Below are 230,686 nucleotides of genomic sequence, written 5' to 3' on the forward strand. Positions count from 1 at the left end.
ATAACCTCCAGGTGAAGCATTTACATATTGACCGGAGAACGAACCGTATATTAAATACGGAAACGATGGATGAAATCGTTCTTACGGGGAAGCAATTTCACATTTTCATGTATTTAATCGATCATTTGAATCAAATATTGACCCAAAAGCAAATCTACGAGGCCGTATGGAGAGAACCGTATATTCATGGCGATAAATCGCTTATGGTGCATATTCGCCATTTACGGGAGAAGATCGAGATCGATTCAAGCTCTCCTCAAATTATAGAAACGATCCGGGGGGTCGGATACCGGGTGTGCTCATGAATGTGGGGCGCTCGCTTATGAACAGACAAAGGAAATGAACTTGCAATGGGAAGTGAAGTCCACTCCCAGCGGCGCCTTTGGCTATGGTTTGGGCGGAAACTTAAACGAAACTTAAACTTCGAGTCAACTTAATGCTCTCTTTAGATAGGTATGATGAGCTTGAGGTGATGAAATGAATGAATCAAGAATGAAAAAAGCGGGGGTTGTTGCCTGCATTGCTGCTGTGCTGTATGCCCTCCCCCATTATTGGTGGGGGCTTGGCTTTGGGTTTGCATTCCCCGGGGATTTCCAGGAGACGCCGGATGATTTTTGGTCACATGCGATCGGCTACTGGGGAATGGGAACCATCGCTATGTTGGCTGCCGTATTCGCGCTAGCTTTCACCAGGCCTTGGGGGAGACGACTGCCGAAATGGATGTTAGTTGTTCCGGCAACAGCCGGTTCGGTGTTGTTGTCATTATGGGGATTTATCTATTTCGCCCTGCAGTATCTGTTAGCGGTTGGACGCGTTCAGTCGGCCCCGATGCACGCTGCTCAAGATGCAAGCCCCATGGCGGCGTGGGGATACTTCTGGTATGCGCTCTTTCTGGTCTGGGGAATTTCGCTAGGCATTGCTGCATACCATGCCGGAAAAACCCGTTGGCGGAAAATGGAAGATCAATTTCACTAAATAATCGGAAGTAATATTTTGGATTGCACATTTTTGGTATCTTTATACAATATAATAGGATACACACCGAAAGAGGAGCCTGCAGGAGGTTCCTCTTTAATTTGGGTGCAAATGGACATAGAGGAAGTATAATATAGAGATAAGGCGAAAGCTGCCCCGGCTCTAATCATAGGAGCCCAAGAATAACATCTACATACAAAGGATGAGCCACCATGAAGTTGATGAAGCGGATCTGGTTCCGTATCGGGAACCATTACAGGAAGAAGCGGGATTTTGAGCAAGCCCTTAAATATATGAGAAAAGGCGAAAGCGCCATTACAAGTTTTAATGACAAGTTGCACTATGCGGAACTGCTGCACAACAGCGGCTATTCGGATGAGGCCGTGGCTTATCTGGGACGCGTGATCGAAACGAGCGGCAGCCATCGCGCGTACGAGCGGCGCGCCCATATTTTGCGGGAGCTGAACCGGGAGCGCGAGGCCATCGAGGATTTGGATGAAGCGATTCGATTGAATGCGGACAATTATATGAATTGGTATACCCGGGGCATTGCGCACAAGGATTTGAACCAGTACGACGAGGCGATCCGGGATCTAAAGGAAAGCATCAAGCGAGAGGACGACAGCACGGTAATTTCGACCTACTATGAACTGGGCATGGCCTATTACGAGAGCCGGAACCCGGCGGAAGCGGCGCGCTATTTTCGTTTAAGCATCCAGAAGCCGGAGCGCGCCATTCCGATGTATTACTACATGCTGTCGGTGTCGCTGGATCTGATGGATCATGTGCAGGAAGCCGTGGGCGTCCTGCAGGAGGGAATCCAGCTGGCTGACCGGTATGAAGCGGAAGCGGATGGCGGATATGCGCTGTTCGCGGGAAGCACCAACTACAGCTATGGCGCATTCCAGACGTTTCAGCGGCAAGCGCGCGAGGCGTATTCCTTCCGGAAGCCCATGGCGGATCTGTACGTGCAGCTGGGGGATTTGGGGCAGGCCGAGCACTATCTGTCGGAGGCCATTGAACGGTATCCGGATTCGTACGAACTTTACTTAAAGAGGGCGGAGGTCTTGAACCGGTCCGGCAGCAAAGCTGCGGCCAAAGCCGATTTGGAGTGGGCGATCGAGGCGGAACCGGACGATTACCGCGCTTATTTCGATTTGGCCCGTATCTACCGCGAGGATGCCCGGGAAGAGGAAGCCTTCGAGCTGATTTCGAAGCTGTATGCGAGACAGCCGGATTCCCCGCTGGCTTGCTACTGGATGGCCGACTGCTACTACCGGCTGGGTCGCCAGGAGGAGGCGCTGGCGATCAATGACAAGCTGCTTAAGCTTGAGCATGATGACGCGCCCAATTATGTGCAGCGTGCCGATATTTATATGGAGATGAACGATCTGCCGTCTGCGGAGCAGGCTTTGAAGGAAGCGGCCGCGCTCCAGGACGGGACCGAGATCCGCAACAAGCTCAGCTACGTGCTCTATCTTCAAGGACGCAACGAGGAAGCGCTGCTGGAGCTGCAGGAAGCGGTTAAGCAGGAGGAAGCCTTCTCCGAGCACCCGACGTACCTGGCGGCCAGCGGTCATATTTACAAGGAGATGGGCATGTGGGACCTTGCCATCGACGCGTATTCCCAGGCGATTCAAGCGCATCCGTCCAATCCGCGATTCTATGAATTCCGCGCCGTTTGCTTCGTGGAGACCGGCCAGCTCGAGCGGGGATTGGCGGACTGCGCTCAGGGGCTCAGCTTGAACCCGGGGCAGGGAAGCCTGTATAGCCTGCGAAGCGGAATTTATTATTCGATGGGAGACTACGCGCGCGCGAAGGAGGATACGCTGCAAGTGCTGGAGCTTTCGCCGGGTCATCCCGGGGCATATTTCAGGCTGGGGCAGATTTATTACAAGGATCAGGACGAAGATGCGGCATTGGCTGCCTTTGACGAGGTGCTGAAGGTGGTGCCCGAGCATCCCGAGAGCTATCTGTACAAAGCGCATATCTATTACGGCCAGTTTGAGCATGAAGATGCGGTGCAGGCGATCGTGAACTGGAGTTTGCATCTTCAGAAGGAGATGCCGGCTGCGGAGAAAATTCAAGCCATCGAAGGCCTGGAGGGTTTTGAGGAAGGTTTGCTGGATAAGGCGGTTGAACGCTTAACGGGCATGTATGGACATCAGCTTTATTTATCTTGAGAGCATGCACTTTCTGGCAGTGGGCAAGGGGTGTCACATTTTGTCTAAAATTATGGTATGATTCAATTGTTGTTGCAGCATCATGTGCTCGCAGGCGGTATCGCCACGCGGGCTTTCTTCATGTGGCAAGGAGGGGGATTTTAGGATGATCTCGCTGCAAGAGGTCAGTAAAAGCTATGGCAACGGCGCGGACCGTTACCTGGCAATCGATGCCGTCTCTCTCGATATTGAAGAGGGCAGCATACACGGCATCATCGGCGCCAGCGGAGCCGGTAAATCGACGCTGCTGCGCATCATGAACGTACTGGAGAGACCGGACGCCGGCAAAGTCTCGGTGAATGGACGGGAGCTGACTGCCCTTGGCGGCAGGGAGCTTCGGGAGGCAAGAAGGTCCATCGGCATGATCTTTCAGCTGTTCCAACTGGTCAGCAACCGGACGGTATGGGGCAACGTGTCCCTGCCGCTTGAGCTGGCAAAGGTACCGAAGGCTGCCCGTGCGGAGCGCGTTCAGGAGGTCCTGCGCTTTGTCGGGCTGGAGGATAAAGCGAAGTCATATCCTGCTCAGCTTAGCGGCGGCCAGAAGCAGCGGGTAGCGATTGCCAGAGCTTTGGCCAATTCGCCGACCGTCTTGCTGTGCGATGAGCCGACGTCTTCCCTGGATCCGCGGACGACGGCGGATATTCTGGATGTGTTAAGACATATTAACCGGACGCTGGGGGTTACGATCGTCATCGTCTCGCACGAAATGGACGTGGTGAACGGCATTTGCGACCATGTGTCCGTGATGGAGGACGGCCGCTTGACCCGAACGTACCGTAATCGCCAACAGGATGGAGAGGTGCCTCGAGGTACCGGAACTCCAACTAACGGTGCTGAAGAAACGGGGGGACTGGGCTTCTATGAATGACATCATTCAATACGTGAACGATTATTTGGCCTATGTCCTCCAGTATCAGCATGAAATATGGCGGGCGATTGGCGAGACGTTCATTATGGTGGGCATTTCGATTGCTGCCGCTATAATACTGGGTCTTCCGGTCGGAACACTGCTATTTCTGTGCCGAAAAGGACAGCAGTATGAGAACCGGCTATTGTTCTCCATTCTGAATGCGCTGGTCAACGTTATACGGTCATTTCCGTTTCTGCTGCTTGTCGTTGCCATGATTCCGGTCACAAGGTGGATTGTCGGTACATCGCTCGGCACGGTGGCCGCTGCCGTGCCGCTATCCGTCGTAGCAGTTGCCTACTACTCCAGATTGGTTGAGCAATCCCTGCTGGAGGTGCCGAAGGAAGTGATGGAGGCCGCCTCTTCCATGGGGGCCTCCACGATCCAGATGATATTCAAGTTCCTGTATGTGGAGGCCAGGTCGGGTCTTGCGCTCGGACTGACAACCTCCACGATCAGTTTTATTTCGTACTCCACGGTCATGGGGATCGTGGGCGGGGGCGGCGTCGGGGATTTCGCGATCCGCTACGGGTACCAGCGATTCGAGGAAGAGATCATGACGTTTACGATCATCATCATGATCATTCTGGTACAATCGATCCAGTTCGGCGGGAACCTGGCTTCCAGGCTGCTGGACAAAAGAAAAGTATAATTGCGGTTTTGAACATGCTTGCACAGATTCTATTTTTTACCTGGAGGTAACCTAAAATGAATAAGAAATTATCGCTGCTTCTGCTGACCCTCATGCTTGCGCTTGCGGGCTGCGGACAGCAGCCAGCCAAGGACGAAGCCCCGGAGAGCGCGGCGCCCGAAGGGAAAGAAGAAGTGACGCTGAAGGTCGCAACGCTCATTCCGCCGATGACGGAAGTGCTAGAGCTCGTGAAGCCGATGCTGAAGGAAGAAGGCATCAATCTGGACATCCGAATTCTGTCCGATAATGTGCAGCCGAACAATGCACTTGCCCATAATGAGGTGGATGCGAATTTCTTCCAGCATGTACCGTACATGGAAGAGTACAATGCGAACAACGGGTCGGAACTGGTTCCGGTCACGCCGATCTATAATGCCGTTTTCGGCGCGTACTCCAAAAAATACAAAACCATCGAAGAGCTTCCGGACGGCGCAACGATAGCGATTCCTAACGATCCTTCCAACATTGGCCGATCCCTGGTGATGTTTGAGAAGAACGGTCTGATCGAGCTGAAGGAAGGCGTCGGCATCCAAGCGACGCAGGCCGACATCGTCGAGAACCCGCATCAATACAAGTTCACCGAGGTGGATCTGCTGATGCTGGCCCGCACCCTCGACGACGTCGATATGGTGGCCATGACGCCGGCCTATGCCAAACCTCTGGGACTGACGCCTAAGAAGGATGCACTGGTAACCGAGGGCAACGACTCCGATTTCACTATTACGCTGGTGGCCCGCAAGGATAACGTGGATTCCGAGCCGATTCAAAAGCTCGCCCAGGCGATGACCAGCCCCGAAGTGAAGAAATTCTTCGAGGAGAACTATTCCGAGATCGCGCTCCCGGCTTTTGAATAAATCAACGTTTCATTTTGGCCATAGCCTGACCGCTCCCCTGGTTTTCGGGGAGCGGTTATTTTTTTGAGCGCAGGCAAATATGGTATACTCTTGATGGATTTGAGAGGTGCACCTTACATACCATACGTATTGGAGTTGAGAATTTATGAAAAAAGAAGTAATCGACAGACTCATTACCTATGCGCAGATGGATACGCAATCCGACGAGAACAGCCACACTTGCCCTTCTACCCCGGGGCAGCTGACGCTGGGCCGGCTGCTGGTGGACGAGCTGAAGGGCATCGGCATGCAGGAAGTCACCATGGATGAGAACGGTTATGTGATGGCCACGCTTCCGGCTAACACGGATAAACCCGTCCCGACCATCGGCTTTTTGGCACATATCGATACGGCGACCGATTTTAAGGGTGCCGGCGTCAAACCGCGGATCGTCGAACAATATGACGGACAAGACATCGTTTTGAATCAAGCGCAGAACGTGATCCTCTCCCCGCAAGATTTTCCGGAGCTGAGCGGTTACAAAGGACATACGCTCGTGACAACGGACGGCACAACGCTGCTGGGCGCCGACGATAAAGCGGGCATTGCAGAGATCATGACGGCGATGAATTACCTGATCCAGCATCCGGAGCTGAAGCACGGCAAAATCCGCGTGGCCTTCACGCCCGACGAAGAGATCGGTCGAGGACCGCATAAATTCGACGTGGAGGCCTTTGGCGCCAAATACGCGTATACGATGGATGGGGGGCCGCTGGGAGAACTGCAATACGAAAGCTTTAATGCGGCGGCCGCGCTCGTGACTTGCAAAGGCAAGAATGTCCACCCCGGAACGGCCAAGGGCAAAATGGTCAACGCGGCGAAAATCGCCATGGAGCTGAACGGCATGCTCCCTTCGGAAGAAGCGCCTGAACATACCGAGGGGTATGAAGGCTTCTTTCATCTCACTTCCATCGAAGGCGATGTGGAGGTGACAGAGCTTCGTTATATTATCCGCGACCATGACCGGGAGCTGTTCGAAGGCAGGAAGGCCAAGCTGGCTTCCATCGTCGAAGAGCTTCAGGACAAGTATGGAGCCGAGCGGATCGTGCTTCAGATGAAAGACCAATATTACAATATGCGGGAGAAAATCGAGCCGGTCAAAGAAGTGGTCGACATCGCGCAGACCGCGATGGAGAAGCTGGGAATCAAGCCGATCATCGAACCGATCCGCGGGGGGACCGACGGTTCCCAACTGTCGTACATGGGCCTGCCGACACCGAACATTTTTACGGGCGGGGAGAACTATCACGGACGATATGAATACGTGTCCGCCGACAATATGGTACTGGCCGTCCAGACGATTATCGAGATTGTCCAGCTGTATGAGGCGCAGGCATAAGTTAAAAGGCAGTTGGTGTTATTTATAGAAGAGCTCCCGGCATTCATGCCGGGAGCTCTTTTCATATCAGGATCATGTTTTATTCGAGCTTTTTTCCAGGCTGTACTTATATTCGCTGGGGGTCATGCCTGTCCATTTGCGGAACTGCTTGGAGAAATAGAGAGCGTCGTTGAAACCGACGGAGGAGGCAATTTCATGGATGGAGAAGGACGATCTCATGAGTGCTTTGGCCTTCTCGATGCGTACCTTCATGAGGTACTGCATGGGCGAAAGGCCCGTATGCTGTTTGAACATCTTGGACAGATGGGCCCGGTGATAGCCGAGTGCCTTCGCCATCTGATCTATGGACAGCTGCTGGTGATATTGGGTCGAAATCCAGCGCTCCGTCTGTCTCACGCCCCGCTCAATATCCGGCACGTCATTGGAGCTCGACGGTAGATGCTCGCGGTTTAACATGGCCAGCTTATGGAGCAGCAATCGGAGCCACCCGGATGCCTGAAGATCCTCCAGCCAAGGGTGATCCGATTGGTTAAACCCGAGACGCAGATGACGGTACATCTCGGCCAGGTCGTTCAGTTCGGTTTCTTCCGTGCAGCGGATAATCGGCCTGACGGGTGTAACGCCCATATCAGCCAGCAGCAGGTTGGTGCCTTTCTCCTGCAGAGCCACCCAGTTGTAGTGCCAGGGATTCCGGTCGTCCGCTTCATAGCTGAACAGAACGCCGGGAAGGATCACGAAGGTATCGCCTGCCCGGCAGTGATGCACCGTGCCAGCGCATTCGAACACGCCTTGGCCTGTCAGGACAGTGTGAATAAGGCAGTAATCATGGATGATGGGCCCGATTTTGTGGCGGGGTACGGGCATGCCTTCGCCGCTGAACAGAATGTTCAGGTCATGACCGCCGGGCGAAGGGTTCATGCCAATCGTATAAAGGGTGTGGTCCGGCAAAATGGACATCTTTTTGGCTCCTCCTTAAACGTGTGCGAAATCGATCATTGAGCGGATATGAGATAGAGTTAGATTACATAATCGCACGACAAATGTCCATATGGCACTTGTTTTGCTCCATATTCAAAAAAGGCCGATTATCTTATAGTTAGTCATGTGAAAGCGTATTAATTTATGGAGTTTAAGGAGGGCATTTATTGATGTCTAAGATTACATTCATCGGAGCAGGAAGTACCGTATTTGCCAAAAACGTCCTGGGTGATTGCATGCAGACGCCGGCTTTGCAGGGATTTGAACTTGCTTTGTTTGATATTGACCCCGTTCGTTTGAAAGACTCGGAAAACATGCTGAATAACATAAAGAAAACCAGCGGCAGCACCTGTGTCGTAAAATCATACGGCGACCGCAAGGAAGCGCTTCGCGGAGCAAAATACGTCATTAACGCGATTCAGGTTGGAGGCTATGACCCGTGCACGATCACGGACTTCGAGGTTCCGAAGAAATACGGGCTAAGACAGACGATAGCGGACACCGTGGGAATCGGCGGAATATTCCGCAACCTCCGCACCATCCCGGTCATGCTGGATTTCGCGGCTGATATGCGGGAGGTTTGTCCGAACGCCTTGTTCCTCAACTATACGAATCCAATGGCAGTGCTGACCAATGCCATGAACACGCTGGGCGGCGTGCAAACCGTAGGTCTGTGCCACAGCGTTCAGGCATGCATCCCGCATCTGTTCGATAATTTGGGAATAGACAAGGAAGGCGTGCAGGCCAAAATCGCCGGCATCAACCATATGGCATGGCTGCTTGAGGTAACGAAGGACGGCGTGGACCTGTATCCGGAAATCAAGAAGCGTGCGGCGGAGAAGCAGAAGGAGAAGCACCATGATATGGTCCGTCTCGAGATGATGCTGAACTTCGGTTACTACATTACCGAATCGTCCGAGCATAACGCCGAATACCATCCGTATTTCATCAAGCGCAACTATCCGGAGCTGATCGAGCGCTTTAACATCCCGCTGGATGAATATCCACGTCGCTGCGTGAACCAAATCGAGGGATGGAAGGCAATGCGCGAGGATCTGGTCAACAACCAGGATCTGACGCACAACCGCTCCCATGAATACGCATCCTACATTTTAGAAGCGATCGAGACCAATGTTCCGTTCAAAATCGGCGGCAATGTGATGAATACGGGACTGATCACGAACCTTCCGAAGGAAGCCTGCGTCGAGGTTCCGTGTCTGGTCGATGCCAGCGGCGTGACGCCGACCTATGTTGGCGATCTGCCTCCGCAGTGTGCCGCGCTGAACCGCACCAATATCAACACCCAGCTGCTGACGCTGGAAGCCGCGGCAACCGGCAAGAAGGAGCATATCTATCATGCGGCGATGCTGGATCCGCATACGGCTGCCGAATTGTCCATGGATGACATCAAGAGCCTGTGCGACGACTTGATCGAAGCGCACGGAGACTGGCTTCCTAAATACCAGTAAGGAAGAATGGGTGAACGAAAGTAACGCAAGGAGCAGGGGATCCTCCCCGCTCCTTGCTTTTTTTTGAAGCGCAATGGATGGGCCGATGTTACACTAAACCTAATGATGACTCGTTTTGCCTGTCACTCTATGTTAATGAAAACTGCTTAAGCAGGTATATGGAGGTTTGCGGTATGAAGCTGAGGCTGTTTATGTGCCTGCTGTTCCTGTTTACGGCAGGATGTACCCGTGATGTAACGGTGTTCGAGTCCGCGGTTTATTCGCTGGAAAACGACAGGATTGCCGTGGATTGCTCCGACGAAGTGAATCGTAACCGGAAGAATCACACGGATGAGGGGTACCACTGTGAGGTGCTGGTCACCGAATCGACTTCCCTGAAGGCAAGTGGAGGAGGAGCTATCACGCTGGATGAGCTAAAGGAAGGCGATCTTATCCGCATCACGTTAAAAAAGCCGTTGAACATAAGCAAAAACAACAGAAGTTTTGAGGCCAAAGAAATTATGCTGCAAGCCCAATAAAAGAGAGACGCTCTTTCACTGCGAAAGACGTCTCTCTTTTTCGTAAAACGGACCTCGTGCGTCATCGCTTACGGGTTCAGTTTCGCGCGCGGGAGCGTGATGAGAAACACGGTTCCCGATCTTGGCGAGCTTCGTACCGAGACGCTTCCGTTCATGGCGCGGATGGCTTGATAGGAGAAGGTGAGCCCAAGCCCGGTGCCGCTCATTTTGGTGGAATAGTAGATCGAACCGAGACGGCTTAGCTGCTCGGGTGTCATGCCGATCCCGTTGTCCTTGATTTCCACGGCCACCTGGTCCGTTTCTTCATAGACGGTAATGTTGACCATGCCGTTGTCGACGTCTTTGCACGCCTCGATCGCATTCTTAATAAAGTTGACCAGCAGTTGCTTGAGCTCTGCAGGACTCCCCGAAATGTAGAGATTCGACTGGGGAGAGTCCGTGCTGAGGGTGACGTTGCTCATATTGGCATATGAAGTCATAAGCTCAACGACGGACTTGATTTGGGCGGTAAGCTCGATTCGCTGCTGAAACGGCAAGTGAGGCTTGCTGATCGAGAGGTATTCGGACAAGATCTGTTCGGTTCGGCGAATTTCCTCCATGCTGATTTCTAGGAATCGTTCGGTCTTTTCCGGAGGGAACGTGCCGCTTTTGATCAATTGCAGGAACCCTAGCACGGTGGTCAGCGGATTGCGGACCTCATGGGCAAGGGAGGCGGCGACATGATTCACGGCTTCGGCTTTTTCATTCTGGATATACCGCAGATAAAGCTCCTTGTCGGATACGGACTTGTTAAACAGGGTCACGAGAAGCCATATCCCGAGCGAGTTATGAACCGGCATGGCTAAAATATTAAAAACAAAGTAATTCATGATGTAGTCAGGCTTGGTTATATAGAGTACCAGGAGCGGAAGGACCGAGAAGCTGATGCCGGCTATAAAAATGATCCATAATTTGTGTTTGCTTCGGTGATACAGGAATGACAGCAGAACGGACAGCGGGAACGTAAAGATCAAGATTATAATGGCGTCGATCGTGCCGGATCCGCCAATGTACAATCTGTAGATTAGAAATTCCACGAGCAGAATTGCCCCTGTCAGGAACCCTCCGAACAGCATGCCGAAGAACATAATGACATACCGTACGTCAAAGATCAGACCGCTTTGGACAGACGAAGCAAAGGTCATGGACAGCAGCATGCACAGCGAACAAATGACAATGATGAAATTACGGGAATAGTTGACTGTCAGTTTTCTGTAATAGATGTTGTATGCAACAAAAGGCATCAATGCAAACAACAGCTGCAGCAAAACATCTTTGATCACAGGCAGTAGGCCCACCCCTTTGAAGAGTATCGGATCGTCCGCTAGATTACCATGTCCATTCAAGTTCGACGTCAAATGGAAAAATCCTTGAGGCTTGAATAAAAATGACAAAAAAAATAATTCGTACTCAGATCGAAACGAGGTACATATAAATTCATCAAGAAAGCGCTTGCAGACAACCGATGTTCGACTCGGATACTCAGCACTTAAGTGAGAACACATTTCCATGAATGGGAGGGTTCACAAGTGAAGCTGAAAACCGTTCTGAGACCCATGTTCATTCTATTGCTGGCCGCGTCTTTTTTTGTCGCGGGGTGCCAAAGCGTAACGCCGCCGCCGACAGCATCAGAAACACCGCCGCCTAATGAAGGAGTTAAGACGCCCGGAGGAAGCGAAGAACCGGCACCGCAGGGCGATGCGAAAGCAACGCCGAGAAACGAAACGCTTTACGTGAACGGCTTGCAATGGGGAGCGCCCACGAATTTCAACCTGCTTAGCGGAAACCCGGCGTTTCCGATCAACTACGGAAATTCGAGGGAACTGGTGTATGAAACGTTGTTTATGGTCAACCAGCTCACAGGCGAGTTAGAGCCGCTGCTTGGGACCAAGTACGAATGGACCGACGATCTCAACTTGCGGATCGAGCTGAACCAGGATGCCAAATGGAGCGACGGCAAGCCGTTCACCTCCGACGATGTCGTCTATACCTACCAACTTGGTAAAAAGTATGACATCAACTGGAGCAGCTTCTGGACGTACATCGAGGACGTAACGGCAGACGGACCGCAGACGGTGAACATCAAACTCAATAAAGACAATCCGAACAAGTTGACGGTGCTCGACAGCATTGAGATCATGCCGATGCTGCCTAAACATGTCTGGGAAGAGGTCGAGAAGAAAGCCAATAACGACCTTGCCGCCATTCGGAAGGAAGTCAACGAGGACCCGGTCGGAACAGGCCCTTATAAAATGTATTTTTACAATGACCAGAAAATCACGATTATACGGGACGATAACTATTGGGGCCAGAAGCTCTTTGGCAAGCTGCCGGCTCCAAAGTACATCACGCATGTCATCTATAAAGATAATGCCGCGGGCGATCTGGCGTTCAAGAGCGGCCAAGTCGACGTATCGCAGCAGTTTATTCCGCAGGTATGGAAAATGTGGGAGGGCGGGGCTCCGGTCAAAACCTATATCAAAGAGGCGCCTTATTATGTGCCGGGCTCCATGCCGTCGATTTTCTTCAACATGACAAAGGAAGGGCTCGACAATGCGGATGTTCGCAGAGCGATTGCCATGGCAATTGACTACGGCAAAATCTCGGAGCTGGCCATCAGCGGCTACTCCGCTCCGATGGAGCCGTCATTGACGCTCAATACGGAGGCCGAAGCGAAATATGTGGACCAGGCGGCCATCAAACCGCTCCAGTGGACAACGGACGTGGAGGCGGCCAATGCGCTGCTTGATTCCATCGGCGCCGCGAAAGGGAAAGACGGCATCCGCGTTCTGAACGGTACCCGACTCGGTCCGTTTGAGATTGAATGTCCGTACGGCTGGTCGGATTGGAACGCGGCGCTTGAGATCGTCGCCCAGAACGCGAAAGCGATCGGCATCGAGATTCGGACCAAATTCCCGGAAGCGCCGGTATGGACCAATGATCTTCAGACCGGCAAGTTCGATATTATCATGAACACGCCTGCGGGCGGAGTCAGCCCGAGCCAGCCGTGGAACCGCGCCATGACCATCATGTACTCCAAAGGCGTTGCGCCAATGGGCGAAATGGCATTCTACAACTGGGGCCGATACAAGAACGATCAGGCGGATGCCATCATCGAGAAGATTCCTACCATTTCGGACGAAGCCGAATTGAAAGCGCTCTACACCGAATTGACCCAAATCTGGTTGAAGGATATTCCGTCGATTCCGCTCATGTATCGTCCATGGGTATTCGATACGGTTAATGAATCGGTCTGGAAGGGCTTCCCGACCGAAGGGGACGGCAGCAACATCCCTCCTCAAATTTCAATGGACGGGGCCGGCATCAAGTCGCTGTATCAGATTCATAACTGAGGATATAACTCAATGAACGAAGACCTGTATTGGTGGATTAGCACCCCTGATATAGGTCTCTTTTCCACCAAATTCGAAGGTGCGATTCATGGGGGTGAGCTGCTTGAGTGTTTACGGAAAATATATCGTCAAGAAGTTCTTCTGGTATTTTCTGACGCTGGTAATCGCCGTTACGCTGAACTTTCTGTTGCCCCGGATGATTGAGGGGAATCCGGTCAGCATGATCGTGTCCGAGATGACGCAGGGGATGACCGACAGCGATACGATCAAGCGGGTCTATGAGACCTTTCTCGTGGAGTTCGGCATCGACAAGCCTTTATGGGAACAATTCTTCATCTATCTGAAAAATTTGGCGACCGGCAACCTGGGCACTTCGTTCGGGCTGTATCCGAAACCGGTCACGGAGATTTTGGCCTCGGCAGTGCCGTGGACGATCGGTCTCCAGCTTCCGGCCATCCTGGTTGGCTGGATCATCGGCAACGTGCTGGGCGCCGTTGCGGCATACCGCAAGGGCGTGTTCGATAAAGTGATTTTTCCGGTGGCTTTATTCGTGAATTCCATTCCGTTCTTCACGCTGGCCATCATTATGCTGTACGTGTTCGCGCTGTCCCTGAACTGGTTTCCGCTGCATGGAGGCTACGACTATCAGATGGTGCCGACGCTCAGCTTTGAATTCTTCGCTTCGGTGCTCCGGCATCACACGCTTCCGTTCCTGTCGATCGTGCTGGTAACCATCGGCGGTCAAGCCATCGGCATGCGGGAGATGTCCATCTATGAGCTGAATTCGGATTATGTGCTGTACAGCAAGCTGCTCGGGATACGGGATTCCAAGATCGCGAAATATGTATTCCGGAATGCCATGCTGCCCCAGATAACGGGACTGGCGTTATCCATCGGCACGATGGTGGGCGGCTCTCTGATCTGCGAGATCGTATTCAGTTATCCGGGAATCGGAACCTGGATGTTCACGGCGATCCGTCAGCTCGATTATCCGTTAATTTCGGGCTGCACCCTCTTGATCGCCCTGGCTGTGCTGCTGGCCAACTTTACGATTGACTTAATCTACGGCTGGATCGATCCGAGAATCAAGGCCGCTCAGATGGAGGATCAATAATATGAACAGTTCCTTTCGCATATTGATCAAATCGCCGAAGTTTATGTTCGGAGCCTGCATGCTGCTGGCCATGATCGGCATGGTGCTGATTTACCCGCTCTTTAACCGCAATGACCCGCTGGAGATGATCGCGCTGGCATATCAACCGCCGGACTCGAAGCTGCTGCTGGGGTCGGATAACTTCGGCAGGGATTTATTTCTTGAATTGATCTACGGCATACGGACCTCCCTGCAGGTGGGGCTGATTGCCGGCGTATTTGCTACCGTTATCGGCCTTGTGATCGGTTTAGCCTCGGGTTATATCGGAGGCATGATCGATAATCTGCTGACCGCGATCACCAACATCTTCATCGTGATTCCTTCCTTTGTCATCCTGATTTTGATCTCGGTCAGCATCGATTCGCGCAGCTCGTTTGTCACGGCGGTCATCATCGGCATTACCAGCTGGCCCTGGACGGCCAGGGCCGTAAGGGCGCAAACCTCCTCTTTGCGAAACCGGGATCACGTGAACATCGCGAAAATATCCGGGTACAGCACGCCGCGCATCATTGTCTCGGAGATTTTGCCGTACATCGCCTCCTATGTCGTGATGGCTTTCGTGCTGCAGACGGCATCGGGCATTCTCTCCGAGGCTTCCATCTCGATGCTGGGACTCGGCCCTTACAACACGATTTCCCTCGGCATCATCATGAATTGGGCGCTCGTCTTCGAAGCGCCGGTTGCCGGGGCCTGGTGGGCCTTTATCCCGGCGGCGATTTCCATCGCCATCATCACCTTCTCCTTGTACATGATGAACACCGGCATGGATGAAATATTCAATCCGAAGATTAGGAGCTGATGGGGCCTTGAGCACAAATATACTGGAAGTTAACGAATTGAAAACCTTTTACCGTACCCGGCTGAAGGAGCATGTATATGCCGTAGACGGCGTGAGCTTCTCGCTCGAGAAGGGGAAGACGCTTGGCATTGCCGGCGAATCCGGCTGCGGCAAATCGACCCTTGCCCTCAGCCTGATGGGATTCTATTTTCCGCCGCTGCATTTCGGCAGCGGCTCGATTGTCATCAACGGCACGGACATTATGAAGCTCGGCAAGGAACAGCTTCGTTCCCGGGTGTCGGGAAGAGAGATATCGTATATTCCGCAAGCGGCCATGAATGCCCTGAATCCAACGCTCAAAATCATTCGATTCATCGAGGATATCATGAAGGAGCACCGCCCCGAGCTGAACAAGAAGCAGGTGTGGGATATGGCGGCGGAGCGGTTCGAGACCTTGAATTTGTCGACCAAGGTGCTGAACTCCTATCCGAACGAGCTGTCGGGGGGCATGAAGCAGAGAACGGTCATCGCGATTTCCACCATTCTGAATCCGAAAGTGCTGATTGCGGACGAACCGACCTCGGCTCTGGACGTAACCTCGCAGAAAGCGGTAATCAAGCTGCTGAAGAGACTGCTGGACCGCGGCTTTATCCAATCCCTTGTCTTCATCACGCACGAGCTGCCGCTGCTCTATCATGTAACGGATGACATCATCGTCATGTACGCGGGGGAAATCGTGGAGCGGGGAACCGCAGAGCAAATGATATTTGACCCGATCCATCCTTATACGAAAAAGCTGATGGGCTCCATCATCGTGCCCGAGGAAGGCATGAAGGGCCATAAGCTTGCCGCCATTCCGGGGACCCCGCCCAATCTGAAGAACGTGCCGGAGGGCTGCCGGTTCGCCGACCGCTGCTCCTATGTGCAGGATGCCTGCCGGAAGGGCAAGATAACGAGCCGGACCGTGGGGTATCGAATCTATCGGTGCATCGTGGAGCCTGATGTGCTTAAGGAGTGGTATGCGAATGAAGGGGAATGACGTACTGATTCGGGGAGAGCACCTCACGAAGGTGTTCGGATACGGGAAGCAGAAGACAACCGCCGTGGAGGATGTCAGCTTTACCTTTCATGAAGGCGAAATCATATCGATTGTCGGCGAGAGCGGAAGCGGCAAGACAACGCTGGCAAAAATGATCATGGGCTTGCTGAAAGAGAGCAGCGGGACGATTGAATATATGGGCAAGCCGAGACGGCTGAAGCGGCATGGGGACCGCAAGCGCTATTGGAAGAACATTCAGGCGATTTTCCAGGACCCGTTCTCTTCGTTCAACCTGTTCTACAAAGTGGAGAAGCTGCTGCTCGACTGCATTAAGCTGCAGGGAGATAAACTGACGAAGGAGGAGCAATTCCGCAAGATGAAGGAAGCGTGTTCCTTCGTCAATCTAAAATTCGAAGAGCTGCACAATAAATATCCGTTCGAATTGTCCGGCGGGCAGATGCAGCGTTTGATGATCGCCCGGATTTTCATGCTTCATCCGAAGCTGCTTATTGCGGATGAACCGACCTCCATGGTCGATGCGTGCTCGCGGTCCACGATCCTTGATATGCTCTTGAAGCTGCGGGATGAGAATAACATGACGATTATTTTTATAACCCATGACGTAGGGCTTGCTTATTATGTAAGCGATACGCTGTATATTATGGAACAGGGGAAAGTCGTGGAGCGCGGACCGGCGGAAGAGGTTATCCTGAACCCGCAGCATCCGTATACGCAGCAGCTGATATCGGATGTGCCCAAGATCCATTCCGAGTGGGATTTGGCATAAGGTTAGCTATGGAAAGCTTATGGAAAGCTCGAAGCGAGAAACGGCTTCGAGCTTTTATTTCGGCAAGAGACAAGAAACGGGAGTATCTCCACAGGTTTACCCTCCTGGATACGCAATAAAACTCCCTTTGATACGTAGTCTGTCATCTTGGCATGTACGTCGATTGACCATTTTCACTTAGGGCATGCACATGCATAGGACCACTGGCGCTTCGTATATTTTCGCAGATATGACACTCAGAAACGTGACATAAAATTTCTTGGTCCCTGATCTTCGCATTTGTGAAGGATCTGCCGATAAATGATATGGCTGCCATTGGGTTCGTCCCGCAGCCTGCATTCGGCATAACGCAAAGCCCCTGTCGTGGCTTGCGTGTATGCTTCATAAGGAGACTATCAAACATCATGCACAGCTACTTCTTGGGGGCAACCGTTTTGGTGTTGGCCGCCATGACGATTCTTTTCTTGATTATCTTATACAGATGTGGTTATCAGCGGAAGTTAAGCCATCGGGCCTTGGACATGGCCGAGAGCAGGTTCCGCATGCTTGACGATATGCTGCTTGCGCTGGATGTCGGGATTTGGTCATACGATGTCGGCACCAGGACCATACGAAATACATCCTTGGCTTTTCATAAAATCACGGGTTATTCGCATCGCGATTTCTCGGACGGGCTCTCCTGGGAAACGATGATTCATCCCGAGGATATGGCGCTGTTCCGAACCTTGGTTGACAAGCTTCGGCAAGGCGAGGCGGTCCATACCGAATACCGCATCCTCCACGCGGAGGGCGACGTACGCTGGGTTCAGGTGAAAATGATTCCGACGATGAATGAGTCCGGGCAAATCGTCCGTACCGATGGCATTGCCATTGACATCACCACCCGATTCCGCATGGAAGAGGCGCTGTATGATATGGCGGAATGCAAGAAGATGGAGCAGGCGCTCAAGGAAAGCATGAACCGGTATCGCCGCCTTGTGGAATTATCGCCTATTGCCATCGCGGTGTGCAAAGAACGCAAGCTGATGTACGTGAATCCCGCCGGACTTCGGATCCTTGGAGCCGCTGGACCCGACAAGATCCTGGGCACCGATCCTTGGGACTGGGTGTTAGATCCCTATGAGGAGTGGGCACGCAAACGGCTTACGCAGCTGATTCGCAGCAGGCGGGTCGTGCCCGAGGAGTTATCCATAAAGAGGGTGGACGGAGAGCGGGTCGATGTCGTGGCGACGGCCCTGTATGACGAGGAATCGGACGCCATTGAAATTTTCTTTGAGGATATTACCGCCCGTAAATCAGCGGAAAGGGCTCTGATGGAGAGCGACCGTATCAACCGCCACATTCTGGATATCGCACCGGTCGCGATGTTCCTGCACTCCGATTTTTCTTGCATTTATGCCAATCCCGCTGGCTTATCCTTATTGGGAATTACGGACATCGCGCAATTGGACGGCACCTCCTTCCAGGACGTGATTCCTTCCGACCAGCTCGAGTTCGTGGCGTCTGAGGTTGAACATGTGTACAAAAGCGGGACTACCTCCGAGCTCGCGGGAAATAAGCTGGTCCGGCTGGATGGAATGATCATCGATATCGAGGCCATCACGACGCCGATCCCTTATATAGGCGATAATACGGCGCTTACCATTATTCGGGATGTAACGGAACAGAAGCAGGCCGAACGCGAGCGGATTGCGGCAGAGCGCCTTGTCCGGGAGAGCGAGGACCGGTATTTCAGGCTTCAGATGAGCCTGGACCAATTCTCCTCGGATCTGTTCGGGATGGTGAAGATCAGCGAATTGAACGCCCGGATCGTGCAGGAGATCAGGAAAGTGCTGGGAACGGACCGGGTGAGCCTGATCCGGATCAACCACCACAGCCTGCATATCAAGATTCAAGGCGGCAGCAAAGAGCTGCCGCAAAGGGTGCTTCACTCGATCCATAAATGCGGCCCCGAGCATATTCCGCTTTGCAAGCTGTTTGAGACGTGCGACGGATATTTCGTCAAGATCGGGGAGATGAACGGGGACAGCAGTATCGTCTGCATCGCAGGCGAGGCTCCGCTGCTCATGATTCAGGCCAAGAAAATATGGCTGGAGACGATTACCCGCTATGCAAGCGTCCTGTACGATAATTTTCGCGTGATTGAGGACTTGACGAGGGAGCTGGAGAAGCTGGGATCCTCACAGCAGATCATGCCCCTTTGGCTGCTGCGGCTGATGCTGCATCTCTCCGAGAATGAGCGGAAGCGACTGTCCCAGGATCTTCACGATGCCGCGCTCCAGGAACAGATTATCTGGTACAGGAAATTGAATCAGATTACATCGGATCTTGATCTGCCGGAACATCTGCGTCCACAGCTGGAGGAGATTGAGCAGGGGCTTCTGGATGTCATCTATCAGATCCGAATCACGTGCAATGAGCTTCGCCCTCCGCTGCTGAAGGAAGAGGGGCTGGAACGTTCGCTTGAGGCATTGTTTGAATTCACCCAGCTCCGCACCAATTACTCCATACAGTTCGACTGCTCGAACTTCGTTGATGATATCAGTGACGACCACTTGATCGGGTTGTACAGGATCGTTCAGGAGCTGCTGGCGAATGCCACGAAGCATTCCAATGCGACGGAGGTAAAGCTTCGTTTGTCCACCCAGTCGGATGAGGTCAATCTGAGTTATGAAGATAACGGAGTCGGAATCGATCCCAGCCAGAAGCCGGATCAATTCAACAGTATGGGAATCGGCGGCATGAAGGAAAGGGTGAGAAGCATGAACGGCAAAATCCAGTTCGACTCATCGGAGAGCGGGGGGCTGGCTGTCTATATATCGATAACGGCAAAGTAAGCATGAATACCGGCAAAGCAGCAAACAAGATACCAGACTAAAGGAGTCATGAGGGTTATGAAGATCGATATTTTATTGGTGGATGACCATCCCTCGGTGATGGAGGGAACCAAGGTGCTGCTCGAACAGGAAAAGGATATGTTCGTAAAGCTTGCGAATACGCCGGAGCGCGCGCTGGAACTGGTCCATACGGAGCGCTTTGACGTGATGCTGATCGATATGCATATGCCGGGGATGAACGGAATCGATTTGGCCAAGCAGATCCTCCGGATCGCTCCGAACGCGGTGATGCTGATCTATACGGGCTTTGAAGTCAGCAATCATTTTAACTTGATCATGGAGGCGGGACTGGCTGGTTTTGTCTCGAAAACATCAGGCAAAGAGCAGCTGGTGACGGCTGTTCGATGTGCGCTGCGAGGCGAAGTGGTTCTTCCGTTGACACTTGTGAAGCAGCTCCGCCGCGTGACCGCGAATGGCCCGGAACGGACGGCGGGTGCGCCGGCAGCCCAGTCTATAACCGATAAAGAATACAGCATTCTCAAGGAAATCGCTCGGGGAAAGAGCAATAAGGAAATTGCGGGCACCGTCATCATGAGCCAGCGTTCACTGGAGTACTGTTTAACCAACCTGTTCCAGAAGTTGAATGTGAAGTCACGCATAGAGGCTGCGCTGAAAGCGAAGCAGATGGGGATTCTGTCGGATTCCGATTTTGTTCAGATAAGCTGATAAACTCGGTCTTTTTTCTATAAGTTCAGACGATATCCAAAGCATGTTTCGACATGACTCCGATTCATTTCGTAAAGATTCGACAATAAACCGCAAGGCATCCCGCAAAATTCTTGCGTGAGCACGCAAGAGAATTTCGGTTACGAACGGTAAGCAAGTGTATATGCTTATGTTACTGGATGGATATAGTCTGTAAGTAGGAAGGGTGGTAACTTGCGGCATGACAAAGGACCTATTTGAATATGGCGTCGATGATCTCTTGTCACGGGAAGAGATTGAGGAAGTTTTGGCGCAGCTTGAAGAAGAGTGGAATGAATTTAACAGCCGGAAGAAGCGAGGGTGACTCATAATGAAACGATGGAAATCTCTGTTTGCGATGAAACTTCAAAGTCGCATGCTGCTTATTATTTTGGGAGCAATCACGATATTTTTAGGCAGCATGATGACCTATATCAGCATGACGACAACGGAAGAAGCTCTCGATTCGGCGAAGACGCTTGCAGTGACGACGAGTGAGAAGATCGGCGCGCTGGTCCAGGCCGAACTTGACGATGTCATGAACTCTGCACGTACTTTGGCCGTAAGCTTCGTTGGCATGAAAGAGACCGGCACAACGAATCGTCAAGCCATTAATGAAATATTGAGAAGAAACCTGGAGGATAATCCGTCCTGGAAAGGAATCTGGACGTTATGGGAGCCGGATGCTTTTGACGGCCGGGATAACGATTACCGAAACAAACTCGGCAGCGACCATTCGGGACGCATGATGTCCTACTGGGCAAGGACGGAAGCGGGTCTGGAACGTTCGATTATAGAGGATTACGAGCAGGAAGGGGAAGGCGACTTCTATCTTCTGGCGAAGAACAGCGGCAAAGAGATCATTATGGATCCGTACGAGTTCAAAGTAGGCAACGAGGATGTCATGATGACGTCGCTCGTCGTGCCGATTATCGATAACGGCAAGACCGTCGGCGTGGTGGGCGTCGATGTATCCCTCGCACATCTGCAAAGCGTCATGGAGCAATTCCGGTTATTTGATACGGGGTATGCGCATATTTATTCGAATACCGGCGTGATCGTAACGTCGCCGGAGGACGGATTGATGGGACAGAAGCTGGAAGAAGCATATCCTGGCAAGACGGTTCCCCTCATACTGGATGCCATTCGGGAAGGGGATGTCTATACCGAGGAAGACTCCGCGCTGTACAAGCTGTATACGCCGATTAAGACCGGATTGACCGAAACGCCATGGTCGGCCGCCATCATTATCCCGATGGATGAGATTACGGCGAATTCGGATGCCTTGATCATCTCCATCATAGCGGCAGGCGTGATCACTTTGGCGGCCTTGGCGGTCATCGTGATCCTGTTAACGAGATCCATCGTGAAACCGCTGGGCGTTTCCGTAGCGATCGGCGAGTCCATGTCCAAGGGAGACTTCACGCAGGAGGTTCCCGCGGATTATCTTCGCAGGGCGGATGAGATCGGAACGTTGTCCCGGGTGTTCGCCCAGCTGCTGGAGAGCATGAGGGAAATGATCGGCAAAGTGAATATGAATGCATCCTCGGTAGCCGCCGCTTCGCAGCAGCTGTCGGCCGGTGCCGAGGAGCTTGCGGTGGGCAGCAGCAGCCAAGCTGAATCCGTGCAAACGGTCAGCGAATTGTTCCAGGAATGGTCCAATGCCATCAATTCCGTTGCAAGCGATGCATCGGCAGCGTCCGAGCTTGTGAACCAGACTTCCGGGATTGCAGCGGAAGGCAGCGGAATCGTCCAGCAGTCGGTGGAAGGCATGAATCGGATACGCGAGCATGTTGCCAAGCTAGAGACAGACTCCCAGCGTATCGGCGAAATCATCGAGGTAATCGACGATATCGCCAAGCAGACGAATCTGCTTGCGCTCAACGCCACGATCGAGGCTGCACGCGCAGGGGATCAAGGGAGAGGGTTCGCCGTGGTGGCGGATGAGGTGCGCAAACTAGCCGAACGAAGCGGCGGAGCCACGAAGCAGATTGCCGATATTATCAAAGGCATGCAGAAGAATACGGCCGATAGCGTGGAGGCGGTGCATCAGGGCGTCATCCATACGGAAAAAGCGGGCGAAGCCTTTGCCCATATTACAAGCATGGTGAATGAGTCGGCAGGCAAAGTCATGGATATTGCCGCCGCCAGCGAGGAGCAGGCGGCCCAGGCTGTAGAGGTGGCGACGGCTATCGAGACGATCTCTTCTTCCACGGAGGAAACGGCGGCTACAAGCGAGGAATCCGCTGCAACGGCACAATCGCTTGCGGAGCTTGCCGAAGAGTTGAACCATACCGTCTCCGCTTTCAAAATCTCGTAGCACCACTGCGATAATGATGATAAGCTTGGCCTAAGGGCCAGGCTTTTTTATATGCGCGTACCGTGGTCACCGAGTTCTGTAAGTTTGTGGCGTCGAGGGGCGTTTTTTATAAACCGAATGCTGTTCTGCTTATGTCAAGGGGAGGAGGAGTGGTTGTGAACGGCAGCTTGTTTCAGCAAATGCTGGAAGAGGGGGATTATGTCCCGCGCTTCTATGCCTATTATTATAAACAGTGGATGAATTATGAAATGCCCTACCATCAGCATGATTCAACCGAAATCATGTATATGATTTCCGGAGTATGCCGGATTGACGTGAAGGCAGGCGATACGGAGAAGAGCGTCATTTTGAAGAAAGGAGAGTTCATGGTGCTGGATGCCGGTGTTCCGCATCGGTTAATCGTGGATCAGGCCGCCTCATGCCGAATGCTGAACGTGGAATTCGGTTTTATGGAAAGTGAAGGGAAGGCGCCATCTTTAAGGCATATCGTCGGAGAAGAAGAAGAGGTATCTTTTCTCTTAAAGCGGCCGTTCCGCTATTTGGTGCTGGCTGATCAGGAGGAGGTATATCCGGTGCTGAAAAGCCTTGTGCTTGAGCTCGATCAGAGAGGTACCGACGGCAGGATGATGACGCATGCGCTGTTTATACAGCTGCTGGTATGCATCGCCCGTTTGTATGAAGAAAGAGAACGCAGCGACATGCAGCAGAGCGACTTCTATATTAAACGAAGCGTCGATTATTTACATCAGAACTATGACCGCCAGATTCAGGTGAAGGACGTAGCCGCGGAAGTGAATCTGCATCCCGGTTATTTGCACCGGGTATTCCGCAGAGGGACAGGCAGGACGATAACCGAGTACCTGACAACGATCCGAATGGAAAAGGCCAAGATGCTGCTGGAGCAGACGGATATCCCCATCCATGAAATATCGGATTATGTGGGTGTGGGCAGCAGGCAGTATTTTCATATGTTATTCAAGAAGTATACGGGCAGCACGCCGGTGGAATATCGTCTTCGGAAAGACCGGAATGCCTGGAACTACGGTGAAGACGATGTCGACGATAAGAAGTGAGGATTTTTGACTCCGAAGGGTCCAAGAGGTCATGATTTTGATAACGCTTACCGTCCCTCCATTGCTACAATGGGTACAATCTAATTAGTAGCTTAGGAGAGGATGAAATGTCATTTAAGGTTGCTTTTATCGGAGCGGGAAGCATCGGCTTTACCCGGGGGATTCTGCGCGATTTGCTGACCGTACCGGAGTTCCGGGATATCGAGGTCGCTTTCACCGACATCAGCCGGCATAACCTGGAGATGGTCACGGAATTATGTCAGCGGGACATTAATGAGAACGGGCTGTCGATTGCGATCCAGTCCACCACGGATCGAAGGCAGGCACTGCAGGATGCCAAATACGTCATTTGCACCATCCGCGTGGGCGGTCTGGAGGCATTCCGCACGGATGTGGACATTCCGCTGAAATACGGCATCGATCAGTGCGTGGGCGACACGCTCTGCGCAGGAGGCATCATGTACGGCCAGCGGGGAATCCCCGAGATGCTGAACATCTGCCGGGATATTCGCGAGGTGTGCGCGCCCGATGTCCTGCTGCTGAATTACTCGAATCCGATGGCCATGCTGACATGGGCATGCAATCGGTATGGAGGCGTGCGGACGGTGGGTTTATGCCATGGCGTGCAGCATGGGCACCACCAGATTGCCGAGGTTTACGGTTTAAAGAAACAGGACGTCGATATTGTCTGTGCCGGAATCAATCATCAGACCTGGTATATTCAAGCTTCGCATCAAGGCAAGGACTTGACGGCCGGGCTGCTGGAGGCGTTCGAGCGCCATCCGGAGTACAGCAGAACGGAGAAGGTCCGCATCGATATGCTCCGGCGTTTCGGATATTACAGCACCGAATCCAACGGCCATCTAAGCGAATACGTGCCTTGGTACCGTAAACGGCCGGAGGAAATTACGGAGTGGATTGATCTCAGCAGCTGGATCAACGGAGAGACGGGCGGGTATTTGCGAGTTTGCACCGAGGGGCGCAACTGGTTCGAGACCGATTTCCCGAACTGGATGAAGGATCCGGCAATGGAATTCAAGCCGGAGCACCGGGGAGAGGAGCACGGCTCCTACATCATTGAAGGCTTGGAGACCGGCAGGGTATACCGTGGACACTTTAATGTGGTGAATGAAGGCATTATCGCCAACCTGCCGGAGGATGCCGTCATCGAGGCGCCGGGATACGTTGACCGCAACGGCATTTCCATGCCGCTTGTCGGGAATTTGCCTCTTGGCCCGGCTGCCGTATGCAGCGTAAGCATATCCGTTCAACGGCTGGCGGTTGAAGCGGCGGTTCATGGAGATGACAAGCTGCTTCGGCAGGCGTTTATGATGGATCCGCTGGTCGGTGCGGTATGCAATCCGAAGGAAATCTGGCAGCTGGTTGATGAAATGCTGGTAGCCGGTGAAGCATGGCTTCCTCAGTATTCGGCTTCGATCGCCGAGGCGAAGGATCGCCTGGCGGCCGGCAATCTGATCCCGACCCGCTCGTATGAAGGCGCAGCCAGACTCAAGGTGAAAACGGTGGAGGAGATGCAGCTCGATCGGGAGAAAGCGAATAAAAACGCAGGTGAATCCGATAAAGGGAAAGATCGCGAAAAAGTGTAAGCAGATTGCACATCAGCGAAGGCAATCAGAGATTACAAGGCAAGTCTTTCATGTATACGCAAGTATGGTATCACTTCTGGCAGAGGATGGTATAACGGACAAAAATCCGTTATAATCCGTCTGCCGGGAGTGATTTTTTGTATGCCGTTCCTCTTGTCCCGGCATATACTACGGATATATAGATGAAAATTCGGATGGACAATCCCTGACCTTAGACAGGTACACAGTTTGGGTAAAAATGGGTACAATGCAATTAGATAGGCAAAGCTGACCACGAAGGAGGCCATGGGAATGATTATTGGGGTTCCCAAAGAAATCAAAAATAACGAAAACCGCGTAGGCATGACGCCGGGTACCGTTATCAGTTTCAGGAATGCCGGGCATGAAGTGCTTGTCCAATCCGGAGCCGGTCTGGGGATCGGTTTTACCGATGAAGATTATGAGGCGGCCGGAGCCAAAGTGGTTGCAACGGCTGCGGAGGCTTGGAAAGCCGAGATGGTGGTGAAGGTAAAGGAACCCCTGCAGGAGGAATATGACTACTTCCAGGAGGAAATGATTCTATACACTTACCTGCACCTGGCCCCCGAACCGGAGCTGACCAAAGCGCTGGTGGACCGCAAGGTGAGCGCCGTTGCTTATGAAACGATACAGCTGGCGGATGGCAGCTTGCCGCTGCTGACCCCGATGAGCGAGGTGGCGGGAAGAATGTCCATTCAGATCGGGGCGCATTTCCTGGAGAAGGCGCATGGCGGCAAAGGCGTGCTGCTAAGCGGCGTCCCGGGGGTTGCTCCGGGCAAGGTCGCCGTCATCGGGGGCGGCATCGTCGGCACCAATGCGGCACGAATTGCGCTGGGACTCGGTGCGGACGTCAGCATTCTTGATATTAATCCCGTCCGGCTTCGTCAGCTGGATGATCTCTTTCAAGGGCGGGTCAAAACGATCATGTCCGATCCGTATCACATTGCGGAAACGGTTAAGGCCGCCGATCTCGTCGTGGGTGCGGTGTTGATTCCCGGCGCCCGGGCTCCTCGCCTCGTCACGGAAGAGATGGTGAAAGAGATGAGCCCGGGATCGGTCATCGTGGACGTGGCGATTGATCAAGGAGGCTCGATCGAGACGATCGACCGGATCACCACCCATGATCATCCGACCTATGAAAAACATGGCGTCATCCACTATGCCGTTGCCAATATGCCGGGCGCCGTAGCCCGTACCTCCACCATGGCATTGACCAATGTAACGGCACCCTACGGGTTGAAAATAGCAAGCAACGGAATCCGGTCTGCCGCCCGCCACGACAAGGCGCTGGCCAAGGGCATCAATGTCATCGGAGGCAAAGTGACCTATGAAGCCGTGGCGGCAGCTCATGGTTATGCGCATACCAGCATTGACGACTATCTGCTGGCATAGAAAAAACATAAAAAGAGCCATTTTTCAAAAATTTGACACGATACCGAGGTATATTGCGTAAACCTTGGGGATGAACGATTTAGCCAGCGTGAGCAAAGTTGAGAGATGGCTTTTTATGTTGGCCTGGATATCCGATATATATAGAAAGGTCTTTGGTTTGTAGCGAATGGGGGAGAGGGCTTGAAATGAAACGTATGCGATGGTTGATTGTCATGCTGGTTCTGATCATAGGGACCGGCACATCGGTATGGGCTGCGGGTATTCCGTCCAAACAAGGGCTGGTGCGAGATACGGCCGGCTTGTTTGATTCGTCGCAGCGGCAGTATTTGAGTAAAATCGCCAAAGGGGAGCAGATCCGTGTCTTTGTATTGACGGTTCCGGGTTTGGAAGGTCAAAGTCCGACGGATTATGCCAATGCAGCGTACGATGCCTGGAATTTGGGCACGGCGGATGTTTTGCTGCTGATCTCTTCGGGAGACCGGAGCGTGGAATTCAATTTTAACAATCCGCGGCTGCAGCAAGCCATCGACGAATGGAGCAGGAGTAAGGGGAAGGGTACCGGCAGTTCCGCCATAACCGCCATGCTGGACGCTTATTTCATACCGCATGCGAAGGAGGGAAGTTTCTCGAAGGCCAGCGCGAGCATGATCCACCAGGTCCATCGCCTGGCAGCTCTGCCCGCCGGTGAAGATCCCGTTCAGGGAGATGATCATAAGGCCGAGGCGGTATCACCGGCAACCGAGAACAAGGGGAGCGTCAAATCCACGGATGAAACAACCCGGTCAACGTCCACGGCAGATACCGCCGCCCCTCTGAAGATCGAGTTTCCGAAGCTCCCATGGATCGAAATGGTTGCTGGGGGATTGGGAATCACGCTGATCTTTATGTTGATCAGGGGTTACCTTAAAAAGCGCAAACTGTCCATGATTTCGGAGCAGTTCGCTGAATTACTGGTCAAATGCAACGCAAGTCTCGAGAAGGTAGGCGCCTATCAGGGGATTGCTCAAGGCAAGACAGGCAGAGCGGTGCAGGAAATCGCAGATCGTTTGTCCGAGTTTATGGTGGCTGCCGCAGAGAGTAAAACCGAGCTGCAGGAGACCCGGATTTTCATCCTGCGTTATTCTTCCATGGATGAAGCCATCCAGCGGTTTTCGAAAATCGCCGATCGGCTGGAGCATGGGATCAAGGCCGAAGATAACCGGATTACCGTCATCGAGCATGCCGATAAAACGGCGAAAGGGAGAACCACGGAGCTGCACGCGGATTACACGGTGCTTAAGCAAACCCTTGACCGGACAGCAGCCGATACGGGATATCCCTTTCCGATCTTGTACCAAGAGCTTGAAGGGATGGAACAAGATATTCAGCGCGCCGTCGAGCTTCAGCTGTTTGACCCGCTGGAGGCGCAGGAGGTTCTAAAGGCAGCCGAGCAGAAGCACTCCATGAGCAAGAGCAACATCGAAGACGTGGCTGTTTATGTTAAGGAAGCTCATGAATTTTCGGATCAGTCGGCGGCTATTCGCGCCGAGATTGTTAAGATCATAGAAACCCACCAGTTGTATCGGATCAAGGTCCGGCCTTTTGAGCGGCTGGATGATGCCCGGGAGCAGATGAACCAACTGGAAAATTATCTCCGCCAAGGGAATATGGGGGAAGTTCGCAAGTCTTCGGAACGTGCGCACGCTATGCTGAAAGAGGCGCTGGGCATGACTAGACGGCAGGCGGAGCTGAGAAGACAGAATCGAAACGATCTGGATCGGTTGTATGGGCAAATACAACAATTTCATAACGAAAGCTCCGTGCTGCAATCGATGCTGAATCATTGCAGAAGCCAGTATGTACCGAGACATTGGCAAAGCTGGGAGCAGGCTTTGGCGAAGGAATCGCAGGAGGTCCGAATGGCGGACGGTAAACTTCCGGAGGCCGAACGCTTGACGCACGACGAGGTGCAGGAGTTCGAAGAGGCGAGCGAGATCATTGAGAACGAATCGATGACGATGGCCCGCGTGCTGCAATGGGTACGGGAAATGAAGGAAACGCTTGAAGGCCTGGATGATCGGCTGCAAGCTGTACGCCGTGAATTGGCAGCAGCTCAAGAAGTGTTTGTCAGTCAGCAGAAGACCCTGCAGATTCATAACGTAGTCACGAGCAACCACTCGCTTCTGTTAGGGCTGCCTGATTCATTTTGGAGAAATGTACAGACCGTGGGCGATGCGCTCTCATCCCCGTTGTATGATCTGGATTATCTGGAGAGCGCAGCGAGGAGCTGTACCCAAGATGCCGAGCATTTTGCCTACGGGGTCCAAGACATTGTACGTCAGAAGGAGGAAGCCGAACGACTATCCGTTCAGATCGAGCAGCGTTTCAAACAAGTTTCGCGGAGGGCCAGCAGGGGATTCAAGAAAAATTACAAGTCTTATCGGCTTCGAGTCGAGCAGTTATTTGAGCAGGGGATGTATGCGGAAGCCTCGCATGAACTGTTGAATATCGCGGAATATATCGATCGGGTAGAAAGGGAGATTCGCCATCAGGAAATGCTGGAGCAGCAGCGCAGGGCGGCCCAGCAGCTCCAAAGAGCGGCCGATCAAGCGAGAAGAGCCGCGGCGGACGCCCGCAAAGCGGCAGCGCAGAACAGCAGCCGGTCATCGGGCTCCAGCTGGGGAAGCTCCTCCGGTTCCTCGCATTCCTCGGGCGGTTCCGGCTGGGGGGATTCGTCATCCGGAAATTCGTCCGGCGGATCAAGCTGGGACAATAACAATTCCTCCGGTGGATCGAAGTGGTAACCGGAGGGCAGCCGACCTAGTAATCATCCTGCGACATGCTCTCTTCGTCGGCAACCGCTTGTATTTCCTCGGAACCGATGCTGATGAAGCGGTAGCCGTCCGCGGCCTGCTTCTTTAGCGCGCGTTCTTTGATGAACCTGGGACTGGCTTCCCCGCCGTCTTCGTCATACACGAGCAGAATGCCATCGGTTTTGCGGAGGAGCAAATCGTCTCTGGCCGTGAACTGCCATGGCCCCTGGTAGGGACTCTTGCTGACCGGCGCGTAGAAGTCTACCCCCTTCATGACCTCCTGAAAATAAGCTTTCTTATCATCGTTCCATTGTTCTTCGGGATTCTGGTACGCCGTCAAAATGGAGCATTTCAGGTGAGGGTATTGGGACTTTAGTTCTATTGTCGCCTCAATGGCCCACAGGTCCACGCCGTATTGGCCGGGGGTGATTACCCACTGGAGGCCTTCTTCCAGAAGGGGAACCAGACGATTGGCGATCGCTTTGCGTATATAAGGAATGCCTTGATGTTTGTTATTGTAAATACCGAGCTCATGGGCTCGATATCCGGTAATCAGAATGTTTTCCAATCGAGCACGCCTCCTGAACAGAATTAGGTCTAGTGTACCTTTTTCTGAAATTTTGATCAACGGATGTTACAAATCGTATAGAATGGGTAAGTAATCCGGAATACATATTTTAGGAGGAAATTCGATTGAAGAAGTGGACAGCAGTATTACTAGGGGCAATTTTGGTAATGAGCATGACAGCATGCGGCAAAGACAACAAAGCAGCAGATGATGCCGCAGCAACACCGCCTGCAGCGGAACAAGGGACGACGACTCCGGCAGAGACGCCGCCGGCTAAAGAAGAGCCGAAGGAGGAGGCTTTGCCGACCGCTGACGAGCTTCTTCAAAAATCGGCCGAAGCTTCGAAAAACTTGAAGAGCTTTGCCATGAAAGCCGATGTCAAGCAGCACATCGTTGTTGAAGGCGCAGAGAAACAGGAGCAAAACGTTGATATGTCGCTCGATTCGGAGCTTACGCTCGAGCCGGTGGAGATGATGCAGAACGTCGTGATGGATTCGCCGGAAGGCAAGGTCGAGATGAAGCAGTATATAACGGAAGACGGCATCTACATGCTCATGGATGGTCAATGGATGCAGGTTCCGAAGGAATCGGAGCAAGAGATCCGCGACAGCCTGGATCCTAGCAGTGCGAGTCCTGAGCAGCAGGTAGAGCAATTCAAGACCCTCGCTAAGGACTTCAAAGTAACGGAGGACGGAGACGCATACGTCCTGACGGCGGATGTCTCCGGCGACAATCTGAAGGAGCTTGCCAAGTCTATGATGAGCCAAGCGGGCAACGATCCGCAGATGGAAGCCATGATGGACCAAATGGATATCAAGAGCATTCATATTACTTATGGCGTGCAGAAGGAATCTTACCTGCCTGTAACAACGGATTTGGACATGGTGATGGCAATGGAAGCCGAGGGTCAGAAGGTATCCTTGGATATGAAAATGAAGAGCGAATACTCCAAGCATAACGAAATCAGCAAAATCGAAGTGCCGAAGGAAGCATTGGAAGCGAAATAATGCATCTCGGCTGATGGAACAAGATGAATATGAACCGTCATATTCCTCTTGAAAAAGGCTGCACCGATTCTCTGTAGATGTTCTACGGACCGGGGCAGCCTTATTTAATGGAATTCGTTTCATCTCAACGGCAGGGTCAAGGCAGCGGTTTCCTCCATGATTGCACGAAGAGGCTTGCCATGAGGCGTGCTTGTGTTAACGGTCTGCGGCTCATGTATCTTGCGACATCGCCAAATTTAAGGTTTAGCAACTTCGACTATGACGCTGCCGAACAATTGACCGTCGATCGAGACCATAATGCGCCAAAGTCCCGGGGAAGGAAGTGACATGGAGGTGGGTATGGCTGCATCGGCACCGTTTAAGGGGGAAGGCCTTAAACCGGCAACCTTAAATACATCAATGATCTCGGACGAATTTTGTTTCACCGCGGTAATGACCAGATCCCCCGTTAATTCTTCGTCACGACCCCAGAAATGCCACATGTATTTGTTCGGCTTGCCAGCGATAAGGTCTGGATATATAAAGCCCAAGCGCCCTTCGACGCCGCTCATGGCATAACTGCCGGACACGAAGTTCGGGCTCGGCTCCCAGCTGCTATCCGGCACATCAATAACGATATCGCCGTATTTCTCATGATCCACCATTACGTCGAAACGCCATAAACCGGAAAGCGGCAGTGCGAAACGGGAAGAAACTCGCGTCAAGTCATTGTAAGCCATATCGGAGGTAATCTTTGTCTCGGCAAGCTCCTGGATGGTAGTTCCCGTATCCCGGTGAACGGCGGATATGCTGATCGTTTTCCCTTCAAGCTCTTGAATCGGGGTTAATAAATTCCACCAGGCTCCGGCCGGAGAGCCCGCGGTAGCTTCCCCGCCCGGAAAAACCTGAAGTTTATCCACGCCATCCACCGTGTATACGCTTCGGGGAGTCCACTTGGCAGCGTATCCCCAGCCCTGGATGGGGATCATCCGTTGAAGCGCAGGGGACTCGCGCCATCCCCATACCGCCGCTATGAGAAGCAGCGCCAATACGCCCGCGGTCATGCTGATAAGACGCGCTGGAGCTCTTCGTCGTTTACGGCTTATGGCGCCGGTTGCGGCGCTCTGCGATACATCGGATTTCATCTTCGCGGTGAACATCGGCTCGTTGAACGGAGGGGAAGCAAGCTCCTGCATCCAATCCGGCTGCGGCTCTTGTTCGGTTTTCATGGGATATCCGCTCCTTTCAACATCGTTTCCATCCGGGCGCGCGCCCGGTGCAGTCTGGACTTGATCGTTCCTTCGGATAGGCCGAGCAGCTGGGCCATTTCTTTTCGCGGCAGCTGATAGTGGAATTCCAGGATCAGCACTTCCCGGTATTTGGGCGGCAGCTCCATCACGCATTTCCAGATCTGCGAGACGGCCGCAGCATCCATGAACTCTTTTTCCGCGGAAGGCTCGGTCTGCTTGGAGGTGATCCAGCCGGTTAAAGACACCCTTGTCATGAAGGAGGATTTGAGATAGTTCAGGGAAAGGTTGCGGGTGATGGTTAACAGCCACGTTCTGACCGAGCTTCGGCCCTCAAAATCATTCCAGTGCTTATAAGCCCTAAGGAACACGTCCTGACTGATATCGTCCGCCGCATCTTTGCGTTTCGTTAAGAAGAACGCATAGTTCCACACGTCCTGGCCGAAGGACTCCATCCAGCCGCTCAGCAGCGTGCTTGGATCATTCACGGCTACCATAGATTTAAGGGTCTCCAATAGCATCACCTCGAATATTAGACAATCGAAACATGGATCGGTTCCCGAATTTCCCGCAAAAATTTGAAACAATTTAACCTGCAAATCGTTGTATGAATAACAGGGATGCAGGAAATCGAGGAAGGGGAGCAGGGGCATGCATTTGTATTTTAAGGATAACTTTTTTAGCTCGGGGATAACAGATATTATGGATAGGGAAGGCCGCGTAATAGGAAGCTTGGACTTGAAGAGCGCTTTCGGCTCCTCGCTGGACGTGTATAACGCCGGGGGAGAGGCCGTATGCAACGGCTCGTTCCGATTCTTCTCGAACAAATGGAATATCACGGGCGGCAATGGGGAAGAACTGGGTCTGCTGCGCATGCGGATGAGTTTCTTTACGAAAAAATTCGAATACGATGCGGGGGAGCGTGGCGTGTATGAGATCACTTCGCCTGCCTTTTCCAATGAATATGAAATAACGGATGAGACCGGAAGGGTCATCGCCCAATTTTCCCGCATTAGCGGCTGGCTCCAAGCCGGAGCCTATCAGCTGCAGAATGAGAGCGATGTTCTCGATGACTGGGAGCTCGTTGCCGTCGTGATGGGCATTCACCAAATACGCAAACGCAACAACAGCGCCGCCGCTTCGAGCTCTCATTAAACTTAAGGGAACCCAGATTAGATGATGAGGAGGAATCAAGCTTGGACGAAGTCAGCGATCATCTGGATTATGGATTAACCCTTGTATTTATCGGCTTTAACCCGAGTCTGCGATCGGGCGAAGTGGGGCACCATTACGCAAACCCGCGCAACAATTTTTGGAGGATCCTGCATAAGTCCGGTTTGACTCCACGCTTATATGAAGCCGCAGAGGACGGGGAATTGCTTAAACTGGGTTATGGATTCACCAATATTGTAGCCAGGCCCACCCGGGGCGCGGAAGACATTACCCGCGAAGAGTATAGGCTCGGAAGAGAGACGCTGCGGAAGAAGCTGGAGGAATACAGACCGGAGGTTGCCTGTTTTGTCGGCAAGGGCGTGTATACCGAATACAGCGGCAAGGCCAAGGCGGACTGGGGAATCCAGCCGGACTCCGTCGTAGACGGAGTCCGTGAGTTTGTAGCTCCATCGTCCAGCGGGCTGGTGAGGATGCCCATGGATGAAATAATCGGAATTTACAGGCAGCTGCATGATTGGATATCGAGGAACGAGTTCTGATTTGGAAAGTTCGGATGAAACGATTTGCAGGCAGGAAAAAGAGGAACGCCAAAAGAGAAGCCGGACACGGTTGGTCGGGCTCAGGGGCGTTCCTCTATTTTTAGAGAAATACAGTGTTGACTTCGGAGGGAACCCCCTCCTACTCTCCCAAGAAAAACTTCCGCTGCATGCAGTCGGTCTTTCGAGAGAATATGTCGTTAGATGGTTATCTTCCGGCTATTCCGGACGTTTCAGCAGCGCGGGATCGATCCGCGGCACGAGCCCTTCATCGGCTGCGCGGTTCAGCAGGGCGGAAATTGCTGCATAGCCGTCTTCGCCCAGCTCTGCGGTAAATGGATTGACATATAAGTCAATGTGGGCATCGGCGACGTCCGGGTCCATTTCCTGTGCGTGCCGGAGGACATAATCCCGGGATTCCCCGGGATGTTCCCAGGCGTATTCGACCGAGGAGCGGATCCAGCTCGAGATGCTGGCCAGATCCAGCGACCTGCGGGCCACGATCGCTCCCAGCGGGATCGGCAGATTCGTATCGGATTCCCACCAGCTGCCGAGATCGGTCATCAGCTTCAATCCGTAGGACGTGTACGTGAATCGCGCTTCGTGAATGACCAGCCCGGCATCGATGGCACCGTCGCGGACAGCCGGCATGATCTGGTCAAACGGCATCACCACGATTTCGCCGAGTCCCCCGGGTACGTTTTGGGCGGCCCACAGGCGAAACAACAGATAAGCCGTGGAGCGCTCGCTCGGAACGGCTACTCGCCGGCCGGACAGCGCTGCCGGACTGTCCGGGGTCTTTCCGTCGGTCAGCTTGTCCGCCGTCAGAACGAGAGGCCCGCAACCGCGGCCGAGCGCTCCCCCGCAGGGCAGCAGGGCGTATTCATCCAGCACCCAGGGCAGTGCGGCATAGGATATTTTCAAGATGTCATGTTCCCGATCCGCGGCCGCCCAATGATTGGTGATATCGATATCCGCATAGGATACATCAAGCTCGGGAGCACCGGGAATAAGACCGTGAACCCAGGCATGAAATACAAATGTGTCGTTGGGGCAAGGGGAAAAAGCGATTTTCATCGTAGCACCTCCGGTAGTAATGAACTTGCTGTCTCAAGCGCCTGCAGCGCCTCCTTGATCTTCCATGCGCCGCGGTCCCGCGGACCGACCTGATTGGATATAGTACGGATCTCAAGCATGGGTACCCCGGCTGCAGCGGCAGCGGTGGCTACGCCGAACCCTTCCATCGCTTCGGCGCAGGCGTTCGGCACCCGGCGGAGAAGGCTGGCGGCCGTCGTCGCCGTTCCCGTCGTGGTGGATACGGTCAGCACGGGACCAAGGGTCACGGCTGCGCCGGCATCCTCCAAGGCCTCGACAAGCTTGCCGGCAGCGGCAGCATCGACCGGAATCCGATCCGTTCCGAAGCCGAGCTCCTGAACGCTGCTGAAGCCGTCTTCGGTTTCGGATCCGAGATCCGCCGCAAGGATGAGGTCCGCAATGACGATGGAGCCAACCTCAGCTTGACCGGCAAAACCTCCGGCGATGCCTGCGCTGACAACGAAATCGTAGGAGGCTTGCATCAACTGTCGGGCAGTCGCGGCCGCCGTTGCCGCCGGACCGACTCCTCCCGCGATAACCTCGAATCCGGACGCATTCTTTAGGCCGCGCAACACGGCATCTTTTTCGGCATCAACCGCCGTGACGATAAGCACGCGCTTGGAGGGATGCGGGGCCGAGCTATATGACTCGATTGTATCTACCGAGTTGGATTGGGTATGTTCCTGCATGTGAGTATTCTCCTTTTTGGCTGAAACGTTAAGTATCACATCCCTTTTACGTTATAACGTTCCGGTGGCGATGTAAAGTCTTCGGTTCAGGCGGGACACTTTATGTGTAGCAGCAACTTTCCGATATAGAGTATAATGAAGGGTAACTAGCATACATACATCATGGGTAGATTCGGAGGTTGGATAGCTTTGCGGAAGAAGGGTGCGAACGGACAAGAAAGCCGGGCAAGACTACTGATTGTTGCCGCCAATGAATTTGCGAAGTCAGGATACCATCAGACCAAGATCAGCACCATCGTTTCCCGGGCAGGATTGACGCAACCGTCATTCTATTTGTATTTTGAGAGCAAAGAGGCGATTTTCAGGGAGCTGATGGAGAAATTTCGTTCGGAGCTTAAAGGCCTGATCGAGGGAAGCCGGTTGGAGAGCGGAATCGATGAGGCTCATGTGACCGGGCGTTTGCTTGGCGTGCTTACGGGGTTGTTCACGTTTCTTGGCAAGGACCCGGATTTGACGCAAATCGGTTTTTTTATCGGGGATGATTCCGTCATCGTAAAGGCTGAAATGGTAGCCATGATCGAGCAAAATCTGAAGGGAGAGCAGCAGGACGGGTACTTTGACCGTGATTCCGACATGCACATCGTTGCGGAGTGCCTGGTCGGCGTCATCGAAAGGCTGACCTCCCAGCAGCTGCTGACAGGCAAGCGGACTCCTGAGGATCTTGCGCGTCACGTGGTTAGTTTATTTATGCACGGCATTAGCATTTATCCGGCTAAGTGAGTTGCTTGGTGCAACCGAGATCTCGTTAGTTTATGCACGAACGGCGAGCAGATGCTTATAATAATAGAAACAGGCTGTGACATGGTTAATGTTAACCGGAGGCGGCCTGTTTTTTTGCTGCTGTCCGCTTCCAAATTCTAGCAAGGGTTTGATCTTTTTCAGAGAATTGCAGTATATTCATTATACGATATGTAACCGGTTGCAACTGGTGAATGGCACACGAAGGAACAAGAAGCGGGGGACTCATTCATGAAGAAGATGATGCTGGTGTACGGCGCCCTTATATTGGCTTTTCTCACCTATGTGTTCATGTACAGGCTGGAAGACAAGCGCTCCTCGGCCTGGGAGGAAGGCGGGCTGCACGGCAGCATGGGCGAGAATTACGTCATGGTCACATTTCAATCGGGGATGGAATATTGGAAAAATATATTGAAGGGCTTCGAGGATGGAGGGGACGCGCTCGGCGTAACCGTCGATTATCGCGGGTCCACGCAATATGACGTGGAGGAACAGATTACCGTCCTGGAGCAGGTCATCGCGAAGCGTCCGGCCGGCATCGCCTTATCGGCCATCGATTCGAAGGCGCTGACGTCCACGATCAATAAGGCCGTGGATGCCGGGATTCCGGTCGTCCTGTTCGATGCGGATGCACCTGACAGCAAAGCGTATTCTTTTCTTGCAACCAACAATTACAATGCAGGGGTTGCGGCCGCGGACAAGATGGCGCAGCTTCTCGGCAGGGAAGGGGAAATCGGAATTGTGACCCAGCCCGGGCAGCAGAACCATGACGACCGCTCGGAGGGCTTCCGGGACACGTTGGCGCAGAGATATCCTTCCATGTCCGTGGTGGAGATCAGGGAAGGAAAAGGGGATACCCTCGTTGCCAAAGAGGCTGCGGCGGACATGCTGGGCAAGCACCCGGATCTCAAAGGGATCTTCGTGACGGAGGCCAGCGGCGGAATGGGCGTGGCGGATGCCGTTATCGGCGCGGGTAAGGCGGGCCGGGTGACCATCATTGGATTCGATACGAACAAGGGGACGCTGGACCGGATTTCCGACGGAACCATCGCGGCTACGATCGCCCAGGGTACTTGGAATATGGGCTACTGGTCCTTGCAGTATTTATTTCACCTGCATCACGGACTTACCGTACCGGCCCCGACGCTCGGGAATGACGTGTCGCCGCTTCCCGTGAGGGTGGACACCGGAATCTCGATTGTGACCCGAGAGAATGTGAATGATTATTATGCGAAATAACAGAGTGGAATCCTGGCGCAAAGGCATTTCCCGTTGGCTACGGTTCGGGGATTTGCCGCTGAGATACAAGCTGGTCATTCTGTTCCTCATGGTTGGGATCCTGCCCTCAATCGCCCTTGGCGTTCTTGTCAATTGGACGGTAAACCGCATTGTGGACCAGCAGGTAACCTCGAATACCATTCAACTGATCGGAAAGGTCAACCAGACCTTGGACAATGATATGGAGAATCTGCAGAACATTACGTATTTGATCGGCTTCGACCCTCGCACGGAACGGTTTCTGCAAGGGGACATTCAAGGGGATAAGCCGGCGGCAGGAGCCGATGTTCCTTCGGGAACCTATCGCCCGCAAACGTCCCCGGTCAAGCAGGATAATGAGGAAAATTACGAGATTAAGCGATACCTTCAAGGCTTCACGACGCTGTATCCGGAAATCGCCTCCATTCTTCTGGTCAATCGCGAAGGAGCCTATATCAGTAACGAAATGTACGCGCGCAGTCCGGCGAATTTGACGGAGGAAGAATGGTACCGCGAGGCCGTTTTAAACGAAGGGATTTTTACCGTGCTCGGCCATCCGGCAGACCGTAACGTCACCACCCACGTTCATTACGCCAACGAGGAGCTGGTGTCGGTCGTACGCTCGTTTGTGGATCCGGATACGAGGGAAGTGACCGGTGCGGTATTGATCGACTTGAAGCTGCGGGCGGTCGCCAGGGCGGTCCGGGATGTCACGCTCGGGAAAAGCGGATATTTGATGGTGGCAGAGGCCGGAGGCTCGAGCATTTATACCCCGGAGGATTCCATCATCCCGTCCATTCCGCCATCGTGGTTTCCCGAAGAGGAGAGCGGCGCTTTGATCCGCGAGGTGAACGGGGAACGGCTGCAACTGATATACGGCACGTCCTCCTTTACCGGCTGGCGGACGATCGGCGTATTTCCAACCAGCGAATCGGTGTATGAAGTGCGGGAGATTCGTTTTTATATGATCTGTTTCTTGTTTATAGTGTGCTTGTTTGGGGTTACGGCATCCTACACGCTTTCGCAGTCCATATCCAGGCCGATCTGGCAGCTTATGTCCTTCATGCAAAAAGCCGAATCCGGGGATTTGACGATCCGCTACTGGGGAAACCGGCAGGATGAGGTGGGCATGCTCGGCCGCAGCTTTAACCGCATGCTCCTGCAGATCCGCAAGCTGATGAAGCTGAGCGAGCTGCGGGAGAGGCAGAAGCGCGAGGCTGAGCTGCGCAGCCTGCAGGCGCATATTAAGCCGCATTTTCTGTACAACACGCTGGATACGATCCATTGGATGGCCCGCAAGAAAGGGGCGGATGACGTATCGGATCTGGTAGAATCCTTGTCGCGGCTGTTTCGGATCGGGCTCAGCAAAGGCGATGATATCATTCCCATGTCCGACGAATGGACGCATATCAGCAGTTACTTGCAGATCCAGAAGACGCGTTACCGCGACAGGCTGCAGGTTGAGATGGAGCTATCCCCTGAAGCCGAGAGACTGCACGTCCTGAAACTTATCCTCCAGCCGATGGTGGAGAACGCGATATACCACGGCATTAAGGCCCGGAGAGGCCCGGGGCGAATCTGGATCCAAGCACAAGTTGAGGATAATGTGCTGGTGCTTGCCGTACGTGATGACGGGGCAGGTATGCCTGCGGAGCGGCTGGAGGCGCTTCGCAGGCAGCTTGCCGATCCGGTAACGGCCATGGAGGCGCCTCCCGAAGAAGGGCCGGGTGCAAGCCGAAGCTACGGTATGCTGAATGTACAGGCCCGTATCAAGTTAACGTTCGGGGAGACGTACGGAATTATGATTGACAGTATAGAGAACGAGGGAACCACGGTACGGATTACGCATCCGCTGCTGCATGCCGTTCCTTCGTCCTCCGATCATGATGGGAGAGACTCACGATGAAGAAAGCGTATCAAGTCTTGATTGCCGACGATGAGCCGATTATCCGCGAAGGGATTCGGGATGCGGTCGACTGGGGGGCACTCGGCATGGAAGTGGCTGCCGAAGCGGAGGATGGCGAGGAAGCGCTGGAGCTTGCGCTCAGCCAGCCGATTGACATTATGCTGGTCGATATGAATATGCCGTTCCTGGACGGCATCGGGCTCATGAAGCGAATGAAGGAAGAACGCCCCGCATGCCGGTTCGTCATTATTACCGGCCATGACGAATTTGCTTATGCGCAGGAAGCGATCCGGCTCGGGGTTAAGGATTATATATTGAAGCCGGTAAATGCGGAGCATCTGATTCAGGTGCTCAGCAGCGTTCGAGATGAGCTGAACGACCATCAAATCCAGGAAAGCTACCTGAAGAAGGCGTCGGAGCAAATCGAGAAGAACATTCCGCTGCTTCGGGAACGGTTCTGCCTCGAATGGATGCATGGCCTGCTGGATGAGGAGGAGGCGATCGAGCAGCTGGAGTTCCTGGGACTGCCGCCTTGCCGTCCCACCCGGATCGGCATCGCCAGATGGCCGGAGATGACGGCTCCGCAGCCGTTGATGAAGGAAAGCGACCGCCAGCTGTATCTGTTCGCGATGGAAAATATAATCGCCGAGCTGTTTCATCCCGCACCCTGCGTTTTGTTCCGGGACCATACCGGCTGGATCGGCATTTGCTGCTGGGGAGAAGTGGATATGGAGATTGCGGCCGATGCCGAGCAGTTGATCCAGAAGTACTTGAAGCTGGCCGTGAACGTACATCTGGAGCCGGTTTCGGAAGGGGCGGACGGAGCGGTTGCGGCCGCCTACGAGGCTTGCCGGGAAGGGGTATTCAAGGAGGCGCAGCTGTCTCCGCTGGTACGGCGTGCCCGGCAGCTCATCCAGGAACAGTATGCCGTTCGGGAGCTGACGCTGGAATCTTTCGCCCAGGCCCTGCAGGTATCGCCGGTCTATCTGAGCCGGATGCTCAAGAAAGAGCTCGGCACGTCCTTTATCACGCTCATGACCCAGACGAGGATTCAGAAAGCGATCCAGCTGCTCAACGCCACCGAGCTGAGCATCCTGGACATCGCGGAGCGGGTGGGGTATGACAGCCAGCATTATTTCAGCACGGCCTTTAAGAAGGTGATGGGGGTGTCGCCGAACCGGTACCGCAAAGGGGCAGCGGTTCTGGAAGAATAGACGAGACGAAGAGCGGAGCCCACGGTAGGTAGCGATAAGAAGCGGAGAAGCGGTGATTGCGTTCCATGGCAATCCCGCTTTTTTTCTTGCAATCCGAGGGGACTCATCCGAGATAAATTTTTTGTCGAATCGTTAACGTTTGTTAATTATTATTGACATCCTTTTTTGCTAGAATGGCGGTCAGGACCATGGAATCATGGACAACATGCACCAGAGTCTCTATTCCTTGCTATTTACTCACTATTTATTTTAAGAAGGGGGGATTCCATTGCGCAGATTGAAAAAAATCGCGATGCTTCTGCTCGCATTCCTGATGATCATGCCGAATCTGCCGCAGCCGGCGAATGCCTCATCCGCGGCGCCCGCCGGCATCAAAGGAATCGGAGCGGGATACCTTCATTCCTTGCTGATTGCCGGAGACGGCACGGTTTGGACGATGGGGGACAACAGTGCGGGAGCACTGGGCAACGGTACAACGGATAATGCATTCCGACCTGTGCCAGTGACCAAATTCGACGGTACGCCGCTGGGAAACGCGAAGTTCGTGACGGGCGGAGGCTATTTCTCGGTCGCGCTGCTGAATGACGGCACCGTATGGGCCTGGGGCAGGGGAGTCTATGGGACGCTCGGCAACGGTGCATCGGATAATCAGCATCGTGCCGTGCAGGTAACGGAGTCCGGCGGCGGGCCGCTAACGAATGTACGCAGCATCGCCGCGGCTTACAACCATGTTCTGGCCATCAAGGAAGACGGATCGGCTTGGGGGTGGGGATCCAATTCCAGCAGCACGCTTACCGATTATTATGACGTCATCAATCCCCGGGCCGTACGCATCAAGGCGTCAAGCGGATCTTATCTCAACGACGTGAAGGCCATAGGGGCGGGCGAATACCATTCCGTTGCGCTGCTGAACGACGGAACGGTATGGGCCTGGGGCTACGGAGGCTTCGGAGCGCTGGGCAACGGATCAACGGCCGACTCCGACTATCCGGTACAGGTGATCGATTCTGCCGGACAGCCTTTAACCGGCATTGCCGATATCCAAGGCAATCGATTGGGCGGCATGGCTCTGAAGGGAGACGGAACCGTCTGGGCTTGGGGATACAATGAGAATTTTAACCTGGGCAACCCGGGACTGACCTCTTCCAACACGGCGATTCAGGTTCAGCAGGCAGGTTCCTTGCCGCTTACGAATGTAGTCCGGATATCCGGCGGCGGCCGCTTGAGCATGGCTCTGAAAAGCGACGGAACCCTGTGGTGGTGGGGCATGCAGAACCGGAACCTCCAAGTGGCAACAAAGCTGCTCGGCGACGCAGATCTATTTGCTGCCGGCGACAACCATGCCCTTGCGATTAATGCGGACGGTACCGTATGGGGCGCAGGCTGGACCAGCAGGGGAGAACTGGGCATATCGGATGCCAGCCCTTTGGTATATTACACGTCTGCGCTGCAAGTATATCCGGCCCGGACGCAAATCAGCGCCAGTCCCGCTTCCATCGACGCGGACGGGACCAGCAAGACGACGGTCACCGTAACGCTCAAGGAAGGAAGCAACTATAACATCGGCAGGAGCGAAGGGACCGTTCAGCTTAGCACGACAGCGGGCACGCTCGGTCCGGTCACCGATCACGGGGACGGGACGTATACGGCTGAACTGACGTCGTCCAAGACGACCGGAACCGCAACGATTACGGGCATCATTAACGGTTATCCCATGAGCGCAAGCGGCACGGTGAAGTTCAATCCGCTTGGCGCTTCGGCCGTCACTTCAACGGTCACCGCGAGCCCGGCATCGATTCCGGCGGACGGCAGCAGTATCTCCACCGTGACGGTGCAGCTGAAGGATAGCAACGGAAATCCGTTGACGACGAGCGGCGGTACCGTGCAAATGAAGACGACCGCCGGTACGCTGTCCGGCGTGACGGACAGGAAGAACGGGACGTACACGGCACAGCTGAAAGCGCCCGTTTCCGTCGGTACGGCAACCGTAACGGCGGAGCTGGGCGGAACGCCGATCGCGCAGAAGGCAGCGGTCACGTTCGTCCCGGGAGCCGCATCGGCTTCGGCATCCACGATCAGCCTGGGGCAGAACACGCTCACGGCCGGAAGCGGAAGCACGGCGGTGACCGTCCGCTTAAAGGATGCGCACGGCAATCCGCTGGTGTCCGGAGGCGACACGGTAACGATCCAGTCCTCGCACGGCACGGCCGGGAGGGTAACCGACCATGGGGACGGGACCTATACGGCTGTGCTGACGGCAGGCACGGCCGCCGGCAGCGGGACCGTTAGTGCCGCGGTGAACGGGACGGCGACGCAGCAGAAGGCCGCGATTCAGATTCTTCCCGCGGGAGCGTCCACGCAAACCTCGGAACTGTCAGCGGCTCCCGTCTCGATCGTTGCGGACGGCAGCAGTAAAACGATGCTGACGGTACGGCTCCGGGATGCCTACGGCAACGCGTTGACGGCTTCAGCAGGTACCGTGTCCATGAGCACAAGCGGCGGCACCATCGGGGCCGTGTCCGACAAAGGCAACGGAACCTATACCGCGACGCTGAGCTCGGCTTCCACGACCGGCACCGCTGAAGTATCGGCCAGTTTGAACGGTTCTTTGATCAAACAAACGGCCGTTGTCTCGTTCGTCCCGGGGGCCGCCTCCGCGGACAAATCCAGCCTTGCCTCTGCTTCAGGCAGTCTCCAGGCCGGATCGGGGACCACGACGTTAACCGTAAAATTGAAGGATGCGCGAGGCAATGATCTCGTGACAGGCGGCGATGCCGTGACGATGCAGGCCAGCATCGGCTCGATCGGTTCCGTTGCGGATCAAGGCAACGGAACGTATACCGCGACGCTGACGGCGCCGACGGCAACGGGCATGTCGGTCGTATCGGCATCGGTTAATGGCGTGAGGCTCGCGCAAACGACGAACGTAAGCATCGTGCCCGGCCCCGTGTCTCTGTCGGCATCCACGATCAGCGCCGCATACGCAAGCGTACCGGCTAACGGAACCGGCACGACCAGGGTTACCGTGGAACTGAAGGATACGCATGGCAATCGTTTGACTGCTTCGGGCGGTACCGTAACCTTGTCGGCTACTGCAGGCAGCCTGAGTGCGGTAACGGATCACGGCGACGGGACGTACAGCGCGACCTGGACGGCGCCCACGACCGCCGGAACCGCAACGGTGTCGGGTTTTGTCAACGGCTCGGCACTTGCCGGCAAGGCAAGCTTGAACTTTGTTGCGGGAGCGGCATCGCCGTCAGCGACGAGCCTGTCGATCAACCCGGCCTCGATTACGGCAGACGGAGTCAGTACGGCCGTCATTACGGTCCAAGCGAAGGATGCCTACGGTAACCCGGTGACGCAAGGAGGCGACGCGGTATCCGTCGAAACAAGCGGAGGCACGCTCTCCGCCGTCACGGACCGCGGTAACGGCACTTATACGGCTACCGTTAAGGCGCCGACGACTGCCGGCAAGGCCGTCGTCCGGGCCGAGCTGAACGGCAAGACCGTCACGCAGACGGCGGACATCGCGTATGTTCCGGGCGCCGCTTCTCCGGCAACATCGCTCCTCACAGCGGGGGCGTCCGCGCTCCCGGCTGACGGGTCAAGCACAACGGCGCTGACCGTGCAGCTGAAGGACGTCTACGGCAACAACCTGACGTCCGGCGGCGACAGGGTGAGTCTGAGCGCGACCGCCGGCTCGATCGGAGCGGTAACGGATCATGGGGACGGCACATACTCGGCCGTGCTTACGGCACCGACGGTTGCCGGTCCGGCAACGATCACCGCGACGGTGAACGGTGCGAAGCTATTGCAGACCGCGTCCGCTGATTTTGAGCCCGGAGCGGCTTCGGCGAGCGAATCGCTGCTGACGGCAGCATCCCCGGCGATGCCGGCTGACGGCGCCAGCACAACAACCGTGACGCTGCAGTTGAAGGATGCCTTCGGCAACGAATTGAAGACGGGCGGTGATACGGTCGTGTTAACCACGACGGCCGGAACGTTGGGCAGCGTTCAAGACCATGGCGACGGCACGTATTCAGCCATGCTGACGGCCGGCACGGTTTCCGGTTCAGCCGTCGTATCGGGTGCCGTAAACGGCGTGCCGTTGGAGCACCCCGTATCGGTTGATCTTCTCGCCGGGGCGGCATCCGCGGCCGAATCGATCATCGAGACGGACAGCAAAGCAATCACCGTGGGCGGCAGCACGTCAACGGTTGTCACGATTCGGCTGAAGGATGCCTTCGGCAATGCGTTGACCGCAGGAGGCGACAAGGTCCTGGTGGAGACGACGGCCGGAACGCTGGGACGGATGACGGATCATCATGACGGTACGTACACGTCCATATTGACGGCCGGCACGGCGGCAGGCGAGGCCGTCATCACGGGAACGGTCAACGATGTGCCGCTGGCGCACACGGCGTCGGTGCAGTTCATGCCTGGCCCGGCTTCGGCGGACCAAACGATATTGTCAGCCGACCGGGCAGTCGTCACCGCTGACGGGCTAAGCCGTTCAATCGTGACGGTACTGCTGAAGGACGCTTACGGAAACGAGCTCCGCTCCGATGCCGGATCGCTCCAGCTTAAGCTGGCGTCGACGCTTGGCCTGCTGACGGAGCCGAAGTACGAAGCGGATGGCCGTTACACGGCCGGCGTTGCATCGAATAGGGCCGGAACAGCCGTCATTACCGGAACCTTGGACGGCATTCGGATCGCCTCGGCAGTGACGGTATCCTTCGAGCCGGGCGAGCCTTCGGCGCTTCGCTCGACGGTCGATGCGGACCGGACCGGGCTGACGGCCGACGGCAAGCAATCCGCGCGGATTACGGTGCAGCTGAAGGACGCCGCGGGCAATACGGTTCCGGATGACGGCGGGCCCGCGGACATTCGGATTCATTCCTCGATCGGCACCGTTTCCGCGGCTGTATATGAGGCCGAGGGGCGGTACACGGCATCGCTGATCTCAACCGAGGCCGGCATTGCCGTCATTACGGCATCCGTGGACGATAGCGAGCTTGCAGATACGGCGGAGGTCGAATTTCTGCCGGGTCCCGCTTCGGCCGCTGCATCGGAGCTGTCCGCCGACAGCGGGGCAATCCCGGCTAACGGCTCTGCTGCCTCGACGATTACCATCTCGGTGAGGGATGCCTTTGGCAACAACACGGGGAGTGGGGCCGATATTCGGCTTGAAACAACGCTTGGCACCGTGACGGAAGCCACGTACCGCGAAAACGGCGTGTATACGGCGGAAGTCCGTTCAACCGAGCCGGGAGTGGCCGACATTCGCGCCTGGATCGGCGGCGAGCCGATTCGGGATGGCGTGCAGGTGACCTTTGCCGACGGCATATGGTTTACGCCGCCCTCGTACCGACTTCAAATCGGCGAATCGGTGCGCACGGTCGTCGAGGTGACTTACGGGGATGCTACATCGGACGTAACCGCAGATGCCCGCTTTCAATATGATGATGGGCTGATCCGGGTGGCGCGGGCCGAGGACGGTTCCTGGTATGTCACAGGTCTTCGTACCGGGCGTACCGTCATGCAGGCCGTTTATGAGACTGATGCCGGAAGGCTGTCAGCCGCCGCCCCCGTCACGGTTTATGCCGTGCCGACCGGATTGACCCTGGATGCTTCCCGGTATGAAGTGAGGGAGGGCGAATATCGCCAGATCCGGGTAACTGCACATTACTCGGACGGCACCTCCTCCGATGTGACCTCGGAAGCTGCATACCGTCTTGCAGACAGAGGCTATGCATCCCTGAATGCAGCGGGCCGGCTGTACGGCATCCGGTCAGGGAAATCGTCCATGACCGTGACCTACGAAGGTTTAAGCACCACAGCCGAGGTTGCCGTTTTGCCGCCGGCTCACTCAGGCGGTGATCCTGGTTCCGGCGGAAGCCCGGGCAACGCCGTCGGCCTGCCGGGCGATGCCGGCGGGGTGAAACCGCCCGCAGGGGAAGATCGCGGTCTCACCGTCGATCTGGTGCTCGACGGTGAATCCGGCCAGACGATCACGCTCGAGCACGAACGGCTGAGTTCAGGCCGCATCGTGATTGAAACGAAGGGCGGAACGAAGGAATGGTCGCTGCTCATGAAGCCTGCCGTCGTGGAGCGGCTGCAGGAGCTTGTCAGCGGCACGGTGTTGGAGTGGCGCACGCCGCAGGGCGTATTAGTCTTCTCACTGGCTGAACTTGGCGAGCTGCCATCGGATTTATCTGCGGCTTTCATCGGGCTCACGATCAGAACGGCCGATGACGAGACGGAGACGAGACTCGTGGAGCTCTCGCGAAAAACGGGAGCGAGTATGCGGCTTAAGCCGTTCTCCGTGTCGCTGAACGCGTGGAAGCCGGACGGAACGGCGCAGCCGCTGGCAGATGGCCGATTATCCGCAACCTTCGCGCCTTCAGAGCGAATGCTGGCCGACGGCCGGTATTTGACGGCAGCTTACCTCGATGAAGCCGCCGGACGATGGAAACACGTTCCGGCCCGTTTCGCTTCGGCCGAGAATGCCCTTCTCACTTTGAAGACATCGGGAACCTATACCGTTCTGGAGAGCCGCCGCGCATTCACCGACATGAGCGGGCATTGGGCTGAAGCCGACGCCGAACTGCTCGCGAACAAGCTCATCGTGCAGGGGACGGAGGGCGGCCGTTTTGAGCCGGGCCGCTCCATCACGCGGGCGGAGCTTGCCGCCATGCTGGTCAGGATGCTGGGGATCCATCCGAGCGGAGCGGCCGCGGTTCCTGCTTCGTTCAACGACGTGGCGGGCCGATGGTTTGCAGCCGACGTTCAAGCCGCCTATAAGGCGGAATTGATCCAAGGGTATGCGGACGGCAGCTTCCGTCCGGATGCTGCCGTGACCCGTCAGGAAATGATCGTCATGATCGCAAGGGCGATGGAAGCGACGGGACTTGGCAAGGAGGCCGAGGGAGCGCCGCTGCAATATGCCGACGATGTCAAGCTTGCATCATGGGCTCGCGGGGCAGTCGATCAGCTTTCGCAGGCAGGACTGTTGACGGGCGACCAAGCGAACAGGCTGGCGCCGGAACGGGCGGCAACGCGCGCGGAAACGGCGGCCATCCTGGCAAGAATGCTGCAATCGGGCATGTGATCGCAGTATGGTCCGCGGGCGTTAGTGCCCGCCGGCCTTTTTAATTCCATGGATGCATGGAAAGAGAACATCTGGTTGCGGGCGGATATACGCTGCAGCATGGAGAGAGCCTCCGGTTCGTTGGCAAACAACAAACCGGGGGCTCTTTTTGATGACGATAAAGTCATTCGGACCGGTTCCCATGGAGCATATTGTGCACATCTCGCAAGAATGCCGAACAACAAAAGTATGAAAATTATAAAAAAGGTTGTTTTCGTGGAAAGACCCCTCCACCCGAACGGAGGTATCCTTTTTAGTACAGAGAGGCTTTTCGAACCTTCGGTTGTAAGCGCTCTCGATTTCATTTTTCGGAAAGGGGAACTACCGATGAAGAGAGGATTGCCAGGATTGCTGATCGCGGTGCTGCTCTTGGCCCTGACGGCCTGCAACCTCGCCGAAAGCCAAACCGGCGATGCTGAGAAGGGTTACGTCGGCCTTGCGATGCCCACCAAATCATCCGAACGCTGGGTGGCTGACGGGAAGAACATGGAGCGGCTGTTTCAGGAAAAAGGGTATAAAACCGACCTTCAATTCGCCGAGGACGTGATTGAAAACCAGATTTCCCAAATCGAGAACATGATTACGAAAGGAGTCGACGTGATCGTCATCGCTTCGATCGACGGCAATACGCTGACCGACGTGATCAAGAAGGCCCATGATCAGGGAATCAAGGTCATCGCCTACGACCGGTTGATCCGCAACACCGAGCATTTGAGTTATTATGCCACCTTCGACAATTTCCAGGTCGGCGTTCAACAAGCCTCCTATATTGAAGAGAAGCTTGGCCTGAAGGAAGGGAAGGGGCCGTTCAATATCGAGCTGTTCGGCGGATCGCCGGACGATAACAATGCTTACTTCTTCTATGACGGCGCGATGTCCGTGCTCAAGCCTTACATGGATTCGGGCAAGCTTGTCGTTCGGAGCAAACAGACCACGATGGCCCAGATTGCGACCCTGCGCTGGGACGGCGCCCTGGCCCAGTCGCGGATGGATAACCTGATCAGCGCCAACTATTCCAGCGAGAATCTGGACGCGGTGCTGTCGCCCTACGACGGGATCAGCATCGGCATCATCTCCTCGCTTAAGGGCGTAGGCTACGGGACGGCCGGCAAGCCGCTGCCGATCATCACGGGTCAGGATGCGGAGCTTGCTTCCATTAAGTCGATCGTGGCCGGTGAGCAAACCCAGACGGTGTTCAAGGACACGCGCCAGCTCGCCGAGCAGGCGGTGAAGATGGCGGAGAGCGTGCTGAAGGGAGAAGAGGCCGAGGTGAACGATACGGAATCGTACGACAACGGCATCAAGGTCGTGCCTGCCTATTTGCTTCCCCCTGTATCCGTGGATGCTTCCAACGTGGAGAAAGAGGTTGTGGAGACGGGCTATTATTCCAAGGAAGAAATCGGATTGAAATAGTCTTAAGCAGCGAACACGAAACGATAGGAAGGTGAAGCAAGATGTCAGAGTACATTCTTGAAATGCGGAACATTACGAAAGCGTTTCCCGGGGTGAAGGCGCTGGACCAGGTGAATCTGAAGGTTCGCGAAGGCGAGATCCACTCCCTGTGCGGGGAGAACGGAGCGGGCAAATCCACGCTGATGAAAGTACTGAGCGGCGTGTATCCTTACGGCAGCTATGAGGGAGATATTCTGTTCAAAGGCAGCGTCTGTGAATTTAAAAACATCAAGCAAAGCGAAGACCTGGGCATCGTTATCATCCATCAGGAGCTTGCGTTGATCCCTTATCTGTCGATTGCCGAGAACATTTATTTGGGGAACGAGCGTGCCGAGAAGGGAATCATGAACTGGAATGAGACCATGCTGGGAGCCAAAGAACTGCTGGATAAGGTGGGGCTCAGCGAGAACCCGAACACGCAGGTCGGCAGCATCGGCGTCGGCAAGCAGCAGTTGGTCGAAATTGCGAAGGCCTTATCCAAGAAGGTGAAGCTGCTTATTCTGGACGAACCGACGGCGGCGCTCAATGAGGACGACAGCGAGAATTTGCTGGAGCTGATGCTGGAGTTCAAGAAGCAGGGAATCTCCTGCATCCTGATCTCCCATAAATTGAACGAGGTGTCGAAGGTATCGGATTCCATCACGATTCTGCGTGACGGCCAAACCATTGAAACGCTGGATATGAGAGGCGGCGAAGTGAACGAGGATCGGATCATCCGCGGCATGGTCGGCCGGGATTTGACGAACCGCTATCCGGAGCGGACCCCGAAGATCGGGGAGGTCATCCTGGAGGTTAAGGATTGGACGGTGTATCACGAGCTGCAAGCAGGCCGAAAAGTGATTGACAACGTGAGCATGAATATCCGCCGGGGGGAGGTCGTGGGCATTGCCGGGCTGATGGGATCCGGCCGGACCGAGCTTGCGATGAGTATTTTCGGCAGGGCTTACGGCCGGAACATCACGGGTACGCTTCGGAAAGACGGCAAGGAAATCCGGAATCAATCCATCAACGAGGCGATTGAAAACGGATTTGCTTACGTGACCGAGGACCGGAAGGAATACGGGCTGATCCTCATGGACGATATCAAACGCAACATCTCGCTGACCGGACTGTCCAAGCTGGCAAAGAACATGGTCATTGATGATCGGGAAGAAATTCTCGTGGCGGAAGACATGCGGAAGAAGCTCAAGATCAAAACGCCGAACATTCTCCAGAAGACGGGGAACCTCAGCGGGGGGAATCAACAGAAGGTTGTGCTGAGTAAATGGATCTATGCCGAGCCCGATATCCTGATTCTGGATGAGCCGACGCGGGGGATTGACGTCGGGGCCAAATACGAAATCTACGCGATCATCAACCAGCTGGCGGATGAGGGGAAGGCGGTGCTTGTCATTTCCTCGGAGCTGCCTGAAATTTTAGGGATCTGCGACCGGATTTATGTCATGAGCGCGGGACGGATGACCGGAGAAGTTGGCAGAGAGCAGGCTTCGCAGGAAACCTTGATGAGATACATGACCAAGAATGGAGGGGCTTAAGCATGGAGACGCTCAAAAAAATGTTTAAAAACAACATCCGCCAATACGGGATGATCATCGCCCTTGTTGTCATTATGATTTTTTTCCAAATCATTACGGGAGGGCTGCTGCTGGAGCCGATCAACATCACGAACCTGATTCTCCAGAACAGCTATATTCTCGTACTGGCCATCGGCATGGTGCTTGTCATCATTACGGGTCATATTGATTTGTCGGTCGGTTCGGTAGCCGCCTTCGTCGGCGCCGTTGCTGCGATCATGATGGTCGATATGCAGCTGCATCCGGTCATTGCCGTCATCGTATCCTTGATCGTCGGCGGTCTGATCGGAGCATGGCAGGGATTCTGGGTGGCTTACGTGAGGATACCGGCCTTTATCGTAACCCTGGCCGGCATGCTCCTGTTCCGCGGCCTGACGATGATTGTGCTGGAGGGCCAATCCATTGCGCCGTTTCCGGGCGGCTTCCAGAAGCTAAGCTCCGGCTTCATTCCGGACTTCGGGAACACCGGCACCAACCTGATCGCGATTCTGGCCGGCATCATCTTTACGGTTATTTTCCTGATCAATGAGCTGCGGGAACGAAAGGCCCACAAAAAATACAACTTCGACGTTCTGCCAAGCGGCTTGTTCCTTCTGAAGCTGGTGCTCATCGCGGCCGTGATCAATGCCTTTACGTTCATGCTGGCTAGTTACGCCGGCCTGCCGAACATTCTGATTCTGCTGCTGGTGCTCATTATCATCTATTCCTTCGTGATGAACAAAACCGTGATGGGCCGTCATATTTATGCGCTTGGCGGCAACGAAAAAGCGGCGGCGCTGTCCGGCGTGAAAACCAAGAAGGTCACGTTCTGGGTATTCGTCAATATGGGCGTCATGGCCGCCATCTCCGGTTTGATTTTTGCCGCCCGCTTGAACGCGGCGACGCCGAGAGCCGGTACGAACTTCGAGCTGGATGCCATCGCGGCGAGCTTCATCGGCGGCGCTTCGGCCACCGGCGGGATCGGGACGGTCTTCGGCGCGATCATTGGGGGGCTCGTCATGGGCGTCCTCAATAACGGGATGTCGCTCGTAGGTCTCGGCATCGACTGGCAGCAAGGCATTAAGGGCCTGGTTCTCCTCGCGGCGGTAGCCTTCGACATTTATAATAAGAAGAAGAGCAGTGCCGCTTAATCTATACGGTGGCGTTATATCGTAAAATGGCTGATTCCGGGGTAGAAGGTGCTACCCTGGATCAGCCATTTATTTTGCGTATTGGTTACATTTTGATCGTAACTCTTCGGGTGATCAGCCGAATCAGAATCATTGCAATCAGGATGACGGCCAGGGAGCCTGCGAGCGAAACCGGCAGCGTGACGGAAAAGTCTGTCGTGACTGGCAACCACTGTTCCCATATGGAAGCCAGCTCGAACTGCCACAATGCATCCATGAAGCCGATCAACACGAGGGCTATGGCGATCCATCCCAAGCCGCGAATCCAGCCAAACCGGTAAAATCCGGATCCGATCATCCACCCCATCAGGTAATAGATGAAGATTTGGATACCGTAGGAAACGAGCGTCAGCAGCCAGCTGTTGTCGAAACCCTGCAGCAGTCGGGTGCTTCCCGCATCTTGTGATGCAAACAGCGAGACAATCCACTGGATCAGAGCCGCGGCAACCGGAAATGCCAGGGACAGATAGACGGCCGCTAAAGCGGAACCACCAAAGAAATCCCGGCGCGTAATGCCGTGTCTTACATAATAGCTCAGAAAACCGTAAGCTGAAATGATGCCGATGACAAGCATAAATCCTTTGGTGGAGCGGTAAGCGATGGAGAAGAAGTCCTCATCTGATATTCCTTCCCGAACATTGATGCCAATGCTGTTGCCGATGCCGGCTCCAATATAGATCAGCAGCACAATCGTTAGAAAACCCAAGGCCCAGCTGCCTTGTTGAATAAACATTTCCGTCGATACTTTACTTACGGGCGATGACGTCTTTTTCATGCGGAATATTCCTCCCCCGTCAGATGGATAAACAAGTCCTGGAGCGAGATCGGCCCGATCTCAAGTCCTGCCTTCAATGCGGCTGATTGAGATGCCTCGCCCAGATCCCCGTAGACCATGACGGCCTTGGTGGAACCGAGCTGCTGCACGTTGAGCACCTTCATGCCCTGGATGAATTCGTCCACCTTGGCCGCGGGGCCCGTAATGGATACACCCCTGGACGTAAGGCTTTCATAATCGTCTTGAAGAATGAACCGGCCTTTGTGGATGATAATGACTTCCTCAAACAAATAATCCATCTCCGATACCAAGTGGGTGGAAAGAATGAACGTACGGGGATGGCGCTCCTGGTCCTTCAGCAGTTCCCGGTAAAAAATTTCGCGCGACGGCGCATCCATGCCGAGATAAGCTTCATCCAGAATGGTAACCGGCGACCGGCTGGCGAGGCCGATGCATACGTTAAAAGCGGACTGCATGCCTTTGGAGAGCTGCTTGAGCTGTTTATCCAGGGGCAAATTGAATTTGCGGGCAAGCTCCAGGGCATAAGCTGTATCAAAATGGGGCCGGTACCTGGCGACGGATTCAATCACGGCCTTGACCTTGTCCGTCTCCTCTTTATAGTCGACATCGTAGATGAAGGAAACTTCCCTCATGATTTTGGCATTTTCGAAGGGCTGCTCGCCGCCAATCGTAACCGATCCCGACGATGGTTCGCGAAATGAAGCCAGGATCGACAGGAGCGAGGTTTTGCCTGCGCCGTTGCGACCGAGGAGACCGTAAATTTTGCCGGCCGGGAGGCGGAGGGAAATATCGCGGACGGCTTCGACGCCGCCATATGTCACCGATACCCGATCTAACTGTACATCAAGATTCATGGGGTTCACTTCCTTTTAACTGGGTTATGATTTGAACAAGCTCATCCGTGGACAAACCGAGTTTGTCCGCTTCCTGTACCATAGGCACCACATAATGTTCCGCAAATGCACTCTTTCGGGTCCGGAGCAGCATTTCCTTGGCCCCCTCAGCAACAAACATGCCGACACCTCGCTTTTTATAGATGAGTCCGGAATCAACCAGCAGGTTGATGCCCTTCAACACCGTAATGTGATTGATTTTGTAAAATTGGGACAGCTGCGTCGTGGAAGGAACCTGTTCACCTTCAAGCAATTGGTCATTGACGATCTGGTCCTCGATCTTTTCCTTGATCTGGATGAACAGGGGCCTATTATCTGGATGCACGGTACCGCTCAATAAGAATCACCACCTTGCCTTCATTGTCCTGTTAAGGTTATATACTTATATATATGACTATATAACCAAAACGTGAACGGCATGTCAAGCATTTGGTTGAATATCATACCTCCATCGAGACGCTTTAACAGCGAACAACGTCAAAAAAGGCCGACCAGAAGGATCTGGTCGGCCTTGATTTATTCACTGATGCGTCAGTCATATTGGAGTATAACTAAAGTATGCTATGCGAACCTCGATGCTCAATAAAAACAAATAGCAATATCATTTCATTTGGCTTCCGAATACTCGGAAGCGTCCATGGGAGGGAGCTTTCCCCGTTTCAAATCACGGATCGATAATCCAAAATCGATTTGCAGATGCGGATAATCCGGAAAGTTGGCCCAATCTCCGCCCCACTGGAAGCCTAAATCTTTTGCAATCTCCACGACTTCCATCCAGTCGGTCTTGCCGTTTCCGTTCCCGTCGTATTCCATATCCCAGATGACGCTGCCATCCTTCAGCCTCAGCGCAAAATCAATGGCGAGCCCGTAGTTGTGAAGAGATTCCCCGGCCTTGGCGTTCGTCACGATGTTGCCCTCGGTGCTGCGGCCCTGATTGTAGATGCGGGTCTGCTCTTCGTGGCTTCGGTAACCGTCCGTTATGACAATCGTGATCCCTTTTTTCTTGGTGAGACGGACAAGCTCATTCTTTTGCTGCAGTACATAAGGGTGGAGCTGGGTGATTTCAGGGGATTCTTTGCGATTAAAATCAAAATCGAGATCGTTGATAAATCCCGGTATGGCGGTTTGCAGCTGCATGTAGAATATGGCGAGCAATAAGGCAACAACAAGGAAAAGCGTCGTTTTTTTGCGTTTGATCATGCGGACTCTTTAATCTACCTACTTTCATATGATGGCTTACTCTATTATATCGGCATCCCGCCCCGCATTCCAGCAGACCGTCAATCACGCCCAGATACCGGAATGAATAGCAATCCATGGTTTATCGCATCCTAGTTCATAAAAAGGACTTGGTCCGGAAATGGGGAATAACGAATGAGCAATATTCAAAACATGTCGATGAGACTCAATCAGCTATCCAGCCAATTGGCTGCTGCAGGGCAGAACGGCCGCATGGACGAAGCCCTGATGATCGTGAACGAGCTCGGCGGGGTCCACGCCGAGCTTCAGAATGCGCAGGCTGCGGTCACGCCTGAAACTTCTTCCGCCGTGCGCCAGGAGCTGGTGAACTGCAGGATGGTGCTGCATGGGATGATGGGGGCGGCGCAGGATATCCGAACCGCTGCGGCGGAGCAGTACCGACAGGTGCTGGGCGAGAATAAAACGATGTTCGAGCAGCTGGACGAAGCCGCGCAGCAGAGCGAGTATGCGCAAGCCTATCAGTATCGTCAGCTGTTCAAACAGATGGATCAAGTCAGCCAGCAGCTGCATCAGCTGGATGGCTCGATGCTGGACGCAGGGTACCAAATGGAACGGGCGCAAACGGCCGGCGGCGGCCTGAACGGGGCAGTGGCTATCGAGGAACTGACTTCAAGCACGGACGACAGCGGAACGATGATGTAAGCATGTTTGAAGAGGATGCGTGGGACAGAATTTTTCTTAATGCAACGAAATCATGATGGAAGCTGCAGTATCCGATCCATAAGGATGCTGACAGCTTCTTTTTTGTTGTTGAAAGAAAACTCTTTTTTAATATATAATTAAGGAGAAAATATTCTTTTTTATCCAGATAGAGAGAAATGAGGGATGTGGAATGGCAAGAGTAGGCCCAAGACTGAATCAATCCAATACGCTGCTGATGATATCAAGCATTTATTCTTCCCTGACCAAGACGGAGAAAAAAGTGGCTGATTACGTAAAAGGTTTCCCCGAGGAAACGGTCCTTGCCACCGTTACGGATCTGTCCGAGAAAGCAGGGGTCGGAGAGACCTCCGTCATTCGATTCTGCCGCAAGCTGGGGTTCCGGGGATTTCATGAGTTCAAGCTATCCGTTGCACAGGACTTGGTGGATCGTCCCCCATCCGTAGTCGATACCTCTATCGATGAGCAGGACGACCTGATGACGGTGGCTCGCAAGCTGACGATGCAGCATGAAATTTTACTGAAGAATACGCTGGATCTGGTGAATGCCGACAATCTGAGGATGGCGGTTGATAAACTGCTGGCCGCAAACAAAGTGTATGTCTATGGCGTAGGCTCTTCAGGCATAACCGCCCTGGATTTGCATTATCAGCTGATGAGGCTGGGACTCAATGTGGAAGCGCACCGGGATTCGCATATTATTGCCATGTCCGCTTCATTGGTCAAGAAGGGCGATCTCGTATTCGCCATATCCACTTCCGGAAGCACGCGCGACCTGGTGGATCCGGTGAAGGAAGCGAAGAAGAATGGAGCGGACGTCATCTGCTTGACCGGGCACCTGCGCTCCCCGATTGCCACATACGCAGATACGGTGCTGCTCGTGTCTTCCCGGGAAATGCCGACCGAGGGCGGGGCACTGGCGACAAAATTCATGCAGACGTATATGCTGAACATTCTTACAACGCTCTTAACGATGAAAAAAGAGGATGCCTCGGAATCGTTGAAAAAAACCGCAAGTTCCGTTGCGGATAAGCTGTACTAGTGAATCGATTCCTTGAATCGATTCACATTATTCATTATCGGCGAAAGCGGGGTGATCTTTCGTTCGTTTTTTAAGGATCACAGAAGGGAGTGTTACCTTGTTATGGGTTACGCCATCGGCGTTGATATTGGGGGGACGAAAGTCCAATTTGCGGTCATCGATCGAGGGGGGGAGATCATAAACCGGCATCGGGTGCCAACCGAGGCCCATAAAGGTCCAGAGCAGCTTATGCACAAAGTGCTGCTTGGCATCGACATGATGATGAAATCGGCCGGCGCTGAGGGAGAGGTGCAAGGGATCGGAATCGGCAGCGCAGGCCAGATCGATTTTCGGGAAGGGACCGTTCTATACGCGGGAGATACGCTTCCCGACTGGACAGGGACGGCAATTAAACGGCTGGTAACACAGCGTTATAACACTCGTGTGTATGTGGACAATGATGTCAATGTCATTGCGATGGCGGAGAAGATGTACGGGGTTGGCAAACACTGCGATAATTTTGTGTGCTTGGCTCTTGGCACCGGCATCGGCGGTGCCGTCATGGAATCAGGACGCCTTCTGCGAGGCGTCTTTGGCGGGGCGGCGGAGCTCGGCCATGTTAGTGTTGACATTAACGGCCCTCGCTGCAGCTGCGGAAATAACGGATGCATCGAGCTGTATGCCTCCGGAAGCGGGATTGCCAGAATAGGTCTTGAAATGCAAAGGGATGAAAGCGCTTCATATGCATGGAGGCCTAATTCCCGGGATATTATTCGGGCTTGGCATCAGGATGATCCATCCGCCACGGCGGTCATGCGGGTGGTCATCCGGGCGCTGGGAGCTGCTGTTGCCGGGTATATTCATGCCTTTAATCCGGAGGTCGTTGTGATCGGAGGCGGAGTTGCGGAGTCCGGTCCCCGTTTTTTGCAGGAGCTCGATCAGGAAATCGATGCTCGAACGTCTTCGTATATGAGAAGCTGCTGCCGGATTATGGCTGCGAGTTTTGGCAATGACGCCGGCGTTATAGGAGCGGCGGCCCAAGTATGGTTTTACGGTGAGATGGAATGTATGCAATACGTCATATAGGTGGATCATTTCTCCAAAATAATTAAAATAACTAAAAAATATTTTTAATGTTGATCTAGGCGTGTTTATCATGAAATATCCTAGATGCAGCAAGGATTATGATTATAATCCTTGCTTTTTTTATGTCCGGACAAAAACAAAAATCAGAAAATTAAGGATTGACGAAAGAATAATTATCCATTAATTTCTGTTTAGAAGGAATTTTTCTTCAGATATGAAATTATAAAACCATGAAATGTTGGAGGGTGAGTCATTTGAAGAAGCACTATAGAAAGAAGTCGTTTCACGTTTTGCTTATGCTGCTCTTAGCCTTCTCCACCGTATTAAGCGCATGCTCCGGAGCGGGCGGCACTGGCGGCAAGGCCGGCCAGGACGGCAAGGTTGAAATTCAATTATGGAGTTCTGCCACAGCAGAAAACGCGAAGCCGATTGAGGATGCTGTAGCGAAATTCAATGAAAGCCAGGACGACATCGTAGTCAAGACACTCAGCAACCAGGATCATCAGAAACAACTAACCGCGATTTCGGGGGGCAGCGCTCCGGATCTCATCGTAACGCAGTGGAATAACATCGGACCTTGGTCTGCTGCCGGTGCGGTGCAGTCGCTGGAGGAATTCATCAAACGGGACGGATTCGACACCAGCCAGATCATTCCTGCGGCGCTGGATCGCATGAAGGTCAACAATGATGTCTTCGGGTTCCCGATTTCCATGAGCATGGCCAATAAATTGTTTTACAACAAAAAGGCGTTCGAGGAAGCAGGACTCACGGCTCCGCCGGAGACGCTCGAAGATCTGTTCGAATATTCGAAGAAGCTGACCAAGAAGGACGATAAAGGAAATATAACGCAGATGGGCTTTATACCGGATTACCCTTGGATCGATAACGTGTTTTGGCCGATCATCTTCAACGGCTCATGGGACGACGGCAACGGGAAGCTGACCGCGAACCAGGAAGCGAATGTAAAGGCCATTGATTATCAAGTGAATTATTATAAGGAATTCGGGCAGGAGAGCATCGATAAATTCAAATCGGGCATGGGCGGTCTCGAAACTCCGCAGGATCCGATCCTGACCGGCAAGCTGGCCATGATTATCGGCTGGGAGAACTGGTATGTCGAGCATCGCGGCGAAGGCAAGGAAGTCGGCGTAGCGCCATTCCCTTACCCAGCAGCCAACCCTGATCTTAAAGGCTCCGGCATGGTTAGTCCAATCGCCATGTTCATTCCATCCAAGGCGAAGCATCAGGAAGAGGCGTGGAAGGTGATGCAGTACCTGCTCGGTGAGGACGTTCAGATTGAATACAGCATCCAGAGCGGCTCCATCCCCGTTCTAATGAAAGCGCTTGATAATCCGAAGCTGACGGAGAACCAAGAGGTGAAGGAACTTTGGGACTATTATGAAAGTGCGAAAAATCCTAATTTGAAGGGCTTCCCAAACAGCATTTACATTAACGAATACTTGCAGACCTTGAATGAAGAAACGGAGAAGGCGCTCAAAGGACAGATAAGCGCTCAGGAAGCGATGGATAATGTCGTGAGCAAAATGCAGCCGATCGCGGACAAAAAATAATCTTGATGATGCAGGAGCGGCGAGTACGATAGGCAGGCTGGCCGCTCCCTGCAGGTTGTTGTTTTTTACTTGGAGGTGAAAAGGTCACATGGAACGTTTGGAACCCCGGAGCGGAATGAAGAGCAGGGAAAGAAAACGGCTGATCATCGGACTTTTGTTTTTGAGTCCATGGATATTCGGCTTCCTGGTCTTCCAGCTCTATCCGATTATCACGTCATTGTATTACAGCTTCACGGAGTATAACCTGTTTACCTCGCCCCAATGGGTCGGCCTGGACAATTATGTGGAGATGACCCAAGACGGCAAAATGTTCTCATCCCTGTACAACACCGCATTCATGGCTTTGTTCGGATTTTTCCCCCAACTTGCGTACGCGCTGGGCATTGCCCTGCTGCTAAACCAGAGCGTCAAGGGACTGTCCCTGTACCGGACGATTTATTTCCTGCCAACGCTGGTCCCGGCCGTAGCGGGATCCTTGCTGTGGATTTGGCTGTTGAACGCGCAATATGGTTTGGTGAACCAGATGCTGGGCGCGATCGGCCTGCCGGAACCGAATTGGCTGATGGACGAGAACTGGACCAAACCGTCGCTGATTATGATGGGTTTCTGGGGGACCGGGACGATCACCATCATGTATTTGGCGGCGCTGCAGGAAGTGCCCAAAATGTATTATGAGGCCGCTTCCATTGACGGTGCGAACAAGTGGCATAAGTTCTGGCATATCACGTTGCCGGCCATCTCGCCCATGACCTTCTTCCAGCTCATTATGGGGCTGATCGGCTCCTTTCAATATTTTTCCCAAGGCTACGTGTTTGCGGAATCAAGCAATCAGGCCATTGGCGGGCCGGGGAACTCGATTTTGTTCTATGCGATTTATTTGTTCCAGAACGCCTTCATGTTCCTGAAGATGGGATACGCCTCGGCGATGGCCTGGATCTTGTTTATCATCGTGCTGCTGCTGACCCTGTTAATCTTCAAAACATCCAGCAAGTGGGTCTTCTATGGAGGTGAAAAATAATGAACGAAGCATTCATCGGCCGAAAGATCATCCCGCATCTGCTGTTAATCCTCGTGGGTCTGCTGTTTCTGGCGCCCTTCGCCTGGCTGCTGCTGACCACCTTTAAGACCGAGGAGGAAATCTTCGTCATTCCCATCCAATGGATTCCGACGGAATGGATATGGGATAACTACGTGAACGCGGTCAACATGATTCCGTTCATCAAGTACACTTGGAACACCGTCGTGATTGCCTTGATGAGCGTTGCAGGCGTCGTGATTTTGTCGCCGCTGGTCGCGTACGGCTTTTCGAGAATTCAATTTAAAGGCCGAAACATGCTGTTTATCCTGATGCTCAGCACGCTGATGCTCCCTATGCAGGTAACGATGATTCCGCTGTATGTCGTATTCAACAAGGTCAACCTGCTGAATTCCAACTGGCCGCTGGTGCTGTCGGCGTGGTTTGGGACGGGAATGGCGTACAATGTGTTCCTGATCCGGCAGTTTTTTAACGGAATTCCGATGGAGCTCACCGAATCAGCCAAAATCGACGGCGCGTCGGAGTTTCGCATCTACGCCCAAATCGTGCTGCCGCTTGCCAAACCGGCCCTTCTGACAATCGGCCTGTTTACGTTTCTGGGCGCATGGGGCGATTTCCAGGGAGCGTTGATTTACTTGAACGATCAGGAAACATGGACCCTGTCCATCGGCCTGAAGCAATTTATTCGGGAGAATGGGGTGGCGTGGGGGCCTTTAATGGCAGCCGCTACGCTGTTTACGATTCCCATCATCGTTCTATACTTCTTCGTCCAGAAGAAGTTTATCGAAGGTATCACGATTACGGGGTTGAAGTAAACAAAGGATGACGCAAATTTATACTAAACCAGATGTAGGAGCTAAATATGAGGCGGATGATTACAGATAGAGGATTAGTGGTGTCTTGTCAGGCGTATGAGGGAGAGCCGCTGTTTGGACCGCAGCATATGGTTGAAATGGCGAAAGCGGCCGTGCTGGGAGGAGCCATCGGGATCCGGGCCAATGGAACGGCTGATATAGCGGCGATTAAAGCGGCGGTGAGCGTGCCGGTCATCGGGCTGCTGAAACGGCAGATCGAAGGTTATCCCGTTTACATTACGCCAACCCTTGAGGATGCTTTAGCCGTCCATGAGGCAGGCGCCGATATCGTAGCTATGGACGGGACGCGGAGACCGAGACCGGATGGGAACAAATTGAAAGAGGTAGTCGATGAGCTGATTCGTCGGGGAATCCATGTGATGGCGGATGTTTCTACCTTGGAGGAAGGGCTGTATGCGGCCGATTTGGGCGTACATTATATTTCCACAACGCTGTCGGGGTATACAGCCTACAGTCCGGAAAGTACGAAACCCGACATCGGGCTGGTCGCAAGGCTGGTTCAGGAAACGCGGCTGCCGGTTATAGCCGAAGGCAGGTTTGCCAGTGCGGACGACATGATTCAGGCTCTGAATGCGGGTGCCCGGTTTGTCGTGGTAGGTAGCGCAATTACGCGTCCCCAGGATATAACCGAACGATATCGGAAATCGATTGAAGCGCAGGTGGATCTGAACGAAGGAAAGGGCAGGGGGGTTTGAATATAGGATTGGAGGCATGAAGGCAGACCATGACTGGAAGGGGGTGAGATGACGAAACCATGGCAATGGCGCGAGTTACGGCGCCGGCCCACGATTGCTGGAGTTCGTAAGGCTGAAGTCCGGTGAAAACCGGCGAAGATCAGGAAGCATGATAAGAGGAGGTTAATTTATATGCGTTCTATGAAACAACGGGTATCGTTAGCCATGATTGTGGCCATGATGTTCTCGATCATTCCTTTCGCTTATGCTGATGAGGCTCAATCGGAGGTGCGAAACCTGGCAAGAAATGCAACCTACTCGTGGTCGGAGGCCCCGGAAGCCAATTATCCCGACCCTGGCCATAAACTGAACGACGGAATACATGGAACGCGGAATGTACTGGATCCCGCATGGGTCGGTCATATACGCAAGAAGACGCGTGAGGTCGTATTTGATCTTGGCGAGGCCAAATCCATCTCGGGCATCAACGCGCGTTTTCTGCAGGATTGGCCTGGCTCGGCGATTCTGTTTCCGCTAACGGTTTCGATGTATGTCTCGGACGATAATGTTCATTGGGCGAACTTGACGAATAAAGCGACCCAGACGTTATGGGTGGACGGTCCGCCCGTAGACGAAACGTACGCTTGGGATAGCCAGACCGATGGCGTGCCGGGCTTCGAAGATGGGGAGTTCGCTTACGCGCGTTATGTGAAGGTAAGCTTCACCATGCATACAAGGGCCTGGACCTTCATCGACGAAATCGAGATCATGGGGACTGATGGCAAAGCCGCTGGGGCGGTGCAGCTTCCGCCGCAAGAATTTAAATATTTACAGCCGGGAGAGGCTACGGCCGGCATTCATGATTTGTCCCTTCTATACAATGGTCATTATGCCAATGGGGATGGAGACTGGAGCAAAGAGGAGATCATTCCTCAGATCAGCTACGTGGACCAGAACGGGGAGCCGGTGGATTGGTTTTTTGACGGCGTGCTTACGCTTGGGTTGATATCCCCGGATGGTCGCGACTTTGGCGGCGGCGCGAACCTGCAGGACTGGAAGTGGTACCTCGACAAGACTTTTGATGCGGACGGCGAGATGCACCAGCTCAATGAAGCCACCAAGGAGGTGGGAGCCAAGCTGGGGCAGCCTGACCATAAAACCAAGGTCGTCGTGATGATCCCGGATACGGGCGAGTATCTGACCGACTTCGGTGACGTGGACGGAGATGGAATCTCCGAAAATTTTAACGCCGGGGCCGTTGGCGAGGAGTCGGCCATGGCGAACAGGCAAAAGGCGATCCGCTGGTGGATGGACGAAGTGCTGCAGCGGTGGGAGGCTAACCATTATTCCAATCTGGAGCTTGTCGGTTTATACTGGCTGTCCGAACAGGTAAGCACGAGCGCTTCCGGTCCGGATATGCTGAAATACGTGAACGGCCAAATTCACGGCGAAGGCTTAAAGTCCTTCTGGATTCCTCATTTCTTGGCCTATAAGAGTTATATGTGGGAAGAGGTCGGATTCGACGCGGTCGCGTTCCAGCCGAACTATTTCTTTGAAGACATGAGCAGCGAGCGCCTGGACGATGCCGCATACACGGCCAAACGATTCGGGATGGGCGTCGAGATCGAGTTTGACGGACGGATGCTGACCGACGAAGTATTCCGCAACCGGTATAAGGGGTACCTGGATGGCGGCGTGAAGTATGGTTATATGAACGATACCTTCAAAGCGTATTACAAAGGCTCCGGGCCTGTGTTAAGAGATGCAGCGGCAAGCCAGGATCCGGATATCCGGATTATGTATGACTGGTTGTATCAGTTTGTTACAGGAACGTACCAGCTGGAGAATACAAGCTCCCTGCACCTGAAACGTCTGGTCGATCAGTTGGAGCAAGGAGGCGGGTTTGCGAACCATGGGGCTGCCCGCTCGCTTACGGCGCACCTGGATTCGGTCATCCGCTTCGAAGAGAAGGGGAACAAGCAGCAGGCGGCCCACCACATGGACGGCTTTATGAAATTGCTTGAGAGCCATAAGGAGAGCGGGGCGGTATCCGGCAAAGCCTATCCCATGCTGAAGGCAAACGGCGAATATTTGGCGAAGCGTTTGCAGTAGCATACAGACGGAAAAGAGTTCGCTCAACAGCTATTTGCGTTTGGCGAAGCGACTAACGGCTGTGGAAGAGAAAGAGTTGCATAAGAAGGGTGAGCCAAAGGAGAGACCTTGGCTCACCCTTCTTTTTCCTTATGCGGAGAGGATAAATCCCGTACCGGGCATGCAAGGACGACTGCTCATTCCTGCTGCAATAAGCTGGATCGCAGCTGTTCCAGGTAAGTCTCGACAGCCGTCCGATTCATTCGGTAGTAGATGCGGTTTGCCCGCTTTTCCATCATGACAAACCCCTGGTGTATAAGTGCGTTCATATGATGCGAGATGGTAGCCGTGGTTAGATTCAGCCGGTCGGCCAGTTCCGAACCGTATGCCGGCTCACGGTAAATCGACTTCAGAATTGCAAATTTGCTGGCATCGCTCAGCATTTTCAACGTTTTGCATATCTTCTCGTCGGAGATGACCCGGCTAACCGCTTCTTGAAGAGCTTCAAAGAGAATGCCGATATAAAGCGTTTCTATTGAATTCTCGTTTTGTTGTGGATGGAGCGTGACCATATTGAAACCCATGATTTGCGGAACGATTCGGATTTCCTTATCATCCATGAGGTGGATTTGGAATCGGTTATTGATGTACTCCAGCGGTTCGGTTTGAACCACCTGATGGTATCTTTCCGCAAAGCGCTCCAGCAGAGGTTCTAGCAAGGGCAATTGTTCCTCGTACAGGGTCACGGCCTGTTCAAGGATGCTCTGCAATTCCTGCATGTACATATCAAAGTTCTGATATAAGAGATGTAGTGTCCATTTCTCCTGAACGTCCAGTTCGAGTCCGTCAATCATGTTGGTCAGATCGGCATCGGTATGAGTCGATGGGCATACGTGGCTTTCGGCATCCCCCATAAATAATCGGAAGAGAGACTCCGCGTATTTGCGCCGCCGTTCATCCTGCATGACAGGGGATAGCCGAAGAATATTCGCATTCGTACCCGCTGAGCGGAGATATTCATCCAATAGCAGCTTGGCGCAGCACCACCCCGCTTGTCCCCGGCTTTCGAAGAAAAAAGCCATGCGATCAGGCGCTGCTTCCAGTTGGCCGTAAACCAGCTCTCCTATCTCGATGATGGGGTCGAAGGTTCGCAATAGGTCCGGCGAGTCCAGATTATATTTCATCGTGAGTTCATTCTTCACGGACCGGGTGTCTTCATGATTCGTATACCGATAGAGCAATTCGATGCATTCACGGAGAATATCCGGCCTTGCCAATACCGTTATGTTCATGGGATTACTCCTTTACAGCTGGCGTAATGTGTTTATGAAGAGCATACCAACAAACAATATAATTGTAAAAATACCAGTAGCGACAAATAGCTGTTCAAGGGTTATAAACGTCATCGCGGTGGCGACGATCAGCGAACCGAGCGGAATGGTTGAGCTTGCGATCGCGTTAAAAATAGCACCGGCGCGAGACAAGTAGGATTCCTCAATGTGTTCCATGAAGGATACCCCGATCACTGTTTCCACGAAGGAAGCAAAAAAACCGAATATCAGCATGGTAGAAGCCAACATGACATAGGTCAGCATGACTTGTCCGGAATAGTGCGATATCCAGAACCATACCAGATAACAGATTCCAATGAACGTCCCGCCAGTGATGAACAGAATGCGTGCAGAGAAATGTTTTCTTAAGTAAGGGAACAAGAAGGCACCGATGCCAAGACCGATCGTTGAGGAAATGCCAGCAACGGACAACCCCTTGGCGGACAGTCCTAACACTCCCGTCGTGTATGGAGCCATCATGGAGTTAATGGGAATCAGAAAGATGCCCATGATGCCGCCTAATATGCAGACGGCGAATACGACTTTTGCCTTTTTTAGATAGATGAATCCCTCGGCCAGCGCATGGAGATAGCCTTTCAAATCCAGCCGAATCGGGCTCCGCTGCCATGTTTCCTTGCTGTTGATGCCCAGAATGAAGAGGGCGGACAGTAAAAAGGTGACGGCGTCGATCAAAATAGCCACCCCAAGGCCGAATAATCCGATGATGGCTGCGGCAGCGCCAAGACCGGCTAACTCCACGATTTTCTTGATGGTTGAATTTAAGGATATGCCATGGGTATATAAGGCTTTATCAAGCACTTGGGGAATGATGGCTAACCCGGCGGGAATGCGAAGGGATTCCAGTGTGGAATTCATGAACGTAAGCACAAGCAGAATCCAGGGCTGAAGCAGATCAAGCATAAGCAGGACGGCAGTGACGCCTACAATCACTCCTCGTCCGATATCCGCAAGGATCATGATGGTTTTCTTGTGAAGTCTTTCAACGATGGCGCCTGCAAAGGGCTGAAACAGGATGGAAGGGAGTGCATTGATGCCGAAAATAACGGCTACCCATGAGGCGGAACCGGTAAGCTGGTATACCATCAAGGAAAAAGCAATCATGTCGATGGAATCGCCGAACCGGTTCACGGCATTGGCCATCATTAACTTCAGATACTCCTTTTGGGATGACAGATCCCGATAACGAATCTCTCGAGCGTTTTCTTGTATCACCATCATCTAACCACCTTTCTAGATAGAAGTAAAACATAACTGTTAGATGATGGTCAATAATAATTTTAGATCATTATCTAATAAAAGAGCCGTTATCGTAAAATAAAAAAATAAACGGAGTCAGCCTTGGGCTTGACTCCGTTTATCATTTCATTCCGGGATCTTGTATGTTTTTAAGCCTTCCGCCATTCCCCGACAGCTTTGTTCAGGCGGGACAACGCCTCCTGAACGGTGGCGCGCGTGCAGGCCAGGTTCATGCGCATGAAGCCTTCGCCTTCCTTGCCGAAGGCGGCGCCGCTGTTCAATCCGAGCTTCGCCTCTTGAACGAGGAAGCGGTTTAGCTCTTCGTGGGACATGTCCATGCCGCGGAAATCAATCCACAACAGGTAGGTGGCTTCCGGCATAACCACCTTCAGCTCGGGCAGATGTTCCTGTGCATATTGGGCTACCAGCTCCATGTTCCCGCGGATGTAAACCAGAAGCTCATCCAGCCACGGTTCGCCCTCACGGTAAGCAGCCTCGGTGGCGGCCGCACCCATCGGCGTGATGGAGCCGATGGCGTAACGGTTCAATATTTTGCGGAACTTGCTGCGCAGCTGCGCATTCGGGATGATGATGTTCGCCGTGTTCAGGCCGGCGATATTAAACGTCTTGCTAGGAGCCGTACAGATGATGGAACGCTCAGCGGCATCCTCGGACAGCGCGGCGAACGGCGTATGCGCGCCGGGTTCAAACACCAGATCCGCATGGATTTCATCCGATACGACAAGCACGTCGTATTGCTGGCAGAGGGAAGCCAGACGATCCAGCTCCGCTCGGCTCCACACCCGGCCCACCGGGTTGTGCGGACTGCACAGAATGATCATTTTGACATGGCCGGTAGAAAAGCTCTTCTCCAGGTCCTCGAAATCCATCGTGTAATCCCCCTCTTCGCTAAGAAGAAGCGGATTATGCACCAGCTCACGGCCATGGTCCTGAACGACGCTGTAGAACGGCGGATAGACCGGCGTCTGGATGACGACTTGATCGCCCGGCTCGGTGAACGCATCCACGATAAGGCTGAGAGCCGGGACGACGCCCGGACAGAATTGAATCCACTCCTGCTGAATGCTCCAGCTGTGGCGTTTCTTCATCCAATCGCTAATCGCTTCGCGGTAAGAGTCGGACGGGAACGTATAGCCGAACACGCCATGCTCCACCCGTTTATGAAGCGCCTCTACAACGGCGGATGGTGCGGCAAAATCCATGTCGGCCACCCACATCGGAAGCGCGTCCGGCACGCCGAAGACGGTGGGGACATTGTCCCATTTCTGACAGTTGGTGCAGGTGCGGTCAATCGCAAGATCAAAATTCATATGTAATTCCTCCTAGCTGAGTAGAGTTGGTCTTTAGGCTATGAATTTGGCCAGCGTGATCAGGCCGGTAATCGTAATTACGTTTAGTATGGTCGATATAAGGACAGTTTGTGCAGCAAAATCAGGCTCATTCTGATATTCTTCCGCCAGGATGGACGAATTGACGCCGACGGGCATGCCGGAAGCGATGATGAGCGCTTGAGCCGGAACGCCTTTTAGCCCGAGCAGCAGCACGATCAGAATGCCGATAGCCGGCGCGACCAAAAGACGCAGCAGGACGCTGAGGTAAACATCGAGCCGGCGCAGGCGCAGCGGATATTTAATAATCTGTGCCCCGAGCGTCAGCAGGGCGATCGCCACCATGGACTGGTCCGCATAGGTCAGCGGCTGCGAGATAAAGACCGGAAGCGGCAAGGCCAGGGCATGCAGCACAATGCCGATGACGAGGGCATAGGGGACGGGCATTTTCAGAAATCCGATAATGGCCTGTTTGTATAATCCCTCCGTCTTGGCTCCCTGAATGGAAATAACTCCGTACGTAAACGTAAGGAGGCTTTGAAAAGACATGATCAGCGCTTGCACCGAGCCGGCCATCGGATCTCCCTTGAAGGCCAGATCATTGATCGGAAGGCCGTAGTTTCCCGAATTATCCAGCAGGAGGCTGTTGGTAAATGCGGCTCTCATCCCCCGGTTGAACTTGCGCTGTCTGGCAACCAGCATGCTGATCAAGTAGAGGACGCCGATATAAAGCGCATAAAATAACGCCACCATGCCCAGAAGCTGCGGTGACATCTTGGATTCGTACATACTCATAAATACGGCTGCAGGCGTAATGTAGTAAAAGTTGATTTTGGCGAGTGTGTACAAATCGAGCTTAAAGGCATATTGCATAATAATGCCAAAGCCTATCAGGACAAAGATGGGAAGTACCACTTCAAGTAGAATGTCGGCGATCATGCTGTTGTCATCTTCTTTCCATGAGTATAGCTTGGTAATGGTCTGGCTGTGCGTATGACGCCATGTCATTATATCATGACAACGGATGGTTGACACTTGATTCCGCATGGAAAAAAGAACAAAGCACACGCATCTTGCCGGGCCTTTAAGCGAAACGTTCTTGACTTCATCGGAACTTTGAGGGAAGGTTTGCGCAGGATTCACTGGCGCAGACCATCGCGTTACACGCCGGCTGCACGCAAAAAGGGTGTTCCTTGGCCCCTGACCAAGGAACACCCTTGAATTGGTTATTGCAATGGGCGCGTCTGTCGGCGCGTCCTTATTGCGGGTTGGTAGTCCAAATCCCGGCGGATTTGACGAATACGCGCTGCGGCAACTTGAGCGCAGCCAGCACTAGCTCGGCTACGTCTTCCGGCTGCATCATCCGGTCCTCGTCGCCGATCTTCAAGCCGGCATTGACGGCGAGATCCGTGTTCACGGTGCTCGGGGTCAGCGCCGTCACGCGGATGTTGTGCTTGCGGACCTCCTGCAGCACGGCTTCGGTCAGTCCCATCACGGCAAATTTCGAAGCGTTATAGGCTGAGCCCGTGGCGAATCCGCGTTCTCCGGCCGTAGAAGAGATGTTGACGATGTCTCCTTGGTTGTGCTCGATCATGCCGGGCAGCGCTGCGCGCGTCATATAGTAAGTCCCCATCAGATTCACGTCGACGATACGCTTCCAGGCTTCCGGTTCCATTTCCAGCAGGTTGCCGAACTGGGCGATGCCCGCGTTGTTGATCAGAATGTCCACCGAGCCCAGCTCCATGTTTACCGCCGCGAAAGCAGCCTCTGCCTCGCTCTGCACGGAAACGTCGGCCACCGCCGCGACGGCTCTGACACCATATTGCTCGGCAACCAGGGCGCTAAGCGGCTCCAGGTCTGCTGCCGTACGGGCGACGAGTCCAACGTGCACGCCTTCCTTGGCAAGTGCGATGGCCAGGGCGCGTCCAATCCCTTTGCCTGCACCTGTGATGAGGGCTGTTTTATTTTTCAGGCTCATGTACATTCACTCCTTCACATTGATAAAAAAATATGGTTTCGTTGACCAGTATACCCTGTACCATCCGCAACTACCAAATGCCCGCGATCCACCCTAAACAATTTGTTATAATCGTAGCAGCGAAACCAAGATAACCTTTGTTCATTTTTAACAGGAAGTGGAGGAACAACCTATGCTGCAAGCGCTGAATATCATAACCGCGTTTCGTCAGGGGGATGAATCGGCTGCGGGAACGCATCCATGGCTATTGAAGCTGATATCGGCCGAGGAACGAATCGTCAATCTGGAACGGATCACGTCCATCGGGCAATTGACCCATGCCAACCCCGTGCTGGATTATGTAGAACGCACATTGAAGATACTGGATTCGCTGCCTGTTTCCTATTGGATCAAAGAGCTGCTGGAAGATGTCCTGGTGTGGGCGGAAACGGCCAAGGGCGGAACGATGAGGGAACGCCTTCGCTGGCAGCAGTCGGGCATCCAATTGTTCCTGCATAATATCGGGTCCGCGCAGCTGTATGAAAGACATATCCGGCAAGGCAGGGGAACCCTGTCATCGCACGAAGAGATGGTACATACTCTCATACTTACCCATGGACTGCTCGGGCAACACATCCGGGGGGAAGTCGCCTTCGAGGAAAACCTGCCGCTGATTAAGCTTACGGAGGAAGAACGGCTGACCGAAGATGAGCTGATCCGGCTGCTGATCCCTTTGAATCACTGCATCATTGCTGCCGTATCGGAGGAGCTATGGCATTCCGTTGAGGAGGAAATCAAACAACTGATTCGCAAGCTTGCCCAAGGGAGCGTCCCGGATCGGTGGACTTACGAGGAAAGGCTGCGCCGCCTTCGGACCGCTTCCATTGCCCGGGGAGAAGATTTCGACAGGCAGTTTCAGGAGATTCGGAGGCAGACGGATCTGCCTGCTGCCCTGCATGGGTTTCAGGACATGACGCTTTGGTATGTGGAAGCGGCCCTGCAGGATTTCTCGTTGGAAGAGTTCGTGAAGGTATTGCTGCTGGCTCTCCATCCGGAGAAACAGAGCCCGGAGGATCAATTGTCTTCGGATTCGGTGAGCCACCTGAGCTTTGAGCCGCTGATGAACGATATGTATTACGATTACAAGGGCGTCAAGAAGCTGAACGTGTACAAGAAAAGAATGATCGAGCAATATTTGCGCCAGACGGATTGGGAGGCTTGCCACCGCGGGCAGGCGAGTGCCAACCCGCATCTGCGCCACCGCATCGAACGAAAGCCGGAGCTGCCGGATACGGTATTCTTTACCTTCGAATTCTCGCAGGCCGCGGAGAAATTAATCGATTTTTGCATCGAGGCGGAGAAATCCCCGCTCTACGAGAAGGCAGTGCTGCTGTTGTTTGATCTGTTTGGCCTGAGGCGGGATGCTTATGACCGGTTTCATAACGAAGAGAGTTATTTAAACGATATGAACAGCACGGGAGATTACAAGAAAGTGATTCTGGATTATATCACGGGAACGGCGGTACTGGATATCGGTCCCGGTGGAGGCGTGCTGCTTGACCTGATCGAGGAACGGCTGCCGCACGCGCGCCCCGTCGGGATCGATATCTCCTCGAACGTGATTGAAGCGCTGGAGAAACGCAAACGTTTGGAGCACAAAACATGGGAGGTCCTGAAGGGGGACGCGCTGAATCTCAGGGACTATGTGAAACCCGGAAGCGTCGATACAGTCATCTTCTCCTCGATACTGCATGAGTTGTATTCGTACATTGAAACAGACGGTGTGCGCTTCAATACGGCGACCGTGGAGGCAGCCTTGCTCAGTGCCTATGAGGTGCTTGCACCCGGGGGTCGCATTATTATCCGTGACGGAATCATGACCGAGCCCGAGGATACCTGGAGAAGGATTCGTTTCCTTGAGGACGACGGCATGGAATGGCTGAACCGGTATGCCTCGGATTTCAAAGGCCGGGTCATATCCTACGAGCAGCTGGCTGACGCGGAGGTGCGCATGCCTGTCAACGATGCGATGGAGTTTCTGTATACCTATACTTGGGGCCCCGAAGCGTATGTTCATGAAGTGCAGGAGCAGTTCGGATATTTCACGCCTACGCAGTATGCGGAGTGCATCCGCCGAACGCTGGGCTCCGAAGCGCTGATCCGCGTGCAGCAGCATTATCTTCAGGAAGGATATGCCGAGGCATTGGCTGACCGCATCGAATTCATGGATGAGGATGGGAAGGCGGTAACTTTGCCGGACAGCACCTGCCTTTACGTGATCGAGAAGCCGGCCCGTCCGTAAAGGCCATACCCTGCTGTAATCTATAAAAAAAGAGGACCGGAACGCAGCTATATTTCAAGCGTGCTTCGGTCCTCTTTCGCATGTTGTTTGGTAAGCCGTCCGGATTCTGTGCTCATTCACAAGCGAGGAAGGAAAATGGTTCGCTGATACGCTTGAGCCGTAGCGCTTATCCCAAAAAAGCTATTCCTGCTTTTCGGGATCCGGATAATCCTTCCCGAGCGTATCGACCGTCACTTTCTTCATGACGGGCACTTCAAGCGGCTTGTCCATCTGATCCCGCTCCAAGCCCACGATTTCCTCAGCCGTTTCCATGCCTTCGATGACCTTACCGAAGGAGGCGTACTGGGCATCCAGCGAAGGCGCATCCGCGACCATAATGAAGAATTGCGAACCGGCGGAGTTTGGATCCGGCGCGCGCGCCATGGATAATACGCCTGTCGTATGCTTCAGGTCATTCTGAAACCCGTTGGACGTAAATTCTCCGGCGATCGCGTAGCCGGGTCCCCCCGTGCCCTTTCCGTCAGGATCGCCTCCTTGAATCATGAAGCCGGGGATGACGCGGTGAAAGCCTGTGCCATCGTAAAACCCTTGTTCCACCAGGGAGATGAAATTGTTCACCGTATTCGGCGCAACCTCCGGGTAAAGCTCAAGCTTTATCGTTTTGCCGTTCTCCATTTCAATCGTGACGATGGGGTGGCTAGCGTTCGGGTCGGGCACGTTCTGCTTGACCTCGGTTTCCTTCGGCGGTTCCGCTTCGGGCGCCGCAGCGCCGTTCGTCGAACCTGTTCCGCCGCCTGCGCCGCTTTCGGTTTCCTTGTCATTCTGGCCGCATGCCGTCATCACGAACAACAGCCCAAGAATGACGAGCAGGGCCGTCATCCAGCGTGTTCTGCGTTTCAACATCATTGACTCCTCCTGTGCTTTGCCTTATCAGGTCTTAAGCATGTAATCTGTATCATATTTTATCACAGGTTGGACAAGTACTGAAAATCGAAATAGCGGAGTATACATTAAGGAAACCGTTATCAACGTTATGTCACAGAAGACCGACCGCGTATAGAGGATGTTTTCCTTGCGATTAACGAATCAAGGCCAGCGGCTAAGAATGCAAAAAATAAGCTCCCGAACCTGTACAAGTCCGGAAGCTTCAGGAAATGGGGAGCATTGTACGTCTTTACTTGGCAGGAAATATGCCCTCCACTTTGTTTAAAGGGAGCAGAATCCGCGAACGGTTCTTGTCCTTGGCAAGCAATTCGATGAAATCGGCTCCGATTCTGACAAGCCGGATCCGGTCGAAGGCGCCGCGCGTCGGGAAGGTGGTCCGTACCCCAACCCGCACCGTTTTGCCCGGCGGCTTGACATCGAATACCCGAACCGAGTTGAGACTGGACGGCACAAAAAGCTCGCCCTGCACCTTGATGAAATTTTTCGGGAATACCCGCTGCAGCCGTCCGGGTTCCAACCCGGTGTTCGGCGCGTTGATTTCCACCAGATGTCCGGTCAACGAGGCCAGTCGCTGCTGCAGGGTGATCTTATGTCTGCAGGGATGGATCGGCAATCCTTTCATATGAGGCATCATCCTTCCAGGGTCGTATGGTGTAGTGTATGTTGGAAGGTATGGCATGGGTGAAAGAAGAGGATCACGATTCCTGCCCGGTGTTGTTTAGGATGACGGAGGATTTCCGCGGTTACTCGTACCACTGCCATCCGGCTTCTCGTGTTTGATGCTGTCGGGTATCGGAATGCTGTCCGGATAGGAATCCTCGACAAACAGGCCGAATTCCTCATCGATGTCGCGTTCGGTCACTAAACGGTGCTTCTCGTCAGGTTGTTTCTTCATCGGCTGTTCCTCCTATGAAATCGAATCTTTGAAATGAACGGCTGGTATAAGAACTGATAGCTTGACCCATACTGTTTTACTATAAAGACGGTTGTATGGGAGGCGTAGGCATGGAAAGAAAGGGCAACATATTAACGGCACTCATATGGGGTACCCTGATCGGCATCCTGTTGTGGATGTCATTTCTCGGCTGGCTGGATATCATATTCGGAAAATAGAGGGATCATACAGTGCTAGTATAAGACCCGCCTTCCTATAAGGAGAGGCGGGTCTTGCAGGTTTTAGTCGTCCTCGCCATTGCTGCCGTTCAGCAAATCGGTTCCGTGCATCTGTTCCGTCGGAGGCGCGGCGGGATCCACCGGGCTGTTGGCCGCAATCGCGTCCGCGTCCGGCACATCCTCCAGCGGCGTATACTCCTCTTCACCCGAAGGGTAATTCATAAAAATGTCCTGATTCAGAAAGGCGGTACCGCTGCCTGAAAACGCGGCGTCGGCTGCGACTCTCTGCTCCGTATCGCCGGTGTACTCGGCGATGACCTCGTCACCCGGACGAGTTGGGGGCTCACCCTCGCTGGCCCGCCATTCCCGGTCCGTCTCGTCGTCCGCGACATCGCGAATAACCGTTTCGTCGGCGGTACGGTCCAGCCGCACCTCGTCGGCTTCTCCGGCATCGGATGACAAGGATAACCGCTCATCGGCAATGGTCCGTTGATCCGGATCGGCACCTGTAGCTTCCCATGCATCGATGGCGCTGTGATCGGGGTTCATCCGCTCCTCCGGTTTTGCATCCGCAGGAGCCGCTTCACTCTGATCGTACGCGATATGATCCGCGTCTTCGCTGCTTAGGCTTTGCTCCGTATAGGTGTTGACGTCTCTCAGATCGTCTTGCGGAATCAAATCCGTATCCTCGACTTTCCGTTTGGCCTCGAATTCCAAATATGTCAAATCTGCCAGCGTATTCCGATTGTTTTCGTCTCGCATCGTGTCCATCTCCTTCCTTGTTTTCAATTACAATAGGTTTCTATACTTCGACTTTACCCGCTGAATCAAGAATGAATCCCGAAACATTCAGGTTATGGTAAACCAAGCAAGCTCTATCTTTCCCTGTCGGTTGACGTATTATGAAAATTTTCAAATAAGGAAAATGGACCAAACACAAGATAAATGAGAGAAAATGAATGATTTCGTGGATTATTTCCCTTAAATTGAACAATGAAATTTTAAAATGATCCCGTTATAATCGAAAAAGCGACTAACGGACCGGGACAATTCTGAGAGTGGATTGTCAACAACCAACAACAGAACAGGAAGTGATCAGGACTTTGTTTCAATGGATTAGACAAGGCTTCTTTGGCAACTCGCGCAAAGATATTTTATCGGGTCTGACAGTAGCGTTCGCTCTCATCCCGGAAGCGATCGCCTTCTCTATCATGGCAGGCGTTGATCCGATGGTGGGACTCTATGCGTCCTTCGTGATTGCCGTCAGCATTTCGTTTTTCGGCGGCCGTCCCGGCATGATCTCAGCGGCGACAGGGGCCATGGCGTCATTGATGGGACCGCTTGTGGCTATGCACGGGATCGAGTATTTGTATGCGGCAACGATTTTGACGGGAATCTTGCAATGGTTGATGGGAGCGCTCAAGTTCGGACGTTTTATCACGTTTGTTCCCCAGCCGGTCATCACCGGCTTCGTGAATTCCCTGGCCATCATCATTTTTCTGGCCCAGCTTCCGAATTTCAAGGGCGAATCGTGGCCGATGTACTTGATGGTGATCGGCACGCTGCTGATCATTTATTTATTGCCGCTGGTAACCAAAGCGGTTCCGTCGGCACTCGTTGCGATCATCGTGATGACCATCGTTGCGGTTTGGTTCAAAGCTCCGGTGCAAACGGTCGGGGACATGGGCAACATTACCCAGGCACTGCCGTTCTTCCACATTCCGAATGTAACCGTCAGCTTGGACATGATCATGACGATATTGCCTATTTCCCTGGCTCTTGCTGTCGTCGGGATGACGGAATCGCTGCTTACCGCGTCGCTCGTGGATGAGATGACCGAGACGGGCAGCGACAAGAACCGGGAAATCCGCGGTCAGGGCGTTTCCAACGTGATCACCGGATTCTTTGGCGGCATGGCGGGCTGCGCCATGATCGGACAGACGGTGATTAATGTGAAATCGGGAGGGCGCACCCGGTTATCCACCTTGGTTTCCGGCGTGTTTCTGCTGTTCCTCATCATTGTGCTCGGGGATGTCGTGAAACAGATTCCGATGGCGGCGCTTGTCGGGGTCATGTTTATGGTTTCGATCGGCACGTTTGAATGGGGATCGCTTCGCACGCTTCACCGCGTGCCGTTAGGGGATGCCATCGTCATGCTGGCAACGGTCATCATTGTGGTAGCGACTCATAATCTGGCCATCGGGGTCATGATCGGGATTATCTTAAGCGCCCTGAATTTCGGGTGGAAGATGGCCAAAATCCACGCCGTGCCCCATATGCAGCCGAACGGCACCAAGGTATACGAAATCCGGGGACAGCTGTTTTTCGGAACGATGATGTATTTTGTAAATCTGTTTGACGTGAACGATGATCCGGAACATGTCGTGATTGATTTTTCCAAATCCCATGTATGGGATCAGTCAGCCACGAATGCCATTTCGAAGGTATGGCATAAGTACAAGGAAGCGGGGAAAGACCTCACGCTCATAGGGTTGAACGACGAAAGCCAGCGGATGGTCGATAAAGTCGGCCTTGCTTCAAACTCTACGCATTAGAAGCATTAGTCATTCTGTAAGCAGGTGTGCTCAATAGAGGTAAGGTTTGTCAGATGAAAAACATGCCAAATGAAGAAATGGCGGTGCTCAAGGATATGATCCTTGCACCGCCATTCTTGCTTTTCGGCCTGTTGTCGCAATGAACGTAAATAAAATTTTACAAACGATACATGGCATTTCATGTTATATTGATTGTAAATGAACTCGAAGTTTGTCGAATCGGCAAAGGATGGAGAAGAAGGCGGATTTATATTGACAATAACGGTTAGAGGTGCTGACTAGATGAAGGATATGCCCAAATCCATATTCCTGCTTCTGCTGGTCGTGCCGCTGCTGCTGATTATATCGATTTTATCACCGGGACAATCGGATGCTGAGCGTGCTCATACCGTGATACCTGATTGGCAGTTTATGTGGGATAACGAACAACAGGAGGTTGTTTCGCCGGCCGGCATTCGGAATTCAAGCGGTTGGCTGACAGGGACACCAGAGAACAAAGAACCCCCAAAGTCAGATGGGGTATCTTCAGCATGGAATCGTTTTACCCTGCCCGACCTTCCTTGGAAACAATCGGCCATTATGATTGACCGGATCAAGGGGCAGGATGTTCTGGCTTTCTTGAACGATGAACCGGTGTATGAAGCCAAGCGGGACTATATGTATACGAATCATTCGCTGCTGCTTCCTTTTCATCCGGATGATGCCGGCAAAACCGTTTATATATGGACAAACGGTTCTAGCGATATGACGTTAGGCATCGATAGCGAGATCATGCTCGGCGAGTATGATGATCTGCGTAGAGGTTTTATCAAGAAGGATTTGGAGGATTTTATATTAGGCAGCTCCTTTTTGTTTATTGCGGTGGTCATGTTCTTCTGCTGCTTGTTCCTTCCGAAGCATACGGTATCCAGCTGGCTGTCCCTGAGCGTGATCATTCTGGCAAGCGGAGCCTTGCTAATTACGTACTCGCCGTTCCTGTACACCTTTTATGGCGAACTCGGCAGCGTATGGGTCTCGGTATTTGATATTTCGCTTTTCACCGTTTTGCCGGCGCTGTATTTCTATTTCGAGAAAATCTACGGACCCGGTCCCTACCGGATCATTCGCTACGGCCGAAGAATTCAGATGGCCTACTCCGGGATCTGCCTGGTTTTCCTTGCGGTACATGTTCTGAGCCATCATTCGTTTTATGATATGTACTATTTCTTCTCCGTGAAGATTCTCGGCATCCTGATTATCCTGCAGATGGTGCTGCTGATCGGTACCACGATTCTGTACGCTGCCAAGCGCAACAAGGACGCTTATATTTTTACCGCAGGCTTCGGCATGATGGCGATAGCGACGCTCGGAGATATGCTGGCCTTCTATTACCATGACGGGCATTATGAGCTCTTTCTGTGGAAATGGGGCGTTATCGGCCTGATCGTCTCCCTGATCATATTGCTGGGGCGTAAATTCGCCCGAAGCCATGAGCAAGTGCTGCAATATTCCCGGGAGCTGGAGATGTTTAATCAAGAACTTCAGCGATCGGAGAAAATGGAGATCATCAGCGAGCTCGCCGCTTCGGTTGCGCACGAGGTTCGAAATCCGCTGCAAGTGACGCGCGGCTTCATGCAGCTTTTGGCCGAGAACTCCAAGCAGACGGAAAAGGAGTATTTTGGCTTGGCGCTGAAAGAACTGGACCGGGCTTCCGGGATCATCACGGATTTCCTCACGTTTGCCAAGCCTGAATTGGAGCATGAGACCAGGCTGAACGTGTATGAGGAGCTGAAGCATGTGAAAGGCATTCTGCTGCCGCTTGCGAATCTGAGCGGGGGCACGATCGAACTGGATGACGCCAAGGAATTATACATCAACGGTAATTCATCCAAACTGAAGCAAGCGATGATTAATATCGTCAAGAACAGCATCGAGGCACTGGATGGAGAAGGCGTTATTCGCATCTGGGCCTATGCCGAATCAGGTGAAGTCGTGATTCACATCCAAGATGACGGCATTGGAATAGAGGCTGGGGATCTGGAGAGGCTGGGCGAGGCGTATTTCTCGAATAAGTCGAAAGGGACGGGGCTTGGCCTGATGGTCACCTTCCGAATCATCGAAGCGATGCGAGGAACCATTCATTTTATCAGTGAAAAAGGAAGCGGCACCGAGGCGATCATTCGCTTTCCGTCCGTTCCTGATTCATTGGAGGTTTAGATTTCCAATCAAGAGAGATGCCGCGCTGCATCTCTCTTTGTTATATCAATAATAGAAAATTTTATCATTTTTCCGAAAATTAGAAGGTGGAAGGTTTTGCCGCAGCGAATAACACAGTAAGAGAATCACCCATTATAATGTTTGAGGTGTGTTCATGAGGTCTGGATGGAGAATCGCTGTGTTCCTGATCATCGTTATAGCTTTTAGCCAGGGGTTACCTGGGCTTGTCTTTGCCACCGAAGAAACGGCAGCTCGGGCAGCGATTAAGGAGTGGAAAATCCTTTGGTCCGAAACCCGAGGGGTACCGGACAGCGTACCGGCCCACAGGGATGACTGGCTGGTAACTTCGACCGGAGCTTCGACGCCTTCCAAGCCGCATGCCAAGGCATCCGCATGGATTCAAATGAAGATTCCCGAAATATCATCGGCATCCCCCGGCATTTTGATTGACAAGCTGCACGGACAGCAGGTTGCGGTATATGCGGACCATGAGAAGATTTACGAATCAACCCGTACGTACAATTATGAGCTGAACTACATTTTGCTTCCCCTTCACCAGGACTTACTCGGGAAGGATCTGTACATCTGGCTGGAAACCGCGCGAGATCATGTGACGATGGAAGGGAAAATACTGGTCGGCAACTATCATGATCTGTTGAACCAGTTCGTGAAGTCGAATCTGGTGGATATCATCCTCGGGAGCGCCTTTGTTTTTATTGCATTGGTGATGCTGATCTGCGCCGTGTTTCTGAACAGAAAATATTTGATTACCGTCCTGTCATTATCGTTTATTATTTTATCCGTTGGCATACTGGTATTTACATACTCCCCGTTTCTTTATACGATTTTTGATGAATATGGAAATTTATATACTCAGTTATATGACATCTCATTATTTATTTTACTTCCTTCGTTCAGTCTCTTTTTTGAAAAAATCTTCGGCCCCGGCTGGAGGGGCGTGCTGCGCAAACTTCGGAAGTTCCAGGTATTCTATTCGCTGTTCTGCGGCCTGTTCCTGATCTTCAATCAATGGGCCTTTAATCAATGGTTCGACCTGTATTATTTCTTCTCCGCTCAGGTCCTGGGTTTTGTCATGATTGTTCAATTCGTACTGCTGGTCGGAAGCTCGATGTACTATGCCGTTAAGGGAAATAAGGACGCCATTATTTTCAACGCTGGCTTTGCGGTGTTTGCCATTGTGGGTTTGGGCGAGCTGCTGCAGTTTTTCCTGACCCGGGGCAGCTACAATCTGTTCCTCTGGAAATGGGGCATCGTCAGCTTCATTATTGCGCTCATCGTTATTCTCGGACGGCATTTTGCCAAAAATCACGAACAGATGCTTCAATACTCCAAAGAGCTTGAGATGTTCAACAATGAGCTGCAGCGTTCGGAGAAGATGGAGATCATCAGTGAGCTTGCGGCATCGGTCGCGCATGAGGTTCGCAACCCGCTGCAAGTGACGCGGGGATTCCTGCAGCTCCTCACCGGAAAAGCCCAGTCCACCGAACGGGAGTATCTGGATCTGGCCTTGGTCGAGCTGGACCGTGCCTCGGGCATCATTACGGATTTCTTAACCTTTGCCAAGCCGGAATTCGGCAAAGACACGGTGCTGCGGATATCCGAGGAGTTCAAGCATATCGAAGGCATACTCGGCCCGCTGGCTCATCTGCAAGGAGGCAGAATTACCGTCGATATTCCGGAGGATATTACGATTCGGGGCAATTCCTCGAAATTCAAGCAGGCCTTCATTAACATCGTGAAGAACAGCATTGAGGCGCTGGGCGACGAAGGGCTGGTTCATATCCGCTGCTATCGCCAGCAAGGCCAGGTGTTTATTCATGTGGTGGATAATGGAGAGGGGATGGGGCCGGATGTGCTGGCACGTCTGGGAGAGCCCTATTTCTCTAACAAAACGAAGGGTACGGGCCTTGGCCTGATGGTGACCTTCCGAATTATCGAGGCCATGGATGGGGACATTTATTTTACGAGTAAACAAGGAGTGGGGACCGATGCCGTCATTACGCTTCCCGCAGCTTGCGAATGATTCGCTAAGCTGCGGCAGCGATGGCGGTTACCGTCCCCACTCTTTTTACCTATTCATCTATTTATGAAATGTCCAGGCTGTTATGTAGTCTTTACCAGATGGCTCTTTCCTTGGCTTCCGATTTGATCACGCTAGTCGGATTCGGAGGGATGACCAGATACAGCTCGCCCGGATTCTCTTCAAGCGTTCGAATCTCGATGTGGTCGGGAATCCGTACACCAAGAACTTCCTTGATCGCGGACTTTGGATCGCTCAGCAGTCTTGCCTTAAAGCTAGGATCCTCCCAGGCTTTTTGAATCAATTGTGTTTGAAAGATGGCTTCTGTCGTCATAAGAATCACCCTTTCAAATAAATTGGTTATTTTTTACTCTTAAAGAATACCATGGAACAAATATAAAATCTATTATTTTTTGTTTAGAATAGACAAATGGTAATTTAACCCGCCAAAAGACAAGGTTTTTTTACTATTTTCGATATGATTCGCTTCGTTCTGAAGTTCATCCACCATGGTTTGATGGAAGGAAATCAGATGCGGAGCCTCTATATCAACCGATAAGAGATGGGCATGGGTGGCAGCGGCAATCTCTGCATAAGGCTTCAGCATGTTGTTGATAAAGATGGCTTCCTGCACTTCGGATATCGTTAGAACAGCGTCCTGCGGTTGCCCCCGTTCCGATTTAATGAGGGAGAGCAGGCAGTTGTAGCTGCCATCTGCAAGATCCTGCTTCCAATCGGTCCAATCGTCCATCATCTGCAAGGTAAGCAGCACATGATTCATCACATCGTTCGTTCGTGGAATAAGGTCTGCTTGATCCGATAGAAGCAGTGCGGCGGTGCTTCCCAGCTTTACGGGAGCCGCCTTTTTGGCAACCATGGCCCTGTCGTGCTTGAAGTAATCCTCCCGGGTTTCATGGATGACGCCTTCCGACCATTCGTGCGTATAGTGTTTGAGATAAGACCAGAATTCTGAATTTGCCGGGAAGTAGGGTTGATAGGATGTGAGAAATTCGTAATACAGCAGGTTGGCAAGCGCGAGATGGTGTTTCGGATCGATAGAGGACTGGCCGTCATGAGGCGAGTCCATGATGTCGTCTTGAATGAAGTAGTATAACATGCCGATAATGTTGGCCGTGGAGAGATCACGGTATATCTCGGCAGGGAGTGCGGTCCGTTCTTTCATCCAGAAGGGAAGCAGATAGCAGATGTAATTTTTGGAACTGTCCTGCTCAAAGACGTCAAACTTTCTGAGGTATGAAAGACCGATTTGGTTCAGGGGAGCAGGGAATTCGGACAGCCTTGCTTCGCAGGCCGAGAAAGCGGCGGCAAGATCGTCCTCGAAAGGCTTGAACCAGTTCATGGAATCACCAACCTATTCAATTTTTAAGGTACAAGTGCTTACTTGCTATATTAACATGAATGCTAATGGAGTTAAATATTACCAGTCCCAATCCATGGCGATATGTGGAAGTTTCGGCTCTGCGACGGGGTTCTTTACAAGCGGTTATTCGGTTTCCTTGTTTGATTATGGCGGCGGGCGTTTAATTTAGGGATGTACAGCGATAACCGAAAATGACCAAATAGGAGGAATTCATATGACTCAGAAAATTGTAGGAGCTTTTCGGACGGAGCAGGAAGCAACCCGAGCCATTGAGGAACTAAAGCAGCAAGGATTCAGAGCCGATGAAATCTCTGTCATTGCCAAGGATCGCGGCGAATCTTCCCATATTCAGGACGAGACCGGGACCAAAGCGCCCGAGGGATTGGCCTCCGGAGCGGCTACCGGCGGCGTGCTGGGCGGCGTCACCGGATTGCTCGCAGGTCTTGGCGCATTGGCCATTCCGGGCATTGGTCCGATCATTGCCGCTGGACCGATCGCGGCAACGCTGACGGGCGCCGCCGTGGGTGCCGGTGCAGGCGGGTTGGTAGGAGGCCTGATCGGCCTTGGCATTCCGGAAGATCAAGCGGAGGAATATGGGGGCTACGTCGATGAAGGGCATATTCTGGTCATGGTGGATGCCGATGAGTCGAACGGTGGCCAGGTATATGATATATTCCGCAGCAACAGCGCGCTCAATGAACATCATTACCGTGAAGAAGGTACCTACAGCGGTACAGGAGCACCGGTAGATTCGCGTTCTGAAGCGGCTGCTGCCACCGAGGATGCCGTGCCGGACCCTAACCTGTATCAAGGCTATGGCGATGGCAATGGCGGCGCCGTGAGTCCTAACATTGTTAGCCCGGATCGTGAAGAAACCACGAAGAGACGATAAGGGTTATTCTCATATGCATCATGAACGATGAACAAACCGCCCGGATTCTTCCGGGCGGTTTGTTTGCGGCGACAATCTGGCTTCACGGGGCTTGCTTGAAGTTGTGTTTAACGCTTGTTGCGCTGCATTCTCGCACCCCTCGGCCCGTACCCGGGACCGCCGGGGCCGTGCCCATGTCCAGGACCGCCAGGTCCACCGGGGCCATGTCCAGGTCCACCCGGATGCCACGGTCCTGGGCCATGTCCCGGATGCCAAGGACCGTGCCCATGCCCATGCCCATGTCCGGGGAATCCGGGATACCCCGGGTAAAACGGAGGAAACGGATAGACCGGATAAAACGGTGGATAGTATGGATAAGGATAGTAAGGGTATCCAGGGATGAGACCCGGGATACCGAGGCTTGTTTGGGATTGAAGCCCTCTTTTCGGTTGATGACTCAAGGCCTTGCACCTCTTTCTATCAGATCGGTTATCCCATTCTATGTGGAAGCGGAGAGGAAGGGCACTTATCCTGGGAAAAATAGGCGGACGGCCACTCCTCGGGATGCGAGTACCGACGCTGGTTCTGCTTGGGATGAACAGGTTCCAGGTTAGTCAATCTCAAGCGAAAGTAAAAAAGGCGCATATGACCTCTCCTGCTTAGGGAAAGGATCAGATGCACCTTTAGTTCTTCCATTATATATATTGAAGTCCGGTTGCGTAAGGGAGAGGGACAGGATCGAAGGTTACGCTCCCGTTAGCCCGATACGGGGATTCCGGATCGAACAGGATGGAAAGCAAACCTTCGTCATCCAGCTCCAACGTTTCATGGCTCAGGGTAAGACGGTACGGACCATGTTCGCCGTCCGCCTGGATCAACCCCTCCGGAAGCAGAGGAGCCAGCTGACGAAGCAGCTGCGGGCCGCTTACCAAATAAATGGTTCCCTCGTTGCGAATATACTCAGGCAGGGTACCGGCAGATTGGATTAAAGCGGCAAGCTCCTTATCCTGCCAAGGCAGCGGAACCGTAAGCTCTGAAAGGCTGAAGGATGCGACGGCATCGGCTATAATCAGTGCGGCTGCTTCAGGGCTTCCTCCCCACTCGACGAGGGTAGACTCCCTGGAAGGCGTCATCGTGTCTCCGGGTACGGCGATGATGGCAAAAGCGGTCAGCGCCCCGTCTTCTTCGGCGACAAGCACCTGCTGTTTAAGGCGGATCACGTTGGAGTATGCGCTTGCATCCAGCAGCTTGTTAAGCTCCGAAGCCGTCGTAACATATCCAGCCTCCCGCTGTTCCATCAGTCTTTGGATCTGGAACAAATCGTGCGGCTGCATGGCCCGGATGTTCACTTTTTTTCCCGTTGCAGCACGCAGCGGCTCCACGACGGCCGGAGATAGACGGAACCGGAGCGCCCGCCCGAATAGACGGCTGCCTGCCCGGGTATACAGGGATCTGCCGCCGGAAATAAGGATGAGGGATGCACCGGAAGCCTCGCCATGCCGCATGCACTGTTCCAGGAGATTGCCTGCAAGTCGCTGACCCCGGTAATCCGGGTCCGTGCAGACGGAGCCGATGGAGAAAATATTTAATCGGGCACCGCGAGTCTGGATGGTGAACGGCACGAATCCCATGAAAGACACCAGTTTGTCCTGATCCCAGGCACCGTAGGAATGGCTGATGCCCGGCGAGAATATCGGAGGGAAGGATACCCCCATTGAAGGCTGCTCCGGCTGCTTAAGAAAAATACGGTCGGACAGCTCGACGGCTTGTTGCAATTGATCGCTTTTCATCATAGAAATCTTCACTCGATTGACGCCTCCCCTATGTATGTCGCTTGTTATTACCAGTATAAAGTCATTGGGCAGGGAATTTCCAGTAAACGTTTTCTAAGGCTATTCGGAATTGTCCGGTTGGCGGAGTTAGCCAGCCCTGCAGCGAAGCGTTTTACGGTTTAGGCGTATGCGAAAAGGCGGTGTTTTTCGGGTAATAATAAATGAACGAATCTGACGCCGGAGGGATGAGCTTGCCAAGTTTTGTTGATTCCATGATTTTGCTGTGCGGCGCCTTGCTTCTGACAGGCGTATTGACCACCAAGTTCTCTTTCCGTTTCGGCATGCCCGCTCTGGTGCTGTTTATCGCGATCGGGATGATTCTCAGCCGTTTCATTTATTACGATAATGCGGAGCTCACGCAGTTGGTCGGCATATTCGCACTGATCGTCATTTTGTTTCAGGGCGGGATGCAGACCGACTTCAAAGAAATCAAGCCGGTTCTGGGTCCGGCCATTTCGCTTGCCACGATAGGCGTCCTGCTGACAACCGTTGTAATCGGACTATGCGCCTCTTTCGTGCTTGATATTTCTTTGAAAGAAGGGCTGTTAATCGGCGCTATCGTCGGCTCGACGGATGCGGCAGCCGTATTCTCGGTTCTTGGCGGAACGAATCTGAAGAAAAGGCTTCGAATGACGCTCGAGGCCGAATCCGGAAGCAATGACCCGATGGCGGTGTTTCTAACCGTGTCCTTAATCGAATGGATAGAACATCCGGGCCTAAATTTGTTCGGGCTTATTTTTTCCTTTGTCATGGAAATGGGATTGGGACTGGTTATCGGCATTCTTGTCGGCATGCTGGCCATGTATGTGATCAATCGCATCAACTTCGATTCTTCGGGGTTATACCCCGTGACCGCTTTAGGATTTGCCGTGCTGACGTATGCCGCCGCCGCATGGCTTGGAGCCAGCGGTTTGCTTGCCGTATACGTTATGGCCTTGCTGCTCGGCAATACCGAGCTGACGTACCGTAAGACGATTCAAGCATTCAACCAAGGTTTTGCGTGGATGATGCAGATCGTGATGTTTGTGCTGCTCGGGCTTCTTGTCTTCCCGAACGAGCTGTCGAAGGTCGTATGGCAAGGACTCCTGTTGTCCTTGATTCTCATCTTCATCGCCAGGCCGATCGGCGTGTTCAGCAGTCTGCTGTTCGCCAAATTTGCCGTCCGCGAGAAAATATTGATTTCATGGGCCGGCCTCCGCGGGGCCGTACCGATCGTATTGGCTACATATCCCGTACTGGCGGGAATCAGGCAGGGGGAATTGTTTTTTAATGTCGTGTTCTTTGTTGTTTTGACTTCAGCGGTGATCCAGGGCACCACAATCTCTCCGCTCACGCAAAGGCTTGCACTGGTGGAGAAGGATAAAGCAAAGGCTCCGTCCTTATTGGAGCTGATGGCACTAGGAAAAACGGATTCCGAGATCAACCACGTGCTGGTGGATGGGGATATGCCCATCGTCGGCAAGGAAATTCAGCAGCTGAATCTGCCGGACGACATCCTCTTTACGGCCATTATTCGGGAGAAGCGGATCATCACGCCGAGAGGAAACACCGTCATTGAGGCAGGGGACACGTTGTACGTGATGAATCCGAAGCAAAAACGGAAGGAAATGAAATCAATTCTGGGGTTATCCTAGGGATTTCGCAGCTGAAGCTATATGATGCCCATCACAGCAGACGGTCTTAAAAATAATTTAGGATAGGTATAAATCAGAGGTAATTTCTTCATCCTATCTTCATCCGAGAAGTTTCGATTTCCTTTGCAAAAGAGACAGGAATCTGTTATGATTAATTCAAGGATTTAGAATAAGTCTAAATACAATATCAAAGGAGACGATATAGATGAGTAACCTAACCCAACAAGCACAAGGAAATACGACCGATGAACTTCAACAAATTCTGAATACGCAGGTAGCCAACTGGAGTGTGCTTGGCGTGAAGCTGCACCATTATCATTGGTATGTGAAAGGTCCTCAGTTCTACGTGCTGCACGAGAAATTCGAGGAGCTGTACAACACGGCCGCTGGTTATGTGGATGAGCTGGCAGAGCGAATGCTGGCCATCGGCGGCAAACCGGCCGCCAGCATGGCTCAATATTTGAAGCTGACGACGCTGCAGGAGGTCTCGAATGAAAACACGGCCGAGCAGATGGTCGGACAGCTGGTTGCGGATTTCGAGAAAGTGGCCGGAGAGCTCAAGTCCGGTATCGAGGCAGCAAACCAAGAGGGCGACGATGCGACAGCCGATCTGTTGACCGGCATGGCGAGCGCTGTGCAGAAGCATTCGTGGATGCTGAACGCATTTTTGGGCAAATAAAGTTCATATCCGTTGCTGCCGTTTCATGACGGCTAACATAAGCAAAGGGAGATCGACCTGATAAGGGTCGTTCTCTTTTTTTGTTCGCCTTGCGAATGCTGTTGCAAGATTCAATTTGAAATTTATTGCGCCTTTCTTCAATTTTATGCGTATAACCTTCATAGATCGATTTAATCCGGATAGAGGAGTAGTGAGGATGGCAGAGATGGAATCACGACAACAGCTGGAGTCGCAGCTTCAAGAGATTTTGAAATGGGAGAAGGAGCAGAAGGACGTCATGTTCTGGGAGAAGCTCGGAAGAATTCCCTTTATGCTGCTGGATCGCCTCACGCCCAAGGCTGTTCAAGAGAAAATCGGAAGCGCCTTGAACGAGGTAGGCGGATTTATTCAAAGCGGCGGGAAGCATCTGGTTCGCGAGAAGTCGGTCATGAACGTTCTGGCTCAGACCGCTGGATTGGAAGGTTCAGCCGCGGTGAACGACCCTTCCGCGAAATCAGGCGAGGCGGAGTCGGGCGGGGCTGGGAACGGAGAGGAGCAGGCGGTGGCTTCCGGACTTACGCTGGCAGCAGCCGCGAAATTGCCGCTCCAGGTCATGGATGCGGCAGCGGATACGCTGACGGTAAAGCGGGTCAAATTCGCGGCGGCCCAAGGGGCGGCAACGGGAATCGGAGGCGTATTTACGATAGCGGCCGATCTTCCCATGGTGCTCGGTCAATCGCTCAAGGTGCTTCAGGAGATGGCCCTTTGTTACGGGTATGATCCGAACGATCCCCGGGAGCGGGTGTTTATCGTGAAATGCCTGCAGTTTGCATCCGCCGACATCGTAGGAAAGAAAGCGGTGCTGGAGGAGCTTGCCAGTTTTGACGACGTCCAGGCGACGGAGCAGGTCTTCTCGCAACTGCAGGGCTGGCGTGAAGTCGTCCAGTCGTATACCGATAACTTCGGGATGAAAAAGCTGTTTCAGCTGATTCCGATCGCCGGGATCGTATTCGGTTCGATCAGCAACAAAGGCACTATAAGCGATGTGGCCGAAGCCGGGAAAATGCTGTACAAGAAGCGGCGTGTTCATTACCGTCTTCGGAATATGGAATATCCGCTGTAATCAAGGATATACACGGATCGACACGACAAAAAGGGATGCCCGCCATGCGCGGACATCCCTTTACTTAATCAACATCGGAAAATATCATGACGCAACCCATAAAGGTGGTTTCTTACCGATTATCCACCTTTTCGGGGTACAGGTCATGGTTCATCAGACGATTCGCGGCGATCTCCTCGTATTTGGTGCCCGGGCGACCGTAATTGCAGTACGGATCGATGGAAATGCCGCCGCGCGGGGTGAATTTGCCCCATACCTCGATATATCTCGGATCCATCAGCTTGATCAGGTCATTCATGATGATATTGACGCAGTCCTCATGAAAGTCCCCGTGATTGCGGAAGCTGAACAGGTACAGCTTCAAGGACTTGCTCTCCACCATCTTGATATCCGGAATGTAACTGATGTAGATGGTCGCAAAGTCCGGCTGGCCTGTGATCGGGCATAAGCTTGTAAATTCGGGACAGTTGAACTTGACGAAATAGTCGCGGTAGGGATGCTTATTGTCAAAGCTCTCCAGAATGCCGGGATCATACTCGAAGGTGTATTTCGTGCCTTGGTTGCCGAGCAGGGTAACGTCTTCCATTTCTTCTTTTTGTCTTCCAGCCATTTATGATAACTCCTTCATGTATATGAATTCAAACTCAATCCAATCATCGGTAATTTCTTGATGCCGTACTATACGCCGCGTTTATTCCCCCAGACGAGCGTATGCAATTGCGGCAAGACGCGCACATCGTTTAACCGGTCGGATTGCATGACCGCATCAACAAGCGACTCGTACCGGTCCAGCAGATGGGAGACAAGCGAAGTCGTGTCCCCAGTGCCTACATCGGGATTACCGGTCTGCAAGTAAAATGGCACGTTCGGATATCGTTCATGGACCGTTTCCGCGTAGGTCAAGTCCTTATCGTCAAAGACCACAACCTTCAGGCTGAAGGTTCTGCCGGGCGGACGGGCGGATAAACGCGAGACGATATCGTCGAGCTTGCCCCAGTCCGTATCCATGCCCGAGCTTGGCGGCTTGGGGGAAATGGTGACTTCATCGATATGATTCAGCCAGTCCTGCCAGCGTGAGCCTTGGGTCTCCACGGCAACGGTAATTCCGTGCCGATGCAGCTCATCCACAAGCGCTCCAAGCTGGGGAAGAAGAGCTGGATTGCCGCCGGACAGGGTGACGTGATCGAAGCGTTCTCCGCCCAGACGGTACAGCTCTTGCCAGATCTCATCAGCGCTCAACAGCGAGATGGAGTCCTTTGCGGAACCGTCCCATGTGAATGCGGAGTCGCACCAGGAACAGCGATAGTCGCAGCCCGCCGTCCGAACGAACATCGTCTTGCGGCCAACGACCATGCCTTCGCCTTGAACGGTAGGACCGAAAATTTCCATCACGGGAATCGGACGGTCCACCGTCATGGCAGGGGAGGAGCCCCCGTTTGAATCCGTAACAGGCGTTTCATGCACATTATTCATGGATCATCCACTCCCGTCTGACCTCGGCATAGCTGGTCGGCGTCTCGAACAGGCGAACGAATTCCGTTCGCATGCCTTGTTCCTCGTAGGATTCTCTGCTGCGGAGGGCCTCCTCCATTTTCTCAAACAACCAGACCACCATGTTCTCTGCTGTCGTATTCATCGGCGGCAAGGTCTCGTTCAGGTAACGGTGATCCAGGTAAGGTTCGATACTCGTTTTCCAGCAATCCTTGATGTCTCCAAAATCCACGGTAATGCCGACCTCGTTTGGAGTTCCGCTGATACCAAAAACCACTTTATACGTGTGGCCATGCAGGTTTTTGCATTTTCCCTCATAGCAATGCAGGTGGTGCGCAGCATCGAAGGTAAACTCTTTGGAAACAAGCACCCGCTTCCGATGGTAACGCAGGCTTCCGGCATCGATGTCTTCGCCAAGCTTCTGCAGATGCTCTACAATGCGGAAAGCCCCGGGCTCGCGGCTCATACCAGGCGCCCCCTCTCGGAGATGCCGCTGCGGCGCTGCATATACTTGTCGAGCCCCGCTTTTCTCAGCTTGCAAGCAGGGCATTCCCCGCAGCCGTCTCCCTTGATGCCGTTATAACAGGTTAACGTATGATCGCGAACATATTCGAGCGCATTCATCTGGTCGGCAAGCTCCCAGGTTTCGGATTTGTCGAGCCACATGAGCGGAGTATGAATGACGAACGGGTAATCCATGGCCAGGTTCAGCGTAACGTTGAGCGATTTGATGAAGCTGTCCCGACAGTCGGGATAACCGCTGAAATCCGTCTCGCATACGCCCGTGATCAGATGCTTCGCTCCGACGCCTTTGGCCAGCACGGCTGCAAAGCTGAGGAACAGCAGGTTTCGGCCATCCACAAACGTCGTAGGCAAGCCGTCGCCTTCGGCGATCTCGATATCGCTGCGCGTTAATGCATTCGGTGCCAGCTGATTAAGCAGGCTCATATCGAGCACCGTCTGCTTCACGCCTTGCTCCTTGGCAATCTGTGCCGCGCATTCTATTTCAAGCTTATGGCGTTGGCCATAATCGAATGTTACGGTTTCTACTTCGGCGAAGCGTTCCTTCGCCCAGAACAGGCAGGTGGTGCTGTCTTGCCCCCCGCTGAAAACAACGACTGCTTTTTCATTTTTAAGCATAAAAAAACCTCTCATCCTTCATAATTTAAGAACAGCCCCAGAGGGCCGATCCCGTAGAAGAAAGAGAAGTTCATTGAACTGAATCCGTAAAAAAACAAGCCTTATTCTTAGGGTGTAACACCGAATAAGACACGATAGTTTTTTATAGAGGGAGTTCACGAACCTCTCCCACGCACCGATGCAGCGCATGGATTGTCTTCTGTTGTCCTTGTGACCGCATGAAGTGCCGTGACCGGCATGCAGTCCGATTACGCCCTCCATTATAACACGGCCGGATTATTTGATAAACACTCCGCCGAAGGGAATTGCTTCCCGCAGGAATCGCTTGATGATGCCTTCGTCGTTTAATTCGTTCACGAGCCGCTGATTCTGGCGACCCGCTTGAAACAGCACATAACCGTCGCCGGTGAGCTTCCAGTGATAGTTCATGTGCTGGCTGGCCAGATGATTGCCGTATACGGTCAGGTCCAGCTTAGCGGCTTCGGGGTAGGCGATGATGCTTCCGGCGTCCACATACAGCGGCTCGGTAGGATGCAGCTTGACTTTGCATACCGGGCCTTGGGTCAGAATGCCGATGCTGCCATTTCCGGAAAACTTCATCTTAATGGCATCTCGCGTGACCAGCATGTTTTTGATTTTCAGTATTCTTGTCTGCATCGTAACAAACCGGGTGTAAAAGAAAACATGACGAAAATCATAGAGCATGTCCTGTTCGCCTTCCAGCTGAATTTCATGCATGTTGAAGCCCGGGGGAAGCGCAGCCGTAAACTGGCTGGGTCCCGTAATGTCGGCACGGATCAGCTTTTTTTTGCGGTAGATGCCCTTCACGTTCATAAGTCGATCGCTGCGCCCGGAGGAGGGTCCCCGATAGGCAACGATCTGCTCGGGATGAAGGACATGCGCCGTGTCCCCCTCCGTCAAGGAGAACGTAACCGCTTGACCTGCTCCGCTGCCGGCCGCATCTTCCATTCGGATAATCATCGCCGCGCCTCCTTTTGCCTGGTTGAATGGTATGGATCTGAATAAGAGCTTGTCCTATCTCGAACGGTTCGTTCGGCGCATGCCGAATCGCAGGACGCGAATGATGACAAAGTATCCGGCAGCCAACGCCACGGCGGTGATCGCTACCGTTTTTAAACGTTCCGCCCCGCGCTTACGTGCGGCTTCAGCCTCCTGTAACTGGCTTACCATTTGGGTTAATTGCTGGTTCTGCTCTGCAAGATTGGAGTTCTGTTCCGCCAGGGTCAGATTTTGCTGCTGCAGCCGTTCGGAAGCGATCTTGGCTTTATCAAGCTCTTGCAGGGCTTGGTTATAGTTGCTCTTAAGCTGGTTTATTTCATCGGGGAGTCCCGTGAACTGCTGGATATTATCGTACATATTATTGAAATAATTGGCGCTGGCGGTCCGTCCTCCGGCCGGCAGCGCGATTCCTGCCACCAGCAGAATAAATGAAAGTTGGATGAGCCTGGATTTTGACGGCTTAAACATGCGGGGTCACCACCATTCGATTATTTATAGTAAATACGAATCAGATTTCGACAGGTTTCTATTAATATATATTACCCACATTCGCATGGGAAGTGAATCCATTCGCAGCTAAGTTGTTTAACTTGCCAATGCGGCGGGTAATGTATTCAAGCAAGCGCATAGAGGCCATCCCATACGAAATGAACATAAAATGATCTAGCAGATAAAAGGAGATTGCGATTATGATGAAAGATAACAACGTGAAGAAAATTATGATAACGGTGAATGGAAAGCCCGTAGGCAACGGCTTATTAATCGATAAAGTCACGTACGCGCCCATTCAACGCACTGAAAGATTTATGGGAGATACGAAGTCCGCTTCGGCAGCGGTAATAGGTTAGTAGATCCCGTATATTCAAATAAGCAGCCTTTAAAACCCGGAGAACGCTCCGGGCTTTTTTGCGTTGGTTGGCGTTAATCTATCGAAGTCGTTTTCATTCTGCTGCAGGATGGGAGTATCCTAAACAAACAGAAAATATCGTCTGAATCTGACGTTTTATGGCAGAAACAGTTACAAAATAATACATTTATCCTTTATACTAGGTCGTAACTTGAATCAGTATACATAAACCATAACAGGAGAAAAGGAGTTTTGAAGAAAATGGGCTTTTGCATTCATTGCGGTAAAGAATTAACGGATGGCGTCGCACATCAATGCGCTAACGACATCTCGGCGAAATACACGGCGGCAGCGGCGGAGCCGGAACATGGGCGTCCCGATTCCGCATCGGCCGGAGGCTCGCATGCCAAAACTTCATCGGCCGTTCAAGTCGATGGTCAGGTGCTGCTGAATCTATTGAAAAATCCGATGAGCGCCCTGAACATGCGGGGGGATCAAACAGGCATGATCTATGGCCTGATCGGGATGGCCTCCAGCATCCTCGGTTTTTGGTTGTTCGGCCTTGGAGTCAAGCGGATGTTCTATTCCGGACTGGGCATGATGTCCGCCTTGTTAAGCGATTTCGGCATGGGGAGCCGTTTTCTTTTGCTGGGATTGTTCTCAACCGTCATCCTGCTGGGTTCGTTCTGGCTTGCCGGGAACATGATGACCAAACAAAAGCTCGACATGAAGGATTACATCGCCAAAATGGGCTCGTTCCAGCTGCCGTTCGGAACGGTGCTTATCGTTAGTGGACTGCTCAGCTTCTTGTTGGTAAAGCCGGCTTTCTTCCTCCTTGTATTTGCTCTAATGACCGGATTGGCAGCAAACAGCGCCGCCGCAATCGAGTTGTACCTGATCGGCTCAACCCAGCTGGTCAAATTCATTGGGATCGCTTTAGGGATATATGTTGTGCTGCTTGCCGTCGTCAACACCATTTTATTGTAAAGGAAGGGCATTCCGAGGTTAGCCGCAGTTTTCCTTGTACGCGAACTGACATAAAGCATATCCACGAAAGACCGCAGCTCATAAGGGCTGTGGTCTTTTTTTGTCGAAATTAGGATGGGAACATATGTTCCGTGACAGTAAGATGTCCCTCTCTATTGGTACATTATTAGAAGAAGAGGAAAGAGGTGGATGTATTGCAGTCAGGCTTGTATTCGGATTATACATGGAGCCACAGCCATGTGTTCGCTGGCGGCACTAGTCAAGTCTTTCTGCTGATCGAGTGGAGGGCTGGTGTCCAGAAGCAGAAAACGCAGTCCAATGGACTTCGTCGGCGCATAGCCGAAGAAGTCCAGCTGCACCTTCAATTAGGAGAAGGCGTTCAAGTGGAACAGATGTATGGCTGCCAAGGGGAGGTTCTGAATGATCGCAACATCTCGTTGTCTTTAGGCTCTTTGTCCGAAGGGAGAACCAAGCAGTTGGTTCTTGAGCTGAGTGTCGGTGCTCGTCAATCGGGGGTGTATCCGATCGTTACTGCTTTATGGACCTATATGGATGTTCTTAAGCAGAAGGTGGTTTTGCAGCCGTCCCGAACGATACCGCTTCAATTCAGCAATCATACGACATTGAGATACCGAAAAGCAGATTACCGGGTAGAGAAAGTACTGAAATTATACCAGAATGCTTTCATCCTGGAGCAGGCAAGAGAAGAGCTGGAACAGGGGAATTTGACTCAAGGTGAAGATCTGATTCGTAGACAGGCAGATGAGATGCTTTTATACGCAACCCGATTTCGAGATCCGGAATATTTAAAGGAGGCCGAAGTCCTTTATAAACTTAGTGTTCTATATAAGAATACATATCAGCAGTTTTATTCTGAAAATGCGAACTGGAAAAGGGACTTTAGACTTAAGTCATAACCAGGAAACAAGAATCCCTATATAAAAAAGGAAAAATGATATCAGGGTCGAATGTACTATTTAGCAGTCAACAAAATATGTCTAATTTACTAGAAAGATAGGGAGAATGCCATATGACAGACCGACTGATCCGACTAATGAGAATCATTACCCTTGTACAAGCAAGACCAGGAATACTTGCTCGGGAGCTTGCCGAACGCTGTGGAACCAGTGAAAGAACCATTTATCGGGATATGGATGCCCTCAGTGCCATGCATATCCCCATCACTCACCAAGGCCGCGGCCGCGGCTATACCTTCATTGGACATTTTGCAATGTACCCCCTTGGTTTAACGGAAGAGGAGGTACAGGCATTATTTAAACTGCTGAATGTAATGGACAAAATCAAGCCGATCCTGCCGGATGAATTTGAAAGCGCTTATGAAAAGGTGTTGGCTGCTGTATATAAGCAAAGCGCGGAGAAGGCTGAAATTCAAGCCGGGGACCGGGAAGAATCCACTACCGGTTTATAACACTTCCACTACATGTAACAATTAAACCTCGAACGAATGGACACAAAATTATGTGACTATCGTCGAGGTTTTGTCATGTTTAGGGTGCATCTGCGGTCGTGAATAGAGATGATGAATCAACTAGTCAACTAGAATCAGGTTAGGAATATTATACCAAAATAGTGGATTATATGATAAAATAACTACAATTTCTCTCATCCATACAAAACTGTAATTGTTGTGTAATTGTGAGAGTTGGCGGTAGATGTCCCTAAGCAAGGGCGTAGGAAGGAGATATGAAGCAATGACATAGGGTTTATCTATAACGATTTTCAGGAGGATATGCATGAAAAAGAAGATTTTGATGAGTGTATTAACGGTGCTAACCGTGATCGTCGGAAGCTTGAATTCGGCCGTGGCGGAGGCGGCCCAAGACAATACGATCGGCAAAGCGGTGGAGTCTCGTGAGACCCCGGTTGTCCAGTTTACGGATATTCAGGGCCACTGGGCCCAGGCAGCTATTCAAGATGCGGTACAACGAGGTTATGTGGATGGGTACCCGGATAAAAGATTTCTGCCTAACCAACAGGTATCCCGAGCGGAATTCATCAAAATGGCGGTGTCGGCCCTGGAGCTTGAGGCAGCTTCTACAAGTTCAGGTTCCTGGTATGCTCCTTACGTGACGGCGGCAGAATCGGCAGGGATCTATAAAGTCGGCGATTATACCGACGGTAACCTGACTCAACGGATGACGCGTGAAGAAATGTCCAAACTGGCGGTAAAAGCACTGGGGTACAAAAATGTAGAGGATAAGCAGTGGATGTATCTTGCATCCAAGGATGGCATCATATCCGGGACCGCCCCGGGCGTAATATCACCAACAGGCGCTACCACAAGAGCTCAAGCGATTGCGGTCATTGAGCGACTGCTTCAGGTAAAAAGCGGCAAGGAGCTACCCGTGGATAAATATGCAGTAGCTGCAGCTGAGGTGTATTGGCACAAGACGAATATTTTCTCGGTGGCACCGGAGATTTTTAATGGGCCGGATAATCATAACAAAAATTTTGGAATTGATTCATGGAAAACATCCAAATTGCGTTTCGGAGCGCCGGATGGATCCATAGTAGCCCAAGTTGATGAACTTATTGCAATAGATTGGAATGATCCGAAAGATCCGAATCGCAAGCTATTGCCAAGTAAAGATAAACTAGTATGGAAATTTGGTTCGAAAGAAAATCTTTTTACTAATGATCTTCAAGCTTATGTAATCGTATTGAAGTCACATTTGCCGATAAATAAAAAGCCTAAGTCCTACCCAATTAATCAATTGAATCTAGCAATCTTGGGATATAACGGCCAACCAACTGGAGAACTATTGAATATGGCATATCTTGTTGAATCCAAAGATCCAAAAAGAAAAATTAATGGTCTAGTTATCCCGAAAACTGGTTTTAGCACAGACGGAAACATTAGGGTCTTAGTAGAAACTATCTCGGCTGGAGCTCCGATTTATCAGAGTACCCTATCAAAGTCAAAGCTCATACGATAGGTAACTCAACATGATTAAGAATAAATATTTATTTAAAACAGCGATTTTTTTTCTTTCATTGTCTATAGTCTCTATTTGCATTCCTCCGATCGACACCTTGGATGCTGCTGATACTACACAGAATATTACGTATGATTTTGTAACAACTACTGAAGATTACGAATATAGTGGAATATTATTTTCATCTAAAAAGGAGCTAGAAACCACAAGAATTAGTGTAAATGCTCCCGCAGGAAAAGTAATAAAAAAACTTGAATGGATAAATAAGAGTACTAATAACCCTATCAGAACAGTCAAAGGGTTTACTCCTGGTTCTACAACATGGGCTGGAAAGGATTCTCTAAGTGGTACAAGACTAAAGGTTTCATCAGTAGATAATACCAATTATGGTGGCGTATATTATTGGGATAGGTGGTCAGTAACAGATGCAGGTCATAACTTTGGCCAATTATGGAAAGCATCAAGTACCAATGGAACTATCATGGATAATAGAAACTGTAATGGTTATGTAGAAAAAGAAACAATTCAAGGACACCAACTTCCTAAATATCCTGGCTGTACGGATAATAAATTATCTTTACCTATCAATCGAACTACTGCTTTTTTGATAAGTGAAACCGGGCATACCTTGGAAGGGACGTGGATAAAACATAGTGCTATCTCTACTAATGATATAAGTTCTTCAAATACAAAGATTGACAATACATCACGAATTCCAGATGTTCATGGATCTACTGGGACAACTGATCCAAGCACCTTAGTAGGGCAAATAGCAGATGTCACTTCAATTGATAGTATAAGGATGTATTATACTCAAACATTCAACAATGACACTTACAACCGATACTGGGCAAATCCAGGAGCAAAGCAGGTATGGTACTTTGCTAAGTTTTGGGTGTCTTTTGATTCCTACACTTATATGTACAAAGACAAACTCCTCCGAGCCACCTTTGCAGATGGAACATCAAGCCTGGAAATTACCGGCCCCACCTGTGTTCCGCCGGCCGGTACCGTTCAACTTACAGCGAAATTAACGAAGGTAGACGGAAGTACATACAATCTGCAAAGACACGATAAGTTGACTTGGCGAAGCTCGGATAACAGCATCATGTCCGTGAACGCTTCCGGTGTGGTTACAGCCGTGGCAACGACGGGGCAAGCGACGATTACGGCTCATTTTAAGGACACGGCCCAAGCCTTGGACGAAACCGACGATGCCATGATTCAGGTGGGGGCAGGGTCAACGTGCGGAAATAACGGAGGAGGGGGCGGCGGTGGAGATGGAGGCTCAGGCGGTCCGCCCAACACATGCGGGATCCAAATCGGTGCTGCTAGAAAGGGAACTGTTACTTCGCACACGGTAATGGACCCCGTGGCAACGGGTGTCATTAAGGCGGATAACCGGGATTCAGAAAAGTTTGATGTTCTTGACGGGATACCGACTTCGGAATCCCTGTACGTCAATGTGTTTGGCCTCAATTATCTGTACAAGAACCAATGGGCGAACATGACGGGGGAGATCACCTACACCGTTCCCGTCAAAAAAACATACCTTCTCACCTGGACGATCCCGGGAACGCCAAGCTCAGGACCGGATGATCCCGGCACGCCCGATGAACCTATGGAAGAAGAGGTTCCGGTAGAAGAACAGGTGACGATAACGAGGCCGTACTCCTACTGGCAAATCGATAACCTGGAGGTTTATAAGCTGTCCAAAACGACTGTCAGCAACTATGCTTTACCAGGCGGTTCGGTGAGCCTCACTCCAGCCGGTTACACACCTCCCGTTCTTACGTCCGATCACAGCACGAGTCTTGACGATCATGTGGAGCCTGCTTCATGCGAAGAAGTGGATTTAGGGACGGAAACCGTTCCAGGCGGTTCAAGCAGACCGGCGGTGCCGACAACTGATTTTACGTCCGCAGCCGAGTCGGCCGTGGGCCAAAACCAGGTAAGAAACGACAAAGTCCTGTTTAACGGATCTACCGTCATGAGTGACAGCTGGGCACAGGGAACGGCGCCATCACCAGGGATTATCCCTCCGGCAGCGACGATTCAAAGAGACGTATTGTACGGCAGAAACTATCTTATCAGCAGTACGCTGTTGAATAAAGCAAATACGGCGAGCACCGGTACGATTGATTACGAGCTCATCCCGGGCAACATTAATGGCGGGTCCCCTCAATCGTTCCCGGTCAACGCCATAAACACCGTCACGGTCCACACCCCGGTCGTCAACTATTCCTCCGTAACGGATGATCAGGCCCACAACCAGAAGACGACCCCCAATCCGAATCGGTCCGCCTTCATCTTGGATCGGCCGTTTACGGTACGCATCCCTACCTCAGGCCAGCATCGGAACATTCAGGGATACGGAAACCGGGACTATGCGAAGTATGTAAGATCGAAGCAGGTTTATTTTCCGTTCGATGTGTACAGCAGCGACAAGCGCACCTTCTATCCAAAAGACACCTGGATCACGATCCCGACGGCACAGCTGGACACGGAGTTTTTTCTGCCGGTGTGGGTAGATGAGGGCGATTACCAGGTGTACTTCCGTACGGTTGCGGAGAACGCGCCGCCCGACTATACGACGCAGCCCGATGCCAACACGAATTTATCCCACCATGTGGCTACGGATATAGAACCTGTAGAAGTGATCGGGCGCGTGTATGATTTTCATATCACGGATATTGCCGATTATAACTGGGAGACGGTCTTCCGCAAACAAAAAGGGAATGCGTCACCAAGCGGGGCGTCCTATTGGACAGGACTCCGCGGCATTGACGGCGAGGCCCGGGGGAACGCGCTGCCTTATACGCTTCCCATCGCTCCGGGCAAGCATCCGGCACAGGGATATAAGAATGCGGCCGTAAAGACAGGCTACCATTTCAAATTCGATTTGAAGACGAAGGGCAATATGTTCGGGGCGCAGGACGGCATTTCGGTTACGCCGAGCTTTTATTTCGTGAATAAAGACGGTAGCGGACGTCAGCCTGTCGATCTGTATTACCACAGTGGAAACCGGAAGTTCATTCGAATCGGTTCCCCGCAGGATACAGAGAAGCGTTACGTCATTCTGAATGAAAGGCTGCGCAATGTACCCCAAGAGGAACTGCAGGATACCGCTTCGTATCTATACAACCACGGTGGGGCACCGGCGGGAATGTCCCCGGCGGCCTACGCGAAGCAGTACATGGAGAAGATCAGCAAGAGCAAGACCTGGGTAGGCCGGCTCGACTGGATGCTGCTGCCTTCCGGCATTCGAACATTGATTGGGCCAAAGTCGGGGCTGCCAACCTCCGTTGACGGAGAGCGGGCCAACGCCGCTGTTCAGCGCTGGTACGGTGAATACAGTCTTCCCGCCGACGTCTATGTGGTGAAGAAAGGAACGGATCTGGCGGCTTATGGACGGAGTAACCGATTGGACGAGAAGTCCTCTGTATTTCTGAAGAAGGGGTATATCGTGGTCAATTTCAACATCGAGACGATCCGGGAGGGCAATACGGCCAAGCCCCATCTGCAATACATTCATGCACCGCTCATGAATCAGTGGCAGCTTGAAGGGTACAGCCGAACCTATACCGATCCGTATGGCAAAAGATTTACCCTGCTGGATGGGGATGTCGTATTTTATCATGCGGATCAATCCAGTAAAGGGGATTTCAACTCCCAGGTTCCCCATTAAAATCGTCATGAACCAGCCTCTCCCGTTCTCAGGAGAGGCTGGTTTTTTCCATTCAATAATGCGGCCAGACCCCGTTATCATAAAGATACCGGGCAAAAGCCATCGGATTGTAGTATGAGTATTTCCAAACTTCCTCCATTCCGGCTTCCCGAAATCCATAACGTTGATCGCAGCCATTGCATTCAATGAAATAGATCTTTCCATTCTCGGTAATGCCGACATCCATTCCAAAATCAGCTGCGTACGGAATATACAAGGACAGCGTCTTGGCGACATGGAGGGAAAACTCAGCAATTCGTTCGATGGTAAGTCCTACAGGCAAGTCAGGCATGCAGCGGGCGAGTATGTCCGGGACCCGATAGGCTGAGCCGCCTTGAGCAATGTTGGAGACAAACGTTCGTGGAGCCGATGTTTTGGCGAACATGCCGGCGACTTCCCAGCGCCCGCTTCCCCCACGCTGAACGGTAACTCGGATATCAAAGGGGCGGTCATCATATTCGGCAAGCGGTATGCGCTGTTGTACAACGAATGGAGCTTGCCTAATCCGCTGATAGATCAGAGGATGGAGCTTTCCGGGCGGCAAGGTAACCGTTCGCCAGCCCTTGGCCGATGGGGATGAACGGGAGTAAGTGAATTGACTGCGTAAAGAGTTACCTTTTAATCGCATGATACCAACCCCGATGCTTCCATTGCATGGTTTTAGAACGAGATCCCCGTGCTGGCTCAGCATGGAGCGAATCGAGGCAGGGGTAGCTTCTACCGTATGAGGCAGGGATGGTAATATCCCCTGGTCCTGCTCCAGCATATGATGTATAACGTTTTTACCGTAACGCGTACGCCCGTTATAAACGAATACCCCGCGCTTGATCAGTTGATCAATCAGCGCCTGCTCCTGTTTTTTATGATAAATAGCCCGCATATGAATAACGCGTGGGATGGGAATATGCACTTGCGAATATCCAGCTGGAGCCGGAATAAAACCAGTCACCTTTCCAGTCTCTAGTGAAATATGATGGATTGTAAAAAAACAAGGAACCAACCCATTCATGGCAGCAGCTTCTTCGTAGTTGGTCAGTGATTCAGTGCCGATTCCCCCGCTGGAAATTCTGCGATACGTATTGTTGTTGAGCAGAATGCCGACATATTCCAGATGCATGGTCACCCTCCTTGTCACCATAATCCTGTAGTCTTTGTACCATATCGTATGCGTGAGGATGATTGTCCCGGATGGACGGGTGTCGCCCGTGGTTGGCCTATTCTTTGTCGGAAATTAGTCACCAACAGGCCCTGATTCGGTATATGTTAAGGTATCTAACCATACAAATGAACAGGTATGCGCATTTTGGGTATGGCAACGAAACACTACGTGTCAAGGGGGAACCTTTGATATATCAGTAGGTGTTTTTCATATAGATAAGATGTGAGAAGGATGTGGAGTTATGGGTTTGCGGAAGGTGGCGGTTGTGACGCCGGGATCGTTTGTCATTCCATCGGGGAGGAGCAGCTCCGTCGAGCGGGTAGTAGAGCAGACCATTCCATTAGCGCAGGGTGCCATGGATGTGCGCATATTCGGAGTACTGGGAAAAGGGCTCCCTTCAAAAGACACGATCAACGGCGTTCCGTGCTACCGCCTGCCATCTGGAACGAATTATTATCCTTCCTTGCTGCGGAGGCTTCAGAAGTGGAGACCGGATATTATCGAAGTTCACAATCGGCCGCTGCTGGCGCAGCGCCTCAAAATGCATCTGCCGGATGTGAAAATCGTATTGAATCTTCACTCCAATACATTTATTTCACCTCCGTATATGAGCGAGCAGCGTTTTGGGACCATTGCTCGCTGGATGGACGGCATTGTGGTGAACAGCCGTTTCCTGCTGGAGGATATCACTTCAAGACATGCTGGGCTTCTGGAGAAGATCACGATTAATCATCTTGGTGTGAGTCTTGATCATTTTACTCCTGCTTTCAGTCCTGCTGCCAAGGCACTAAGAGAGGCAAAGCTTGCTCATTACGGATGGAGCGGACGGCGAATCATTCTGTTTGCGGGACGGCTCATCCCTGACAAAGGGGTTCACCATCTGATTGCCGCATTGCCTCATATTATTGACAAGCATCCGGATGTTCTTTTGCTTATCATCGGGAGTGCAGCCTACGGATCCGATCGGGAAACCGCATATGTACGGGAACTGAAAAGAACGGCCGGACCTTATACCCAATGGGTATTTTTCCGCCCCTTTATCCCTTATCCCGCAATTGCAGACTGGTACTCGCTTGCCGATATTGTGGTTGTCCCCTCAGCGCCGAGGGAAGCCTTTGGGCTCGTGAACGTGGAAGCCATGGCTGCAGGAGTTCCCGTCATCGCTGCGAATGCAGGCGGTATCCCGGAGATCGTGGAGAACGGCGTGACGGGCTACCTGGTTCAAAGGGATGATTTTCCTGGCGGGCTTGCCGAACGGATTAACGGATTGCTTCAGGACGAGAATCTGCGTACCCGAATCGGGATGGCTGGCCGTGAAACGGTACGTCAGCGTTTCAGATGGGATCATACGGCAGAACGATGGGCTAACCTGATGCAAACCATCTAACCGACTGTGGCAGTAGCCCCTTCTCTTGAATAGGATGAAGGTAACGATTAGAAGCAGAGGAGAGAGCTGACAGTGAACAAAGCCAGAAGGATCACCAGGATAAGAAGGGGAAGGCCCTTTCGGCGGTACGATGGCTATAATAAGAAGATAGCCATCAGAGGAACTTCCGGCAAGTGGTCAGATTTAGATAATGATGTGATGGATCACGCGTTGGCTGATGATGTAATCAGTGCTTCCCATCTGCAGCATCGCAGCGTAAGAAGTGAAGCGATTGAGGATTATGCCGTACACAGCATTCATCTGTCATCCGAATCCATTATTTCTTCCAAACTAGCGCTTGAATCGGTTCAACCGAGTCATCTTTCCTTTAATCCGGTTCAAGGGATTCCTGATATGCCTTTACTTCAGCAGTTTGGATATTTCCCCTTCATCTTTTCTGATGAACAAGAAACGATCGAAATTGCAATACCGCTTCAGACCTCCTATCAAGATGAACATTATGTAGTGGTGGCATCGTGCAGTGATCCGGTGTTTCAAGCTGGCATTCGAAAACGGCAGCATGCGGAGGTGGCCATCGGAATTACGCGGCCGGCAGGCACTGTGATCTCAGAAGGCTGGCTGTACTGGATCTCAATAGGCCGGATGGCAACATAATGGAGGAGAAGGATGGGGGAAGCGAGATTCCACCCATCCTTTTTAGTAACCGTGGGAGGTCCCATTCGTCAACATGATGAAGATGCCGTTCCGAAAGAGCCTCAGTGCAATCATCCGCGAAAGTGAATACTAAGGAGTTCTCCGAATGACGCTCATTTACGAACATGTTACTCCAATCAAGTGTTGTTTACATATGGAAGATGATCATACGTTTAGAGAATGGAATGGTCCCTGTGGATGCCGTCACGAAGCGAGAAAGTCAACATACAATAGAAATGAATTGCCAAATGATTATTCGGTCCTCACGCAGTGATGAGAAACGGGAGGCGGAATGTATATGAAGGACTTTTTACGATGAAGAGACGCGGCACTCGCTTACGGACATCTTTATCGGCGACTCTTCCCAAAGCTGATCCGGTTGAAGGACGGAAGGATGGATTTATCGTTGGCTATTCTTATGGCGTTCAACACGGACAAAAAAACGGAGAAGCCTCATTTGAGGGCATCAGCATCATCATTCCCATTCATGATCCAAACGAAGATGCCATTGGCAAGATTAGAAGAATCGAAGCCTTAACGCCGCATCCATATGAGCTGCTCATAGCTGATGCCGGCTCCTCGGAAGGAACCAGGCAATATGTGCGCGGCCGGATCGGAGCGGTACGACACATTATGGAGAGAAGTGGTCAAGGCATAGCGGTTGTTCTTAATAAGGCACTTCGTGCTGCACACGGGAAGAAGTTAGTTATTCTATATGGCTGTACACCTGTTATGGATAACTGGATCGGCGGTCTGATGGATGAGCTGGAACATGCACCCGCTATCAAAACGGTTTGCGTTAGTTTTGCACAGTCAGGAACCCCCGTACTTTCCGGGGACGAAGCGGATATCCATAACCGGTTAAATGCGAGCTGTGCTCTGTTCCGCCCCGAGCTGTTAACGGAGGTTGGAGGACTAGATGAGGGGCTTCCATCATTACAGGAAAGCATAAGCGAATGGTTAGGGCGAGTTCCGCAGCAATATAGAACGATGTTGCCAGCTAAGGATCTATTCACTTGATTCGAAGGATGGCATTATTGATGGCACCAGGAAGCTTGTCGAAGCATATGTTGAAAAATATGATGAGCGAAGGAGAGTTATGTCGTGGAGAAAAAAATAGATGATATGGTCGAATACCTATCGCACTCCCAGCAGCAATTAGCGCGCATTCTAGAAGCTCAGCGTCATGCAGCAGTCCGCATGGCTCAAATTATACATTCCTTACCGAATCATGAAATCCAAGCCTCCGAAGAACCGAATTCACGAGGAGGATCATCGTTGGGAGGACCATCGTTAGGGGGACAATTATTAGGTGGCCGGTCGTCAGGATCCCAGGTGGAACAAGTCAATAGCAGCATTGCTGCTTATTTGAACGCCATGGCCGACCTGCAACAAACATCGGCAGACAGTTTGGAAATCGTAATGAAAGAGCTTAGAGCGAACGAGCAAGGCGAAGAATAATGGGATCCGACTTCGTTGGTTAAGGGGGAATGTATGTGAGTAAAGAGGAATCGTTCATGCGGATTCTCGATGCATCCGTGACTATTCAATATAATACCTATCTCATTCTTCAAGGGAAAGCGGTAGAAGCCGAAAAGGTTTGTCAATGGGTCTTGACTCAATATCCTCGTTCCAAGGGAGAGTTGAAGGATTCGTTATCCATTCACGAGCAAATTGTCGAGCAAATCGAGGGCTTGACGAAAATAGGCTCCGGTCTGTGCCGGAATCTGCGGATTATTCTCGGAACGGACGCTGAACAAGATGATGCCATGGGATTTGATGCATTCGATTTCGGAGATACGGACTCATGATCGCGCGCATACAACGGGAACATGAGGCCAAGATTGCTATGGTATCATCCATTGCTAGAAGCCAGCAAGCGCTGGCAAGTATTTTGGAAAGTATCGCAGAGGTTACGGCACATTCCGAAACAACCGCGCGCACGCTTGCGGAGAATATTCGGCTGCTTGTCGGCTATCAATCCGTGATGGCTGAAATGTTGACAGGCATTCCGTTAAATCGGTACAAATTAGGCAGTCCGGCATCGCCCTGGATAACATCCGAGTGCCAGCTATTTTACAATGAGGCCGGGTTAGAAGCTACGAATTGAACCTTGCAGGAGGATTCGCCATGAACACGGCATTAACGGTCAGGAATCATCGTAAGGCTTCACCCATGGCACGGAAGAAGTCATTCGCAAAAGGGCTGAGAAGCCTGAAGTCATCAGTTACTAAACGCCGCCATGGCAAGCCAGTCAAGCGCCATCGAGCCGGTGGACGCTACAGCTCCAGGTCTGAGGCCGGCAGATCCCGGCCTTTATCCCACCAAATCCATGACAAAGGGTATGATCATTCCTACATGGAAGATTTTAAAGCCGGATTTGCGAAAGGGTATGAAGATGGGAGACAGGCTGTTACCTTAGCCTAGACGACACAGGTAGCATTCTATATAACTAAGGCTGAAGAACGATCCCGTTTACCGAATCAAAATTATGTATGGAAGAACCCCGCGGACCAATTTGAGCCAGAGCACATTTCCGTTTGGTAGGCGAATGAATGGATTTGTATCGCTATGTTCGACATACGATGGTTAAAAGCAAAAAATGGGGTGAGGACTAATGAGTCGAACCAGCAGAATAGACAAGCGATTCATTCGAAGAACATGCCGTAAGATGGGTTTCCCCAAATCATTCAAGTCCTTTGGCACCGAAGCGAGATGGGTTCATCAAACCATGGAATGTTTAAAAGACTCCTACAAAAGCAGCATATGGAAACTTGAAATCGAACATGACCAAAAGCGCGTCCCCGTCATTCTTAAAATTTCGAAAGCGCTCAAAAAAGACCGGCCGGAAAGCACGGTTGAGAAAAATATCTACCGTAAAGGAAGAACAGTGCTTCAACCGTTCATGCCACTGGTCTATAAGACCAAACGAAATATGAACGGACGCGATTTGTGGGTATTCATGGAATACGTTGAGCCTCTTAAAGGGCGAGTTCAGTATAATCCGGATCATTTTGACAAAATCATTCCGACACTAGCGAAGCTCCACTCCTCTACGATGAATGAACGCTTTATACAATATGAGGGACTATTCGGTGATTGGCTGCCTCGATATAATTCCAATGTTATGAGACAAGAAAGAAAAAACATAAATAAGTTAACCTTATTTTATTTAGATGAAGCGATGAAAAACAACAAGTTGAAAGATATGATTAATCCATACTACTCACTCGTAAAGGGCCTGCTGCAGAGAGGGCCGGATTATTTCCCGGAGGTCGTTCATGAAGGCTGCTGCATTATCCATGGAGATCTTCACACTGCAAACATAGCGACCAACAATGTTAAGGAGAAGTCGTGGAAAATCAAGTTTATCGATTGGGAAGGCGCAAAATATGCCCCGTGCTGGTTTGATCTCGTCAATTTGATCGGGGTTTTCTTGGCATACCGCCGAGAATGGGGGGATCAGGAAGAGGATATAACCCGCCGCTGCGTTCAATTATATTCGAATGAGATGAGAAAGCACGGAGTTATCTTTAATACGGATCCACTAAAACTGTATCAGATGGCATTTGCAAAACGAATACTCGAGAAAGGGCTGTATCTGCAGCTGAATTGGGCTGTTACCGGAAAAAAAGAGGCGAAGCTGCTGCCGGCGTATTTAGAAAAAATCAAGGTCTTAGGAAAAAATTTGGAGCTTTATTAGCGCTAGAAACATTCGGTCCTATGAATACGAAGTTGAATACTACACGGTTAACCCGCGTGTTCTGCGGGTTATTTTGCGTTGCTTTACAATGTTTATCCAGCGCCCATCCGCATAAAGATCCAATTATTCGCAGGATGTAAAATCGTGTATACGGAATGTTAAATCGCGTTTTTTTAATGTCATGTCGGAGGTCCTCCACATAGGATATAAAAGGAATACGGAGTGGAGGATCGCGGATATGGTGAAAACAGGAAATTCGGAAGGGTTCGAGCAAGGTCGTGCGGATGGATTTAAAAAGGGAAAAGAAGATGGATATAATAAAGGGCTTGAGGATGCACAAGCCTTATTGGCAAACCCGCCTCTTAACGATATAAGTCTGAAGTGGCGGGAGCTTGGATGCGCTGATCAGATTGCAAGCCATTTCGGATCTTCCGTTGTTTTGAATGACGGAAATATGGAGTGTTTGAAAGAAACATTCAAGAGTGCAATCTGGAAACTCGAAATTACGGCAAACGGACAAAAATATCCAATGATTTTAAAGATATTCAAAGCACCCGTGAACGAACAGAAACTTATCGAGTTAAACATGTACCGAAAAGCAACCCATATTTTATCGGATCTGATACCTAACATATATCTGATCGTGGAAGGTATGAATGGTGATGATGTATGGGTATTCATGGAGTTCGTCCCTCAAGTAAAGGGTCAGGTTATCTTTACACCTGATTATTTTGACCGGATTATCCCTTCCTTGGCGAAACTTCACGCGCTAACCTATAACGACAATTTTTATAGTCATTGGGAAACATTCGAGGAATGGCTCCCGCTTTACGATTCCCCCAACTCAACGCAAGAGCGCCAGAAGACGCATCAAAGAACTATAGAATATCTGGATAAAGCAATGGAACGTCCCGAATTAAAGGCGAGGCTGGAGTCTAGCTACGCTAATGTCCGTACCATGTTACAAAAAGGACCTATTTATTTTCCCGAGCTTCTGCAGGCAGGTAAAAGCATCATTCACAATGATCTGCAAACACCGAATATCGGCTGCCACAATGTAGCCGAAGAGAACTGGAACATTAAGTTTATCGATTGGGAAGGTGCACGTTTCTCACCTTGCTGGTTCGATATGTTTAATTTAATGGGTGTGTTTTTTGCATACCGCAAGGACTGGAGAGGCGACGAAAATGCCGTAATTGAACGCTGTGCGCCTTTATATGCAGCAGAAATGCTCAAATATGGAATCCGGTTCGATACGGACCCGGTTACGTTGTACAAAATGGCCTATTTGCAGCGCGTTTTGGAACGCAGCTTGTTCCAGCAGCTCTATTGGGGCGTGGAGGATCTGAAGACGGTTCATTTATTGGATCATTATTTAGAAAGAATCAATGTGTGGGGTAAGGAGCTCGGGTTATATTAATGCCAATGGCTTTAGCGGGATAGGCTCCGGGAGTATCAAGAACATTGGCATGATGGCCAGGTCAAAGCTCTGAAATCAGGAGGGAGGTATAGGAATGAATCATGTGTTAACCCGTTTAGATTTAGCGGATTCTCTGCTGTGCTCCCTTCCCTCCAGGGGTCGGATTGCAGGAAGCCCGAAGCTTCCAAGCATTCGAACCTTCCGAATACGAGTTGACAGAACGATGCCCTTTGAGTTTGTTGCCAATTTGATGTCTCCGTTTTGCGGATTATGGGAGGCTGATGTCTGTTTTGATTACTCAGATTATGATAGCGCTCTGTCCGGTATTGGAGGGGAAGCTCAGGCGGATGTATATATCATCTGGTTAGATTGGCGGATTTACGCCCGCTCTATGAGTGCACAAGAAGCTGCACAATGGCTGAATGAACGGATCGTTAAACTGCGAATGGTAACGGATAAACCGATCTGGATAAATAACTGGCCGGAGTCCTTGGAAGATGCCGATAGGGTGCTCAGCTTCCGTGCCAGCGACCGTGGATGGTTCCGGAAGTTAAATTCGTTTTTGTTGGGGGCGGTTGAGAACAACACGGGCTGTGTTCTGATCGATTTAGCCCAATTGGCCCATGAAGGCACCGAATCCTTCTATGATTATCGGAACGAAGAAATCAGCAACTACCCATTTTCCAATCAGGCAACAACGATTATTTCCCGTCACCTTGGCGTCCAGCTCTTGCCCGCTTCCTTGGTTCCGAGGCTTAAAGCGATAGCCCTGGATCTAGATGATACGCTATATCACGGAGTCCTCGGAGAAGAAGGAGCTGAAGGGGTAACGTTAACGGAAGGCCATCATCGGTTGCAAAGGCTGCTGCTTCAACTAAAACAATCAGGAATTATGCTTACCTTGTGCAGCCGAAATGAGGAGGAAGATGTTAAAGCACTGTTCGATGCGCGCACCGATTTTCCGCTGAGATGGGACGATTTTGCCGCTGTTCGTGCAAATTGGCAGACAAAAGCAGAAAATCTGAATCGGCTCTCTCAAATACTGAATATCGATCCGTCTGCCTTCTTGTTTGTGGATGACAATCCGGCGGAATTGGTGAAGATGGCTGCAGAACTACCGGAGGTACGCCTTCTACGTGCCAAACGAAACGGTGAAGAAACGATGCTGGGTTTATGTCATTTTCCCGGATTGTATCAACTTCACCGGGATGACATTGCCGTATCCCGAACAACGGATATCCAGGCCAATCAGGCAAGAGAGAAGATCAGGCAAACCGCATCGGATTACCATTCCTATTTAGACAGCTTGAACATGGTCATTACCATTTATGAGAATGAAGCTTCCCATGTCAAGCGGCTGTATGATCTAAGTCATAAAACAAATCAGTTTAACCTAGCTTTAAGGCGTATGACAGAAAATGAAGCAAATGACGTTATGGACGCCTCCAAATACGTTACGATTACGGTTGGCCTATCGGATATACTGTCAGACAGCGGAATTATCGGCACCTTTGTATGCAGGTTGGATGGCGAACAAGCGCATCTCATCGAGACGCTTTTTAGCTGCAGGGCGCTTGGACGTGACATTGAAACGGTAGCCTTTGCCTGGATCTTGGAGAAATTGATGGATCGCGGAGTGCAGCGTATCCACATTCAGATGTCCCAGGGGCCGCGGAATGCCCCCGCCTTGGACTGGATAAAGCGTTTTGTTGAGGGCTCGCCGGAACAGCTGCCGCTTAGGGATCTCTATGCACGTGTAAAAGCTGCTTGCGGGAACCATCCTGCCAGAGTGGAGGTAAATCGATGACGGAAATACGCAAACAAATTGGGTCGATCTTATCCGAGGTGTTGAACACCCCGATTCCGCCTCAAGGTAATCCAAAGCGGGGAGAATTGCCGAATTGGGATTCTTTAAAGCACATGGAGCTCATTCTTCGCCTTGAAGAGCAATTCGATGTTCGCTTTTCCATCAGGGAAGTAGCGGGTATTCAAAGCTTGGATGACATCGCCAGGATCATTGAGGTGAAGTCGTGAACCACAACATCACCGTTGAACGTTTCGGCATTCGATTAAGACCGATTACGATGGACGACGCCGAATTTATTTTCAAGCTGAGAAGGTCCCCTGAGTTATCGAAGTACATCGGAGAAATCGACTCTCGTTATGCTGTGCATGAAGCATGGTTGAAAGAATATTTTCATAGAGAGGGCGATTATTACTTCTGCATTGAGCTTCTCTCGGGAGTGCCGATCGGAACCATCGCGATCTATGATATTGATGGTCAAGCCGGCAATTGGGGAAGATGGATCATTTCCGATTCGATCCCAGCCGCTCCTGCCAGCGTATGGCTTATTTTTCACGTTGCGTTCGATATTCTGGGTTTGTCCAGTGTGTTTTCCAATACGGTTATCGAGAATGCGAGCGTCGTTTCTTTTCATGATCACTGCGGGCTGCCGCGAACCGGAATCGAACGCAATGGCCTGACGATCAGGGGGGTCCCTTACGATATGGTTATTCATACGGCTACGAAGGAGAACTGGCCAACGGTACAACAACGTTTAGAGAAGCCCGCCATTTTAGCGGAGCGTTTGCTCGGGGAGACTCCGGAAAGTAATTAATATGCATTCGGGAGGCAGGACAATATGGCTTGTATACTACGACAGCGAAACCGTTCGCTGTCTTTTCTGTATGTACCGGACGAATAGGAATGACATGGGTAATATGTCTGGTGAATTCGCCGTTGCTACTCTCAGGCGTATTTCATATTTTATCAGGAGAAGGAAATTCATGATCGCCCGGTAATTTCATCATGGGTGTTTTTTGAACAAGGACTTACTCTTCAAGAAAGGATGGACAACCAGGATGAGCGAAATCTTGCATAAAATAAAAACCAAGACGGCAACGGTGGCCGTGATCGGTCTTGGTTACGTCGGACTATCTGTGGCAGTGGAGGCGGCAAGAGCCAATTACAGGGTGTACGGAATTGACATTGATAAGAATAAAACGGAACAGCTGCAACGCGGAAAATCGTATGTTACGGATATAAAGGATGAAGATATCGATTCTTTGATCCATCAGCGCCTGTATGCCGTTCATGAGTTTTCAGCGCTGGCTGAGGCAGATATCATCGTTATTTGCTTGCCCACCCCGCTTAACATCAACAGAGATCCTGACGTTTCCATGATTCGGTCAGCGGTTGATTCCATCATCCGGTATGCTTCGAGAGATACGCTCATTATTTTGGAAAGCACCACCTATCCCGGAACGACCGAAGAATTAATTAAGAATGTGATTGAGGCCAATACGCCATGGGAAGTGGGTAAGGATGTTTTTGTATGTTATTCTCCGGAAAGAGTGGACCCTGGAAACCGTAAATTCAATGTAAAAAACACACCTAAAATCTTAGGTGGAATCACGGAGGAATGTACACATCTCGGCATTCAATTTTACCGTTCTTTTTTGGATAACGTGATTCCGGTAAGCTCAACGGCAGCGGCCGAGATGGTTAAGTTGCTCGAGAACACGTTTCGAAGCGTTAACATTGCGCTTGTGAACGAGCTGACGCTCATGTGTGACCGAATGGGGATTAACATCTGGGAAGTGATCGACGCTGCTTCGACCAAGCCGTTTGGTTACATCCCCTTTTTCCCGGGGCCGGGGATCGGCGGCCACTGCATCCCGATCGATCCGACCTATCTGTCATGGAGAGCTAAAAAGTTCGGCTTCTATAACAAATTTATTGAATTGACCAGCGATATCAACAGCAATATGCCCCGCTATGTCATATCGCAGATTACCGACATACTCAATGACCATGAAAAGCCGCTAAAAAACTCTAATATTATATTGATCGGCATGGCTTATAAAAAGGATGTCAACGATATGCGGGAATCGCCGTCACTGGAAGTGTTCAGGCTTCTACAGCAGAAGGGGGCTGCGGTAACCTATTATGACCCGTTCATTCCATGGTTTATGGACAACGGCCACAGGATATCCTCCATAGAACTTTTGCCGGATCTGATTGCCTCCGCCGACCTGGTCGTTATTACTACCGATCATAGTACGATCGATTACCGATTTATTGCTGAGCATGCCGCTTTGCTGTATGACACGAAAAATGTGACCCGGTCGATTAAAGGAAACATCGTCTTGCTCGGCGGACATAAGCGATTGGAGAAGAGCTCATCCCCGATTGTGTCGATCAAAGATAACGGGGAAGGGAGGGAAGGGATTGATTGATGTTGTCATTTGTGTGCATAACGGTTTGAACGCAGTAAAACAATGCTTGAGCTCCATTCAAAATAACACGACACAAGAAATTAATTTAATTATCATAGATGATGGAAGCGATCAAACCACAAAGCGATATCTGGAACAGTACACACGACAATTTCACCATAAATTAATTCGACACGATAAACCGCAAGGCTATACGGCTTCAGCGAATCAAGGATTAAAACAGTCAACATCACGATACTGCGTCCTCCTCAACAGCGATACGATCGTAACCAGTCAGTGGTTGGAAAGGCTGACGGAAACCATGGAATCCGATCGCAGGATCGGTATCGTCGGTCCGCTGTCAAATGCAGCCAGCTGGCAATCCATTCCCCATCGGGACTGGAACCGTAATGGATTGGAGCCCAACTTGACGATCGAACAAATGGCCGAGCTTGTCTATCAAGCCTCGGATAAGATTTTTCCGAGAGTCATGTTTTTGAACGGCTTCTGTTTAATGATCAAGAAAGAAGTGTTAGACAAAATCGGATATTTTGATGAGAAGAACTTTCCGGTAGGTTACGGGGAAGAAGATGATTATTGCCTTCGCGCCCGGGCTGCCAACTTTAAATTAAAGGTTGCCACCCATTGTTATATCTATCATCAAAAGTCGGCAAGTTTTGGAACCGATAGAAGAAAGAAATTAGTGCAGAATGGAAAAGCTGCTCTCTATCGCAAGCATGGCGAGGAAAGGGTTCAACGATCGATACAAAAAATGGCCGTCCATCAATCGCTCAGAGAAACAAGGGCAAAATTAAAGTGGCTCTTAGCGTGCAGACGACAAATCATCACAAGTAATCAACGAAAAAACGTAGTATACACAGCGATAACCGGCAATTACGATAAGCTGCAGGATCCTTTACAAATGAGCAAGCATTGTGATTACTATTGTTTTACGGATAATCCGAAATTAAAGTCCGGAACCTGGAAAATGATTAAGTTAGATAAAATATTCGCTGATTCGGCTCGTCAAGCTAGATGGGTAAAAGTTATGCCACATTTATTATTCCCGACCTACAAACGCAGTGTTTGGGTTGACGGGAATATCAGAATTGTCGGAGATATCGATCGGTTTATTGAAAAATATAGCGCCTCACCGCTCGTGTTCTACAAACATTCACATCGGAATTGTATTTATAAAGAAGCTGAGGCTTGCATTGCCTTGGGGAAGGATAACAAAGAAGTCATATTAAAACAAGTAGCCTTGTATAAGAATGCGGGATATCCGAGGGATAACGGACTGATTGAGTCCGGCGTGATCCTAAGACGCCATAATGATCCTATCGTTACGGGAGCAATGACCACATGGTGGAGACAAATTATAAGTTATAGTAAAAGAGACCAAATCAGTTTTAATTACGTTGCCTGGAAGAATAAGGTTCCTTTTACCGCGATCAATGGCAATATCCGTAATAATGAATTTTTTAATTGGAGCAAGCACCACAATAAGCCGGTTATGAAAAGATTGAAAAGTTAATATGTATCTTAGGGGCCGTTGTCGTACAACGGCCCCTTCGGTATTCCCTTATTTAATGCCGCCCAACTCCTTGCTTATCATGTCATCCTTCGCTAGTTCGTCTGATACTATCTCTTGTACTTTGGTACTCTTCAGCGGAAGTTTCATTTGCCTGATCGATCCGCCGAGGTAGAAGTGGAGGCTGTGAGGAAATATCGCATCTATATAGTAGAGTTCTTTATAAGACTTCCCTTCAGGAAATCTCGCAAAGTACTCTTTATAGTGGGAAGATAACACGACCCTCGGTAATAAATAACGGATATCCTTGATGGGAGAGTCAATTCTTGAATGCTCCAGATCAATGATCCATAAATCTCCTGATGGCGTTTTTATTACGTTTAAATGGGTTAAATCCCCATGTACAAGCCATCTCCTATTGTTTACGGATGTGAGATGATCAGCGAGGAGGGGGGCTCTTCGGGAAGAAACTCTTATACATTTCTCAGCTAATTGTAAACAGGGTTGAATATACGGCAAGGAGTACTGGTCTTTCCATTTCATCAAATCTTTTAATTTTAATTGATATTCAGATATCCATCTGTTTATTCCATTCTTCAAGGCGCTCGGTTTTTGATTGGATGAGAGTGAACTTGGCCATGTAGCGTTTTGATGAAAATCCCCAATGACTTTTACGCGGTCAATTATCGATGCAGAACCGCCAGAAATATATCTAGATAAATAATAACGATGCTTACCATGCTTCGTACATAGTTTCCGTTGATTCGTGGCGATTACCTCCGGAACCTTCAACCCCTGTTGGGATAGCTCGTATTGTAGAGTGATAGAAGGGGTGAAGGTTTTGCTTGATCTGTAATCCGACTTAAGGATATAGGTTTCTTTGTTATCGATTACCTTCCACACCGCTTTATCCGGTTCGTCCTGAATCCATTCGATTTTCGGCTTTTTGATGTCATAATGCTGGATAAGAACCAACGCTGCCTCTTGAATAGTAGGCATGCTATCACTCTCCATTCCAGATAATAGGTCATCATCTATTACAGGTTCTATGGTATGTCGAGCAGGCCTTGAAAAAGAGACTTCCAATTTTTCGCACACTGTTTGACCGTAAAGTTCTTGGCCACGGCCTTCGCGGCCTTTTGTGAAATTTTTTTTCGAAGTTTGGGATTCTCGATCATTTCTCGAATTCCGACGTACCAGCCCTGCTCTGTTTGAGGAACAAAATAACCCGTTTTTTTGTGGAATACGCAATCACGGTATATGGGGGATAATGAATAAATGCCGGGAATGCGGCAGGCAGCATAGTCGCGGAACTTCACATTGCTTTTGCAGCGGTAGAACAGACCATCATCCATGGGTGCAAGACCGATATCCCAATTGGCCCGATACAGCTGCTGCATGAACTGGCTGTAATTTTCATTATGTTTCCAATGGGAGATATTAGGATGCCCCTTCAATTCTTCAGGACAGTACCCGTAGAACTCCAGTCTAACAAAATCTCCGTATTCCTTAAGTATGCGCTGCAATGCAGGAATAACCGGGCGGAAAGAACTTTCCTTTTTGGCACCTTCATATCCGATCACGAGTCGATCTTCCTTTTTCGGACTGTTGGACAATTGTGTATAGGAAACATCAATGCTTCCTGGAAAATAGACCACTTTAGGAGTGAAGTGCATCTTAATCACATCGCGAAAGACGGGTGATTCTACTTTGACTGTGTGTACGTTCTTTAGAAAGTAAGTATAGGTTTCTTTATAAGCGGGTTTTGAGTATATTTGGCCAAGACGGGTGGTTTGAGGAATCGCGAGAAAATGGTCGTCAATGACGTATACGGTCTTCTTTCCCTCACGGTGTGCCCATTCTAAACATTGGAGCGCTGCAGGCTCAATGCTTCTCAGAAACAAAATAATATCATATGAAGAAATGATAGATCGGGTTACTTGCTTATGTGGAAGGATCTTGAAACTGCAGTATCCTTGTCCTTCCAGATAACGGAGAGGGGGAAGAAGAATGATTTGGTATGATGCGGTTTCCTCTGAGCCGACCACAAGAATTTTTCTCATCAAATGACCTCCAAACCATCATGTTTACGGGATGCCCTTGCGGGTAACTCAGTTGAAAAATAGTGCTTGCCCTCACGAGGAGAGCAAGCGTAAAAGCCTTACATACACAAGGAATTTAGAACAAGTTATTATCTGTACCTGTTACGGAGATTTGAGTTGGCGTGTTACCGGTGAACCGATTTCCGAATGCGGTGTTTTCATCGCCGGAAATGAGGAGTCCAAAATTCTGGTTGAACTCCATTTCGTTGAATTCCACACTGTTAAAATCGGTGGCAATTGCGATACCGGTTTGAGTGTTACGATTCGAATCGTTGGCTCCAAGATATCCGTTATCGCCGGTTGTGATCGAAACACCGGTACCTGTGTTGTTTTCCACGTTATTGCGTATCAGCACGTTGTTTGCTGCTGCAACGGTGATTCCGCTTATTCCGTTTTGCGTGACCGTGTTGCCGAATAACAGATTGTTCGCTGCGATGCTCGAGATGCCGATTGTGCCGTTTTGAGAGACAGTATTACCAATAGCCGCATTATTGGCGCCGGCCAACAAAATACCCACACTTGTATTGCTGAAGAATACATTCTGTACGATCCAGCTGTCGGTGCTTACTACGTTGATTCCTGCAACGCCGCCTGCATCTTGAACACTGTTTCTCCAGGCTACATGTCCGGTACCGGCCGCTAAATCAATACCAATACCAAGCGTGTTGTTAATGGTATTGCCAATGATGCGGTGATTGGTACCAGCGGTAACATCAATCGCATCGGCCGTGTAGTTTTGAATGGAGAATCCGTTAATTTCAACCCCCGTAGCTGCTGTGACAATGAACGCACTTGCGGCAGCGTTGAGTCCTTGGCGTATCGCCGCACCTTCATTTTTAGCTATAACTTTTACGTTGGAAGTCGCTACAGTCACCGCCGGCTCAGGATACGTTCCATCATTAACCAATACGACGTCACCAGCGACAGCTGAAGCTACCGCAGTTGCAATTGGCGTCCCTGTAGGTGAAGGGAAGACCGAAATAATGGCCATCACGTCTACCTCCTCATATAGAATTGATTAAGGTTTTTGTATTCTTAATCTAGTAACAGTTAATGCAATGGGAGAGATGAATGTAAAGGCAGATGGATGAGATGAAACGCACATTTTTGAGAGGTTGGAAGAACAGATAGATTAAAACCTACGTTCCCGCTGCCAAAGCCGACCAAGTGTAAAACCCTCCGCTCTATGCACAGTTGGAGGGTTTTCTTCATAAAACGTATATACAAATAAGATGATGTGATTTTATCGCCGAACCTGCCCGCGAATTTCACCATTCGGATTTTGGATCGTATGAACGTTCACATAGGCATTGCCACGCTCGAATTCACGGATCAGATCTCGAATCGTTCTGTCTTGCAGAGGACCGATCAAATCCTGATTCGTCAGGACACCCTGAATAATCCCGCGTCTTACGGTTATACCGAATTTTGACGGACCGAACAGGAATGCGACAATGGGGCCGTTTTGTCCGACTCTTCCGAGATGGATATGAGCTTGGGTCACTTGGCTGATATTTCGAATAACAAGTCTGAATCTTAGCTGAGTGCCTGTGTTGTTGAGCTGAAAAACAATATTCCCCGTGGCCCGCGTTCTAACGGCGGGTACCTCGTTTCTGCCTAATAATGTTGCCCTGAATGTTCTGATAGGTCTTCACTTCCTTTCTTTTTGATGTTCTAGTTTATTCGATATCGATAGAGTTGGTATGTTTATTGGTCCATCCGCTCAACCCAATTTTATTCGGTGTAAGGTACGAACGCCGTTACAGTAAATAAACCTATACATAAAATGAGGAGGAAGTGTTCTTAATCCCAACTTGGCAGGTGAGAAACATGTCGAAACGAAGTCCTGCGAGTCCCGTTAACAGAAAAAAGAGGAGAGGATCCTTGTCCCCGATCATAAATGCCGAGTTTCCGAAGGTATCCGTCATCATTCCTGCCATGAACGAAGCGAAGACCATTGCGGCAGTCATTCGGCAAGCCAGCCAAGTGCACGCCAACACAGAGGTTATCGTTGTTGCCAATGGTTCAACGGACGGTACGGCAGAAATTGCTCAGAGCATCGGAGCGAGGGTGATCCACCTGCCCTTTCCGCTCGGTCATGACGTGGGACGAAGTATCGGCGCTGCCGCGGCTAGAGGAGACATCTTGCTGTTTACCGATGCAGACATCGTAATAAAAACAAGTGATTTGACCCCTTTAACGAAAGCTGTGGAAGAGGGGGTGGACGTGGCTTTGAACAAGTATTTGGGTCCGATCGATAAGCATCACGTTCACAGCGTTATCCTCGCTAAGCATACGTTAAACATTTTGGTATCCAATCCCGATTTGAAAGGAGCTTCACTTACAACCATTCCACATGCAATGAGCCGAAAAGCGGTACATTTGATTGGTATCGACAATTTGGCCGTTCCTCCGAAAGCTCAAGCAATGGCCATTTATAATGGCTTGAAGGTACGGGGGATTCATTACGTGGATGTAGGAAAAAGAAATCCCAGGAGGGGTAGAACCAGAGGGAATGATCCCCTTGAAACCCTGATTGTGGGGGATCATTTGGAAGCAATAGATTGGTTAATCTCTCAATCCGGCATGCGGGGAAATCGATCGGATCTCGCACGAAAAAGAGAAAGCGTGTGGTGATGAGATGGTGCGAAGAAAGCGGAGACGAGGTATGATACCCGCCTCAAGTTCTTTAAGGAGAGCCATGAAACGCATAAATAAAAGAGCAAGGACCAAGAGAAACCGGAGCGGTCATAAATTGGGGGCTCTTATTTTCAAGAATCGCCGGATTTCAAACGGAGCGGTCGACAATTGGAATGAGAGAGCTTATGCTGCCGGTTATCAGCAAGCGGCCCATGAAGTTTCAACAACGGCGGATACACCCCCCCATATCAAAGTGAACGAGAGCTGGAATCGCTGGTACCATTCAGTCAAACCGCTGCCATGGACGGTTTACCACGCAGCGGCATCCAAATTTGTGGAAGGACACAGTAAGCATTCCGGAATATATCTAGGAAATGCCGTTCTCCTGCCGACGGACAAAAGGGTAGCGGCGATCGTCTTGGTGATGAACGAGAAAGACACGATTATTAAATTGCTGGAGCAGCTTCATCGGCTGCCGCTTCATGAAATCATTTTTGTGGTGAACGGATCCACCGATGAAAGCTTTGAAATGATTCGAAACCAATCGAAAGCCATCATTGTACACTATCAACAAGCTTTGGGACACGATGTTGGCAGAGCGGTCGGGGCGAAGTTAGCCGATTCTGACATTCTGCTGTTCCTTGATGGAGATGTTCCAATATTAGCAGAGCATCTCGTACCTTTCATTGATGCCATTGAACAGGGTAGCGATATTGCCTTAAATGATATTTCTCCATGGATCGGGATGTTTTCCAACAGAGACTACGTAACAATAGTGAAGGAGTTTATTAACCGATCCATGGGCAGGGCGGATCTCGAAGCCAATTCGCTTACCGCGGTACCTCACGCGATAAGGAAGGAAGCTGCCCAAATCATCGGATACGCCAATTTATCTGTCCCACCGAAAGCGCAAGTCATCGCCCTTGAAAAGGGTTTGAAAATAAATGCACCAGCCAGTGTAGACGTGATTACGAAAAATCGGCTCCGAGCTCGAAATGTCGGACAACAAAATGCAGTTGCCGATTTGATCATCGGAGACCACATCGAAGCTCTCAAAACGGTATTCGACATAAAGGGGCCGCGGCTATCTTTTATGGATCAGATTAGACAAAGGCAGCTAACCAAGGTTTAGAAGGTGGTAGCTATGAAAAAAACAAGCATCATTATTCCGACTTTCAATGGCAGGGAGCTACTAAAGGATTGCATTTATTCCATTAAGCGCCATACGAATGAGCCTTACGAGATCATCGTTGTTGATAATGGTTCCTCCGACGGCACCGTTGACATCTGCCGTCAGGAGGGGATTACCTTCATTTCATTGGCAAACAACATTGGCTTTCCAGCTGCATGCAACAAGGGTTTGAAAATTGCAACCGGTGATACGCTGCTTCTGCTGAATAATGATGTCATCGTCACCCGCAACTGGTTGCAGAATATGTTGAATTGTTTGAACAGCAAAACCAATATCGGGATCGTCGGGCCGCTTACCAACTATGCAAGCGGGAAACAACAGATCGATATGCCTTATACCAGCTTAGAAGAGATGTCGAACCAGCTGAATGAGCCGGATGCCAGTAAGTGGCTTCAAGTGGATCGAATCGTAGGCTTATGTTTCCTGTTTAAACGGGAATTGATGGATCGCATCGGACTGCTGGACGAACGATATTCACCAGGTCATTTTGAAGACGATGACTATTGTTACCGGGCCAGGAATGCGGGTTATACGTTCAGGATCGCGGGCGATGTTTTCGTTTTTCATCATGGGAGTGCCAGCTTTGCCAAGCAGGACATGAGTCAAGTGAAGCATCTTATCGATACAAACAAACAAAAATTCATGGATAAATGGGGCGTCGATCCAACGATCTATGTATAATCATCTATTTTGCGAAAGGAAGGATTATATGAAGGGCGTCATTCTGGCAGGAGGTACGGGTACCCGGCTTTATCCACTGACCAAAGTCATAAATAAACATCTGCTGCCTGTCGGGAAGGTTCCGATGATATGTCACGGAATTGAGAAATTCAAAAAAGCGGGCATCGAGGAAATTCTCATCGTGATCGGCAAGCAATCGGCTGGTCTGTATACAGACCTGATCGGCAGCGGAAAAGAATGGGGAGTAAGCGTCACATTTAAAATCCAGGAAGAAGCCGGGGGGATTGCCCAAGCATTATACCTTGCCGAACCGTTCATAACACCTGGCGAAAAGTTCGTTGTGCTTCTTGGCGATAATCTGTTTGAGGATCATCTATCAACTTTTGTGCAAGCTTATGAAAAACAGGCCGCTGGAGCGCGCGTACTTCTGAAGAAAGTCCTTGATCCGAAGAGATACGGTGTTCCGGTCTTGGAGAAAGACAACATTGTCATGATCGAGGAGAAGCCGGAGGATCCTAAATCCGATTATTGCGTAACCGGTATTTATATGTATGATTCGACGGTGTTTGAAACGATCCGAACCATTAAACCATCCGCACGAGGCGAACTGGAAATTACCGACGTGAACAATGTGTATGCATCGAAGGGGCAGCTTACCTATGACATATTAGACGGATGGTGGACGGACGCTGGAACCTTCCAGTCCTTATACCAAGCCAGTGGCCGATTGTGGTGAACCTTATATGAATGAGCATTTGCTGCTTCAGGGGGGAGAGCAATCCGCCCAGTTGGAAGGATACAGAAAAGGTTATTCAGTGGGACGGAGAGAGGGATACAGGCTCGGTTTTTCCGATGCGGTAATAAGGTCCTTACCCAAGGAAGAGGAGCAGGTCCGCGATCTCCGTATTCTTTATGTCACTGCAGGCATTGGCGTTCCGTATCCTGCGCTGGATCAGGCGGTGACTGACGCTTTAAAGGGACTGGTTCGAAGTCTCTCGGTCGCGAGCCCTTCCGAAGATATCGTCCTTTTGGCTAAGAAATTCCAGCCGGACCTAGTACTTGCTTTAAACGGGGTTGTTTTGGAAGCCGATACGCTCAAAGCGCTTCGGGATAACGGATTTAAAACAGCCATTTGGTTTACGGATGACCCGTACTATACGGACTGGACGGTTTCGATCGCTCCCCGTTACGATTATATTTTTACGCTTGAATCCAACTGCGTTTCTTTTTATCGCGATTTAGGTTGTCAACATGTATATCACTTGCCTTTTGGAGTCAACCCGAATGTATTTTTTCCGAAGCATGTGCCAACCTCAAATCAGACCGATATTTGTTTTATCGGAACGGCCTATTGGAACAGAGTGGAGTTAATGGATCATCTGGCCCCGATACTGAAAAATAAAAAAGTCGTCATTTCCGGATGGTGGTGGGACCGGATGAAACATTACGCCCAGCTGTCCGACAAGATTAAGCTCGGCGATTGGATGACGCCGGAGGACACGGCAACGTACTACAATGGTGCCAAGATTGTGATCAACCATCACCGTTCATCCGATGACGATACGATCAACGCCAACAGCAGGAAAGTAAAGGCGCTTTCCGTCAATCCCCGCACGTTTGAAATATCCGGCTGCGGCACGCTTCAGTTATCGGATATCCGCCATGATATGGATCAGTTATATTCCCCTGGAACGGAAATAGAAACCTATGGCTCTTATGATGAACTGATGGATAAAATCGACTATTACTTGCGTCATGAGGAAGAGCGACAGCGAATTGCTTTAAACGGCTTGATGAGAACAAGAAAGGATCATACCTATCATAAACGATTGAGTTTGATGCTTCGTATCATTTTTCCTTGAGTCAAGCCAAATTGGATTGTTATACCCGTTTCCTAATGAGTTCCAAAGAATATATTGTGCGTAAGACGGGGTGATCATCATACGGCAGCACTTAGAGAAAAGAAGACGCAGGCTGGTAAAGAAGCGACATAAGCGAAAAGTTATTCTTCAGCGAACAAAAGGCCAAACGCAAAGCGACTGCACCCAGAAATTGCTGGAGCAAGCGGCAGCTTCGTTCAATGAAGGCTTCGATGCAGGCTACGACCAGGCAATGATGAGGTCGCAGCACTCGGCACCTGAAACGATGAGGGTTAAACCAAACTCGGTAGAGGAGTACGCGAAGGGATTATACGATGGAGGAGAGGGAATTGTGGATTCGATTCTTCCGGAGCTGGAGATTCTTCCTGAAATTTCGGTTCGCCAGATTATCGAAGCTGGAATGGAGCAAATGAGTTCTCAATATTATCGTCTTCTAAGCGCGGCGGAGGTTGCAAGGAAGCTTAATGAAGCTTTGGATTCAAGCTCCCCGTTGTCCGTTATCCGCTTAGGGGATGGGGAACTGCTTACGCTAGCGCAGGACATGGTTTTGAACGAGGAAGAAGTGCGGAAAGAAGGACATTTTTTAAGTTATGCCGGTGTTTGTTTACCTGATCTAAAAGCAAGAGATATGTTGGCAGCCTCCGTGAGAAAGGCAGATATCGTTGGCATTCCCAAACTCAGATTGCCAAACTTTCAACCTCTGGGCTTTTCTGTTTTTAGAGCTCATGGCATTGATTACCGAAAGCTGCAACTAACGTTATCGACGGTCAACTATGCATTGCATTTGGAAGGTTTACTGGGAGGGATCCTTGCAGGACGTCGAGTTCTCGTTGTGGGCAATTCTGCTCCCGGTCTTTCACGGGTGCTGTCGGGCCGCGGAATCAAGGTGGCGGGGACGGTGGCCCCCGTGGAAGGAATCCACGATATTCCCAGAATCATGGATGAAATTCGAGGGCATCCATTCGACATCGCGCTGGTGGGCGCCGGCATTCCGGCTGTTATCATTACAGAGCGAATTGCCTCCGAGCTCGGAAAGGTCGCTATCGATTTCGGGCATCTGGCTGATTCCTTAGCAAGCGGGGAATCAACCTTATGAACCACATCAGCCATCATAAAACAGACGGTTACAACGACGGATTTAACAAAGGCTTCCATACCGGCTACAAGGATGGATACAGCCGGGGGCGGCATATCGGAATATCGCAATTCAGGAATGTTTTTGAGGGTACAAGTATCATTATACCGACCTATAATCAGCTTCCTTATTTAAAAGAATGCATTGAAAGTATCGCTCAATATACCGACACCCCGTATGAACTCATTATTATTGATAATGCATCCGATGACGGAACTGCGGAATTTCTCAGATCTTCCCAAGGGCTTCGCTTTCGAATCAATGAGGAAAATTTAGGCTTTGCAGGGGCTGTAAATCAGGGACTGATGATGGCAAAAGGAACAACGTTGATGATCTTAAACAATGATTCCGTTGTGACGGCCAACTGGCTCTCGAATTTGCTCGTCTGTCTGCACAGCGATCCGCAGTTCGGGATTGTAGGTCCGGTGACAAACTATATCAGCGGAGAGCAACTTATTCATGTCAGCTACCAGGATATCGCCGAGATGCAGCAATTCTCCAAGTCATACAATCACTCTAATGCGCACAGCTGGACCGTTACAGAACGCTTGACAGGTTTCTGCATGTTGATCCGGCGTGAAGATTTTTACCGATTGGGTTTTTTCGACGAGGGCTTTGAGATAGGCAACTGTGAAGATGACGATTATGGGCTGCGTGCCCGTCTTCTTGGAATGCAGCTTATTATAGCAAAGGATACGTTTATTCACCATTATGGCAGCGTCAGCATGAAGAAGCTAAATTCCAGATTCGAACAAGTGTATGCGAATAATCTTACTTTCTACTCCAGCAAGTGGGAAGATCCTCATGAGATGTTGTCCCTGCAGTGGCATCGGGGCTTGAACCGGGACATGAAGCTGCGGACCGTTGATATGTACCCGACGTGTATCTTCGTGACAGGGGCAGACTCGGTAATCTATTGGATTGAGAACGGAATCAGGCATCCGATTCACGGAGCCGTCGGAATTCAGGCTGTCCGGGTGTCACAGGTTGATCTCCGCTGCTGGCCGCTCGGGGATCGCATGGCTGCGGAGGAAGCCGTCGGGCGTATGAGGACTGTGTATTTTCCATCCACGGAATCTTGGGAGCAAGAAGGCAAACTGATCAAGCATAAGAACGGCAGCGTTTATCAGTACAAGGGGAATCGGCTGCAGCGATTCCTGAATCGGCTCGTCTTAGCGGCTTGGCATCTTGATTTTTACGAGCCGCTGCTAGTGAACGAGCACGAAATCCAGCAATATGGGGAGGAAATTCCAATCATTTCTCCTCCGGTGATTAAGGCGGATAACATTTAATTAAAGAGAAAAGGGTGAGACGGATGAGAGCAAGGAAAAAAAATGGCGGTGCTGCGTTGAAGAGAAAAGGAATCCGTGGAAGAGGCTTAAGAGGGAAGGGGGCGAATCGAGTTTTTGGGGGAAAGAGAAGAAGAAGTCCAGGAAGAATAGCTCCGCGACAAACGGCTGCCGAATACAATCAATCCTATGATGCGGGGTTTGATAAAGCGTACAACGAAGGATTTAACGTTGGTTATGCGGAGGGTATGGAGGCCGGTCATCAAGAAGCTTATAAAGGAGAAGGATAAGATGGCTTTAAGAAAAAAAATAAGGCCTCGAAAGCGAGCTGGAAAACGAAAACACCATCCTGTTCGTCTTAGCGCATATCAAAAGGGCAGTTTAGACGGTTTCCAGCGGGGAAAAGAGGAAGGGCTCGCTCAAGGGCGCGCCGATGCCCACAAAAGGTCCCAAACCGCTGTTGCCGTCATCGAGACGGCTCTGCCCAAGATGGACGTTCTGGTTATCGCGGCAGGCATGATACCGTCACTTGAAATCGGCGTTATCCAGCCCCTCCGAACGCTGAATAAACAAGAGAACCTGCAATTCGACGTGAAACTGGAAACCGACGTGACCCACGAAATGATTGCGGCCGCGAATATGATTGTATTCGTTCGCAATGTGGAACCGGCGGCCTATGCATTACTAGAGCTGGCCCATCAGCTGAATAAAAGGACGGTCTATGTTATTGACGATAATTTCCTGGAGATTCAGCCAACAACTCCGGTGGGCGAATATTACAACGATCCGATCCGTCGAGAGACGTTTATTAAGTTTTTGAAAAACACGCAAATCATTAAAGTCGATGCACCTTATCTCGGCACCTATATTCATGAGCGGTACAATAGACACGTGATTTACTTCCCTGCCAGCATCGATTTCGAGTGGCTGGACCAGAACGTGAAGGCGGATAAGGATCAGGGGCAAGTGGTCATCGGTTATGCAGGAGGGGACAAAGAGGAAGATTTCGTGCCCGTCATTTCAGCGTTGAACAAAATTTTGGATTATTATGGGGGATTCGTGAGATTAGAATTTTACGGCTACCTTCCGCCTTCGCTGGCTGATCATCCAAGCGTCAAATATGAAGGCGGGGGAATGGAATACAAGGAGTTTTTGAAAAAGCTAAATCAAAGCAACTGGAACATCGGGATTGCGCCGCTTGCGAACAATTCATTTAACAAGGGAAAAACGAATACCAAATTCCGTGAATACGGTGCCTGCGGCATTCCGGGCATATACTCGAAGTCTCCTGTTTATACGCATTGGGTCGAGCAGGGCGAAACCGGCTACCTGGTTGAGCATACCGAGCAGGATTGGTATGAGGGAATCAAGGCCATGATTGAAGATCCGACGATGCGGCAGAGAATCAAGGAGAATGCGCATAGGTCAGCCCGTCAGCATTTTTCACTTCAGACATGCATCGATAATTGGAAGAAATTCATACTCAAAACGTAAAAATCGGGGGAGAGAGCGGGAACATGGGGAAAAGAGGGAAAAGAGGGGATATAAACGTACTCATCGTCGGATCGGAAAAAATCGCTTCCTATAAAATCGGCATTGAGCAGCCGCTCCGCCATTTGGAGAAGATGGGAGTCTGCGACTTTGACGTCAGATCCGATGATGAGATGGACAGATCAAGGCTGGCTGAAGCGGATATCGTCCTCTTCTTCCGAACGGTTCAGCCCGAAGCTTATAAGTATCTGGAGATGGCCCGGGAGATGGGAAAAAGAACGGTGTACGTGATCGACGACCATTTTATCGCGATGTCTCCGGGTTCGGATATGGGACGATATTATCATGATTCTTCACGAAGAAAGACGTATGTTAAATTTCTGAAAAACGCCCAAAGCGTAAAGGTTGCTTCCAGTTTTTTTGCCAAACATCTTGAAACGCATTTTAGTCCCCAAAAAATAGTTTATTTTCCGGGAAGCGTTGATTTCTCCGTTATTTCCGGTTTGAAAAAGAACCGTAAAGAAGAAGGGAAAGTCGTAATCGGGTATGAAGGCGGAAAAAAACAAGTGGCTTTTGAACCCGTTATCGGGGCATTGCACAAAATTATTGGGAAGTACGGGGATAAACTCAGAATCGAGTTCTGCGGGTATGTTCCCGAGGAACTCCGGGAGAAGCCGCAGGTGTTTACGGAATCCTACGATGAGAACTATAAAAACTTTCTGAAGCGTCTTTACCGGTCCAACTGGGATATCGGGTTAGCGCCGTTGGAGCGAACGCTGCTGCATGATTGCAAAAGCAACAATAAATTTCGCGAATATTCCGCTTGCAGGATTCCGGGTATATATTCTTCTTCTCCGGCTTACGAGGAATGGGTTGCCGGGAAGGAAAACGGCCTGATTGTTTCGGGTGAGAGCGATGATTGGTACGAAGCCATGGTCCAACTGATCGAACAGCCGGAACTACGGCAGAGCATCGCGGAACATGCCGAACAAGTAGCATGGGCGAATTTTTCAGTGGAAGCTTGCGCCGAACGTTGGCGTTCACAAATTCTAATGTCGGAATGACGAGGGATTATGAAAGGAGAGGTTCACTTGGACCATAAGCTGATACCCGTTCTTCAACCGAGTATAGGTCAAGAGGAGATAGACGCTGTGGCAGATGTTTTACGGTCGGGATGGCTTGGACTTGGCCCCAAAACGGAACAGTTCGAGCAGGAATTTGCCAAGTATGTCGGCAGCCGTTTCGCGGTTGCGCTCAATTCTGGTACGGCCGCGCTCCATCTGGCCATGGACATTTTGGGTATTGGGCCGGGTGACGAGGTCATCGTGCCTTCCATCACGTTCATATCCACTGTCCATGCGGTTAGCTATGTGGGAGCAACGCCGGTTTTTGCGGATATTGAACCCGATACGATGAACATATCACCGGAAGATATCAAGCGGAAGATAACAGATAAAACCAAGGCAATTATCGTCGTTCACATGGGCGGGCATCCCTGCGATATGGATACCATCCATGAGTTGGCGCATGCCAATGGAATCAAGGTGGTAGAAGATGCTGCGCATGCATGCGGCGCGGAATATAAAGGCAAAAAGATCGGCTCCATCAGCGATATTACCTGCTTCAGCTTTCATGCCGTCAAAAATTTGACGAGTGGTGAAGGCGGCGCAATTACCTGCAATACCGAGTGGATGAACCGTAAGCTGCGTGAGAAGAGGTGGGTAGGCATTTCCCGCGATACGTGGATACGGTCGTCACATGAGAAGGTGTATGCATGGCAGTATTTCGTTGATGACGTAGGATACAAATATCATATGAACGACATGCAGGCTGCCATCGGGCTTGTTCAGTTAAATAAGCTGAGCCAATTGAACGGAAGACGAAAAGAAATAGCGGCTCGTTACCAATCCGAACTGAAGGATTTGGAATGGCTGGAACTTCCTCGTGAACAGTCGTATGCTCAAAGCTCCTGGCATTTGTTCCAGGTTAAATTCAGCAAGGAAAGCCAGAGGGACCGTATGATTGGACACTTGCAGGAACACAATATCGCGACGGGCGTCCATTATTATCCGTGCCATCTGCATCCGAGCTACCTGCATCTAAAAGCAATCGTGCCGCTCTCCTCAGAGATCTGGAAAAGAATTCTGACCCTTCCTATTCATCCGAACATTACGGAGGAGGACTTGGATCGGATCATAACCCGTATAAGGGAGTTTAAGCCATGAGAAAACTGTTGGTTCTAGGTGCGGGAATCTCCCAGCTCCCATTAATTGAAACCGCGAAAAGAATGGGATTATACGTTATTGTTGTGAGCCGCCAAGGAAACTATCCCGGGTTTGCCAAGGCAGACAAGGTTTACTACGAGGATACGACCCATATGGATAAGATTGTCGAAATCGCCCGGCATGAAGGAATTCATGGAATCTGTACAACGGGTACGGACGTGGCCGTCAAGTCGATCGGCAGAGTCGTGGATGAATTGGGAGTAAGCGGATTGAGTTATGAATCCGCTCTTCTCTCCTCAAATAAATGGAAGATGAAACAGGCTTTTATGAAACATGGCGTACGAACGGCACGATTTCTGAAAGTCCAAACCTTGCAGGAAGCTTACAGCGCTTTCGAAGTATTGTCGCCGCCGCTTATCTTTAAGGCAGTGGACGGGGGAGCAAGCAAAGGCATTGTGAAGGTTGCCGATATGGCCCATGTGGAATACGCATTTGAAACCGTGCGCAAGGATACGAAACTGGATTTTTTCATCGTTGAAGAGTTTATTGAAGGAACCGAGTTTGGCGCACAGGCATTCGTCTACGATAACCAAATTCAATTCATCATGCCGCACGGGGATTTCGTCTTTTATGGGGATACCGGTGTTCCCATCGGTCATTATGTCCCATATGAATTGCCCGAAGAAGTGCAGCAAGATCTGTTTTCCCAATTGAAACAAAGTATCGAAGCGCTGGAATTAAATCATTGCGCAATCAATGCGGATTTTATTTTGAAAGACGGGCATGTGTATGTTCTTGAAATCGGAGGCAGAGCAGGAGCTACATGCTTGCCCGAACTGGTGTCCACCTTCTATGGATTCGATTACTATGAGCAGATCATCAAGGCTGCTCTCCGCATGAATCCGTCATTTCCCACTCAGAATTCACAGCCTTGTGCTTGTGAACTACTGATCTCCGACAAAGATGGGGATATAACGGGACTTGAGAACGGAAATGATCAGCATGAGAATATTATTCAAATATCATTTGATTATCATATAGGTGAAAAAGTAAATAAATTCAGGGTTGGCACTGACCGAATCGGCCAGATCATCGTGAAAGGGGACCGTTTGGAAGAAGTGCTGAGCCTGCTGGAAGAAGTTAAAGAGAAGATAAGAATCGATTTAGGTTAGATCTTATATATATCATTGCGAAATCTCGATCTGCAGCGGCGATCGGGATTTTTGCATCGGGGAGCGTTATTGCCTATATCCTAATTAGGGATTAGACATATAAATAATCGAGAGAGCGGCAACCGATGTTTTCGGTAAAGCTCTCTCAAATCCATGTACCGGAGGCAGCAGATGAAAATCACGGATACAAAGCTCCAAGGCGTGAAACGGATTGAACCGACCGTTCACCAAGACCATCGGGGATTTTTTATGGAAAGTTTCAATGATCGAGTTTTTAAAGGATGCGGCATTAACGACCATTTTATTCAGGACAATCACTCGATGTCACGTGAGGCGGGTGTTATTAGAGGGCTGCATTACCAACTGTCTCCCGAGGGACAGACGAAATTGATCCGCGTTGTGAGCGGGGCGATCTATGATGTGGTCGTTGATATTCGGTCGGGCTCCCCTACCTATGGACAATGGCAAGGTTTTATCTTATCCGCAGCCAATTACCTTCAACTTCTCGTTCCCAAAGGATTTGCCCATGGTTTTTGTACCCTTGTCCACGATACGGAGGTCATATACAAGGTCGATGCCTACTATTCGCCAGAGCATGATCGGGGAATAGCCTGGAACGATCCGGATCTCAATATCGATTGGCCTGTGAACAAACCTGTTCTCTCGGACAAAGATTCAAAGCATCCTCGATTGGCTTTGGCAGAAAATAACTATATATACGAGGGGTGAGATCGCATGAAGATCGTTGTCACAGGCGGTGCGGGATTTATAGGCAGTAACTTTATACGATATATGCTGTCTCAACATCCGAATGACGAATTTATTAATGTGGATAAACTAACGTATGCCGGCAATTCAGGAAATCTGAGCGAAGTGCGGACGAATCCCAAATATCGTTTTGTGAAAGCGGATATCAGAGACCGGGCAGCTTTAGAACCCCTCTTTAAGGAGGGGGTTGATGCGGTCGTTAATTTTGCGGCTGAATCCCATGTCGACCGCAGCATTTTGCAGCCTGAATTGTTTGTCTTGACGAATGTGGCAGGAACTCAGACGCTCCTCGATCTGTCGAGGCAATATGGAGTCGTCAAGTTTGTCCAGGTCTCTACTGATGAAGTCTATGGCACGCTGGGAGCCACCGGCCTATTTACCGAAGAATCACCGCTTCAACCGAACAGTCCGTATTCTGCAAGCAAAGCAGGCGCCGATTTGATGGTTCGAGCTTATTATGAGACGTTTGGATTACCGATCAATATCACGCGCTGTTCAAATAATTACGGCCCATATCAGTATCCAGAAAAGCTAATACCGCTTATCATTTACAATGCTTTGCATAACAAGCCCCTTCCGGTATACGGCGACGGTTTGAACGTTCGCGATTGGCTGTACGTGGAAGATCATTGTCGAGCTGTTGACCTGGTTTTGCGCCAGGGCGTCGACGGCGAAATATATAATATCGGAGGACATAATGAACGGAATAATTTGCAGGTTATTCGAACGATCCTGTCTGAACTGAACAAACCCGAAACCTTGATTCAGCATATCCAAGATCGTCCCGGACATGACCGCCGTTATGCAATAAATGCAGATAAGATAAGGAAGGAACTCGGTTGGGCTCCTCAATATCATTACGAAAGCGGCATTCGTGAGACGATTCGATGGTATCAGGAGAACATGGCTTGGGTTAAACAAGTTCTTGAAAAGTCAGCAGGCAGCGGTCATTAAGAAGGACTTCTTTAATTGAATGATTAGTTAATGAAATGATCGCCGATGATTCCATCGGCGTTTTTTGTGCATAAATGGCCTGTAGCGCATTTTTCTCCATGTTAAAACCTTTCAGCATACCACTTCTGCCGCAAGGTCATCCTATACGATGTTAACACACTCATTATAGAGATGGAGGATGAATCATGATTAAATCCAAGGCCCTCAACCTGACCGTCTCCGCGGCATTACTGCTTAGTATGGCTGCAGTAGCAGGATGCGGTAACGCCAATGACGGTAACACGACACGTACGAACAATGTGGACGGTGGCCGTGTCGGTGTGAAATCCGTGCGTAATAATAACCTGCACGTGCGAAACACGCAGCAGCATGACCTGACGAACCTGAAGTACAGCAAAACGCTGTCCAAAAAAGTGTCAGATATCAGTGGTGTGGGACCTGCACATGTTTTCGTGACGAATCACACTGCGTATGTTTCGCTGTCCAAAGATGGCGCAAACACCAACAGTATTGACGGGCATGTCACAGGCTTGAGCACTCCAAACCGTTATACAGACGGCCGGACGACGACAGGCATGAACAGAACAAATGTTAGGAACCGTACGTTCGGAACTTCGAGCACGGGCAGTGTGGGCCTACTGAACAACATGGCTAGGGGTACAGAACGTGTCGTGGGAAATACCACGCGTGCTGTAGAAAACACAACAGGGCTTGGTCGCACGGCTGATAACCGTGGCTTCGGTGTAAATGGAACGACAACCCATGGCGGATTTGGGGGCAGCAATTATAATACGTTAAACGGAACACGTACGAATGGACTTATGGGTACTAACGGCACACGTACTGACGGACTTATGGGAACGCGCACTGATGGACTTATGGGTACTGACGGTTTACGAACCAACAGCCTTACAGGAACTAGGGGAACGACTAATAACACCTATATGGGAACAGGCATCAATGGCGTTCCTTATGGAACTTACAACAATAACAACATGGGTATGATGAGTACTCGTGAAGAGGTTCCTCAGCATGTTCATAATGAAATAACGAACAAAATTCGCAAAACCGCTCCACATATCAGTCAAGTATATGTTTCCGCAGATGAAGGATTTTATCAGCATGCCCGTCGTTTTGGAACGGATGGTCGTGCAGCGAACACGGTTGGTACGCTTTCGCGCGATTTCGGCACATGGATTAACCGCGTATTCCCGCTTCATGTTGGCGGTCGTGACGGAATGAACGATACCCGCGGCAACCTGATGAAGAATGATACGGATGACGGTTGGTTTGGCGGTAATCGTAACAGCCGGTAAAACTTCAATACCAAAAGGAGCTGCCCTTTAGGATGTGAAAATCATCCCTAAAAAGGCAGCTCCTTTCCTATATTTGCTATAGGTCATGATCAATCAGATTAATGTTTGCGTTGTCCTTGAATCCAGACGCCTTGAAGCTCCAGGTCGCTGGAGAGCACCAGTACGTCGGCAAGTTTGCCGGACTCAAGGGATCCGGTGCAGTCATCGATGCCGATTTTTCTGGCGGGATTGAGGCTTCCGACCCTGGAGGCCTGCTCAATGCTCAAACCGACCTCTCGGACCAGCAGCTGGAATCCTTTGATCATCGTCAGCGTGCTGCCAGCCAAGCTATCCTTGTTGCTCTTGAGCGTGGCGATGCCGTTCTCGACAACGACCGGCAGATCGCCAATCGTATATTCGCCGTCAGCCATACCGGTAGCGGACATCGCATCGGTGATCAGAATCAGGTTGCCGTCCTGTTTCATGCGGGCCAGAATCCGAATGGCAGCCGGGTGAACATGGATGCCGTCGGCGATGATTTCGCAGCTTAGGCGATCATCGCCCAGCATCGCACCCACCACGCCAGGCTTGCGGTGATGCAGTCCTGTCATCGCATTAAACGTATGCACGCCATGGCTCAGTCCTGCCTCAACGGCGGCCTCCACTTCCTCGTAGGTAGCATCCGTATGACCCAGTGCGGCCACGATCCCGTGGCTGCTGAGCCAGGAGATAGCCTTCAGCGCTCCTTCGCGCTCCGGTGCCAGGGTCACCTGGCGGATCAGATCCGGGTATGTGGACACCCATTCTTCCAGCCAGTCGATATTGGCATGGACGATATGCTCCGGATTTTGTGCGCCTGGCCATTTCGGACTGATGAAAGGACCTTCCAGATGTGCGCCTACCAGTTTGGTATAAGGCATGCCTTGGCTGCGGTAGTCGTTAACTTCCCGAAGCACATGGTCGATGGCTGCCTTCGGCGCCGTCATCGTGGTGGCGAGCATGGACGTGGTTCCCTGGGAGCTGTGGAATGACGTGATTTTATCCAGGACATCCTTACTTGCATCCATGAAATCTTCGCCGTTGCCGCCGTGCACGTGGATATCAATAAATCCGGGAATAATGTAGCCGTCGGGTTGGTTGATCACTTCCGCTGCAGCCTGTTTAAGCTCGGCGGGGAGCCCGGAAACATCGCCGGCGTAAGCAATGTCCTTACCTTGGATCGCCAGCACGCCGTCTGCACAGAAGCCGTCTGGCGTCAAGACTTGACCGTACAACAATTGGACCGAATCTTTGCGTTCGCTGCTCATACCAGCAGTCTCCCTGCGCCTTGATCCAGAAGGACGACAACGTTCGGATGACATTGAAGCAGCGATGCCGGACACTCTGTGGTAATCGGCCCCGTCAATGCGCGGTGTACGATTTCCGCTTTATCCTCTCCTCGAACGAGCAGAAGAATTTGGCGGGCCTTCATGATGGTGGCAACGCCCATGGTAATCGCGTGCGTCGGGACATCGTCCAGGGTTGGGAAGAATCTTGCATTGGCGTTGCGTGTTTTTTCTTGCAGCTCAACCACATGGGTACCGCCGCTTAAGGATTCGCCAGGCTCGTTGAAACCGATATGTCCGTTATGTCCAAGGCCGAGGAGCTGAAGATCAACCGGGCCGTATTCTTCGAGCATTTTGTCGTAATTCAGGCATTCTGCTTCCGGATCGGCAGCATTGCCGTTCGGCACATGGGTGCGATCCATCTGGATGTCGACATGATTGAAGAACTTCTCATTCATGAAAGTGCGGTAGCTCTCGGGATGATTCTCCGGAAGGCCTACATATTCGTCCAGATTATATGTCGTGGTTTGGGCGAAGCTGACCAGCCCCTGACGGTTCATTTCAATCAGCTTGGCATAGAGCCCAACCGGCGTGCTTCCCGTAGCCAATCCAAGCGTGGCGCGCGGATTAGTGTGCAGCAGGCTGGAAATCAGGTTAGCGCCTGTTTGCACGAATTGTTCTTCGTCGCGGAATGTGTAAATATTCATTGGTTATTGTCCTCCTCGGCTTTTGCGATAATTTTGAACATTAAGATATGATTGCTCCAGTCGGGGGACATACGTGGAGAAGTCCCGGCTGGCCATTCCCATGAATAGGATGTCTATAATGTGAAGCTGAGCGATACGCGAAGCCATATCACCCCGGCGCATTCCTTCCTCGAGCGACGATGAATACAGCGTAATATCCGCGAGGGCGGAGATCGCGCTGCTCCGGTAAGAGGTGATGCTGATCGTGAAGGCGCCGGCGTCTTTGGCACAGGCCAATGCATCGATGGTCTCCGGCGTTTCGCCGGAGTAAGAAACGGCAACGGCCACATCGCTTGAGGTCAGTGTGGAGGCTGACGTGATCTGCATATGGGAATCCGCAAAAGCGGTGCAGTTTTTTCCGATCCGGATCAGCTTTTGGTAAAAGTCCTGCGCCACGATGGAAGAGGTCGCCACGCCGTACAGATCAATGCGTTTCGCGCGGCACAGGGCATCCACGGCACGCTCCAGCTGACCGAGATCAAGCAACTCCGTCGTATCCCGGATGGAAGTCAGATGATTGGATTCGATCGCCTCGACGATCCCGGCCAGCGGGTTGCCCGCCACGATGTCCTGATAGCGCGTGTTTCCCGTGCGCGAGGCCATTTCGGCATGAGCGATCTCGGCCGCAAGCTTGAGCTTAAAATCAGGATACCCCTTACACTGAAAATTCTTACAAAAACGAGTTACGGTGGCAGCGCTGACCTCGCACTGATCGGCAAGATCCTTAATGCCCATATGCACAATCTCGGATGGGGCTGTCAAAATGAATTCCGCGAGCCGTCGTTCCTGACGGGGCAGACTTTCCTTTTCGACAGAAATAATATGCAAGATTGGTGTCATCACAAGCCTCCTTTAAGGTTCCCGGTGAGCTTATTGCCTGGGCATAACGAATGGGATTTCGTTCTGAAAATTATTTTTAAAAATATGAAAAAAATAAGAAAATAATTTTTACACCCCCATCATAGACCAACAAGCGGTGGGAAGCAAGGATAAAAATCGCTGATACGGGCCAAACGCCCAATTTATTCGCCTCTTTCGCACCTTCCCCCTTGATCTTACATAAGATGAGTTGACTGTATCCCTTAACCTTGTTAGACCACACATACCCGGGCAAGGAGGGGTGACACCATTGAAGGGGACCGACCATAACAGCAAGTTCTTGTTAACCCACCGTGAACGCGAAGTGTTTGAATTGCTTGTGCAGGACAAAACGACTCGCGATATCGCCGGGCAGTTGTTTATTAGCGAAAAGACGGTGCGTAACCACATCTCCAATGTCATGCAGAAATTAAACGTCAAGGGCCGTTCGCAAGCTGTCGTTGAGTTGATAAAACTCGGTGAGTTGAAGATCTGACACCATGCCGGTTGCATGAACGAAAGCACAGCGAAAGCCTTCCTTCCCGTTAGCTCGGGAGTGAGAAGGCTTTTTTGTGTTTCGGCTCCAAGAATCCGGTTATCGAGGGTGACGGATAATGAGCAGGAACCTCTATTAACAATGAAGATATGGTAAAATGTTGGCAGTTGGTGTTGGAGGCAGTGACGATCGTTTGGGTCGAGCTTGGAATGCAAACCTGCATATCGTTTTGTAGCTGTTTTGTACAAATAGCCTGCACATGTCGGAGGTGGAATAAACATGGGATGGATGATCGGGATTACGGCCGGAGCCGTTCTGGTTCTCTTGGTATTGATAGGGTTTGGACGCAAGCGAAGCAGCGGAAGAAAGGGCAATGTCATCCAGCTGAAATCCAAAACGCGATCGAGCAGCGGGCAGCGTGGACAAGCCTGCAGCAAGTGCCGCCGCAAGCGACCGCTGACCTTTTATGCGGATGATTCCGGTGCCGTAAGAGGGCTGTGCACCGATTGCAAAAAGGAGCTGGGTCGTCATCAGGAATTGTATCCCGTATAGCGGAAGTTTCAGCGGTATATAAGAGGAAGTGCGAGGGAAAAATAACCTGCCCGCACTTCCTCTTTTTATAGTAATAAAGTACATATGGCTTCCGCCCCTGCAGATGAGCGAGGACTCCCTAACTTCTTCAAGATTGTGTATAGTGAATTACAGTTCCAAGCGAAAGGGAGGGTAAGCACGTGAACAGGTTTGGCAGGCTGAATACGCTGCGGAATCAAATCTTCCTCGGGTTTATGCTGGTGATGATCATCGTGTTGGCATTAGTCGGGGTTTTTGTATATGACCAGGTTTCCGCCCTTCTGCGCAACAGTGCCGAGAAGCATATCCAGCAGACGGCCGTGCAGGCCACGGGCAAGCTGGATGCGCTGCTTAAGCAGGTGGATACGCTGACGGCCCAAGTGTCCACGAACGCAACGGTTCAGCGTTATCTCGCGCAGGAGACCGCAGGTCATCCGATTACGTTCGGAGAACGGCAGTCCCTGCAGCAGGAGGTTCGCAAGTATGAGGCATACGCTACGGGCATCCGGTCGCTTGAATTGTATACAACGGATTATCGGCGGCTGTTCCCGCTCGACGAAGGCAGTTTGACCAGCCGGGTCGGGGTCGATTGGATTATAGCGGCTGACAAGGGCATGGGGAAGCTGGTTTGGTTCGGCCAGGATCCCCGGGATCCCGACGTAGTGGTAGCGGTACGACGAATCCGGTTGATCGACCATTCTTTTATGCATGGCGGGTACCTGCTCGTGAAGCTGGAGAAGGATTATTTTGCGCTGACGGATTCCGCGGGCGGCATGGGCAGCGATTCGCGTGAAACGATGGGGCTGTTTGATCAGGCGGGCCATGAAATCTCGTCGGATTTTGCGACGGCGGTGGATTCGAGGGCGGTTCTGCACCGCGAAGGAGAGACCGTTACGGTCGGCGATGAGGACTATATCGCCGTACAGAGGCAGTCTGCGGCAACGGGCTGGAATTTGGTCATCCTGACGCCAGTAGACTATACAACCGAAGGGATATCGGTGCTGCGGACCGCGATAATCGTATCCGGAGGCGTCGGTGCGCTGCTGTTTCTGATCTTGAGCTTTATTCTGACGACGATGATCATCAGGCCGATTCTCAATTTGATCAAAGCCATGCGCGGCGTGAGGCTGGGAACGCTGAAGCCCATTGCCGTCACCTCGAAGACGATGGAGATCAATGAGCTTAACAATTCGTATAATCAGATGGTGGATTCCCTGAACGAATTAATCGAGGTCGTGTATCAGAAGGAGATCATTCAGAGCCGGACGGAGCTTAAAGCGCTGCAGGCGCAGATCAATCCGCACTTTCTTTTTAACACCTTGGAAGCGTTTTACTGGGCGCTCGACGATCAAGGCGAAGAAGAACTGGCCCAGATCGTGGTCGCCATGTCGGGATTATTCCGCTACGTCATCAATCGCAAAGACGAGGATGAATGGGTATCGGTGCGGGACGAGCTGGATCATGCCGAACGTTATTTGATGATTATGAAAATGCGGATGCTCGACCGGTTATCCTGGAGAATCGAGGCGGACGAAGCCAGCAAGAACGTGCCGATTCCAAAGCTGCTGATCCAGCCGATCGTGGAAAATGCGATCCTGCACGGCGTCGAGCAGCGACTGGGGCCAGGCACCGTCATTGTGCGCGCGCAAGCCTCCGATCAACCGGGTTACACGGTTGTTTCGATTGCCGACGACGGACCCGGGATGGACGAGGAGACCGTGGCCTCGTTATATTCCTCCATGGAAAAAGGGTATGCGGAATCCGCTAAAAAGAGCGGTGTCGGCATAGCCAATGTCGAGCAGAGAATCCGGCTGTATTACGCTTCCGAGCAGGCTGGCCTGCGCATTCACAGCGTGCTCGGTCAGGGGACGACCATTTCATTTCAAATACCGAACGATTTCCCGGCTATCGACGGGGAGGGGGAGAAAGCATGAAAACGATACTGATCGTGGATGATGAACCAAGAACGAGGGAAGGGGTAGGAAAGACCCTGGAGGCGTGGTCGTCCGGCCGATGCAACATCGTGACGGCTACAAGCGGCGTAGAGGCGCTGGAGTGGCTGCAGGAGCAGGTGGCGCATCTGGTGGTAACGGATATCCGCATGCCGGAAATCGGGGGGCTGGAGCTGATTGAGCGATTGCATGAACTGGAGCATCCGCCAGTCATTATCGTCATATCCGGCTACTCGGAGTTCGACTATGCCCGCAAAGCGCTGCAATACGGGGTCGTGGATTATCTGCTGAAGCCGCTGGATAAGCGGAAGCTGGTAACCGCGGTTGAATCGGCGCTGGAACGGCGGGAAAAGATCGATCGGATTGAGCGGATGGAGAAACTGGTCGACCCCAAGCTGCTGGAGGCGGCGCAGCAGGATAAGGGATACAGCGTCCAAGTGCAGGAAGCGCTGAAGTACGTGGATCAGCATCTTCAGGAACCGGTATCGCTGAAGGAAGTGGCGGAGGTGCTTCATCTGAATTCCAGTTATTTCAGCGTGCTGTTCAAAGAGCAGACCGGGCTCACGTTCAGCGAGTATCTGACGCGCCGCAGGGTGCAGCGGGCCAAGGAACTGTTGGCGGGGACGCCGCTGCCGATCTCGGAAATTGCGGAGAAGGTCGGATACCAGACGGCAAAATATTTCGTGAAAGTGTTCCGGGACCTTGAGGAAGTAAGCCCAAGTCAATATCGCCACAGCGTTTCCGATAGCGGAGAGGAAATCTAATAAAAGTGGAATTAGTCCCAATCATTATGACCTTATACAATCTTCCCCTCACTGATAAAATTTGATTAAAGCGGTTTCATAACGCGAACAGCATACTAGAAAAGGGGTTGTAAACGTGTTCAATAAAAAATGGACGGTTCTGCTTTTGACATTATGTCTCGCTCTGGTTGCTGCCGGCTGTGGATCGAACAGCAGCAGCACGGGAGAATCGGGCAACGCTGGCACTGGCAGCGAAGGCGATAAAGTTACGGTAAACTTCATGCACTTGTGGCCGGCGGGCGTCTCCGCGGGACAGAACAAAATCGTGAATCAGATCATCGAAGAATATCAAAAAGAGAATCCGAACGTGACGATCAAACAAGAAGTTTTGGATAATGAGCAGTACAAAAACAAACTGAAGGTGCTTTCCGCATCGAACGAGCTTCCTGACGTAGGAGTGACCTGGGCAGCCGGATTCCTGAAGCCGTACGTGGAAGGCAACCTGTTTGCACCGGTCGACGATGTGCTGGACGGCCAGCTGGGCGACAAGTTCGTGGCGGGCACGACCGAGGCTTATGCGATTGACGGCAAAACGTATGCGCTTCCACTGGAGTTCAATATCGCTCCGGTTTATTACAACAAAGCGATATTCGAACAACACAACCTGGAGATTCCGCAAACCTACGAAGAATTCAAGACGGTCGTGAAAACGCTGTCCGATAACGGAATTGCTCCGATCGCGCTCGGCAACAAGGATCGCTGGACCGGTTCGCTCTGGTACATGTACCTGGCAGACCGGATCGGCGGACAAGAAAAGCTGGCCGGTGCAATCAGCGGCTCGGGCTCCTTTAAGGACGAATCGCTCGTCAAGGCAGCCGCCGAAGTTCAATCGCTGGTTGATAGCAACGCGTTTGTCAAAGGCTTCAACGGCTTGTCCAATGAGGAAGCGAAGTCGGAATTCCTGAACGGCAAAGCGGCCATGTACATGATGGGTACCTGGGAACTCCCGAACTTTACGACAAATGAAGAGATTCCGCAAGAATTCCGCGACAGCGTCGGATTCTTCAAATTCCCGACCGTCGAAGGCGGCAAGGGCGATATTAACAGTTGGGTAGGCGGACCGGGCGTAGGCTTGTTTATCGGCGAAAACTCGAAGGTGAAGGAAGAGTCCAAGAAATTCGTGGAGTATTTCGTGACCAAGTGGGGCGAGCAGTCGGTAACGGGCGCGGGCGTCATCCCGGCAACCAAAGTGGATACCTCGACGCTTGAGCTTCCACAGTTGTACATCGATCTGTTCGATGAAATGAACAAAGCTAGCAGCATTACCTTGTTCGCGGATGTTCAAATGCAGGCGAATGCCGCCGAAACGCATCTGAACATGATCCAGGCGCTCTTCGGCAAAGCCGTCACACCGGAGAAATTCTCCGAAGAGCATGACGCAGCGATTTCCAAAGGGAACTAAGACTCTGTAGGACAACAAAGAAACGGGACCCTGGTTTATCCGGCAGCGATGCCGGATAAACCTTTCCTCAAGACCATAGGAAGAAAGGAGTCGGACACTTTGGATAAAGTGATGTCCAACAAAAAAATCATCGCGCTGTATGTTCTGCCTGCACTGCTTGTAATTATGGCTGTCGTGTATATTCCGATCATACTCACCGCCTATTACGGACTGAACGAATGGAACGGAATCGGTGCGATGACCTTTATCGGGCTCGATAATTATCAGGCCCTGCTCTCGGACGGCAAGTTCTGGGACAGTGCATGGCACTCCCTGCTGTTAGCCGTATTCTCGGCTGCAAGCCTGATGATTTACCTGGCCGTGGCGATGGTGCTGGCCTCCAAGATCAAAGGCGCCAACCTGTTCCGCAAAATCTATCTCATTCCGATGCTGCTGTCCTCAGTTGCCATCGCGCAGCTCTGGCTGCGCATCTATCACCCGACGAACGGGATCGTGAACAGCTTCCTGGAGTCCATCGGGATCACGAACCCGCCCGCATGGCTAGCCGAACCGTCGCTTGTATTATTTGCATTATTTATTCCGATTCTGTGGCAGTATGCCGGTTTTTATATCCTGATCTATTATGCAGCCTTGAAGAATATCCCGGCTTCGCTGGTTGAAGCAGCTAAAATCGATGGGGCAACCTCCTTCCAAATCGCGTTCCGAATCAAGCTTCCGCTCATCATGGAAGTGATCAAGGTAACGATCGTGCTGGCGGTGGTAGGTTCCTTGAAATACTTCGACCTCATCTTCGTCATGACGGACGGGGGGCCTAACGGCGCGAGTGAAGTCATGGCGTCCTACATGTATCATACGGCTTTCCGCGCTTATGATTTCGGTTACGGCAGCGCGATCGGGTTCTTCCTGCTTGTGATCTGTCTGATCGTAACGTGGGTCATTCGGAAATTAACAGCATCGAAAGAAACGATCCAATATTCATAAGGAGGGATGCTTCATGATATCCGGAGCCACAGGACAGCTCCAAGAAGGGCGCGCCCGTTCCGGAAACGGAGCGGGCGGCAAGATTGGATACGCGCTGTTGTACATCGTGCTGATCGGCGTAGCCGTATTCCAGCTGTTCCCGCTCGTATGGCTGCTGTTGTTCTCTTTGAAAAACAATCAGGAAGTATTCGATCTTCCGCCTCTGTCCCTTCCGATGAATCCGCGCTGGGAGAATTACGAGAAGGTATGGAGCGCCGGCAACATCAGCGTTTATTTTCTGAACAGCGTGTGGATCACCGTTGTCGCGACTGCGCTTACGGTCATTCTGGGAAGTCTCGTCACCTTCGCGATTACGAGAATGAAATGGAAGGGCAGCTCTTTCGTGCTCGGGTTGTTTATGGTGGCCATGATGATTCCGGTTCACTCCACCTTGATCCCGCTGTTCAGCATTTTTAACAAGGTCGGTTTGACCGATCATCCGGTTTCTTTGATATTGTCGTACGTGGCTTTCAATATGCCGATCACGATCATGATTCTGCTCGGATTCTATTACACGCTGCCGAAGGAAGTGGAAGAGGCGGCGGTCATGGACGGCTGTTCGGTTCACCGGGTCTTCTTCCGGATCGTGCTTCCGATGACGGGCTCGGTGCTGGCGACGACTGCCATCATTAACATGATTTATAACTGGAACGAATTTATCTTCGTGAACACGTTCATCAGCTCGGATATGTTCAAGACGCTGACCGTCGGCGTCCAGAACTTCATCGGTCAGTACACGACCGATTGGGGCGCTATCGGCGCAACCCTGATGATCAGCATTTTGCCGATCCTGCTGATGTTCCTTTTCCTCAGCGATCGTATCGTGGAGGGCATTGCGGCGGGTTCTGTTAAAGGTTAAGTTTCATCGAATAAAAAAATCGAGCCGTTCCAAGGGATTTCTTGGAGCGGCTCGTTTTCTATTGCATAATGATTAGCTTGCAGGGCCGCTTGCCATTAAAAAAGGCATCCCAAGGTTAGATTAACCTTGCGGATGCCCCGTACATGATGAAACTAACTTTTGCCTGCCGAAGCCTGTCGTTTAAACCCATCCCAATGCCCGCGCCGCCTGGGCGACCAGGAAGGTCACGCCGATGGCGATGGCCGTCGGAATGGCAAAGGACAGGAACGTCCACTTCGCGCTTTTCGTTTCCTTCCAGATGTTGACGAGCGTGGTTCCGCAGGGGTAATGGAGCAGTGAGAACAGCATCATGTTCAGCGCGGTCAGCCAGGTCCAGCCTTGGTCCAGGAAGATTTGCTTGAGGGCAAACATATCCTCCACCTCCGTCAGGGATCCTGTTGCCAAATATCCCATCAGCAGGATCGGCAGCACGATCTCGTTCGCGGGAAGCCCGATGATAAAGGCCATCAGAATGAAGCCGTCAAGTCCGAGCGCGCGTGCAAACGGGTCAAGGAAGCTTACAAAGTGAATCAGGATGCTGGAATCCCCGACGTAGATATTGGCCAAAATCCAGGTCAGCACGCCTGCGGGCGCTGCAACGATGATGGCTCTGCGCAGGACATAAATCGTTTTGTCGAGCGTAGACCGGAGTATGGTATTCAGGATTTTCGGTTTGCGGTATGGCGGCAGCTCCAGCGTGTAGTGGGAAGGAACGCCTTTCAATGCCGTCTTCGATAATCCCCATGACACCGTAAGCGTGACAACGACGCCGATCAGCACCATGCCCATGACAACGGAGGCGGTCACGAGCGTCTGGGCTCCTCCCGAAAAGCCGGCCGCCATGAACAAGGAAGCCAGCAGGATCAAGGTCGGCCAGCGACCGTTGCAGGGCACGAAGTTGTTGGTCAGAATGGCGAGCATCCGCTCCCGCGGCGATTCGATAATCCGGGTCGACATAATGGCGGCCGCATTACAGCCGAATCCCATCGCCATGGTGAGGGACTGCTTGCCGTGCGCTCCCGTTTTTTTGAACAGTCGGTCCAGATTAAAGGCTACCCGCGGCAAATAGCCGTAGTTCTCGAGCAGCGCGAAGGCCGGGAAGAAGATGGCCATGGGAGGCAGCATCACGCTGACAACCCAGGCGGTTCCCCGGAACAGCCCGAGTATCAGCACGCCATGGAGCCAGTCGGGAGCATGGATGGCCTGAAAAGCCATGGTCAGGTATCCTTCAACCCAGCCAAAGAAACTGGCCAGCATGGAAGAGGGCACGTTTGCCCCGGCGATCGTCAAGTAAAAAATAACGCCGAGCATGGCCAGCATGATCGGGAATCCCCACAGCTTGGAGGTGAAGATGCGGTCCAGCCGCTCGGAACGGTACAGCAGCTCCCGGTTGGTCACGGTGACGGCGTCGCTGCACAGCTCCCGGGATTTTTTGAATAACTCGCCCACGATGTCTTCCCGGACATCCTCAACCTGATCAGAAGGAATGGCCGCTGTTAGAGCTTCCAAGCGCTTTAGCTGTTCCAAGTGAAATCCCCCCTTTATCCGCGGCCTTTAATCTCTCTTTCAGCGTCGCAATCAGCTTGCGGTCTCCGTCGAGAAAGCGGATGGCCAGCCATCTGGCCGGATATTCGTCTCCGACAACGTCTCGTAATTGGGACTCTAATCCCGAAATTTGCGCCTCCAGCTGTTCGTTGTATCTCATCCGGTAGGGCTTGGTCGGAGTCTGTCCCGAGGACATCAACAGCAGCTGTTCGGACAATACGTCCAGCCCCTCGTTGTTTCTGGCGGATATGGGAATGACGGGAACGCCGAGCTGATCCGCCAGCTTGCGCGCGTTAACCTGAATTCCTTTTTTCTTCGCTTCGTCCATCAGATTCAGGCAAACGATGACGCGGTCGGTCATTTCCAGCACTTGAAGGGCCAGGTTAAGGCTGCGCTCCAGCGCGGTTGCATCGAGGACCAAAAGGGTGACGTCCGGTTTCTCGAAAATAATATAATCGCGCGCCACTTCTTCATCGGCCGAGTTGGAGAACAAGGAGTACGTCCCGGGCAGATCGATGAACTGGAAGCGGGCGTCTTTGTATTCGTAATGGCCGCTCGCGAGACTGACCGTTTTGCCGGACCAGTTGCCGGTATGCTGCTTCAAGCCGGTGAGCGCATTGAAAAGCGTGCTTTTTCCCGTGTTCGGGTTGCCCGCCAGCGCGACGGTATACGTTCTCATGATGATATCACCTTACCCCATATTAACTGGCTCTCTTCTTTTCTTAACGCAATGACGGTGCCTGCTACTCTATAAGAGGTAGGATCTCCGAGCGGGCTGGCCTTCAACACTTCGATGACGGAACCCGGAACGAAACCGAGGTCCAGAAGCCGCCGTTTATGTTCGCCGCGGATATCCACCTGTTCAATCAAAAATCGCTCTCCGAGAGCTGCCTGATGCAGATGCTGCCGATGTTTTGTCTCATCCATAAAGTTTAACCTCTCCCTAATAAATTGGGCCGAGCATATATTGTTTCCTTGAAGCAACTTTATGCCTATAGTATGACCGAATGTGTGTATTGTCAACTGGATTCATCAGATATTTATTCCAGTTTCATGCGGATGGTTCCCATGCAGCTTCCCTTGGAACTTCCATTTTATGCTTGAAAGGGAAGCAAGATGCATGTAATATGTATATATGAGCAATTATTCATATATATAAGGGGGATTCCTATATGGTTTGGGATGTTATCGTAATCGGAGCGGGACAGGCGGGATTGGCATCCGGCTATTGGCTGCAGCAGGCGGGGGTGAAGTTTCTGATGCTGGATCGGGGATCGGAGGCTGGGGAGGTTTGGAAGACGCGGTATGATTCCCTGAAATTGTTCACGCCCAGAACGCATAGCGCGCTATATGGGATGGATTTAGAGGGGGATCCGCACGGGTTCCCGGATAAAGATGAAGTGGCTTCCTATTTGAAATCCTATGCGGCACGGTTCAGGCTGCCCATTCAGTTCGCGACGAATGTAACATCGGTCCGCAAGGAAGGTGGAATGTTTATCGTCGATACCAATCGCAAAAGCTTCCATACCAAGGCGCTTATTATCGCAACCGGACCGTTTCGGCAGCCTAGAATCCCTGCGTTTGCAGCCTCTGTTCCGGGGGATGTTCTCCAGCTGCACTCGTCCGAGTACAAGAGGCCTTCCCAGCTTCAAGAGGGCGATGTGCTTGTCGTTGGCGGCGGAAACAGCGGGGCCCAGATCGTGGTGGAATTGTCCGGGGACCGGGAGACGTATTTGGCGCTTGGGCAGCCGCCGCGGTATTTGCCAATGACTCTTTGGGGGAAGGGAATGTTCTGGTGGCTGGACAGGCTCGGCGTTCTCTCAGCCAGCAGTTCCTCCTGGGTGGGACGCAAGCTGAGGGGCATGGGGGACCCGATTTTCGGATATGAATTGAAACAAGCGGTCAAGTGCGGTAAAGTGGTGTTGAAAACGAGAGCCGTTGGTGCCGGCGCTTCCGGCATGCGATTCGAGGATGGGACGGCGTTAAAGGTCCGGAACATCGTCTGGGCTACCGGCTTTGCTGCCGGTTATGATTGGCTTCATATAGAGCAAGCGTTGGATCGCAAGAAGGCACTTATTCATACACGCGGCATCAGTCCGGTGAAGGGGCTGTATTATGTAGGCTTGCCTTGGCAGACGCATCGGGGCTCCGCGCTATTGGCAGGAGTTTCACGGGATGCCCGCGAAATCGTTCAAGCCATTATGGAGAAGAGGGGGTAAGTTTATGGAAAAAGAACACCATGAGCTGCTGCACGAAGACCAGGCCATGGAAGCGTCACGACTCCTGAAGGCCATTTCGGATCCGACGCGGATCCGGATTCTTCATTTGCTCTCACAGGAAGAATGCCCTGTCGGTCATATTGCCGAGGTGCTTGGCATGAGTCAGTCGGCGGTATCCCATCAGCTTGGCTATCTGCGCAGTTTGAGACTGGTCAAATACCGAAGGGACGGAAATATATATTATTACACGTATGAAGATGAGCATGTTATCGGGATTTTGCAGCAGGTGCTGGACCATATCGCTCATTAGAACATCCCGTCCTATTGAGGCTTGACATTCCGGCCGCACGGCTGTAATGTATTGGAAAATGAAATTCCGTGAATAACCATCATCAAGGACATGAGAATGCAAGATTCGGCGAGACAGAGAGGAAGCCCCCGGCTGAAAGGCTTCTCCCCGCCAGGCTGCATTCTTCCTACCTTGTAGTTGCCCGCCTTAACCAAGCGGCGCCGGTTTGGCCCGTTACCGCCGCATGAAGCATCTTGCTATGAGCGTCCAGACGGTCTGCAAGATGGAATCAGGGTGGTACCACGAGCACATTCGTCCCTAGGAGCGAATGTGCTCTTTTTGCGTTGGGGCAGGTTCATTCATGGGTATAAGAAGGAGTATGAGGAAGATGCGGCAAAGCCAATTATTGATGACCACGATGCGCGATGTGCCGTCCGAGGCGGAAGCACTGAGCCATCAATGGATGCTCCGCGGCGGCTATATCCGTCAAACGGCGGCAGGAATCTATTCATACCTGCCGCTGGGCTGGCGGGTCTTGCGGAAGATCGAAACGATCATCCGGCAGGAAATGGATGCTGCAGGCGGGCAGGAGCTTCTTATGCCCGCTGTCCAGCCCGCCGAGCTGTGGAAGGAATCGGGCAGATACGACGTATACGGCGCGGAGCTGATCAGGCTCTATGACCGCCATGACCGTGAATTCGTGCTTGGACCAACCCATGAAGAAGTGATTACGTCCATCGTACGCCAGGAGATTTCCTCGTACCGGAAGCTGCCGGTCAACCTGTATCAGATTCAGAGCAAATACCGGGACGAGCGACGCCCTCGTTTTGGCCTGCTCCGGGGCCGGGAATTCCTGATGAAGGATGCGTATTCCTTCGATCGGGACTGGGAGGGACTGGACGCGTCCTACCGGAACATGTATGACGCGTATGAGCGGATCTTTAGCCGCTGCGGTCTGATGTTCCGGGCGGTGGAAGCCGATGCCGGCGCGATTGGCGGACAAGGGGAGACCCATGAGTTTATGGCGCTGGCCGACATAGGGGAGGATACCGTTGTATCCTGCAGCGATTGCCGTTATGCGGCGAATTTGGAACGTGCGGAGTCTGCGGCTCCGGGAGAGCCTGCTGCTATGAGGGATTCCGTAAAAACCGGCGGCAGCTCAGCTATGGAGCGCATATTCACTCCTGGTGTGAAGAGCATTCAGGAACTGACGGATTACCTCCAGGTCGGTGCGGAGCAATTGATGAAGACGCTGATTTACCGCGTGGACGGGGAACTGGTTGCAGTGCTTGTCCGCGGCGACCGGGAAACGAACGAGACCAAGGTGAAGTCCTACTTGGGAGCAGAAGCTGCGGAAATGGCGAGTGCCGAAGAGGTCAAACAGGCGACAGGGGCACCTGTCGGGTTTGCAGGACCGGTTGGCTTACGCCTAAAGATCATGGTCGATCATGAAGTGGCCGCCATGGCGGAGGGCATTACCGGTGCGAACCTGGAGGACACCCATCTGAAGGGGGTCCGCCCGGGACTTGATTTCTCGCTGGAGTACGTCGGCGATTTCCGGAATGTGACGGAAGGAGAGCCTTGCCCGCGCTGTGGAGCACCGCTGCAGTTTCATCGCGGGATTGAGCTCGGGCATGTTTTTAAGCTGGGAACCAAATATAGTGACGCCATGAACGGCAAGTACCTGGATGCCGACGGCCGGGAAAAACCTCTGATCATGGGATGCTACGGTATCGGCGTTTCCCGCGTCATGGCCGCCATCGCCGAGCAGCGTATCTCGGATGAGCGATTGGTCTGGCCGATGTCCGTCGCTCCGTTCAGGGTCCACATCATCCCGGTTGCGGTGAAGGATGAGACCCAGATGCAACTGGCCGAGCACATCTACCGCGAGCTGAGCGGTGCTGGTCTTGAGCCTCTTTTGGACGACCGGGACGAACGGGCCGGGGTCAAGTTTAAGGATGCCGACCTTGCGGGCGCTCCGCTGCGCATCATCGTCGGGCGCGGTGCGGCTTCGGGGGAGGTTGAATGGATGGGCGAGGATGGAATCAAGATTAGCATGCCTGCCGAGGAAGCAATCCAGCGTTCCCGCGAGGAGGCAGTCCGTCAGCTGAAGTGAATGCAATGGAGCCTCTCAGTATGAGGCGAGTATTCATGAAGTTGGAGATGATGTGAAGGAACATTACGCCCAACGGATAGAACCTATATCGGATATTAGAATAGCTTGAAAATGTAGTGGACACCGTGCAAGTCAGTAGGAGGGAAGGCAACTCAAATTGTTTTTTGAGGTTGCCTTCTTGTTTTGTTAGAAGGGGAATATGTGCATGGGCTTATATGATTACGTGTGAATGACACAGCCTGCCAGATGTTTAACGCTTTATGATGAACAAGCACGAAGCAGCGGAGCGGACGAATCGATTCCGGAAAAGCGGCAGCGGTCGCCTTTGCCATCGGATTTTAACAATAGATATATACAGTAAGAAAAATCCGGGGGCAACAGCGATTGGAGGAACGATACGTACGTGCAGCGTCCATTATTGGAACATACTAGCTCACTCAATTCATAATGCGGCACCCTAGCAATCTATCATTCAAAGGCACAGATTATCGATAGCCCCCGCAAACAAACCACCGCAGCCTTCTATACATATCCCGATTACAAGCTTATGATGAAGGAGTCGGATAATAAGTCATACTGCGGACGGAGGTTGCATCTACGATGAATCAGGAAGAGAAGGGCTCCAGCCCGGATATTCATTATATAGAAGAGCATCAGCTCAGTCAGGTGAAAATTGCACTGTCCAACCCGTTACGATGGGTGAACAGCTATGTGCTGCGGGGAGATGACGGGGTGACCGTCATCGATCCGGGGCCGCGCACGGCTTCCTCGGAGCGGGAATGGCTGGCGGCGATGGAGCAGCTGGAGATGGATTTCAGCGACATCGTCTCCGTCGTGCTGACCCATCATCACCCGGACCACTACGGGCTTGCCGGGTGGTTTCAGGAACGTTCGGGCGCGAAGGTGTGGATGTCAGAGCGGGCTCATCGAGAAGCGATGCTGATGTGGGGAGCGGATTCCTCGATGGATCGTGCGCTCCCCGCGTTCTTTCGGCAGCATGGCATGCCGGAAACCAAGCTTGCCCTGCTGCCGGAGCATCTGAACAGCTTCTTTCCCCAAGTCGCGCCGCAGCCGGAGATCTCGTTCATCGGGGAGGACCTGCCGTTCCGGATGGGGAACCGGATCTGGATGCCGGTGCAAACGGCCGGCCATGCTCCGGGGCATCTGTCATTCTTCCATGCGGACAGCGGCGTCCTGTTATGCGGCGATGCCGTGCTGCCGCAAATCTCGCCTAACGTGAGCCTGGTGCCCGGCAGCGACGCCGAGCCGCTGGCGCTCTTCCTTGCAGGGCTGCGCCGCCTGCGGGAACTGCATGTCCGGACGGCGTATCCCGGACACCGCCACCCGTTCACGCATTTCCGTGAACGGATCGACGCGCTCCTCCTCCATCACGAGGAGCGCCTGACCACCATCGCCGGCATGCTGAGCGCTGCCGGACGGCTCACCGCCTACGAGGTCTGCACCGACCTCTTCGGCGATAAGCTCGGCATCCATCAGCTGCGCTTCGCCATGTGCGAAGCGCTGGCCCATCTCGCCGAGCTGGCCCGGCGCGGAGACGCCGCGATGATCGAAACCGGGGACGGAATGTGCTATTTTTCTGTACGGAAACCGCCGCATTCCTGATATAATCAAGACATGAATAAAACCGTCTAATTGTACGTTGGCTTCCATCATGCGTAGAAAGGGCGGTTTTTTGTTTAATAGATTCAGAAGGCTACATAATGGAGCATCCGATATTTTGAAGTGGCCCTTAGGCTGCTGGCGTAACGGCCGCGATCAGGATGCCTGGCAAGTGTCGCCACGACCTTTTTTTAGAGAAGAGAAGGCAGGTGATACCCAAGATGGGGGGCCTTCCCTCATTCGAGTCAGAGTTTCTCTCTACCCCGCATATAGTTGATGTACCTTTGCTGTTTGGCAAGGCATTCCCTCAAGCGCTTTTTTCTTTAACACTGATCACCATGATCCACCCGCCATTTTTCGTATCGAAGCGTTCCCTTGGTTCACTCTGCAATTTTCATGTTATAGGATTCGTATCTCATTAAGCCCCTCAAAGGAGAATCTGTCATGAAGAAAAAAGAAGTAGTCGCGATGCTGCTCGCAGGAGGTCAAGGCAAACGGCTGAAGGGCCTGACCAAGACGCTGGCCAAACCGGCCGTTTATTTTGGGGGTACATACCGGATCATTGATTTTCCGCTGAGTAACTGCTCCCATTCGGGAATCGACACGGTCGGGGTACTCACCCAGTATGAGCCTCTGGTTCTGCATTCCTACATTGGCGTAGGAAGCGATTGGGATATGGATCGGCTGAATGGGGGCGTTTTCGTGCTCCCGCCGCATGAACGCGAGGACGGGACGACCTGGTACCGCGGGACGGCGGATGCGATCTTCCGGAATCTCAAGTTTATCGACCAGTACGATCCCGAGCACGTTTTGATTTTGTCGGGTGATCACATCTATAAGATGGATTACGACCGCATGCTGGCTTACCACAAGGAGAAAGATGCCGATTGCACCATCTCCGTCATCGAAGTAAGCCTGGACGAAGCGAAACGGTTCGGCATGGTGAACACGGATGAGGACTACCGGATTTTCGAGTTCGAGGAGAAGCCAGCGCATCCGAAGAGCACAACGGCTTCCATGGGCGTTTATCTGTTTCGCTGGAAGCTGCTGCGTTCTTATTTACTGCAGAATGCGGACCTTCCGGATACGAGCCATGATTTCGGCAACGACATTCTGCCGAGGATGCTCGCGGACGGCAAAACGCTGTATGCTTATCCGTTTGAAGGGTACTGGAAGGACGTCGGCACCATCGAGAGCTTGTGGGAAGCCAATATGGATCTGCTGAGCGAGCAGCCCAAGCTGGATCTGAACGATCCGCTGTGGCGCATTTACACCCGAAATCCGAATCAGCCGGCAGAGTATATTTCTCCGAACGGCATCGTCCGGAACAGCATGATCAACGAAGGCTGCACCGTGTGCGGCGAGGTCGAGCATTCGGTCCTCTTTTATGGCGTGGAGGTGGGGGAAGGCAGCGTCATTACCGATTCCGTCATCATGCCCAAGGTACGCATCGGCAGCCATGTTCGCATACACCGGGCGATCGTGACCGAGGACATGGTCATTCAAGATCATGCCCGGATCGGTCCGCCGCCGGAAGATCCATCCCAGATTGTGCTTGTAAGCGGTCATGATGAAGACGTCCTGAAGCTGCTTCAATCGTCTTCGTCCCACAATAATCAAGGTTAGGACGGGTGCGCAGATGAGAGAACTCATGGGTATTATAAATTTGGAGCATGAACGGGATGTGCTGAGTGAATTGACGTATTACCGGTGCGGGGCCGCCGTCCCTTTCGCGGGAAGGTACCGTCTGATCGACTTTGTGATGTCCAATATGATGCACGCGGGCATTGAGGATATCGCCCTGTTCGTTCGCAGGAAATATCGCTCCTTGATGGATCATCTGGGCGAAGGCCGGCCGTGGGATATGCATCGCAAACGGGGCGGCCTGTTCATACTTCCGCCGGATTGGAACGATGAAACGGATGTGTCCGCCGGCGAGCTGCGGCATATTTATAACAATCTCGATTTTTTTGAGCGGGGGGCGGCGAGGTTTATCGTGCATTCCGGCAGCCAGCATATCAGCACGGTGGACTTGAACGAGGTGTACGAGTACCATCTGGAGCAAGGCGCCGACGTAACGCTCGTGTATACCAGGGTGAATGCACCGAGGGAGGAGCATCGTTCCTGCGCCCGCCTGGAAGTTGACGAGGACGGCATGGTCACGGACATTCATTATGAACACAAGCATGATGCGGTATACATGGAGATGTTCGTGATGGAGAAATCACGCTTTCTCGAGATGGCCGATCATTGCATCGCTCATGGCGGCAACAACTTTTTTCGGGACGCGATCATGCAAAACCGGCACAAGCTGAACATTGCGGGATATGAATATCTCGGATATCACGCGGTGATCAACTCGCTGGAAAGCTATTACCGTACGAGCATGAACCTCCTGAATCCGAAGGCGTATAACAGCTTGTTCCGCAAGCAGGCGGTCCACACCAAGATCAAGTACGAGGTTCCCGCCAAATACCTGAATTCGGCCGATGTAAGCAATGCGCTGGTTGCCAACGGCTGCCAGATCGACGGGGAAGTGAAGAACAGCATTCTGTTCCGCGGGGTACAGGTGAAGCGGGGCGCAAGCATCCATAACTCCATCATTATGCAAAAATGCGTGATCGGCGAAAACGTAAGGCTCGAGAACGTCATACTCGATAAAGATGTGATCATCTCTCGCGATCATAAGCTCCAAGGCGATTTTCGCAAACCTTTTGTCATTGCCAAGGACATTTCGATCTGATCCTAAAATAAAACGATCCGTCAGGAGGAACTTTCTTTTGTTTAACAACAAGGAAACATTCAAGCAGGTCTTTACGGAGCAATTGGTGAGTCGGTTGGGGAAGGGACTTGAGGAAGCAACGGCTGAGGATGTTTACAAAATCATCGGCGGCATGATCCGGGAATATGTCGGACGGGAATGGGCCGATGCCAACCGGATATACCGGGATACCGGGCAGAAGCAGGTGTATTATTTCTCTCTGGAATTTTTGATCGGTCGGCTGATGGGCAACAATCTGCTGAACCTGGGCGTGCTGGATATGGTCCGGAGCGGCCTTCTGGAACTGGGATGGAATTTGATTGAGATCGAGGAACAGGAACCGGACGCGGGCCTCGGCAACGGGGGGCTCGGACGCCTTGCCGCGTGTTTTCTTGATTCGTTAGCATCGCTCAGCTATGCAGGCCATGGCTGCGGCATCCGGTATAAGTACGGCTTGTTTGAACAGAAGATTATCGACGGCCATCAAGTGGAGCTGCCGGACAACTGGCTCCAGCGGGGGAACGTCTGGGAAGAACGTCGGGCAGACAAGGCGGTGGAAGTGCGCTTCTGGGGCCGCGTGGAGGTGGACGTGCAGGAGGGGCGGACCGTGTTTCACGCGGCGGACTACGAACGGGTCCTGGCCGTGCCTTACGACGTGCCGGTCATCGGTTACGGCGAGGGGCAGGTGAACACGCTGCGGCTGTGGAGCGCCGAGTCCGCCTCGGATATATCCAGAATCCGTTCGGCCCACCATCATAACAGCTATTATAAATTTTTGGAATACAACCGTTCGGTTGAATCGATATCGGAGTTTTTGTACCCGGATGATTCGGCATACGAAGGCAAGCTCCTTCGCCTCAAGCAGCAGTACTTCCTCTGTTCGGCCGGCGTTCAGAGCATTATCAGAACGTTCGACAAGCTGGGCAAAACCTATCATGAGCTTCCCGAACATGTTGCCATTCATATCAATGATACCCACCCGACCCTGGTGATTCCGGAGCTGATGCGAATTCTGATCGACGACAAGGGCTTCGGCTGGGATGAGGCGTGGAACATTACGAGCGGGACCGTATCGTATACGAACCACACGCTGCTTAGCGAAGCGTTGGAGAAATGGCCTGCCGGCATGGTCCGTGAGCTGCTGCCGCGCATTTACATGATGATCGAAGAGATCAACAAGCGCTTCTGCGGCATGCTGCTGGACCGTTATCCTGGCGATCATGAGCGCATCTCCCATCTCGCCATCTTGGAAAGCGACCAGATCCGCATGGCCAATTTGGCGATCGTGGGCAGCTATCACGTGAACGGCGTGGCGGCGCTGCACACGGAGCTGCTGAAGACGCAGGTCATGAAACCATTCTATGAGCTGTATCCGGAGCGTTTCAGCAACAAAACGAACGGGATTACCCACCGGCGCTGGCTGATGCACAGCAATCCCGGCCTGAGTCAATGGATCTGCGATGGTATCGGCGATTCATGGATTACGGATCCGCGTCAGTTAATGCAGCTCAAGGCACTGAAGAACGATTCCGCCTTCCAGCAGGGCATTCAGCGGATCAAACGGAGCAATAAAGAGCGGCTTGCCGATTATATCGCGAATAAACAAGGGATCGCAGTCAATCCCGATTCCATATTCGATGTGCACGTGAAGCGGCTGCACGGCTATAAGCGGCAATTGCTGAATATTTTACGCGTCATGCATGTGTATAACGAGATTAAGGATCAGCCGGGCATGGATCGCGTTCCCCGTACCGTCATTTTTGGCGCGAAGGCAGCACCGGGTTACTATCTGGCCAAAAGCATCATCAAACTCATTAACGTCGTTGCGGATGTCGTGAATAAGGATCCGCAGGTCAATGACAAACTTCAGGTGCTGTTTCTTGAAAATTATTCGGTCTCACTCGCGGAGAAAATTATTCCGGCAGCCGATGTAAGCGAGCAGATTTCCACGGCCGGCAAGGAAGCCTCCGGCACGGGAAACATGAAGTTCATGATGAACGGCGCGTTGACCATCGGAACGCTGGATGGGGCTAACGTGGAAATGTTCGAGCTGCTCGGCAGAGAGAATATGTTCCTCTTCGGATTGGAGCTGGAGGACGTGTTAGCGTATTACAGGACGGGGGCCTACGTATCCAGGGAGCGGTATGAGCAGGACCCGAGGATCGCCCGCGTGCTGAATCAGTTGATTTCCTCAGGCGGCCCGTTCTGCTGCCACGAGCTGGAGTTTGGGCAGATCCTGCAGTCCCTGCTGGATCATAATGACGAGTTTTTTGTATTAGAGGACTTTGCCAGTTATGTCGCAACCCAGTCGGCTATTGATGATGCTTATTTGAATGCCCGATCCTGGACCGAGAAGTCGATTGTCAATATCGCGCACTCGGGACATTTCTCGAGCGATAATACGATTCACCGTTATGCATCCGACATCTGGAATGTTTCGCCTGTGAAGGTTGGCATGAAGGGATAGTCTACTCTATCGATGCGCAAAAAAAGAACCCCGTCATAGAAATGGCGGGGCTTTCCATAGGTGCTCTATTGGATTGTTCTTCATATAGCATATGATCGAGACTCGCAAAAATGACGACATAAATTTACCGATTGATGTGAAGGGGCATCCCGATTTTTCATGCGGTGACAAGCCTTCTTATAAAGGAAGAAACTCAGCCTTCGGGTCCGAATCCCGGCTGCGTTTCTACCTGCTATCGTCTATGATTCTTTGAAATCAGCCCGTCGGTTCGAAAATGGTAGGTTGCGGTTGCGGATAAGCCGCACTCTTCCGGCAGGCAGGAAAAGGGAGATTCGCACGCTGAGCGAATCTCCCTTTTTGAAGTGGTTTATTCTTTTGGAAGCTCTTCGGTCGTACCGTACAGCTCGATCTCCCGGTCGGCTTGCTTGCGATGGGCGATCCGGCTGCTGGCGGCTGCGGCAACCGCGCCGACGATATCGTCGAGAAAGGTATGTACGCGGCCGCTTGATTTATCATTCAATTGCTCAAGAATGCCGGGTTTGAGTTTGTCGATATACCCGTAATTGGTGAAGCCGATGCTTCCGTACACGTTAACGATGGAAAATGCCAGGACTTCATCCACGCCGTATAACCCTTCGTCATTGGCGAGCATTTCTTGAAGCGGGGATATAAGGTTGCCTTCCTCGGCCAAAATGTCCAATTGAATGCCGGTTAACACCGCGTTTTGCACTTCACGTTTGCTGAGTACGGCATCCACGTTCTCGATGCACTCTTCCATCGTCAAATTCGGGTAGTATTTTTTCTGAAGGATCATCACCAGCTCCGCGATTTCCTCCAACTTGATTCCACGTTTATGCAGCAGGCTCCGTGTCGCTTCCGCTACCTTCTTGCTGTTCAGGCTGTATGGAATGTTTGAATCGTTTTCTGCCATGATGGAACTCACCTCATTTTCGTGGTTGATGAAGATGCTTACGACGATTGTACTTTTTCCGCACCCCTTTGTCCAGAAAGGGCAAAACTGAGAGTTATTTTTTTGGAAAGGGCTCGTATACATAGGAGTACAACCTGTACAAAAAAATGTTAGGGAGGAACAATACATGAAACGTAATCAACGTACTCTTCGCAGGCTTTCCGCCGCCGGGCTGCTTGCTGTTCCGATCGTGATGTCCGGCTGCGGCATGTTATCCGGGAAGCAATCGGAAGCGATTGACCCGCCGCCTGCGCAAGTGGAGAAGCAGATGCTGAACACGGCCGGATCCACGGCGGCTCAAGGAGACATCGGCATGCAGACAACGGTATATCTTGCGGATGCACGGGGGATGCTGGCACCTGTAACCTTGGGCATTCCGAAGGTGGAGGGCGCCAGCGTGGTGAAGGAATCCCTTGAAGTGCTGGTGAACGGAGGCCGTTACGCGGGCTATGTTCCACAGGGCTTCCAGGCGGTATTGCCTGCCGGTACGCAGGTCCATAACGTGACAGTCGATCCGGAGAGCAAATTGGCGGTCGTCGAATTCAATAAATCATTTGCGGAATATAAAGCGGCGGATGAACGGAGAATCCTCGAGGCGTTGACGTGGACGCTGACAGGACATGAAGGCATCGAGCAGATGCAGGTATGGGTGGACGGCGTCAAACTGACGGAAATGCCGGTCAATCACACGCCGCTGGACCGTCCGCTTTCACGTTCGATGGGAATCAATCTTCAAAAAGCGGATGATGCCTTGTACACGAACTCTTCACCGGTCACGGTCTATTTCTCATCGGTGACGCCGGAAGGCATTCAGTACTACGTGCCGGTCACAAGACTTGTTCCAACCGGACAAGACGCAGTGAAGGCGGCCTTAAACGAGCTGATTCGCGGACCGCAGTATGGCGACGGACTTGTTGAGGTCATCCCGGATGACACCACCGTTGCGGCGGTTGAAAAAGGGGAGGACGGAGCCGTAACCGTATCGCTTCAGGACAGCATGTTTGAACAGGGAGAGCAGGTTCCGACCGAGCTGCTGCAGGCCGTCGTGCTTACCGTAGCCGAGAATGCGGATGATGCCAAAGTGAAAATCCGGATGAACGATCTCACGGAGGTGGTTGGAACGGATAGCCGAAATTATAGCGAGCCCGTCAGCCGTCCGGAGTTCATCAACGAAATCTCGATCTGACCGATTCTCCGCCATCTTTGGGAAATTTCCCCCGCAAAAGGTGCTTTTGTGCCTGCACTTTGGTAGAATAGGGAATGCTAATCAGGATTGCGATAAGAAGTAGGAGGCAGAAAACATGAGATCTAACGGACGTAAGAGCGATGAGCTCCGACCGATGAATTTATCGACCCATGTGAATAAATATGCGGAAGGCTCCGTGTACATCGAGATGGGGGACACCAAGGTGCTGATTACGGCAACCGTGGACGAGAAAGTTCCCCCGTTTCTGAAAGGACAAGGAAAGGGCTGGGTGACGGCTGAATATTCAATGCTGCCGCGCGCAACACAATCCCGCAACCAACGGGAAGCCAATCGCGGTAAACTCAGTGGCCGGACGATGGAAATTCAACGGCTGATCGGCAGAGCGCTCAGGTCTGTTGTGAATCTGCATGCTCTTGGCGAGCGGACGATTACGCTGGACTGCGATGTAATCCAGGCGGATGGCGGAACGCGGACCACCTCCATTACAGGAGCATTTGTAGCTTTAGCCATAGCTGTAAATAAAATTGCAGAACAACATAAATTAGCGGTATTCCCGATCACGGACTACCTGGCATCCATTAGCGTGGGCATTGCCGGCGGACAGGCGCTGCTGGATCTGAACTATGAAGAGGATTCCAAGGCGAAGGTGGACATGAACTTGGTCATGACCGGAAGCGGCAAATTCGTTGAGGTTCAGGGAACCGGCGAAGAGAGCCCGTTTTCCCGCGAGGAGCTGGATCAAATCCTGGAGCTGGGAGAACAGGGGATCCGCGAGCTTATCGAGCGTCAGCAGGAGGCGCTTGGCCCGATTGCGGCCAAGATCGGTTCCGTGAATGCGAGCACCGGAGTCTGATCCCATGAAACTGACACTTGGAGATACACTCATTGTAGCTACACGCAATCAGGGGAAAGTCAAGGAATTCGCGCATGCTTTTGCTGCTTTCGGCACGGATGTAAAGAGCATGTACGATTACCCTGATCTGCCTGATGTCGTTGAGGATGGAGCAACCTTCGCAGCCAATGCATTCAAAAAAGCCAAGGAAGTCGGTGACGCACTGGGATTGCCTGTGCTGGCCGATGATTCCGGATTGTGCGTGGATGCGCTGAACGGCGCGCCCGGCGTTTATTCCGCCAGGTATGCGGGTGAGCATGGCGCGGACGAGGACAATAACGAGAAGCTGCTCGGCGAGCTCGAACGGTTAAGGCTCGGCGAGGACACCGAGCAGCCCCTGCTAAGTCCGGCCCGGTTCGTCTGCGTTCTGGTGCTGTATGATCCGGTCTCGGGAGAAAAGCTCGAGGCGGAGGGGAACGTTGAAGGCTGGATCACTTCGGATCCTGCCGGAGCGGGCGGTTTTGGGTATGACCCGCTCTTCTATTTGCCAAGCCATGAGAAGACGATGGCCGAGCTTTCCCTGGAGGAGAAGCAGGAGATCAGCCACAGGGGAAAAGCGCTGCGAAAGCTTGTAGCGGACCTGCAGGCGCTTAATTGATATACCATTCGCGAAAAACCATACCGGCATGTGCCGGTATGGTTTTTTTGATTTGTCGCAGTCTATAAGGACTTAACGGATGGATACGTTATATTCTTTGAGCCAGAAATGAACCTGGGCCAGGTAGGCAAACAGCTGCGGACCTGACATCAATTGGCCGAACCAAGGCAGATTGGAGGAAGCATCCGGCGAAGATGCCAGCTCCCGGATCCGGGCGGTATCGATGAGCGGCAGGAGCGGCGAAGAAGAATCATCCAGAATGGACAGCACCTGTGCTTTGACGGCCGCCAGATAGTTCGGATTATGGGTTTTTGGATACGGGCTTTTTTTGCGGTACAGGACGTCATCCGGCAGCACGCCTTCAAGGGCCTTGCGTAGAATGCCCTTCTCCCGGTCTCCTGTCGTTTTGATGCTCCAAGGGATGTTCCACACGTAATCGATGAGGCGGTGATCGGTATAGGGGACGCGGACTTCCAGTCCAACGCCCATGCTCATCCGGTCCTTGCGGTCAAGCAGGGTTGGCATGAAGCGGGTGATATTGAGGTAAGACATGATCCGCATTTTGGCCTGCTGCCCGGTCTCCCCGTCCAGCTTAGGCACTTCGGCTACCGCATCGGAGTAGCGGTCCCCGAGGTATTCCAGCGGCTTGATCCAGTCCCGGATTTCGGCAGACAGCAGCCCGGCTCTCATATCCGGCGCGACGGACCACGGAAAGGTACCGGAATTGAGCATTTCTTCCCGGTGGAACCAAGGGTAACCGCCGAATATTTCATCAGCGGCTTCACCGGATATGGCGACGGTTGCGCCTTTTTTAATCTCGCGGCAGAAGAGAAGCAAGGAAGCATCCACGTCGGCCATGCCCGGAAGATCCCGTTTTTGCGTGGAGACATCCAGCGCTTCTACCAGTTCGGGCGTGTCGAATTCGATCCAATGGTGGTTCGTGCCCAGCTCCTCGTGCATCCGTTTAATCCATGGCGCATCCGCTCCCGGCTGGAAGGAATGGGACTTAAAGTGTTTGTTGTTGTCCACATAATCCACGGAGTAGGTGTGCACTTGTCCTTGGCCCGTCCGCTTGTAGTAATCGACGGCCAGCGAGGAAAGCGCGCTGGAATCGAGTCCGCCGGATAACAGGGAGCAGACCGGTACGTCGGAGACCAGCTGACGCTCCACGGTGTCGCGGAGAAGATCGCGAAGGAAGCTTGCCGTTTGGTCGGCATCATCCTCGTGGGGCTTGCTTTCCAGCTTCCAATAAGTATACTTGCGCAAGCCTTCCCGGTTAAAGATCATGGCCATGCCGGGACGGAGCTCCGATATGTCCTTGTATACGCCATGTCCCGGGGTACGCGCCGGGCCGATAATAAATACTTCCGCAAGCCCCTCGGCCCCTACGACGGACTCCACTTTCGGATGCTGGAGCAAAGCTTTCGGTTCCGAGCCGAATACAAGCGTTCCGTCAATATAGCTGTAGAACAGGGGTTTCACTCCCACCCGGTCCCGAGCCAAAAATACCTGTTCCCGGACGCTGTCCCAAATAGCGAATGCAAATATTCCATTGAGGCGCTCCAAACACTCGGGGCCCCATTCGATATAGGAGACTAACAAAACTTCCGTGTCGCATTTCGTATTGAAACGATGACCGCGTCGTACCAATTCGTCTTTAAGCTCCGCAGCATTATATAATTCCCCGTTATATACAATGGCATAGACTTCCTCTTCCTGATGAATGATCATCGGCTGAGCGCCATTCTCGGGGTCGATCACGCTGAGTCTTCGGTGACCGAATGCGCACGGGTTGGAAATCCAGGTGCCGGATCCGTCAGGTCCGCGGTGAGCCAAACTTTCTGTCATTTTTACCAGCAGCTGCGAGTCCTGCGTCAAATCGCCGCTCCATTGTATAAAACCGGTTATTCCGCACATGACGGTTCATCCTCTCTTTGTCTTTGTCATACGCTGTCCACTCTTTTTAATCCTACGTCGCCAAAGTGATACAGATATATGCCGAAGGAAGGCATAAAATGTCTGTCCTTTTACGAAAACTAAGAAAGAGGACGAATATCAAAGCGAAGGAGAGATGCGTCCATGGAGAAGTCAACCTATTATGTTTCCGTGCAGAGCCGGTCCGTGCTGAACGAGCAGGGAGCGAGCGCTTATGAATGGGAGATCGAAGCAACGCCGGAAGAGGCCGATCAAGTTCGGATTGAACTGGACATGATGCAGGAGAAAGACGAAGAAATGACAGGGTACTTGTTTCCTTGGCCGGATACACCGCAACAAAACGCCAATGCCCTGTTTCAATCCTCTCTGGACAAGGTGTACCGGACCATCTACCAATTAGGAACACCGGCCACTCGCCAGCAAATGGAAGAGCTCCGATTGCTTTCCGATTTGACATGAAAACAATAAGGATCGTGCAGTCCCTGCACATCTTGATGAAGGAGAATGTATGATGTATGCAATCAGAGATGCAAAAATTCGCCGGATTACGGAAGTAAACGGCGCCCCTTGCGCTGAGGTTGAGGTCTATCCAGCCGCGGAAGGAGAAAGCGCATTGCTGGCTTATCTGACACCATCTTCCCCTCTGGGAGGCTATGAGCTGGTGAAAATTGTCCGCAGCAACGCCAGCATGGAGGTGGACTGGTTCGACAACAGCATGCATGATGCTTTTGTGGATGCCACGGACGAAGCATTCGAGAACAACGTTCAGTCCACGGCAGAGGAAGACCGCGATGCATTCAAGCAGCAGCTGCTTTCGACAGGCCAGCTATATGAGCAGCTGAACCAGCGGCTCAGCGAAGGCCCTCAATATTTCTAGAGCTTTTATGAACGAAGAGATCTGACCGAATACCATCGGCAGATCTCTTTTTGCATGTGCAGGTTCATCTATGAAAGATTGCATGGGGTTTTTACGCAGTTCTGCAAAAAAGGTCGAACAAAGATAGGTTTCTTGTCGATTTCGATTTCGCTGCGGTAGGGAGTATGGACCATCCGGTATCCTTGTTTACGAAATAGATACAAATAGGGCTTTTCCTCTATATGATTACTGGAGAATCCTCCCTATAATGTTGGATTAGTGTCATCTACTAACATAATGGACAAGGGGAGATTGGGATTGGGCAGATGGAATAAACATATCGTCAAGCTATGGGGAGCGGGATTCCTGGCGTTGTCGCTTACCTTGGGATCCGTGCAAATGCCGGCAAGCGCCGAAGCAACGCAGAACGTTACGGTTCTTGAATCGTCTCATGAGCTCGTGAACGGCAAGATGCGCGTGACGGCGGACATTCGCAACGGAGGAACCGGAGCGGAAGCGGGATTCTATGTTGTCGGTTACGATGCAAACGGCCAAGCGCTCGAGGCAGTCGGTGATTCCGAATATATGATGAGCGACGAAATCGGTACATATGAAGTGGACCTTGACAGCGGCAGCAGCGTCAAGCGGGTGGAAGTGCTCCCGGCAGGACCGGCCGGTGATCAGGCGCGGCTGCTGGCATCCGGATACTATACGAGCAACGGCGTGGTCAACGTTTCTGGCGTCGTGCAGAATTCTACGGTCGGGCACAATGTGGGTATGCTCGCCGTAGGGTATGATGCTTCCGGCAAAGCGGTCGAAGTGACATCGGCGGACAGCTACTTTGGCGGCAGCGATGTCGGCACCTTCGTCGTAGAGCTTAAAGCAGCGAAGCTGATCAAGAGCGTAAAGGTATCGGTCGTTGATCCGGTTGAAGATGCCGTGAAGCTGCTGCAGTCCGGCAGCCGCCTGGAGAACGGAAAGCTTATCGTTACCGGTTCGATTCAAAACCGGAATAAAGGCGGGCAGGCCGGCGTCATCGTTGTCGGCAGCAACGCCAGCGGCAAGGTTCTGGAGGTCAACACGACGTCCGGATATCTTTCATCCAACGAAATCGCGAATTTCCAGGCCGAGCTGGAAGGCGGCAAAGCCATCAGCGACCTGAAGGTGTTCCTGACAGGCAACAGCCAGACGCCTAAAATCATAGCCGAGGGCAGAACGACCATCAACAACAAGCTTGTCGTTACGATCGGCGTGGAGAACGGGGATGTGTCGCAACGGATTACCGTAAAATCGACGGCGTACGATGCGAAGGGACGCTCCCTGGGGACCGATACGGACTCCATGTTCATGACCGCCAATGAAACGACGACCTTGCGCATTGATTACGATACTCGGGTCAAAAGCGTGAAGCTGAAATATTATGACCAATCCGGCAGAGAAATCGGAGAAGCGCCGATCCGCATCAAAATCAACGGCCAGCTCCAATCCTATGCCCAGTCGCCGGTGATGGTCGGAGGAAGCGTTCTTGTGCCTATGCGTCCGATCTTCGAATCCCTCGATGCTTCGGTCAAATGGGACCAAAAAACGCAAAGCGTATCCTCATTCAAAGGCTCGACCCAAATCAAGCTGAAGATGGGCTCCAAGCAAGCGGTCGTTAACGGGAAGAACGTTGCGCTGGATTCGGCGCCACGGATGGTGAAGGGCACCACGATGGTACCGCTGCGTTTCGTGGCATCCGCGCTGGGCTGTGAAGTGAAATGGGACGGCAATGAGAAAATGGTATTGATTACGACTAAATAATGCGAAAAGGACCATGCGGTAAGCGCATGGTCCTTTTTTATAGGGTAAGTTCAATAAGCGTGCTCCCTCAGCACCTGAATGCCCATGATCACGTTATACACAAAAGCCCCGAAATAGATGATGCCGAACAGAATGAGGTATCCGATGACGGAACCGAAGGAGCCCGAGGTCACGGCCATGTAGATTAACGGGATCGCTGCTATAACGGGGAACAGATGGGAGAACAGGGCGCGGCGTGCGTGCTTGGCCACATAGGCGTCCGGAGACAGAATCCATACAAGGACAGGGAGGATGAACGGTGCAAAGAAGATGCTGAAATACGATAAAGAGGATAAAAGCTGTCTCATGGTATCACGCTCCTGAAGTCATTCTCATGTTTACATATTACCCAGTAAGCAGGCTCCTGATTCGGTTAGGTAATCAACCCGAAAAAAAGTACTTTGAAAAAAACAAAAGATGCGATATAATATACTTCGTTACTGTTTAAAACATTTTCATACATATATGTCCCAGTAGCTCAGCTGGATAGAGCAACGGCCTTCTAAGCCGTCGGTCAGGGGTTCGAATCCCTTCTGGGACGTAAAAAAAGACACCGTCATATGGCGGTGTTTTTTTACGTCCCGTGAGGATGAGAACCCCGATTTGGGGTTCGTCGGAGCCTACGCTTCGGTAGTGTCTACTTCGCAGTCGGCCGGAAGGCCGTATCCCGACTGGGACAAAACGTCCCGTGAGGATGAGAACCCCGATTTGGGGTTCGTCGGAGCCTACGCTTCGGTAGGGCCTACTTCGCAGTCGGCCGGAAGGCCGTATCCCGACTGGGACAAAACGTCCCGTGAGGATGAGAACCCCGATTGGGGTTCGCCTGCGCATATGCTTCGTTAGGATTACATCGCAGTCGGCCTGGAAGGCCGTATCCCGACTGGGACAAATCGTAATTGTCCCGTGAGGATGAGAACCCCGATTGGGGGTTCGCCTGCGCATACTCTTCGTTAGGATTACATCGCAGTCGGCCAGGAAGGCTCCCTTGCAAACGAAAGGTATTCGTGACACGATTAGAACAGTGGAGGGATACATGGGATGAATGATATCACTATGACTTTGGTAAGAGAGACTCACAAGGATCTTCAGGAGCTCATCGCGAAGCTGGACGATTACTTATCGACGTTATACCCGGCGGAAGGCATATTCGGGCTGGATCTGGCCGATCCCAAAGTAAACGAAACTCTATTCGTGGTGGCTTACCATGATGGCCAGCCTGTCGGCTGCGGAGCCATCCGGCCGCTGGATGCAGAATCGGTTGAAATTAAACGGTTTTTCGTGGATGTCCCTTACCGGAATAGGGGAATAGCTTCCCGGATCCTGCTCTTTTTGGAAGAACAAGCGAAGAAGCGGGGCTATCGTTTCTCGCGCCTGGAAACAGGCGAACCGCAGAAGGAATCCGTTCACTTTTACAAGAAGCTGGGGTATGCCCAGATTGAACCGTTTGGCGAATACATCGGGTGCGAATATAGTTTATGTTTTGAGAAGAGTCTGACATCCTAGCCATTTGGTCTTATAATAGAAGAAAAAATATTTTACAAACCCTATCGAGGAGGCATCGAGCATGCAGCTTACTAAAATATCACAGAATACCGCCATTCTATTGGAGCATGCCAGAAAATCGGGGCTGACTTCTTCCGATCTGCTGGAGGCTGTGCGCTCAGGAGACGCAGAGAGATTCCAAATCGCCAATAACGGTCATTTTCACTATGAGGAATTATTCTCTTACGCAAAAGAGCATGGGGAAGATTTGGAGAAAGCCGTTAGCGAGGGGTACCAAATTACGTTTAATACCCGCAACGGGTTGAAGATCTGGCTGGAGGAAGCCTTCCGCATCAGCTCGGAATCCGATTTTAGCGTGGGCGAGGGCATTATCGAAGGATTGAAGCTCCAGGAGGAGCAGTTGGCTCGCTTGAGGGAAGCGCTGGCTGTCAACTGGACCCTGCAGGAAGAGCCGGCGGCAGACGGCGTTCAGGTCAGATTGACCGTCAGAGGATTGCAATAAGATAAGATAGCCACCGTACTTGATCAACACAATAGTACGGTGGCTTTTTTATTAGGCATGATCCGCTCATTCATCAGAGTGAATTTACATCCGGCTCGGAGTAGGCAAACCCAGCACCTCCAGCGCTTCGCCAAGGGTGTTCTTGAATAAGGAAGTGAGCCATACGCGGAATTGGAGCATTTCCTCCGCTGCTTTCAGAATCGGGCATGCCGAGTAAAAATTGTTGAACAGGGAGCACAGCTCATAGGTGAAGTTGCAAATGGCACTAGGAGATAGATCCCGTCCGGCGGCATATAAGGTATCATGCCAGGTGCTGATATGCCGCAGCAGCGCATGTTCCGCTTTTTCCATGGCAGGGAACCGGGCAGGCACAGACGGCGTAACCTCGGCTTCTTGAGCTTTATTAAGCACGCTGAGTGCACGCGCGTAGGAATAGAGCAAATACACCCCCGTATTCCCCGATATTTCAGTGGCCTGCTTCAGATCGAACACCACCTCGGTTTGCAGTGCAAAGCGAAGCAGGTAGTAACGGATGGAGGCGGTTGCGATCGCATGGCTGGACAAACCGTTTTTATCGGATCGGGTATCCTCGATGACCTTGGCTACTTGATGAATAAGCTCGGTGATTTTGATCCCGATTCCCTGACGTCCGGACATCGCATAGGATGCCTTACCGTCGGAAGTATCGATGCCGAGATCCGCTGCAGCGGAAGGGCTTAACGAGACGACGCCGTAACTGACATGGCGCAGCTTCTCAGCCTCTTGTTGGAAGCCCAGGCCTTCCAAAGCCTGCTTCACCATCGCCTGCGGGTACTGCTGCCTGTAATCAATGACGTTGATGACCATGTCCGCTTTGCCGTAAGTACGCTCCTCGCCGTGCGAGCTCGTCGTCCAAACCTCGTCGGTGAATTTTTTATATACAAAATCATTGGAAAGCACGCCGTATTTCCACAAGTGGTAGGCGATGTCTTTGGCGGTGTAAGTCAGGATGCCGTTCGAGCGCACCAGTACTTTATCGATGCTGTGGTCCGACTCCGCCTCGTCTCCGGCTTCGGTTCCTGATTGCTTGAGCACCCAGCAGCCTGCAAGTTTCCCCTCGGTTTCCTGATGGAACAGCGGGGTATTCTTCAACAGCTCGAAAGCCGACGCCCAGAATCCCTCCCTAACAATGCTGCTCTCCCATACAAGCAGATCGTATTCAATGCCGAACTGCTTCATCTCCTCAAGATGCTCCTTAACGATTCGCTCGGCAACGAGCAGTCCAATCCAGGAAAGGTTCTGATTGCCCTCTTCCAATGCGTGCAGAACCTCAGTCCGATGCTGAACCAGCCCCGGCTCCCTTTCGTAGGCTTTATTGGTGCTTGAGTACACGTCCCAGCAGTAATCGCCGAACCGGGCATGCTCCTTCGTCAGGGGCGTGTGGAGCAAGCCGACCACCGTATCCGCCAGCTGATTGCCCAGGTCGTCAATATAATTATGCACCTCGACCTCGTAACCCAGCTTCCTCATTAATCTCACGAGCGTATCGCCGATACAGGAATTTCGAAGATGCCCGATATGGGCGGACTTATTCGGGTTGATGGACGTGTGCTCGATGACGATCTTTTCGTTAGCTGCCGGGGGGAGTTCAAAATGGTGGCTCGCCCAATGCTCCCAATCGATGCGCAGATTCATAAAGCCCGGGGCGACAATCTCAGTCGAGCGGACGAGCTGTTTGTAGGATGCGTCCTGCTCGAGCTCGGCTTGGATCAGCTCGGCGATTTGCAGGGGAGCCTTGCGGAGCACCTTCGCAAGCTGCATCGCAACGTTGGTTGCGTAATCCCCATGCTCCATGCTGGCAGGCTGCTCGATCCGAATCGGAGTGGACTCCGGCAGTTTGGTGCCGTAAGCTTCGCAGACCTGGTTCACGGCTTGTTGAAGGCTCGAAATAATCTTTTGACTTAACACGGTAAATCCCCCTTTGGAAATATAAAAACGACTCAGAAAATCAAAAAAGCCCTCATCTCCTAAAGAGACGAGGACTTGTGCTCGCGGTACCACTCTTGTTGTTAAACCCTCAAGGGTCTAACCACCTTCATACGATAACGGCGTAAGCCGGGGCTCCCTACAGCATGGTGCTTCGGAAGGCCATCTCCTGGGTCCGCTTCACGGCCGACTTTGTACCGGTTTCCACCCTCCCGGCTCGCTTGGACTAAAGTCAAGTGCAGTTACTCTCCCAATCAACGAAAATAATATTCTCAAGTTTTTTCATATTATAACCATTCTATTTAGAAAAGCAACCCCCAAATGGCTAAATCTTTTCTGCAAATACTCGCAGGCGCCGGTAATCCGCGTAGAAAGCATCCTCTTGCCATAGCGTCGATTGAGCAGCTAGGCTGATGCGAGCGATCGCTTCGTCCTTCGCTTCAGCCGAGAATCCGGCAAAAAAGCAATCGCCAAAATGCAGCAGCCAAAACTTTATGCCGTCCTTGCCATCGGACAATCGCGTGGGACGGTCGAAATGATGGGCGAGATGCACGCGGAACCCTTGGGCTTCAAGCAGGCTGGCATACTGCCCAAGACTAGGAAAATACCACGGATTCCGGGCGTCCGCATCGATCCCATAAAGATCGGCGAACACGGTTTTCAAGGCTTGGTAGATGCCGTCAATATTCCCTTTGCCTCCGAACTCGGCAACGAATCGGCCGCCGGGCTTAAGGGCTCCATGAACAGAGCGTACCACGCCTTCAGCATCCTTCATCCAGTGCAAGGCCGCGTTTGAGAAGACGGCATCGTATGGCGTTTCGGTTTCGAAGTTCTCGCCATCCCCAGTCAAAAACGGAAGTCCAGGATATTTGCTTTTGGCCCGTTCAATCATCTCGCTGGAATAATCCATGCCGGTTACATGTGCGCCCGATTTGGAAATTTCATGAGTCAAGTCGCCGGTTCCGCAGCCCAGATCGAGAATCCGTTCTCCGGGTTGAGGCGCCAGCAGCTCTACCGCTCCTTTTCCATAAGCAGATACAAACGATAGCTGTCGATCGTAATCGTAAGGTTTCCATACTTGCTCTGACATAACAACACCCCTCCACGCATGATTTATCCTCATTGTGACATGATCGGCTTATAATTAGAAATATATAAACTTGATAAGAGTTATAGGTTTGGATAATAAGATAAAGAACAAAAAGCCGCTGTGTCAGCGGTTTTATGTAGAGGACTATTTAACGGCAACAAGAAGCGCGCCAACGGCAATGAGTGCAACGCCGGCTGCGTTAATCCAGGAGATCTTCTCACCCAGAAACACAAAGGCCAGGATCACGGCAATGACCACGCTCAGTTTATCGATAGGACCTACCTGCGATACTTTGCCGTATTTTAACGCCAGAAAATAAAACAGCCAGGACAACGCGCCCGCGATGCCGCTGAGCACAATAAAGCTGAGTGCCTTTTTCTGAACCAGAATTTCTCCGAGCTCCGAGAATTTCCCCTGAACCGCTACGACACCCAGCAGAAACAGGGCCATAATGACGGAGCGAATGGCCGTTGCCGAATTGGCATCGATGTTCTGCAGGCCTATTTTTCCGAAAATGGCCACAAGTGCCGCCGTGACTGCCGACAGCAATGCGTATACAAGCCATAATGGCATGCGTACCTCTCCTTTTTGACAAGATAAAGTCTCTGATTAATGTACCGGATTCCTTTATAATAGTATAGAGCAATTTGAAGGATCTCATGAATGTTCAAAGGATTGAACGACTTGGAAAGGGTTGGATGAAAAATGACACATCTTATCGCGGCTTATACAGAAGCTTACCATGATCAGCTGGTGGAATTATGGCTTCGTGCCGTATCCCAAACGCACGATTTTCTGACGGAGGAAGATATCCGGTTCTATTATGGCATGATGCAAAGCGGGGCATTGAGGTCCGTGGAGATCTGGATATGCTTGAATACGGAACAGGAAGCGATTGGATTTATCGGACTGGACGGCTCCAAAATCGAGATGCTGTTTGTGGATCCCCTGCACCACGGCCAAGGGACGGGAACGAAATTGATCCGGCATGCCGAACGGCTGAAGGGGCCCGGACTTCAAGTGGACGTGAATGAACAGAACCCCAAGGCCCACGCTTTTTATAAAAAATACGGATTCGTGCAGATCGGCCGCTCGGAGCTCGACGGTTCCGGAAAGCCGTTTCCGCTTATTCATATGCAGCTGCGGTAATATCATGGATCGGCTCAGCTGAGTCCACGATAATCGCAAGTATAATATTTTCGAAAAGCAGCCTATCTTTGGGTGAAAGAACAAACACCGATAGACAGTATATTTTAACCAATCCAATGAAAAAGGGAGTGCAGCTAAACTGGAGGAGTCAATGAAGTTTTTTCCGAGCAACCTGTCGTTTCGCTATCCTTGGCGCTCCTATCAGAAGCGCGTGCTCCACGGGCTTGACCATCATCTGAAGAATCACCAATTGCATCTGGTGGCGCCGCCCGGTTCAGGGAAGACTGTGCTGGGACTGGAGGTCATGCTTCGGATTAATCGGCCGACGATTATATTGGCTCCCACCATCACCATTAAACAGCAATGGGCAAGCCGCCTGGTGGAGCTGTTTCTTGACGAAGATGTCCAGCCCGAGTGGGTCTCGACCTCGCTCAAGCGACCGGCATTGGTTACGATTACAACTTATCAAGCTCTTCACAGCCTGCTTAGTGCAGCAGGGCAGTCAACCTCTGCGAAGAAGAAGGTCATCGCGGGGAGGGTGCAAGCGGACCAAACCGGTGATGAGAATCAGGAGTTTTCGGATACGGGCATGGAAGACGCTGAGGCTGAACCGGCCGGGAGGGATGGTGACCGCGAGGACGATATCACGGACGGCACCGTGGCTCAAGAAGCTCTGGAACTGTTGAAGCAGCAGGGATATCATACGCTCATTTTTGACGAGGCTCATCATCTTCGAATGTCTTGGTGGCAAAGCGCCATGCAGCTGTGCGAGATGCTGGACGAGCCGACCAAGATTGCGCTTACGGCCACTCCGCCATACGATGTCAATCCGAGGGAGTGGCAGCGGTATATCGAGCTTTGCGGCCCTATCGACGAGGAGATCAGCGTGCCCGAGCTGGTTCGCCATGGGGAGTTGTGTCCCCATCAGGATTATATCAGCCTGACAAGGCCAACTCATGAAGAGGCCGCTAAACTGCGGGAATTTCGAATGCAGGCAGGACAGGTCAAAGACGAGTTGGTCCGTAATGAGTTTTTGGCGGAGTTGATCGTCCATCACCCCTGGATAACACGGTCAGAGGCGTACATGGAGGAGATTTTATCTTCCCCGGGGTATTACTCCAGCATGGTGCTCTATCTGCGAGCCGCCAATCGCCCGATCTGGAAGGAGGCTGTGAAGCTGCTCGGCATGGAAGAGAAGGAAGCCCCCGACTTTTCGGAGGAATGGCTGGAGGAGCTCCTTGGCGGCATGCTGTATAAAGACGCCCATATTGATCGCGAGCTGCCGGAGTTAAAGGCGTTGCAGAAGAGGCTCAGCCGGTTGGGGATGATTGAACGGCGGAAGGTGTATATGAGATCGACGCCTGCGATTGATAGAATGCTAGTCCAGAGCGTCTCGAAATTGCACAGCATCGGCCGCATTCTTGAATTCGAGCGCTCCATGCTGGGGGAGAGCATGCGGATGGTGATCTTGACCGATTATATCCGCAAGGAGGACCTGCCGAAGGATGCAGACGACGAGAAGCCGCTGCATCGGCTCGGCGTTGTTCCGATTTTTGAGCTGATCCGCAGGCAGCTAGCGGAGAAAAGCGGCTCACGGGGCGATCGCGAGTTGCCCATCGGTATTTTGACAGGCTCCTTTGTGGTGCTCCCGGTGACGGCTATGCCTTTGGCCAGGGCTTGCGCCGATCGACGGGGCCTCCGCTTGTCGGAACGTCCCCTTGCCCATGACAGCCGTTATGTAACGATGGATGTTCGCGATGCAAATCGCTCGGCTATCGTGGCCATTATAACGGAGGTGTTTTCAGAGGGGGGCATTCAGGTGCTGATCGGTACGGCGGCTCTCCTGGGCGAGGGATGGGATGCTCCCGGGATCAATTCCTTGATCATGGCATCGTATGTAGGCTCGTTCATGCTGTCCAACCAGATGCGGGGACGGGCGATTCGAGCCCAACGCGGGAACCCGGATAAGACCGGAGCGATCTGGCATCTGGCATGCGTCGATACCGCCCAAATCGATGGGGGCGAGGATTTGAGCTCGCTTGCGCGCAGATTTCGATCTCTCGTCGGTCTATCGATCTCGCATCAAACCATAGAGTCGGGCATGGAGCGCATGGGACTTGATCTTCGGAAAAGCCAAACCGCAGAAAGCATCAGCGCCTATACCCGCGACACATGGGAGCGGGCGAGGCAGCGGCATCTTTTGAAGGAGCGATGGAATTCAGCGATTGCCCTTCACAGCTCCATGACGGAGGAACTGACGGTGGATCGGGAGCGTATTCCTAAGCCTTTGATTTTCTCGCATACGGTGAAGGCCGTGCTTGCTTTTGCCGTTGGTTTGGGGCTGGGCGCCTTCATCGAGACGTTAACTTCGCCACATTTACTTCAATCGGACGCGCCGGCTTGGTTCAGCCTGCTATTCTCAGTCGCCATTGCCTTGATCGTATCCAGTCCTTGGATATTTAAAGCCGTCAAAATGGTAATGCGTCATCAATCGCTGGAGCGGAGCATTCGAGAAGTGGCTCTGGTCGTGTATACGGCGCTATACGATATGGAGCTGGTTGAAACCGAGCCAAGCCTTTACCGGTTGAGGGCGGAGGAGGAAGGGGGAGCCGTCGTGTGTTGGCTAAAAGACGGAACCACCCAGGAAAAGACGCTTTTCCTGAATTCGCTTCAGCAGGTGCTGGACCCGATCGAGAATCCGCGTTATCTTTTGTACCGCGAATCGCGCGGCTGGTTTGCGACCAGGCGGGATTACCATGCCGTGCCGGAGGAAATCGGACGTCGAAAAGAGCATGCGGAACGCTTTGCCCGGCTGTGGCGCAAGCATATCGGTTCGGCCGAGCTGGTCTACACCCGTACGCCGGAAGGCAGAAAAATGCTCCTGACCGCGCGAACGAGGGCTTTGTCCTCCATGTTCGTGAAGAAATCGGAGCGGGTTAGTGCTTGGAGGTAGAGGATCCGGAGTGTTCGCGGAATATGGAGGGAGTCATGGGATGGGGTGTGATGCACCGCGCCGCTGCCTTAACGGACCCAGGGGCCGTTAATTGAGGGAAAAACCCTCATACAGGTATGGTAGCGGACCAGAAGTCCGTTATTTATGAAAAATGAGGGTAATTTGACTGTGAATTAGCTAAATAACGGCTGTGGTGTCCGCTAATTTCTAAATCAGGCCGTTTTTGATGAAATAACGAACCTACGGTCCGCAAAAGTCGTGTAAGGGTGTATGTCGTATTGGAATCGGCCATGATGTTCATATGTAGAATGTCGATAGTGCATCAGAAGGGATGCGGCCTTCCAGGCCGATTGGGAATTGGTTCTACCCAAGCATATGCTCCGACGAACCCCTTCTAGGGGTTCTCATCCTCACGGGACATAAAAAAACACCGTCATGTGACGGTGTCTTCTTTTACGTCCCAGAAGGGATGCGGCCCTTCGGGCCGACTGCGAAGCAATCCTACCGAAGCGTATGCTTCGACGAACCCCTTCATGGGGTTCTCATCCTCGCGGGACATAAAAAAACACCGTCATGTGACGGTGTCTTTTTTTACGTCCCAGAAGGGATACGGCCCTTCGAGCCGACTGCGAAGCAATCCTACGGAAGCGTATGCTTCGACGAACCCCTTCATGGGGTTCTCATCCTCACGGGACATAAAAAAACACCGTCATGTGACGGTGTCTTCTTTTACGTCCCAGAAGGGATACGGCCTTCCAGGCCGACTGCGAAGTATTCCTCCCGAAGGTTATGCTCCGACGAACCCAATCATGGATTCATCACCCTTCTGGAATACAAAAAGAAGCTACCGATGGTAGCTTCCTCTTTTACGTCCCAGAAGGGATTCGAACCCCTGACCGACGGCTTAGAAGGCCGTTGCTCTATCCAGCTGAGCTACTGGGACATAGAATTTTTTCAAGCAAAAAATATATTACCACATGCACTGGAGAATTTCAATCATTATTTTATGATATAAAGTTTTTCGGATTTGCAAGATTATTCGAGTATCATATCGGGTTATATTGATAAAATATACGCCCGAAAACTGGGGATCGCCGTCTTTATGTTGCCAGGGGCATGATGCACGCAAGCTGTTACGCCCTTTTTTAAACTTGGCAGTACATATGCTATAATCAACGAATACGAAAAACAGGACCAGAAAGGAGGTGTCCTTATCAAGGACTCTTACTCCCAAGAACAAGAGGATAAGAACATCATCCTGTTTCCGAAGACGCTGGATTATTACCAGATTCAGCTTACGGTTATGCTCGAGAACGAACGTTACGGTGAAGCGATGGAAGTGCTGCGTTTTCTGCTGAAGTGCGGGGGACAGAACGAACGGCACTATGAAGAGTGGAACTCGCTCCTCGAATGGCTTGAAGCCGCATTTCCGGAACAGGCCATGCCCCGTTCGGTCGATTTCGATGCTGAGCCTGACGAGGATGATCCGGACGAGTCCGAGATGGCGAGGCAGATGGTCAGGGACAAGGTTGCCCAGGATGCCGGATACGCCGACAAGCTGCTGGCTTCGGTCATGACCGGGCCGCTGACGGAGCAGACCATTTTGGCGCTGGAACAGCTCGCTTATCTGGACCGTCCGGAGATCGACGCGATTCTGGTCGAATGGCTGCATGATACGCCGCTTCATCCCCTGCTGCAATTCCGGGTGCTGCAAACGCTCCGGAGAAGAGGGATGGAAGGGCACGTAAGCCTTCATCGCGGGCAGGAAGCCGTCGAGATCGAGATCGATACGGTTCCCTTGGATCCGGGAGGCTTCCCGGACGCGATTACGAGGATTTTGGAGCGCGTTGCGGATCAGACCGAGGTTCATGAGCCGACGCTGTTTTATTTTGCCCAGGAATTATGGTCCCAGTTCATCATGGCGATTTACGGCACGGAGGACTACCATTCCATGCTGGACGAAGAAGAAGCCACGCTCGATATATGGGCCGCTGCGCTGCATGATATCGTGTCGGAGAGCCTGAAAGGGTTTCGCAATGAGGAGGAAATCCGCCCGCTTTACGGCATCACGGACACCATGCGGTTCCGCTATGAGGGAGCCTATCGATCTCTCAAGCAATTCGTCGCCGCAGGCGTGGAAGATTAGCCAGAGCTGGAAAACGTTTACGGTGTCGCGCCATAAGGGTTCGCCCTTGAAAAAGGATTTAATGTTGTTTATACTATAGTGGTTATTCGGTACGTGATACATTATTGCGTCGACCACGTGAATTATTTTGGAGGGGAAAGCATAAATGAAAGCAACTTGGGAAAAAATAGAGAAGAACCTTGGCGTTCTTGACGTTGAGGTTGATGCGGAGCGCGTTGCATCCGCCCTCGACAAAGCTTTTAATAAAGTAGCTAAAAAAGCAAATGTACCTGGATTCCGTAAAGGTAAAGTGCCTCGGCCGATCTTTGAAGCTCGTTTTGGCGTAGAGAGCCTGTATCAGGATGCAATCGACATCCTGCTTCCGGAAGTATACAGCGAAGCTGTGGAACAAGCGGATATCTTCCCTGTGGATCGTCCGGAAGTGGACATCGAGCAGTTCGCTAAAGGCGAAACTTTCAAGTTCAAAGCTAGAGTAACCGTGAAGCCGGAAGTTAAGCTTGGCGAATACAAGGGCGTCGAAGTTGCTGCAGTAGCTGCAGAAGTTTCCGACGAGGAACTGAACGAAGAGCTTGAGCGTCTGCAACAACGTCATGCTGAGCTTACCGTGATCGACGAAGGTGCTTCCCAATCCGGCGATATCGTTGTAATCGACTTCGACGGTTCCGTTGACGGCGTTCCTTTCGAAGGTGGACAAGCTGAGCGTTATTCCCTTGAGCTTGGAAGCAACACGTTCATTCCTGGCTTTGAAGACCAAGTCATCGGTATGGCTACGGGAGACTTCAAAGACGTGGAAGTGACCTTCCCTGAAACTTACCATGCTGAAGAATTGGCTAACAAACAAGCCGTCTTCAAAGTGAAAGTGCACGAAATCAAACGCAAACAGCTTCCTGAGCTGGATGATGAATTCGCTAAAGACGTTAGTGAATTCGATACGCTTGATGAGTACAAGGAAGATTTGAAGAAGCAATTGCTGACTCGCAAAGAGCAAGAAGCCCAAGGCGTTCGTGAGAACGAGGCCGTTGAAAAAGCAGCAGCAAACGCTGAAGTTGAAATTCCTGAAGCCATGATTCAATCCGAAGTTCAAAACATGATGCGCGATTTCGACAACCGTCTTCGCCAGCAAGGCATGAACCTGGAAATGTTCCTCAGCTTCTCCGGCCAAACCAATGCTGATCTGGAAGGCCAAATGAAGGACGATGCTGAAAAACGCGTTCGCAACAACCTCGTGCTGGAGCAAATCGCGAAGGAAGAGAAACTCGAAGTATCCGAAGAAGAAATCAACAAAGAGCTGGAAAACATGGCTGATACGTACAAGCGTTCCGCTGATGAAATCCGCAGCATCCTCGGTGCTAACGGTTCCCTTGACAGCCTTCGTGAAGAACTGCTTCTTCGCAAAACGATCGACTTCTTGCTGGAAAACAGCGTAGAAGGCGCTCCTGTTGAGAAAAAAGAAGCAACTGAAGAATAATAAATAGGCGGCTGCCGAAGCCGCCCTCACATTAGATAAGGCACGTACATTTCATGCGTGCCTTATTTTTAACTAAGAATAGCCAATTTAATACTAAATGTGACATGAATTGGTTATAAATTTCGACATACATAATGAGACAAGTTGGCAGGATATAATTCTTGGCAAGTTCATAGAATGTAAACAGGGTTAAAAAATGACATCGTGCTTTGAACATGTTAGAATAACTTTTGTAACGCTGTAGTATATTTTTCAAGGAAAAGAGGTTGGTCGCATGAGTCTTGTACCTATGGTTGTTGAACAAACCAGTCGAGGCGAAAGATCTTACGATATCTACTCAAGATTACTGAAGGATCGCATTATATTCCTCAGCAGTGCGATCGATGACGATGTTGCCAATCTTGTTATTGCCCAGCTTCTGTTTCTGGCTGCGGAAGATCCGGAAAAAGACATCTCTTTGTACATCAATTCCCCTGGCGGTTCGGTAACGGCCGGGATGGGTATATATGATACGATGCAGTTGATCAAGCCTGATGTATCCACGATTTGCGTCGGCATGGCCGCCAGCATGGGATCGTTGTTGCTTACTGCAGGAGCGCCAGGCAAACGCTATGCTCTCGAGAACAGTGAGGTGATGATTCATCAGCCGCTCGGAGGCATTCAAGGTCAGGCATCCGATATCCAAATCCATGCAGATTGGATCATCAAGACCAGACAAAAACTGAATCAAATCTATGTGGAGCGTACGGGTCAGCCCCTTGAAAAAATCGAACGCGATACAGACCGCGACTTTTTCATGAGCGCGGAGGAAGCGAAGGCGTACGGTATTATTGATGATGTTCTGTCTTCACCGACCAAATCTTAAGGGGTGGTAATAGCATGTTTAAATTTAACGATGACAAAGGGCAGCTGAAGTGCTCCTTCTGCGGCAAATCGCAGGAGCAGGTCCGCAAGCTGGTTGCGGGGCCCGGTGTTTATATATGTGACGAGTGCATCGACTTGTGTTCGGAGATCGTAGAGGAAGAGCTCGGACATGAGGAAGAAGTGGATCTGAAGGATATTCCGAAACCGCGTGAAATCCGCGATATCCTGGATCAATACGTAATCGGACAGGATCAAGCAAAGAAATCCCTTTCGGTTGCCGTTTACAATCACTACAAGCGCATCAACACCCAGAGCAAGATCGAGGACGTCGAATTGCAAAAGAGTAATATTTTGCTGCTCGGACCAACAGGTTCCGGTAAAACCTTGCTTGCGCAAACGATGGCCAAAATTTTGAACGTGCCGTTTGCTATTGCAGACGCAACCTCGCTGACCGAAGCCGGTTACGTGGGTGAGGATGTTGAGAACATTCTGCTGAAGCTGATTCAAGCAGCGGATTATGACGTGGAAAAAGCAGAACGCGGCATTATCTATATTGATGAGATCGACAAAGTGGCCCGCAAATCGGAGAACCCGTCCATTACGCGTGACGTTTCCGGTGAAGGGGTTCAGCAGGCTCTCCTGAAAATTCTGGAGGGAACCGTTGCTTCCGTGCCGCCGCAAGGTGGACGCAAGCATCCGCATCAGGAATTCATCCAGATCGATACAACGAACATCCTGTTCATTTGCGGCGGTGCGTTTGACGGTTTGGAGCAGTACATCAAACGCCGGATCGGCAAAAAGGTCATCGGCTTTAATGCATCTGGAGAAAGCCAAAAGGATCTTAAGCCAGGTGAATACCTGACGATGGTTCTGCCGGAGGATCTCTTGAAATTCGGATTGATTCCGGAATTCGTCGGCCGTCTGCCGGTCGTGTCCACGCTCGAGCCGCTGGATGAGGCGACATTGGTACGTATTCTGTCCGAGCCTAAAAACGCGCTGACCAAACAGTACCAAAAGCTGCTTGAGTTTGATAACGTGAACCTCAAGTTTGAGCCAAGCGCTCTTGAAGCGATTGCCCGCGAAGCCATTAAGCGCAATACGGGTGCACGCGGACTGCGTTCCATCATCGAAAGCATCATGCTAGACGTGATGTATGAAGTGCCGTCCAGAGATGACATCAAGGATTGCGTCATTACGGAGCAGGTCGTTCGGGATAAAGTAATTCCTGAGCTTCAAACCAAAGCCAACGAAGACGACAAGAAACAAGAAGAAAGCGCCTAATGCGTTATAGCGTTTTAGACGTGGAATAAATCTACGCTGATTCTCCACTTCCAGTTATGCCCAAATGGGCTTTGCTGGAGTGGAGCTTTGGCGTTATATGGGAGAGATCGTACCATGTTTTTGAGACAAGACACACGGCCCGTCAAGGTGGGGAACCTTACCATTGGGGGAAAGAACGAAGTCATTATTCAAAGCATGTGCACCACCAAAACAGCAGACGTGGAGGCAACTGTTGCCGAGATATTGCGCCTGGAGGAAGCAGGATGCCAGATCGTCCGGGTAACGGTGAACAATGAGGAAGCAGCTGCTGCCATCAAGGAAATCAAGAAACGCATTCATATCCCGCTCGTGGCGGATATTCATTTTAACTATAAGCTTGCCCTGATGGCGATCGAGAACGGTATCGATAAAGTCCGGATCAATCCAGGGAACATCGGTAAGCGCGAAAAGGTTGAAGCCGTCGTGAAGGCATGCAAGGAGAAGGGGATTCCGATTCGGATCGGGGTGAATGCCGGTTCCCTGGAGAATCACCTCCTTGAAAAATACGGCTATCCGACACCGGAAGCCATGGTAGAAAGCGCCCTGTATCATATCGGCATCTTGGAAGAACTGGACTTCCACGATATCATCGTTTCGCTTAAAGCGTCTGATGTGCCGATGGCCATTGCGGCGTACACCAAGGCCGCCGAAGTGATTCCGTACCCGCTTCATCTTGGAATTACCGAAGCAGGCACCCTCTTCTCGGGCACCGTGAAGAGCGCGGCCGGTCTTGGGGCACTGTTGTCCCTAGGCATCGGCAGCACGATGCGTATTTCCTTGAGCGCCGATCCGGTCGAAGAGATCAAGGTTGGCCGGGAGCTTCTAAAATCCTTCGGTCTGATCTCGGATGCGGCAACCTTGGTATCTTGCCCGACTTGCGGACGGCTGGATATCGATTTGTTCTCCATCGCCAATGAGGTGGAGGAGTACATCTCGAAGATCAAGGTGCCGATCAAGGTTTCCGTCCTGGGCTGCGCCGTGAACGGTCCCGGTGAGGCCAGAGAAGCCGACATCGGTATTGCCGGCGCTCGTGGGGAAGGTTTGCTCTTCCGTTACGGAGAGATGATCCGCAAAGTTCCGGAAGCCACCATGGTGGAAGAACTTAAGAAAGAAATCGATCATATCGTGAAGGTGTACGAGGAAACCGGCGAAATCCCGGGACGTAAGCACAAATCCACGGTCTGAGCTGGATAACTAAGTTTCCATAAAGGTAGTTTCAATCTAAAGAAAACGGCAATCTCTGGATCGCAAGAGATTGCCGTTTTGTTGTTTTCTAAGGAAGCACAGGGTCTTAGGTGATGTGTGGTTCAAATTTATATGAATGTATTTTTAAGCGGTCTAATATTTTTCTAAAGTTGCAATTATGCTTTCTGTTGTTCCAAGTATAATCGCTCCTAACCGAGCTTCTGATAATGAAGCTCAGCTCTACCCTCTCCCCACCCCCCACGATGAAGAAGGATGCCATGCGCCGCACCAGCGGAGCGGACGAATCGATTCCGGAGAAGCGAAGCGGTCGGCTGAAAGTTTTCCGCAGGAAAACTCGCATCGGAAGGATAAGCTGTTGCCGAATTTCTACATTGGTATTCCTCATTCATGAAATTCGGAAACAACAGCGACCGGAGGAACGATACGTACGCGGAGCGTCTCACTCAAGTGGCTCACCTAAGCGTCTCCATCCACTTTTTGATACTTTTCCGCCTCCAGCGTTTTACCATCCGAGGAATCGGCAATACTACCATGTATTAACGTTTGGATGAAGACATAATGGAGTACAGGAGGAATGACTTGTGAATTTAAGTATCGTGATTATGCTGGTGCAGCTGTTTTTTGCAGTCATCATCGGCATTTATTTTTGGAATTTATTGCGTGGACAGAAGACAAGCAAAACAGCGGTGGACCGGGAATCGCGCAAGGAGCTCGATAAACTCCGCAAACTCCGGTCGGTATCGCTAACGAAACCGCTCGCGGAGAAAACGAGACCGCAAACCATGGATGACATTGTGGGGCAAAAGGACGGCTTGCGCGCCTTAAAGGCCGCGCTATGCAGCGCGAATCCTCAGCATGTCATCGTATACGGCCCTCCGGGGGTCGGTAAGACCGCTGCTGCCCGCGTGGTGATGGAGGAAGCCAAGAAGAACCCCCAATCGCCGTTTAAATACGACGCGAAATTCACGGAGATCGACGCAACGACGGCCCGTTTCGATGAACGTGGAATTGCCGATCCGCTCATCGGTTCTGTTCATGATCCGATTTACCAAGGCGCCGGTGCCATGGGGGTGGCAGGCATCCCTCAGCCGAAGCCGGGCGCGGTGACCAAGGCCCATGGGGGAATCCTGTTTATTGACGAAATTGGGGAATTGCATCCCATCCAGATGAATAAGCTTTTAAAAGTGCTGGAGGACCGCAAGGTGCTGCTGGAAAGCGCATATTATAATTCAGAGGATGCCAATACGCCCGCTTATATTCACGATATTTTTCAAAATGGGCTTCCGGCGGACTTTCGCCTGGTAGGCGCTACGACACGTTCGCCGGAAGAGATTGCTCCTGCACTTCGCTCGCGCTGCATGGAGATTTTTTTCCGTCCGCTTCTGCCTGAAGAGATCGGCAGGATTGCGGAGGATGCCATTCAGAAGATTGGACTGAACGCTCCGCCGGAAGCGGTAGAAGTCGTGAAGCAGTACTGCTCTAACGGCCGGGAAGCGGTCAATATGATTCAATTGGCGGCCGGCCTGGCATTGACCGAGAAGCGAGATGCCCTGCGCGCGGCGGATGTGGAATGGGTGGCCAGCAGCAGCCAGCTGCAGCCAAGGCCCGACCGGAAAATACCGGAGAAGCCGCAGGTTGGGGTCGTTAACGGATTAGCTGTATATGGCCCGAATATGGGGGCTCTGCTAGAAATTGAAGTATCTGCGGTTCCTGTCGAGGAGGGCCGGGGTACCTACAATATCACCGGGGTAGTGGATGAAGAGGAATTTGGCGGAGGCTCGCGCAAGCTGCGCCGCAAGAGCATGGCCAAAGGCTCGATCGAGAATGTGCTGACCGTGCTGGGCTCGATGGGTTTCACGCCCAAAAACTATGACCTGCATATCAATTTTCCCGGAGGAACGCCGATCGATGGACCTTCCGCCGGCATTGCGATGGCAACGGCCATCGTATCCGCAATCAAAGGGATTGAAGTCGATAACAAGGTAGCGATGACCGGCGAGATAAGCATCCATGGAAAAGTGAAGCCGATTGGCGGAGTCATCGCCAAGGTGGAAGCGGCATTCCAGGCAGGCGCGACCCGCGTAATCATCCCCAAGGACAATTGGCAGACCTTGTTCCAGGATCTGAGCGGGGGCTTGCGGGTGATTCCGGTAGAATCGGTGGATGAAGTTTTCGGGCATATCTTTGGCGGTTCGTTTGCTCCGGAGGTGATACAGCTTCCCGGAAACGAGGTATTTCCATCCTCTTCCGCTTCTTTGCTGCAGGCCACGCCTCCGCGCAACGGAAAAATAACGGATGCCGGAGGATGTTAAGCCTCGTATAGTTGGTTTTTTATACGCATATTTGATAAAATAGGAATAGTGTCAACATTGAGAGCCATTGGAGGTGCGAAAGCGATGGGACCCAGTAAATCCAAAGGTCGTCGTTTTCCTTTACTGCCTTTAAGAGGTCTTCTGGTCTATCCAAGCATGGTGCTTCACTTGGACGTAGGCCGGGAGAAATCGGTAAAGGCTTTAGAAAAGGCGATGGTTGAAGACAATTTGATTCTCCTATGTTCTCAATCGGAAGTGAACATTGAAGAACCGACGCAGGATGATATTTTTCGGATTGGCACAGTTGCGAATGTACGCCAGATGCTTAAGCTTCCAAACGGTACCATACGTGTGCTAGTGGAGGGTATGGAACGGGCGGAAGTTATTGAATATACGGATCAAGAGGATTACTACGAGGTCATCGCTCGGGAGCTTCCCGAAGAGGAGAACCATGATCCTGAAGTCTCCGCATTAATGCGAACCGTACTGTCTCAGTTTGAAAATTATATCAATCTGTCGAAGAAAGTGACGCCTGAGACACTGGCGGCCGTTTCCGATATCGATGAGCCAGGACGGCTGGCGGACGTCATTACGAGTCATTTGTCGCTGAAGATCAAGGATAAGCAAGAAATTCTCGAAACAATCGACGTTCGCAAACGGCTTGAGAAACTTCTAGATATACTGAATAACGAACGCGAAGTGCTGGAGCTGGAGCGCAAGATCAACCAGCGGGTCAAGAAGCAAATGGAGAAGACCCAGAAGGAATACTATTTGCGCGAACAGATGAAGGCCATCCAGAAAGAGCTTGGCGACAAGGAAGGCCGTGCCGGGGAAGTAGAGGAGCTCCGAAGTCAGCTTCAGGAGCTTGAACTGCCGGAACGCGTCCAGGAGAAGGTAGAGAAGGAAATCGACCGACTCGAGAAAATGCCGGCGAGCTCTGCGGAGGGCGGCGTTATCCGGAACTATGTGGATTGGCTGCTGGCACTGCCGTGGACGAACAAAACCGAGGATGATCTAGACATCGTCAAGGCGGAGCAAGTGCTGGACGAGGATCATTACGGTCTCGAGAAGCCGAAAGAACGCGTGCTGGAATATTTGGCGGTCCAGAAGCTGGTGAAGAAGATGAAGGGGCCTATTTTGTGCCTGGTCGGCCCTCCGGGCGTCGGTAAAACATCGCTTGCCCGGTCCATCGCCCGTTCCCTGGAGCGCAAGTTCGTTCGCGTCTCGTTAGGCGGGGTAAGGGACGAGGCGGAAATTCGCGGTCACCGGCGGACTTATGTCGGAGCTATGCCGGGACGCATCATTCAAGGCATGAAAACAGCGGGTTCGATGAATCCCGTGTTCCTGCTGGATGAAATCGACAAGATGGCATCCGATTTCCGCGGGGACCCGTCTTCCGCACTGCTTGAAGTGCTCGACCCTGAACAGAACAATACGTTCAGCGATCATTTCGTGGAAATTCCTTTTGACCTGTCCAACGTGATGTTTGTCACGACGGCAAACGTGCTTCATAACATTCCAAGACCGCTCCTGGACCGGATGGAAGTGCTGAACATTCCGGGGTATACGGAGCTGGAGAAGCTCCAAATCGCCAACCGTTACTTGCTGCCCAAGCAGAAGAGCGAGCATGGGCTTGAGCCTGAGCAGCTGATTCTGGACGAGGAAGCGCTGATGAAGGTGATCCGGGAATATACCCGCGAATCCGGCGTGCGGAATCTAGAGCAGCAAGTGGCGGCGCTGTGCCGCAAAGCCGCCAAGCAGATCGTGACCCAGCAATCGGAATCCATCGAGATCAAGGCTGCCGATATCAAGGATTATCTCGGCATTCCGAAGTTTCGTTATGGCATGGCCGAGCTTGAAGATCAAGTGGGTACGGTCACGGGGCTCGCATGGACGGAAGTGGGCGGCGAAACGCTGACCATTGAGGTAACCGTGGTGCCTGGTACCGGCAAGCTGACGCTGACGGGCAAGCTTGGTGACGTGATGAAGGAATCGGCTCAAGCCGCCTTCAGTTTTACCCGCTCGAAAGCGGTAGAGCTGGGCATTGATCCGGATTTCCATGAGAAGCTTGATGTCCATATCCATATCCCGGAGGGAGCCATACCGAAGGATGGCCCTTCAGCCGGCATTACGATTGCGACGGCTCTTATCTCATCTTTAACCAAACGGCATGTAGCCCGTGACGTGGCCATGACGGGTGAAATTACACTTCGGGGACGCGTACTGCCGATTGGCGGCTTGAAAGAGAAGTCGCTGGCAGCCCACCGTGCCGGTTACAAAAAAATATTGCTCCCTAAGGATAACGAACGCGACCTGCGTGATATTCCTGACAGCGTAAAGAACGACGTGGAGTTCGTTCCGGTATCCCATATGGATCAGGTTCTGGAGCATGCGCTCGTTGAACAAGCGGGAGTGCACTAGAGAGGAAAGTCTACATTATGAAAGTTACGAAAGCCGAGTTTGTCATCAGCGCTGTCGTACCTGCCCAATATCCTGAAGACGCCTTGCCGGAGATTGCTCTGGCAGGGCGTTCCAATGTGGGCAAGTCATCGCTGATTAACCGTATGATATCCCGTAAGAACCTGGCTCGTACAAGCGCCACGCCGGGGAAGACACAGCAGCTCAACTATTATCGGGTGAACGACGACCTGTATCTGGTCGATTTTCCCGGCTATGGTTATGCGAAGGTATCCAAGACCCAGCGTGCGGCATTTGGCGAAATGATTGAAAGATATTTGCTCAGCCGGGAAGAACTGAAGCTTGTATTATTGATTGTGGACATGCGTCACCCGCCTTCAAAAGACGATATCAGCATGTATGAATGGCTGCAGCATTACAACCGGCCGGTGTGCGTAGTCGCGACCAAGGCGGATAAAATTCCGAAAACGCGCCGCCAGAAGCATGTGAAGATCGTGAAGGAAACGCTCGGTTTCAAGCCCTATCATTCCTTTGTCATGTTTTCATCCGAGCTGGGTTTGGGTAAAGATGAGTTATGGGCCATTATGGAGTCCCATATGGGAACGAAGGATCATGAGGAAGAGCCGCACCCGGATTCGGAGAATGAAAGCAACGAGCATGTCTGATCCGGATGGGTTTGTGATGTTTTTTCAAGGGTGTTATAGGGAATCGGTGCATTCTTTACAGGAAAGTGAGCATCTTGCGGGAAATATCGCTCTGATTCCGGCTAATTCCGTTTTTTTATGAAATATGATGGATATTCTCATTCGAACGGCAGGAAAAACCGCTTGGATCTGCTGTATAATGGTAGTAAGTTAAAAGAATTGAGGGAGATTTTTATGGCTCAGCGGTTAGCCACAGAATATGTTAATGCCACAATGCAAATGACGGATATTCAAATGGATCAATTTCTGCAATATACCCAAGCTTTCCGGGTCACTAACCGGGTAAAAGTCATGGATAGCGGAGAGCAGGAGTTCGTGCTCGAAGATGAAAGCGGGGAAGAAGTTCATTTGCCCTTTGAACGCAAGAATGGCTTGTACGTCTGTGAGCTGTCATGCCGATTGGTTACTCCCCATCTGACGAATGCCGTACGCAAACTGTTTGCGGCTTTTAAGGGATCAGGTAAAGTGAATCGGATTTATCGCGGCTTTACGATGAGCTACGACTACCATGCGGGAACGGTGCATCGAATTACGCAAGTCGCCGGGAACGACAGCATTGTCATTTATGAGTACAAGAATACGGCAGGCGAGCTGCAGCGTCTCTTTAACAGCAATGAAGCAGAGAAAGAGATCGAATCCATCCAGCATCATATCAACGTGCTTCTGGACCAGCGGATTGCAGCAGGGAATGATAAACTGATTACGAAGACGATAGACGAAAGGCTGCGACGGTTTAATCAGCGCCTGTTCGTGCTTGAAGCTTAGGGAGGGCTGCCCCGCAAGGGGCGGCTTTTTTATGTGTATTTATCGTTAAAAATTCGGTTTCATGCATGTTTATGTAACATAGAGCGGGTGATATTTATTTCATGGGCCGGAGACACCACGTGGTTCAAATGCACATATATTGAGCTGTAAAATATTTATGGGTTATTTTCGAAAAAGGTGTTGCATTTAAGCGTCATAGATGTTATTTTTAATCTCGTTGAAAAGAAAATAGGAACCAGGATTCACTCAGGACATGTAATGTTGCGAGAGATTATTCCCTCGGGAAGTGAATGACGTAGGTCCTAGCGGATGAAATTTTCAAACATTTTATTCCTAGGAAGGGGGAAACCGGAAGATGGAATACTCAACTTTCGGAAGACACGTTGCTGTTGATACTTGGGGAGTCGATTTTGAACTACTGAACAGTGCAGAATTTTTACAAGCTCAGATGGTGGAAGCCGCTGAAGCATGTGGAGCAACGGTATTGTCCGTCCAATCCAAGCAGTTTGAACCACAAGGTGCGACTGTGCTGGTGTTGCTGTCGGAAAGCCATCTCTCGATTCACACATACCCTGAGAGAGGTTTTGCTGCGATTGACTGTTATACCTGCGGGGAGACAGTAGATCCGCAGTTGGCTATTGACTATCTGGTATCCGCTTTGAAACCTGAAAAATGCTATGCTAAGAAACTCGTGCGCGGACTCGGCGAAATGACCGTGGAAACGCCTGAGATGAAACAGGCTGAGCTCGTTTAATCCAGCCCTTAAAAAACGCGTATTCTGATAACCATGGATATTTCCATGGTTATTTATTTTGTGAAGATGGAAAAGTTTCATGAACATTCCATGCCGTCGTTCTCTGAAATGAGATTTCGTAGAAAATAATACGTATATCTAGGGTGTTCTATATCCACAATAGTAAGGTGCGATCTAGAGGAAGGAATGTTCAAGAATGGAATGAAGAAGTATGGGGATTTCATAAACATTTCATAAAATAGACAAGGCTGCCCAGCATACTGTGATATAATGAACAGGGTCAAGGCAGTCCGTTGTGAACGGCAAAACTACTCGGAGAAATAGGCAGGTGAACATGCAATGCACATCGTCGTTGTTGGGTTGAACTATCGCACGGCGCCCGTGGAAGTCAGAGAACGCTTTACATTCTCGGAAGAAGACATGCCTAAGGCGTTAGAGCAGCTTAATTCGACCAAGAGCGTATTGGAGGGCGTCATTGTCGCTACCTGCAACCGTACTGAGATTTATGTTGTGGTAGACCGCCTTCATATGTGCGGCTACTTTATCCGCAGTTTTATGGAACAGTGGTTCGGCATTAATCGTGAAGAATTTACGCAGCACCTCTATATATATGAAGATGAACAAGCCATTTCCCATCTGTTTAAGGTTACCTGCGGTTTGGATTCCATGGTCATTGGAGAGACGCAGATCCTGGGACAGGTGCGCAATGCTTTTTTGACGTCGCAGAAGCATGATGCCACCGGAACTTGGTTCAACATGTTATTCAAGCAGGCCGTTACGCTCGGCAAGCGGGCGCATTCGGAAACTTCGATCGGAGAGAGCGCGGTTTCGGTCAGCTATGCTGCGGTGGAACTGGGTAAACGGATTTTTGGCGCATTTAACGATAAAAAAGTGATGATACTCGGTGCAGGCAAGATGAGCGAGCTTACCGTGAAGCATCTTTATGCCAACGGCGCGGCCGAAGTGATCGTGGCCAACCGCACGCTTGGCCGTGCCGAGGAATTGGCTCGCAAGTTCAAAGGAACGCCGTGCACCATCGCCGAAGCTAAGAATTTGTTGAATAAAGTCGACATTGTGATTAGCTCCACAGGCTCGAATGAATATGTTCTGAATGCGGAGCGGGTTAAAGAGAGCATGAAGAAACGCCAGTCCCGCCCGTTGTTCATGATTGATATCGCAGTTCCGCGGGACATCGATCCGGCGGTTGGGGAGCTCTCCAACGTATTCCTGTACGATATCGATGATCTGGAAGGCATTGTGGAAACCAATCTGGAAATGCGCCGGGTGGAAGCAGCGAAGATCGAAGTGATGATTCAAGAGGAGATGGATGCATTCCACACATGGCTGAAGACGCTCGGTGTCAGACCGGCGATTCGGGCCTTGCAGGAGAAATCGAACGCCATTCATGAAGAAACGATGGAAAGCTTGTTCAACAAGCTGCCTGAGCTGGACGAACGCCAACGTAAAGTCATCCGTCGTTTGACCAAGAGCATCGTCAACCAGATGATGCACGATCCGATCAACCGGATCAAGGAGATGACGGGCGGCAAGCAGGGCGGCGAGGCATTGGATTATTTTTCACAAATCTTTGCGCTGGAAAGCTTGATCCATGAGAATGAGCAGGAAGCCCGCGGCCGCAACAAGAAAGCAACTGCACCCGTTAAAGCTGAACGGACGAAGAATGCTGTAGATCAGCAGGCAGAAGAGAAGCCGCTTAAGGTGTCTCTGGCCCCAGCCACCCTTTGAGGAGGGTGAGTATAACCCATGCTGTTAAACATAATTTATATCACCGGCATTTGTATCTATGCCCTGAGCCTTCTGTTTTATATCTCGGATTGCATTTCACGCAATTCGGTGGCGAAGCGGATAGGCACAGGGCTTCTTGTCATTACCGCGCTGCTGCAATTCGCGGGCATCGGCATCAGGGCCATGGAGGGCGGACATTTCCACTTCCCGGTATTTACGCTGTTTGATTTCCTGTTCCTGCTGGCCTTTTGCATTTCGATCACTTCGATTGCCCTGGCGTATATGAAACGCTCGGAATTTGCCGTCCTGCTCATCAACCTCGTCGGTTTTTGCGTGATGCTGGTCAATCGTTTGTGGTTCACGGCAGGAGATAATGCATTGTACAGCTGGGAGACGGAACACCGTCTCTTGCTGATTCATATTGCCCTGGCGAGCATCAGCTTCGCCGCTTTGACCGTCGGGGCCGTGTTTGCGGCGATCTACATGTTTCTCCATCGGAAGCTGAAGCACAAGCAGTGGAATGATACGGTCCGCAGGCTGCCGAGTCTGGAGAAGCTGGATGTGTATTCTTATAAAGCGCTGATGGCCGGTACGATTATTCTGGTCATGTCGCTTGTCTTGGCCGTCATGTCGGTGGCCATGGCCGGGCGGTGGACCCTGTTTTTGGATATCAAAGTATTGTCTACGCTGACGGCGCTAGCGATGTATATGGTGTATTTCATCAAACGCCGACTGTGGAGAAGGTCCGGCAGGGAGGCCGCCATATGGGCTTTAATCGGGTATGGATTCATTATATTGAATTTTTTTCTGAATACATGGTCCGCTTTCCACAGTTGGTCAGGAGTGTGACGGCTGATGACGCATGACCATTATGTGCCCGTCCTGCTGAATTGCAGGGGACGTTTATGCTTGATCGTCGGCGGAGGCAAGGTGGCGGAACGCAAAGCGCTCACCTTGCTGAACGCCGGGGCAAGCGTACATATTGTAAGTCCTGTACTAAGAAGCGAGACGCTCCGGCATTTGGCGGGAGAGAAGGCCCTTCAATGGACGGAACGGAAGTACCGGCCGGACGATCCGGCGGGCGCGTTCATGGTCCATGCGGCAACGGATGACGCCAAGCTGAATCTGAAAATCGCCGAGGACGCCGATCGCCTTGGCGTGCTGGTTAACGTAGCCAGCGACGGCGAGGCCGGTACGTTTATCAATCCGACGGTGCTGCGGCGGGGAAGGCTTATGCTGGCCGTGTCCACGTCGGGAGCAGGGCCGATGGCGGCACGCGACATACGCGATGAGCTCGAAGAACGGTTCGGGCCGGAGTATGAGGATTATTTGGATTTTTTATACAGGATGCGTTCGATGATCAAGGATGAGGTGAAGTCCGCCGACGCGCGCAGGCGGCTGTTGCAAAAGGCATACCGCATGGACATGCTCGGGGAGATCCGCCGCGGAGGTTATGTGCCGTGGAGTCCGGATGAAATCAAGCAGTGGATTGAGAAGAATCAGGAGGAATGAAGGATGCGCACAATCGTAGTTGGCAGTAGACAAAGTGCTCTGGCACTGACACAGACAGGACAGGTTATCGATGATTTGAAGCGTTTGGCCAAGGAGCACGGATTGGAGTATGACTTCGCGGTCAAGAAAATCGTCACCAAGGGCGACCGCATACTGGATGTTACCCTTTCCAAGGTAGGCGGCAAAGGATTGTTTGTCAAAGAAATCGAGCAGGCCATGATAGACGGCGAAATTGACATGGCGGTTCACAGCATGAAGGACATGCCTTCCGTTCTGCCTGAAGGACTGGTTTCCGGGGCGGTGCCCGCAAGAAAGGATCCTCGCGACTGCCTGATCTCCAAAGAAGGGACAACGCTGGATGACCTTCCTCAAGGTGCCAAGGTAGGAACAAGCAGTCTGCGCCGGTCCAGCCAGCTCAAGGCCTATCGGCCTGATCTGCAGATCGATTGGATCAGGGGAAACATCGATTCACGGATTCGCAAAATGGAGGAAGGCGAGTTTCAGGCCATCATTCTGGCGACAGCCGGCCTTCAGCGTATGGGCTGGGAGGATCGGATCACGTCGTACCTGCCGGTTGAAGTCAGTCTGCCTGCCGTAGGCCAAGGCGCTCTCGGCATTGAGTGCCGTGAAAACGATGAAGAGCTGCTGCATCTGCTCTCTCTTTATAACGATGAAGTAACCGCGCGGACCGTTGCGGCGGAACGCAAGTTTCTAAGCGAGCTGAACGGCGGATGCCAGGTCCCGATCGGGGCTTACGCCGTCATGAAGAATGTGGAGGCAGGAGATTCCCGCGGCGAACAAAACGTTATACAATTAACAGGAATGGTAGGTTCTCCTGACGGCGAAATCGTCTTGAAGGAAAGCGCCGAAGGAACCGACCCTGAAGCGCTCGGAGTGGAAGTGGCTGCAAAGCTGAAAGCTAAAGGAGCGGAGAAGATACTGGCACAAGTTAGGGGTTGAGGGGATGGCAGGCAAGGTTTATCTCGTGGGAGCAGGTCCGGGCGATGCGCGCCTGATTACGATCAAAGGCAAGGAATGCATTGAAAAAGCGGATGTCGTGGTCTATGACCGATTAGCCAGTCCTCGGCTGCTGCGCTGGATGAAACCCGGAGCGGAGAAGGTCTACGTGGGCAAGCTTCCGGATCGGCATACGATGAAACAGGAACAGATCAATCAACTGCTGGTGGATTATGCTTTGGAAGGCAAGACGGTGGTCCGGTTAAAGGGCGGCGATCCCACGATCTTCGGAAGAGTCGGCGAAGAAGCGGAGCTGTTATATCGTCATGGCATCATGTACGAGATCGTCCCGGGGATCACCTCGGCGATCAGTGTGCCGGCTTATGCAGGAATTCCGGTGACGCATCGCGATCATGCCTCATCCTTATCCATCATTACAGGACATGAAAGCCCCGAGAAGCTGGATCGCATGATTCAATGGGATAAGGTGACCCATGCGACGGGGACTTTGATTTTTATGATGGGCGTGGCGAAGATCGGTTATATCAGCCGTCAGCTGATGAAGCATGGAAGGCCTCCGGAAACGCCGGTGGCTCTAATAAGATGGGGAACCCGGGCGGAGCAGGATACGCTGACGGGAACGCTGGCAGACATCGAGGACAAGGTCAAGGCAGCGGATTTTCAGCCACCTGCCGTCATCGTCGTTGGCGAGGTGGTGCTTCAGCGGGAGCACTTGAAGTGGGCGGAACGGCTGCCCCTGTTCGGCAAAAGGATTCTGGTCACGAGGGCCCGAAGCCAAGCCAGTTCATTGGTATCCCAAATCGAGGAGCTTGGCGGGGAGCCTTATGAGTTTCCCGTCATTGAAACGGTGATGCCCTCGAAGGGCGAGGGGCTTGCCGGAATTCAAGAAGCGCTGGACAAGCTGGGTACGTATGATTGGGTGTTCTTCACCAGCGTAAACGGCGTCGAGTTTTTCTTCCGCCACCTGAAGGAGCATGGACGCGATATTCGCTCTTTGGCCTCGGCACGCATCGTCGCGGTAGGTCCCGCAACAGCCGATGCTCTTGGGAATTACGGTATATCCGCCGAGGTGATCAAGGAGCGTTACCAGGCGGAGGGCCTTATCGATGCTTACGGTCCAGAGCTTCAGCCGGGCCAGCGCGTGCTGCTGCCTCGCGGCGATCTCGCGCGCAGATGGCTGCCGGAGAAGCTTATGGAAATGGGACTGCACGTGACGGAAGCCGTGATATACGAGAACGTGCTGTGCGGCGAGGACGATGATGAGCTGCTGAAGCTGCTTCAAGACGGCGGCATTCATGCGGTCACGTTCACCAGTTCTTCTACGGTTACCAATCTGCTGAAAGTGCTGAAGGGGATGGGCGTGGCAGAGCCTGCCGATCTGCTGAAGGAATCGACGATTGCTTGCATCGGACCGCTGACCGCGCAAACCGCGGAGAAAGCCGGACTGCACGTATCGCTCCTCGCCGAGGAAGCGACGGTCGACAGTCTGGTCAAGGCCTTGTGTGTTTGGAACGAGAGCGATCCACGCCGTATAACGACGCCATAATATCCTTATCTTTTAAATACATGATTTAAATTACATCTTATGGAGGTACAACGTCATGAGTTTTCCAATCGTACGCCATCGCCGGCTGCGTCAAAATGCCGGCATTCGCAGCATGGTCCGGGAGACCGTGCTTCATACGGAGGATCTGGTTCAGCCGATCTTCGTGACCTATGGCAGCGGTGTGAAATCCGAAATTTCCTCGATGCCGGGCGTATATCATTTTTCGCTGGATACCTTGAAGGAAGAAGTGGACGAAATCGTAAATCTAGGGATTCCTGCCGTGCTCCTGTTCGGGATTCCTGAGACAAAAGACAGTGTAGGCACGTCCGGTTTCGCGGATGACGGAATCGTCCAAGAGGCCACCCGCCTCATTAAGTCGTGGCATCCCGATCTTCTGGTCATTGCGGACACGTGCCTGTGCGAATTCACCGACCACGGCCACTGCGGCATGGTCCATACCTTCGAGCGAGACGGTCACACCTGCGGCGACGTATTAAACGACGAGTCGCTGGAGCTGCTCGTTCGTACGGCGGTCTCCCAGGCGAAAGCGGGAGCCGATATCATCGCACCTTCCAATATGATGGACGGCTTTGTCCAAGCCATTCGTTCCGGACTCGATGAAGCCGGATTTTATAATGTGCCGATCATGTCGTATTCGGTTAAGTATGCTTCGGCTTTTTACGGTCCATTCCGCGAAGCCGCAGACTCCGCTCCGCAGTTCGGCGACCGCAAAACCTATCAAATGGATCCGGCTAACGTAAGGGAAGCGCTCCGCGAGGCGGAGACGGACGTGCTGGAAGGCGCGGATATGCTGATGGTGAAGCCGGCGATGGCTTACCTCGACGTTGTCCGATTGCTGAGAGACCAGTTTGATCTGCCGATCGTCGCTTACAACGTGAGCGGCGAGTATTCCATGATCAAGGCGGCGGCTCAGCAGGGATGGATCAGTGAGCAGGCGATCGTGATGGAGCTGCTGACGGGGATGAAGCGTGCCGGTGCGGACATTATCATTACGTATTTCTCGAAGGATGCGGCACGCTGGATGCGCGGCTAGCAACGATTAACGACTAAAGAGTTAGGAGTGCATAGAATGAGCCAAGATTTGCGAAAAGAAGAGTTGTCGCGTTCTGCTTTCGAAGAAGCGAAGTTATATATCCCGGGCGGCGTCAACAGTCCGGTACGTGCATTTAAATCTGTAGGACTCACGCCGATTTATATCGATCGTGGAGAAGGCAGCCGGGTGTACGACATCGACGGCAACAGCTTTATCGATTATGTAGGTTCCTGGGGACCGCTGATTATGGGCCACGCACACCCTGAAGTCGTTGAAGCGCTTCAGGAGACTGCTGCCAAAGGGACCAGCTTCGGCGCGCCAACCCTGCTCGAAACGAAGATGGCGAAGCTCGTGTGCGAGCGCGTGCCGTCGATCGAGGTGGTGCGAATGGTGAATTCCGGCACGGAAGCCACCATGAGTGCCATCCGTCTGGCGCGCGGTTATACCGGACGCAGCAAAATCATTAAATTCGAGGGCTCCTACCACGGTCACGCGGACAGCCTTCTGATCAAGGCGGGATCCGGTATAGCGACACTAGGCCTGCCTGACAGCCCGGGCGTGCCGGAAAGCGTGGCGTCCAACACCATTGCGGTTCCGTATAACGACCTGGAATCGGTACAGCTTGCCTTCGAGCGTTTCGGCGAAGAGATCGCGGCCGTCATCGTTGAGCCGGTGGCAGGGAATATGGGCGTGGTTCCGCCGCAACCAGGATTCCTGGAAGGCCTCCGCAAAGTCACTTCCGATTATGGCAGCATCCTTATTTTTGACGAGGTGATGACCGGATTCCGGGTGGACCTCAATTGCGCTCAAGGACGTTACGGCGTTACGCCTGATTTGACATGCCTGGGCAAGGTGATCGGCGGCGGGTTGCCGGTCGGCGCATATGGAGGCAAGCGTGAGCTGATGGATCAGATCGCTCCGGCAGGACCGATCTACCAGGCGGGAACGTTAAGCGGAAATCCGCTGGCCATGGCAGCCGGATACACCACCCTGAAGCTGTTGACGCCTGCCGTTTATGAGCAGCTGGAGGAACGGGGGGCCCGCCTTCAGGCAGGATTCGAGCAGAGCGCCAAGGAATTCGGCATCCCGCTTACGATCAACCGGATCGGATCCATGGTCTGCCCATTCTTCACGAATACGCCGGTCGTGAATTTCGATACGGCCAAGACGAGTGACCTGGACCGTTTCCGCCGCTATTTTGCGGCGATGGTGCAAGAGGGAGTCAGCGTGCCTCCTTCCCAATTCGAGGGCATGTTCATCTCGGCGGCCCATACGGTGGAAGATATCGATGCTACCATCGAAGCCAATTATAACGCCTTCAAAAGCCTATGAGTTACGGGGGCAGCTGGAGTAAGCGCGGCGAATGGCTTGAGATGACGCCCGGCAAGGCGCTGTTGGGCCAGCCGGATCGGGACGAGGCCGCCGCCAAGTGGCTTCTGGAAACGGTCGGTATGCCCGAGAAGCTGTATCGCAAGCTTCATCATGAGCAGGGGATACAATGGAGAGGGGACCGGCTTCGGCTGGTCCTTTTTCCTTATCGGGAATACGGCATCGAACCGAGGTGGCAGGAGCTTCAAGTGTTGTACGAGGACGATTTCTGCCTGGTCGTGAACAAACCGGCCGGCATGGCGGTCCATCCGGACAACGAAAGCCGGGAGACAACGCTGAATCATGTCGTGGCCGCCTATTACGAAGCAGAGGGGATTCACGCGGCAGTCCGGCACATCCATAGGCTGGACAAAGATACGACGGGTCCCGTGCTGTATTCCAAGAACGAATACGCTCAGCTGAAGCTTGACGAGGCCATGCGGGAGAAGAAGATCATTCGAATGTATGCGGCGATCGTTCAAGGAAGGGTATCGCAGGAGCTGAAGCGCATCGATTTGCCGATCGGCAAGGACCGCTATCATGCAAGCCGCCGGAGGGTTTCATTAACGGGGCAGGCCGCGATCACGCATATTCTCTCAGCCGAAGCGTATCCGAAAGCCAGTCTCCTGCACATTCGCCTTGAAACCGGCCGCACGCATCAGATCCGGGTCCATCTAAGCCATATGGGACATCCGCTTCTGGGGGATGTCTTGTATGGAGGACCAGGGACGTTTGCGCGCCAAGCGCTGCATGGCGAACGCCTGTTGTTCCATCATCCTTTTACGGGCGAGAGCATCGAGGTGCCGGCGCCGTGGCCTCAGGATATGATGGAGTTAAGAGAGCGAATCATAGAGGGATCGAACCAATAGGGGATGCTGCAGCAGCCCTGAATGCCCGGTAACTTCCATGCGCAATTCGCAAAAAAGTCATGCTCTCCTGTTTTCGGCATATAGATAAATTGAGTGGCAAAACTTAGGCTCATGCCGTGATGACAGATCACGGATAGTATATGCCAAAAAGGAGGACATTCCCGTGTTTGACCAGTCCTACGGATTGCGGTTCGATATTTACGAGCGTATTAATTTGACGGAAGATTTGCCGGGAATCGATGAATTGGAAGAGGCGGAGTTGATCCCGCACATTCAGGTGATCAGCCAGCAGGACCAGGCCACGCTTCGGGGCCATCTGCTTCTAGCAGGCCTGTATAAAGGGGATACCGAAGCAGGAGAGACGGAGCCGCTCGAGCATTGGATTCCGGTCGAGATCACGGTCCCGCTGAACCGGGTATCGTCATTGGATGACATCGCGGTCGAGATCGAGAATTTTGACGTGGATCTGTTATCCAAGCGCAGCTTGAACATAACGGGGGTTTTATCGCTCAAAGGAATCCAGGCGGCGGCTCCGGGAGCTCGTGACCAAGTATGGACCAATGAGGAATTCACAGTGGTACATGCTCCTGAAGCGAATGATATGTATGCAGGCGTAGAGCAGCAGTTCGCAGCCAATCCGTATGAACCGTATCAAAGCGGCGGAGCCAACGCTGAAGCGACTACGCCTTCGCCTTCTTATTTCAACGAGGCTCAGCCCAGAGTCCAAGAGTCCGAGGCGGATGCGCGCACGCAGCAGTATCTGGCATCTTGGGCGGAATACGAGAATCAAATTCAGGATGCGCAGGACTCGGACCGAACGGTAAGCATCTCCGGTACGCCTGAAGCCCAGGATACGGTCGAATATGCCTTACATAATGAGACGGAATTTCAGCCAGCTGAGCCGTCGACTCCGAGTGTATGGCAGTTCGAACGGGCTGCGGCCCAGCCGGAGCCGCAGCAGGAAGAACCGGCAGCCGACTTCCCGGGCGTCATTGAGCGCAAAAGCGAAGAGGTTCAAGCCCTGCCGGTATTGGATTCCCCGGAAACGGAGGAAGCCCAGCCTGTTTTTGCCGAGGAAGCCGAACCCTTGGAGGAGATAGAGGAGGAGGTTTCCCTTCAAGTCGAAGAGGCTCCGTCCAAACCGGAGCTGAAGGTTGCCTTCAACGCGAAGAACAGCACCGCCAATACCGCTTCGGGCGTAGGCTTCTCCTCATTGCTTCAATCGAGCAGAACGGTTCAGGATCAGGAACAAGCTGCTCGAGACGAGGAACAGGCCATCGAAGAATCGGTGGATGCCGTTTTGTCCGAGGATGTGGAATGGAAGAGTCTTTTCCTGGGCAACCGCCGGGAGGAAACGCCATTCCGTAAGGTCCGGATGTGCATTGTTCAGCGTGAGGAGACACTCGACGTGATTGCCGAGCGCTATCAGCTGACGCCGCGAGAGCTGTTGTTGTATAACCGCATGTCCGAGCAGAATGTGGAAGAAGGCCAGGTATTGTATATTCCCCAGTAATCGGGAAGTCGTCATGGGGCTAGAATGAAGCAGGCCGAGGCAGGCAGCCTTGGCCTGCTTTTTGTGCTGCGGGGAACCGGTTTGGAGGAGAGGAAGCGCAGCGAGCTTGGATTGTATGTTACAGCGAACAAGGATTTGTTTGAATCGGCAGGTATGATGTCTAAATCGTTCGGAAACACTCGAAATATTGACTATATGGAACAACCACGTTATATTTGAATAGTATATGTACAGGTATTCAAAAAGCTAGAACAACGTTGAACGGGAAGAGTAGGAAGGTATGGCCTTCAGAGAGCGGAATTGCTACCAAGCGCTGTGAGATTCCGCAGGAACCAGCTTGCCGAAGTCGCCCCGGAGTTGCGGACTTGAGATAGAGTAGGATCGATTGCTACCCTGGTTAGAGTTCGCCGGCCGCAGCCGTTATCTGCGTAAAGTGTCGTGCTTGACCGAAAGCCTTTCATGTTCTTCATGGGAGGACAACGGTTGCTGAACCATGTAAGCACGAAACAAAGGTGGTACCGCGAGAGAACAGTCTTTCGTCCTTTGAGGACGAAGGGCTTTTTTTGTTTCACGCCAACTATGATATCCACGAACACGCCCGGAGGCTAAAACGTTTCGGGTTGGCAAAACTGATTAACAGTATCGGAGGTACGAAAATATGGATCAAAAACAAAACCAATCCCAGTTAGAAATGCCGACGACGTATGATCCGAAGGCAGCCGAACAAAAATGGTATCCGTACTGGAAGGAAGGCGGCTTTTTTGAAGCCGGCAAGCGACCGGACGCGGAGCCTTACACGATTGTTATTCCTCCTCCTAACGTTACGGGCATGCTCCATATCGGCCATGCGCTTGACTTTACGCTGCAGGACATCCTGATTCGCGTGAAGCGGATGCAGGGCTACGATGCGCTGTGGCTCCCCGGCTCCGACCATGCGGGCATCGCCACGCAAACCAAGGTAGAGCAGAAGCTTCGCGAAGAAGGCGTTACCCGTTACGATCTGGGACGCGAGAAATTCCTGGAGAAGGTGTGGGAATGGAAGGACCTGTACGCAAACACGATCCGTGACCAGTGGTCCAAGATCGGCCTGTCCCTCGATTACTCCAGAGAACGTTTCACGCTCGACGAGGGATTGTCCGAAGCCGTACGGGAAGTATTCGTCAAGCTTTACGATAAAGGGCTCATCTACCGCGGCAAACGCATCATCAACTGGGACCCGGCTGCCCGTACGGCTTTGTCCGATATTGAAGTGGAGTACAAAGAGGTCAACGGCCATTTGTATCACCTGCAATATCCGCTGAAGGACGGCAGCGGCTCCATTACCGTGGCAACCACCCGTCCGGAGACCATGCTCGGCGATACGGCCGTCGCCGTTCATCCGGAAGACGAGCGCTATAAAGACATGATCGGCAAGACATTGGTGCTGCCTATCGTGGGCCGCGAGATTCCGGTTATAGCGGATGAGTATGTGGAGAAGGACTTCGGCAGCGGTGCGGTTAAAATTACGCCGGCGCATGATCCGAACGACTTCGAGATGGGGCTGAGACATGACCTGCCGCAAATTACCGTAATGGATGAATCCGGAACGATGAATGAGTTTGCCGGCAAATACCAGGGCCTTGACCGTGCAGAATGCCGCAAGCAGATCGTCAGCGACATGAAGGAATCGGGCGTATTGCTTCGCATCGAAGACCATGTCCATCAGGTTGGCCATAGCGAAAGATCCGGTGCGGTGGTCGAGCCTTACCTGTCGACGCAGTGGTTCGTTAAGATGCAGCCGCTTGCGGAAGCAGCCGTGGATGCGCAAAAATCCGGCAAGGGCGTGAACTTCGTGCCTGACCGGTTCGAGCGAACCTATCTGCACTGGATGGAGAATGTACGCGATTGGTGCATTTCCCGTCAATTGTGGTGGGGTCACCGGATCCCGGCGTGGTATTCGGAATCCACGGGCGAAGTGGTTGTTGCCATGAATGAAGAGGAAGCCCGCGCGAAGCTGGGCAAGGATGATCTGAGACAGGACGAGGATGTGCTGGATACCTGGTTCAGCTCCGCGCTCTGGCCGTTCTCGACCATGGGCTGGCCGGACCAGGACAGCGAGGATTTCAAACGTTATTATCCCACAAGCGTTCTCGTGACGGGTTACGACATCATCCCGTTCTGGGTGTCGCGGATGATTTTCCAAGGACTTGAATTTACGGGTCAAATGCCGTTTAAGGACACGCTGATCCATGGCCTGGTTCGGGATAGCGAAGGCCGCAAGATGTCCAAGTCGCTGGGCAACGGCATCGACCCGCTCGAGGTTATTGAACAGTATGGCGCAGACGCTATGCGTTATATGATATCGACCGGCAGCACGCCGGGTCAGGATCTTCGATTCCGCTGGGAACGCGTGGAGCAAGCGCGTAACTTCGCTAACAAAATCTGGAATGCGTCGCGCTTTGCGCTCATGAACCTGGAGGGCTTCACGGCGGCGGATATCGACATTTCCGGAGAGCTGGGAACCGCGGACCGGTGGATTTTGCACCGTTTGAACGAAACTTCCCGCGACATTACGCGTCTAATTGATGCCTACGAATTTGGCGAAACCGGTCGACTGCTCTACAATTTCATCTGGGATGATCTGTGTGACTGGTATATCGAATTTGCCAAGCTGTCCCTGTATGGCGAGGATCAAGCAGCCAAGAAAAAGACGCAGTCGGTGCTTGCCTATGTGCTGGACCGCACGATGCGCTTGATTCACCCGTTCATGCCGTTCATCTCCGAAGAGATCTGGCAGCATTTGCCGCATGAAGGCGAGACCGTCATGCTGGCTTCTTGGCCGACCTATGACGAGGCGTTTGAGAATGCGGAAGCCGTAACCGAAATGAACCTGCTGATGGATGTGATCCGTGCCGTACGCAACATCCGGGCGGAAGTGAACGTGCCGATGAGCAAAAAAGTAGAACTGCAATTGAAACCGGTAAGCGGGCAAATTGCCGGCATTATCGATCGCAATTCCGATTATATTCGCCGCTTCTGCAACACGTCGGAGTATGAGTCCTCCCTTGCGCTTGAGGCGCCGGATAAAGCGATGACCGCCGTGGTGACAGGTGTTGAGATGTATCTGCCGCTTGCCGGACTGATCGATATCGCTCAGGAGATCACGCGTCTGGAGAAGGAAATTCAGCACTTGAACAGCGAAGTCGAGCGTGTGGAGAAGAAGCTGAACAATCCTGGTTTCGTATCGAAAGCACCCGAGAAGGTGATTGAGGAAGAACGGGCGAAACTCGCGGATTACTCGGACAAACGCAGAAAAGTGATTGCGCGCATCGAAGAATTGAGAGGCTAATGGGCAAGATGAATCTGGACCAGAAGGTGAGAACGATGGTTGATCAATCGGCAGCTGCAGCCGCAGCTCCGTTCCATACCTATGAGGAAGCGGTAGCTTGGATCAATGGGCTGATTCCGTTTGGAATCCGCCCTGGCATGGATAGAATTCAGCGATTGATGGAGCTGCTCGGCCATCCGGAGCGTCGATTAAAATTTATCCACGTGGCCGGAACGAACGGAAAAGGCTCCACATGCGCTTTTTTAACAAAGGTTCTGCTTCAAGGGGGATTCACGGTAGGCACCTATACGTCCCCCTATATTACGAAGTTTACCAATCGGTTTCAGTATAACGGCGAAGACATACCGGAAGAGACGCTGCTGGAACTCGCGAATCGCTTAGAGCCGCTTGTTGCCGAAGTTGCGGGCTCCGGGCTTGGATCGCCCACGATGTTTGAGGTGTCCACGGCCCTTGCGATCCTGTATTACGGCGAGGTGTCTTATCCGGACGTGGTGGTATGGGAGACCGGACTTGGCGGTCGTCTTGACGTGACCAATATCGTTCATCCCATCATTTCGGTGATCACGAACATCGGCATGGACCATACCGATGTTCTGGGCGATACCATTCAGGAGATCGCCATGGAGAAGGCCGGCATCATCAAGCCCGGAGTGCCCGTGGTGAGCACGGTCACTCAGCCTGAGGCTGTCGAAATTCTGAAAGAAACGGCCGCCAAAAACCGTACAAGTCTGTACCTTGTAGACGAACAATTCTCTTATGAACGGCTGCGCGGGGACGAAGAAAGCCAGACTTTCCGTTTTAAGGGACCGTTCCGGGATATGGATCTGGATATTTCGATGCAGGGCGAGCATCAATGCGCCAATGCCGCGGTTGCCATGATGACGCTGGAGGTGCTTCGCCAGTACATGGCTTTTATCGTGGATGAAGAAGAATTGCGTGCCGGGTTTAAGGATACGTTCTGGGCGGGAAGACTGGAGCAAGTGCAGTCCTCCCCGCGGATTGTTCTCGATGGCGCGCACAACCCCGAAGGGGCTGAATCCTTGGCCAAAAGCTTGCCGCAGATCTATAAGTATCGGAAACTGAACTTAATGATGGGAATGCTGGCAAATAAGCATCATGAATCGTATTTGCAGCATATACTGCCAATAGTGGATACGCTTATCCTGACTGAACCGGATTTCCGGAAGAAACTGGACGCCAAGGCGCTTGGTGACATCGTAGAGCAGGTAAGGGAGAAATACGCCAAACATACACTGCAAATCATCATAGAACCAAATTGGAAAAACGCACTTGAAGAGTTGAAGTCACGGACGGAAGCGGAGGATCTTGGGGTGGTGTCGGGCACGTTGTACCTGATTGCCGACGTGCGTTCCAACCTCCTGGGCCTTTCCGATTCTGAAAAAGGTTGGTGATATCTGTTGAATACATCAGAACATGTTCATTTTATAGGAATTGGCGGCTACGGGATGAGCGCCATAGCGCGAGTAATGCTGGAGATGGGTTATAAAGTCACGGGTTCTGACGTGGCATCGCAAGAATTGACAGAAAAGCTGGCGGCCAAGGGCGCCAAAATATACATTGGACATACCGCCGAGCAAGTCCAAGGCGCGGACCTTGTGGTGTACTCCACGGCATTGTCCAAAGACAACGTGGAGCGGGTCGAGGCAGAGAAGCTGAACATTCCTGTCCTTCACCGCGCGCAGATGCTGGCGCGTCTTTTGAACGAACGCAAAGGCGTGGCCGTAGCGGGAGCGCATGGCAAGACAACCACTTCATCCATGATTGCGCTCGTGATGGAAGAATGCGGAGTCGATCCGACATTTATCATCGGCGGGGAAATTATGAACGTGGGCACGAATGCCAAAGCGGGTGAAGGTGAGCACGTGGTGGCTGAAGCCGACGAGAGCGACGGTTCATTCCTGCAATACCATCCATGGCTCGGCGTCGTTCTGAATATCGAAGCCGATCACCTGGAGAATTACGAAGGGGATTTCAATCGTCTCAAGGCCGCCTACGTGCAATTCCTCAGCCAGATCAAGGCTGACGGTACAGCCGTGGTTTGCGCCGACGATAACAACATTCAGGCGATTTTGCCTGACCTGAAATGCAATGTGACCACATACGGCATTCATGCGGATGCGGAGTATACGGCAACCAATCTGGTGCTGGGCGACCGTCACGTCAGCTTCACGATGCTTCATAACGGCATGGAGCTGGGCACCGTCGAGCTGTCCGTACCGGGTAAACATAATGTCTACAACGCCATGGCCACGGTGATATGCTGCTTGAAGAGCGGCATCTCGTTCGAGGCGATTGTAGAGGCCATCGTCAAGTTCAACGGGGCTAAGCGCCGCTTCCAGGTGCTTGGCGAAGCTGAAGGCATTCTGGTGATTGACGACTATGCGCATCATCCGACCGAGATCGAGGCGACGATCAGTGCCGCTAAAGCTACGGGCAAACGGATCATTGCCGTATTCCAGCCGCAGCGGTATTCGAGAACCTTCTTCCTGCTGGATGCGTTTAGCCGCGCGTTCGGGGAAGCGGATGAGGTGATCATCACCGATATTTACTCTCCTGCCGGCGAGAAGCAGATCGAGGGCATCAGCTCGGGTAAGCTGGTGGAGCTGATCGTTCAGAACAGCAATGCCGGTGCCCGCTATTTGCCTACGAAGGAAGATGTCCTGAACGATCTCAAAGGTCGCGTAAAAGAAGGCGACCTGGTTCTCACGATGGGAGCGGGCGATATCTGGAAGGTCGGCGCTGCTTTAGCGGAGTTCATTAAGGGCAAGAAATAAAGATTGCCTGCTTCCTTTGCTGCTTCGCTGCAGCAGGGGATTGCATGGGCTTTGCCTCTGTAAGGGGGACAAAGCCAGCATCGATAACGATACGAAGGGCTGATCAAGATCATTTCTTGGTCAGCCCTTTTGTTTTTTCGCATACTCATAAGTTGCCAAGCTTGATCATATAGCTAGGTGTAGAAGGACAAGTGAGGTGTGTGGATATGAATAAAGCACGGATGACGATACGTATCGATCACGAACCGCCGAAGGGCAGGAACAAGGACCATGCGCGAGAGGAACACGATGCGAACCAAAACGTTCCAGCGGGCCACAACCCCCGGGTCTACGACCACCATTCCGTCTTCGACGAATATGACACAGCGGCAGCAAATCGGTTTACCGATACGGACGCTTCGTACGAACCTCAGAGGAGCGTTCAGCAGGAACATTTGCGCGTCGTCCCGCCGCTCCGGGAGGAGCGGGATAACCGGGACGTGGACGATCGTGACTGGAGACCATCGCGCAATCATCGGTCCAAGGCACGGCTAGCTGAGGAAAGAAGGCGCCTGGACCATGATAACGGCTGGCCGTACGGCGATGCCCCTGATGCCCCTGTAGAATCGGATACATACCACGACGTGCATGAGGAACTCTACGACCTCCATGATGATGCATTTTCCGGGAGAATGACCCCCGAAGCGAACGACTCCCATTGGAATCTCGGGCCCGAGTCGGATCTATATGAGACATCTGCCGGCGATTACGGTTATTATCGCTCACGCAAACCCACCTCCTTCTGGAAGATGGCGGTGTCCGTGACCGCTGCCGTCATCACGGGCCTGCTGTTCGGGTACATGGTGCTGTCCATGTTTAACGGCGGCGACGCAGGCGAGAACCCGGCAACGGGCCAGCTCGAGAGCAGTGATGCAGGGAACTTAGCGCCGACCGATCCATCCGGGGGAGCCGAGGCATCACCGACGCCTGATATGACCGAATCGGCTGTTCATATTCCGGGGCAAAACTTTTATCTGCTTCAATACGGCGTGTTCAGCACGCCCGAGCGGGCTGCCCAGGCGATCGGGGAACTGCAGCAAACCGGTATTGCCGCAGGCGGCGATCTGGACGAGGAGAACCGTGTGTATGCGGGCATCTCGCCCGACCGCGAGCAGGCGAAGCTGCTCAGCAATCAGCTTAAGGCCGAAGGCGTAGAATTATACGTTAGAGAGATCGCGCTGCCGGGCATAGAGTCAGCGGCATTCGCTGGCGAGGAGCAGACGCTGACGGACTATTTTACGATAAGCGGGGAGCTGGTATCGGAGCTTAGCCAACTATCGGCATCCTTGCTGGGCCTGCAGGAGCCCGGCGCAGCGACGTCGGAGCATATGAATACCATCACGAATCTGCATCAGCAATGGATCCAATCGGTCAAGCAGCTGGCCGCAGGCTTGGGTCCGGAGACCGGGGCCGCGCTGCCGGCCATGGAGCAGTCGATGAACAGTTCGATCACGGCGCTCTCCGAATACAACAAAAATCAATCCAAGGGGCATTTGTGGGAGATCCAAACAGGCATGATGAACTATGTCATGGGCCAAAAGAAACTCCTGGATGGCCTATAAATTCAAATTTACGTCAAATCCGGCTTGGAACTGGAAATAGTTCCCCATGCCGGATTTCTGTTTGTATTGCTTATCGATTCACCGTATAATAATTAGGGTGTCAAAAAATGGCGAGGGAAGAGGATGCATGAAGAAAAATAAAGGAATGCTCATCTTGTTTTTGCTGCTGGGGTGGCTGACGGGAACATGGCTTGCCAAGGCGCTTCAACCGGTCAAGGCTCTGTCGTTTCTGACGTCTACTACACCGATCAAGTGGTCGCCTTCAGCTGATTTTGACATTATTCGTTATGACATTAACCTTGAACTTAACTTTTGCCTGCTCAGTCTGCTTGGCATTATTGCTGCCGTCTGGTTATACCGCAGGCTCTAAGACATGACAAAGGAGATTATCCCCCTTGAATGAGAAGAGAAACCGCCGCATCATATTGGCTTCCACCTCTCCTCGGCGTCAGGAATTGATTGCCTCCCTTCGTATCCCATTCGAGATTATGCCAAGTGAAGCTGACGAGGACACACCGCAAGGGTGGTCGCCAGAGCGAATTGTGGAGTCACTGGCGCTGCGCAAAGCGGAAGCGGTTCTCCGAAAGCTGACGGATGATCCGGGAGATGGTATCATTGTGGGAAGCGACACGATTGTGGTCGTAGATGACCATGTCCTCGGGAAGCCGGAGGATCATACTGATGCTGCAAGGATGTTGTCCATGCTTCAAGGACGGGCACACTTCGTTTACACGGGAGTGGCTTGCATCGACCGGCGTTCCGGTCGCGCCAAGGTATCTCACCGCGTGACGACCGTAAAGATGAAATCGTTAAGTGATGATGCGATCGCGGCTTACGTAAAGAGCGGGGAACCTGCCGACAAAGCAGGCTCGTATGCGATTCAAGGCCTGGGTGCAACCATCGTGGAAGGAATCGAAGGCGACTACTTTAACGTTGTCGGCCTGCCGCTTTCTCTGCTCTCGGACATGCTGTCTGAAATGGGGATGGATGTACTCACCGATTCATAGATATAGAACACGGCATCCGAAGCCAACGGAATCATGGAAGCTTCGGTGACCTGCTGATTTAAATCTTAGAAAAGAGGGGAATATATGGAGTCGCCAACGCTATTGCTGCGCGACATCCCCCATGATGAACGACCAAGAGAGCGCATGATGCAATATGGGGCGAGCGCTTTAAGCCATGCAGAATTGCTGGCGATTCTGCTTCGGACCGGTACCCGCCAGGAATCTGCCGTACATATAGCCCAGCGGCTGCTGGGGGAAGCAGGCGGCATCCGGCAGCTCGTTGATCTTAGCATCGAGGAAATTACGCAAATCAAAGGAATTGGAACCGCCAAGGCTGTTCAGCTGAAGGCTGGCATCGAGCTTGGACGGCGCTTGGCCGCATCGAGACATGTAGAGCCGGTTATTATCCGCAGTCCGCATGACGCGGCAGAACTGCTCAGTGAACAGATGCGGTATTTACAGAAAGAGCATTTTGTCTGTGTTTTTTTAAATACGAAAAATCATGTCATTGCCCAGGAAACGCTATCGATGGGGAGCCTTAACGCCTCCATCGTTCATCCCCGCGAGGTGTTCAGAGCGGCCATCAAATGCAGCAGTGCATCCCTGGTGTGCGCGCATAACCATCCTAGCGGAGATCCGACGCCCAGCCCGGAGGACATTTCGCTGACTGCACGCTTAGTGGAGGCAGGACAGATTGTCGGGATCGACGTGCTGGATCATCTGATCATCGGGGACGGATCGTTTGTAAGTTTGAAGGAACGGGGCTTGATGTAATATAATAGTTCAGATTGACGAAGAAAGGGAGATACATCATGTTAGGTGGTTTTACGAAAGATTTGGGAATCGATTTGGGGACGGCAAATACGTTGGTTTATGTCCGTGGAAAAGGAATTGTCGTAAGAGAGCCTTCCGTGGTTGCTCTGCGTACAGATACAAAGAGCATTGAAGCCGTCGGGGAATCGGCTAAGAAAATGATTGGACGGACACCAGGCAACATTCGTGCCATTCGTCCGATGAAAGACGGCGTCATTGCCGATTTTGATACAACGGCTACGATGATTAAATACTTTATTCGTCAAGCGCAGAAGCAGCGTTCCATCTTCCCGCGCCACCCGAACGTGATGGTATGCGTGCCTTCAGGCATTACGGCCGTCGAGCAGCGTGCGGTTGAAGATGCGACCAAGCAAGCGGGGGCACGCGAAGCCTACACGATCGAGGAGCCTTTTGCGGCGGCAATCGGTGCAGACTTGCCCGTGTGGGAGCCTACGGGCAGCATGGTCGTAGATATCGGCGGAGGTACGACCGAGGTTGCGGTCATTTCCCTTGGCGGGATTGTAACCAGCCGCTCCGTGCGGGTTGCGGGCGATGAAATGGACGAGTCCATTATTTCTTATATTAAACGCCAATACAACTTGATGATCGGTGAGCGCACATCCGAGCTGCTCAAGATGGAAGTGGGCTCCGCGATGCCGCTGGAGACCGTGGAAACGATGGAAATTCGCGGCCGCGACTTGGTGACGGGTCTGCCGAAGACGATCACGATTACATCGGATGAGATCAGCGAAGCGTTGGCAGACACCATTAATGCTATCGTTGAAGCCGTTAAGGTTACCCTTGAGAAATGTCCTCCGGAGCTTGCTGCGGATATTATGGACCGGGGCATCGTGCTTACGGGAGGCGGCGCATTGCTTCGCAACCTGGACAAGCTGCTTGCCGAAGAGACCGGCATGCCGGTCATCGTTGCGGAGAATCCGCTGGATTGCGTGGCCATTGGCACAGGTAAAGCGCTCGAGAACATTCACTTGTTTAAATCCCGGAGCAGCTCTGCCGTCCGTTCCAAACGGTAGAAACCAAAATAAAAGTGTAAACCCCTAATGTTGGGAGAGAAAACAGTAAGTTAGAGGGTGTTGCAACTGTTTAAGCTGCTAGGCAATAAGCGTTTGTTCATTATGCTCATCGGGCTGGTAGCGTTTATCGCTATTATGGGGTTTACGCTCGGCCCGAGAGCTTCTTTATCTTGGCCTGAAAAATTCGTCAAAGATACGGTCGGTTTTGTGCAAAGTGTGTTTTATAAGCCCGCTGCTTATATAGCGGGTTTCTTTGAAGATGTACGGAATATGAAGGCGATCTATGAAGAGAATGAGGAGCTGCGCCGGGCGGTTGCGCAGTATTCGCGTGAGAGTGCAAATTACAACAACATGAAAGCCAATTACGAGGCACTAAAAGACGAACTTCATTTTACCGAAAACCAGAAGAATCGCGACAAATACGAATATCGAACCGCTCAAGTCCTTAGCGTTAATTCGGATCCGAATAACCGGACACTGGTCATCGATCTGGGCGAGCGCGATGGGGTTCGCCCTAATATGTCGGTCACCACGGTCGACGGCATGGTCGGCATCATTAGCAACGTCAGCAATTTCACCTCCACCGTGAAACTGCTGACAACGATGGACGCCCAGGATCCGAATCCGCAGCCGATTTCGGTTACGGCCATTGGCAAAGAGGATAAGACGTTCGGCGTGGTTGAGAGCTACGATGAGAAGACCAACACGCTGCTCATGACGCGGATTTCGGAAGATGATCCGATTAAGGAAAAAGATAAGATCATTTCATCCGGTGCCGGAGGCGTTATTCCTCAAGGCATGATCATCGGTAAGGTCCTCAGCGTTCAGACCAGCCAATACGGTCAAAGCAGAACGGCTACGATCGAACCAGCCGCCAAGTTCGATGATTGGAAATATCTGACCGTTGTCATTACCCCTGAGGAGCCGAAATGATGGCACGTAAACAGATTCTGGTCCTGCTGCTGTTCGTGCTGTTTATTCTGCAGGGCACGGTGGTTTTCTGGTTAACGCCAAGCTCGCTGCAGCTTCAGATTTATCCTAATTTCGTGTTGGTTTGTTTGTTTTTTGTATCGATTTATTACCATCGCCACACGGGGCTCGTGCTCGGACTCCTGTTCGGCATGCTTCACGATATCGTGTATTATGGCGAGATGATTGGCACTTATTCGTTTGCTATGGGCGTATCCGCATATTTGGTGGGGCTTGTTTTCAAGTCCCCGCGGGCGCCGCTGCCCATGATGATGACCATTGTCATTCTGGGAAGCTTGTTGTTTGACAGTACGCTTTTTGGCATATATAAGGTATTTCGACTCAACCCGACTTCTTATAATTGGTCACTGCTTCATCATATGCTTCCCAATCTCCTTGTTCATTTTGCCTTTGCTCTGGCAATTTACGTTCCCTTACGCAAGCAGATTGAGCTGGTAACGAAGAATCAGAGAAGGAAGGCAACCTGAACCCTCTCCAATATGACATTTTACTAGACTAGCAGGAACTTGTAGGTTTGAGCGCGAAATGTATAGGGATGGGAGGGACAGGCTTATGGCTGTAAAATCCAATCATGTGACGATTAAGGGCATCAAAGATGGCCTGGTATTCCTGCTTGACGATCAATGCGAGCTGGAGGAATTGCTTGGCGAGCTCCGCTATAAGCTGGAGCATAGTCATCAGAATATTCTGACCGGACCCATCATTCATGTGGATGTGAAGCTGGGTTCCCGGCAAATTTCCGAAGAAGAGAAGCAGACGATTCTTGACATATTGAAGCAAAAGGGCAACTTGCTGATACGCAATGTGGAATCGCCGCCGCTTGCGTCCGAGCTCGTTCCGGAGGAGAAGCTTGCGCTTAAGACGGGGATGGTGCGTTCCGGACAGGTCCTGCATCATGACGGCGATCTCTTGTTCCTCGGCGATGTGAATCCAGGCGGGACGATTACTTGCACCGGCGACATTTACATATTGGGCGCTCTGCGCGGAACCGCGCACGCCGGTGTAGAAGGCAACGAGGAGGCGATTATAGCGGCTTCGTATTTTGCCCCTACCCAGCTTCGAATCTCCCAGATGATCAGCAGACCGCCGGATGAATGGGAAACGCGGGAAACGGTCATGGAGTTTGCGTATTTGAAGGACGGAAGCATGGAGATCGACAAGATCAGCAACATCTCACGTTTGGGTCGGGATTTTAATGTGTTTAAAGGGGTGTAGAACATGGGAGAGGCAATCGTCGTAACTTCAGGTAAAGGCGGAGTCGGTAAAACGACGACATCGGCGAACATCGGCACAGCTTTGGCACTGCTCGGAAAAAAAGTGTGTCTGGTTGATACGGACATCGGTCTTCGCAATTTGGATGTCGTGATGGGCCTGGAAAACCGGATTATATACGATTTGTGCGACGTTGCGGAAGGGCGATGCCGACTTAACCAGGCGCTGATCAAGGACAAGCGCTTCGATGAGCTGTATATGCTTCCTGCAGCCCAGACCAAGGACAAGAATGCCGTTTCTCCGGAGCAGGTCAAAGATATCGTACTTGAATTGAAAAAGGAATTCGAATACGTCATTATCGATTGTCCGGCCGGAATCGAGCAGGGATTCAAGAATGCCATCGCCGGCGCGGACAAAGCGATTGTCGTCACGACGCCCGAGAATGCGGCCGTAAGGGACGCGGATCGGATTATCGGCCTGCTGGAGAGCTCGCATGTCGAGTCTCCGAAGCTCGTGGTGAACCGGATTCGCCCCAATATGGTGAAATCCGGGGACATGCTCGAAATCGAAGATGTGCTGCAGGTGCTGAATATCGATCTGATCGGTATCGTGCCTGATGATGAAATGGTCATTAAAGCGGCCAACATCGGGGAGCCTACGGTGATGAACCCGGATTCCCAGGCAGCCATCGCCTATAGAAACATCGCCCGGCGTATCCTTGGCGATACCGTTCCGCTGATGCAAATCCATCAGAAAAAAGGAATGTTCACCAAATTCAAAAAGTTTTTTGGAATGGGTTAAGGGTTTCGACCAAGAACCGGTGCCGGGAGGCATCGGTTTTTTTTGTTTTTCTCCTTCGGCAGTCTAAGCGGCTTTCGTAGAACCCGTCCGCCTCTTCATCAGGGCTTGTTCTAAATATCTCTCATCTCCTCATAGGATAGAGTAAGAAAACAAGCCCCAAGGGGGAGAGAACAATGGACATCAAAACTTCCGTCAAGAACCGAAGAGAAGCCCGCATTCGCGAACTGCTGGAAGGGGAGCAGTTCACGGCGCAGGACGATAAGCCGTCTTGGACGGGGCTTCCCGATAAAACACCCGCTAATCCCCATAATCCAAAGCCAGGCTTCATCAAGGACAACATAGCGAACCCGTCCCCACGTTACGCAGAGCATGAACCGGATCCCGAGCGGCTTTGGAAGCAAGGGCATCGCGGTTGGTATGATACGCTGGATCCCGGTGCTCCGGGAGAACCGCCAAGAAAAGCTTCGTTCCTGTCGGGCTTGATCCGCCGCGTCGCCGTCAGTGCGCTGGTGTTTGGATTGGCATGGGGCGTATTTTCGTTTCAGCAGCCGTGGGCCCTTCGCGCGCAGGCATTTATCATTGAAGGGCTGAGCCATGAGATGGATTTCCAGGCGGCCCAGGTATGGTACGAGGAGCATTTTGGCAGCGCGCCGTCCTTTATACCGATTTTTGGACAAACCGACGAGCATTCGACGAAGGTAAATGCCGGGACCTCTTTGGTTCCTCCGCTTTCGGGAAGGGTGGTTCAATCCTTTGCCGTTGATCTGAAAGGCATCGTTCTGGAAGCCGGAGGGGGTTCTTTAGCGGACCGGGCGGTTAAAAGTATAGAGACCGGGCGCGTTCTTGAGGTTAAAGAACATCCTGATAACGGGATTACGGTACGCATACAGCATACGGGAGAGCGAACGGCGGCATACAGCAGGCTGGCGGAAACCGGGCTTAAGGTGAATGACTGGGTTCAAGGCGGAGATATTATCGGGACTTTGGCATCTTCAGGCACAGGCAGCCCGCCCTCCCTTTATTTCGAACTCAAAGAGGGGGATCGTGACGTCGATCCGGCGGAAGTGATTCCGTTTGATTAAGTTTAAGGGAACGGTCTTGTCGCTGCATCCGCTCTTTGTCATTGTCATGCTGGCATCCGTATTCACCGGCCGCTTCCTGGAGTTGCTGACCCTGTTTATTATCGTGTTTATTCATGAATTGGGACATGCCGCCGCCGCGGCAGCGATGGGGTTCAAGGTACGAGCCATTCAGATGCTGCCGTTCGGCGGCGTTGCTGTCATTGAAGACGACGGCAGGATGACTGCGATGAAGGAGATCATCATTGCGCTTGCGGGACCGCTGCAAAATGTCATTATGATCGGCATTACCCTGGCCTGCCAATGGGCGGGGTGGGGTGACGAGCAGCTGCTGTCTTATATCATTCAGGGGAATCTCGTCATCGCGTTGTTTAACCTGCTTCCGATTCTGCCGCTGGACGGCGGCAAAGTGCTGCAGGCCGTCATCAGCCTGCTTGCCCCTTATCATGCCACCTTGCTGTGGGCTTCCCGCGCAGGCATTTTGTGCAGTTTAATTATGATCGGTTACGGATTGCAGCCGTTATTCTCCGGAGGCGGCGTTCGTTTAAATGTGCTGATGATCGGCCTTTTCCTGGCGTATTCCAATTTCGAAGACTATCGGAACGTCCATTACCGGTTTTTAAGATTTTTGGTCAATCGGAGCGAGGTTTATGAACGGAATTTGGACGGACTTGGTCCTGCCCAGCCAATCGTTGCAGATTCTTCGAAACCTTTGGATGATATCATGCGTCTATTTAAACGAGAGAAGTATCATTTGATTTATGTCATGAGCGGACGCGGCAGCCTGCTTGCCGTTGTTCCGGAGCAGCATGTGATCTCTTCTTATTTTGCATCAACTGGTCCGCCCTGGTATGCGTAAATCGTAGACATCATGAGGAAGACGGGGGGGCGGGCCAAGATTCTTTATCCATTCATGTCATCTGAGATTGTGTTAGGATAAAACAATAGAATATCGTCTTCCATTTGAGAGGTGAAGCCATGAGGCAAATGATAGTTCATTGTGAACATGAGACCATTCAGATGGCCCTCATCGAAGATGGGAGGTTAGCCGAATTCGCCGTTGAGCGGAGTCGTGAGCAAAGTGTTGTCGGAAGCTTTTATAAAGGCAGGGTCGTGAACGTGCTGCCGGGGATGCAGGCGGCTTTTGTAGATATCGGGCTGAAAAAGAACGCGTTTTTATATATCGATGATGTGCTCCATCCGCATTTAGAGAAGCAGCCCAAGCAGAAGCCTTCGATTTCGCAGCTGCTGACGGCGGGGCAGGAATTGATCGTGCAGGTCATGAAGGAACCCAGAGGCGGCAAGGGAGCGAGGGTGACGACGCATTTTTCGCTTCCGGGCAGATGCATGGTGTATATGCCGACTGCGGACTATGTTGCCGTCTCCAAGAAAATCGGACGCGATGCGGAAAGGGCCCGGCTGAAGAGCATCGGCGAGCAGCTTCGCACAGATGAAGAGGGAATCATCATCCGAACGGTGTCGGAGGACGAGCCCCTGGAATTCATAAAGGGAGATCTGGAGTATTTGCGAAAAGAGTGGGCCCGGATTCTCGACAAGGCGGAATCTGCGCCCGTTCCGGCGCTGCTGCATCGCGATTTAGGCCTACTGCAGCGGTTTCTGCGCGATGCCTTTGATCCGCTGCATGACGAGCTTGTGATCGACAGCAAGCAGAAAGGCGAGGAAACCAAGAGTTATTTGAAGGAAACCGTTCCGGGAATGGAGCCTAAGGTTACATATTACTCGGAAGGAGGCCCGATTTTTCAAGCGTACGGGTTGGACGAGCAGATGAGAGCCAGCTTCGCAAGGAAAATCACGCTTCCCGAGGGCGTGACCATCGTCGTAGACCAAACCGAAGCCATGACGATCATCGACGTGAACACAGCCAAATATATCGGCGGGGATAATTTCGAGGAAACGGTACTGAAGACGAATCTTCTGGCTGCGCAGCAGATCGCAAGGATTCTTCGCCTCTGGGATATCGGGGGCATTATTATCGTGGATTTCATCGATATGGATCATGAAGAGCACCGGCAGCAGGTGGTTTCTGTCATGGAGGCCGTTATGCGCAAAGACCGCACGAAGAGCTTTGTGGTCGGCTGGACCAAGCTGGGACTGCTGGAAATGACCCGCAAAAAAGCCCGGGAAAGCTCGTCTCTCCCCTTTGCCAAGCCTTGCGGAACCTGCGGAGGCCGGGGCGTGGTTATCGAAGAATGATGTTGACGGTGAACGGGGAATATGATATTATCATTGGGTATGTGTCTAGTGATAGGTTGCTGCACATGCTGTAACCGCTCCGGTTGGGTTCACAAGAACGTTCTTTTTGGGACGGACACCTTTATACCAGGCGAGTCTGAGACATAGGGAGGTGCAAGCAAATGTACGCTATTATCGAAACAGGCGGTAAACAATACAAAGTTCAAGAGGGCGACGTATTGTTCATCGAGAAGCTGACTGCAGGTGACGGCGAGAGCGTGACTTTCGACCGTGTACTGGCCGTTTCCAAAGAGGACGGATTGGTAGCAGGAACTCCGGTTGTTTCCGGTGCGACTGTAACTGCAAAGGTAGAGAAGCACGGTAAAGGCCGTAAGGTCGTTGTATACAAATACAAGCCGAAGAAGAACTACCACAAGAAGCAAGGTCATCGTCAACCTTACACTAAAGTAACCATCGAGAAAATCCAAGCGTAAGAAGGTGCGGTAATTGATTACTGTACAAGTACTGCGCGGGGAAGATGGACGGATCCATAGCTTCAAGGTAACGGGGCACGCGGGATATGCCGATCCAGGGGAAGATATTGTATGTGCTGGAGTTTCCAGCATTACAGTGGGAACGGTGAATTCTATTGAAGCGTTAACCGGAACCGTTATGGAGACCCGGATGAAGGGCGGCTTTCTTAGCGCAAATCTTCCGCCTACGGCAGATGATTCCGTCTCCGGCCAAGTTCAACTGCTTCTCGAATCCATGGTTGTTATGTTACAGGGAATTGCCGATTCGTACGGCAAGTATATAAGAATACAAGAATTGACTACTTGAAGAAGGAGGTAGACAACATGTTGAAATTGGATCTTCAGTTATTCGCATCGAAAAAAGGTGTAGGTTCCACAAAGAACGGTCGTGACAGCGAATCGAAACGTCTTGGCGTGAAACGTGCAGACGGTCAAGCAGTGACTGGCGGCAGCATCTTGGTTCGTCAACGCGGAACGAAAATTCATCCAGGCACGAACGTGGGTATCGGTAAAGACGATACTTTGTTTGCGAAAGTGGACGGCGTTGTGAAATTTGAACGTTGGGGTCGTGATCGCAAGAAAGTGAGCGTCTACCCGGTTGATGTCGCTCCAGTAGCGGCTGCAGTTGAAGCTTAATCGTTTCTTATGCTGCATACAGAAGAAGCCTTTCGGCATCGTTGCCGGGGCTTCTTTTTTTGTAAATTGCGCAAAGAATGATCATCCAGGGGGATGAACCGTCCTGAAAGTCTATGATATACTGGGATTTGGTGAATGTAACCAATTGCTGTTGAAAGACGAGGAGAAGCGATGAAATCCTGGAAATGGATAGCAGCTGTGGCGGGGTTAACCTCCGTAATACCGGTGGCATGGGTGGTATGGAAGCCATCTTTGGCTGCAGGAGCAGTGTTGACGGCTTGGGCTGTCGCCGCGTCTGCCTGCGGAGCATGGCTTGTCCGTAAATCGGACGAGCGCAGGCAGCAAGCCATCATTCGGAATATGGAGCAGACGGCGATTCAAATGTTGAATCACCATCGTCATGATTGGATGAATGAGCTTCAAATTTTGTACGGCTACATTCAACTGGGGAAGCTTGATAAAACCGTGGGTTCTGTGGAAAGAATAAAGGACAGGATGGCGACGGAGAGCAGGATCTCCAAGCTTGGCATTCCTTCATTGGTTTTTTATTTACATTCATACCGAACGTACAGCAGCAATCTGCAGCTCTGCGTTGAAGTGGTGGACCAGGTACAGCTGGAAGACAAAGTATCGCCACAAACGGCAGAGTCTTTTACCGAAGCGATCATTCAAACGGTGAGAGCCTTTCAATTGAGCGGAACGGCGTCATGGGGGGATACCCGGCAGTTAACATTAACATTTATGCAGCAGGAGCAAGAGCTGATCGTATGGGCTCTAGGAGAAGGTTCCTTTGGAGACCCGGAGGGCTTGAAGCTTCAGATTGAACAATCCGTAAAAGGCGAAGGCATTCGGGTGGAGCAGACGGAGCCGGGGGAAACCTCGTACCGCTTGTATCTGCCGTTTGTGACTTGAGGAAGGTGATTTCATGTTTGTAGATAAGGCAAAAGTATATGTAAAAGGCGGCGACGGCGGCGATGGGCTCATTGCGTTTCGCCGTGAGAAATACGTTCCTGAAGGCGGACCTGCCGGCGGCGACGGCGGTAAGGGCGGCGACGTGATTTTCCGGGTGGATGAAGGACTGCGCACGTTGATGGATTTCCGTTACCAGAAGCATTTCAAGGCCAAGCGCGGGGAAAAGGGCCGCAATAAAAGCCAGCATGGGGCCAATGCGGAGAGCATGATTGTCCGTATCCCGCCGGGTACCATCTTAACGGATGACGATACCGGTGAAGTGATTGGCGATTTGACCCGTCACGGTCAACAGGTTGTTGTTGCCAGAGGCGGCCGCGGGGGCCGCGGAAACATCCGCTTTGCCACGCCGAACAATCCGGCGCCCGAGCTTGCCGAGAATGGAGAAGAAGGCGAAGAGCGCTACGTAACCATGGAACTTAAAGTGATGGCTGATGTAGGTCTCGTCGGATTCCCGAGCGTAGGCAAATCCACCCTGTTGTCTGTTGTATCCGCGGCTCAGCCGAAGATCGGGGCATACCATTTCACGACCATCACGCCGAATTTGGGCATGGTTGAGGTCGGGGACGGGCGCAATTTCGTCATGGCTGACCTGCCTGGCCTGATTGAGGGTGCCCATGAAGGCGTGGGACTTGGCCACGAATTCCTCCGGCACGTGGAACGAACCCGCGTCATTATCCACGTCGTGGATATGGCAGGCACGGAAGGACGGGATCCGTTCGAGGATTGGCAAAAAATCAACGATGAGATTAGGCTCTATAACCCGGTTTTGATCGAACGGCCGCAAATCGTAGCCGCCAATAAAATGGATATGCCGGAAGCAGAGGAGTACTTAGCGGCCTTCAAAGAGAAGGTGAAGGAGATTCGCCCTGACATCGAGGTGATGCCGATCTCCTCGCTGACCCGTCAGGGGATCCAGGAACTTCTTTATCGCACGATCGATGTGCTGGAGAGCATTCCGGATGAGCCGGCGATTGAAGAAGTATCCGAAGTTTCCGAGCGCAAGGTGTATAAATTCAAAGCGCAGAACGACAATTCCTTCACCGTCACCAGAGATAATGAAATGTATGTGGTGCACAGTGAGCGAATTGAGCGAATGCTGAAACGGATGCAGATGAATTCGCATGATGCGATCCTGAAGCTTGCCAGAACGATGCGTCACATGGGCATTGATGAAGAGCTGCGGAAACGGGGCGCGACGGAAGGCACCATCGTACGGATCGGCGATTTCGAATTCGAATTTGTCGAAGGCAGCAGTTACTATTGATGTTCAGATGAATATATGTATAACAAAAATACCGCAAGGTCTGTCTACAGCAGGCTTGGCGGTATTTTTTTGCGTGAAGGAAGGTGTTTCCCATAAATCATGAATGAAGCGCGCAGCCGTATATTCCATTGGCTGTGAGTCTGGCTCGAAATGCCGGATCACGCTTTCCAAATTTTGCATCCACTTATCGGATAAATCGTATACAATAGTAGTACAATAGTACCTTTTCCATAGATCTCAGGATGGAAGGAACGGCGCAAAAAGGAGAGTAGAACTATGGCTATTATTGAAGTCGTAAAATACGAAGGCCCGCCGGATGTGTTTGCCTGGCGTTATCCGAATCAGGAGTTAGGCACCTGGACCCAGCTCATTGTTCATGAGACGCAGGAGGCGATCCTGTACAAGGGCGGTCAGGCACTGGACTCTTTCCCGGCAGGGCGGCATACGCTGAGTACGGCAAACATCCCGATTTTATCCAATGTCATCAATCTTCCATTCGGAGGGAAGTCTCCCTTTACGGCAGAAGTCTGGTTTGTGAACAAACTTCGTTCGCTGGACGTGAAATGGGGGACCAGCTCACCGATCCAGCTGCAGGATCCGAAATACAACATCATCGTATCGCTCCGAGCCTTTGGCCAATTCGGCGTTCAAATCAGCGATCCGCGAAAGTTTCTGGGAACCATGGTCGGTACCCTGCCAACCTTTGATCAGGGAACGCTGGTCAAATATTACCGCGGCGTGCTGATGTCCAACATTACGGAAATCATATCCTCCTATATCGTTCGGAAAAAAATCAGCGTTGTGGAAATCAATGCTTACATAGCGGAAATATCCAAACACATCATGGAAGCGATTGCGCCTTCATTTGAAGAGATGGGGATTACCCTGCTGAATTTTTATGTGGATTCCATCAACATACCGGAGCATGATCCTGCAGCTGTCCGAATCAAGGAAGCGTTGGCAAAAAAAGCGGAGATGGATATCATCGGTTATACCTACCATCAGGAAAGAACCTTTAATACGCTTGAGGGAGCGGCGAAGAATCCCGGAAGCCCGGCAGCGGTCATGGGAACGGGGCTGGGCATGGGACTCGGAATGGTCGGTCCGATGTATGAGACCGCCCGGCATATGTTTGACCATGCCAAACCTCAAGAGAAGAACGATTTGCAAATCGAGCAGAAGGCATGCACAAAATGCGGAATGCTGAACGGGGAAGAAGCGCGGTTCTGTTCGGGCTGCGGCCAATCGTTTCAGACTCAGGCCGAGGAAGCGCCGGCGAAAGCCATCCTGTGCAACGATTGCGGGCAGCCCCTGGCTCCGAATGCAAAGTTCTGCCTTCACTGCGGCGACCCTTACCATGCATGCCCGAAGTGCGGACATGATCACCCGGCAGGCGCAGCCGAATGTCCGGATTGCGGTGCACCGCTGCCGATGCCTTGCCGGGCATGTGGAGAATTGGTGGATGCCGAAGCCAAGTTTTGCCCGCACTGCGGGTCGAGTCACGCGCTTACATGTCCAGGGTGCGATCATGAGATCAAACCGGGCCAGAAGTTTTGCATGGAGTGCGGTCATAAATTGATGTGAAGCGAAAGCGGGGGAATCAGGTGAATACAAGAACCAAGGATCGAAACGGGGCATGGCTGGCAGCCATTGCGCTTCCGTTGGTTACGATCCTCTTGTTTGGATGGATCGGCGGGATGTTCCAGCCGAGTTCTTGGATATCGGGAATTGCCGTTGGATGCGCCGAAGCGGCCGTTCTCCTATTTATCGGTGTTGTCATCGGCAGGGGGAAGGCAGCTTCGTCAGGCACCCCATTTTATATTGCTTCCGGCATCATAATTGGTATCTATACGGTGTCCGTTGTGCTGGAGGTTATTTTGCTGGGATACTTATTTAAGCTGCCTGTATCCTCGTATTTCATGATTCATCTGATTACGTTTTCTGGATTTTTCGTTGTTCTTGGGCTCGTATTCCTGGCGGCAAAATATGCAGGCGCACAGGAGCGGAAGGAAAGCGATCATCTCGCGGTCAAGAGAGAGACTGTAGCCTGGATCGGGGAGATTCGCAGAAAGCTAAGCGAACTGCCGGGAGAGAACATGCCGTCGTTGGAACGGCAGATCGCCGAGCTTGAAGAGACGCTGCGTTATAGTGATCCCATATCACATACCTCCTTATATGAAGAGGAGCAGTTGATTCAGCAAAAAATTGCGATGCTGGAGGACCAAGTAACATTGATCGGCGAGGCGCAAGCTGAACAGCGCAAGGAACTGGCAGAGCAAACCGTTCCTATCATCCGCGATATTCTCCGAACGGTGCAGGATCGCAATACGGTGCTTCTGAAGGCAAAGGCGGGATCAACCTAATGCAGATGATAGAGGGGATAGCATATGGGAGCTTCTAATCCGAAGCGTTTTAAACTTAAGTTCACGAAAATGGATTATTCGATCATCGCGCTGGCCGTGCTTTTTTTCCCGCTGGCCATCGTGCTGGCAGCCGTGCGGGTGCTTGTCACCCATCGCCACAACCGTTGTAAGGGAAGGAACAACCGCCTTTTCGGCTGGGTGCTTGCCATTACCTATGGAATCATAGAATTGCTCATGATTTTTGCGACGATTGATGACAAAGATATCGAAAGCCTCTATTCGGCCACCGTCGTTTGGGGCGTCATCATTCTGGTTCCAGCCATGATCATGCTGGTGATCGCCAATAAGGAAGACAAGAAATTCGGCAGCTTGCTGCAATTCTATTCGAATGCCATCCTGCATCGAGGGCTCGTTCAGGTCGAACACATTGCCCGTGAGGCGAGACAATCGCCTGCACACGTGATCCGGGATATCACGTTCATGTTTGAAGAGCGTATGCTGCCTAACGGAAAGCTCGACAACGGAGTTGTTCTCATCCCGTCCTTGCACAGAAAGTCCGAACCATTCCGTGGCGAATTCGTTTCTCGCAGTGGGCAGCACGTGCAGTATTCAATGGGAGATACGACTGCAGGCCCGGCCCCCATATCCCGAACCGAACCTGCGTCCGATCCGGCGCCTAAATCCGTGGAATGCCCTGGCTGCGGAGCAAGAACGGTCGTAACGCATGTGGAGGGGAAGGAATGCGAGTATTGCGGTACCGTGATTGTGGCATAGCACGTCGGATGTACCATTTAAAAGAGAAGAGACTGGGGAGAACTTCGTATGAGCGTTCCGGTAAAGCCTTTTAAATCGCAATTTACCTCATTCGATTATTTTATTATTGGACTGACGTATGTGTTTTTTCCATTAGCTTTGATTATCGCTGCGTTTCGTATTCTGCCCACGCAGCAGCATCACAGTTATCAGGGAAGGAACCTTAGATTGATCGGATGGGTATTGTTCGGCACTTATATTGTTATCCTGGTAATCAATTTAGTGACGAGCGAAACCAGCGAGCAGTTCTTAAACGATAATTTAGCGATGGCGTTGTGTATATTGATCCCCGCGTTGTTTTTGCTGGTTGCTGCCGACTTCTTAGACAAAAAATTCTGGAAGCTGCTCGGAATTTACAGGGAGGCTGTCTTGCAGCGGCGGTTAATTTACATCGAGCATATCGCGATCGTTGCGAATCAAAGTCCGGCCCATGTGATCCGGGATTTGAACTATATGTTGAAGGAGCGCATGCTTCCTGCCGGGAGGATTGAGGATGGCGCGCTGGTGATCCGTTCGCTGCATAGAGAGCCGGTAAAACCCGTTGAATCTCAAACGAAGACGGAATCGAAGTCTGTGGCATGTTCCGGCTGCGGCGCAAGAACCGTGATTTCACGGCATGAGGAAAAAGAGTGCGAGTACTGCGGCTTGACCATGAGATACACCAGTTAGCTTGAAGTTATCGGCAGTCTCCGGAATACCGGGGGCTGTTTTTTAACGCATCATTTGCAAATTTGACGTGAATACCTATGAGTTCCGTTTCGAATTGCGATATAGTATAGGCTATAGGGTTGACCCGGAAATATCGGGTTCGCTAAAAATGGGTCACTTATGTATTGCCCTTACGGGGTATATCCAGTATAATGTCCACTATACGAATACAGTAGTCTTTGAGGAGAGGACGTTTGTGAAGGAACGCTACTATCTGGTCCGGGAAGACATCCTTCCCGAGGCTGTAGTTAAAACGATGCAAGTGAAAAAACTGCTGGCGTCGGGAGACGTGAGGACGGTTCATGAAGCCGTCGAGCAGGTAGGGCTTAGCCGCAGTGCTTTTTACAAGTACAAGGACGGCATCCACCCTATCAATCAATTGGAACGTGATGAAATCGTAACGATTTCCATCGATATGGAACATCGCTCGGGCATGCTATCCGAGGTGCTGGGGCTGGTAGCGGGTGAAGGCGGGAACGTGCTGACCATTCATCAGAGCATCCCGCTGCAAGGAATCGCGAATGTCGTTATTTCCGTCGAAGTTTCCCGGCTGAATGAGGAGCTGGATGATCTGCTTGACGGATTGAGGCGGATAGCCGGAGTCAGAAGAGTGCAGATGATAGGGCAAGGTTAGGGTAGAAACGACGAATAAATAGATATCTATGTGATGGGATACAGGAGGTAGTGTATTAATGAAACCGGTCAAAGTAGGGCTTTTGGGATTAGGAACCGTAGGAACAGGCGTTGTCCGCATCGTTGAGGGGCATCAGGAGGATTTGAGCAGTCAGGTCGGTTCGCCGATTACGATCGAGCGCATCGCCGTCAAACATTTGGAGAAGTACCGCAGCGTCAATGTGGATCAGAGTAAATTAACGGAAGATCCCTGGGCGGTCATTCGCGATCCCGAGATTGATGTCATCGTTGAAGTAATGGGCGGGATCGAGCAGACGAAAACCTACATCCTCGAAGCGCTTGAGCGCGGCAAGCACATCGTAACCGCCAATAAGGATCTGATGGCTCTGCACGGTGCCGAAATATTGGCCAAGGCGCAAGAGAAGCAGTGCGACGTGTTCTACGAGGCAAGCGTTGCCGGCGGCATTCCCATTATCCGCACGCTGATTGAAGGCTTCTCGTCGGATCGTATCATGAAAATCATGGGGATCGTGAACGGTACGACCAACTTTATCTTGACCAAGATGAGCCAGGAAGGCGCCTCCTATGAGGATGTCCTGGCAGAAGCTCAGGAGCTGGGGTACGCGGAAGCCGATCCGACATCCGATGTGGAAGGCTTGGACGCGGCCCGCAAAATGGCAATACTCGGTACCCTCGGCTTCCGCACGAACGTTGAGCTCCAGGATGTATCCGTCAAGGGCATTTCGCAGGTTACGAAAGATGATATCGCTTATGCCAAACGTCTGGGCTACGAGATGAAACTTCTCGGTATCGCGGAGCGTCAGGACGATGAATTCAGCATCAGCGTCCAGCCGACGATGGTTCGCAAAGGTCATCCCATCGCCGCCGTGAACGGCGTATTTAACGCGGTGTATGTATACGGGGAGGCCGTCGGCGAAACGATGTTCTACGGAGCGGGCGCGGGCGAGATGCCAACCGCGACATCCGTTGTGGCAGACCTGGTGGCGGTCATCAAGAATCTGAAGCTTGGCGTTAACGGTCTGAAAGCCATCGTTCCTTATAAACCGAAGAAGCTAAAAACCGATGAGCAGATCATGTACAAGAATTTCATCCTGCTTCATGTGGACGATAAAGCAGGAGTGCTGGCGCAAATTACGCAGGTGTTCGCTCAATATAACGTCAGCTTGGAGTCCGTTGTTCAGCAGCCGAACGAGCACAACCCGGACGCAGAGATAATCATCGTTACGCACAATGCGAGCAAAGCCAGCATGGACGAAGTGCTGAATCACTTTGAAGGCCTGGAAGTCATACGCCGAATCAAAAGTGTTTACCGCGTTGAAGGATAAGGATTAGAATCCATTAAATCAACATATATAATTTTTTCATAAGAAAAGGAGAACATGAGAGATGCCGTATGAAGGATTGCTGCAAACCTACAGAGAATATTTGCCGGTAAATGAGCGTACCCCGCTGCTAACGCTTAAGGAAGGGAATACCCCGCTCATCAAAGCCGTGAATCTATCCGAAGAGCTCGGAATCGATTTGCATTTCAAATTCGAAGGGCTGAACCCGACAGGTTCATTCAAAGACCGCGGGATGGTCATGGCCGTCGCGAAAGCAATGGAAGAAGGAAGCCGTACCATCATGTGCGCTTCGACGGGCAATACATCGGCTGCGGCTGCTGCTTATGCCGCTCGCGGCGGATTAAACTGCATCGTGATCATTCCGAACAACAATATCGCGCTGGGCAAGCTCGCGCAGGCGATGATTTACGGAGCGAAGGTGATCGCGATTGAAGGGAACTTTGACCGCGCGCTGGAAATCGTTCGCGAGATCACGGCCAAGCATCCGATTTCGCTGGTAAACTCCGTGAATCCTTATCGAATCGAAGGCCAGAAGACGGCTGCATTCGAAGTCGTTGACCAGTTGGGCAAAGCTCCGGACGTACTGGCCATTCCGGTCGGCAATGCGGGGAACATCTCCGCTTACTGGAAAGGATTTAAAGAATACCACGCAGCGGGCAAATCCGCTTCCCTGCCGAAGATGCTTGGGTTCGAGGCGGAAGGCGCCATGGCTATCGTCAAGGGTGAGCCTATTCCGAATCCGGAAACGGTAGCGACGGCCATCCGCATCGGGAACCCGGCCAGCTGGAAAACCGCGGTTGCCGCCGCTGAGGAATCCGGTGGACAAATTAACTACGTTACGGACGAGGAAATCTTGGAAGCATACCGCAAAATCGCATCGCGCGAGGGGATTTTTGCCGAGCCAGGATCGGCCGCCTCCATCGCAGGCGTTTATAAAATGAAGCGAGAGGGATATTTTAAAGGTGGGGAATCCGTTGTCTGTGTGCTGACAGGACATGGGCTGAAAGATCCGAATATCGCGATTTCTACCGTGAACGCCGAACCGCTCGTCGTATCGGATACGGAATCGGCCGTAATGGATGCCATCGCTAAGCTTGAAGGAGCTGCGCGGGTATGAGTTTGTCCCAAGGCGTCCGGGTGAAGGTTCCGGCCAGCACGGCTAATTTGGGACCCGGATTCGATACGCTCGGCATGGCATTGTCCCTGTATTCCTGGATCGAGATGAAAGCGTCGGAGAAGACCGTGTTCCATCTTCATGGCGATGAGATGGGCGGTCTGCCGACCGATAAGAGCAACCTGATCTATAAGGTGGCTCAAATGGTTTTTGAAGAAGTGGGACAGGCAGTTCCTGATCTCGAGATTTCCATGTATTCCGAAATTCCGCTTACCCGCGGCCTTGGCAGCAGCGCATCGGCGATCGTAGGCGCGCTGGCTGCAGCCAACGCTCTAATCGGGTCACCACTGCCGGATTCCAAGCTTTTTGATATGGCGACGAATCTTGAGAAGCATCCTGATAATGTGGGGGCTTCTTTATTTGGAGGAATCATTGCGGCCGTATGGGATGGATCCCATGCGGATTATATGCGCATTGAACCTCCGGCGGACCTTGGAACGCTCGTGGTGATTCCCGATTTCGAGCTGGCGACATCCAAAGCAAGGGAAGCGCTGCCCGCCCAGGTCAGTTTAGCGGATGCTGTATATAATATTAGTCGGTCCTCCTTAATGACCGCTGCTCTTTCGGCAGGCAGACTGGACTTGATTCGTGCCGCGATGAAAGACCGGATTCATCAGCCATATCGTGCGCCGCTTGTACCGGGGATGTCCAAGATTTTGGCCGAAGCGCCTGATCACGGAGCACTCGGCATCGCGCTGAGCGGAGCGGGTCCGACGATGATTGCGCTGGTGGACCGGAACGAACCGCGTGCAGAAGAATTGGGCACGTATCTCACGGAGACGATGAAGGCGGAAGGAATCCTGTCTTCGTGCTACCCATTGAATCCAGTTGCGGAAGGCGTCCAGCTCTTGGATGATATTAATAATAGATCCTTTTCGGATATGATTAGAGGGGAAGTTACCGCATGAAAAAAATAGCCTTGTTGCCCTCAGGATCGGTATCTCATGAAGCGATACTTTATCTCCTAAATGGTGAGCCGGTGGAATTTGTCCACCATAAACTGATCTCTGATGTATTTATGTCAACAGTAGAAGGAAAAAGCGATTACAGCGTGATCCCGATCGAGAACACCATTGAAGGCTCCGTAAGCCTTCATATGGATTGGCTGGTCAATGAGGTGGATCTGCCGATGCAGGTGGAGTGGGTCTATCCCTCCATCCAGAACCTGATCGGTAATGCTGCCGAATTCCGTTCAAGTGACGGAACGATGGATTACAGTCAGATCAAAAAGATCTGGTCCCACCAAGTTGCGACAGCCCAGTGCCGTCAGTTCCTAGCGAAGGCTGCACCGCAGGCTGAGTTGGAGCAAGTGGGCAGCACCTCCGAAGGGGTTAAGATCGTAAAGGAGAATCCCGGCCGGGGATGGGCGGCAATCGGCACTTCGCTAGGCGCGGCCACCCACGAATTAAACGTGCTTGCTGAGCGTATTACCGACCATGATAACAATTACACACGGTTTGTGCTGATCGGACGCGAGCCGATATTGGTCAACCGTTCGCCGGAACATATCAAGACCAGCATTCTCGTAACGCTTCCAGAAGACGTGCCGGGAGCGCTGCATCAGGTGCTTTCCGCTTTTGCGTGGCGTCGCCTGAACCTGTCGCGGATCGAATCCCGTCCAACGAAGAAGAAGCTCGGTAATTACTATTTTTATATCGATGTGATGGCCGCAGCGGATTCCGTTCTGTTGGTTGCCGCCATGGGAGAGATTGAAGCGCTGGGATGTCTGGTTCGAGTGCTGGGCTCTTATCCGGGCTATGCCTATGAGAGTGAGAAAATGGAGGTTAAGTAAATGTCGGAGCAATGGATCTATTTAGATGGAGAATATGTCACGAAAGAGAATGCTAAAGTATCTGTTTTTGACCATGGGTTTCTGTACGGAGACGGCATATTCGAAGGCATTCGAATATATAACGGCAACATCTTTAAGTGCAAAGAGCACTTGGACCGGCTGTATGATTCCGCCAAGTCCATCGATTTAGTCATCCCCCTGGCATATGAAGAACTGCTGGAGGCTATGGCCGAGACCATTCGACGCAATGACATGCGGAATGGGTATATCCGTATCGTGGTATCCCGCGGTGCCGGCAACTTGGGGCTGGATCCGCGCCGCTGCCCTAAACCGACCGTGTTGATCATTGTGGAGCAGCTGGCGATTTATTCTGAAGAAGCTTATCTCAATGGCCTGAAGGCCGTCTCCGTTGCCCAGCGGCGTAACATACCGGATGCGCTTAACCCGAAAATCAAATCCTTGAACTATTTGAACAATATCCTCGTGAAGATCCAATCCAACTTTGCGGGAGCGGATGAGGCTATTATGATGAACGCGCAGGGATATGTGACGGAAGGCTCCGGGGACAACATTTTCATCGTCAAAAACGGCGTGGTCACTACGCCTCCGTGCTATCTTGGCGCACTCGAAGGCATTACGCGCCAGGCCATTATCGATTTATGCGAGAAACTCGGCATTAAACTGAAGGAAGAGCCGTTCAGCATGCATGACGTATATATTGCGGACGAAGTATTTTTTACGGGCACGGCTGCTGAGGTCATTGCGGCCCGCGAAATTGACGGACGGATCATCGGAAAAGGCCAGGCTGGTCCCGTTACGCTGCAATTGCTGGAGGAATTCCGCAAAATTGTGGATCAAGACGGTTATAAAGTATGGGAATCCTAGGGTTTCAGGACAACTAAATAAACGACTTAAACCATCCTTTCATGTCGATGAAAGGATTTTTTTTGCCCAGAGGGATGTCAATCGCCTATTCCGTGCATAGGATGTAGTAACGAAAGCGGGCGAATTACATGACGCCTAGAAGAGTGTAGGAGGTTTTAGCGGCGTGAAGATACACATCGTCAAGGAAGGCGACACCCTATATGAGCTGTCCAAAAAATACGACGTACCTTTAGCGAAAATCATCGATGCCAATCCACAGCTGGTGGATCCGAATAAGCTCGATGTCGGTGCCAAGATCAAAGTTCCGACCGAGCCCGTTCAGGTCCCTGACGGCAGCCAACCCATTATCCATAAGCATACGGTAAAGCAGGGAGACTCCCTCTGGAAACTGTCCAAGGCATGGGGAGTCACTCTGAAGGAAATCATCAATGCCAATCCCCAGCTTAAAAATCCGAATGCCCTGCTGGTGGGGGAAGTCGTCAACATCCCTTCATCTGGCGGTTCTATGGAGTCCGGCGTTGATGACGGGGTTTCCATGAGCAGTGGCAGCGGTGCAGCTGCAGGCAAGAAGAAACCCGGCAGCAAGGATTACACCGGAGTTAAGGAAGAAATAACAGCGCCGATCGAGCAGCCTCCGGTCGTTCCTGAGGTTAAGGAGCCTGAGCCGCCGATTCTGCCGAAGCTTCCGGAGATTTCGCCTTTCCCCGAGGAGCCTAAGAAAATGGAGCCGGAATACAAACCGGAGATATTACCTGAAATCAAGAAGCCGATCATCATGCCGGAAAGCAAGAAACCAGAGATTATGCCAGAGGTGAAAAAACCGGAAGTGATGCCGGAATTTAAAATGCCCGTAATCATGCCAGAGTTTAAACCAGAATTCAAACCAGAATACAAACCGGAGTTCAAGCCAGAGTTTAAACCAGAGTTTAAACCCGAATTCATATCTCCATATAAATCTATGGAGCCGGAGTATACGTATCCTGTCAAAACCATGCCGTTACCGCATCCTGTTCATCCCATAGCCGAACCATGTCCGCCTTTTGCCCAGATGCCGATGCAGATGATGCCTCATCCGTGTCCGGAGTTTCCTTTTAAAGAGGCACCCGCATTTGCAATGCCTCCATTCGGTCTTCATGAAGGTCCCTGCGGGTGTCATGAGCCTATGAAATGGCCGGGCGCCGATTATGGCAATGCCGTCCATCCGTATCACAACATGCCGCAGGAAGCGATGCCGGTTTCCTACAATGAAGGCTGGGG

Annotated in this window: 207 protein-coding genes, 2 tRNA genes, 1 riboswitch and 2 other annotated features (2 of these 212 running past the window's edge); of the genes, 162 read left to right on the forward strand and 47 right to left on the reverse strand. The window is 51.9% G+C overall.

Annotation, left to right across the window (positions count from 1 at the left end):
• The 7 genes from MHI43_RS06715 to pepT all read left to right on the forward strand — a co-directional run.
• A protein-coding gene (locus tag MHI43_RS06715; protein ID WP_036662445.1) for a response regulator transcription factor crosses the window boundary here: on the forward strand, positions 1-305 show its end. 370 nt of this gene lie to the left of the window's left edge; 305 of the gene's 675 nt are visible here — the last part of the coding sequence; its start codon lies off the left edge, out of view; its stop codon occupies positions 303-305.
• Positions 306-477: 172 nt separating this feature from the next.
• Positions 478-975 (forward strand): DUF3995 domain-containing protein, encoded by a 498-nt coding sequence (locus tag MHI43_RS06720; RefSeq protein WP_015733857.1) that lies wholly within the window; start codon positions 478-480, stop codon positions 973-975.
• Between the two features lie 212 nt (positions 976-1,187).
• Entirely contained in the window at positions 1,188-3,158 is a 1,971-nt protein-coding gene (locus MHI43_RS06725) for a tetratricopeptide repeat protein (RefSeq protein ID WP_036662448.1), read from the forward strand.
• A gap of 145 nt (positions 3,159-3,303) precedes the next feature.
• Positions 3,304-4,065, forward strand: a complete 762-nt coding sequence (locus tag MHI43_RS06730) for a methionine ABC transporter ATP-binding protein (protein ID WP_051425335.1) — start codon at positions 3,304-3,306, stop codon at positions 4,063-4,065.
• Positions 4,058-4,756 carry a methionine ABC transporter permease gene (locus tag MHI43_RS06735; RefSeq protein ID WP_015733860.1) on the forward strand — a complete coding sequence of 233 codons (699 nt, stop codon included), beginning with the start codon at positions 4,058-4,060 and terminating at the stop codon, positions 4,754-4,756. Before MHI43_RS06730 ends, MHI43_RS06735 begins: the two co-directional genes overlap by 8 nt.
• A 56-nt stretch (positions 4,757-4,812) precedes the next feature.
• On the forward strand, positions 4,813-5,649 hold the full coding sequence (locus tag MHI43_RS06740; protein WP_015733861.1) for a MetQ/NlpA family ABC transporter substrate-binding protein: 837 nt from the start codon (positions 4,813-4,815) through the stop codon (positions 5,647-5,649).
• 145 nt (positions 5,650-5,794) lie between these two features.
• Entirely contained in the window at positions 5,795-7,027 is a 1,233-nt protein-coding gene (pepT, locus tag MHI43_RS06745; RefSeq protein ID WP_015733862.1) for a peptidase T, read from the forward strand.
• A gap of 72 nt (positions 7,028-7,099) precedes the next feature.
• On the opposite strand, the gene MHI43_RS06750 is transcribed toward pepT, so the two are convergent.
• Positions 7,100-7,984 (reverse strand): AraC family transcriptional regulator, encoded by an 885-nt coding sequence (locus MHI43_RS06750; protein ID WP_015733863.1) that lies wholly within the window; start codon positions 7,982-7,984, stop codon positions 7,100-7,102.
• Between the two features lie 191 nt (positions 7,985-8,175).
• On the opposite strand from MHI43_RS06750, the gene MHI43_RS06755 reads away from it, so the two are divergent.
• Positions 8,176-9,474 carry an alpha-glucosidase/alpha-galactosidase gene (locus tag MHI43_RS06755; protein ID WP_015733864.1) on the forward strand — a complete coding sequence of 433 codons (1,299 nt, stop codon included), beginning with the start codon at positions 8,176-8,178 and terminating at the stop codon, positions 9,472-9,474.
• A gap of 173 nt (positions 9,475-9,647) precedes the next feature.
• On the forward strand, positions 9,648-9,992 hold the full coding sequence (locus tag MHI43_RS06760) for a hypothetical protein (protein ID WP_036662450.1): 345 nt from the start codon (positions 9,648-9,650) through the stop codon (positions 9,990-9,992).
• 68 nt (positions 9,993-10,060) lie between these two features.
• On the opposite strand, the gene MHI43_RS06765 is transcribed toward MHI43_RS06760, so the two are convergent.
• A complete protein-coding gene (locus MHI43_RS06765; protein WP_228468782.1) occupies positions 10,061-11,314 on the reverse strand; it encodes a HAMP domain-containing sensor histidine kinase in 1,254 nt (417 codons plus the stop codon).
• Between the two features lie 246 nt (positions 11,315-11,560).
• Between MHI43_RS06765 and MHI43_RS06770 the strand changes: the two genes are divergently transcribed.
• The 13 genes from MHI43_RS06770 (at position 11,561) to MHI43_RS06830 (ending at position 29,915) form a co-directional block, all read left to right on the forward strand.
• Complete coding sequence (locus MHI43_RS06770) at positions 11,561-13,384, forward strand: ABC transporter substrate-binding protein (protein ID WP_015733867.1); 1,824 nt, start codon at positions 11,561-11,563, stop codon at positions 13,382-13,384.
• Between the two features lie 103 nt (positions 13,385-13,487).
• Positions 13,488-14,498 carry an ABC transporter permease gene (locus MHI43_RS06775; RefSeq protein WP_085981266.1) on the forward strand — a complete coding sequence of 337 codons (1,011 nt, stop codon included), beginning with the start codon at positions 13,488-13,490 and terminating at the stop codon, positions 14,496-14,498.
• 1 nt (position 14,499) lies between these two features.
• Positions 14,500-15,336, forward strand: a complete 837-nt coding sequence (locus MHI43_RS06780; protein ID WP_009591588.1) for an ABC transporter permease — start codon at positions 14,500-14,502, stop codon at positions 15,334-15,336.
• A 7-nt stretch (positions 15,337-15,343) separates the two neighbouring features.
• Positions 15,344-16,354, forward strand: coding sequence for an ABC transporter ATP-binding protein (locus MHI43_RS06785; RefSeq protein ID WP_036662454.1), 1,011 nt, complete (start codon positions 15,344-15,346; stop codon positions 16,352-16,354).
• Positions 16,341-17,141, forward strand: coding sequence for an ABC transporter ATP-binding protein (locus MHI43_RS06790; RefSeq protein ID WP_009591620.1), 801 nt, complete (start codon positions 16,341-16,343; stop codon positions 17,139-17,141). Before MHI43_RS06785 ends, MHI43_RS06790 begins: the two co-directional genes overlap by 14 nt.
• A 404-nt stretch (positions 17,142-17,545) precedes the next feature.
• Positions 17,546-19,978, forward strand: coding sequence for a PAS domain S-box protein (locus MHI43_RS06795; protein ID WP_036662456.1), 2,433 nt, complete (start codon positions 17,546-17,548; stop codon positions 19,976-19,978).
• Between the two features lie 57 nt (positions 19,979-20,035).
• On the forward strand, positions 20,036-20,704 hold the full coding sequence (locus tag MHI43_RS06800; RefSeq protein WP_015733871.1) for a response regulator transcription factor: 669 nt from the start codon (positions 20,036-20,038) through the stop codon (positions 20,702-20,704).
• Positions 20,705-20,924: 220 nt separating this feature from the next.
• Positions 20,925-21,047 carry a hypothetical protein gene (locus MHI43_RS06805; RefSeq protein WP_255250579.1) on the forward strand — a complete coding sequence of 41 codons (123 nt, stop codon included), beginning with the start codon at positions 20,925-20,927 and terminating at the stop codon, positions 21,045-21,047.
• Between the two features lie 6 nt (positions 21,048-21,053).
• Positions 21,054-23,042: a methyl-accepting chemotaxis protein gene (locus MHI43_RS06810; protein ID WP_036662458.1), complete on the forward strand. Its 1,989-nt coding sequence runs from the start codon at positions 21,054-21,056 to the stop codon at positions 23,040-23,042.
• A gap of 155 nt (positions 23,043-23,197) precedes the next feature.
• Positions 23,198-24,115 carry an AraC family transcriptional regulator gene (locus tag MHI43_RS06815; RefSeq protein WP_036662460.1) on the forward strand — a complete coding sequence of 306 codons (918 nt, stop codon included), beginning with the start codon at positions 23,198-23,200 and terminating at the stop codon, positions 24,113-24,115.
• 107 nt (positions 24,116-24,222) lie between these two features.
• Positions 24,223-25,722 (forward strand): alpha-glucosidase/alpha-galactosidase, encoded by a 1,500-nt coding sequence (locus tag MHI43_RS06820; protein ID WP_036662462.1) that lies wholly within the window; start codon positions 24,223-24,225, stop codon positions 25,720-25,722.
• Positions 25,723-26,013: 291 nt separating this feature from the next.
• Positions 26,014-27,132, forward strand: coding sequence for an alanine dehydrogenase (gene ald / locus MHI43_RS06825; protein ID WP_015733875.1), 1,119 nt, complete (start codon positions 26,014-26,016; stop codon positions 27,130-27,132).
• 185 nt (positions 27,133-27,317) lie between these two features.
• Complete coding sequence (locus tag MHI43_RS06830) at positions 27,318-29,915, forward strand: septation ring formation regulator EzrA (protein WP_036662464.1); 2,598 nt, start codon at positions 27,318-27,320, stop codon at positions 29,913-29,915.
• Between the two features lie 16 nt (positions 29,916-29,931).
• On the opposite strand, the gene MHI43_RS06835 is transcribed toward MHI43_RS06830, so the two are convergent.
• Complete coding sequence (locus MHI43_RS06835; protein WP_015733877.1) at positions 29,932-30,492, reverse strand: DUF1273 domain-containing protein; 561 nt, start codon at positions 30,490-30,492, stop codon at positions 29,932-29,934.
• A 125-nt stretch (positions 30,493-30,617) separates the two neighbouring features.
• On the opposite strand from MHI43_RS06835, the gene MHI43_RS06840 reads away from it, so the two are divergent.
• Positions 30,618-31,499, forward strand: a complete 882-nt coding sequence (locus MHI43_RS06840) for a DUF6612 family protein (protein WP_015733878.1) — start codon at positions 30,618-30,620, stop codon at positions 31,497-31,499.
• Between the two features lie 236 nt (positions 31,500-31,735).
• On the opposite strand, the gene MHI43_RS06845 is transcribed toward MHI43_RS06840, so the two are convergent.
• The gene (locus tag MHI43_RS06845) at positions 31,736-32,707 is read right to left on the reverse strand and encodes a DUF4871 domain-containing protein (RefSeq protein ID WP_036662466.1); all 972 of its coding nucleotides are present in this window, start codon (positions 32,705-32,707) and stop codon (positions 31,736-31,738) included.
• Positions 32,704-33,222 (reverse strand): sigma-70 family RNA polymerase sigma factor, encoded by a 519-nt coding sequence (locus tag MHI43_RS06850; RefSeq protein ID WP_009591721.1) that lies wholly within the window; start codon positions 33,220-33,222, stop codon positions 32,704-32,706. Before MHI43_RS06850 ends, MHI43_RS06845 begins: the two co-directional genes overlap by 4 nt.
• Positions 33,223-33,376: 154 nt before the next feature.
• Between MHI43_RS06850 and MHI43_RS06855 the strand changes: the two genes are divergently transcribed.
• Both MHI43_RS06855 and MHI43_RS06860 read left to right on the forward strand, forming a co-directional pair.
• Positions 33,377-33,880 carry a hypothetical protein gene (locus MHI43_RS06855; protein WP_036662468.1) on the forward strand — a complete coding sequence of 168 codons (504 nt, stop codon included), beginning with the start codon at positions 33,377-33,379 and terminating at the stop codon, positions 33,878-33,880.
• 41 nt (positions 33,881-33,921) lie between these two features.
• Positions 33,922-34,437, forward strand: a complete 516-nt coding sequence (locus MHI43_RS06860; protein WP_015733882.1) for a mismatch-specific DNA-glycosylase — start codon at positions 33,922-33,924, stop codon at positions 34,435-34,437.
• Between the two features lie 216 nt (positions 34,438-34,653).
• Here MHI43_RS06860 and MHI43_RS06865 read toward each other — a convergent pair whose 3' ends face one another.
• Positions 34,654-35,511 carry an MqnA/MqnD/SBP family protein gene (locus MHI43_RS06865; RefSeq protein WP_015733883.1) on the reverse strand — a complete coding sequence of 286 codons (858 nt, stop codon included), beginning with the start codon at positions 35,509-35,511 and terminating at the stop codon, positions 34,654-34,656.
• Positions 35,508-36,218, reverse strand: a complete 711-nt coding sequence (locus MHI43_RS06870) for a futalosine hydrolase (protein WP_036662471.1) — start codon at positions 36,216-36,218, stop codon at positions 35,508-35,510. The genes MHI43_RS06865 and MHI43_RS06870 overlap by 4 nt, the downstream gene beginning before the upstream one ends.
• A 189-nt stretch (positions 36,219-36,407) precedes the next feature.
• Here MHI43_RS06870 and MHI43_RS06875 point away from each other — a divergent pair, with 189 nt between their 5' ends.
• The 8 genes from MHI43_RS06875 (at position 36,408) to mmsB (ending at position 52,699) form a co-directional block, all read left to right on the forward strand.
• Positions 36,408-36,998, forward strand: a complete 591-nt coding sequence (locus tag MHI43_RS06875) for a TetR/AcrR family transcriptional regulator (RefSeq protein WP_036662473.1) — start codon at positions 36,408-36,410, stop codon at positions 36,996-36,998.
• A gap of 249 nt (positions 36,999-37,247) precedes the next feature.
• Positions 37,248-38,255: a substrate-binding domain-containing protein gene (locus MHI43_RS06880; protein ID WP_036662476.1), complete on the forward strand. Its 1,008-nt coding sequence runs from the start codon at positions 37,248-37,250 to the stop codon at positions 38,253-38,255.
• Positions 38,245-40,179: a sensor histidine kinase gene (locus tag MHI43_RS06885; RefSeq protein ID WP_036662631.1), complete on the forward strand. Its 1,935-nt coding sequence runs from the start codon at positions 38,245-38,247 to the stop codon at positions 40,177-40,179. The genes MHI43_RS06880 and MHI43_RS06885 overlap by 11 nt, the downstream gene beginning before the upstream one ends.
• Positions 40,176-41,393 carry a response regulator gene (locus tag MHI43_RS06890; protein ID WP_015733888.1) on the forward strand — a complete coding sequence of 406 codons (1,218 nt, stop codon included), beginning with the start codon at positions 40,176-40,178 and terminating at the stop codon, positions 41,391-41,393. Before MHI43_RS06885 ends, MHI43_RS06890 begins: the two co-directional genes overlap by 4 nt.
• A 268-nt stretch (positions 41,394-41,661) precedes the next feature.
• Positions 41,662-48,504, forward strand: coding sequence for an invasin domain 3-containing protein (locus tag MHI43_RS06895; RefSeq protein ID WP_036662478.1), 6,843 nt, complete (start codon positions 41,662-41,664; stop codon positions 48,502-48,504).
• Between the two features lie 366 nt (positions 48,505-48,870).
• Positions 48,871-49,956, forward strand: a complete 1,086-nt coding sequence (gene chvE / locus MHI43_RS06900; protein ID WP_036662480.1) for a multiple monosaccharide ABC transporter substrate-binding protein — start codon at positions 48,871-48,873, stop codon at positions 49,954-49,956.
• Between the two features lie 41 nt (positions 49,957-49,997).
• Positions 49,998-51,530 (forward strand): multiple monosaccharide ABC transporter ATP-binding protein, encoded by a 1,533-nt coding sequence (gene mmsA, locus MHI43_RS06905; RefSeq protein ID WP_036662482.1) that lies wholly within the window; start codon positions 49,998-50,000, stop codon positions 51,528-51,530.
• Between the two features lie 2 nt (positions 51,531-51,532).
• Positions 51,533-52,699 carry a multiple monosaccharide ABC transporter permease gene (gene mmsB / locus MHI43_RS06910; RefSeq protein ID WP_009591707.1) on the forward strand — a complete coding sequence of 389 codons (1,167 nt, stop codon included), beginning with the start codon at positions 51,533-51,535 and terminating at the stop codon, positions 52,697-52,699.
• A gap of 85 nt (positions 52,700-52,784) precedes the next feature.
• Here the strand turns inward: mmsB and MHI43_RS06915 are convergent, their stop codons facing one another.
• The 4 genes from MHI43_RS06915 to MHI43_RS06930 all read right to left on the reverse strand — a co-directional run bounded on the left by MHI43_RS06915 (position 52,785) and on the right by MHI43_RS06930 (position 55,627).
• Positions 52,785-53,513, reverse strand: a complete 729-nt coding sequence (locus MHI43_RS06915) for a hypothetical protein (RefSeq protein WP_036662483.1) — start codon at positions 53,511-53,513, stop codon at positions 52,785-52,787.
• Positions 53,510-54,388, reverse strand: a complete 879-nt coding sequence (locus MHI43_RS06920) for an ABC transporter ATP-binding protein (protein ID WP_036662484.1) — start codon at positions 54,386-54,388, stop codon at positions 53,510-53,512. Before MHI43_RS06920 ends, MHI43_RS06915 begins: the two co-directional genes overlap by 4 nt.
• Positions 54,378-54,764 (reverse strand): GntR family transcriptional regulator, encoded by a 387-nt coding sequence (locus MHI43_RS06925; RefSeq protein WP_015733895.1) that lies wholly within the window; start codon positions 54,762-54,764, stop codon positions 54,378-54,380. Before MHI43_RS06925 ends, MHI43_RS06920 begins: the two co-directional genes overlap by 11 nt.
• A gap of 269 nt (positions 54,765-55,033) precedes the next feature.
• On the reverse strand, positions 55,034-55,627 hold the full coding sequence (locus tag MHI43_RS06930; RefSeq protein ID WP_036662485.1) for a M15 family metallopeptidase: 594 nt from the start codon (positions 55,625-55,627) through the stop codon (positions 55,034-55,036).
• 192 nt (positions 55,628-55,819) lie between these two features.
• On the opposite strand from MHI43_RS06930, the gene MHI43_RS06935 reads away from it, so the two are divergent.
• From MHI43_RS06935 to MHI43_RS06970, 8 genes are all read left to right on the forward strand, one after another.
• Positions 55,820-56,329, forward strand: coding sequence for a hypothetical protein (locus tag MHI43_RS06935; protein WP_341283243.1), 510 nt, complete (start codon positions 55,820-55,822; stop codon positions 56,327-56,329).
• Between the two features lie 190 nt (positions 56,330-56,519).
• A complete protein-coding gene (locus MHI43_RS06940) occupies positions 56,520-57,389 on the forward strand; it encodes a MurR/RpiR family transcriptional regulator (RefSeq protein ID WP_036662487.1) in 870 nt (289 codons plus the stop codon).
• A gap of 12 nt (positions 57,390-57,401) precedes the next feature.
• Positions 57,402-58,454 (forward strand): ROK family protein, encoded by a 1,053-nt coding sequence (locus MHI43_RS06945; RefSeq protein WP_341283244.1) that lies wholly within the window; start codon positions 57,402-57,404, stop codon positions 58,452-58,454.
• Positions 58,455-58,708: 254 nt separating this feature from the next.
• Entirely contained in the window at positions 58,709-60,025 is a 1,317-nt protein-coding gene (locus MHI43_RS06950; RefSeq protein ID WP_036662489.1) for an ABC transporter substrate-binding protein, read from the forward strand.
• Between the two features lie 88 nt (positions 60,026-60,113).
• Complete coding sequence (locus tag MHI43_RS06955; RefSeq protein WP_036662491.1) at positions 60,114-61,043, forward strand: sugar ABC transporter permease; 930 nt, start codon at positions 60,114-60,116, stop codon at positions 61,041-61,043.
• The gene (locus MHI43_RS06960) at positions 61,043-61,876 is read left to right on the forward strand and encodes a carbohydrate ABC transporter permease (protein ID WP_036662493.1); all 834 of its coding nucleotides are present in this window, start codon (positions 61,043-61,045) and stop codon (positions 61,874-61,876) included. Before MHI43_RS06955 ends, MHI43_RS06960 begins: the two co-directional genes overlap by 1 nt.
• Before the next feature lie 47 nt (positions 61,877-61,923).
• The gene (locus MHI43_RS06965) at positions 61,924-62,631 is read left to right on the forward strand and encodes an N-acetylmannosamine-6-phosphate 2-epimerase (protein ID WP_036662496.1); all 708 of its coding nucleotides are present in this window, start codon (positions 61,924-61,926) and stop codon (positions 62,629-62,631) included.
• Positions 62,632-62,802: 171 nt separating this feature from the next.
• Positions 62,803-64,722 (forward strand): DUF4855 domain-containing protein, encoded by a 1,920-nt coding sequence (locus MHI43_RS06970; RefSeq protein WP_036662498.1) that lies wholly within the window; start codon positions 62,803-62,805, stop codon positions 64,720-64,722.
• 176 nt (positions 64,723-64,898) lie between these two features.
• Here the strand turns inward: MHI43_RS06970 and MHI43_RS06975 are convergent, their stop codons facing one another.
• From MHI43_RS06975 to MHI43_RS06995, 5 genes are all read right to left on the reverse strand, one after another.
• Entirely contained in the window at positions 64,899-65,993 is a 1,095-nt protein-coding gene (locus MHI43_RS06975) for a metalloregulator ArsR/SmtB family transcription factor (RefSeq protein WP_036662501.1), read from the reverse strand.
• Positions 65,994-66,005: 12 nt separating this feature from the next.
• A complete protein-coding gene (locus MHI43_RS06980; protein WP_036662504.1) occupies positions 66,006-67,268 on the reverse strand; it encodes an MFS transporter in 1,263 nt (420 codons plus the stop codon).
• A 170-nt stretch (positions 67,269-67,438) separates the two neighbouring features.
• On the reverse strand, positions 67,439-68,620 hold the full coding sequence (locus MHI43_RS06985; protein ID WP_015733907.1) for a MalY/PatB family protein: 1,182 nt from the start codon (positions 68,618-68,620) through the stop codon (positions 67,439-67,441).
• 33 nt (positions 68,621-68,653) lie between these two features.
• Positions 68,654-69,577 carry an AEC family transporter gene (locus tag MHI43_RS06990; RefSeq protein WP_015733908.1) on the reverse strand — a complete coding sequence of 308 codons (924 nt, stop codon included), beginning with the start codon at positions 69,575-69,577 and terminating at the stop codon, positions 68,654-68,656.
• 319 nt (positions 69,578-69,896) lie between these two features.
• Positions 69,897-70,616: a 3-ketoacyl-ACP reductase gene (locus MHI43_RS06995; protein WP_015733909.1), complete on the reverse strand. Its 720-nt coding sequence runs from the start codon at positions 70,614-70,616 to the stop codon at positions 69,897-69,899.
• Between the two features lie 172 nt (positions 70,617-70,788).
• Here MHI43_RS06995 and MHI43_RS07000 point away from each other — a divergent pair, with 172 nt between their 5' ends.
• The gene (locus MHI43_RS07000; RefSeq protein WP_015733910.1) at positions 70,789-72,897 is read left to right on the forward strand and encodes a class I SAM-dependent methyltransferase; all 2,109 of its coding nucleotides are present in this window, start codon (positions 70,789-70,791) and stop codon (positions 72,895-72,897) included.
• A gap of 180 nt (positions 72,898-73,077) precedes the next feature.
• On the opposite strand, the gene MHI43_RS07005 is transcribed toward MHI43_RS07000, so the two are convergent.
• The 4 genes from MHI43_RS07005 to MHI43_RS07020 all read right to left on the reverse strand — a co-directional run bounded on the left by MHI43_RS07005 (position 73,078) and on the right by MHI43_RS07020 (position 75,717).
• Positions 73,078-73,800: a peptidylprolyl isomerase gene (locus tag MHI43_RS07005; protein ID WP_036662507.1), complete on the reverse strand. Its 723-nt coding sequence runs from the start codon at positions 73,798-73,800 to the stop codon at positions 73,078-73,080.
• Positions 73,801-74,071: 271 nt separating this feature from the next.
• Positions 74,072-74,464 carry a hypothetical protein gene (locus tag MHI43_RS07010; protein WP_015733912.1) on the reverse strand — a complete coding sequence of 131 codons (393 nt, stop codon included), beginning with the start codon at positions 74,462-74,464 and terminating at the stop codon, positions 74,072-74,074.
• 96 nt (positions 74,465-74,560) lie between these two features.
• Positions 74,561-74,737, reverse strand: a complete 177-nt coding sequence (locus MHI43_RS07015; protein WP_015733913.1) for a hypothetical protein — start codon at positions 74,735-74,737, stop codon at positions 74,561-74,563.
• A gap of 281 nt (positions 74,738-75,018) precedes the next feature.
• Positions 75,019-75,717: a hypothetical protein gene (locus tag MHI43_RS07020; RefSeq protein ID WP_036662510.1), complete on the reverse strand. Its 699-nt coding sequence runs from the start codon at positions 75,715-75,717 to the stop codon at positions 75,019-75,021.
• A 341-nt stretch (positions 75,718-76,058) separates the two neighbouring features.
• Here MHI43_RS07020 and MHI43_RS07025 point away from each other — a divergent pair, with 341 nt between their 5' ends.
• From MHI43_RS07025 to MHI43_RS07035, 3 genes are all read left to right on the forward strand, one after another.
• Positions 76,059-77,510 (forward strand): SulP family inorganic anion transporter, encoded by a 1,452-nt coding sequence (locus MHI43_RS07025; RefSeq protein ID WP_015733915.1) that lies wholly within the window; start codon positions 76,059-76,061, stop codon positions 77,508-77,510.
• A 291-nt stretch (positions 77,511-77,801) separates the two neighbouring features.
• Complete coding sequence (locus MHI43_RS07030) at positions 77,802-79,706, forward strand: ATP-binding protein (protein ID WP_341283245.1); 1,905 nt, start codon at positions 77,802-77,804, stop codon at positions 79,704-79,706.
• Between the two features lie 154 nt (positions 79,707-79,860).
• On the forward strand, positions 79,861-81,750 hold the full coding sequence (locus MHI43_RS07035) for a sensor histidine kinase (protein ID WP_200868613.1): 1,890 nt from the start codon (positions 79,861-79,863) through the stop codon (positions 81,748-81,750).
• 91 nt (positions 81,751-81,841) lie between these two features.
• Here the strand turns inward: MHI43_RS07035 and MHI43_RS07040 are convergent, their stop codons facing one another.
• Positions 81,842-82,081, reverse strand: a complete 240-nt coding sequence (locus MHI43_RS07040; protein ID WP_015733918.1) for an NHLP leader peptide family RiPP precursor — start codon at positions 82,079-82,081, stop codon at positions 81,842-81,844.
• Between the two features lie 72 nt (positions 82,082-82,153).
• Positions 82,154-83,107 (reverse strand): hypothetical protein, encoded by a 954-nt coding sequence (locus MHI43_RS07045; protein ID WP_015733919.1) that lies wholly within the window; start codon positions 83,105-83,107, stop codon positions 82,154-82,156.
• A gap of 235 nt (positions 83,108-83,342) precedes the next feature.
• Here MHI43_RS07045 and MHI43_RS07050 point away from each other — a divergent pair, with 235 nt between their 5' ends.
• Both MHI43_RS07050 and MHI43_RS07055 read left to right on the forward strand, forming a co-directional pair.
• Complete coding sequence (locus MHI43_RS07050) at positions 83,343-84,020, forward strand: general stress protein (RefSeq protein ID WP_009591703.1); 678 nt, start codon at positions 83,343-83,345, stop codon at positions 84,018-84,020.
• A 91-nt stretch (positions 84,021-84,111) separates the two neighbouring features.
• Positions 84,112-84,402, forward strand: coding sequence for a hypothetical protein (locus MHI43_RS07055; protein WP_341283246.1), 291 nt, complete (start codon positions 84,112-84,114; stop codon positions 84,400-84,402).
• 292 nt (positions 84,403-84,694) lie between these two features.
• Here MHI43_RS07055 and MHI43_RS07060 read toward each other — a convergent pair whose 3' ends face one another.
• Complete coding sequence (locus MHI43_RS07060) at positions 84,695-85,804, reverse strand: GNAT family N-acetyltransferase (protein WP_036662518.1); 1,110 nt, start codon at positions 85,802-85,804, stop codon at positions 84,695-84,697.
• 212 nt (positions 85,805-86,016) lie between these two features.
• On the opposite strand from MHI43_RS07060, the gene MHI43_RS07065 reads away from it, so the two are divergent.
• The 3 genes from MHI43_RS07065 (at position 86,017) to MHI43_RS07075 (ending at position 89,246) form a co-directional block, all read left to right on the forward strand.
• The gene (locus MHI43_RS07065; RefSeq protein ID WP_036662520.1) at positions 86,017-87,465 is read left to right on the forward strand and encodes a potassium/proton antiporter; all 1,449 of its coding nucleotides are present in this window, start codon (positions 86,017-86,019) and stop codon (positions 87,463-87,465) included.
• Between the two features lie 205 nt (positions 87,466-87,670).
• Positions 87,671-88,144, forward strand: a complete 474-nt coding sequence (locus tag MHI43_RS07070) for a DNA starvation/stationary phase protection protein (RefSeq protein ID WP_036662521.1) — start codon at positions 87,671-87,673, stop codon at positions 88,142-88,144.
• Positions 88,145-88,340: 196 nt separating this feature from the next.
• Positions 88,341-89,246: an EcsC family protein gene (locus MHI43_RS07075; RefSeq protein WP_036662523.1), complete on the forward strand. Its 906-nt coding sequence runs from the start codon at positions 88,341-88,343 to the stop codon at positions 89,244-89,246.
• A 112-nt stretch (positions 89,247-89,358) separates the two neighbouring features.
• Here MHI43_RS07075 and queF read toward each other — a convergent pair whose 3' ends face one another.
• From queF to MHI43_RS07105, 6 genes are all read right to left on the reverse strand, one after another.
• Positions 89,359-89,856 (reverse strand): preQ(1) synthase, encoded by a 498-nt coding sequence (gene queF, locus MHI43_RS07080; protein ID WP_009591586.1) that lies wholly within the window; start codon positions 89,854-89,856, stop codon positions 89,359-89,361.
• A 68-nt stretch (positions 89,857-89,924) separates the two neighbouring features.
• Positions 89,925-90,662: a 7-carboxy-7-deazaguanine synthase QueE gene (gene queE, locus MHI43_RS07085; protein WP_049788788.1), complete on the reverse strand. Its 738-nt coding sequence runs from the start codon at positions 90,660-90,662 to the stop codon at positions 89,925-89,927.
• 49 nt (positions 90,663-90,711) lie between these two features.
• On the reverse strand, positions 90,712-91,203 hold the full coding sequence (gene queD / locus MHI43_RS07090) for a 6-carboxytetrahydropterin synthase QueD (RefSeq protein ID WP_036662528.1): 492 nt from the start codon (positions 91,201-91,203) through the stop codon (positions 90,712-90,714).
• Complete coding sequence (gene queC, locus MHI43_RS07095; protein WP_036662529.1) at positions 91,200-91,877, reverse strand: 7-cyano-7-deazaguanine synthase QueC; 678 nt, start codon at positions 91,875-91,877, stop codon at positions 91,200-91,202. Before queC ends, queD begins: the two co-directional genes overlap by 4 nt.
• A gap of 135 nt (positions 91,878-92,012) precedes the next feature.
• Positions 92,013-92,044, reverse strand: a riboswitch (PreQ1 riboswitch).
• A 109-nt stretch (positions 92,045-92,153) separates the two neighbouring features.
• Positions 92,154-92,858: an AIM24 family protein gene (locus tag MHI43_RS07100; protein ID WP_036662531.1), complete on the reverse strand. Its 705-nt coding sequence runs from the start codon at positions 92,856-92,858 to the stop codon at positions 92,154-92,156.
• Positions 92,859-92,912: 54 nt separating this feature from the next.
• Positions 92,913-93,365: a cell division protein ZapB gene (locus MHI43_RS07105; protein WP_015733928.1), complete on the reverse strand. Its 453-nt coding sequence runs from the start codon at positions 93,363-93,365 to the stop codon at positions 92,913-92,915.
• Positions 93,366-93,586: 221 nt separating this feature from the next.
• On the opposite strand from MHI43_RS07105, the gene MHI43_RS07110 reads away from it, so the two are divergent.
• From MHI43_RS07110 to MHI43_RS07135, 6 genes are all read left to right on the forward strand, one after another.
• Positions 93,587-93,745, forward strand: a complete 159-nt coding sequence (locus MHI43_RS07110) for a hypothetical protein (RefSeq protein WP_009591751.1) — start codon at positions 93,587-93,589, stop codon at positions 93,743-93,745.
• Between the two features lie 260 nt (positions 93,746-94,005).
• Positions 94,006-94,731, forward strand: a complete 726-nt coding sequence (locus MHI43_RS07115) for a hypothetical protein (RefSeq protein ID WP_036662633.1) — start codon at positions 94,006-94,008, stop codon at positions 94,729-94,731.
• A gap of 185 nt (positions 94,732-94,916) precedes the next feature.
• The gene (locus MHI43_RS07120) at positions 94,917-95,648 is read left to right on the forward strand and encodes a hypothetical protein (RefSeq protein WP_036662534.1); all 732 of its coding nucleotides are present in this window, start codon (positions 94,917-94,919) and stop codon (positions 95,646-95,648) included.
• A gap of 113 nt (positions 95,649-95,761) precedes the next feature.
• The gene (locus tag MHI43_RS07125; RefSeq protein ID WP_015733931.1) at positions 95,762-96,160 is read left to right on the forward strand and encodes an HTH domain-containing protein; all 399 of its coding nucleotides are present in this window, start codon (positions 95,762-95,764) and stop codon (positions 96,158-96,160) included.
• Positions 96,161-96,485: 325 nt separating this feature from the next.
• Positions 96,486-97,688, forward strand: coding sequence for an S-layer homology domain-containing protein (locus tag MHI43_RS07130; protein WP_036662536.1), 1,203 nt, complete (start codon positions 96,486-96,488; stop codon positions 97,686-97,688).
• A gap of 919 nt (positions 97,689-98,607) precedes the next feature.
• Positions 98,608-101,376, forward strand: a complete 2,769-nt coding sequence (locus tag MHI43_RS07135) for a DUF5704 domain-containing protein (RefSeq protein ID WP_235201755.1) — start codon at positions 98,608-98,610, stop codon at positions 101,374-101,376.
• A gap of 52 nt (positions 101,377-101,428) precedes the next feature.
• Here MHI43_RS07135 and MHI43_RS07140 read toward each other — a convergent pair whose 3' ends face one another.
• Complete coding sequence (locus tag MHI43_RS07140) at positions 101,429-102,532, reverse strand: YheC/YheD family protein (RefSeq protein ID WP_036662541.1); 1,104 nt, start codon at positions 102,530-102,532, stop codon at positions 101,429-101,431.
• Positions 102,533-102,815: 283 nt separating this feature from the next.
• Here MHI43_RS07140 and MHI43_RS07145 point away from each other — a divergent pair, with 283 nt between their 5' ends.
• The 14 genes from MHI43_RS07145 to MHI43_RS07210 all read left to right on the forward strand — a co-directional run bounded on the left by MHI43_RS07145 (position 102,816) and on the right by MHI43_RS07210 (position 115,529).
• On the forward strand, positions 102,816-103,961 hold the full coding sequence (locus MHI43_RS07145) for a glycosyltransferase family 4 protein (protein ID WP_015733935.1): 1,146 nt from the start codon (positions 102,816-102,818) through the stop codon (positions 103,959-103,961).
• Between the two features lie 72 nt (positions 103,962-104,033).
• Positions 104,034-104,615, forward strand: a complete 582-nt coding sequence (locus tag MHI43_RS07150; protein ID WP_015733936.1) for a WIAG-tail domain — start codon at positions 104,034-104,036, stop codon at positions 104,613-104,615.
• A gap of 354 nt (positions 104,616-104,969) precedes the next feature.
• A complete protein-coding gene (locus tag MHI43_RS07155; RefSeq protein WP_036662545.1) occupies positions 104,970-105,674 on the forward strand; it encodes a glycosyltransferase family A protein in 705 nt (234 codons plus the stop codon).
• A gap of 84 nt (positions 105,675-105,758) precedes the next feature.
• On the forward strand, positions 105,759-106,115 hold the full coding sequence (locus tag MHI43_RS07160) for a hypothetical protein (protein WP_015733939.1): 357 nt from the start codon (positions 105,759-105,761) through the stop codon (positions 106,113-106,115).
• A 29-nt stretch (positions 106,116-106,144) separates the two neighbouring features.
• Positions 106,145-106,465, forward strand: coding sequence for a hypothetical protein (locus MHI43_RS07165; protein WP_235201757.1), 321 nt, complete (start codon positions 106,145-106,147; stop codon positions 106,463-106,465).
• Positions 106,462-106,764, forward strand: a complete 303-nt coding sequence (locus MHI43_RS07170) for a hypothetical protein (protein WP_015733940.1) — start codon at positions 106,462-106,464, stop codon at positions 106,762-106,764. The genes MHI43_RS07165 and MHI43_RS07170 overlap by 4 nt, the downstream gene beginning before the upstream one ends.
• 20 nt (positions 106,765-106,784) lie before the next feature.
• Complete coding sequence (locus tag MHI43_RS07175) at positions 106,785-107,081, forward strand: hypothetical protein (RefSeq protein WP_015733941.1); 297 nt, start codon at positions 106,785-106,787, stop codon at positions 107,079-107,081.
• Positions 107,082-107,616: 535 nt separating this feature from the next.
• Positions 107,617-108,357 (forward strand): phosphotransferase, encoded by a 741-nt coding sequence (locus MHI43_RS07180; RefSeq protein ID WP_251499241.1) that lies wholly within the window; start codon positions 107,617-107,619, stop codon positions 108,355-108,357.
• A gap of 238 nt (positions 108,358-108,595) precedes the next feature.
• A complete protein-coding gene (locus MHI43_RS07185) occupies positions 108,596-109,777 on the forward strand; it encodes a phosphotransferase (protein WP_015733943.1) in 1,182 nt (393 codons plus the stop codon).
• Between the two features lie 391 nt (positions 109,778-110,168).
• On the forward strand, positions 110,169-111,584 hold the full coding sequence (locus MHI43_RS07190; protein ID WP_235201759.1) for an HAD-IIIC family phosphatase: 1,416 nt from the start codon (positions 110,169-110,171) through the stop codon (positions 111,582-111,584).
• Positions 111,581-111,811 (forward strand): acyl carrier protein, encoded by a 231-nt coding sequence (locus MHI43_RS07195; RefSeq protein ID WP_015733945.1) that lies wholly within the window; start codon positions 111,581-111,583, stop codon positions 111,809-111,811. The genes MHI43_RS07190 and MHI43_RS07195 overlap by 4 nt, the downstream gene beginning before the upstream one ends.
• Positions 111,808-112,395 carry a GNAT family protein gene (locus tag MHI43_RS07200; protein WP_009591613.1) on the forward strand — a complete coding sequence of 196 codons (588 nt, stop codon included), beginning with the start codon at positions 111,808-111,810 and terminating at the stop codon, positions 112,393-112,395. The genes MHI43_RS07195 and MHI43_RS07200 overlap by 4 nt, the downstream gene beginning before the upstream one ends.
• A 244-nt stretch (positions 112,396-112,639) precedes the next feature.
• A complete protein-coding gene (locus tag MHI43_RS07205; RefSeq protein ID WP_036662554.1) occupies positions 112,640-114,016 on the forward strand; it encodes a nucleotide sugar dehydrogenase in 1,377 nt (458 codons plus the stop codon).
• Positions 114,009-115,529 (forward strand): glycosyltransferase, encoded by a 1,521-nt coding sequence (locus MHI43_RS07210; RefSeq protein WP_036662557.1) that lies wholly within the window; start codon positions 114,009-114,011, stop codon positions 115,527-115,529. The genes MHI43_RS07205 and MHI43_RS07210 overlap by 8 nt, the downstream gene beginning before the upstream one ends.
• 48 nt (positions 115,530-115,577) lie before the next feature.
• Here MHI43_RS07210 and MHI43_RS07215 read toward each other — a convergent pair whose 3' ends face one another.
• The 4 genes from MHI43_RS07215 to MHI43_RS07230 all read right to left on the reverse strand — a co-directional run bounded on the left by MHI43_RS07215 (position 115,578) and on the right by MHI43_RS07230 (position 119,273).
• A complete protein-coding gene (locus MHI43_RS07215) occupies positions 115,578-116,525 on the reverse strand; it encodes a phosphotransferase (protein WP_036662560.1) in 948 nt (315 codons plus the stop codon).
• Positions 116,526-116,572: 47 nt separating this feature from the next.
• Complete coding sequence (locus tag MHI43_RS07220; RefSeq protein ID WP_036662563.1) at positions 116,573-117,589, reverse strand: glycosyltransferase; 1,017 nt, start codon at positions 117,587-117,589, stop codon at positions 116,573-116,575.
• A 115-nt stretch (positions 117,590-117,704) separates the two neighbouring features.
• Complete coding sequence (locus tag MHI43_RS07225) at positions 117,705-118,619, reverse strand: right-handed parallel beta-helix repeat-containing protein (protein WP_036662565.1); 915 nt, start codon at positions 118,617-118,619, stop codon at positions 117,705-117,707.
• 252 nt (positions 118,620-118,871) lie between these two features.
• Positions 118,872-119,273 carry a CHRD domain-containing protein gene (locus tag MHI43_RS07230; protein ID WP_041621942.1) on the reverse strand — a complete coding sequence of 134 codons (402 nt, stop codon included), beginning with the start codon at positions 119,271-119,273 and terminating at the stop codon, positions 118,872-118,874.
• 239 nt (positions 119,274-119,512) lie between these two features.
• Between MHI43_RS07230 and MHI43_RS07235 the strand changes: the two genes are divergently transcribed.
• The 15 genes from MHI43_RS07235 to MHI43_RS07305 all read left to right on the forward strand — a co-directional run bounded on the left by MHI43_RS07235 (position 119,513) and on the right by MHI43_RS07305 (position 134,371).
• Entirely contained in the window at positions 119,513-120,265 is a 753-nt protein-coding gene (locus MHI43_RS07235; RefSeq protein ID WP_036662568.1) for a glycosyltransferase, read from the forward strand.
• A 427-nt stretch (positions 120,266-120,692) separates the two neighbouring features.
• Positions 120,693-121,400 carry a glycosyltransferase family A protein gene (locus MHI43_RS07240; RefSeq protein WP_341283247.1) on the forward strand — a complete coding sequence of 236 codons (708 nt, stop codon included), beginning with the start codon at positions 120,693-120,695 and terminating at the stop codon, positions 121,398-121,400.
• Between the two features lie 12 nt (positions 121,401-121,412).
• Positions 121,413-122,141, forward strand: coding sequence for a glycosyltransferase family 2 protein (locus MHI43_RS07245; RefSeq protein ID WP_036662571.1), 729 nt, complete (start codon positions 121,413-121,415; stop codon positions 122,139-122,141).
• A gap of 28 nt (positions 122,142-122,169) precedes the next feature.
• Complete coding sequence (locus tag MHI43_RS07250) at positions 122,170-122,877, forward strand: sugar phosphate nucleotidyltransferase (RefSeq protein ID WP_015733954.1); 708 nt, start codon at positions 122,170-122,172, stop codon at positions 122,875-122,877.
• A gap of 7 nt (positions 122,878-122,884) precedes the next feature.
• Positions 122,885-124,003, forward strand: coding sequence for a glycosyltransferase (locus MHI43_RS07255; RefSeq protein ID WP_051425336.1), 1,119 nt, complete (start codon positions 122,885-122,887; stop codon positions 124,001-124,003).
• 349 nt (positions 124,004-124,352) lie between these two features.
• On the forward strand, positions 124,353-125,117 hold the full coding sequence (locus tag MHI43_RS07260; protein WP_235201761.1) for a GT-D fold domain-containing glycosyltransferase: 765 nt from the start codon (positions 124,353-124,355) through the stop codon (positions 125,115-125,117).
• The gene (locus MHI43_RS07265) at positions 125,114-126,448 is read left to right on the forward strand and encodes a glycosyltransferase family 2 protein (RefSeq protein ID WP_036662573.1); all 1,335 of its coding nucleotides are present in this window, start codon (positions 125,114-125,116) and stop codon (positions 126,446-126,448) included. Before MHI43_RS07260 ends, MHI43_RS07265 begins: the two co-directional genes overlap by 4 nt.
• 23 nt (positions 126,449-126,471) lie before the next feature.
• Entirely contained in the window at positions 126,472-126,735 is a 264-nt protein-coding gene (locus MHI43_RS07270) for a hypothetical protein (RefSeq protein ID WP_036662575.1), read from the forward strand.
• 1 nt (position 126,736) lies between these two features.
• On the forward strand, positions 126,737-127,939 hold the full coding sequence (locus MHI43_RS07275; protein ID WP_036662577.1) for a glycosyltransferase: 1,203 nt from the start codon (positions 126,737-126,739) through the stop codon (positions 127,937-127,939).
• 23 nt (positions 127,940-127,962) lie between these two features.
• Positions 127,963-129,000, forward strand: a complete 1,038-nt coding sequence (locus MHI43_RS07280; RefSeq protein ID WP_036662578.1) for a glycosyltransferase — start codon at positions 127,963-127,965, stop codon at positions 128,998-129,000.
• 87 nt (positions 129,001-129,087) lie between these two features.
• The gene (locus tag MHI43_RS07285; protein ID WP_235201763.1) at positions 129,088-130,161 is read left to right on the forward strand and encodes a DegT/DnrJ/EryC1/StrS family aminotransferase; all 1,074 of its coding nucleotides are present in this window, start codon (positions 129,088-129,090) and stop codon (positions 130,159-130,161) included.
• Positions 130,158-131,333 (forward strand): ATP-grasp domain-containing protein, encoded by a 1,176-nt coding sequence (locus MHI43_RS07290; protein WP_036662581.1) that lies wholly within the window; start codon positions 130,158-130,160, stop codon positions 131,331-131,333. Before MHI43_RS07285 ends, MHI43_RS07290 begins: the two co-directional genes overlap by 4 nt.
• 171 nt (positions 131,334-131,504) lie before the next feature.
• Complete coding sequence (rfbC, locus tag MHI43_RS07295) at positions 131,505-132,062, forward strand: dTDP-4-dehydrorhamnose 3,5-epimerase (RefSeq protein WP_015733962.1); 558 nt, start codon at positions 131,505-131,507, stop codon at positions 132,060-132,062.
• 6 nt (positions 132,063-132,068) lie between these two features.
• Positions 132,069-133,055: a dTDP-glucose 4,6-dehydratase gene (rfbB, locus tag MHI43_RS07300; protein ID WP_036662583.1), complete on the forward strand. Its 987-nt coding sequence runs from the start codon at positions 132,069-132,071 to the stop codon at positions 133,053-133,055.
• Between the two features lie 185 nt (positions 133,056-133,240).
• Positions 133,241-134,371 carry a YhcN/YlaJ family sporulation lipoprotein gene (locus MHI43_RS07305; protein WP_015733964.1) on the forward strand — a complete coding sequence of 377 codons (1,131 nt, stop codon included), beginning with the start codon at positions 133,241-133,243 and terminating at the stop codon, positions 134,369-134,371.
• Positions 134,372-134,469: 98 nt separating this feature from the next.
• On the opposite strand, the gene nagA is transcribed toward MHI43_RS07305, so the two are convergent.
• From nagA to MHI43_RS07320, 3 genes are read right to left on the reverse strand one after another with little or no spacing between them, the layout of a single operon-like run.
• A complete protein-coding gene (gene nagA, locus MHI43_RS07310) occupies positions 134,470-135,657 on the reverse strand; it encodes an N-acetylglucosamine-6-phosphate deacetylase (protein WP_015733965.1) in 1,188 nt (395 codons plus the stop codon).
• Positions 135,654-136,382, reverse strand: a complete 729-nt coding sequence (gene nagB, locus MHI43_RS07315; protein ID WP_009591745.1) for a glucosamine-6-phosphate deaminase — start codon at positions 136,380-136,382, stop codon at positions 135,654-135,656. Before nagB ends, nagA begins: the two co-directional genes overlap by 4 nt.
• Before the next feature lie 3 nt (positions 136,383-136,385).
• The gene (locus MHI43_RS07320; protein WP_015733966.1) at positions 136,386-137,261 is read right to left on the reverse strand and encodes a MurR/RpiR family transcriptional regulator; all 876 of its coding nucleotides are present in this window, start codon (positions 137,259-137,261) and stop codon (positions 136,386-136,388) included.
• Between the two features lie 289 nt (positions 137,262-137,550).
• On the opposite strand from MHI43_RS07320, the gene MHI43_RS07325 reads away from it, so the two are divergent.
• From MHI43_RS07325 to MHI43_RS07355, 7 genes are all read left to right on the forward strand, one after another.
• Positions 137,551-137,775 (forward strand): LuxR C-terminal-related transcriptional regulator, encoded by a 225-nt coding sequence (locus MHI43_RS07325; protein WP_006208732.1) that lies wholly within the window; start codon positions 137,551-137,553, stop codon positions 137,773-137,775.
• Between the two features lie 279 nt (positions 137,776-138,054).
• Positions 138,055-138,327 (forward strand): hypothetical protein, encoded by a 273-nt coding sequence (locus MHI43_RS07330; RefSeq protein ID WP_015733967.1) that lies wholly within the window; start codon positions 138,055-138,057, stop codon positions 138,325-138,327.
• A 179-nt stretch (positions 138,328-138,506) separates the two neighbouring features.
• Positions 138,507-140,279 carry a sensor histidine kinase gene (locus MHI43_RS07335; RefSeq protein WP_015733968.1) on the forward strand — a complete coding sequence of 591 codons (1,773 nt, stop codon included), beginning with the start codon at positions 138,507-138,509 and terminating at the stop codon, positions 140,277-140,279.
• A complete protein-coding gene (locus tag MHI43_RS07340) occupies positions 140,276-141,061 on the forward strand; it encodes a response regulator (protein WP_015733969.1) in 786 nt (261 codons plus the stop codon). Before MHI43_RS07335 ends, MHI43_RS07340 begins: the two co-directional genes overlap by 4 nt.
• Positions 141,062-141,176: 115 nt before the next feature.
• Entirely contained in the window at positions 141,177-142,502 is a 1,326-nt protein-coding gene (locus tag MHI43_RS07345; RefSeq protein ID WP_036662587.1) for an extracellular solute-binding protein, read from the forward strand.
• Positions 142,503-142,601: 99 nt separating this feature from the next.
• Complete coding sequence (locus MHI43_RS07350) at positions 142,602-143,483, forward strand: sugar ABC transporter permease (protein ID WP_015733971.1); 882 nt, start codon at positions 142,602-142,604, stop codon at positions 143,481-143,483.
• Positions 143,484-143,496: 13 nt separating this feature from the next.
• On the forward strand, positions 143,497-144,381 hold the full coding sequence (locus MHI43_RS07355) for a carbohydrate ABC transporter permease (RefSeq protein ID WP_009591597.1): 885 nt from the start codon (positions 143,497-143,499) through the stop codon (positions 144,379-144,381).
• A gap of 180 nt (positions 144,382-144,561) precedes the next feature.
• On the opposite strand, the gene MHI43_RS07360 is transcribed toward MHI43_RS07355, so the two are convergent.
• Genes MHI43_RS07360 through MHI43_RS07370 form a run of 3 tightly spaced genes read right to left on the reverse strand, consistent with a single transcriptional unit; the run spans position 144,562 to position 146,892 of the window.
• The gene (locus MHI43_RS07360; protein ID WP_036662652.1) at positions 144,562-145,929 is read right to left on the reverse strand and encodes a nucleoside recognition domain-containing protein; all 1,368 of its coding nucleotides are present in this window, start codon (positions 145,927-145,929) and stop codon (positions 144,562-144,564) included.
• A complete protein-coding gene (locus MHI43_RS07365; protein WP_036662590.1) occupies positions 145,898-146,644 on the reverse strand; it encodes a FeoB small GTPase domain-containing protein in 747 nt (248 codons plus the stop codon). The genes MHI43_RS07360 and MHI43_RS07365 overlap by 32 nt, the downstream gene beginning before the upstream one ends.
• Positions 146,641-146,892, reverse strand: coding sequence for a FeoA family protein (locus MHI43_RS07370; protein ID WP_015733973.1), 252 nt, complete (start codon positions 146,890-146,892; stop codon positions 146,641-146,643). The genes MHI43_RS07365 and MHI43_RS07370 overlap by 4 nt, the downstream gene beginning before the upstream one ends.
• A 245-nt stretch (positions 146,893-147,137) precedes the next feature.
• Between MHI43_RS07370 and MHI43_RS07375 the strand changes: the two genes are divergently transcribed.
• The 7 genes from MHI43_RS07375 (at position 147,138) to MHI43_RS07405 (ending at position 157,437) form a co-directional block, all read left to right on the forward strand.
• A complete protein-coding gene (locus tag MHI43_RS07375; RefSeq protein WP_015733974.1) occupies positions 147,138-148,184 on the forward strand; it encodes an NAD(P)/FAD-dependent oxidoreductase in 1,047 nt (348 codons plus the stop codon).
• Between the two features lie 4 nt (positions 148,185-148,188).
• On the forward strand, positions 148,189-148,494 hold the full coding sequence (locus MHI43_RS07380; RefSeq protein WP_009591630.1) for a metalloregulator ArsR/SmtB family transcription factor: 306 nt from the start codon (positions 148,189-148,191) through the stop codon (positions 148,492-148,494).
• A 367-nt stretch (positions 148,495-148,861) separates the two neighbouring features.
• Positions 148,862-150,589 (forward strand): proline--tRNA ligase, encoded by a 1,728-nt coding sequence (locus MHI43_RS07385; RefSeq protein ID WP_015733975.1) that lies wholly within the window; start codon positions 148,862-148,864, stop codon positions 150,587-150,589.
• Between the two features lie 600 nt (positions 150,590-151,189).
• Entirely contained in the window at positions 151,190-152,212 is a 1,023-nt protein-coding gene (locus tag MHI43_RS07390; protein ID WP_036662593.1) for an MBL fold metallo-hydrolase, read from the forward strand.
• Between the two features lie 441 nt (positions 152,213-152,653).
• A complete protein-coding gene (locus MHI43_RS07395; RefSeq protein WP_015733977.1) occupies positions 152,654-153,835 on the forward strand; it encodes a glucose-1-phosphate adenylyltransferase in 1,182 nt (393 codons plus the stop codon).
• 13 nt (positions 153,836-153,848) lie between these two features.
• Entirely contained in the window at positions 153,849-154,952 is a 1,104-nt protein-coding gene (glgD, locus tag MHI43_RS07400; protein WP_036662595.1) for a glucose-1-phosphate adenylyltransferase subunit GlgD, read from the forward strand.
• Positions 154,953-154,989: 37 nt separating this feature from the next.
• The gene (locus tag MHI43_RS07405; protein WP_036662597.1) at positions 154,990-157,437 is read left to right on the forward strand and encodes a glycogen/starch/alpha-glucan phosphorylase; all 2,448 of its coding nucleotides are present in this window, start codon (positions 154,990-154,992) and stop codon (positions 157,435-157,437) included.
• A 367-nt stretch (positions 157,438-157,804) separates the two neighbouring features.
• On the opposite strand, the gene MHI43_RS07410 is transcribed toward MHI43_RS07405, so the two are convergent.
• A complete protein-coding gene (locus MHI43_RS07410) occupies positions 157,805-158,368 on the reverse strand; it encodes a phosphatidylglycerophosphatase A (protein WP_015733980.1) in 564 nt (187 codons plus the stop codon).
• A gap of 166 nt (positions 158,369-158,534) precedes the next feature.
• Between MHI43_RS07410 and MHI43_RS07415 the strand changes: the two genes are divergently transcribed.
• From MHI43_RS07415 to MHI43_RS07425, 3 genes are all read left to right on the forward strand, one after another.
• Positions 158,535-159,593 (forward strand): GerMN domain-containing protein, encoded by a 1,059-nt coding sequence (locus MHI43_RS07415; protein WP_036662599.1) that lies wholly within the window; start codon positions 158,535-158,537, stop codon positions 159,591-159,593.
• Positions 159,594-159,708: 115 nt separating this feature from the next.
• Positions 159,709-160,467 carry a ribonuclease PH gene (rph, locus tag MHI43_RS07420; protein WP_015733982.1) on the forward strand — a complete coding sequence of 253 codons (759 nt, stop codon included), beginning with the start codon at positions 159,709-159,711 and terminating at the stop codon, positions 160,465-160,467.
• A 4-nt stretch (positions 160,468-160,471) separates the two neighbouring features.
• Complete coding sequence (locus MHI43_RS07425) at positions 160,472-161,104, forward strand: XTP/dITP diphosphatase (protein ID WP_015733983.1); 633 nt, start codon at positions 160,472-160,474, stop codon at positions 161,102-161,104.
• Positions 161,105-161,176: 72 nt separating this feature from the next.
• Here the strand turns inward: MHI43_RS07425 and asnB are convergent, their stop codons facing one another.
• Positions 161,177-163,021, reverse strand: a complete 1,845-nt coding sequence (asnB, locus tag MHI43_RS07430) for an asparagine synthase (glutamine-hydrolyzing) (RefSeq protein ID WP_015733984.1) — start codon at positions 163,019-163,021, stop codon at positions 161,177-161,179.
• Positions 163,022-163,183: 162 nt separating this feature from the next.
• Between asnB and MHI43_RS07435 the strand changes: the two genes are divergently transcribed.
• The 3 genes from MHI43_RS07435 to MHI43_RS07445 all read left to right on the forward strand — a co-directional run bounded on the left by MHI43_RS07435 (position 163,184) and on the right by MHI43_RS07445 (position 165,695).
• Complete coding sequence (locus MHI43_RS07435) at positions 163,184-163,498, forward strand: hypothetical protein (protein ID WP_015733985.1); 315 nt, start codon at positions 163,184-163,186, stop codon at positions 163,496-163,498.
• Between the two features lie 52 nt (positions 163,499-163,550).
• Positions 163,551-163,916 carry a hypothetical protein gene (locus MHI43_RS07440; RefSeq protein ID WP_036662602.1) on the forward strand — a complete coding sequence of 122 codons (366 nt, stop codon included), beginning with the start codon at positions 163,551-163,553 and terminating at the stop codon, positions 163,914-163,916.
• Between the two features lie 297 nt (positions 163,917-164,213).
• Positions 164,214-165,695: a copper amine oxidase N-terminal domain-containing protein gene (locus MHI43_RS07445; RefSeq protein WP_036662603.1), complete on the forward strand. Its 1,482-nt coding sequence runs from the start codon at positions 164,214-164,216 to the stop codon at positions 165,693-165,695.
• Between the two features lie 50 nt (positions 165,696-165,745).
• Here the strand turns inward: MHI43_RS07445 and MHI43_RS07450 are convergent, their stop codons facing one another.
• Positions 165,746-166,042 (reverse strand): DUF4870 domain-containing protein, encoded by a 297-nt coding sequence (locus MHI43_RS07450; RefSeq protein ID WP_015733988.1) that lies wholly within the window; start codon positions 166,040-166,042, stop codon positions 165,746-165,748.
• 159 nt (positions 166,043-166,201) lie between these two features.
• Between MHI43_RS07450 and MHI43_RS07455 the strand changes: the two genes are divergently transcribed.
• From MHI43_RS07455 to MHI43_RS07470, 4 genes are all read left to right on the forward strand, one after another.
• Positions 166,202-166,275: transfer RNA gene (locus MHI43_RS07455), tRNA-Arg, on the forward strand.
• A 62-nt stretch (positions 166,276-166,337) separates the two neighbouring features.
• Entirely contained in the window at positions 166,338-166,577 is a 240-nt protein-coding gene (locus tag MHI43_RS07460) for a hypothetical protein (protein ID WP_041621945.1), read from the forward strand.
• Positions 166,578-166,772: 195 nt separating this feature from the next.
• Positions 166,773-167,237, forward strand: coding sequence for a GNAT family N-acetyltransferase (locus tag MHI43_RS07465; protein WP_015733989.1), 465 nt, complete (start codon positions 166,773-166,775; stop codon positions 167,235-167,237).
• Between the two features lie 61 nt (positions 167,238-167,298).
• Positions 167,299-167,739 (forward strand): hypothetical protein, encoded by a 441-nt coding sequence (locus MHI43_RS07470; protein WP_015733990.1) that lies wholly within the window; start codon positions 167,299-167,301, stop codon positions 167,737-167,739.
• Positions 167,740-167,823: 84 nt separating this feature from the next.
• On the opposite strand, the gene argS is transcribed toward MHI43_RS07470, so the two are convergent.
• The 3 genes from argS to MHI43_RS07485 all read right to left on the reverse strand — a co-directional run bounded on the left by argS (position 167,824) and on the right by MHI43_RS07485 (position 171,367).
• Positions 167,824-169,686, reverse strand: a complete 1,863-nt coding sequence (argS, locus tag MHI43_RS07475) for an arginine--tRNA ligase (RefSeq protein ID WP_036662668.1) — start codon at positions 169,684-169,686, stop codon at positions 167,824-167,826.
• A 60-nt stretch (positions 169,687-169,746) separates the two neighbouring features.
• Positions 169,747-169,971: a binding site (T-box leader), on the reverse strand.
• A gap of 58 nt (positions 169,972-170,029) precedes the next feature.
• Positions 170,030-170,794 (reverse strand): class I SAM-dependent methyltransferase, encoded by a 765-nt coding sequence (locus MHI43_RS07480; protein WP_036662670.1) that lies wholly within the window; start codon positions 170,792-170,794, stop codon positions 170,030-170,032.
• Positions 170,795-170,938: 144 nt separating this feature from the next.
• A complete protein-coding gene (locus tag MHI43_RS07485; RefSeq protein WP_015733993.1) occupies positions 170,939-171,367 on the reverse strand; it encodes an EamA family transporter in 429 nt (142 codons plus the stop codon).
• Positions 171,368-171,499: 132 nt separating this feature from the next.
• Between MHI43_RS07485 and MHI43_RS07490 the strand changes: the two genes are divergently transcribed.
• Together MHI43_RS07490 and MHI43_RS07495 are read left to right on the forward strand one after the other, a co-directional pair.
• A complete protein-coding gene (locus MHI43_RS07490) occupies positions 171,500-171,943 on the forward strand; it encodes a GNAT family N-acetyltransferase (RefSeq protein ID WP_036662674.1) in 444 nt (147 codons plus the stop codon).
• Between the two features lie 151 nt (positions 171,944-172,094).
• The gene (locus MHI43_RS07495) at positions 172,095-174,896 is read left to right on the forward strand and encodes a DEAD/DEAH box helicase family protein (protein ID WP_036662675.1); all 2,802 of its coding nucleotides are present in this window, start codon (positions 172,095-172,097) and stop codon (positions 174,894-174,896) included.
• Between the two features lie 869 nt (positions 174,897-175,765).
• On the opposite strand, the gene MHI43_RS07500 is transcribed toward MHI43_RS07495, so the two are convergent.
• A tRNA-Arg gene (locus MHI43_RS07500) sits at positions 175,766-175,839 on the reverse strand.
• A gap of 360 nt (positions 175,840-176,199) precedes the next feature.
• Here MHI43_RS07500 and MHI43_RS07505 point away from each other — a divergent pair.
• From MHI43_RS07505 to MHI43_RS07755, 51 genes are all read left to right on the forward strand, one after another.
• A complete protein-coding gene (locus MHI43_RS07505; protein WP_015733996.1) occupies positions 176,200-177,042 on the forward strand; it encodes a hypothetical protein in 843 nt (280 codons plus the stop codon).
• A 145-nt stretch (positions 177,043-177,187) separates the two neighbouring features.
• Entirely contained in the window at positions 177,188-178,510 is a 1,323-nt protein-coding gene (tig, locus tag MHI43_RS07510; protein WP_036662679.1) for a trigger factor, read from the forward strand.
• 274 nt (positions 178,511-178,784) lie between these two features.
• A complete protein-coding gene (gene clpP, locus MHI43_RS07515) occupies positions 178,785-179,375 on the forward strand; it encodes an ATP-dependent Clp endopeptidase proteolytic subunit ClpP (RefSeq protein WP_009590407.1) in 591 nt (196 codons plus the stop codon).
• Positions 179,376-179,389: 14 nt separating this feature from the next.
• Positions 179,390-180,655, forward strand: a complete 1,266-nt coding sequence (gene clpX, locus MHI43_RS07520) for an ATP-dependent protease ATP-binding subunit ClpX (protein WP_015733998.1) — start codon at positions 179,390-179,392, stop codon at positions 180,653-180,655.
• 114 nt (positions 180,656-180,769) lie between these two features.
• The gene (gene ispG / locus MHI43_RS07525) at positions 180,770-181,879 is read left to right on the forward strand and encodes a flavodoxin-dependent (E)-4-hydroxy-3-methylbut-2-enyl-diphosphate synthase (protein WP_009590416.1); all 1,110 of its coding nucleotides are present in this window, start codon (positions 180,770-180,772) and stop codon (positions 181,877-181,879) included.
• A 602-nt stretch (positions 181,880-182,481) separates the two neighbouring features.
• Positions 182,482-184,212 carry an ATP-dependent protease LonB gene (lonB, locus tag MHI43_RS07530; RefSeq protein WP_015733999.1) on the forward strand — a complete coding sequence of 577 codons (1,731 nt, stop codon included), beginning with the start codon at positions 182,482-182,484 and terminating at the stop codon, positions 184,210-184,212.
• Between the two features lie 84 nt (positions 184,213-184,296).
• On the forward strand, positions 184,297-186,633 hold the full coding sequence (gene lon, locus MHI43_RS07535; protein WP_015734000.1) for an endopeptidase La: 2,337 nt from the start codon (positions 184,297-184,299) through the stop codon (positions 186,631-186,633).
• Between the two features lie 17 nt (positions 186,634-186,650).
• Positions 186,651-187,295: a ribosome biogenesis GTP-binding protein YihA/YsxC gene (gene yihA / locus MHI43_RS07540; protein ID WP_015734001.1), complete on the forward strand. Its 645-nt coding sequence runs from the start codon at positions 186,651-186,653 to the stop codon at positions 187,293-187,295.
• Between the two features lie 213 nt (positions 187,296-187,508).
• On the forward strand, positions 187,509-188,099 hold the full coding sequence (locus MHI43_RS07545) for a hypothetical protein (protein ID WP_015734002.1): 591 nt from the start codon (positions 187,509-187,511) through the stop codon (positions 188,097-188,099).
• Positions 188,100-188,454: 355 nt separating this feature from the next.
• A complete protein-coding gene (gene speD, locus MHI43_RS07550; RefSeq protein WP_006208786.1) occupies positions 188,455-188,853 on the forward strand; it encodes an adenosylmethionine decarboxylase in 399 nt (132 codons plus the stop codon).
• Between the two features lie 339 nt (positions 188,854-189,192).
• Positions 189,193-190,599 carry a glutamyl-tRNA reductase gene (gene hemA, locus MHI43_RS07555; RefSeq protein ID WP_015734003.1) on the forward strand — a complete coding sequence of 469 codons (1,407 nt, stop codon included), beginning with the start codon at positions 189,193-189,195 and terminating at the stop codon, positions 190,597-190,599.
• 18 nt (positions 190,600-190,617) lie between these two features.
• On the forward strand, positions 190,618-191,448 hold the full coding sequence (gene ccsA / locus MHI43_RS07560) for a cytochrome c biogenesis protein CcsA (protein ID WP_009594011.1): 831 nt from the start codon (positions 190,618-190,620) through the stop codon (positions 191,446-191,448).
• Between the two features lie 6 nt (positions 191,449-191,454).
• Positions 191,455-192,111 carry an NAD(P)-dependent oxidoreductase gene (locus tag MHI43_RS07565; RefSeq protein WP_015734004.1) on the forward strand — a complete coding sequence of 219 codons (657 nt, stop codon included), beginning with the start codon at positions 191,455-191,457 and terminating at the stop codon, positions 192,109-192,111.
• Positions 192,112-192,114: 3 nt separating this feature from the next.
• Positions 192,115-193,071 (forward strand): hydroxymethylbilane synthase, encoded by a 957-nt coding sequence (gene hemC, locus MHI43_RS07570; protein WP_009594031.1) that lies wholly within the window; start codon positions 192,115-192,117, stop codon positions 193,069-193,071.
• 4 nt (positions 193,072-193,075) lie between these two features.
• The gene (cobA, locus tag MHI43_RS07575; RefSeq protein ID WP_036662683.1) at positions 193,076-194,635 is read left to right on the forward strand and encodes a uroporphyrinogen-III C-methyltransferase; all 1,560 of its coding nucleotides are present in this window, start codon (positions 193,076-193,078) and stop codon (positions 194,633-194,635) included.
• Positions 194,636-194,690: 55 nt separating this feature from the next.
• A complete protein-coding gene (hemB, locus tag MHI43_RS07580) occupies positions 194,691-195,689 on the forward strand; it encodes a porphobilinogen synthase (RefSeq protein WP_009594002.1) in 999 nt (332 codons plus the stop codon).
• A gap of 36 nt (positions 195,690-195,725) precedes the next feature.
• Positions 195,726-197,021, forward strand: a complete 1,296-nt coding sequence (gene hemL, locus MHI43_RS07585; RefSeq protein WP_009594000.1) for a glutamate-1-semialdehyde 2,1-aminomutase — start codon at positions 195,726-195,728, stop codon at positions 197,019-197,021.
• Positions 197,018-197,926 carry an RluA family pseudouridine synthase gene (locus MHI43_RS07590; protein WP_036662686.1) on the forward strand — a complete coding sequence of 303 codons (909 nt, stop codon included), beginning with the start codon at positions 197,018-197,020 and terminating at the stop codon, positions 197,924-197,926. Before hemL ends, MHI43_RS07590 begins: the two co-directional genes overlap by 4 nt.
• 163 nt (positions 197,927-198,089) lie before the next feature.
• Positions 198,090-199,439, forward strand: a complete 1,350-nt coding sequence (locus tag MHI43_RS07595) for a LysM peptidoglycan-binding domain-containing protein (protein ID WP_051425342.1) — start codon at positions 198,090-198,092, stop codon at positions 199,437-199,439.
• 24 nt (positions 199,440-199,463) lie between these two features.
• Positions 199,464-199,658 carry a hypothetical protein gene (locus MHI43_RS07600; RefSeq protein WP_036662691.1) on the forward strand — a complete coding sequence of 65 codons (195 nt, stop codon included), beginning with the start codon at positions 199,464-199,466 and terminating at the stop codon, positions 199,656-199,658.
• A gap of 29 nt (positions 199,659-199,687) precedes the next feature.
• Positions 199,688-199,986, forward strand: a binding site (T-box leader).
• Between the two features lie 111 nt (positions 199,987-200,097).
• The gene (locus MHI43_RS07605; RefSeq protein ID WP_036662693.1) at positions 200,098-202,767 is read left to right on the forward strand and encodes a valine--tRNA ligase; all 2,670 of its coding nucleotides are present in this window, start codon (positions 200,098-200,100) and stop codon (positions 202,765-202,767) included.
• A gap of 35 nt (positions 202,768-202,802) precedes the next feature.
• A complete protein-coding gene (locus MHI43_RS07610; protein ID WP_015734009.1) occupies positions 202,803-204,179 on the forward strand; it encodes a folylpolyglutamate synthase/dihydrofolate synthase family protein in 1,377 nt (458 codons plus the stop codon).
• A 6-nt stretch (positions 204,180-204,185) separates the two neighbouring features.
• Positions 204,186-205,562, forward strand: coding sequence for a UDP-N-acetylmuramate--L-alanine ligase (gene murC / locus MHI43_RS07615; RefSeq protein WP_036662695.1), 1,377 nt, complete (start codon positions 204,186-204,188; stop codon positions 205,560-205,562).
• Positions 205,563-205,768: 206 nt separating this feature from the next.
• On the forward strand, positions 205,769-207,163 hold the full coding sequence (locus MHI43_RS07620) for an SPOR domain-containing protein (RefSeq protein ID WP_036662698.1): 1,395 nt from the start codon (positions 205,769-205,771) through the stop codon (positions 207,161-207,163).
• A 127-nt stretch (positions 207,164-207,290) separates the two neighbouring features.
• Positions 207,291-207,533 carry a DUF4321 domain-containing protein gene (locus tag MHI43_RS07625; RefSeq protein WP_009594010.1) on the forward strand — a complete coding sequence of 81 codons (243 nt, stop codon included), beginning with the start codon at positions 207,291-207,293 and terminating at the stop codon, positions 207,531-207,533.
• Between the two features lie 25 nt (positions 207,534-207,558).
• A complete protein-coding gene (locus MHI43_RS07630) occupies positions 207,559-208,170 on the forward strand; it encodes a Maf family protein (protein ID WP_015734012.1) in 612 nt (203 codons plus the stop codon).
• An 84-nt stretch (positions 208,171-208,254) separates the two neighbouring features.
• Positions 208,255-208,944: a DNA repair protein RadC gene (radC, locus tag MHI43_RS07635; protein WP_009593994.1), complete on the forward strand. Its 690-nt coding sequence runs from the start codon at positions 208,255-208,257 to the stop codon at positions 208,942-208,944.
• 38 nt (positions 208,945-208,982) lie between these two features.
• The gene (locus tag MHI43_RS07640) at positions 208,983-210,017 is read left to right on the forward strand and encodes a rod shape-determining protein (protein WP_009593998.1); all 1,035 of its coding nucleotides are present in this window, start codon (positions 208,983-208,985) and stop codon (positions 210,015-210,017) included.
• 57 nt (positions 210,018-210,074) lie between these two features.
• A complete protein-coding gene (gene mreC / locus MHI43_RS07645; protein ID WP_015734013.1) occupies positions 210,075-210,950 on the forward strand; it encodes a rod shape-determining protein MreC in 876 nt (291 codons plus the stop codon).
• The gene (gene mreD, locus MHI43_RS07650; RefSeq protein WP_096775407.1) at positions 210,950-211,474 is read left to right on the forward strand and encodes a rod shape-determining protein MreD; all 525 of its coding nucleotides are present in this window, start codon (positions 210,950-210,952) and stop codon (positions 211,472-211,474) included. The genes mreC and mreD overlap by 1 nt, the downstream gene beginning before the upstream one ends.
• An 85-nt stretch (positions 211,475-211,559) precedes the next feature.
• Complete coding sequence (locus MHI43_RS07655; RefSeq protein ID WP_015734015.1) at positions 211,560-212,222, forward strand: septum site-determining protein MinC; 663 nt, start codon at positions 211,560-211,562, stop codon at positions 212,220-212,222.
• Between the two features lie 3 nt (positions 212,223-212,225).
• Positions 212,226-213,020: a septum site-determining protein MinD gene (minD, locus tag MHI43_RS07660; protein ID WP_009594006.1), complete on the forward strand. Its 795-nt coding sequence runs from the start codon at positions 212,226-212,228 to the stop codon at positions 213,018-213,020.
• Positions 213,021-213,193: 173 nt separating this feature from the next.
• Positions 213,194-214,102 carry a M23 family metallopeptidase gene (locus MHI43_RS07665; RefSeq protein ID WP_015734017.1) on the forward strand — a complete coding sequence of 303 codons (909 nt, stop codon included), beginning with the start codon at positions 213,194-213,196 and terminating at the stop codon, positions 214,100-214,102.
• Complete coding sequence (locus MHI43_RS07670) at positions 214,095-214,958, forward strand: M50 family metallopeptidase (protein ID WP_015734018.1); 864 nt, start codon at positions 214,095-214,097, stop codon at positions 214,956-214,958. The genes MHI43_RS07665 and MHI43_RS07670 overlap by 8 nt, the downstream gene beginning before the upstream one ends.
• A 119-nt stretch (positions 214,959-215,077) precedes the next feature.
• Positions 215,078-216,313 carry an Rne/Rng family ribonuclease gene (locus tag MHI43_RS07675; protein WP_015734019.1) on the forward strand — a complete coding sequence of 412 codons (1,236 nt, stop codon included), beginning with the start codon at positions 215,078-215,080 and terminating at the stop codon, positions 216,311-216,313.
• Positions 216,314-216,474: 161 nt separating this feature from the next.
• Entirely contained in the window at positions 216,475-216,786 is a 312-nt protein-coding gene (gene rplU, locus MHI43_RS07680) for a 50S ribosomal protein L21 (RefSeq protein ID WP_006208810.1), read from the forward strand.
• 13 nt (positions 216,787-216,799) lie between these two features.
• Positions 216,800-217,132 carry a ribosomal-processing cysteine protease Prp gene (locus MHI43_RS07685; protein ID WP_015734020.1) on the forward strand — a complete coding sequence of 111 codons (333 nt, stop codon included), beginning with the start codon at positions 216,800-216,802 and terminating at the stop codon, positions 217,130-217,132.
• A gap of 17 nt (positions 217,133-217,149) precedes the next feature.
• Positions 217,150-217,461, forward strand: coding sequence for a 50S ribosomal protein L27 (rpmA, locus tag MHI43_RS07690; protein ID WP_015734021.1), 312 nt, complete (start codon positions 217,150-217,152; stop codon positions 217,459-217,461).
• Positions 217,462-217,632: 171 nt separating this feature from the next.
• On the forward strand, positions 217,633-218,373 hold the full coding sequence (locus tag MHI43_RS07695; RefSeq protein ID WP_235201772.1) for a Spo0B domain-containing protein: 741 nt from the start codon (positions 217,633-217,635) through the stop codon (positions 218,371-218,373).
• A 13-nt stretch (positions 218,374-218,386) separates the two neighbouring features.
• Positions 218,387-219,697, forward strand: a complete 1,311-nt coding sequence (obgE, locus tag MHI43_RS07700) for a GTPase ObgE (RefSeq protein WP_009594013.1) — start codon at positions 218,387-218,389, stop codon at positions 219,695-219,697.
• Between the two features lie 276 nt (positions 219,698-219,973).
• On the forward strand, positions 219,974-221,281 hold the full coding sequence (locus MHI43_RS07705) for an SPFH domain-containing protein (RefSeq protein ID WP_015734022.1): 1,308 nt from the start codon (positions 219,974-219,976) through the stop codon (positions 221,279-221,281).
• 20 nt (positions 221,282-221,301) lie between these two features.
• Positions 221,302-222,060 carry a FlxA-like family protein gene (locus MHI43_RS07710; protein WP_036662712.1) on the forward strand — a complete coding sequence of 253 codons (759 nt, stop codon included), beginning with the start codon at positions 221,302-221,304 and terminating at the stop codon, positions 222,058-222,060.
• 24 nt (positions 222,061-222,084) lie between these two features.
• Positions 222,085-222,834 (forward strand): hypothetical protein, encoded by a 750-nt coding sequence (locus MHI43_RS07715; protein ID WP_015734024.1) that lies wholly within the window; start codon positions 222,085-222,087, stop codon positions 222,832-222,834.
• 48 nt (positions 222,835-222,882) lie between these two features.
• Entirely contained in the window at positions 222,883-223,542 is a 660-nt protein-coding gene (locus MHI43_RS07720) for a hypothetical protein (protein ID WP_015734025.1), read from the forward strand.
• Between the two features lie 235 nt (positions 223,543-223,777).
• Positions 223,778-224,215: an ACT domain-containing protein gene (locus MHI43_RS07725; protein WP_009594028.1), complete on the forward strand. Its 438-nt coding sequence runs from the start codon at positions 223,778-223,780 to the stop codon at positions 224,213-224,215.
• Positions 224,216-224,273: 58 nt separating this feature from the next.
• The gene (locus tag MHI43_RS07730) at positions 224,274-225,560 is read left to right on the forward strand and encodes a homoserine dehydrogenase (protein WP_015734027.1); all 1,287 of its coding nucleotides are present in this window, start codon (positions 224,274-224,276) and stop codon (positions 225,558-225,560) included.
• 61 nt (positions 225,561-225,621) lie between these two features.
• Positions 225,622-226,695, forward strand: coding sequence for a threonine synthase (gene thrC / locus MHI43_RS07735; protein WP_015734028.1), 1,074 nt, complete (start codon positions 225,622-225,624; stop codon positions 226,693-226,695).
• Complete coding sequence (gene thrB / locus MHI43_RS07740) at positions 226,692-227,660, forward strand: homoserine kinase (RefSeq protein ID WP_015734029.1); 969 nt, start codon at positions 226,692-226,694, stop codon at positions 227,658-227,660. The genes thrC and thrB overlap by 4 nt, the downstream gene beginning before the upstream one ends.
• Positions 227,657-228,544: a prephenate dehydratase gene (gene pheA / locus MHI43_RS07745; protein WP_009594007.1), complete on the forward strand. Its 888-nt coding sequence runs from the start codon at positions 227,657-227,659 to the stop codon at positions 228,542-228,544. Before thrB ends, pheA begins: the two co-directional genes overlap by 4 nt.
• On the forward strand, positions 228,545-229,429 hold the full coding sequence (gene ilvE / locus MHI43_RS07750; protein WP_015734030.1) for a branched-chain-amino-acid transaminase: 885 nt from the start codon (positions 228,545-228,547) through the stop codon (positions 229,427-229,429).
• 163 nt (positions 229,430-229,592) lie between these two features.
• On the forward strand, positions 229,593-230,686 hold the 5' portion of the coding sequence (locus tag MHI43_RS07755; RefSeq protein ID WP_015734031.1) for a LysM peptidoglycan-binding domain-containing protein. Its footprint extends 649 nt past the window's final position; only the first 1,094 of its 1,743 coding nucleotides appear in the window; the start codon lies at positions 229,593-229,595; its stop codon lies beyond the right edge, outside the window.

Source organism: Paenibacillus sp. FSL H8-0457, assembly GCF_038051935.1.
GTDB lineage: Bacteria > Bacillota > Bacilli > Paenibacillales > Paenibacillaceae > Paenibacillus_AQ > Paenibacillus_AQ lautus_A.

Bases quoted from the DNA above. Each gene is read 5' to 3' on its own strand.
- MHI43_RS06720 (WP_015733857.1), top strand. From the start codon at position 478: ATGAATGAATCAAGAATGAAAAAAGCGGGGGTTGTTGCCTGCATTGCT.
- MHI43_RS06725 (WP_036662448.1), top strand. From the start codon at position 1,188: ATGAAGTTGATGAAGCGGATCTGGTTCCGTATCGGGAACCATTACAGG.
- MHI43_RS06730 (WP_051425335.1), top strand. From the start codon at position 3,304: ATGATCTCGCTGCAAGAGGTCAGTAAAAGCTATGGCAACGGCGCGGAC.
- MHI43_RS06735 (WP_015733860.1), top strand. From the start codon at position 4,058: ATGAATGACATCATTCAATACGTGAACGATTATTTGGCCTATGTCCTC.
- MHI43_RS06740 (WP_015733861.1), top strand. From the start codon at position 4,813: ATGAATAAGAAATTATCGCTGCTTCTGCTGACCCTCATGCTTGCGCTT.
- pepT (WP_015733862.1), top strand. From the start codon at position 5,795: ATGAAAAAAGAAGTAATCGACAGACTCATTACCTATGCGCAGATGGAT.
- MHI43_RS06750 (WP_015733863.1), bottom strand. From the start codon at position 7,984: ATGTCCATTTTGCCGGACCACACCCTTTATACGATTGGCATGAACCCT.
- MHI43_RS06755 (WP_015733864.1), top strand. From the start codon at position 8,176: ATGTCTAAGATTACATTCATCGGAGCAGGAAGTACCGTATTTGCCAAA.
- MHI43_RS06760 (WP_036662450.1), top strand. From the start codon at position 9,648: ATGAAGCTGAGGCTGTTTATGTGCCTGCTGTTCCTGTTTACGGCAGGA.
- MHI43_RS06780 (WP_009591588.1), top strand. From the start codon at position 14,500: ATGAACAGTTCCTTTCGCATATTGATCAAATCGCCGAAGTTTATGTTC.
- MHI43_RS06790 (WP_009591620.1), top strand. From the start codon at position 16,341: ATGAAGGGGAATGACGTACTGATTCGGGGAGAGCACCTCACGAAGGTG.
- MHI43_RS06795 (WP_036662456.1), top strand. From the start codon at position 17,546: ATGCACAGCTACTTCTTGGGGGCAACCGTTTTGGTGTTGGCCGCCATG.
- MHI43_RS06800 (WP_015733871.1), top strand. From the start codon at position 20,036: ATGAAGATCGATATTTTATTGGTGGATGACCATCCCTCGGTGATGGAG.
- MHI43_RS06805 (WP_255250579.1), top strand. From the start codon at position 20,925: ATGACAAAGGACCTATTTGAATATGGCGTCGATGATCTCTTGTCACGG.
- MHI43_RS06810 (WP_036662458.1), top strand. From the start codon at position 21,054: ATGAAACGATGGAAATCTCTGTTTGCGATGAAACTTCAAAGTCGCATG.
- MHI43_RS06820 (WP_036662462.1), top strand. From the start codon at position 24,223: ATGTCATTTAAGGTTGCTTTTATCGGAGCGGGAAGCATCGGCTTTACC.
- ald (WP_015733875.1), top strand. From the start codon at position 26,014: ATGATTATTGGGGTTCCCAAAGAAATCAAAAATAACGAAAACCGCGTA.
- MHI43_RS06830 (WP_036662464.1), top strand. From the start codon at position 27,318: ATGAAACGTATGCGATGGTTGATTGTCATGCTGGTTCTGATCATAGGG.
- MHI43_RS06845 (WP_036662466.1), bottom strand. From the start codon at position 32,707: ATGAAAACCGAACAAGAGCCGCAGCCGGATTGGATGCAGGAGCTTGCT.
- MHI43_RS06850 (WP_009591721.1), bottom strand. From the start codon at position 33,222: ATGGTAGCCGTGAATGATCCAAGCACGCTGCTGAGCGGCTGGATGGAG.
- MHI43_RS06855 (WP_036662468.1), top strand. From the start codon at position 33,377: ATGCATTTGTATTTTAAGGATAACTTTTTTAGCTCGGGGATAACAGAT.
- MHI43_RS06865 (WP_015733883.1), bottom strand. From the start codon at position 35,511: ATGAAAATCGCTTTTTCCCCTTGCCCCAACGACACATTTGTATTTCAT.
- MHI43_RS06870 (WP_036662471.1), bottom strand. From the start codon at position 36,218: ATGCAGGAACATACCCAATCCAACTCGGTAGATACAATCGAGTCATAT.
- MHI43_RS06880 (WP_036662476.1), top strand. From the start codon at position 37,248: ATGAAGAAGATGATGCTGGTGTACGGCGCCCTTATATTGGCTTTTCTC.
- MHI43_RS06885 (WP_036662631.1), top strand. From the start codon at position 38,245: ATGCGAAATAACAGAGTGGAATCCTGGCGCAAAGGCATTTCCCGTTGG.
- MHI43_RS06890 (WP_015733888.1), top strand. From the start codon at position 40,176: ATGAAGAAAGCGTATCAAGTCTTGATTGCCGACGATGAGCCGATTATC.
- chvE (WP_036662480.1), top strand. From the start codon at position 48,871: ATGAAGAGAGGATTGCCAGGATTGCTGATCGCGGTGCTGCTCTTGGCC.
- mmsA (WP_036662482.1), top strand. From the start codon at position 49,998: ATGTCAGAGTACATTCTTGAAATGCGGAACATTACGAAAGCGTTTCCC.
- mmsB (WP_009591707.1), top strand. From the start codon at position 51,533: ATGGAGACGCTCAAAAAAATGTTTAAAAACAACATCCGCCAATACGGG.
- MHI43_RS06915 (WP_036662483.1), bottom strand. From the start codon at position 53,513: ATGAAAAAGACGTCATCGCCCGTAAGTAAAGTATCGACGGAAATGTTT.
- MHI43_RS06920 (WP_036662484.1), bottom strand. From the start codon at position 54,388: ATGAATCTTGATGTACAGTTAGATCGGGTATCGGTGACATATGGCGGC.
- MHI43_RS06930 (WP_036662485.1), bottom strand. From the start codon at position 55,627: ATGATCAAACGCAAAAAAACGACGCTTTTCCTTGTTGTTGCCTTATTG.
- MHI43_RS06935 (WP_341283243.1), top strand. From the start codon at position 55,820: ATGTCGATGAGACTCAATCAGCTATCCAGCCAATTGGCTGCTGCAGGG.
- MHI43_RS06940 (WP_036662487.1), top strand. From the start codon at position 56,520: ATGGCAAGAGTAGGCCCAAGACTGAATCAATCCAATACGCTGCTGATG.
- MHI43_RS06955 (WP_036662491.1), top strand. From the start codon at position 60,114: ATGGAACGTTTGGAACCCCGGAGCGGAATGAAGAGCAGGGAAAGAAAA.
- MHI43_RS06960 (WP_036662493.1), top strand. From the start codon at position 61,043: ATGAACGAAGCATTCATCGGCCGAAAGATCATCCCGCATCTGCTGTTA.
- MHI43_RS06965 (WP_036662496.1), top strand. From the start codon at position 61,924: ATGAGGCGGATGATTACAGATAGAGGATTAGTGGTGTCTTGTCAGGCG.
- MHI43_RS06970 (WP_036662498.1), top strand. From the start codon at position 62,803: ATGCGTTCTATGAAACAACGGGTATCGTTAGCCATGATTGTGGCCATG.
- MHI43_RS06975 (WP_036662501.1), bottom strand. From the start codon at position 65,993: ATGAACATAACGGTATTGGCAAGGCCGGATATTCTCCGTGAATGCATC.
- MHI43_RS06980 (WP_036662504.1), bottom strand. From the start codon at position 67,268: ATGGTGATACAAGAAAACGCTCGAGAGATTCGTTATCGGGATCTGTCA.
- MHI43_RS06985 (WP_015733907.1), bottom strand. From the start codon at position 68,620: ATGAATTTTGATCTTGCGATTGACCGCACCTGCACCAACTGTCAGAAA.
- MHI43_RS06990 (WP_015733908.1), bottom strand. From the start codon at position 69,577: ATGATCGCCGACATTCTACTTGAAGTGGTACTTCCCATCTTTGTCCTG.
- MHI43_RS06995 (WP_015733909.1), bottom strand. From the start codon at position 70,616: ATGAGCCTGAAAAATAAAACAGCCCTCATCACAGGTGCAGGCAAAGGG.
- MHI43_RS07000 (WP_015733910.1), top strand. From the start codon at position 70,789: ATGCTGCAAGCGCTGAATATCATAACCGCGTTTCGTCAGGGGGATGAA.
- MHI43_RS07005 (WP_036662507.1), bottom strand. From the start codon at position 73,800: ATGTTGAAACGCAGAACACGCTGGATGACGGCCCTGCTCGTCATTCTT.
- MHI43_RS07010 (WP_015733912.1), bottom strand. From the start codon at position 74,464: ATGAAAGGATTGCCGATCCATCCCTGCAGACATAAGATCACCCTGCAG.
- MHI43_RS07015 (WP_015733913.1), bottom strand. From the start codon at position 74,737: ATGAAGAAACAACCTGACGAGAAGCACCGTTTAGTGACCGAACGCGAC.
- MHI43_RS07020 (WP_036662510.1), bottom strand. From the start codon at position 75,717: ATGCGAGACGAAAACAATCGGAATACGCTGGCAGATTTGACATATTTG.
- MHI43_RS07030 (WP_341283245.1), top strand. From the start codon at position 77,802: ATGCCCAAATCCATATTCCTGCTTCTGCTGGTCGTGCCGCTGCTGCTG.
- MHI43_RS07035 (WP_200868613.1), top strand. From the start codon at position 79,861: ATGAGGTCTGGATGGAGAATCGCTGTGTTCCTGATCATCGTTATAGCT.
- MHI43_RS07040 (WP_015733918.1), bottom strand. From the start codon at position 82,081: ATGACGACAGAAGCCATCTTTCAAACACAATTGATTCAAAAAGCCTGG.
- MHI43_RS07045 (WP_015733919.1), bottom strand. From the start codon at position 83,107: ATGAACTGGTTCAAGCCTTTCGAGGACGATCTTGCCGCCGCTTTCTCG.
- MHI43_RS07050 (WP_009591703.1), top strand. From the start codon at position 83,343: ATGACTCAGAAAATTGTAGGAGCTTTTCGGACGGAGCAGGAAGCAACC.
- MHI43_RS07065 (WP_036662520.1), top strand. From the start codon at position 86,017: ATGAGCTTGCCAAGTTTTGTTGATTCCATGATTTTGCTGTGCGGCGCC.
- MHI43_RS07070 (WP_036662521.1), top strand. From the start codon at position 87,671: ATGAGTAACCTAACCCAACAAGCACAAGGAAATACGACCGATGAACTT.
- MHI43_RS07075 (WP_036662523.1), top strand. From the start codon at position 88,341: ATGGCAGAGATGGAATCACGACAACAGCTGGAGTCGCAGCTTCAAGAG.
- queF (WP_009591586.1), bottom strand. From the start codon at position 89,856: ATGGCTGGAAGACAAAAAGAAGAAATGGAAGACGTTACCCTGCTCGGC.
- queE (WP_049788788.1), bottom strand. From the start codon at position 90,662: ATGACGGTGGACCGTCCGATTCCCGTGATGGAAATTTTCGGTCCTACC.
- queD (WP_036662528.1), bottom strand. From the start codon at position 91,203: ATGAGCCGCGAGCCCGGGGCTTTCCGCATTGTAGAGCATCTGCAGAAG.
- queC (WP_036662529.1), bottom strand. From the start codon at position 91,877: ATGCTTAAAAATGAAAAAGCAGTCGTTGTTTTCAGCGGGGGGCAAGAC.
- MHI43_RS07100 (WP_036662531.1), bottom strand. From the start codon at position 92,858: ATGATTATCCGAATGGAAGATGCGGCCGGCAGCGGAGCAGGTCAAGCG.
- MHI43_RS07105 (WP_015733928.1), bottom strand. From the start codon at position 93,365: ATGTTTAAGCCGTCAAAATCCAGGCTCATCCAACTTTCATTTATTCTG.
- MHI43_RS07110 (WP_009591751.1), top strand. From the start codon at position 93,587: ATGATGAAAGATAACAACGTGAAGAAAATTATGATAACGGTGAATGGA.
- MHI43_RS07115 (WP_036662633.1), top strand. From the start codon at position 94,006: ATGGGCTTTTGCATTCATTGCGGTAAAGAATTAACGGATGGCGTCGCA.
- MHI43_RS07125 (WP_015733931.1), top strand. From the start codon at position 95,762: ATGACAGACCGACTGATCCGACTAATGAGAATCATTACCCTTGTACAA.
- MHI43_RS07130 (WP_036662536.1), top strand. From the start codon at position 96,486: ATGAAAAAGAAGATTTTGATGAGTGTATTAACGGTGCTAACCGTGATC.
- MHI43_RS07135 (WP_235201755.1), top strand. From the start codon at position 98,608: ATGTACAAAGACAAACTCCTCCGAGCCACCTTTGCAGATGGAACATCA.
- MHI43_RS07140 (WP_036662541.1), bottom strand. From the start codon at position 102,532: ATGCATCTGGAATATGTCGGCATTCTGCTCAACAACAATACGTATCGC.
- MHI43_RS07145 (WP_015733935.1), top strand. From the start codon at position 102,816: ATGGGTTTGCGGAAGGTGGCGGTTGTGACGCCGGGATCGTTTGTCATT.
- MHI43_RS07155 (WP_036662545.1), top strand. From the start codon at position 104,970: ATGAAGAGACGCGGCACTCGCTTACGGACATCTTTATCGGCGACTCTT.
- MHI43_RS07165 (WP_235201757.1), top strand. From the start codon at position 106,145: ATGTATGTGAGTAAAGAGGAATCGTTCATGCGGATTCTCGATGCATCC.
- MHI43_RS07170 (WP_015733940.1), top strand. From the start codon at position 106,462: ATGATCGCGCGCATACAACGGGAACATGAGGCCAAGATTGCTATGGTA.
- MHI43_RS07175 (WP_015733941.1), top strand. From the start codon at position 106,785: ATGAACACGGCATTAACGGTCAGGAATCATCGTAAGGCTTCACCCATG.
- MHI43_RS07180 (WP_251499241.1), top strand. From the start codon at position 107,617: ATGGAATACGTTGAGCCTCTTAAAGGGCGAGTTCAGTATAATCCGGAT.
- MHI43_RS07185 (WP_015733943.1), top strand. From the start codon at position 108,596: ATGGTGAAAACAGGAAATTCGGAAGGGTTCGAGCAAGGTCGTGCGGAT.
- MHI43_RS07190 (WP_235201759.1), top strand. From the start codon at position 110,169: ATGAGTGCACAAGAAGCTGCACAATGGCTGAATGAACGGATCGTTAAA.
- MHI43_RS07195 (WP_015733945.1), top strand. From the start codon at position 111,581: ATGACGGAAATACGCAAACAAATTGGGTCGATCTTATCCGAGGTGTTG.
- MHI43_RS07205 (WP_036662554.1), top strand. From the start codon at position 112,640: ATGAGCGAAATCTTGCATAAAATAAAAACCAAGACGGCAACGGTGGCC.
- MHI43_RS07215 (WP_036662560.1), bottom strand. From the start codon at position 116,525: ATGCCTACTATTCAAGAGGCAGCGTTGGTTCTTATCCAGCATTATGAC.
- MHI43_RS07220 (WP_036662563.1), bottom strand. From the start codon at position 117,589: ATGAGAAAAATTCTTGTGGTCGGCTCAGAGGAAACCGCATCATACCAA.
- MHI43_RS07225 (WP_036662565.1), bottom strand. From the start codon at position 118,619: ATGGCCATTATTTCGGTCTTCCCTTCACCTACAGGGACGCCAATTGCA.
- MHI43_RS07240 (WP_341283247.1), top strand. From the start codon at position 120,693: ATGAACGAGAAAGACACGATTATTAAATTGCTGGAGCAGCTTCATCGG.
- MHI43_RS07245 (WP_036662571.1), top strand. From the start codon at position 121,413: ATGAAAAAAACAAGCATCATTATTCCGACTTTCAATGGCAGGGAGCTA.
- MHI43_RS07250 (WP_015733954.1), top strand. From the start codon at position 122,170: ATGAAGGGCGTCATTCTGGCAGGAGGTACGGGTACCCGGCTTTATCCA.
- MHI43_RS07255 (WP_051425336.1), top strand. From the start codon at position 122,885: ATGAATGAGCATTTGCTGCTTCAGGGGGGAGAGCAATCCGCCCAGTTG.
- MHI43_RS07265 (WP_036662573.1), top strand. From the start codon at position 125,114: ATGAACCACATCAGCCATCATAAAACAGACGGTTACAACGACGGATTT.
- MHI43_RS07270 (WP_036662575.1), top strand. From the start codon at position 126,472: ATGAGAGCAAGGAAAAAAAATGGCGGTGCTGCGTTGAAGAGAAAAGGA.
- MHI43_RS07275 (WP_036662577.1), top strand. From the start codon at position 126,737: ATGGCTTTAAGAAAAAAAATAAGGCCTCGAAAGCGAGCTGGAAAACGA.
- MHI43_RS07280 (WP_036662578.1), top strand. From the start codon at position 127,963: ATGGGGAAAAGAGGGAAAAGAGGGGATATAAACGTACTCATCGTCGGA.
- MHI43_RS07290 (WP_036662581.1), top strand. From the start codon at position 130,158: ATGAGAAAACTGTTGGTTCTAGGTGCGGGAATCTCCCAGCTCCCATTA.
- rfbC (WP_015733962.1), top strand. From the start codon at position 131,505: ATGAAAATCACGGATACAAAGCTCCAAGGCGTGAAACGGATTGAACCG.
- rfbB (WP_036662583.1), top strand. From the start codon at position 132,069: ATGAAGATCGTTGTCACAGGCGGTGCGGGATTTATAGGCAGTAACTTT.
- MHI43_RS07305 (WP_015733964.1), top strand. From the start codon at position 133,241: ATGATTAAATCCAAGGCCCTCAACCTGACCGTCTCCGCGGCATTACTG.
- nagA (WP_015733965.1), bottom strand. From the start codon at position 135,657: ATGAGCAGCGAACGCAAAGATTCGGTCCAATTGTTGTACGGTCAAGTC.
- nagB (WP_009591745.1), bottom strand. From the start codon at position 136,382: ATGAATATTTACACATTCCGCGACGAAGAACAATTCGTGCAAACAGGC.
- MHI43_RS07320 (WP_015733966.1), bottom strand. From the start codon at position 137,261: ATGACACCAATCTTGCATATTATTTCTGTCGAAAAGGAAAGTCTGCCC.
- MHI43_RS07330 (WP_015733967.1), top strand. From the start codon at position 138,055: ATGGGATGGATGATCGGGATTACGGCCGGAGCCGTTCTGGTTCTCTTG.
- MHI43_RS07340 (WP_015733969.1), top strand. From the start codon at position 140,276: ATGAAAACGATACTGATCGTGGATGATGAACCAAGAACGAGGGAAGGG.
- MHI43_RS07355 (WP_009591597.1), top strand. From the start codon at position 143,497: ATGATATCCGGAGCCACAGGACAGCTCCAAGAAGGGCGCGCCCGTTCC.
- MHI43_RS07365 (WP_036662590.1), bottom strand. From the start codon at position 146,644: ATGAGAACGTATACCGTCGCGCTGGCGGGCAACCCGAACACGGGAAAA.
- MHI43_RS07370 (WP_015733973.1), bottom strand. From the start codon at position 146,892: ATGGATGAGACAAAACATCGGCAGCATCTGCATCAGGCAGCTCTCGGA.
- MHI43_RS07375 (WP_015733974.1), top strand. From the start codon at position 147,138: ATGGTTTGGGATGTTATCGTAATCGGAGCGGGACAGGCGGGATTGGCA.
- MHI43_RS07380 (WP_009591630.1), top strand. From the start codon at position 148,189: ATGGAAAAAGAACACCATGAGCTGCTGCACGAAGACCAGGCCATGGAA.
- MHI43_RS07385 (WP_015733975.1), top strand. From the start codon at position 148,862: ATGCGGCAAAGCCAATTATTGATGACCACGATGCGCGATGTGCCGTCC.
- MHI43_RS07390 (WP_036662593.1), top strand. From the start codon at position 151,190: ATGAATCAGGAAGAGAAGGGCTCCAGCCCGGATATTCATTATATAGAA.
- MHI43_RS07395 (WP_015733977.1), top strand. From the start codon at position 152,654: ATGAAGAAAAAAGAAGTAGTCGCGATGCTGCTCGCAGGAGGTCAAGGC.
- glgD (WP_036662595.1), top strand. From the start codon at position 153,849: ATGAGAGAACTCATGGGTATTATAAATTTGGAGCATGAACGGGATGTG.
- MHI43_RS07410 (WP_015733980.1), bottom strand. From the start codon at position 158,368: ATGGCAGAAAACGATTCAAACATTCCATACAGCCTGAACAGCAAGAAG.
- MHI43_RS07415 (WP_036662599.1), top strand. From the start codon at position 158,535: ATGAAACGTAATCAACGTACTCTTCGCAGGCTTTCCGCCGCCGGGCTG.
- rph (WP_015733982.1), top strand. From the start codon at position 159,709: ATGAGATCTAACGGACGTAAGAGCGATGAGCTCCGACCGATGAATTTA.
- MHI43_RS07425 (WP_015733983.1), top strand. From the start codon at position 160,472: ATGAAACTGACACTTGGAGATACACTCATTGTAGCTACACGCAATCAG.
- asnB (WP_015733984.1), bottom strand. From the start codon at position 163,021: ATGTGCGGAATAACCGGTTTTATACAATGGAGCGGCGATTTGACGCAG.
- MHI43_RS07435 (WP_015733985.1), top strand. From the start codon at position 163,184: ATGGAGAAGTCAACCTATTATGTTTCCGTGCAGAGCCGGTCCGTGCTG.
- MHI43_RS07440 (WP_036662602.1), top strand. From the start codon at position 163,551: ATGTATGCAATCAGAGATGCAAAAATTCGCCGGATTACGGAAGTAAAC.
- MHI43_RS07450 (WP_015733988.1), bottom strand. From the start codon at position 166,042: ATGAGACAGCTTTTATCCTCTTTATCGTATTTCAGCATCTTCTTTGCA.
- MHI43_RS07465 (WP_015733989.1), top strand. From the start codon at position 166,773: ATGAATGATATCACTATGACTTTGGTAAGAGAGACTCACAAGGATCTT.
- MHI43_RS07470 (WP_015733990.1), top strand. From the start codon at position 167,299: ATGCAGCTTACTAAAATATCACAGAATACCGCCATTCTATTGGAGCAT.
- MHI43_RS07480 (WP_036662670.1), bottom strand. From the start codon at position 170,794: ATGTCAGAGCAAGTATGGAAACCTTACGATTACGATCGACAGCTATCG.
- MHI43_RS07485 (WP_015733993.1), bottom strand. From the start codon at position 171,367: ATGCCATTATGGCTTGTATACGCATTGCTGTCGGCAGTCACGGCGGCA.
- MHI43_RS07490 (WP_036662674.1), top strand. From the start codon at position 171,500: ATGACACATCTTATCGCGGCTTATACAGAAGCTTACCATGATCAGCTG.
- MHI43_RS07495 (WP_036662675.1), top strand. From the start codon at position 172,095: ATGAAGTTTTTTCCGAGCAACCTGTCGTTTCGCTATCCTTGGCGCTCC.
- MHI43_RS07505 (WP_015733996.1), top strand. From the start codon at position 176,200: ATGCTCGAGAACGAACGTTACGGTGAAGCGATGGAAGTGCTGCGTTTT.
- tig (WP_036662679.1), top strand. From the start codon at position 177,188: ATGAAAGCAACTTGGGAAAAAATAGAGAAGAACCTTGGCGTTCTTGAC.
- clpP (WP_009590407.1), top strand. From the start codon at position 178,785: ATGAGTCTTGTACCTATGGTTGTTGAACAAACCAGTCGAGGCGAAAGA.
- clpX (WP_015733998.1), top strand. From the start codon at position 179,390: ATGTTTAAATTTAACGATGACAAAGGGCAGCTGAAGTGCTCCTTCTGC.
- ispG (WP_009590416.1), top strand. From the start codon at position 180,770: ATGTTTTTGAGACAAGACACACGGCCCGTCAAGGTGGGGAACCTTACC.
- lon (WP_015734000.1), top strand. From the start codon at position 184,297: ATGGGACCCAGTAAATCCAAAGGTCGTCGTTTTCCTTTACTGCCTTTA.
- yihA (WP_015734001.1), top strand. From the start codon at position 186,651: ATGAAAGTTACGAAAGCCGAGTTTGTCATCAGCGCTGTCGTACCTGCC.
- MHI43_RS07545 (WP_015734002.1), top strand. From the start codon at position 187,509: ATGGCTCAGCGGTTAGCCACAGAATATGTTAATGCCACAATGCAAATG.
- speD (WP_006208786.1), top strand. From the start codon at position 188,455: ATGGAATACTCAACTTTCGGAAGACACGTTGCTGTTGATACTTGGGGA.
- hemA (WP_015734003.1), top strand. From the start codon at position 189,193: ATGCACATCGTCGTTGTTGGGTTGAACTATCGCACGGCGCCCGTGGAA.
- ccsA (WP_009594011.1), top strand. From the start codon at position 190,618: ATGCTGTTAAACATAATTTATATCACCGGCATTTGTATCTATGCCCTG.
- MHI43_RS07565 (WP_015734004.1), top strand. From the start codon at position 191,455: ATGACGCATGACCATTATGTGCCCGTCCTGCTGAATTGCAGGGGACGT.
- hemC (WP_009594031.1), top strand. From the start codon at position 192,115: ATGCGCACAATCGTAGTTGGCAGTAGACAAAGTGCTCTGGCACTGACA.
- cobA (WP_036662683.1), top strand. From the start codon at position 193,076: ATGGCAGGCAAGGTTTATCTCGTGGGAGCAGGTCCGGGCGATGCGCGC.
- hemB (WP_009594002.1), top strand. From the start codon at position 194,691: ATGAGTTTTCCAATCGTACGCCATCGCCGGCTGCGTCAAAATGCCGGC.
- hemL (WP_009594000.1), top strand. From the start codon at position 195,726: ATGAGCCAAGATTTGCGAAAAGAAGAGTTGTCGCGTTCTGCTTTCGAA.
- MHI43_RS07590 (WP_036662686.1), top strand. From the start codon at position 197,018: ATGAGTTACGGGGGCAGCTGGAGTAAGCGCGGCGAATGGCTTGAGATG.
- MHI43_RS07600 (WP_036662691.1), top strand. From the start codon at position 199,464: ATGAAGCAGGCCGAGGCAGGCAGCCTTGGCCTGCTTTTTGTGCTGCGG.
- MHI43_RS07605 (WP_036662693.1), top strand. From the start codon at position 200,098: ATGGATCAAAAACAAAACCAATCCCAGTTAGAAATGCCGACGACGTAT.
- MHI43_RS07610 (WP_015734009.1), top strand. From the start codon at position 202,803: ATGGTTGATCAATCGGCAGCTGCAGCCGCAGCTCCGTTCCATACCTAT.
- MHI43_RS07620 (WP_036662698.1), top strand. From the start codon at position 205,769: ATGAATAAAGCACGGATGACGATACGTATCGATCACGAACCGCCGAAG.
- MHI43_RS07625 (WP_009594010.1), top strand. From the start codon at position 207,291: ATGAAGAAAAATAAAGGAATGCTCATCTTGTTTTTGCTGCTGGGGTGG.
- radC (WP_009593994.1), top strand. From the start codon at position 208,255: ATGGAGTCGCCAACGCTATTGCTGCGCGACATCCCCCATGATGAACGA.
- MHI43_RS07640 (WP_009593998.1), top strand. From the start codon at position 208,983: ATGTTAGGTGGTTTTACGAAAGATTTGGGAATCGATTTGGGGACGGCA.
- mreD (WP_096775407.1), top strand. From the start codon at position 210,950: ATGGCACGTAAACAGATTCTGGTCCTGCTGCTGTTCGTGCTGTTTATT.
- MHI43_RS07655 (WP_015734015.1), top strand. From the start codon at position 211,560: ATGGCTGTAAAATCCAATCATGTGACGATTAAGGGCATCAAAGATGGC.
- minD (WP_009594006.1), top strand. From the start codon at position 212,226: ATGGGAGAGGCAATCGTCGTAACTTCAGGTAAAGGCGGAGTCGGTAAA.
- MHI43_RS07665 (WP_015734017.1), top strand. From the start codon at position 213,194: ATGGACATCAAAACTTCCGTCAAGAACCGAAGAGAAGCCCGCATTCGC.
- MHI43_RS07675 (WP_015734019.1), top strand. From the start codon at position 215,078: ATGAGGCAAATGATAGTTCATTGTGAACATGAGACCATTCAGATGGCC.
- rplU (WP_006208810.1), top strand. From the start codon at position 216,475: ATGTACGCTATTATCGAAACAGGCGGTAAACAATACAAAGTTCAAGAG.
- rpmA (WP_015734021.1), top strand. From the start codon at position 217,150: ATGTTGAAATTGGATCTTCAGTTATTCGCATCGAAAAAAGGTGTAGGT.
- MHI43_RS07695 (WP_235201772.1), top strand. From the start codon at position 217,633: ATGAAATCCTGGAAATGGATAGCAGCTGTGGCGGGGTTAACCTCCGTA.
- obgE (WP_009594013.1), top strand. From the start codon at position 218,387: ATGTTTGTAGATAAGGCAAAAGTATATGTAAAAGGCGGCGACGGCGGC.
- MHI43_RS07705 (WP_015734022.1), top strand. From the start codon at position 219,974: ATGGCTATTATTGAAGTCGTAAAATACGAAGGCCCGCCGGATGTGTTT.
- MHI43_RS07715 (WP_015734024.1), top strand. From the start codon at position 222,085: ATGGGAGCTTCTAATCCGAAGCGTTTTAAACTTAAGTTCACGAAAATG.
- MHI43_RS07720 (WP_015734025.1), top strand. From the start codon at position 222,883: ATGAGCGTTCCGGTAAAGCCTTTTAAATCGCAATTTACCTCATTCGAT.
- MHI43_RS07730 (WP_015734027.1), top strand. From the start codon at position 224,274: ATGAAACCGGTCAAAGTAGGGCTTTTGGGATTAGGAACCGTAGGAACA.
- thrC (WP_015734028.1), top strand. From the start codon at position 225,622: ATGCCGTATGAAGGATTGCTGCAAACCTACAGAGAATATTTGCCGGTA.
- thrB (WP_015734029.1), top strand. From the start codon at position 226,692: ATGAGTTTGTCCCAAGGCGTCCGGGTGAAGGTTCCGGCCAGCACGGCT.
- pheA (WP_009594007.1), top strand. From the start codon at position 227,657: ATGAAAAAAATAGCCTTGTTGCCCTCAGGATCGGTATCTCATGAAGCG.
- ilvE (WP_015734030.1), top strand. From the start codon at position 228,545: ATGTCGGAGCAATGGATCTATTTAGATGGAGAATATGTCACGAAAGAG.